At 55.7% G+C, this 230,686-nt stretch carries 213 protein-coding genes, 2 tRNA genes, 1 other RNA gene, 4 pseudogenes and 1 riboswitch (1 of these 221 cut by a window edge); of the genes and pseudogenes, 131 read left to right on the forward strand and 89 right to left on the reverse strand.

The annotated features are described in order from the left end of the window. Positions 1 to 113: 113 nt before the first annotated feature. Positions 114 to 1,751, reverse strand: coding sequence for an L-aspartate oxidase (gene nadB / locus GN111_RS30485; RefSeq protein ID WP_155307365.1), 1,638 nt, complete (start codon positions 1,749 to 1,751; stop codon positions 114 to 116). Between the two features lie 156 nt (positions 1,752 to 1,907). Next, positions 1,908 to 2,573, reverse strand: a complete 666-nt coding sequence (locus GN111_RS30490) for a TIGR04211 family SH3 domain-containing protein (protein ID WP_170302535.1) — start codon at positions 2,571 to 2,573, stop codon at positions 1,908 to 1,910. 183 nt (positions 2,574 to 2,756) lie between these two features. Here GN111_RS30490 and GN111_RS30495 point away from each other — a divergent pair, with 183 nt between their 5' ends. Next, positions 2,757 to 3,188 carry a DUF1178 family protein gene (locus tag GN111_RS30495; protein WP_155307367.1) on the forward strand — a complete coding sequence of 144 codons (432 nt, stop codon included), beginning with the start codon at positions 2,757 to 2,759 and terminating at the stop codon, positions 3,186 to 3,188. Between the two features lie 241 nt (positions 3,189 to 3,429). Here the strand turns inward: GN111_RS30495 and recD2 are convergent, their stop codons facing one another. The 5 genes from recD2 to GN111_RS30520 form a co-directional block, all read right to left on the reverse strand. Then, entirely contained in the window at positions 3,430 to 5,646 is a 2,217-nt protein-coding gene (gene recD2 / locus GN111_RS30500) for an SF1B family DNA helicase RecD2 (protein WP_170302536.1), read from the reverse strand. Beyond that, positions 5,639 to 6,214, reverse strand: coding sequence for a D-glycero-beta-D-manno-heptose 1,7-bisphosphate 7-phosphatase (gene gmhB / locus GN111_RS30505; RefSeq protein WP_155307369.1), 576 nt, complete (start codon positions 6,212 to 6,214; stop codon positions 5,639 to 5,641). The genes recD2 and gmhB overlap by 8 nt, the downstream gene beginning before the upstream one ends. A gap of 143 nt (positions 6,215 to 6,357) precedes the next feature. Further along, positions 6,358 to 7,122 carry a septal ring lytic transglycosylase RlpA family protein gene (locus GN111_RS34255; RefSeq protein WP_155307370.1) on the reverse strand — a complete coding sequence of 255 codons (765 nt, stop codon included), beginning with the start codon at positions 7,120 to 7,122 and terminating at the stop codon, positions 6,358 to 6,360. Between the two features lie 36 nt (positions 7,123 to 7,158). Further along, positions 7,159 to 9,507: an endopeptidase La gene (lon, locus tag GN111_RS30515; protein ID WP_155307371.1), complete on the reverse strand. Its 2,349-nt coding sequence runs from the start codon at positions 9,505 to 9,507 to the stop codon at positions 7,159 to 7,161. Positions 9,508 to 9,580: 73 nt separating this feature from the next. After that, on the reverse strand, positions 9,581 to 10,033 hold the full coding sequence (locus GN111_RS30520; RefSeq protein ID WP_155307372.1) for an Hsp20/alpha crystallin family protein: 453 nt from the start codon (positions 10,031 to 10,033) through the stop codon (positions 9,581 to 9,583). A 71-nt stretch (positions 10,034 to 10,104) separates the two neighbouring features. Here GN111_RS30520 and GN111_RS30525 point away from each other — a divergent pair, with 71 nt between their 5' ends. Both GN111_RS30525 and htpX read left to right on the forward strand, forming a co-directional pair. Then, positions 10,105 to 10,374 (forward strand): hypothetical protein, encoded by a 270-nt coding sequence (locus GN111_RS30525; protein ID WP_155307373.1) that lies wholly within the window; start codon positions 10,105 to 10,107, stop codon positions 10,372 to 10,374. Further along, entirely contained in the window at positions 10,307 to 11,242 is a 936-nt protein-coding gene (gene htpX, locus GN111_RS30530) for a zinc metalloprotease HtpX (RefSeq protein WP_155307374.1), read from the forward strand. Before GN111_RS30525 ends, htpX begins: the two co-directional genes overlap by 68 nt. Positions 11,243 to 11,507: 265 nt before the next feature. Here the strand turns inward: htpX and GN111_RS30535 are convergent, their stop codons facing one another. Continuing rightward, positions 11,508 to 11,771: a hypothetical protein gene (locus GN111_RS30535; protein ID WP_155307375.1), complete on the reverse strand. Its 264-nt coding sequence runs from the start codon at positions 11,769 to 11,771 to the stop codon at positions 11,508 to 11,510. A gap of 105 nt (positions 11,772 to 11,876) precedes the next feature. Between GN111_RS30535 and GN111_RS30540 the strand changes: the two genes are divergently transcribed. Together GN111_RS30540 and GN111_RS30545 are read left to right on the forward strand one after the other, a co-directional pair. Further along, entirely contained in the window at positions 11,877 to 13,838 is a 1,962-nt protein-coding gene (locus GN111_RS30540) for a dynamin family protein (protein ID WP_170302537.1), read from the forward strand. Then, positions 13,835 to 15,595 (forward strand): GTPase, encoded by a 1,761-nt coding sequence (locus tag GN111_RS30545; protein ID WP_155307377.1) that lies wholly within the window; start codon positions 13,835 to 13,837, stop codon positions 15,593 to 15,595. The genes GN111_RS30540 and GN111_RS30545 overlap by 4 nt, the downstream gene beginning before the upstream one ends. Positions 15,596 to 15,640: 45 nt before the next feature. On the opposite strand, the gene GN111_RS30550 is transcribed toward GN111_RS30545, so the two are convergent. Further along, entirely contained in the window at positions 15,641 to 16,471 is an 831-nt protein-coding gene (locus GN111_RS30550) for an aminotransferase class IV (protein WP_155307378.1), read from the reverse strand. A 529-nt stretch (positions 16,472 to 17,000) separates the two neighbouring features. Here GN111_RS30550 and GN111_RS30555 point away from each other — a divergent pair. The 8 genes from GN111_RS30555 (at position 17,001) to GN111_RS30590 (ending at position 25,503) form a co-directional block, all read left to right on the forward strand. Next, the gene (locus tag GN111_RS30555; RefSeq protein ID WP_155307379.1) at positions 17,001 to 17,486 is read left to right on the forward strand and encodes a GNAT family N-acetyltransferase; all 486 of its coding nucleotides are present in this window, start codon (positions 17,001 to 17,003) and stop codon (positions 17,484 to 17,486) included. A gap of 59 nt (positions 17,487 to 17,545) precedes the next feature. Then, positions 17,546 to 19,441: a YgiQ family radical SAM protein gene (locus tag GN111_RS30560; RefSeq protein ID WP_155307380.1), complete on the forward strand. Its 1,896-nt coding sequence runs from the start codon at positions 17,546 to 17,548 to the stop codon at positions 19,439 to 19,441. A gap of 298 nt (positions 19,442 to 19,739) precedes the next feature. Continuing rightward, positions 19,740 to 19,913 (forward strand): hypothetical protein, encoded by a 174-nt coding sequence (locus tag GN111_RS30565; protein ID WP_155307381.1) that lies wholly within the window; start codon positions 19,740 to 19,742, stop codon positions 19,911 to 19,913. 149 nt (positions 19,914 to 20,062) lie between these two features. Next, complete coding sequence (locus tag GN111_RS30570) at positions 20,063 to 20,671, forward strand: helix-turn-helix domain-containing protein (RefSeq protein WP_155307382.1); 609 nt, start codon at positions 20,063 to 20,065, stop codon at positions 20,669 to 20,671. 436 nt (positions 20,672 to 21,107) lie between these two features. After that, a complete protein-coding gene (locus tag GN111_RS30575; RefSeq protein WP_155307383.1) occupies positions 21,108 to 21,668 on the forward strand; it encodes a 2-oxoacid:acceptor oxidoreductase family protein in 561 nt (186 codons plus the stop codon). Positions 21,669 to 21,734: 66 nt separating this feature from the next. After that, on the forward strand, positions 21,735 to 23,459 hold the full coding sequence (locus tag GN111_RS30580; RefSeq protein ID WP_155307384.1) for an FAD-dependent oxidoreductase: 1,725 nt from the start codon (positions 21,735 to 21,737) through the stop codon (positions 23,457 to 23,459). Beyond that, positions 23,456 to 24,634, forward strand: a complete 1,179-nt coding sequence (porA, locus tag GN111_RS30585) for a pyruvate ferredoxin oxidoreductase (RefSeq protein ID WP_155307385.1) — start codon at positions 23,456 to 23,458, stop codon at positions 24,632 to 24,634. Before GN111_RS30580 ends, porA begins: the two co-directional genes overlap by 4 nt. Next, positions 24,622 to 25,503 (forward strand): thiamine pyrophosphate-dependent enzyme, encoded by an 882-nt coding sequence (locus GN111_RS30590; protein ID WP_155307386.1) that lies wholly within the window; start codon positions 24,622 to 24,624, stop codon positions 25,501 to 25,503. The genes porA and GN111_RS30590 overlap by 13 nt, the downstream gene beginning before the upstream one ends. A 271-nt stretch (positions 25,504 to 25,774) precedes the next feature. Here the strand turns inward: GN111_RS30590 and GN111_RS30595 are convergent, their stop codons facing one another. Next, entirely contained in the window at positions 25,775 to 26,287 is a 513-nt protein-coding gene (locus GN111_RS30595) for a PilZ domain-containing protein (RefSeq protein WP_155307387.1), read from the reverse strand. Positions 26,288 to 26,512: 225 nt separating this feature from the next. Here GN111_RS30595 and GN111_RS30600 point away from each other — a divergent pair, with 225 nt between their 5' ends. The 8 genes from GN111_RS30600 to GN111_RS30635 all read left to right on the forward strand — a co-directional run bounded on the left by GN111_RS30600 (position 26,513) and on the right by GN111_RS30635 (position 34,000). Continuing rightward, positions 26,513 to 26,953 (forward strand): iron-sulfur cluster assembly scaffold protein, encoded by a 441-nt coding sequence (locus GN111_RS30600; protein WP_155307388.1) that lies wholly within the window; start codon positions 26,513 to 26,515, stop codon positions 26,951 to 26,953. Positions 26,954 to 27,150: 197 nt separating this feature from the next. Beyond that, positions 27,151 to 27,660, forward strand: a complete 510-nt coding sequence (locus GN111_RS30605; protein WP_155307389.1) for an RsbRD N-terminal domain-containing protein — start codon at positions 27,151 to 27,153, stop codon at positions 27,658 to 27,660. A 171-nt stretch (positions 27,661 to 27,831) separates the two neighbouring features. Continuing rightward, complete coding sequence (gene dsrM, locus GN111_RS30610) at positions 27,832 to 28,875, forward strand: sulfate reduction electron transfer complex DsrMKJOP subunit DsrM (RefSeq protein WP_155307390.1); 1,044 nt, start codon at positions 27,832 to 27,834, stop codon at positions 28,873 to 28,875. 17 nt (positions 28,876 to 28,892) lie between these two features. After that, positions 28,893 to 30,515, forward strand: coding sequence for a sulfate reduction electron transfer complex DsrMKJOP subunit DsrK (gene dsrK / locus GN111_RS30615; protein ID WP_155307391.1), 1,623 nt, complete (start codon positions 28,893 to 28,895; stop codon positions 30,513 to 30,515). A gap of 3 nt (positions 30,516 to 30,518) precedes the next feature. Next, a complete protein-coding gene (gene dsrJ / locus GN111_RS30620; protein WP_155307392.1) occupies positions 30,519 to 30,905 on the forward strand; it encodes a sulfate reduction electron transfer complex DsrMKJOP subunit DsrJ in 387 nt (128 codons plus the stop codon). Between the two features lie 3 nt (positions 30,906 to 30,908). After that, a complete protein-coding gene (gene dsrO, locus GN111_RS30625; protein ID WP_155307393.1) occupies positions 30,909 to 31,694 on the forward strand; it encodes a sulfate reduction electron transfer complex DsrMKJOP subunit DsrO in 786 nt (261 codons plus the stop codon). A 7-nt stretch (positions 31,695 to 31,701) separates the two neighbouring features. Then, the gene (gene dsrP, locus GN111_RS30630; protein WP_155307394.1) at positions 31,702 to 32,859 is read left to right on the forward strand and encodes a sulfate reduction electron transfer complex DsrMKJOP subunit DsrP; all 1,158 of its coding nucleotides are present in this window, start codon (positions 31,702 to 31,704) and stop codon (positions 32,857 to 32,859) included. A 109-nt stretch (positions 32,860 to 32,968) separates the two neighbouring features. Beyond that, a complete protein-coding gene (locus tag GN111_RS30635; RefSeq protein ID WP_155307395.1) occupies positions 32,969 to 34,000 on the forward strand; it encodes a glyceraldehyde 3-phosphate dehydrogenase NAD-binding domain-containing protein in 1,032 nt (343 codons plus the stop codon). Between the two features lie 9 nt (positions 34,001 to 34,009). Here GN111_RS30635 and GN111_RS30640 read toward each other — a convergent pair whose 3' ends face one another. Then, entirely contained in the window at positions 34,010 to 35,389 is a 1,380-nt protein-coding gene (locus GN111_RS30640; RefSeq protein WP_155307396.1) for a sigma-54 interaction domain-containing protein, read from the reverse strand. 489 nt (positions 35,390 to 35,878) lie between these two features. On the opposite strand from GN111_RS30640, the gene GN111_RS30645 reads away from it, so the two are divergent. The 8 genes and pseudogenes from GN111_RS30645 (at position 35,879) to GN111_RS30680 (ending at position 44,367) form a co-directional block, all read left to right on the forward strand. Next, positions 35,879 to 36,622 (forward strand): class I SAM-dependent methyltransferase, encoded by a 744-nt coding sequence (locus GN111_RS30645; protein ID WP_155307397.1) that lies wholly within the window; start codon positions 35,879 to 35,881, stop codon positions 36,620 to 36,622. A gap of 31 nt (positions 36,623 to 36,653) precedes the next feature. Next, positions 36,654 to 37,346, forward strand: coding sequence for an S-adenosylmethionine synthetase N-terminal domain-containing protein (locus GN111_RS30650; protein ID WP_155307398.1), 693 nt, complete (start codon positions 36,654 to 36,656; stop codon positions 37,344 to 37,346). A 130-nt stretch (positions 37,347 to 37,476) separates the two neighbouring features. Further along, positions 37,477 to 39,225 (forward strand): transposase, encoded by a 1,749-nt coding sequence (locus GN111_RS30655; protein WP_155302773.1) that lies wholly within the window; start codon positions 37,477 to 37,479, stop codon positions 39,223 to 39,225. 10 nt (positions 39,226 to 39,235) lie between these two features. Continuing rightward, positions 39,236 to 39,757 (forward strand): annotated as a pseudogene (locus GN111_RS30660) (methionine adenosyltransferase domain-containing protein); the annotation flags it as partial. Between the two features lie 194 nt (positions 39,758 to 39,951). Further along, complete coding sequence (gene ahcY / locus GN111_RS30665; RefSeq protein WP_155307400.1) at positions 39,952 to 41,388, forward strand: adenosylhomocysteinase; 1,437 nt, start codon at positions 39,952 to 39,954, stop codon at positions 41,386 to 41,388. 51 nt (positions 41,389 to 41,439) lie between these two features. Beyond that, complete coding sequence (locus GN111_RS30670) at positions 41,440 to 42,939, forward strand: trimethylamine methyltransferase family protein (protein WP_155307401.1); 1,500 nt, start codon at positions 41,440 to 41,442, stop codon at positions 42,937 to 42,939. A gap of 381 nt (positions 42,940 to 43,320) precedes the next feature. Next, a complete protein-coding gene (locus GN111_RS30675; protein WP_155307402.1) occupies positions 43,321 to 43,779 on the forward strand; it encodes a universal stress protein in 459 nt (152 codons plus the stop codon). 12 nt (positions 43,780 to 43,791) lie between these two features. Then, entirely contained in the window at positions 43,792 to 44,367 is a 576-nt protein-coding gene (locus GN111_RS30680; RefSeq protein ID WP_155307403.1) for a GAF domain-containing protein, read from the forward strand. 101 nt (positions 44,368 to 44,468) lie between these two features. Here the strand turns inward: GN111_RS30680 and GN111_RS30685 are convergent, their stop codons facing one another. Genes GN111_RS30685 through GN111_RS30695 form a run of 3 tightly spaced genes read right to left on the reverse strand, consistent with a single transcriptional unit; the run spans position 44,469 to position 48,160 of the window. Beyond that, positions 44,469 to 46,736 (reverse strand): xanthine dehydrogenase family protein molybdopterin-binding subunit, encoded by a 2,268-nt coding sequence (locus GN111_RS30685; protein ID WP_155307404.1) that lies wholly within the window; start codon positions 46,734 to 46,736, stop codon positions 44,469 to 44,471. 39 nt (positions 46,737 to 46,775) lie between these two features. Next, complete coding sequence (locus GN111_RS30690) at positions 46,776 to 47,654, reverse strand: FAD binding domain-containing protein (RefSeq protein WP_155307405.1); 879 nt, start codon at positions 47,652 to 47,654, stop codon at positions 46,776 to 46,778. Between the two features lie 11 nt (positions 47,655 to 47,665). Continuing rightward, positions 47,666 to 48,160, reverse strand: a complete 495-nt coding sequence (locus GN111_RS30695; protein WP_155307406.1) for a (2Fe-2S)-binding protein — start codon at positions 48,158 to 48,160, stop codon at positions 47,666 to 47,668. Between the two features lie 280 nt (positions 48,161 to 48,440). On the opposite strand from GN111_RS30695, the gene GN111_RS30700 reads away from it, so the two are divergent. The 12 genes from GN111_RS30700 to GN111_RS30755 all read left to right on the forward strand — a co-directional run bounded on the left by GN111_RS30700 (position 48,441) and on the right by GN111_RS30755 (position 61,870). Further along, complete coding sequence (locus GN111_RS30700; RefSeq protein ID WP_155307407.1) at positions 48,441 to 49,433, forward strand: DUF814 domain-containing protein; 993 nt, start codon at positions 48,441 to 48,443, stop codon at positions 49,431 to 49,433. Positions 49,434 to 49,700: 267 nt separating this feature from the next. Continuing rightward, a complete protein-coding gene (locus GN111_RS30705) occupies positions 49,701 to 50,471 on the forward strand; it encodes a maleate cis-trans isomerase family protein (protein WP_197740460.1) in 771 nt (256 codons plus the stop codon). 51 nt (positions 50,472 to 50,522) lie between these two features. Further along, positions 50,523 to 51,680, forward strand: coding sequence for a M24 family metallopeptidase (locus GN111_RS30710; protein ID WP_155307408.1), 1,158 nt, complete (start codon positions 50,523 to 50,525; stop codon positions 51,678 to 51,680). 13 nt (positions 51,681 to 51,693) lie between these two features. Further along, positions 51,694 to 52,332: a GntR family transcriptional regulator gene (locus GN111_RS30715; RefSeq protein WP_155307409.1), complete on the forward strand. Its 639-nt coding sequence runs from the start codon at positions 51,694 to 51,696 to the stop codon at positions 52,330 to 52,332. A gap of 538 nt (positions 52,333 to 52,870) precedes the next feature. After that, positions 52,871 to 54,007 (forward strand): ABC transporter substrate-binding protein, encoded by a 1,137-nt coding sequence (locus GN111_RS30720; RefSeq protein WP_155308211.1) that lies wholly within the window; start codon positions 52,871 to 52,873, stop codon positions 54,005 to 54,007. Between the two features lie 235 nt (positions 54,008 to 54,242). After that, positions 54,243 to 55,355 (forward strand): ABC transporter ATP-binding protein, encoded by a 1,113-nt coding sequence (locus GN111_RS30725; RefSeq protein ID WP_155307410.1) that lies wholly within the window; start codon positions 54,243 to 54,245, stop codon positions 55,353 to 55,355. Then, positions 55,352 to 56,260, forward strand: a complete 909-nt coding sequence (locus tag GN111_RS30730) for an ABC transporter permease (RefSeq protein WP_170302538.1) — start codon at positions 55,352 to 55,354, stop codon at positions 56,258 to 56,260. Before GN111_RS30725 ends, GN111_RS30730 begins: the two co-directional genes overlap by 4 nt. 18 nt (positions 56,261 to 56,278) lie before the next feature. Beyond that, complete coding sequence (locus GN111_RS30735) at positions 56,279 to 57,061, forward strand: ABC transporter permease (protein ID WP_155307412.1); 783 nt, start codon at positions 56,279 to 56,281, stop codon at positions 57,059 to 57,061. Positions 57,062 to 57,298: 237 nt separating this feature from the next. Then, a complete protein-coding gene (argF, locus tag GN111_RS30740) occupies positions 57,299 to 58,300 on the forward strand; it encodes an ornithine carbamoyltransferase (protein WP_155307413.1) in 1,002 nt (333 codons plus the stop codon). Between the two features lie 33 nt (positions 58,301 to 58,333). Continuing rightward, positions 58,334 to 59,263, forward strand: a complete 930-nt coding sequence (arcC, locus tag GN111_RS30745) for a carbamate kinase (RefSeq protein WP_155307414.1) — start codon at positions 58,334 to 58,336, stop codon at positions 59,261 to 59,263. A 30-nt stretch (positions 59,264 to 59,293) separates the two neighbouring features. Beyond that, complete coding sequence (locus GN111_RS30750) at positions 59,294 to 60,421, forward strand: serine/threonine protein kinase (RefSeq protein ID WP_155307415.1); 1,128 nt, start codon at positions 59,294 to 59,296, stop codon at positions 60,419 to 60,421. Positions 60,422 to 60,529: 108 nt separating this feature from the next. After that, positions 60,530 to 61,870 carry a cyclic 2,3-diphosphoglycerate synthase gene (locus tag GN111_RS30755; RefSeq protein WP_155307416.1) on the forward strand — a complete coding sequence of 447 codons (1,341 nt, stop codon included), beginning with the start codon at positions 60,530 to 60,532 and terminating at the stop codon, positions 61,868 to 61,870. Between the two features lie 114 nt (positions 61,871 to 61,984). On the opposite strand, the gene pyrB is transcribed toward GN111_RS30755, so the two are convergent. Beyond that, positions 61,985 to 63,067 (reverse strand): aspartate carbamoyltransferase, encoded by a 1,083-nt coding sequence (gene pyrB / locus GN111_RS30760; RefSeq protein WP_155307417.1) that lies wholly within the window; start codon positions 63,065 to 63,067, stop codon positions 61,985 to 61,987. Between the two features lie 545 nt (positions 63,068 to 63,612). Here pyrB and GN111_RS30765 point away from each other — a divergent pair. From GN111_RS30765 to argB, 3 genes are all read left to right on the forward strand, one after another. Beyond that, positions 63,613 to 65,337 (forward strand): PAS domain S-box protein, encoded by a 1,725-nt coding sequence (locus GN111_RS30765; protein ID WP_155307418.1) that lies wholly within the window; start codon positions 63,613 to 63,615, stop codon positions 65,335 to 65,337. Between the two features lie 256 nt (positions 65,338 to 65,593). After that, positions 65,594 to 66,115 (forward strand): N-acetyltransferase, encoded by a 522-nt coding sequence (locus GN111_RS30770; RefSeq protein WP_170302539.1) that lies wholly within the window; start codon positions 65,594 to 65,596, stop codon positions 66,113 to 66,115. A 41-nt stretch (positions 66,116 to 66,156) separates the two neighbouring features. Further along, positions 66,157 to 66,936, forward strand: coding sequence for an acetylglutamate kinase (gene argB / locus GN111_RS30775; protein ID WP_155307420.1), 780 nt, complete (start codon positions 66,157 to 66,159; stop codon positions 66,934 to 66,936). 45 nt (positions 66,937 to 66,981) lie between these two features. Here the strand turns inward: argB and rlmN are convergent, their stop codons facing one another. Then, positions 66,982 to 68,043, reverse strand: coding sequence for a dual-specificity RNA methyltransferase RlmN (rlmN, locus tag GN111_RS30780; protein WP_155307421.1), 1,062 nt, complete (start codon positions 68,041 to 68,043; stop codon positions 66,982 to 66,984). A gap of 197 nt (positions 68,044 to 68,240) precedes the next feature. Here rlmN and ffh point away from each other — a divergent pair, with 197 nt between their 5' ends. The 18 genes from ffh (at position 68,241) to GN111_RS30870 (ending at position 82,126) form a co-directional block, all read left to right on the forward strand. Beyond that, on the forward strand, positions 68,241 to 69,572 hold the full coding sequence (gene ffh, locus GN111_RS30785) for a signal recognition particle protein (RefSeq protein WP_155307422.1): 1,332 nt from the start codon (positions 68,241 to 68,243) through the stop codon (positions 69,570 to 69,572). A gap of 12 nt (positions 69,573 to 69,584) precedes the next feature. Beyond that, positions 69,585 to 69,839: a 30S ribosomal protein S16 gene (gene rpsP, locus GN111_RS30790; protein ID WP_155307423.1), complete on the forward strand. Its 255-nt coding sequence runs from the start codon at positions 69,585 to 69,587 to the stop codon at positions 69,837 to 69,839. Between the two features lie 209 nt (positions 69,840 to 70,048). Continuing rightward, entirely contained in the window at positions 70,049 to 70,279 is a 231-nt protein-coding gene (locus GN111_RS30795) for a KH domain-containing protein (protein WP_155307424.1), read from the forward strand. After that, the gene (gene rimM, locus GN111_RS30800; RefSeq protein ID WP_170302540.1) at positions 70,263 to 70,805 is read left to right on the forward strand and encodes a ribosome maturation factor RimM; all 543 of its coding nucleotides are present in this window, start codon (positions 70,263 to 70,265) and stop codon (positions 70,803 to 70,805) included. The genes GN111_RS30795 and rimM overlap by 17 nt, the downstream gene beginning before the upstream one ends. A 15-nt stretch (positions 70,806 to 70,820) precedes the next feature. Next, a complete protein-coding gene (gene trmD, locus GN111_RS30805; RefSeq protein WP_155307426.1) occupies positions 70,821 to 71,567 on the forward strand; it encodes a tRNA (guanosine(37)-N1)-methyltransferase TrmD in 747 nt (248 codons plus the stop codon). Then, positions 71,548 to 72,117, forward strand: a complete 570-nt coding sequence (locus GN111_RS30810; RefSeq protein WP_155307427.1) for an RNA methyltransferase — start codon at positions 71,548 to 71,550, stop codon at positions 72,115 to 72,117. Before trmD ends, GN111_RS30810 begins: the two co-directional genes overlap by 20 nt. Positions 72,118 to 72,149: 32 nt before the next feature. Further along, entirely contained in the window at positions 72,150 to 72,497 is a 348-nt protein-coding gene (gene rplS, locus GN111_RS30815) for a 50S ribosomal protein L19 (RefSeq protein ID WP_269433799.1), read from the forward strand. A 25-nt stretch (positions 72,498 to 72,522) separates the two neighbouring features. After that, positions 72,523 to 73,143 (forward strand): ribonuclease HII, encoded by a 621-nt coding sequence (gene rnhB, locus GN111_RS30820; RefSeq protein ID WP_155307428.1) that lies wholly within the window; start codon positions 72,523 to 72,525, stop codon positions 73,141 to 73,143. A gap of 201 nt (positions 73,144 to 73,344) precedes the next feature. Continuing rightward, on the forward strand, positions 73,345 to 73,716 hold the full coding sequence (locus tag GN111_RS30825) for a YraN family protein (RefSeq protein WP_155307429.1): 372 nt from the start codon (positions 73,345 to 73,347) through the stop codon (positions 73,714 to 73,716). Next, entirely contained in the window at positions 73,691 to 74,572 is an 882-nt protein-coding gene (rsmI, locus tag GN111_RS30830; protein WP_176603306.1) for a 16S rRNA (cytidine(1402)-2'-O)-methyltransferase, read from the forward strand. The genes GN111_RS30825 and rsmI overlap by 26 nt, the downstream gene beginning before the upstream one ends. Before the next feature lie 3 nt (positions 74,573 to 74,575). Further along, the gene (locus GN111_RS30835) at positions 74,576 to 75,157 is read left to right on the forward strand and encodes a 4'-phosphopantetheinyl transferase family protein (protein ID WP_155307430.1); all 582 of its coding nucleotides are present in this window, start codon (positions 74,576 to 74,578) and stop codon (positions 75,155 to 75,157) included. Between the two features lie 312 nt (positions 75,158 to 75,469). Beyond that, positions 75,470 to 77,044, forward strand: coding sequence for an MBL fold metallo-hydrolase RNA specificity domain-containing protein (locus GN111_RS30840; protein WP_155307431.1), 1,575 nt, complete (start codon positions 75,470 to 75,472; stop codon positions 77,042 to 77,044). A 41-nt stretch (positions 77,045 to 77,085) separates the two neighbouring features. Next, positions 77,086 to 77,514: a hypothetical protein gene (locus GN111_RS30845; RefSeq protein WP_155307432.1), complete on the forward strand. Its 429-nt coding sequence runs from the start codon at positions 77,086 to 77,088 to the stop codon at positions 77,512 to 77,514. 51 nt (positions 77,515 to 77,565) lie between these two features. Further along, positions 77,566 to 78,042, forward strand: coding sequence for an Lrp/AsnC family transcriptional regulator (locus tag GN111_RS30850; protein WP_170302541.1), 477 nt, complete (start codon positions 77,566 to 77,568; stop codon positions 78,040 to 78,042). 24 nt (positions 78,043 to 78,066) lie between these two features. Continuing rightward, positions 78,067 to 79,149: an NAD/NADP-dependent octopine/nopaline dehydrogenase family protein gene (locus GN111_RS30855; protein WP_155307434.1), complete on the forward strand. Its 1,083-nt coding sequence runs from the start codon at positions 78,067 to 78,069 to the stop codon at positions 79,147 to 79,149. 99 nt (positions 79,150 to 79,248) lie between these two features. Further along, positions 79,249 to 79,707, forward strand: a complete 459-nt coding sequence (locus tag GN111_RS30860) for a universal stress protein (RefSeq protein ID WP_170302542.1) — start codon at positions 79,249 to 79,251, stop codon at positions 79,705 to 79,707. A gap of 45 nt (positions 79,708 to 79,752) precedes the next feature. Beyond that, entirely contained in the window at positions 79,753 to 81,183 is a 1,431-nt protein-coding gene (gene nhaC / locus GN111_RS30865) for a Na+/H+ antiporter NhaC (protein ID WP_155307436.1), read from the forward strand. A gap of 46 nt (positions 81,184 to 81,229) precedes the next feature. Then, positions 81,230 to 82,126 carry a transporter substrate-binding domain-containing protein gene (locus GN111_RS30870; protein WP_231715604.1) on the forward strand — a complete coding sequence of 299 codons (897 nt, stop codon included), beginning with the start codon at positions 81,230 to 81,232 and terminating at the stop codon, positions 82,124 to 82,126. Between the two features lie 60 nt (positions 82,127 to 82,186). On the opposite strand, the gene GN111_RS30875 is transcribed toward GN111_RS30870, so the two are convergent. From GN111_RS30875 to GN111_RS30905, 7 genes are all read right to left on the reverse strand, one after another. Beyond that, positions 82,187 to 83,413 carry a proline dehydrogenase family protein gene (locus GN111_RS30875; RefSeq protein ID WP_197740461.1) on the reverse strand — a complete coding sequence of 409 codons (1,227 nt, stop codon included), beginning with the start codon at positions 83,411 to 83,413 and terminating at the stop codon, positions 82,187 to 82,189. Positions 83,414 to 83,608: 195 nt separating this feature from the next. Continuing rightward, complete coding sequence (locus tag GN111_RS30880; protein ID WP_155307437.1) at positions 83,609 to 85,066, reverse strand: sigma-54 interaction domain-containing protein; 1,458 nt, start codon at positions 85,064 to 85,066, stop codon at positions 83,609 to 83,611. A 59-nt stretch (positions 85,067 to 85,125) separates the two neighbouring features. Beyond that, positions 85,126 to 86,040 carry a DUF3786 domain-containing protein gene (locus GN111_RS30885; protein WP_155307438.1) on the reverse strand — a complete coding sequence of 305 codons (915 nt, stop codon included), beginning with the start codon at positions 86,038 to 86,040 and terminating at the stop codon, positions 85,126 to 85,128. 108 nt (positions 86,041 to 86,148) lie between these two features. Then, the gene (locus tag GN111_RS30890; RefSeq protein WP_155307439.1) at positions 86,149 to 86,907 is read right to left on the reverse strand and encodes an SDR family NAD(P)-dependent oxidoreductase; all 759 of its coding nucleotides are present in this window, start codon (positions 86,905 to 86,907) and stop codon (positions 86,149 to 86,151) included. Positions 86,908 to 86,931: 24 nt separating this feature from the next. Continuing rightward, positions 86,932 to 87,384, reverse strand: coding sequence for a PaaI family thioesterase (locus GN111_RS30895; protein ID WP_155307440.1), 453 nt, complete (start codon positions 87,382 to 87,384; stop codon positions 86,932 to 86,934). A 30-nt stretch (positions 87,385 to 87,414) separates the two neighbouring features. After that, positions 87,415 to 87,705 carry a transcriptional regulator gene (locus tag GN111_RS30900; RefSeq protein ID WP_155307441.1) on the reverse strand — a complete coding sequence of 97 codons (291 nt, stop codon included), beginning with the start codon at positions 87,703 to 87,705 and terminating at the stop codon, positions 87,415 to 87,417. A gap of 8 nt (positions 87,706 to 87,713) precedes the next feature. Further along, positions 87,714 to 88,193, reverse strand: a complete 480-nt coding sequence (locus GN111_RS30905) for a low molecular weight protein-tyrosine-phosphatase (protein WP_155307442.1) — start codon at positions 88,191 to 88,193, stop codon at positions 87,714 to 87,716. A gap of 171 nt (positions 88,194 to 88,364) precedes the next feature. On the opposite strand from GN111_RS30905, the gene GN111_RS30910 reads away from it, so the two are divergent. Further along, on the forward strand, positions 88,365 to 89,513 hold the full coding sequence (locus tag GN111_RS30910; RefSeq protein ID WP_155307443.1) for a sigma-54-dependent transcriptional regulator: 1,149 nt from the start codon (positions 88,365 to 88,367) through the stop codon (positions 89,511 to 89,513). 12 nt (positions 89,514 to 89,525) lie between these two features. Then, positions 89,526 to 91,133: a B12-binding domain-containing radical SAM protein gene (locus GN111_RS30915; protein WP_155307444.1), complete on the forward strand. Its 1,608-nt coding sequence runs from the start codon at positions 89,526 to 89,528 to the stop codon at positions 91,131 to 91,133. Between the two features lie 33 nt (positions 91,134 to 91,166). Here the strand turns inward: GN111_RS30915 and GN111_RS30920 are convergent, their stop codons facing one another. Continuing rightward, positions 91,167 to 91,784, reverse strand: coding sequence for a LysE family translocator (locus GN111_RS30920; protein ID WP_155307445.1), 618 nt, complete (start codon positions 91,782 to 91,784; stop codon positions 91,167 to 91,169). Between the two features lie 92 nt (positions 91,785 to 91,876). Here GN111_RS30920 and GN111_RS30925 point away from each other — a divergent pair, with 92 nt between their 5' ends. Further along, positions 91,877 to 92,335, forward strand: coding sequence for an Lrp/AsnC family transcriptional regulator (locus GN111_RS30925; RefSeq protein ID WP_197740462.1), 459 nt, complete (start codon positions 91,877 to 91,879; stop codon positions 92,333 to 92,335). Positions 92,336 to 92,352: 17 nt separating this feature from the next. Here the strand turns inward: GN111_RS30925 and GN111_RS30930 are convergent, their stop codons facing one another. Next, the gene (locus GN111_RS30930) at positions 92,353 to 92,691 is read right to left on the reverse strand and encodes a hypothetical protein (RefSeq protein ID WP_155307446.1); all 339 of its coding nucleotides are present in this window, start codon (positions 92,689 to 92,691) and stop codon (positions 92,353 to 92,355) included. 174 nt (positions 92,692 to 92,865) lie between these two features. On the opposite strand from GN111_RS30930, the gene epsC reads away from it, so the two are divergent. Together epsC and cysK are read left to right on the forward strand one after the other, a co-directional pair. Next, positions 92,866 to 93,840 carry a serine O-acetyltransferase EpsC gene (gene epsC, locus GN111_RS30935; RefSeq protein WP_231715606.1) on the forward strand — a complete coding sequence of 325 codons (975 nt, stop codon included), beginning with the start codon at positions 92,866 to 92,868 and terminating at the stop codon, positions 93,838 to 93,840. After that, positions 93,841 to 94,779 carry a cysteine synthase A gene (gene cysK / locus GN111_RS30940; protein WP_269433800.1) on the forward strand — a complete coding sequence of 313 codons (939 nt, stop codon included), beginning with the start codon at positions 93,841 to 93,843 and terminating at the stop codon, positions 94,777 to 94,779. On the opposite strand, the gene thiF is transcribed toward cysK, so the two are convergent. The 12 genes from thiF to GN111_RS34260 form a co-directional block, all read right to left on the reverse strand. Continuing rightward, positions 94,732 to 95,382, reverse strand: a complete 651-nt coding sequence (gene thiF / locus GN111_RS30945; RefSeq protein ID WP_155307447.1) for a sulfur carrier protein ThiS adenylyltransferase ThiF — start codon at positions 95,380 to 95,382, stop codon at positions 94,732 to 94,734. The genes cysK and thiF overlap by 48 nt on opposite strands. 13 nt (positions 95,383 to 95,395) lie before the next feature. Then, complete coding sequence (gene thiH / locus GN111_RS30950; RefSeq protein WP_155307448.1) at positions 95,396 to 96,508, reverse strand: 2-iminoacetate synthase ThiH; 1,113 nt, start codon at positions 96,506 to 96,508, stop codon at positions 95,396 to 95,398. Beyond that, positions 96,505 to 97,308, reverse strand: coding sequence for a thiazole synthase (locus GN111_RS30955; protein ID WP_155307449.1), 804 nt, complete (start codon positions 97,306 to 97,308; stop codon positions 96,505 to 96,507). Before GN111_RS30955 ends, thiH begins: the two co-directional genes overlap by 4 nt. Positions 97,309 to 97,312: 4 nt before the next feature. After that, on the reverse strand, positions 97,313 to 97,513 hold the full coding sequence (gene thiS / locus GN111_RS30960) for a sulfur carrier protein ThiS (protein ID WP_155307450.1): 201 nt from the start codon (positions 97,511 to 97,513) through the stop codon (positions 97,313 to 97,315). 65 nt (positions 97,514 to 97,578) lie between these two features. Beyond that, positions 97,579 to 97,685, reverse strand: a riboswitch (TPP riboswitch). Between the two features lie 57 nt (positions 97,686 to 97,742). Beyond that, the gene (murA, locus tag GN111_RS30965; protein ID WP_155307451.1) at positions 97,743 to 99,020 is read right to left on the reverse strand and encodes a UDP-N-acetylglucosamine 1-carboxyvinyltransferase; all 1,278 of its coding nucleotides are present in this window, start codon (positions 99,018 to 99,020) and stop codon (positions 97,743 to 97,745) included. Positions 99,021 to 99,199: 179 nt separating this feature from the next. Continuing rightward, complete coding sequence (locus tag GN111_RS30970) at positions 99,200 to 99,691, reverse strand: hypothetical protein (protein WP_155307452.1); 492 nt, start codon at positions 99,689 to 99,691, stop codon at positions 99,200 to 99,202. A gap of 106 nt (positions 99,692 to 99,797) precedes the next feature. After that, complete coding sequence (locus GN111_RS33490) at positions 99,798 to 99,959, reverse strand: hypothetical protein (RefSeq protein ID WP_170302543.1); 162 nt, start codon at positions 99,957 to 99,959, stop codon at positions 99,798 to 99,800. 16 nt (positions 99,960 to 99,975) lie between these two features. Beyond that, entirely contained in the window at positions 99,976 to 101,280 is a 1,305-nt protein-coding gene (gene qrcD, locus GN111_RS30975; protein WP_155307453.1) for a menaquinone reductase integral membrane subunit QrcD, read from the reverse strand. A gap of 97 nt (positions 101,281 to 101,377) precedes the next feature. Then, positions 101,378 to 102,205, reverse strand: coding sequence for a menaquinone reductase iron-sulfur cluster-binding subunit QrcC (gene qrcC / locus GN111_RS30980; protein ID WP_155307454.1), 828 nt, complete (start codon positions 102,203 to 102,205; stop codon positions 101,378 to 101,380). 21 nt (positions 102,206 to 102,226) lie between these two features. Then, a complete protein-coding gene (gene qrcB / locus GN111_RS30985; protein WP_155307455.1) occupies positions 102,227 to 104,395 on the reverse strand; it encodes a menaquinone reductase molybdopterin-binding-like subunit QrcB in 2,169 nt (722 codons plus the stop codon). Between the two features lie 74 nt (positions 104,396 to 104,469). Further along, entirely contained in the window at positions 104,470 to 105,156 is a 687-nt protein-coding gene (gene qrcA / locus GN111_RS30990) for a menaquinone reductase multiheme cytochrome c subunit QrcA (RefSeq protein ID WP_155307456.1), read from the reverse strand. A 425-nt stretch (positions 105,157 to 105,581) separates the two neighbouring features. Next, entirely contained in the window at positions 105,582 to 105,707 is a 126-nt protein-coding gene (locus GN111_RS34260) for a hypothetical protein (protein ID WP_269433801.1), read from the reverse strand. 33 nt (positions 105,708 to 105,740) lie between these two features. Here GN111_RS34260 and GN111_RS30995 point away from each other — a divergent pair, with 33 nt between their 5' ends. The 4 genes from GN111_RS30995 (at position 105,741) to GN111_RS31010 (ending at position 110,646) form a co-directional block, all read left to right on the forward strand. Next, positions 105,741 to 106,682: an ABC transporter ATP-binding protein gene (locus GN111_RS30995; RefSeq protein ID WP_155307457.1), complete on the forward strand. Its 942-nt coding sequence runs from the start codon at positions 105,741 to 105,743 to the stop codon at positions 106,680 to 106,682. A gap of 190 nt (positions 106,683 to 106,872) precedes the next feature. Beyond that, positions 106,873 to 107,625 (forward strand): ABC transporter permease, encoded by a 753-nt coding sequence (locus tag GN111_RS31000; protein ID WP_155307458.1) that lies wholly within the window; start codon positions 106,873 to 106,875, stop codon positions 107,623 to 107,625. Positions 107,626 to 107,640: 15 nt separating this feature from the next. Beyond that, positions 107,641 to 109,518, forward strand: coding sequence for a Gldg family protein (locus tag GN111_RS31005; RefSeq protein WP_155307459.1), 1,878 nt, complete (start codon positions 107,641 to 107,643; stop codon positions 109,516 to 109,518). A 3-nt stretch (positions 109,519 to 109,521) separates the two neighbouring features. Further along, a complete protein-coding gene (locus GN111_RS31010) occupies positions 109,522 to 110,646 on the forward strand; it encodes a DUF4340 domain-containing protein (RefSeq protein WP_155307460.1) in 1,125 nt (374 codons plus the stop codon). Between the two features lie 495 nt (positions 110,647 to 111,141). Here GN111_RS31010 and GN111_RS31015 read toward each other — a convergent pair whose 3' ends face one another. From GN111_RS31015 to GN111_RS31030, 4 genes are all read right to left on the reverse strand, one after another. Next, on the reverse strand, positions 111,142 to 114,084 hold the full coding sequence (locus tag GN111_RS31015) for a M16 family metallopeptidase (RefSeq protein WP_155307461.1): 2,943 nt from the start codon (positions 114,082 to 114,084) through the stop codon (positions 111,142 to 111,144). A 205-nt stretch (positions 114,085 to 114,289) separates the two neighbouring features. Beyond that, positions 114,290 to 114,715, reverse strand: a complete 426-nt coding sequence (locus GN111_RS31020; RefSeq protein ID WP_155307462.1) for a hypothetical protein — start codon at positions 114,713 to 114,715, stop codon at positions 114,290 to 114,292. A gap of 289 nt (positions 114,716 to 115,004) precedes the next feature. After that, complete coding sequence (locus tag GN111_RS31025; protein ID WP_155307463.1) at positions 115,005 to 115,253, reverse strand: hypothetical protein; 249 nt, start codon at positions 115,251 to 115,253, stop codon at positions 115,005 to 115,007. Positions 115,254 to 115,259: 6 nt separating this feature from the next. Then, complete coding sequence (locus GN111_RS31030) at positions 115,260 to 117,152, reverse strand: SurA N-terminal domain-containing protein (protein ID WP_155307464.1); 1,893 nt, start codon at positions 117,150 to 117,152, stop codon at positions 115,260 to 115,262. 470 nt (positions 117,153 to 117,622) lie between these two features. On the opposite strand from GN111_RS31030, the gene GN111_RS31035 reads away from it, so the two are divergent. Beyond that, positions 117,623 to 117,698: transfer RNA gene (locus GN111_RS31035), tRNA-Ala, on the forward strand. A 70-nt stretch (positions 117,699 to 117,768) separates the two neighbouring features. Here GN111_RS31035 and GN111_RS31040 read toward each other — a convergent pair. Then, positions 117,769 to 118,128 (reverse strand): annotated as a pseudogene (locus GN111_RS31040) (hypothetical protein); the annotation flags it as partial. A 41-nt stretch (positions 118,129 to 118,169) separates the two neighbouring features. Between GN111_RS31040 and GN111_RS31045 the strand changes: the two are divergent. The 3 genes from GN111_RS31045 (at position 118,170) to GN111_RS31055 (ending at position 120,037) form a co-directional block, all read left to right on the forward strand. Then, the gene (locus GN111_RS31045) at positions 118,170 to 118,499 is read left to right on the forward strand and encodes a hypothetical protein (protein ID WP_155307466.1); all 330 of its coding nucleotides are present in this window, start codon (positions 118,170 to 118,172) and stop codon (positions 118,497 to 118,499) included. Between the two features lie 510 nt (positions 118,500 to 119,009). Then, positions 119,010 to 119,399 carry a nuclear transport factor 2 family protein gene (locus GN111_RS31050; protein WP_155307467.1) on the forward strand — a complete coding sequence of 130 codons (390 nt, stop codon included), beginning with the start codon at positions 119,010 to 119,012 and terminating at the stop codon, positions 119,397 to 119,399. Positions 119,400 to 119,539: 140 nt separating this feature from the next. Next, positions 119,540 to 120,037, forward strand: coding sequence for a nuclear transport factor 2 family protein (locus GN111_RS31055; protein WP_170302544.1), 498 nt, complete (start codon positions 119,540 to 119,542; stop codon positions 120,035 to 120,037). 267 nt (positions 120,038 to 120,304) lie between these two features. Here the strand turns inward: GN111_RS31055 and GN111_RS31060 are convergent, their stop codons facing one another. The 8 genes and pseudogenes from GN111_RS31060 to GN111_RS31095 form a co-directional block, all read right to left on the reverse strand. Then, positions 120,305 to 120,667 (reverse strand): hypothetical protein, encoded by a 363-nt coding sequence (locus tag GN111_RS31060; RefSeq protein WP_155307469.1) that lies wholly within the window; start codon positions 120,665 to 120,667, stop codon positions 120,305 to 120,307. 46 nt (positions 120,668 to 120,713) lie between these two features. Then, positions 120,714 to 120,995, reverse strand: a complete 282-nt coding sequence (locus GN111_RS31065) for a hypothetical protein (RefSeq protein ID WP_155307470.1) — start codon at positions 120,993 to 120,995, stop codon at positions 120,714 to 120,716. Positions 120,996 to 121,073: 78 nt separating this feature from the next. Further along, positions 121,074 to 121,478 (reverse strand): tyrosine-type recombinase/integrase, encoded by a 405-nt coding sequence (locus GN111_RS31070; protein ID WP_155307471.1) that lies wholly within the window; start codon positions 121,476 to 121,478, stop codon positions 121,074 to 121,076. Between the two features lie 109 nt (positions 121,479 to 121,587). Then, positions 121,588 to 122,007 (reverse strand): AbrB/MazE/SpoVT family DNA-binding domain-containing protein, encoded by a 420-nt coding sequence (locus tag GN111_RS31075; protein WP_155307472.1) that lies wholly within the window; start codon positions 122,005 to 122,007, stop codon positions 121,588 to 121,590. 211 nt (positions 122,008 to 122,218) lie between these two features. Beyond that, complete coding sequence (locus tag GN111_RS31080; protein ID WP_155307473.1) at positions 122,219 to 122,551, reverse strand: PilZ domain-containing protein; 333 nt, start codon at positions 122,549 to 122,551, stop codon at positions 122,219 to 122,221. Next, positions 122,541 to 122,825: an integration host factor subunit alpha gene (locus GN111_RS31085; protein ID WP_155307474.1), complete on the reverse strand. Its 285-nt coding sequence runs from the start codon at positions 122,823 to 122,825 to the stop codon at positions 122,541 to 122,543. Before GN111_RS31085 ends, GN111_RS31080 begins: the two co-directional genes overlap by 11 nt. Before the next feature lie 600 nt (positions 122,826 to 123,425). Continuing rightward, a complete protein-coding gene (locus tag GN111_RS31090; protein WP_155307475.1) occupies positions 123,426 to 123,779 on the reverse strand; it encodes a hypothetical protein in 354 nt (117 codons plus the stop codon). 545 nt (positions 123,780 to 124,324) lie between these two features. After that, a pseudogene (locus tag GN111_RS31095) lies at positions 124,325 to 125,404 on the reverse strand (IS4 family transposase); the annotation flags it as partial. A gap of 604 nt (positions 125,405 to 126,008) precedes the next feature. Here GN111_RS31095 and GN111_RS31100 point away from each other — a divergent pair. Beyond that, on the forward strand, positions 126,009 to 127,298 hold the full coding sequence (locus GN111_RS31100; protein WP_155307477.1) for a DUF401 family protein: 1,290 nt from the start codon (positions 126,009 to 126,011) through the stop codon (positions 127,296 to 127,298). A gap of 173 nt (positions 127,299 to 127,471) precedes the next feature. On the opposite strand, the gene GN111_RS31105 is transcribed toward GN111_RS31100, so the two are convergent. Continuing rightward, entirely contained in the window at positions 127,472 to 129,991 is a 2,520-nt protein-coding gene (locus GN111_RS31105) for a cache domain-containing protein (RefSeq protein ID WP_231715822.1), read from the reverse strand. Here GN111_RS31105 and GN111_RS34070 point away from each other — a divergent pair. Further along, positions 129,933 to 130,127, forward strand: a complete 195-nt coding sequence (locus GN111_RS34070; protein WP_231715833.1) for a hypothetical protein — start codon at positions 129,933 to 129,935, stop codon at positions 130,125 to 130,127. The genes GN111_RS31105 and GN111_RS34070 overlap by 59 nt on opposite strands. Positions 130,128 to 130,587: 460 nt before the next feature. Here the strand turns inward: GN111_RS34070 and GN111_RS31110 are convergent, their stop codons facing one another. After that, positions 130,588 to 130,863 (reverse strand): hypothetical protein, encoded by a 276-nt coding sequence (locus tag GN111_RS31110; RefSeq protein ID WP_155307479.1) that lies wholly within the window; start codon positions 130,861 to 130,863, stop codon positions 130,588 to 130,590. Positions 130,864 to 130,976: 113 nt separating this feature from the next. On the opposite strand from GN111_RS31110, the gene GN111_RS31115 reads away from it, so the two are divergent. The 10 genes from GN111_RS31115 (at position 130,977) to GN111_RS31160 (ending at position 141,313) form a co-directional block, all read left to right on the forward strand. Beyond that, positions 130,977 to 131,162, forward strand: coding sequence for a hypothetical protein (locus tag GN111_RS31115; RefSeq protein ID WP_155307480.1), 186 nt, complete (start codon positions 130,977 to 130,979; stop codon positions 131,160 to 131,162). 120 nt (positions 131,163 to 131,282) lie between these two features. Further along, a complete protein-coding gene (locus GN111_RS31120; protein WP_155307481.1) occupies positions 131,283 to 133,079 on the forward strand; it encodes a sensor histidine kinase in 1,797 nt (598 codons plus the stop codon). Beyond that, complete coding sequence (locus GN111_RS31125) at positions 133,079 to 133,711, forward strand: response regulator (RefSeq protein ID WP_155307482.1); 633 nt, start codon at positions 133,079 to 133,081, stop codon at positions 133,709 to 133,711. The genes GN111_RS31120 and GN111_RS31125 overlap by 1 nt, the downstream gene beginning before the upstream one ends. 383 nt (positions 133,712 to 134,094) lie before the next feature. Beyond that, on the forward strand, positions 134,095 to 134,460 hold the full coding sequence (locus tag GN111_RS31130) for a response regulator (RefSeq protein ID WP_155307483.1): 366 nt from the start codon (positions 134,095 to 134,097) through the stop codon (positions 134,458 to 134,460). 34 nt (positions 134,461 to 134,494) lie between these two features. Beyond that, a complete protein-coding gene (locus tag GN111_RS31135; protein ID WP_155307484.1) occupies positions 134,495 to 134,932 on the forward strand; it encodes a universal stress protein in 438 nt (145 codons plus the stop codon). A gap of 11 nt (positions 134,933 to 134,943) precedes the next feature. After that, positions 134,944 to 135,324 (forward strand): hypothetical protein, encoded by a 381-nt coding sequence (locus GN111_RS31140; RefSeq protein ID WP_231715609.1) that lies wholly within the window; start codon positions 134,944 to 134,946, stop codon positions 135,322 to 135,324. 88 nt (positions 135,325 to 135,412) lie between these two features. Beyond that, positions 135,413 to 137,926: a plasma-membrane proton-efflux P-type ATPase gene (locus GN111_RS31145; RefSeq protein ID WP_155307485.1), complete on the forward strand. Its 2,514-nt coding sequence runs from the start codon at positions 135,413 to 135,415 to the stop codon at positions 137,924 to 137,926. Between the two features lie 145 nt (positions 137,927 to 138,071). Further along, on the forward strand, positions 138,072 to 138,854 hold the full coding sequence (locus tag GN111_RS31150; RefSeq protein ID WP_155307486.1) for a hypothetical protein: 783 nt from the start codon (positions 138,072 to 138,074) through the stop codon (positions 138,852 to 138,854). Further along, entirely contained in the window at positions 138,838 to 139,302 is a 465-nt protein-coding gene (locus GN111_RS31155) for a DUF2231 domain-containing protein (RefSeq protein WP_155307487.1), read from the forward strand. Before GN111_RS31150 ends, GN111_RS31155 begins: the two co-directional genes overlap by 17 nt. A gap of 73 nt (positions 139,303 to 139,375) precedes the next feature. After that, positions 139,376 to 141,313: an Nramp family divalent metal transporter gene (locus GN111_RS31160; protein ID WP_155307488.1), complete on the forward strand. Its 1,938-nt coding sequence runs from the start codon at positions 139,376 to 139,378 to the stop codon at positions 141,311 to 141,313. Positions 141,314 to 141,419: 106 nt separating this feature from the next. Here the strand turns inward: GN111_RS31160 and GN111_RS31165 are convergent, their stop codons facing one another. The 8 genes from GN111_RS31165 to GN111_RS31200 all read right to left on the reverse strand — a co-directional run bounded on the left by GN111_RS31165 (position 141,420) and on the right by GN111_RS31200 (position 150,375). Continuing rightward, the gene (locus tag GN111_RS31165; RefSeq protein ID WP_197740463.1) at positions 141,420 to 143,861 is read right to left on the reverse strand and encodes an SLC13 family permease; all 2,442 of its coding nucleotides are present in this window, start codon (positions 143,859 to 143,861) and stop codon (positions 141,420 to 141,422) included. A gap of 55 nt (positions 143,862 to 143,916) precedes the next feature. Continuing rightward, the gene (locus tag GN111_RS31170) at positions 143,917 to 145,215 is read right to left on the reverse strand and encodes an APC family permease (RefSeq protein ID WP_155307489.1); all 1,299 of its coding nucleotides are present in this window, start codon (positions 145,213 to 145,215) and stop codon (positions 143,917 to 143,919) included. A gap of 81 nt (positions 145,216 to 145,296) precedes the next feature. Beyond that, positions 145,297 to 147,255 carry an ATP-dependent zinc metalloprotease FtsH gene (ftsH, locus tag GN111_RS31175; RefSeq protein WP_155307490.1) on the reverse strand — a complete coding sequence of 653 codons (1,959 nt, stop codon included), beginning with the start codon at positions 147,253 to 147,255 and terminating at the stop codon, positions 145,297 to 145,299. A 12-nt stretch (positions 147,256 to 147,267) separates the two neighbouring features. Then, the gene (locus GN111_RS31180) at positions 147,268 to 148,749 is read right to left on the reverse strand and encodes a Do family serine endopeptidase (RefSeq protein ID WP_155307491.1); all 1,482 of its coding nucleotides are present in this window, start codon (positions 148,747 to 148,749) and stop codon (positions 147,268 to 147,270) included. Between the two features lie 229 nt (positions 148,750 to 148,978). Continuing rightward, a complete protein-coding gene (locus GN111_RS31185) occupies positions 148,979 to 149,161 on the reverse strand; it encodes a hypothetical protein (protein WP_155307492.1) in 183 nt (60 codons plus the stop codon). After that, entirely contained in the window at positions 149,158 to 149,619 is a 462-nt protein-coding gene (locus GN111_RS31190) for a putative molybdenum carrier protein (RefSeq protein ID WP_155307493.1), read from the reverse strand. The genes GN111_RS31185 and GN111_RS31190 overlap by 4 nt, the downstream gene beginning before the upstream one ends. Before the next feature lie 64 nt (positions 149,620 to 149,683). Further along, positions 149,684 to 150,061 (reverse strand): response regulator, encoded by a 378-nt coding sequence (locus tag GN111_RS31195; RefSeq protein ID WP_170302545.1) that lies wholly within the window; start codon positions 150,059 to 150,061, stop codon positions 149,684 to 149,686. Between the two features lie 44 nt (positions 150,062 to 150,105). Beyond that, positions 150,106 to 150,375 carry a Smr/MutS family protein gene (locus GN111_RS31200; protein WP_155307495.1) on the reverse strand — a complete coding sequence of 90 codons (270 nt, stop codon included), beginning with the start codon at positions 150,373 to 150,375 and terminating at the stop codon, positions 150,106 to 150,108. 240 nt (positions 150,376 to 150,615) lie between these two features. On the opposite strand from GN111_RS31200, the gene aroB reads away from it, so the two are divergent. The 4 genes from aroB (at position 150,616) to GN111_RS31220 (ending at position 155,032) form a co-directional block, all read left to right on the forward strand. Continuing rightward, complete coding sequence (gene aroB, locus GN111_RS31205; RefSeq protein WP_155307496.1) at positions 150,616 to 151,650, forward strand: 3-dehydroquinate synthase; 1,035 nt, start codon at positions 150,616 to 150,618, stop codon at positions 151,648 to 151,650. Between the two features lie 20 nt (positions 151,651 to 151,670). After that, the gene (locus GN111_RS31210) at positions 151,671 to 152,825 is read left to right on the forward strand and encodes a tRNA-queuosine alpha-mannosyltransferase domain-containing protein (protein WP_155307497.1); all 1,155 of its coding nucleotides are present in this window, start codon (positions 151,671 to 151,673) and stop codon (positions 152,823 to 152,825) included. Between the two features lie 176 nt (positions 152,826 to 153,001). Then, positions 153,002 to 153,526: a peptidylprolyl isomerase gene (locus GN111_RS31215; protein WP_155307498.1), complete on the forward strand. Its 525-nt coding sequence runs from the start codon at positions 153,002 to 153,004 to the stop codon at positions 153,524 to 153,526. 36 nt (positions 153,527 to 153,562) lie between these two features. Next, the gene (locus GN111_RS31220; RefSeq protein WP_155307499.1) at positions 153,563 to 155,032 is read left to right on the forward strand and encodes a leucyl aminopeptidase; all 1,470 of its coding nucleotides are present in this window, start codon (positions 153,563 to 153,565) and stop codon (positions 155,030 to 155,032) included. 247 nt (positions 155,033 to 155,279) lie between these two features. On the opposite strand, the gene GN111_RS31225 is transcribed toward GN111_RS31220, so the two are convergent. The 10 genes from GN111_RS31225 to GN111_RS31270 form a co-directional block, all read right to left on the reverse strand. Continuing rightward, complete coding sequence (locus GN111_RS31225; protein ID WP_231715610.1) at positions 155,280 to 159,047, reverse strand: SIS domain-containing protein; 3,768 nt, start codon at positions 159,045 to 159,047, stop codon at positions 155,280 to 155,282. Between the two features lie 182 nt (positions 159,048 to 159,229). Then, entirely contained in the window at positions 159,230 to 160,309 is a 1,080-nt protein-coding gene (locus GN111_RS31230; protein WP_155307500.1) for an iron-containing alcohol dehydrogenase family protein, read from the reverse strand. A gap of 106 nt (positions 160,310 to 160,415) precedes the next feature. Continuing rightward, complete coding sequence (locus tag GN111_RS31235; protein WP_155307501.1) at positions 160,416 to 161,609, reverse strand: DegT/DnrJ/EryC1/StrS family aminotransferase; 1,194 nt, start codon at positions 161,607 to 161,609, stop codon at positions 160,416 to 160,418. 12 nt (positions 161,610 to 161,621) lie between these two features. Further along, positions 161,622 to 163,016, reverse strand: a complete 1,395-nt coding sequence (locus GN111_RS31240; protein ID WP_155307502.1) for a penicillin-binding transpeptidase domain-containing protein — start codon at positions 163,014 to 163,016, stop codon at positions 161,622 to 161,624. A gap of 72 nt (positions 163,017 to 163,088) precedes the next feature. After that, the gene (gene metG / locus GN111_RS31245) at positions 163,089 to 165,011 is read right to left on the reverse strand and encodes a methionine--tRNA ligase (protein WP_155307503.1); all 1,923 of its coding nucleotides are present in this window, start codon (positions 165,009 to 165,011) and stop codon (positions 163,089 to 163,091) included. A 3-nt stretch (positions 165,012 to 165,014) separates the two neighbouring features. After that, positions 165,015 to 165,821 (reverse strand): PSP1 domain-containing protein, encoded by an 807-nt coding sequence (locus tag GN111_RS31250; protein ID WP_155307504.1) that lies wholly within the window; start codon positions 165,819 to 165,821, stop codon positions 165,015 to 165,017. Positions 165,822 to 165,833: 12 nt separating this feature from the next. Continuing rightward, entirely contained in the window at positions 165,834 to 166,871 is a 1,038-nt protein-coding gene (holB, locus tag GN111_RS31255; protein WP_155307505.1) for a DNA polymerase III subunit delta', read from the reverse strand. A gap of 99 nt (positions 166,872 to 166,970) precedes the next feature. Beyond that, on the reverse strand, positions 166,971 to 167,246 hold the full coding sequence (locus tag GN111_RS31260) for an HU family DNA-binding protein (RefSeq protein ID WP_155307506.1): 276 nt from the start codon (positions 167,244 to 167,246) through the stop codon (positions 166,971 to 166,973). Between the two features lie 80 nt (positions 167,247 to 167,326). Continuing rightward, positions 167,327 to 167,896 carry a UpxY family transcription antiterminator gene (locus GN111_RS31265; protein WP_231715611.1) on the reverse strand — a complete coding sequence of 190 codons (570 nt, stop codon included), beginning with the start codon at positions 167,894 to 167,896 and terminating at the stop codon, positions 167,327 to 167,329. 78 nt (positions 167,897 to 167,974) lie between these two features. Next, positions 167,975 to 170,308, reverse strand: a complete 2,334-nt coding sequence (locus tag GN111_RS31270) for an LPS-assembly protein LptD (RefSeq protein WP_170302546.1) — start codon at positions 170,306 to 170,308, stop codon at positions 167,975 to 167,977. A gap of 406 nt (positions 170,309 to 170,714) precedes the next feature. On the opposite strand from GN111_RS31270, the gene surE reads away from it, so the two are divergent. The 7 genes from surE (at position 170,715) to GN111_RS31305 (ending at position 177,666) form a co-directional block, all read left to right on the forward strand. Further along, the gene (gene surE, locus GN111_RS31275; protein ID WP_155307508.1) at positions 170,715 to 171,479 is read left to right on the forward strand and encodes a 5'/3'-nucleotidase SurE; all 765 of its coding nucleotides are present in this window, start codon (positions 170,715 to 170,717) and stop codon (positions 171,477 to 171,479) included. Positions 171,480 to 171,517: 38 nt separating this feature from the next. Beyond that, the gene (locus GN111_RS31280; protein ID WP_170302547.1) at positions 171,518 to 172,462 is read left to right on the forward strand and encodes a 3'-5' exoribonuclease YhaM family protein; all 945 of its coding nucleotides are present in this window, start codon (positions 171,518 to 171,520) and stop codon (positions 172,460 to 172,462) included. Positions 172,463 to 172,526: 64 nt separating this feature from the next. After that, on the forward strand, positions 172,527 to 173,168 hold the full coding sequence (tmk, locus tag GN111_RS31285) for a dTMP kinase (protein WP_155307510.1): 642 nt from the start codon (positions 172,527 to 172,529) through the stop codon (positions 173,166 to 173,168). Between the two features lie 18 nt (positions 173,169 to 173,186). Continuing rightward, positions 173,187 to 175,463 carry a cysteine--tRNA ligase gene (cysS, locus tag GN111_RS31290; protein WP_155307511.1) on the forward strand — a complete coding sequence of 759 codons (2,277 nt, stop codon included), beginning with the start codon at positions 173,187 to 173,189 and terminating at the stop codon, positions 175,461 to 175,463. A 52-nt stretch (positions 175,464 to 175,515) separates the two neighbouring features. Then, positions 175,516 to 176,496: a hypothetical protein gene (locus tag GN111_RS31295; protein ID WP_155307512.1), complete on the forward strand. Its 981-nt coding sequence runs from the start codon at positions 175,516 to 175,518 to the stop codon at positions 176,494 to 176,496. 368 nt (positions 176,497 to 176,864) lie between these two features. After that, positions 176,865 to 177,053: a ferredoxin gene (locus tag GN111_RS31300; protein WP_155307513.1), complete on the forward strand. Its 189-nt coding sequence runs from the start codon at positions 176,865 to 176,867 to the stop codon at positions 177,051 to 177,053. Positions 177,054 to 177,159: 106 nt separating this feature from the next. Next, on the forward strand, positions 177,160 to 177,666 hold the full coding sequence (locus tag GN111_RS31305; protein WP_155307514.1) for a methylated-DNA--[protein]-cysteine S-methyltransferase: 507 nt from the start codon (positions 177,160 to 177,162) through the stop codon (positions 177,664 to 177,666). A gap of 80 nt (positions 177,667 to 177,746) precedes the next feature. Here the strand turns inward: GN111_RS31305 and GN111_RS31310 are convergent, their stop codons facing one another. Continuing rightward, a complete protein-coding gene (locus tag GN111_RS31310; RefSeq protein WP_155307515.1) occupies positions 177,747 to 178,052 on the reverse strand; it encodes a peptidoglycan-binding domain-containing protein in 306 nt (101 codons plus the stop codon). A 141-nt stretch (positions 178,053 to 178,193) separates the two neighbouring features. Between GN111_RS31310 and GN111_RS31315 the strand changes: the two genes are divergently transcribed. Further along, positions 178,194 to 178,643, forward strand: a complete 450-nt coding sequence (locus GN111_RS31315; RefSeq protein WP_155307516.1) for a MaoC/PaaZ C-terminal domain-containing protein — start codon at positions 178,194 to 178,196, stop codon at positions 178,641 to 178,643. On the opposite strand, the gene GN111_RS31320 is transcribed toward GN111_RS31315, so the two are convergent. The 11 genes from GN111_RS31320 to GN111_RS31370 all read right to left on the reverse strand — a co-directional run bounded on the left by GN111_RS31320 (position 178,640) and on the right by GN111_RS31370 (position 194,116). After that, complete coding sequence (locus GN111_RS31320) at positions 178,640 to 180,160, reverse strand: DUF1302 family protein (RefSeq protein ID WP_155307517.1); 1,521 nt, start codon at positions 180,158 to 180,160, stop codon at positions 178,640 to 178,642. The two genes, GN111_RS31315 and GN111_RS31320, sit on opposite strands and share 4 nt — an antisense overlap. Next, positions 180,142 to 180,954: an outer membrane lipoprotein-sorting protein gene (locus GN111_RS31325; protein WP_155307518.1), complete on the reverse strand. Its 813-nt coding sequence runs from the start codon at positions 180,952 to 180,954 to the stop codon at positions 180,142 to 180,144. The genes GN111_RS31320 and GN111_RS31325 overlap by 19 nt, the downstream gene beginning before the upstream one ends. 3 nt (positions 180,955 to 180,957) lie before the next feature. Beyond that, entirely contained in the window at positions 180,958 to 183,969 is a 3,012-nt protein-coding gene (locus tag GN111_RS31330; protein WP_155307519.1) for an efflux RND transporter permease subunit, read from the reverse strand. 106 nt (positions 183,970 to 184,075) lie between these two features. Next, entirely contained in the window at positions 184,076 to 184,681 is a 606-nt protein-coding gene (locus GN111_RS31335; protein ID WP_155307520.1) for a TetR/AcrR family transcriptional regulator, read from the reverse strand. 79 nt (positions 184,682 to 184,760) lie between these two features. Further along, positions 184,761 to 186,164 (reverse strand): S8 family peptidase, encoded by a 1,404-nt coding sequence (locus GN111_RS31340; RefSeq protein WP_155307521.1) that lies wholly within the window; start codon positions 186,162 to 186,164, stop codon positions 184,761 to 184,763. Positions 186,165 to 186,182: 18 nt separating this feature from the next. Continuing rightward, a complete protein-coding gene (locus tag GN111_RS31345) occupies positions 186,183 to 189,548 on the reverse strand; it encodes an AsmA-like C-terminal domain-containing protein (RefSeq protein WP_155307522.1) in 3,366 nt (1,121 codons plus the stop codon). Then, entirely contained in the window at positions 189,549 to 190,214 is a 666-nt protein-coding gene (locus GN111_RS31350; protein ID WP_155307523.1) for a potassium channel family protein, read from the reverse strand. A gap of 85 nt (positions 190,215 to 190,299) precedes the next feature. Then, positions 190,300 to 191,112, reverse strand: coding sequence for a transporter substrate-binding domain-containing protein (locus GN111_RS31355; protein WP_170302548.1), 813 nt, complete (start codon positions 191,110 to 191,112; stop codon positions 190,300 to 190,302). 77 nt (positions 191,113 to 191,189) lie between these two features. Further along, positions 191,190 to 191,624 carry a hypothetical protein gene (locus tag GN111_RS31360; RefSeq protein WP_155307525.1) on the reverse strand — a complete coding sequence of 145 codons (435 nt, stop codon included), beginning with the start codon at positions 191,622 to 191,624 and terminating at the stop codon, positions 191,190 to 191,192. Positions 191,625 to 191,909: 285 nt separating this feature from the next. Then, positions 191,910 to 192,560, reverse strand: a complete 651-nt coding sequence (locus GN111_RS31365) for a PAS domain-containing protein (protein ID WP_155307526.1) — start codon at positions 192,558 to 192,560, stop codon at positions 191,910 to 191,912. Positions 192,561 to 192,673: 113 nt separating this feature from the next. Then, positions 192,674 to 194,116, reverse strand: a complete 1,443-nt coding sequence (locus GN111_RS31370; protein ID WP_231715612.1) for a DNA integrity scanning protein DisA nucleotide-binding domain protein — start codon at positions 194,114 to 194,116, stop codon at positions 192,674 to 192,676. Positions 194,117 to 194,556: 440 nt separating this feature from the next. On the opposite strand from GN111_RS31370, the gene GN111_RS31375 reads away from it, so the two are divergent. From GN111_RS31375 to GN111_RS31390, 4 genes are all read left to right on the forward strand, one after another. Continuing rightward, positions 194,557 to 194,757 (forward strand): cold-shock protein, encoded by a 201-nt coding sequence (locus GN111_RS31375; protein ID WP_155307528.1) that lies wholly within the window; start codon positions 194,557 to 194,559, stop codon positions 194,755 to 194,757. Positions 194,758 to 195,027: 270 nt separating this feature from the next. Then, positions 195,028 to 195,426: an SET domain-containing protein-lysine N-methyltransferase gene (locus GN111_RS31380; RefSeq protein WP_155307529.1), complete on the forward strand. Its 399-nt coding sequence runs from the start codon at positions 195,028 to 195,030 to the stop codon at positions 195,424 to 195,426. 13 nt (positions 195,427 to 195,439) lie between these two features. Continuing rightward, the gene (locus tag GN111_RS31385) at positions 195,440 to 196,246 is read left to right on the forward strand and encodes a crotonase/enoyl-CoA hydratase family protein (protein ID WP_155307530.1); all 807 of its coding nucleotides are present in this window, start codon (positions 195,440 to 195,442) and stop codon (positions 196,244 to 196,246) included. Between the two features lie 306 nt (positions 196,247 to 196,552). After that, positions 196,553 to 198,352, forward strand: a complete 1,800-nt coding sequence (locus GN111_RS31390; RefSeq protein WP_170302549.1) for an AMP-dependent synthetase/ligase — start codon at positions 196,553 to 196,555, stop codon at positions 198,350 to 198,352. A 91-nt stretch (positions 198,353 to 198,443) separates the two neighbouring features. Here GN111_RS31390 and GN111_RS31395 read toward each other — a convergent pair whose 3' ends face one another. From GN111_RS31395 to GN111_RS31410, 4 genes are all read right to left on the reverse strand, one after another. After that, positions 198,444 to 199,910: a DUF5666 domain-containing protein gene (locus GN111_RS31395; RefSeq protein WP_155307532.1), complete on the reverse strand. Its 1,467-nt coding sequence runs from the start codon at positions 199,908 to 199,910 to the stop codon at positions 198,444 to 198,446. A 22-nt stretch (positions 199,911 to 199,932) separates the two neighbouring features. After that, positions 199,933 to 200,757: a DUF6502 family protein gene (locus GN111_RS31400; protein WP_155307533.1), complete on the reverse strand. Its 825-nt coding sequence runs from the start codon at positions 200,755 to 200,757 to the stop codon at positions 199,933 to 199,935. Between the two features lie 389 nt (positions 200,758 to 201,146). Continuing rightward, complete coding sequence (locus tag GN111_RS31405; RefSeq protein ID WP_155307534.1) at positions 201,147 to 201,932, reverse strand: carbon-nitrogen hydrolase family protein; 786 nt, start codon at positions 201,930 to 201,932, stop codon at positions 201,147 to 201,149. 479 nt (positions 201,933 to 202,411) lie between these two features. Further along, entirely contained in the window at positions 202,412 to 203,506 is a 1,095-nt protein-coding gene (locus tag GN111_RS31410) for a DUF5005 domain-containing protein (protein ID WP_155307535.1), read from the reverse strand. A 316-nt stretch (positions 203,507 to 203,822) separates the two neighbouring features. Between GN111_RS31410 and GN111_RS31415 the strand changes: the two genes are divergently transcribed. The 7 genes from GN111_RS31415 (at position 203,823) to GN111_RS31445 (ending at position 210,395) form a co-directional block, all read left to right on the forward strand. Further along, entirely contained in the window at positions 203,823 to 204,488 is a 666-nt protein-coding gene (locus GN111_RS31415) for a hypothetical protein (protein ID WP_155307536.1), read from the forward strand. A 238-nt stretch (positions 204,489 to 204,726) separates the two neighbouring features. Continuing rightward, complete coding sequence (gene hoxE / locus GN111_RS31420) at positions 204,727 to 205,302, forward strand: bidirectional hydrogenase complex protein HoxE (RefSeq protein ID WP_155307537.1); 576 nt, start codon at positions 204,727 to 204,729, stop codon at positions 205,300 to 205,302. Next, positions 205,244 to 206,899 carry an NADH-quinone oxidoreductase subunit NuoF gene (gene nuoF / locus GN111_RS31425; RefSeq protein WP_155307538.1) on the forward strand — a complete coding sequence of 552 codons (1,656 nt, stop codon included), beginning with the start codon at positions 205,244 to 205,246 and terminating at the stop codon, positions 206,897 to 206,899. The genes hoxE and nuoF overlap by 59 nt, the downstream gene beginning before the upstream one ends. After that, entirely contained in the window at positions 206,896 to 207,657 is a 762-nt protein-coding gene (hoxU, locus tag GN111_RS31430; RefSeq protein WP_155307539.1) for a bidirectional hydrogenase complex protein HoxU, read from the forward strand. The genes nuoF and hoxU overlap by 4 nt, the downstream gene beginning before the upstream one ends. Next, on the forward strand, positions 207,654 to 208,208 hold the full coding sequence (locus GN111_RS31435) for an NADH-quinone oxidoreductase subunit B family protein (protein ID WP_155307540.1): 555 nt from the start codon (positions 207,654 to 207,656) through the stop codon (positions 208,206 to 208,208). Before hoxU ends, GN111_RS31435 begins: the two co-directional genes overlap by 4 nt. Positions 208,209 to 208,259: 51 nt before the next feature. After that, positions 208,260 to 209,681, forward strand: coding sequence for a Ni/Fe hydrogenase subunit alpha (locus tag GN111_RS31440; RefSeq protein ID WP_155307541.1), 1,422 nt, complete (start codon positions 208,260 to 208,262; stop codon positions 209,679 to 209,681). Positions 209,682 to 210,164: 483 nt separating this feature from the next. Further along, positions 210,165 to 210,395: a BrnT family toxin gene (locus GN111_RS31445; protein WP_155307542.1), complete on the forward strand. Its 231-nt coding sequence runs from the start codon at positions 210,165 to 210,167 to the stop codon at positions 210,393 to 210,395. Here GN111_RS31445 and GN111_RS31450 read toward each other — a convergent pair. Further along, a complete protein-coding gene (locus GN111_RS31450) occupies positions 210,359 to 210,988 on the reverse strand; it encodes a hypothetical protein (protein ID WP_155307543.1) in 630 nt (209 codons plus the stop codon). The two genes, GN111_RS31445 and GN111_RS31450, sit on opposite strands and share 37 nt — an antisense overlap. Positions 210,989 to 211,112: 124 nt before the next feature. Next, positions 211,113 to 212,192 (reverse strand): annotated as a pseudogene (locus tag GN111_RS31455) (IS4 family transposase); the annotation flags it as partial. 413 nt (positions 212,193 to 212,605) lie between these two features. Between GN111_RS31455 and GN111_RS34550 the strand changes: the two are divergent. Both GN111_RS34550 and GN111_RS31465 read left to right on the forward strand, forming a co-directional pair. Next, positions 212,606 to 212,761, forward strand: a complete 156-nt coding sequence (locus tag GN111_RS34550; protein ID WP_353740209.1) for a helix-turn-helix domain-containing protein — start codon at positions 212,606 to 212,608, stop codon at positions 212,759 to 212,761. 27 nt (positions 212,762 to 212,788) lie between these two features. Continuing rightward, positions 212,789 to 213,949, forward strand: a complete 1,161-nt coding sequence (locus GN111_RS31465; protein WP_155307545.1) for a tyrosine-type recombinase/integrase — start codon at positions 212,789 to 212,791, stop codon at positions 213,947 to 213,949. A gap of 144 nt (positions 213,950 to 214,093) precedes the next feature. Here GN111_RS31465 and GN111_RS31470 read toward each other — a convergent pair. Then, positions 214,094 to 214,170 (reverse strand) — tRNA-Pro (locus GN111_RS31470). A gap of 60 nt (positions 214,171 to 214,230) precedes the next feature. On the opposite strand from GN111_RS31470, the gene GN111_RS31475 reads away from it, so the two are divergent. From GN111_RS31475 to rny, 19 genes are all read left to right on the forward strand, one after another. Beyond that, a complete protein-coding gene (locus GN111_RS31475) occupies positions 214,231 to 215,151 on the forward strand; it encodes a S66 peptidase family protein (protein ID WP_170302550.1) in 921 nt (306 codons plus the stop codon). A gap of 11 nt (positions 215,152 to 215,162) precedes the next feature. After that, entirely contained in the window at positions 215,163 to 216,248 is a 1,086-nt protein-coding gene (locus GN111_RS31480; RefSeq protein WP_155307547.1) for a serine hydrolase domain-containing protein, read from the forward strand. Between the two features lie 170 nt (positions 216,249 to 216,418). Then, positions 216,419 to 217,459, forward strand: a complete 1,041-nt coding sequence (locus GN111_RS31485; protein ID WP_155307548.1) for a rod shape-determining protein — start codon at positions 216,419 to 216,421, stop codon at positions 217,457 to 217,459. An 8-nt stretch (positions 217,460 to 217,467) separates the two neighbouring features. Then, positions 217,468 to 218,304, forward strand: a complete 837-nt coding sequence (gene mreC / locus GN111_RS31490; RefSeq protein WP_155307549.1) for a rod shape-determining protein MreC — start codon at positions 217,468 to 217,470, stop codon at positions 218,302 to 218,304. Then, the gene (locus GN111_RS34075) at positions 218,301 to 218,828 is read left to right on the forward strand and encodes a hypothetical protein (protein ID WP_231715613.1); all 528 of its coding nucleotides are present in this window, start codon (positions 218,301 to 218,303) and stop codon (positions 218,826 to 218,828) included. Before mreC ends, GN111_RS34075 begins: the two co-directional genes overlap by 4 nt. After that, on the forward strand, positions 218,825 to 220,678 hold the full coding sequence (gene mrdA / locus GN111_RS31495; RefSeq protein WP_231715614.1) for a penicillin-binding protein 2: 1,854 nt from the start codon (positions 218,825 to 218,827) through the stop codon (positions 220,676 to 220,678). Before GN111_RS34075 ends, mrdA begins: the two co-directional genes overlap by 4 nt. A gap of 11 nt (positions 220,679 to 220,689) precedes the next feature. Then, positions 220,690 to 221,793: a rod shape-determining protein RodA gene (gene rodA, locus GN111_RS31500; RefSeq protein WP_155307551.1), complete on the forward strand. Its 1,104-nt coding sequence runs from the start codon at positions 220,690 to 220,692 to the stop codon at positions 221,791 to 221,793. A gap of 82 nt (positions 221,794 to 221,875) precedes the next feature. After that, positions 221,876 to 222,280, forward strand: coding sequence for a bactofilin family protein (locus tag GN111_RS31505; RefSeq protein WP_170302551.1), 405 nt, complete (start codon positions 221,876 to 221,878; stop codon positions 222,278 to 222,280). Between the two features lie 297 nt (positions 222,281 to 222,577). Continuing rightward, positions 222,578 to 223,003: a F0F1 ATP synthase subunit B gene (locus tag GN111_RS31510; protein ID WP_155307553.1), complete on the forward strand. Its 426-nt coding sequence runs from the start codon at positions 222,578 to 222,580 to the stop codon at positions 223,001 to 223,003. After that, a complete protein-coding gene (locus GN111_RS31515; RefSeq protein WP_155307554.1) occupies positions 223,003 to 223,617 on the forward strand; it encodes a F0F1 ATP synthase subunit B in 615 nt (204 codons plus the stop codon). Before GN111_RS31510 ends, GN111_RS31515 begins: the two co-directional genes overlap by 1 nt. Then, the gene (gene atpH / locus GN111_RS31520; RefSeq protein ID WP_155307555.1) at positions 223,617 to 224,168 is read left to right on the forward strand and encodes an ATP synthase F1 subunit delta; all 552 of its coding nucleotides are present in this window, start codon (positions 223,617 to 223,619) and stop codon (positions 224,166 to 224,168) included. The genes GN111_RS31515 and atpH overlap by 1 nt, the downstream gene beginning before the upstream one ends. Beyond that, positions 224,168 to 225,685 carry a F0F1 ATP synthase subunit alpha gene (gene atpA, locus GN111_RS31525; protein ID WP_155307556.1) on the forward strand — a complete coding sequence of 506 codons (1,518 nt, stop codon included), beginning with the start codon at positions 224,168 to 224,170 and terminating at the stop codon, positions 225,683 to 225,685. The genes atpH and atpA overlap by 1 nt, the downstream gene beginning before the upstream one ends. A gap of 55 nt (positions 225,686 to 225,740) precedes the next feature. Continuing rightward, positions 225,741 to 226,631, forward strand: a complete 891-nt coding sequence (gene atpG / locus GN111_RS31530; RefSeq protein WP_155307557.1) for an ATP synthase F1 subunit gamma — start codon at positions 225,741 to 225,743, stop codon at positions 226,629 to 226,631. Between the two features lie 22 nt (positions 226,632 to 226,653). Continuing rightward, positions 226,654 to 228,069: a F0F1 ATP synthase subunit beta gene (gene atpD / locus GN111_RS31535; RefSeq protein ID WP_155307558.1), complete on the forward strand. Its 1,416-nt coding sequence runs from the start codon at positions 226,654 to 226,656 to the stop codon at positions 228,067 to 228,069. 20 nt (positions 228,070 to 228,089) lie between these two features. Then, on the forward strand, positions 228,090 to 228,503 hold the full coding sequence (locus GN111_RS31540) for a F0F1 ATP synthase subunit epsilon (RefSeq protein ID WP_155307559.1): 414 nt from the start codon (positions 228,090 to 228,092) through the stop codon (positions 228,501 to 228,503). 259 nt (positions 228,504 to 228,762) lie between these two features. Continuing rightward, positions 228,763 to 229,005 carry a hypothetical protein gene (locus GN111_RS31545; protein WP_155307560.1) on the forward strand — a complete coding sequence of 81 codons (243 nt, stop codon included), beginning with the start codon at positions 228,763 to 228,765 and terminating at the stop codon, positions 229,003 to 229,005. 36 nt (positions 229,006 to 229,041) lie between these two features. Then, the gene (locus tag GN111_RS31550) at positions 229,042 to 229,338 is read left to right on the forward strand and encodes a cell division protein ZapA (protein ID WP_155307561.1); all 297 of its coding nucleotides are present in this window, start codon (positions 229,042 to 229,044) and stop codon (positions 229,336 to 229,338) included. Between the two features lie 93 nt (positions 229,339 to 229,431). Further along, positions 229,432 to 229,611, forward strand: a non-coding RNA gene (ssrS, locus tag GN111_RS31555) — 6S RNA. Between the two features lie 310 nt (positions 229,612 to 229,921). Next, positions 229,922 to 230,686: the 5' end (the start) of a ribonuclease Y gene (gene rny, locus GN111_RS31560; protein ID WP_155307562.1), read on the forward strand. The gene runs 798 nt beyond the window's last position; the window shows 765 of its 1,563 coding nt (coding positions 1-765); the start codon lies at positions 229,922 to 229,924; its stop codon lies off the right edge, out of view.

Raw genomic sequence — 230,686 nt, forward strand, 5'->3', positions numbered from 1 at the left:
TCATAATGGTAAAGTCCAAAAGCCACCCCATGCCCAAACTGAAATTGATGGATCGGATTCGTTAAATTTTACAACACCATCATTATGCAATTAACACATATGATGGCTTTATCCTATCCCACAATCTGTCGCCGAATCACGGTGTCCTTCTTCCAGCGGCGGTCGTCCTTATTCGGGTAGCCGATGTTGTAATGCAGGCCGCGGCTCTCCTTGCGGTGGTCGGCGCACTTGATGATCAGTTCGGCCACGGTGGCGATGTTGCGAAGTTCGATGAGGTCCGGCGAGACTTTGAAGTTCCAGTAGTACTCGCGGATTTCGTTCTGGATGGTGTCGATGCGGCGCTGGGCGCGGGCCAGGCGCTTGTCCGAGCGGACGATGCCCACGTAGTTCCACATCAGGCGGCGGATTTCATCCCAGTTGTGGGTCACCATGATCTGTTCGTCGCTGTCAATGGTGCCCACGTCGTCCCAGTCCGGAATGTCCGGGATAGTGTCCGCATGGTTGCCGGCGTGTTCGGCGATGGCCTGGCGGGCAGCGGCGTCGGCATAAATCAAGGCTTCCAGCAGGGAGTTGCTGGCCAGGCGGTTGGCTCCGTGCAGGCCGGTGCACGCCGTTTCGCCGACGGCATAAAGACGCCGGATGTCCGTACGCCCGAACATGTCCGTCACCACGCCCCCGCACATGTAATGGGCTGCCGGCACCACGGGAATCGGGTCTTTGGTCATGTCGATGCCAAAGGAGAGGCATTTTTCATAAAGGTTGGGAAAGCGGCTGGTGACCGTGTCCGCGGGCCGATGGGAGATGTCCAGAAAGACGCTGTCCTGACCGCTGCGCTTGAGTTCCGTGTCGATGGCGCGGGCCACCACGTCCCTGCAGGCAAGGTCCTTTTTCGGATCGTAGCGATGCATAAACGGATTGCCCTCTGCGTCGATCAGGCGGCCGCCTTCACCGCGCACGGCCTCGGAGATGAGAAAATTCTTTGCCGCCGGGTGGAACAGGCATGTGGGGTGGAACTGGACAAATTCCAGGTTGGCTACGGTGGCTCCGGCCCTGTAACCCATGGCGATGCCGTCGCCGGTGGCGATGTCCGGATTGCTGGTGTACAGGTAGACCTTGCCTGCCCCGCCGGTGGCCAGTAGGGTGATGGCGGCGCCGAAGGTTTGGACCCGTTTGGTCTGCCGGTCCAGCACATAGGCGCCGCAGCAGTAATCTTCATGGGTGGTGGTGACCAGTCCGCGTTTGATCCGCGTGGAAAAGGTGATCAGGTCGATGGCGATGTGATTTTCGTAAAACCGGATGTTGCCATGCTGCCGGGCCCGCTCCAGCAGCACCCGCTCCACTTCCCGGCCGGTCATATCGTGGGCGTGGACAATGCGGTTGTGGGAGTGCCCGCCTTCCCGGCCCAGATCGAAGGCGGTGCCGTCCGCCGCATCCGTTGCGTCGTCGGTGTTGAAGCTGACGCCAATGTTCATCAGTTCCCGGATGCGCTCCGGGCCGCCAACGACCACCTGGCGCACCACCTCTTCATTGCACAGCCCGTCTCCGGACTCCAGGGTGTCCTGGATATGCAGGTCGAAGGAGTCCTGCTGGCCGAAAACCGAGGCGATGCCTCCCTGGGCCAGGTTGGTGTTGCTGTCCACGGCCTGCTTTTTGGTGACGATGGCCACGGTCCCGCTGTCGGCCACTTTGAGGGCGTACATCAGTCCGGCGATGCCGCTGCCGATTATAAGAAAATCGGTTTGTATATCCATGGAAGGTTCCGTAAAATGTTCGATATCAGCGTTACGCTTCACCCCTCGTCACTGCGGAGTATCGACAATACGCCTCATTCCTCGGGGTTCGCAGGCCTTGATCTCGAACATTTTACGAAACCTTCCGAATGCGACTGGTTGTAATGGGTTCATCTGCTAGTACAGCGAGGATCTCGGCTTTCTCCTGCTGGAACTGAACAGGCCGAGGAAGAAACCCAACAGCATGATCCCGCCGCCGGTCCAGACCCACTGAATGATCCGGTTGCGTTTCATCTGCATATTTTCCGTATCCAGTTCTGCGCTGCGGTTTTTCTCCGATTCCAGATCGGCCGCCGTTTTCTCATATTGCCTCTTGAGCTTCAAAAAGTCGGCGGACTCCTTTTTCAGGTCCTCATAGGCCTTGCTGAGTTCGCTGAGGTCCTGGCTGTTCTGGGAGAGATCGGCGTCGGCCACTTTTTTCTGGTCTTGCAGCGCCTGGTATTTCTCCTTCAGATCATCGTACTTGGCGGACAGCACATCGTAGTCCTGGCGGACCCTTTCCAGCACCATTGCGCTGGGCTGACTGGTGGTCAGGTAGCGGTTGAGCACCCATCCTTCCTTGTCGTTGGGCGCCCTTACCAGGGACCACTCCTCGCCTTTCTCGATCATTTCCAACGCTTTGCCGCTTTGTACCAGAGAGATGATCTTGCGCTCGGTTCCGGGGCCGGTGCGCATGGTAATTTCAAAGTTTTCGGACACGTAAACGGTCTCCGCCGCAGCGATTGCCGGCAGGACCAGCAGGCCAGTCAGAATCATCCAGAATCGTGTTTTCAGGTTTTTCATAACCGATACACACTCCATCTTGGTTTAGGATTCTTAAAAGTTGCAGCATGGGTAGATCGATGCTGCAAAAAAAACGATGCCATTTTGAGTTGAAAAAGGAGCTTCTGTCAATAATTTCTTTTCAAACCGCACCCCCCTGTGATAATTCGAAAAGTGTAACAGAAACAGGCAGGTGAAAGCTAAATGATCGCGTACGACCTACAGTGCAGCCAGGGACACCAGTTCGAAGGCTGGTTTGAAGACAGCCGGGCTTTCGATCGGCAAAAAAAGCAGGGACTGATCGCATGTCCGGTCTGCGAAGACACGGCCATTGAAAAAATGCCCTCCACATTCGCCATCAAGGGTGCGTCCAGCACGATCCCGATGAAGCCCGACGGACAGGTGGATGCCGCCGCTCTGGGCAAACAGATTGTCGAATACGTGGAAAACAATTTCGACAATGTGGGCGCCGATTTTGCCGAAGAGGCGCTCAAGATACACTACGGCGTGACCGAGCCCCGAAATATCCGCGGAGTCAGCACCCCCAAAGAGGAAGAGACCCTCAAATCCGAGGGAATTCATTTCTTCAAGTTTCCCGTTCCGGTGAAATCGGAAGAGGGAAATAGTGATCAGTAAGGGTGGGTTCAGGGTTGACGTTAACGGGTCATGACTGCCTGAATAGAGGCCAAATCTCAAATAAATCCCAATATCCAACGTTCAAACAAGGTCGGCGACAGATGAATTGGAATTTGGGATTTTTGCTATTGTGATTTAATTGGAATTTGGTGCTTGAGTATTGTGATTTTTCGCCACCGGGCAACCCCGAGTTTCAATTCAGTCCATCATCCATCGTCCCTCATAATCCCCCCGACCTCAGTCATCCGACCGCCGTCTTCTGTCCTCCGACCTCCGACCTCATCCGTTCCGCCAGCATGGAGCGCCGCTGCTGCGGCCGGTCGTTTTTCAGGGCAATATCCAAGGCCTTGGTGGTACCCACCAGGACCACCAATTGTCTGCCGCGGGTGATGGCCGTGTAGAGCAGGTTGCGCTGAAGCATGATGTAGTGCTGGGTGAGCAGGGGAATCACCACCGCGGGATATTCCGAGCCCTGGGATTTGTGCACGCTGATGGCGTAGGCCAGGGAAAGTTCGTCCATTTCCATGAAATCGTAGGGCACCTGCCGTCCGTCGAAATCCACTTCGATCCGTTCGTTTTCCGGATCGATGCCCGCCACGATGCCGATGTCTCCGTTGAATACCTCCTTGCGGTAGTTGTTGCGCAGGTGCATTACCTTGTCGCCCTCTTTGAAGCGGCTGCCCGTCACCGCCACCTGGGCAGCATCAGGATTCAGGGCCTCCTGGAGCATCCGGTTTAAGTTGAGCGTGCCCAACGGACCGCGGTGCATGGGGGTGAGCACCTGGATTTCACGGATCGGTTCCAGCCTGAAGTGGCGGGGGATTTCCTCCCGGCAAAGGTTGACCACCGTTTGCACCACCTTTTCGGGGTTGGATTGTTCCAGAAAATAGAATTCGGAAGGCAAATCCGGATCGTCGGGCGGGTCCATCACCGGGGGCTGGCCCCGGCGCACCCGGTGGGCATTGACCACGATGGGGCTCTGCCGGTTCTGGCGGAAAATTTCGTTCAATTCGAAAGTGGGAATGGTTTCCGAGCGGATCAGGTCGGCCAGCGCGTTGCCGGGGCCCACCGGCGGCAGTTGGAACACATCCCCAACCAGGATGAGGGTGGCGGTCACCGGTACGGCCCGGATCAGACTGGCCATGAGCAGAACGTCCACCATGGAGGCCTCGTCGACCACCACCACATCGGCCTTCAGCGGATCGTCCGCGGTGCGTTCGAAACAGCCGTCGGCCAGGTTGTATCCCAGGGCCTTGTGCAGGGTGACGGCCTGCCTGCCGGTGACATCGGAAAGTCTTCGGGCAGCGCGCCCCGTGGGCGCGGTCAGCAGCACCCGGCGCTTCAACCCTTTCATGACGGCGGTCACCGCACGGATCAGGGTGGTCTTGCCCGTGCCCGGTCCGCCGGTGATCACAGATACCTTGTGGGCCAGGATTCCCTTGAGGACGGCTTCCTGCTGTTCGGAAAGCGTGATGGCCAGTCGGTCCACCACCGCCCGGGCGATTTGGTCGCTGTCCGGCGGCGGAGCGGCCGGGGGAATGGACTGCATGGCGGCGATGCGGCCGGCGACGGCGATTTCGGCCTGGTAAAGCTGCCTGGGGAATACCGGCGGGGCGTCCATATCGGCCGCCGGCGTTCCGATCACCACTTCGTCTTCCCCCACCAGATGATCCAGGGCTTGAGCGGCGGTCTGCTCTCCGACGTCGAAGGCTTCCTTGCATTTGTCCAGCAGCCGGTCCCGGGGGATGTAAGCATGCCCGCGATCCACGGCCTGCTCGAAGAGGTGGATCAGGCAGGCCTTGGCGCGGTCGGTTTCGTCCACCGGGGTGTCGGCATGGCGCACGACGGCGTCGGCAATGCCAAAGCCGATGCGGGGGATATCCTCGGCCACCCGGTAGGGTTCGTTGCACAGCGTGTCGATGACGTCCGACCCGTATTCGCGCAGCAGGCGGGCGGCATGGATGGTGTCAACGCCGATTTTTTCCAGGAACCCTATTAGCTGCCGGGCGGCGTGATGGGCCTGCCAGGCCTCGGCAATATGTTTAGCGGTCTTTTCACCGATCCCGGCAACCTCGGTGAGGCGCGCCGGCTCGGATTCGATCACCGTCAAGGTGTCGGCCTTGAAATGGCCGATGATGCGCTCGACCAGCTTGGGGCCCACTCCTTTGATGAAGCCCGATGCCAGATAGCCGCGGATGCCGTCCACCGTGGCAGGTAAAAGTTCGCGGAAGGCGGAGAATTTGAGCTGCTGGCCATAGCGGGCGTGGTTCTCCCATCGCCCGTAGACCTCGATGGATTCTCCGACGCCGGGATCGGGCATGGTGCCCTTGATGGTGATGCTGCGGCGGTTTTCATCGGTTCGCAGGCGGGCGATGGTGAAGTGGTTTTCTCGGTTGTAATAGGTAATTCTCTCGATTCGGCCACTGAGAGTGATATCCGGGACAGGGCTCTTAGACATGGCGTTGATCGAGAATCCAGTTCGCGGCTGCGGCCAGGTCGTTTGCCACGTGATCGGGGAAGGCTCCCTTTCGGGCCAGGGACTGTATGGCCATTTCACCATTACCGGTTTTAACCAGCACGGTGGCGCCGCAGCCTGCGGCCTGTCCCGTCAGGATATCTTTTTCGCTGTCGCCCACCATGACCGCCGATGCCAGGTCGATCCCGTAGCGGTCCCGGGCGGCCAGGAGCATTCCTGGTTTGGGTTTACGGCAGTCGCAGTTTTCGTCGGGGCGGTGGGGGCAGAAGAAGATGTCCGTGATGCGCCCCCCGCTGTCGGCCACGGCCCGGCACATACGCCGGTGCATAGTTTCCAGCGCTTCCGGTGACATCATGCCGCGGTTGACGGCCGACTGGTTGGTGATGACGATCACGGCGATGCCCGCTCGGGTGAGAAGGGCGATGGCCTCAAGGCTGCCAGGAATTAAGCGAAACTCCTGCCAGCTTTTGATGTAGTCGGGGGAATCGACGTTGATGACGCCGTCGCGGTCGAGAAAAACGGTGGTGATGTCTGGCAGAAGTTTGGGCATTTAGAAATTATGATGGCCAGGAGTACATGGAAAAAGAGAGTGTTAAGTGTTAAGTGATTAAGTTGTGGATCGGATCGTTTCTAAAAGATCGATAGGATACCTTCGCTTAGCATTTAAAAATTACCACTTAACACTCGCCGAATTTACTCAGCGACAATGAACGCATCCGGATACCCGCTACGGGCCAGATGCCGTTCATATTGGTCGGCGGTTTCCAGGTCGTTGCAGCGTCCCACCCGGACCCGGTAGAAAACCATATCCCCGCGGTCATAGGGAACCACGTGGGCGTTGGTAAAGGTTTGCTCCAGTTTGGCCCGCAGACGTTCGGCGTTGTCGCGGTTGGAAAAGGCCCCCACCTGGAAGGTGAACTGGCCGCTATAGTAATCCACCGGCACGAACGTCTCACCCTCGGTTGTTTCGCGACGCTCGCCTAATGCCGTAATTTCCACCCTGGCCGTGCCGGGACCCACCATGCCCAGTTCTTTTGCGCCGGTATAGGACAGATCGATGATCCGGCCGTGGACGAAAGGACCCCGGTCGTTGACCCGCACCACAATCCGGCGGTTGTCGTCCAGGCGGCGTACCTGTACCCAGGTGCCCAGGGGCAGGGTTTTATGGGCTGCGGTCATGGCGTACATGTCGTACACTTCGCCGCTGGAGGTCCTGCGGCCATGAAATTTTTTGCCGTACCAGGAGGCAATGCCCTGCTGGGTAAAGCCTTTGGCATGGGGTATGGGTTTGTACCAGTTGCCGTTCACCCGATAGGGCTTGGGATGTCCTTTGGGGGTAGGCGGCGGCGAAGATGGTGTCGAAGCGCAGGCTTGAAGGAAAAATAGTCCTGCCGCTGCCAGCAGCAGCACCCAACACCGGCAACGAGTCATCCCACGCTGTCCCGTTTCCTTGATCATGATCCCTCGACAGATCCTCTTTTCACCGTTCACTGATCACTGGATAGCAATCTTGAGCACGTCCAGCATTTTCTCCATGAAGTGGAACTGGATGTCGTCTCGAACTTTCTGGGGGATGTCCACCAGATCCTTTTCGTTCCACTTGGGCAGCAAAATGGTCTTGATGCCGGCTCGGTGGGCGGCCAGCACCTTCTCCTTGATGCCGCCCACGGGAAGTACCTGGCCGCGCAGGGTGATTTCGCCGGTCATGGCCAGATCTTTCTTGATGGTCTTTTGTTTCAGCAGCGAAACCAGCGCGGTGAGCATGGTGACGCCGGCCGATGGGCCGTCCTTGGGGATGGCGCCGGCGGGCACGTGGATGTGGATGTCGTGCTCGTCGAAGAAATCCTCGTCAACCCCCAGGCGTTTGGCGTTGGCCCGGATAAAACTCAGGGCCGCGGTGGCCGACTCTTTCATCACGTCTCCCAACTGGCCGGTAAGGGTTAGGCCCTTCTTGCCTTTCATGGCCGTGGCTTCTATGAATAGCAGGTCGCCGCCGGTGGGCGTCCAGGCCAGTCCCATGGCAACGCCGGGGGTGGTCATGCGGGCCTTGGCTTCGGACTGCAGCTTGACCGGCCCCAGATATACGGCCACGTCGTCCACCTTGATGGTGGCTTTTTCGATCTCGCCTTCGGCAATAGCCGTGGCCACGCCCCGGCAGACGGTCGCGATCTCCCGTTCCAAATTTCTCAGTCCGGCTTCGCGCGTATAGCCTGAGATGATGCGACGGACGGCGCCGGTGGTAATCTTGATCTGGCGGGCCGCAAGGCCGTGGGCTTCCCGCTGGCGCGGAATCAGGTAGCGCGCGGCAATCTTGACCTTTTCGTCTTCCGTGTAGCCCAGAAGCTGGATCACCTCCATCCGGTCCCGCAGGGCCGAAGGAATGGTATCCAGTACGTTGGCCGTGGTGATGAACATCACCTTGGACAAATCGAAGGGCACGTCCAGGTAGTGGTCGGAAAAAGAGAAGTTCTGTTCCGGGTCCAGCACCTCCAGCAGGGCGGAAGAGGGGTCGCCGCGAAAATCCGAGCCCACCTTATCAATCTCGTCCAGCATGAAAATGGGGTTGTTGGAGCCGGCCCGCCGCAGGCCTTGGATGATTCGGCCGGGCAGGGCGCCCACATAGGTGCGCCGGTGCCCGCGGATTTCAGCCTCGTCGCGCACGCCGCCCAGGGAGATGCGGTGAAACTTGCGGCCCAGGGCCCGGGCGATGGAGGTGCCCAGGGAGGTCTTTCCGGTACCCGGAGGACCGGCAAAGCAGAGAATCGGTCCCTTGGAGTCGGGTTTGAGTTTTCTCACCGCCAGGTATTCAATGATCCGGCGTTTGGGCTTTTCCAGTCCGAAATGGTCCTCGTCCAGCACCTTGCGGGCCTTTTTGATGTCCAGGTTGTCTTCGGTGCTCGTGTTCCAGGGCAGTTCGGTCAGCCAGTCCAGATAGGTCATGGCCACCGTGTACTCCGCCGAAGAGGGGTGCATGCGCGAAAGCCGGTCAATCTCTCGTTCGGCCTCCTTGACGGCCTCTTCGGGAAGCTCCCGCTCCTTGATTTTGGTCCGGTATTCGTCCAGCTCCACCGAGGCTTCGTCGGTTTCTCCCAGCTCCTCCTTGATGGCCTTAAGCTGCTGGCGCAGGTAGTACTCCCGCTGACGCTTGTCCATGTCCCCTTTGACCTGGGATTGGATTTTGTTGCCCAACTCCAGGATTTCAAGCTGATGGTGGACCAGTTTGGTGACCAGCTTGAGACGTTTGGTGGAGTCCCGGGTCTCCAGGACCTGCTGCTTTTCCTCGGCCGAGGAGTTGATGGTCGAGGCTACCATGTCCGCCAGGGTGCCGGGCTCCTTGATGGAGGTGGCCATGGATCCCATTTCCTGGGGCAGGCCGGGAGAAAGCTGCACCACCCGGTCGAACTGCTTGATCAGATTGGCCATCAGGGCCTGGGTTTCGTCGTTGTCGTGGTCGGTGTCGCCAAAGGTCTCCACCTGGGCCACCAGGTAAGGCTTGCCCTTTTCGAAGGCTTTCACGTGAAAGCGGCTCAGCCCCTGTACCAGAAGCTGCACATGGTTGTCTTCGGTTTTGGCCATCTTCAGGATCAGCGCAGCCGTGCCCACCTTGGCCAGATCGCCGCTTTCCGGATCGGGTTTGAGGTTCTCCTTTTTTTTGGCTACGAGAAGGCCGATCATGCGATCCTTGGCCATGGCTTCGTCGATCAGGGTGACCGATTCACCTTTCATCACCACCAGGGGCAGGACCATCTTGGGAAACAGGGTCGCATCGAACAACGGCAGGATGGGCAGCAACTTGGGAATATTTTCCGTATTATAATCCAGGGACGGTTGTCTATCTTTCATGACGCTCTCCTTAAAGGGCGTATTTCTAAATCTCACAGTTCGCACAGCAAATTGGTCCGCGGGCAGCAGGGCATCACTCTTCGTTGATGTGAATCTTGTGCACCTTGTCGAGCTTGAGCTTGGCGATTCGGATCGTCAGCAGACCGTTGGTGTAGGTGGTCGACACCACCTCGGTGTCCACCGGAGACGGCAGGTAGAGGATGCGTTCGAAGCGGCCGTACTGGATCTCGGCCAGGCGGTAGGTTCCGTTTGGCACCCGCGTCATTTCCCGCCGGACACCCGAAATCTTGACGGCCCGTGAATTGATTTCCAAGTCGAGGTCGTCTTTTTCCACACCGGAAATTTCGGCCCAGATCATGATTTCTTCCGGGGTTTCGAAAATGTCCATCTGCGGAGTCCAGAGGTGCTCGCGAGACGAAAACATGGGGTTGACGGGCCGCGGCCTGAAGATTTCCTGAATGGTTTTCCCCAAGCCCTGGCCGGTGGGATCGAAATTGCCCCCGAACTTGATTTTGATATAGTCCATGATGATACCCCGAACCGGTTTGATTGCCCTTCCTGAATCGCGTTTATTTGGGAGGAGCAATGCCTGTTTGAATGGTTTTTCTTGCGCACACGTTGCTGAACTTCAGGGTGTCTAACAATTTTTTTAAGTTAGCACCGAAACCAGGGGTTGTAAAGGTGGCCGCGCCGGATGGTCCCGCCCCTGTTGCCTTTGCGCAAATCGATCTTATATTGAAAAACCCGGTCGAAAGAGTGATTCCGGGTGTTTCAAACGATAAAAAAGGAGAAAACAGTTATGGGCAATCAGATCAAAACGACGGTTTTGCTGGCCGGAATGACGGCCCTGATCCTGATTGTGGGTAATCTGCTGGGAGGACGCCAGGGGATGATCATCGCCCTGGTGCTGGCCGCCGGAATGAATTTTTTCAGCTATTGGTACTCAGACAAACTGGTTCTCAAGATGTACCGGGCTCAGGAGGCCACACCAGCCCAGGCGCCGGAACTGTTTGAAATGGTACAGACCCTTGCCCGCCAGGCGGATCTGCCCATGCCAAAGGTCTACATCATTCCCAAGGATGCACCCAACGCGTTTGCCACCGGGCGGAACCCGGAAAACGCCGTGGTGGCCGTTACCCAGGGACTGCTCAAACTCATGGACCGGCGCGAGATCATGGGGGTGCTGGCCCACGAACTGGGCCACGTAAAAAACCGGGACATCCTTATCGGTACCATCGCCGCCACCATGGCCGGGGCCATCATGATGCTGGCCTCCATGGCCCGCTGGTCGGCCCTTTTCGGCGGCATGCACCGGGATGACAACAACGGTGGCGGCATGGGCGCCATTGGCATGATCGCCATGTCCATCATCGCGCCCATGGCGGCCATGATCATTCAGATGGCCGTATCCCGTTCGCGGGAATATCTGGCCGACGCCACCGGCGCCCGCATTGCCGGCGGCCCCGAAGGTCTGGCCAGCGCCCTGGAGAAACTGGGGGCCTACTCCCGGCGCATTCCCATGGATGCCAACCCCTCTACGGCCCACATGTTCATCGTCAACCCGCTGTCCGGAAAGAGCCTGCAAAGCCTGTTTTCAACCCACCCGCCGGTGGAGGAGCGTATCAGCCGGCTTCGGGGCCAGCGGCCGGCCAGCGGCCCGTCCGCACCGCCGCCCCCTCCGGGAAGCAACCGCCAGGAAGCGGCTGGTAAAGCGTTTTGGGACAGCTTGCAATAGGTGAGTAGCTGAAGGTGTTTAGACTGAAGGCTGAAGGGGACCGATAAATTCCAATCGAAAAAGTCAATGAACTCGAAGAAAGTGCCAGGGTCGTCATGCCGGACTTGATCCGGCATCCATAACCCATTGAAACAACTGGGTAACGCTAAAGTTTCACTCTGTGCGCCAGCCTTTGCCGGAATGACGCAAAGATGAAATCTTCAATTTTTTTAAATCCCAAACAACCGACGGCACTGTTTGGGATTTGATTTTTGATATTTGGAATTTATTTGAAATTTGGTGCTTGGAATTTGCGATTTGCCGGGGACGCCTGGTTGCAACCGCAGCCTTTCCCTGAAGGTGCCTTCGACCCCGCCTCTCCGCCGTCCCGACACACCCGGCAGCGGTTTTCGTCACACCACTGGCAGCGATGGCAGGTGGGGCAGGGGTGCTTTTTGGGCAGTTGTCCGGCATCTTCCGGTGAGTAAATTTTGCCGGTCACGCCAGGGATTCGAATCCAGGCCATGGGCGCCTCGCATTTGAGATGCATCGTTACATTCCAATGATGGGAACCAGCCGCCGTTTGTCAACCGTTTCCAGCCTGCCCTAATTATGATATCAAAGGTTTGAGCCAAGCAAAGGAGGTTGCATTCAGGTGGATCAATTATACGATGCGGGCACCATCGAGGCGGTCGCACGCCTGAAAGATGCGGCGGTGCGCCTGTCCGATTTGCTGGTGCTGGACTGCCGACCGGCTGTAGATGCCTGGCAGCAGGCGGTCGAGGCCCGTCTATTGCCCCGGCTCAAGCCAGATTTCCCGCTGGTGGCAGCTATTTGCGGGGGCGGCTCCTCGGGGAAATCCACCCTGTTCAACGCCCTTGTCGGCCGGCCGCTCTCGCCCACCGGGGGCCGGGCGGGGATCAACCGCCGTCCCCTCATTGCGATCAGCACCCAATACAAAGAACAGCCTGGGGTTGCCGAAGCCCTGGTCGACCCCTTTGGCTGCGCGCCGAAGCTGCTGGAGGCCGCGGAAGAGCTGGCCTCGCCCGGCGATCCGCTGCTGTGTTACGAAAAGAGTCTTCCTCCGGGACTGGCCCTGTTGGATACGCCCGATTTCGACACCGGCGCCGGCGGCAGTTACCAGAACCGGGAGATGGCCGAGCGATCCCTGAGCGCGGCCGACGTGCTGATCTACATCTTCACCAACGCCAACTACAACAACCGGGATAACACCGATTTCATTGCCCGCATGCTGACGACTGTGGGCACCCGCAACAGTTTTTTGGTCTACCGGGTCTACCCATCCTTCAGCGACGAAGAGGTCCTCGACCATGCCGGCACCGTGGCGCGCAACCTCTATGGCGAAGGTGCCGAACGGCATGTGTTGGGGGTTTATCGTGCCGGTGAGGACAATCGGGTGGCCGCCGGCGAGCGATCGGTGGGCGTCGTGCCGACGGGCGACAGCCGGGTCGGACTCATGGAAGCGCTGTCCCAGATGGATCCCCGGCAGGTTAAAGGGGAACTGCATCGGTCGATTTTCACGGATGTGGTCCACCAGGGGCGGGGCTTTGCCGAAGAGGTCCGGCAGGCAAACGAACACCTGGCCGCATACCTGGAAGGGTTGCGCGCGATTCAGCGCAGTTTTGTTCAGGAGGCGCTGAGCCATCTTCCCATGGACGCGGTCGTTCGCCGTTTTTCCCAGATCTGGCGGGACACCGATCCCGCCCACGTCAAATTCATGCGCAAAACCGGGCAGGTGGTGGAAGGCCCCCTGCAACTGGCCCTGCGGGCGGCCAAATGGATTCGCGGCCGCAAGTCCGGAAAGAAGGCGACCCTTCCCGAGGGTGTCGCAGCTGCGGCCATGGAGGCCGATCTGGTCCAGGCGGCCAACGGGCTGCGCAAGGCGTCGGTGGATCCGGAATTGACGATCCGGCTTTCCCGGTCCGATCCGGCGGTCGATCAAATGCGCGAACGAATCCGGCGGCTGCCGAAACACGCTGAGGCGGCCGAAACATCGACCCAGGGCGACACGGCAACCTTCCGGATTCCATTGCCACCCGCCCTTGCCGCAACCCAAGAAGCCCTGCGCAGCGCGAACTGGTCGGTGTCCCTCGAGGACATGCTGGCCCGGCAGGATGCCCCGGGCGGCCTCACTGGAGAGCTGGAAGAGGAGCTGCAGCGGCTGGTCCGCGAGCAGCGCGCCCGCATGACCACCTTCGACCAGATCCGCCAAACCTTCGCGGCCATGCTCAACATCATCCCGGCCACCGCCGCAGTGACTTACGTCCTGCACACGGGGGACCCGGTGGGCGCCGTCGGCATCAAGGTCAAACTGGCCGGCCTGTTCGGTCTCAACGACCTGTATGCCCTGGTCGCCATTCCGGCTACGGCGGGGATGAAAAAGGCGGATTTAAAGCAATTGGAAGCCCTGCTGGCCCCGGTGGCTCGGGCCTGGCTGACCCACAAATTGATGGCCATCGAGGCCCTGTTCGAAGAGAAGATCACCGGCGCGCTATTGCAAAAGGGACAGGTTGTGTCAGCGGCGGCCGCAGATGACATCCAACAAATGGATCAAAGCCTGGCCCATTGCGGCCGGGCACTGGAGAAGATGGCATGATGGACAACCAGAAGGCTGCCCTGCGGGCCATGGGAGAATTGGAAACCGCTCGGGCCGACATCCAGGATCTGGTCGAGACCATGGAGCGGCTTTCCTTGTGGCGGCCGGCCGCCGGACTGAAAAAATCCTGTCAGGCGGCCCTGGGCATCCTGGACCGCCTGGCCGAGCGGCTGGACCGCAAGTTGGTGATCACCCTGGTCGGCCCCTGCGGGTCGGGAAAATCCACCCTGCTCAATGCCCTGGCCGGTGTGGACGACCTCTCGTCGTCCGGGCATCGACGGCCCACCACCCAGAATGTGGTGGCTTTTTGCCGGCAGCCGGAAGACGCCCGACAGTTGGCCGAGCAACTGGACGCCGAGGACCTGCGAATCCGCACCCGCGAAGGGGCGAACGGGTTGGAAAACGTGATTCTCATCGACACCCCGGATACGGACAGCACCCACCAGGAGCGCCACATCCCCCTGGTCCGCCAGGCCATCGGCCTGTCCGACGTGCTGATCTGCGTGTTCGACGGTGAGAATCCCAAGCGCCGGGATCACACGGATTTTTTGGCCCCCTATGTGCGGCTTTTCAGCGGTTCCAGCCTGGTGGTGGCGGTCAACAAGTGCGACCGGTTGGACGAAAAAGAGCTGACCGACACCATCATGCCCGAGTTTGCCGATTATATCCGCAAAGCCTGGTCGGTGGAGCCGGCAGCCATTTTCTGCCTTTCCGCCCGGAGCCATCTGCAGCATCCCGGATGGGACCCGGATGCCGGGCCCAAACATGGCCGGGACCAGTTCGGCCAGTTGCAGCGCCTGATCCGGGAGACCTTCAACGCCTCCCGTTTTTCCGTGGACCGCCGGCTGGAAAACGCCCGCAGCATTCGGGACGATCTTCACAACAGCGTGCGCGAAGAAGCGGGAAAGGAGAGCAAGGCTTTAAAAGCGGCCATGGGCCGGATTTCCGCCTGCGAAACCGAAGCCATGGGGCGGGCCATGGAGGCTTTCCGCAGCGGCGGCGGCCAGCTCTCTTTGGGAATCAACGTACGGCTCTATCAGCAGTTGGCCCAGCGATGGCTGGGGCCGGTGGGCTGGCTGGTGGCGGTCTGGACCCGGATCCTGGTTTTCGGAACGGGCCTTGCCGCCCTACTGCGTTTCGGCAATCCCGTCCGCCAGCTTTTCGGGGCCGTTTCCGTGGTCCGGCGCCATGCGGAATCCAAAAAGGCCCTGAATGCAGCCGATCAGGGCGCCGGCGCTTCCCTGGCCCTGCTGCGCTATGACGACACCATTGCCCGCGCCTGGCCCGAAATTGCGGAAAAACTGATCGACGCCCGTTTTGCGCCGGCCGTGCGGGAGGCGCAGCGCGCGCCGGGCCATGGCGATCAGGTGGGGCAGCGCCTCGAACAGATCTGGAACGATGTGCTGGAAAGGGAGCTTTCTAATGCAGGCCGACGTCTGAGCGGCGGACTGCTGCAACTGCTGTTCAACCTACCGGTTCTGGGTGTGCTGGGGTATGTGGGCTGGCTGACGGCGTTGAACTTCTTTACGGGAAATATTCTTTCCAGCAATTTTTTCCTGCACGCGTTCTGGACCATTGTTCTGGTCCTGTTCCTCAGCTTCTTCCTGCTGCAGGGCGTCATCCGCCTGGCGGCGGGCAAGGAGAAACTTGTCGCGCGGGTGTTCGATGGGGTTCAGCGGGATCTGGATGGAGAGAATCGCATCGAGGAAAGTCCGGTTTGGCGGCAGGTGAGAATGATTCAGGAATTAGGGAATTGAGGGATTGCAGGAGCGGCTTGCAGCCGCGATCAATTCCATAATTCCTCAATCCCTCAATTCAGTATGCTTTTTCATCTCCTCCATGAGCTGTCGGGTGCGCGGTCCCGGCCGGCCGTTGGCAATGGTCCGATCATCCACTTTGACCACCGGAACGATGCCCTTGCTGGTGCCGGTGATGAAAACCTCGTCGGCTGCCAGCAGTTCGGTGCGGGAAAGATCCCGGATGTCGATGGGAAACAGCTCACCGGCCAGTTCCAGTACCACCTTGCGCGTTACGCCGGACAGGATGCCCCGACCGGGCGTGACCAGCTTGTCTCCCGCGAAGGCGAAAATATTGGCCGTGGTGCACTCTAAAGCCAGGCCGTTGCGATCGATGTACAGTGCCTCGATGGCATCTTCGGCGGCCGCTTTTTTCAGGGCCAGGCTGGCCGAGATATAGTCGATGCTCTTGGCGCCGGGGATGGGCCGCTCCACTTCCCAGGAGATGATCTTGACGCCGTCGGTGTACCACTTTTCGGGAAGCTTGGGGATCGGCGAAACCAGCACCAGCAGCCGCGGCGTTCCCGACGGGGTCATGAAGTCGCGGCTCGGCCCGCCGGTGACCACGATGCGGATATTGGCTTCGGGGATATCGTTTCTGGCCAGGGTCTGTTTGACGATCCCGGCGATTTCGTCGTGGGTCCAGGGCAGCGCCAGGTCGATCTTGCGGGCCGAATTTTCCAGCCGGTCGATATGGGCATCCAGAAAATAGGGCTTGCCGTCGTAGGTCCGCAGCAGATCGAACACGCCGATGCCGCGTAAGAGGGCCAGGTCATCCACGGGGATGACCGCCTCTTCCGCTGGCACGAATTTGCCATCGATATAATAGATCGCCACACCATCCTCCCCGAAATACGATTTATGAACCTTTTCCAATCGTAGTTATCATAGTGCCATCCAGAAATAGGAGAATTTGGCCGAGATCGAGGCGCACGAAAAATTTTACCGCAGTCATATGGTTGATATTTCGAGGATAAAATTTTTCGCGCAACAAAGATATCGGGCGAATTGGCCATTTCTAGGTGAGCGCTATCCTAACACCATCGACGGTTGCGTCTCAACCCATAACCGTATTCCGTGTTTCGGATTGGGTGGTCTCCGATGGCGATGCCCTGACGTAGGGGCGAAAAATCTTTCGCCCCTACACCCCCTATAAATTTTGATGGGAAGGGCAACGCTGATTGACTGAGGCGGGGATAAACATCGCCACTAAGCTCTGAGGCGTGGCCTATAATTCGCTTTATCAAAAATGCTTCTCCGTGCATCGCGGCGCAAGGGGTTTTGACAGATCTTCGAAATCGGGTTATGTCAGCCGGATTCGATTTTCAGATCGCAACCGGCGCTGCCCCGAAGATAGGAGAACCATATGGAACCGATTGAAATTGTCGAAGCCGATCTTAATCGCGACGATCACCAGCGCAGCGTCCTGGAACTGATCGATGCCTATGCCCGTGATCCCATGGGCAATGGCGCGCCGTTGCCGAGCCGTGTCAAAAACGAGTTGATTCCCGGGCTGCGCAACCATCCCACTACACTGATCTTTCTGGCCTGTTGCGACGGCTGGGCCGTGGGAATAGCCGTCTGTTTCATCGGCTTTTCCACCTTTGCCGCCCGGCCGCTGATCAACATCCACGACCTGGCCGTGCTGCCTGAAGGTCGGGGAAACGGTGTCGGTCGCAAGCTGCTGGCCGCGGTGGAAAGCAAGGCAAAGGAGATGAACTGCTGCAAGGTCACTTTGGAGGTGCTGGAACACAACCGCCGGGCGTTGAAAGTCTATGCTGCGGCTGGCTTTGTCCGGGCCACCTATACCGAGGAGGCCGGCGGGGCGTTGTTTTTTGCCAAGAAGCTGTGAGACAGTGATCGGTGAATAGTGAACTGAAAACCCTAAACTCCAGACCCGAAACCCCGTACATGGAAAACGACTTCCTGCCGGTATCCCAATCGGACCTGCGACAACGCGGCTGGGACCGGCTCGATATCATCCTGATCACCGGGGACGCCTACGTGGACCACCCGGCCTACGGGGTGGCCCTGATCGGCAGGGCCCTGGAGGCCCATGGCTTCCGGGTGGGGGTGATCGCACAGCCGGACTGGCGCACCGATGCCGACTTCAAACGCCTGGGAAAACCGAGGCTTTTTTTCGGCATCACCTCGGGCAACGTGGATTCCATGGTGGCCAACTACACGGCCAACAAGCGCCCCCGCAAAAAGGACGACTACACGCCGGGCGGCAAGGCCGGCATGCGGCCGGACCGGGCCCTGATTGTCTACGCCAACCGGGTGCGCCAGGCCTTCAAGGACGCCTTGGTGGTCATCGGCGGCATCGAGGCCAGCATGCGCCGCCTGGCCCACTACGATTACTGGGACAACCGGGTGCGGCGGTCGATTCTTTTCGATGCCCGGGCCGACATGCTGGTTTACGGCATGGGGGAGAGCCAGACCGTGGAGATCGCCAGGAGGCTGGATGCCGGGCAGGGGATCGAAACCCTGGACGGGATTCCTGGCACGGCGGTCATCCGCAAGGATCCGTCCTTTTTAAAAGAGACGGTCGTCCTGCCCGCCTTCGAGGCGGTTGCCGATGATCCCGTCGCGTTCAACAAAGCTTTTGCATTGTTTTACAGGCAGCAGAATCCCCATACCGCCCGGCCCGTGGTCCAGGCCCACGGCGACCGGTTCGCGGTGGTCTATCCGCCGCCCATGCCGCTGGCCGCAGCGGATCTGGATGCCATCTACGAGCGCGGCTATTGCCGGAATTGGCATCCGGACTACGATGCTGCCGGCGGGGTGCCGGGGCTGGAGACAGTGCGCCACAGCCTGGTCACCCACCGCGGCTGCTGCGGGGAGTGCAATTTCTGCTCGCTCTATTTCCACCAGGGGCGCGTGGTCCAGAGTCGCAGCGCCGATTCGGTGCTGCGCGAAGCCCGGGAACTGGCCGGCGACCCTTCTTTTCGTGGAACGATCACCGACATGGGCGGGCCCACGGCCAATCTGTACGGCGCCGACTGCCCGCGCTGGACCAAGAAGGGGTTTTGCGGAGATAAACGCTGCCTGACCCCGCAGACCTGTTCCGCGCTCGATCCCGGCTACGAGCGCAGCCTGCCGCTGTACCGGCGCGTCCGCCAGATTCCGGGGGTCAAACATGCCTTCATCGGCAGCGGGTTTCGTCATGACCTGTTCGGCGGTAAGGGCAGCGACACCATTCTGGAAGAGCTGTGCCGCCACCACGTCAGCGGCCGCATGAAGGTGGCGCCGGAGCACGTTTGCAACCCGGTGCTCGAAGCCATGGGCAAGCCGGACATCGCCGTGTACGATGCCTTTGTTCAGCAGTTCAATCGGGTTGGAAAGCGGCTTCCCGCACGGCGCTACCTGGTCAACTACTTCATCAGCGCCCATCCCGGCTCCACGCTGAAAGACGCCCTGGAGATGGCCCTCTATCTGATCCGGCGCAACATGCACCCCGAGCAGATCCAGGATTTTATCCCCTTGCCCCTGACCCTATCCGGCGCCATGTACCACACCGGCAGGCATCCTTTCACCGGCAAGTCCGTTTATGTGGCCAAAACCTTCCGGGAGCGCAAGATGCAGCGGGCCCTGATCCAGTACCGCAACCCGGCCAATCGACCCTTGATCCGCGACGCCCTGGATATTTTAAAAGCTCGGGACCTGGCGCCTCTTTTCTTCAAGGCGGCAGGCGGTCACCAGGGGAAACAGAAAACCGGTGCCGTTCCGTCAGCAGCTTCCAAACCGGCCCGTCGCCGGCCGCGAAAAACCGGTAAATCCACCGGGCGGAAACAACGTCGTCGATAAATCGGACCATGCCGGATGGTTCGGCGGCCAAACCCTGTGCTGGTGAGGGAAAAAAAGTAACCCTATGAAAAAAATGTTTTAAAAATTGTGGTTTGTTTTTCCGATTATATGTTCGCCGTCAGTCAAGCTTATTGGTAACATTATGAATCTGTTGGAATAGTTTAGCTCACAGAAAGCCGGTACATATGTTGCAGACAAATATTTGTCCAGGTCAGTATGTTGGACATGCAATGAGACAGAGGTTGAAACGGAAGCGCTATTTCGATTCCCCCGCCAGCAGAAGAAGACAGGAAAACAAATGCACCTAGCCAATGCAACGTCGCCTGAGAAGACGATGCTAAATGACAATGGTGGTCGGCGCCTGGGTGGCGACCGGCGCATCTATACGTATAACGGTCACATCCCGGAACGCCGATCCGGTAAAGATCGCCGATGCGGCCTGGACCGTAGAAAAAAGCTCCGCGTTTCCTGATCCATCCCAACTACAATCAGGCGGATTCCCGGAAAAAGATTTCATTTCCTTTAGTTCTGCAGGGTCGCTTGATCGCCCACCCGTCTCATGCTATCTCTCTTCGTTATGGATAAGACACGTCGGATAACGACAACTTCGAACCATTGCAAATGAACAAACTTCAAGATGCAGACATCCGAAAGGAAGTTGCGGCCCTGAATATCGGGCGCCAGATCAGACAGTTGCGCTTTCAGCGGGGAATGACCCTCAAGGAAGTCTCCGAGATCACCGGGCTGTCCAAGCCGTCCTTGTCCCAGATCGAGAACAACGACGGTGCGCCGCCGATCGCCACCCTGATAAAAATCGCAACCGCTCTGGGCGTCAAAATCGGCCATTTTTTCAAGGAGCCGGAGGCCAGCCGCCGTCTGGTCGTGGTGCGCCGGGACGAGCGGCACAGGCTCAACCGGTTGTCCCACGAGGACCAGTACGCGGCCATCGGCTACTGGTACGAATCTCTGGCCTACCCCATGGTCGACAAGAACATGGAGCCCTTCATTGCCGAGATCGCACCGCGGGAAGAAGGGGACATTCTTTTCAACCAGCACCGCGGCGAAGAGTTTATTTTCGTTATGGACGGAACGCTCGAATTCCGCAGCACCGACCAGACCATCCTTTTGCATCGGGGGGACAGCCTTTATTTCGATGCCGAAGTTTCCCATGGACTGCGGGGGATTGGCGGGATTGCGAGGGTGTTGGTCGTAGTGTACGTTCCCCAATAAGCGGCGGCTGCGTAAAACTCCCGATATCTCTTTAAGATCGGTGCCGGTAAATAGCTTTTTGAACGTCGAACAGCGAACATCGAACGTCCAACGCCAAATGAGGAGATCGCTTCGCTCCATCGCTTAACAAAGAGGAAGCACTATCCTTTCTTCCCTTTTATGAAGAAGGGTTTCAGAACCTTAAAAACGACAGCATGCCTTGTTCGAAGTTCGAAGTTGGACGTTCGATGTTCGACGTTCATTGGCCTGAATTTTAGCCCCCTTTGATAGCCGCTACGACAGACGCATGGCGGGTGTATCGTTATCCACGTGCGGTTCCTCCCTGCCCGCGAAAACCCTTGACATCTACAATCGTCCCCACTATGGGTTTACTTAGATCAAACCTTTTTCAATTTTGCCAAACAACCGAGCCGACCTTTATCGGCAGGGGGAGCGCATGCAGGAGATCCGTTTTCACGGGCGAGGAGGGCAGGGTACGGTACTGGCATCGATTTCACTGGCCAAAGCCTATTTTGACGCCGGTTACGAAGTTCAGACCTTCCCCCTTTTCGGCGTCGAACGCCGAGGCGCCCCGGTGGAAGCCTACCTGAGGATCGACGACCGCAAGATCCTGCTGCGATGCAACGTCTACGAACCGGACCACATCGTGGTGATGGACAACAAGCTGCTGGCGAGCATCGACGTGACCCGCGGACTCAAGCCGGGGGGCTGGATCCTGATCAACACGCCGCAGCAACCCGACGATATGACGCCTTTTGACGGGTTCAACGTGGCCTGGGTGGACGCCACGGGCATCGCCCTTCAGCACCGGCTGGGTACCCGTACCAGCCCGATTATCAACACGGCCATGCTGGGCGCCTTTGCCCGCACCCACGGCGAGCCGGCCATGGAACATATCGAGCAGGCCATCTTAAAAGAAGTCCCCATCAAACAGCAGGAAAATGTAATGGCTGCCAGGGACGCCTTCGACCAGTTGCAGCGGGTCGATCAGGGATAAACCGAATCCGGCGACCTTGTTGCCGATTTTCGGTGAAACCTGCCTGTGGTAGCGGAAAGCAGTCTGATGAACAAACCGATTTCCCTTTTCATTTCCCGGTCGAGCACGACCTCCCGGATCAACAAGACCGGGTCCTGGCGTTTTGCCCGGCCACGATATCAGGACCAAACCGCACCGTGCAGCGCAGCCTGCCCGGCCGGCGTGGACATCCCCAAAATCGAGCGGGGCGTTGCCGAAGGACGAATCGATCAGGCATGGCAAACCTACGTGGAAGAAAACCCGTTCCCGTCGGTGTGCGGCCGGGTCTGCTTTCACACCTGCGAGTCGGCCTGCAACCGTGGCCGCCTGGACCAGCCGGTGAACATCAACCGCCTGGACCGGTTCATCGGCGATGCGGCCCTGGAACGAGGCTGCCTGGAGGATCGAACGGTTTTGCCGTCCAACGGTCGCCGGGTGGCCATCTGCGGAAGCGGCCCGGCCGGGCTGTCCGCGGCCTACTTTTTGACCCGCCTGGGTTTTGCCTGCGAGATCTTCGAATCCAAGAGCCAACCCGGTGGCGTCCTTTACTGGGGAATTCCGGCCTACCGGCTGCCAAAAAACGTCCTGCAGCGCGAGATCGACAGGATCGTTGACCTGGGGGTCAAGATTCACTGCAGCCAGCCGGTGGATGCCGACGTTCTGGCCCGACTGCAATCGGAAAACGACGCGGTATTCATGGGATTCGGCCTGGGCCGGTCCCTGGACCTGGATATCCCCGGCAGCGGCCGGATGGCCGACGGCCTATCCCTGCTGGAAGCCCTTCAAAACGGCGAGCGTCCCGATATCGGCGGCGAGGTGGCCGTAGTCGGCGGCGGCAATACGGCCGTAGACGTCGCCCGCTCGCTGGTTCGCCTGGGCGCCCGTCCGACGATCCTCTACCGCCGTCAGCGCCAGGACATGCCGGCCTTCGAACACGAAATCGCCGCAGCCGCAGCCGAGGGCGTCCGCATCGTGGAACTGGTTTCGCCCCTGGCCATCGAAGACAACCTGGACGGCGTCACTGTTCAATTGGGGCGGATGAAAACCGCCGATACCGGTGAAGACGGCCGCACCCGCGTGGTGCCGGACGGCGACAAGAATACATCCATGACATTTACGGCCATTTATGCGGGAATCGGCGCCGATGTGGCCGAGACCTGGCACCGGCCCGGGTCCGACGGCGCATCCGATCGGCTCATCCTGAGCCATTGCACCCTGGACGTCGGGTCCACGCCGCTGGTCTACGGCGGCGATCCGGTTATGCCGACAAAGAGCGTCACCGATGCCATCGCATCGGGAAAACAGGCCGCCATCGCCCTGCAGGCCTGGTTCGAAGGCGGTCGGGACGCCGTTCCGGCAGCCATGGATCGCAGCAGGGTGGGGGACGGTCCGGCCCTGTCCATGGAGATGTTTCTGGGCGGCGAAAGGCGGCTTCGTGATCGCCATGTGGTGGCGGCCGAGGAGATCAACACCGACTACTTCCAAACCTCCTCACGGGGGACGCCTATTCAACTCTCCGTTGACGACGCCCGGGAGACCTTTGCCGAAATCGAATCCACGCTATCGTCAGATCAGGCCGCCGAAGAAGCTGATCGATGCTACCAGTGCGGCCTGTGCAACGACTGCGACAACTGCCGGATTTTCTGTTCCGAAGTGTCCATCGAAGTCAAGGACGGCAAGCGCCGCATCGATCTGGATTACTGCAAGGGGTGCGGCGTTTGTGTGGCGGAATGCCCGCGCTGCGCCATGGTTATAGAGGAGGAACGGGCATGAGACAGGTTCTGGAAGGCAGCCATGCTATATCCGAAGCGGTGCGGCTGGCCCGGGTGCAGGTGACGGCGGGCTACCCCATCACCCCGCAGACCCACATCATCGAGGCCATTTCCGAGCATTTCGCCGATGGCACCATGACCGGCCGCTTTATTCCCGTGGAAAGCGAGCACTCCTCCATGGCGGCGGTGGTCGGCGCCGCCACCACCGGTGTGCGTACCTTTACGGCCACGTCCTCCCATGGACTGGCCCTGATGCACGAAATGCTGCACTGGGCCTCGGCGGCCCGCCTGCCCATCGTCATGGGCGAAGTCAACCGCGCTTTGGGGCCGGGATGGAACATCTGGATGGACCAGACCGACAGCCTGGCCCAGCGGGACACAGGCTGGATTCAGCTTTACTGCGAAGACGGCCAGGAAGCCCTGGACACCACCCTGATGGCCTACCGGCTGGCCGAGCAGGTCAACCTGCCGGTGATGGTGGTCATCGACGCCTTTTTCGTCTCCCATACCTTCGAGCCCATCGAGGTGCCCGACCAGGATGATGTGGACCGCTTTTTGCCCCCCATCAAACCCCGGTTCGCCCTTGATCCCAAGGAACCGGCAGCCCTTTATCAGATGGCCCCGCCGGCCTGCTACATGGAAATGCGTCGCAGCATCGATCTGGCCATGGACCAGGCCGCGGACGTTTTTGGCGAGGTGGAAGAGGAGTTCGAGGCGGTCTTCGGTCGGCGCTACGGCAGCATCGAAACGGTCGGCTGCGATGATGCCGAGATCATTCTGGTCACCACCGGTTCGGCCACCAGCACCAGCCGGATGGTGGTCGAAAAACTACGCGGCCAGGGAGAGAAGGTGGGATTGTTGAAACTCAAGCGCTTCCGCCCCTTCCCGGTGGAGGCCATTCGCAGGGCCCTGGCCGGTGCTCGCAAGGTGGCCGTGCTGGACCGCAACTTCTGCTTCGGGGTGGGCGGGATATTTGCCCAGGAGATCCGGGCGGCCCTGTGCGGCCTGGAACCCGCGCCGGTAATGTTCAACTTCATCGCCGGGCTGGGCGGGCGGGACATCCCGCCGAACCTGATCGAAGAGTTGTACTCGACCACCAAAACCCATGCCGCCCCGGCCGAGAAGAGCATCTGGATGGGCCTTAACGAGGAGCTTTTGGAATCATGCGGAATCTGAATATTCCCGACGAAGTATACATGCATCCGGGCAACATGAGCTGCCCGGGCTGCGGTGGCGGAATCGCCATGAACCTGGTGCTCAAGGCCCTGGGAGAGAAGACGGTCCTGGTGATTCCGGCCTGCTGCTGGGCCATCATCGCCGGTCCGCATCCCCAGAATTCCCTGAAAGTGCCGGTGCTGCACACAGCCTTCGAAACGGCCGCGGTAACCGCCGCCGGCGTGCGCGCCGGCCTGGACGTGAAGGGTGACAGCGAGACCACCGTGGTGGCCTGGGCCGGCGACGGCGGTACCTTCGACATCGGCCTGCAGTCTCTTTCCGGCACCGCCGAGCGTGGGGACGACATCATTTTCATCTGCTACGACAACGAAGCTTACATGAACACCGGGGTCCAGCGCAGCTCGTCCACGCCCTTCGGCACCCGCACCACCACCACCCCGGGGGCCGGCTGGAAAAAGACCCGCAAGAAGGACATCATGGAAATCATGGCGGCTCACCGCATCCCATACGCGGCCACCGCCAATATCGCCTACCCCCGGGACCTGCTGCGCAAAGTCGAAAAAGCCAAAGCTGCCAAAGGGGGAACTCGCTTTCTTCACATTTACGCCACCTGCCCCACCGGTTGGGGCATCGCTTCCGACCAGAGCGTGAAGGTCGCCCGCCTGGCCACCCGCACCAATGTCTTTCCGCTGTACGAAGTGGAAGGGGGCATATCAACCACCCTGAACGAGACCGGCGACCTGCCGGTGGAGGAATACCTGAAGGTCCAGCGCCGCTTCAAGCATCTTAGCGCGGAGGATTTTCGGGAGATCCAGCGGGATGTGGATGCGGATTTTGAGCTGATCCGGAAACGGGCGGAGGTTGGATGACAGAAGTCGGAGGGCTGACATCAGAAGACGGATTGAAGAATTCGTGGATTGAGGAATTTAGGGATTAAGGAATTGAAGGAGCGGCGTGCCGCCGCAATCGTTTGATCAAGAAACAAAACGGCCGGGTGATGGTCTCCCGGCCGTTTTTTATTGTGGATTTATGCAATTTCGCAGTTTTTCACGATTTATAGATTCCGTCCGCTGACTTCCAACCTCCGACTTCATGCCACCGACAGCGTTTGCTCGATGGCGATCGGTTCCGTAGAAGCGGTCAGGCGTCGGCGGCGGCCAGGGCTTTCTTTTCTTCCATGAGAATGGCCGTGCCGACGGGTTCGGTAAATTTAAACACCACTTCGCCCTCCTCTCGCCGGGCAACCGTGGCCTTGAAGCGGATGTGATCGCCGCTGAGCAGCCGAATGTCTCCATTGAATTTTTTCTTGAAAGGCATTTCCGCGCCGGCACGGATGCGCACGCCGCCTTCGGATAGATCGCGCACAGTATAGGCCGTGTCCCCGACGGTCAGGACGGGACAGCGGTCTTCTTCATAAAGGACCCGCACGGCTTCCCGTTTGACCAGACCGTTGCTGCCGTCGACATCCTCGGCACGCGACGCCAGTATCGGCCGTTTGGAGAAGAAAAGGGCCAGAAAATTGATGAAGGGGATGGGCATGAGCAGAAAGAGCAGGAAGATGACCAAAGGACCCAGATCCAGGCCCCGGATAAAAAAGACAGCTAGGATGATGAGCAGTTGGATCACATTGGCGACAAGGGCGGCGATGTTCATAACCGGTCATCCTCCGTTTTCGAAAAATCGTCTTTGTGTAAAACACTCGTAATGGTTAGGATTCTGTCAGGCTACCATAGAAACGGCTGCCATCGCAATCAGGCTTCCACAAACAGCCCCTTTGACCTGCCTTTTCCCTGTATTGACAAAGAAGGCGGCTGTTTTTATGATCCGTTCCGGATTTGCCGAGTTGTTTTAATTACCGCAATATGGGAGCGACCCAACATGGATGCGCCTAAAAAATCGACCGATAAGGAAACGACCGATTTCTGGCAGGACCATTCGTTGACCTTTCTGGAAATGGCCTTTCGCAACGACCGCCGCGAAAGGCTGGAAAAGGCGGACGGATATGCGAAAAAGACAGGCGACTGCGGGGATACGGTGGAACTTTTCCTGATGGTGGAAAACGATACCATCGGTCGCCTGGCTTATGAAATGGACGGTTGCCTCCACACCAATGCCTGCTGCAACGCCGTGGCTTCCCTCGTGGAAGGCAAACCGGTTGAATCGGCCTGGGAGATTACGCCGGAGACCATCAAAGACCTGCTCGAAACCCTGCCCGAAGATCATTTTCACTGCGCAGAGCTGGTAGTGGGCACCTTGTACCTGGCCTTGAGCGACGCCCGGGAAAACCAGCGTTCGCCGTGGAAGAAAATCTACCGTTGATCCAGATCGATGCCGGTTTGCGGCGCCTTATTTGCCCTTGACAGAAAAGGGGTTTTTGACTATAGGTTCGACTTTGAATTCGGCCTGTTTTTGGGCCGTTGAACTGTGTTTCCACCAAAGCAATCCGAACCGAAAAATTGTGGGTAATATAGCGGCCCCCGGGTGCGTTTCCGGGGACCTTTGGGGTGGTACTTTAGATGAGTTCAGCACAAGCACTGGCGGGCAAGAAGAAGGAAATCCTCAAACACTGGTTTCAGACAACCGTCGATTCCTATCCTGCCGATACGGCAAGGTTTTTAAAGAATCAGCAGGATCCCTTCGCCAATCCGGTGGGGCAGACCACCTACCGGAGCCTCGAGGCGCTGGTGGATGCCTTGATCGCCGGTTCCGGGCGCGAGGCAATGATGGAAGCATTGGACCCCGTCATCCGAATTCGGGCGGTCCAGGCCTTCACCCCTTCCAAAGCCACGGCATTCGTATTTTCCCTGAAACAGATTATTCGAGACTGTCTGTCCGGCGAGTCCGGCGACATGGTCCCGCTCGACCGTCAGATCGATGAAATGGCCATGGCGGCCTTCGATCTTTTCATGGGGTGCCGTGAAAAAATATACGAACTCAAAGCAACGGAATCCAGGAATCAGTTCTTCGGTTCGTTGAAGCGTGCAGGCTTGATTGCCGAAACCGAGGCAGACGGGCCCGGTTTCTGATTTTTCCCTTATAATCTTTTGATTCAGGCATCCGGCAGCAGCGTGAATTGGCCGTAAGCCTTGCTTTTTTGCGACGTCTTGCGATGCGATTCCGGGCATCGGAAAGCGTGCGGCAAAGCGGTTGGGGCGCATTCGCCACCTGTCTGACGCCAAGGAGTGAGGTGCTGTTCGATGAACAAAAATTATATGGTTAGCCTCATAGCGGTTATCGTGCTGTTCCTGATCGCCTATGTGGGCACGCAGCAGGGGGCCGGATTGCAGATCATTTTCGGCATCGTTGTGCCCTATCTGGCGGTGGCCCTCTTCATTGTCGGCTTTGCGCGCCGCGTGATCGGCTGGTCCCGATCGGCGGTGCCGTTCAGGATCACCACCACCTGCGGTCAACAACCCTCTCTGCCCTGGTTCAAGCAGGCCAAGATCGACAACCCCTCGACCACCTTCGGCGTCATCGTGCGGATGTTCCTGGAGATCGTCTGCTTCCGGTCCCTGTTTCGCAACACGCGCATGAAACTGATGGGCGGCACCAAGATGACGCACCAGCTGGAGCTTTTTCTCTGGATCGGGGCCTTGGCGTTTCACTACGCCTTCTTTGCCGTGGTCGTTCGGCACCTGCGCTTTTTCACCGAACCGGTTCCCTTTTTCGTCACCCTGACCGAACAGGTGGACGCGTTCATGCGCATCGAAGTGCTCTACGACGTTGTCCAGGCGGGGCTTCCCGGTGTTTTTCTGTCCGGACTGGTCCTGCTGGCCGCCACGTTCTACCTTTTCCTGCGCCGGATATTCATTCCCCAGGTGCGCTACATCTCCCTGGCCAATGACTTTTTCCCCCTGTTTCTGATCATGGGCATTGCTCTTTCCGGAATTTTCATGCGCTATTTCACCAAAGTGGATATCGTTGCCATCAAAGAACTGACCATGGGGCTGGCAACCTTTAGGCCCACCATCCCCGATGGGGTCAGCGGCCTGTTCTTTGCCCACATGTTTCTGGTCAGCATACTTCTGGCCTATTTCCCGTTCAGCAAGCTGATGCACCTTGGCGGCGTCTTTTTGAGCCCGACCCGAAACATGACGGCCAACTCCCGACAGGTCCGGCACGTGAACCCGTGGAACTATCCGGTCAAGGTTCACACCTACGAAGAGTACGAAGACGATTTCAGAGAGAAAATGGTCGAAGCCGGCCTGCCGGTCGATAAAATGCCAGAAGAACAGGCGTAAGACAAAAGGAGCAGATAATGGCAGATGAGTTGATCAAACCCGATGAGCTATTGTCGAAGATAGATCATCGTCCGTCCGGCGCCGGTTGGATGGACACGCCCCTGGATATCCGCAAGGGAATGTACTGCTACGCTTCCAATCCGAAAAGCGTGGAAACCCTGAGCCTTCCCAATGCACGGGCCTGGAACCCTTTGGACGAAGACTGGAAACTGCCGGACAACTGGCAGCAGATCATCCACGAAGGCTTCAAAGAGCGGCTGGAGAAGTTCCGGTCCTTCAAGATCTTCATGGACATCTGTGTGCGCTGCGGCGCCTGTGCCGATAAGTGCCACTTTTTCATCGGCACCGGCGACCCCAAGAACATGCCGGTGCTGCGGGCCGAGCTGCTGCGCAGCGTTTACCGCAACGATTTCACCACCGCCGGCAAGATTCTGGGCAAACTGGCCGGCGCCCGCCCCATGAGCCTGGATGTGCTCAAAGAGTGGTGGTACTACATGTTTCAATGCACCGAATGCCGCCGCTGCTCGGTTTTCTGCCCCTACGGCATCGACACGGCTGAAATCACCATCATGGGCCGCGAATTGCTCAATCTGCTGGGCCTTAATATTGACTGGATTGCCACGCCGGTATCGAATTGTTTTATGACCGGCAACCACTTGGGCATCCAGCCGCACGCCTTCAAGGACATGCTGGATTTCTTCGTCGAAGACATCGAAGAGGTCACCGGTGTCCTGGTCGAACCCGCCTACATGGCCAAGGATGCCGACATCCTGTTCATCACGCCGTCGGGTGACGTGTTCGCCGATCCGGGTACTTACACCTGCATGGGCTACATGATCCTGTTCCACTACCTCAAAGTGAAATACGGGCTGAAGATTACATGGAGCACTTACGCTTCCGAGGGCGGCAACTTCGGCTTCTTTACCTCCCACGAAACCATGAAGCGGCTCAATGCCAAAATGTACGCCGAGGCCAAGCGCTTGGGCGTCAAGTGGATTCTGGGCGGGGAATGCGGCCACATGTGGCGGGTCATCCACCAGTACATGGATACCATGAACGGCCCGGCGGACTTTCTGGAAGAGCCGGTCAACCCCATCACGGGCACCAAATTCGAAAACGCCGCCTCGACCAAGATGGTCCACATCGCCGAGTTCACCGCCGATCTGATCAAGCACGGCAAGCTGGAACTGGATCCATCCCGCAACGACAACAAAATCATCACCTTTCACGATTCCTGCAACCCCGCCCGGGGCATGGGATTGCTGGACGAACCCCGGTACGTGATCCAGAACGTGGCCAACAATTTCTACGAAATGCCGCCCAATACCATCCGGGAACAGACCTTCTGCTGCGGCAGCGGCGCCGGACTCAACGCCGGCGAGAACATGGAACTGAGAATGGCCGGTGGCTTCCCACGGGCCAACGCGGTCAAGCACGTTCACGAGGCTTACGGGGTGAACATGTTGGCCTGTGTCTGCGCCATCGACCGCGCAGCCCTGCCCGCGTCCATGGAATACTGGGTGCCCGAAGTGGATGTCACCGGGCTGCATGAACTGGTGGCCAACGCCCTGATTCTGCCCGGTGAGAAGGAAAGAGAAACCGACCTGCGCGGCGAACCGTTGCCGGGAATGGAGGAGTAGCCCATGAAGGATAAAAACAAGATATTCGCGGGACTGGCCATTTTCATCGTGGTCGTCACTTTGCCCTTCTGGTTCAACCTGGGAAAAGCGGCGCCCGCTCCGGAACTGGAGTTGACGGCCAAGGCAAAAGCCGCCAAAACCTGTGTCATGCCCACCGAATTCATGACCGCCAACCACATGCAGCTTTTGGATGTCTGGCGGCATAACGTGGTGCGGGGCGGAGAGCGCGCATTCGTCAACGCCGACGGCAAACTCTATGACATGAGCCTCTCCAACACCTGTCTGGACTGCCACTCCAACAAGGAGAAGTTTTGTGACCGGTGCCATAACTACGCGTCCGTAAGGCCCTATTGCTGGGATTGCCACATCGATAATCCAAAAGGAGAATAAGGTATGAAAAACAGCAGAAGACGCTTCCTTCAGATTGCTGGCGTTTCCGCGCTGGGCCTTGGGGCAAAACCCGTTCTCGATGCCTTCGCTTCCGAAAGCGCCCATGGGCCCGGCTACCATATAGCCAAGGGTGAGGACGCCATGACCGCCAAGCAGTGGGCGATGGTCATCGACACCCGCAAGCTGCAGACCGTCGAAGATCTGGAGCCCATTATCGAAGCCTGCAACAAGATCCACAACGTCCCCACGGGGATCGAGAACAAGAACCACGAGATCAAGTGGATTTGGGAAGCCCATTACCACAACGCGTTTACCGACAAACTAAACAGTTTTCTCAACGAGGAAGTCGAGCAGCGTCCGTTTTTGCTCTTGTGCAATCACTGCGAAAATCCTCCCTGCGTAAGGGCCTGTCCCACCAAGGCCACGTTCAAGAACGAAAACGGCATCGTCATGATGGATTTTCACCGCTGCATCGGTTGCCGGTTCTGCATGGCCGCCTGCCCCTTCGGTGCCCGCAGCTTCAATTTCAGGGATCCGCGTCCCTTCATCGAAGAGGAAAACAAGGAATTCCCCACCCGTATGAAGGGCGTGGTGGAAAAATGCAATTTCTGCGCGGAGCGTCTGGCTGTCGGCAAGATGCCCGCCTGCGTGGAGGCCTCCAACGGCGCCATCGCTTTCGGCGATCTGTACGACGAGCATTCGGAGGTTCGGGAACTGTTGAAGGAAAACTACACCATCAGGCGGAAACAGACCCTGGGAACAGAGCCGTCCGTCTACTACATCGTGTGAGGTGAGCATGCTTGAATTAGCCGTAAAAGGAAATAAATGGTACTGGGGATGGTTGGTCGTCCTTTTGGGTATCATCGGGGCCGGCTTCGGGCTCTACCTGATGCAGCTCAAGTTCGGTCTCGGGATCACCGGCATGAGCCGCGACGTCTCCTGGGGATTCTACATCGCCAATTTTACCTACCTCGTCGGCGTGGCCGCCGGTGGCGTGATGGTGGTGCTGCCCTATTATCTGCATGACTACAAGGCCTACGGCAAGATCACCATTTTGGGCGAATTTCTTGCCATTGCCGCCATCGTCATGTGCCTGCTGTTCATCCTGGTCGACCTCGGGCAACCCATGCGGGCGTTCAACGTTCTGCTTTACCCGACGCCCAACAGTGTATTGTTCTATGATGCCATCGTGCTCAACGGCTATTTGTTCCTCAATCTGGTGATCGGATGGAACGTGCTGGAGGCCGAGCGCAACGGCGTTCACTACCAAGGCTGGCTCAAACCCCTGATCTACATTTCGATTCCCTGGGCCGTAAGTATTCATACGGTCACCGCCTATCTGTACTGCGGTCTTCCCGGACGTCACTTCTGGCTGACCGCCATCCTGGCACCGCGATTTCTCGCTTCGGCCTTTGCCGCCGGACCCGCGCTGCTGATTCTGCTGTGTCTGTTTATCCGGCGTTTCACCAATTTCGATCCGGGCAAGGAGCAGATCCAGGCGCTGGCGAAAACCGTGGCATATGCCATCTGTCTGAATGTTTTCTTTTTCCTGTGTGAGGTGTTTGTCGCCTTCTACAGCAACATTCCCGGCCATACCACGCATCTCAAGTACCTGTTCGCCGGCCTGCACGGCCATGGCGCCCTTGTGCCCTGGATGTGGGCCTCCATGATCCTCATGGTGGTGGGCATTGTGATGACCGTAACACCGTCCACCCGCAAGAACGAGACTTCTCTGGCCATCGCCTGTGCCGTGATCATCATGGGTACCTGGATCGACAAAGGCCTGGGCATGATCTCCGGCGGCTTTGTCCCCAATCCCATGCATGAGGTCAACGAATACGCCCCGACCATGCCCGAAATCGGCATCACTCTCGGGGTTTATGCCATCGGCGCCCTGGTGCTCACCGTGCTTTACAAGATGGCCGTCGGTGTCAAGGAGGAAGTCCATAGCTGATCCCGGCGAATCGATGATCGACAACCAAAATGGCGGGGGGGAAGCCCCCGCCATTTTTTATTGATTGACCCTTTTTTTTTGCATCTCAAACGCAAAAAGCGAGAATCCAATGGCCGCCGTTCCCAAATCCCCTGTTATCCGCTGTGCAATCAACGGTTTCGGCCGCATCGGCCGGGGCATTCTGCGAGCCCTGTACGAATACCGCCGCTGGCCCGTTGCGGTCGTTGCCATCAACGACCTGGCCGCGCCGGAAACCATCGAGCACCTGACCCGCTTTGACTCCACCCACGGTCGTTTTCTGATGCCGGTGCGAGAAGAAGACGATAGTCTGTGGATCGGCGAAGAATGCATTCGGCTGCTGCAACAGGAAAGGTTGTCGCCGCGGGTCTGGGCGGAATTGGAGGTTGATGTGGTGCTGGAGTGCACCGGCCGGATCAAAAGCAGAAATGATGCCCAAGGCCACCTGGATTCCGGTGCCGGCAAGGTCCTGATTTCCAATCCGGCCGACGATAAAGTGGACGCAACCGTTGTATACGGCCTCAACCACCATGAACTGACCGGCCGGGAAACCATCGTATCCAATGCCTCCTGCACCTCCAACTGCGTCATTCCGGTGATCGAGGTGCTGGACCAGGCCTTTGGCATCGCATGCGGCAACATCACTTCGATTCATGCGGCCATGAACGACCAGCCGGTAATCGATTGCAGTTGTTCGGACCTGCGCCTGTGCCGGGCGGCCGGCGTCTCCATTGTCCCGGTGGATACCCGTCTGAACAGGGGCATCGAACGGATTTTGCCCCGGTTTGCCAACCGTTTCCAGACCACGGCGTTGCGGGTGCCGACATTGAATGTGACGGCCATGGATCTAAATTTGTGCCTGGAGAAACCGGCTCCGGCGGACAATATCAATGCCGCGCTCAAAAAGGCAGCCGCCAGCCGGTTCCCCGGCATCATGGACTACTGCGATATTCCCGTGGCGTCCATCGACTTCAACCACGATCCCCATTCGTGTATTGTCGACGGCACCCAGACCCGTGTTTGCAGCAATGGACTGACAAAACTGCTGGTCTGGTGCGACAATGAGTGGGGCTTTGCCAACCGCATGTTGGATACGGCAACGGCCATGATGAACGCTTGTTGATAAATCGGGCTACAAGAGGTTGTAGCGCTCAAGCTTATTGTAAAGGGTTCGCCGGCTGATTCCCAGTATGGAGGCGGTGCGCCGCCGATTGTTTTGCGTCCAGTTCAGCGTGCGCTTGATGACAACCTGCTCCGCTTCTTGGATGGTGCATCCCAGGGGCAGCTTGATTTCCGGCGGCTGTTTGCGGGCTTTTTGAAGACGTTCGGGCAGATGGCCGGGAAGCAGGACGCCACCCGTCGAGTTCAGTACGGCGCGGTGGATAACATTCTTTATCTCTCTTACGTTTCCCGGCCAGTCGTAGGACTCCAAGGCGGAAATGCACTCGGGCGAGATGCCCACGATGTCACGCTGGTAATCGTCGCTAAACTGCTTGAGGAAATAATTGACGAGCAGAAGGATATCTCCGCCACGTTCGCGTACCGGCGGCAGTATGATCCGGAAAATATCCAACCGGAAGAAAAGATCCTCTCTGAACCTTCCCTGCTCCACGGCCTCCGATAGATTCTCGTTGGTGGCCGCCACAATCCGCGCGTTGGCGGTAATGGTCCGCGTCCCCCCGATACGTTCCAGCTTGCGCGTCTCCAGCAGCCGCAGCAGGCTGATTTGAATTTTCTCGTCGATGGTGCCGATCTCGTCCAGAAAAATGGTCCCGCCCTCCGCCTTTTCGAACAGTCCCCGATGGCTGCGGGTCGCTCCGGTAAAGGCCCCTTTCTCATAACCGAACAACTCTCCTGCCACCAGCTCCGGCGGCAGCGCGCCCAGATGGATGGGGGAAAACAGCTTTTTGTTTCTGGCGCTTTGCTGGTGGATGGCCCTGGCCACCAGATCTTTTCCGGTTCCCGTTTCTCCGGTGAGCAATACGGGCATGTTCGTGCTGGCCGCCTGGCGGATCTGGCGGTAGATTTCGCGCATCTTGGGCGAACCGCCCACCATTTTTTCGAAGGTGGTTTTACGCGTTTCGGACTTTAAAAGCAGATTCGGCATGTACTGGGGCTGATGCAGCAATGCGGCCTCGATGAGCATGCCTAGCTCGCTGTCTCCTATGGGCAGCTTGGCATACTGATAGGATCCGCGTTTGAGCGCCGAGAAAACCAGGGACATGTCTTTGGAGGATGCCAGGAACAGAATTTGGGTCGCGGCGCTTTTCTCCGAGATGATATCCAGCAGGGCCATGCCGCGAATATGTCCGAAACGCGCCACCGAGCCGGTCAGGATCAGGATATCGATTTCATGGTCTTCGAACTTCTCGAAGCCATGTCCGATGGTCTGGGCAGCCATGATGGCGAATTTTTTCTCGCTGCAGATCCGTTTAAGCTGACGGATCAGTTCGACCCCGTGCTCGATGACCAGAACATTGATGCGCTTTTTTTGGGGTGTGACGGCGTTCATGTTTTTTTGCGCTTTTCTTATGCAAGCCTTGCGCCCGTTTCAATGCCCGGATCAAGGCTTGCCCCAATGGCCCCGGGTTCCACTTTGGGTGGATAATGTATAAAAATTACACTGTCAAGCGGAAAGTGGTGGGCCAGCCTGAAATCGAGCATAGATTCAAATAAATCCCTTATCATTCAAAAACTTAAACAAATAAAACAATTCGCTGACGGACATTTAATTGTTGGTGTTGCCTTACTATCGGGCAATTTATTTACGAACCTGTAATTAAGGGGCGGTTGTTGTGTAGAATTTTTACACTGTTTGACCATAAACCCATCGCAAAGCGCGGGACTGTGGCCCGAGAAAAACGGAATATAATATTATAATAAGTAGTTATTTTGTGTTTAAAGGCCGTGGCACACTTATTGATTATGTATCTATGTTTCGATCCTGCCCATCGAAAAACAACCAAACAATTATCAACACGAACAACTTCAGGAGGTAACGATGAACAACTGCGACCTGCAGGTAGCTTATCCGGGCGAGGAGTGTACGCTGGAGCAAAATGAGGAGTATTTCCACCTGGTCACCGCAAAGGGGCGTGAGCGTTTTCGGCTGCATGAGTATGGACGCGTATACGATGTGCCTGGTTTATACGAAGAGGTGGTCTACAACAAGCTTCAGTGCGATTCTCCCAATGTGATTACCGGGTTATTGAAAGAATCCATGCAAAGGAACGATGAGAACGACGTTCCCCTCAGGGTGCTCGATTTTGGCGCCGGCAACGGCATCGTCGGAGAATGCCTTCAGGATGCGGTCGAGACCGAAACGATTGTCGGCGTCGACATCATCGACGAAGCCAAAAAAGCGCTCGAACGCGACCGGCCCGATGTTTACGACGATTATTACGTGATGGATCTCAGCGATATCGACGAACCGACAAAAAAGGAGCTGGATCGCTATAATTTTAATGCCCTGGTGACCGTAGCCGCCCTGGGATTCGGTGATATTCCCACCAAGGCATTTGTCAACGCGTTCAACCTCATCGAAGACAGCAGTTGGGTGGTCTTCAACATCAAGGACCGGTTTTTCAGCGAGGAAGACGAAACCGGCTACAACGAGACCCTGCAGAAAATGATCGGCAACAGTCTCAAGGTGATCAAAAAGCACCGCTATTGTCATCGCCTCTCCATGGCCGGAGAGCCGCTTCACTACTACGCCGTCGTAGGCCGCAAAGAAACTGACTTCTGATATTCCGTTAGCTGAAAGGAGATGACAATTTATGAGTAAAATCAAGATATCGCATGTATTCACGTCGGAATCCGTTGGCAAGGGACATCCGGATAAACTGTGCGACCAGGTATCGGACGCCATCCTGGACGCCTGCCTCGAAAAAGATCCCCACAGCCGGGTGGCCTGCGAAACCATGGCCGGATTTAACTTGGTGGCCAATGTCGGTGAGGTCACCTGCCGGGACTTCGAGACGATCGACACGGAGAAAATCGCACGCAACACGGTCAAAAATATCGGATACGATTGCGCAGAGCTGCGCTTTTGCCACGATTCCTTCGACTATATGTCCCGAATTCACGGCCAGTCGCCGGACATTTCCCAAGGGGTCACGGCCGGCGAGGGCTTGTACGATGAGCAGGGGGCCGGCGACCAGGGCATGATGTTCGGATACGCGACCAACGAGACCCCAGAGATGATGCCGGTGCCAATCGCATACAGTCATCGGCTACTGAAGCGATTCGAGCGACTGCGAAGAAAGAACGTCATCGATTACCTGCAGCCGGATGCCAAGGCCCAGGTATCTGTTCTGTACGACAAGGGCCAACCCCGCCGCATCACATCGGTGGTGGTTTCCCATCAGACCGGTCATGTTTCTTTGGAACGGATTCGCCGGGATGCCACCGATGTCATCCGCAAGGAACTGGACCCTTCCGGGCTTCTGGACGACGAAACCGAATTTTGATGAACGCGTAAAAACTCACACAGGTCTATCCGTTTGAAAATATTGTTAAAATAGAAAATTAGGCGTTGTCTTCTCCGATCCTGCATGGTATGAATAACATATATTTACAGCACGTTAACCGGGAGAAGGCATGATCCGCATCAAAAACCACAAACAGCAACAACTGTTCGATCCGTGGAGCCATTTAAGCCCCAAAAGGCGAAGAATGCTCGACGAAGACTGGCCGGGGCTTTTCCGGGAACACCTGCTGGAAGTACTTCCCGTCGATCGGATGCTGCCACATTTTACCGATGGAGTCGGGAGGCCCAGCAAGGAAATTCATACGGTGCTGGGGCTGCTGCTGCTCCAGCAAACCATGGATCTGACCGACAGGGCCGCCATCGAACAGTTGGCCTTCAACATCCAGTGGCATTATGCCCTCAACATCCCGGAAGAGAGCGACGATGCCAAATATATCAGTGAGAAGACCCTGTACACCATGCGCCAGGTGATGATCGACAATCAGCTTGACGAAATCATGTTCGATGCCGTCGCCGATAAATTGGCCGTGGTATTCGGGGTCGATATCAAGGACCAGCGTATCGACTCGGTCCATATCCAATCCAACATGCGCAAACTCGGGCGCATCGGTATTTTCAGCCGGACCATCTTCAAGTTTCTGGTCAACCTCAAACGCCAGCATCGGAAGCTTTTTGATACCATCGACGAGAAAATCGTGTCGTGTTATTGGGGCAAGAGAGCCCTGGCCGCCTTTGCCATGGTAAAACCGTCACAATCCGAGAAAACCCTGAAAACCGTCAGCGCCGACCTGTTCGATCTCATTGAGCAGTTCAAGGATCGGCCCAGGGTTTGCTCCATGCACAGTTACAAGCTGATGCAACGGGTGCTGGCCGAGCAGTGCAATCTGAGCAGCGATACCGGCGATAGGCAGGTAACGGTCAAAAAGCCTGCCGAGATTCCATCTGATTCGCTGCAAAATCCCTCGGACCCGGATGCAACTTACAGTGGCCATAAAGGCCAGGGCTACCAGGTTCAGGTGATGGAGACCTTCAGCCGCTGTGAAGATGAAAAGGAGAAACAACAGCAGCTGAACCTGATTACCCACGTCGATGTGCAAACGGCCTGCGAGCACGATTCTCATGCACTGGCCCCGGCCATCGCCGACACCAAGGTTCGGGGTATTGCTCCCGACAAATTGTTGGCTGACACGCTCTACGGTAGCGATGCTAACGACCGGATCGCCCAGGTAGCGAACATTGAACTGGTTGCACCGACGCAAAAGGGTCGCTCCAAACAAGATTTCATGAGCCAGTTCAGCTTCGATGAGAACGGTCTGGTCACGCGGTGCCCAGCCGGCCGTAGTCCGGATCAAACATCACCGAGAACGAAACGATCCAACTACAGTGCCGGTTTTGACCTTCAGCGCTGCCTGGCCTGCCCCCTGCTATCCCAATGCCCGGTGAGGCCCGGCAAGAAAAAGGCATATCTGCGTTACAGTGAAAAGCGCTACCGATTGGCAAAACGGCGGGCTTTGGAAGCAAGCGAGGCATTCATCGACGACTATCGCTGGCGGGCCGGTGTAGAGGCAGCCATGAGCGAGTTTGATCGACGAACCGGAGTGAAAAAACTTAGGGTTCGGGGCATGCCGGCTGTACGGTTTTATGCCCGAATGAAGGCCACCGGATTGAATATTCTTCGCGCGGGAGCTGTCCGCAAGGCCAGAAGAAAAACCCGGGAGGCCGATGGTGTCTCTATTGGCCTTGCCGATCTCTTCTTCCATGCTGTCAAAGAGCGAATGTTACGATTGATTGCCGATTTTGAACCGATTTTTTTCAATCTATCTCAGACTGCCGATAGATATCACAATTTGGCTGCGTGAGTTTTTACAGGACCATCAATTTTATGTGAATCCAACGGGAAGTTTTATTCTCGGGGGGCCGTATGCCGATGCCGGTCTGACCGGACGCAAAATCATCGTGGATACTTACGGGGGCGTCGGCAGTCATGGCGGCGGCGCCTTTTCCGGCAAAGACCCCTCCAAGGTGGATCGCTCGGCGGCCTATTTCGCCCGCTATGCCGCCAAGAACATCGTGGCTGCCGGCCTGGCGGACAAGTGCGAAATCCAGGTGGCCTATGCCATCGGCGTGGCCAAACCCCTGTCGATCAATGTCGACACCTACGGCACCGGCCAGGTGGATGAGCAGGCCATTCAGGGATTGCTGGAAGACGGAGACCTGTTCGATTTCCGGCCCGCGGCCATCATCGACCAGCTTCAGCTGCTTGAGCCGCAGGGATGGAGCTATGAGGAAACCGCATCCTACGGGCATTTCGGACGAGAACGCTTCCCCTGGGAGCAAACCGACAAGGCCGAAGTGCTCGGACGGGCTTTCAAGAAGATAAAGGCGGCGTAATAATGGCAGCGTCGTGAAAAGCCCGATATCTGCGTTACGCTTCGTCCCTCGTCACTACGGAGTACTTCTATGTACGCCTCCGTTCCTCGGGACTCGCAAGCCTTAATCTCGAACTTTTCACGGTGCTGCCCAAAAAAACGACTTTTTACGAGACTGTCCAACATAGAATTGAAGACCAAGAAGGATACCTGTTCATGTCATTAGCGAAAGCTCAACCAAAAGAGACACCCGAGGAATTGGATTTCCGGGTGAAAGACATCGACCTGGCCGATTTCGGACGCCGGGAGATCGAAATTGCCGAAAATGAGATGCCGGGGCTGATGGCCATCCGCGAAAAATACGGTGCCGAAAAACCCCTTGAAGGATCCCGTATCAGCGGCAGCCTGCATATGACCATTCAAACCGCCGTGCTCATGGAGACGCTCCGCGCCTTGGGCGCCGAGGTCCGCTGGGCTTCGTGCAACATTTTCTCGACCCAGGATCATGCCGCCGCGGCCATGGCGGCAGCGGGCATCCCGGTATTCGCCTGGAAGGGAGAAACACTGGAAGAATACTGGGACTGCACCCTCCGGGCCCTGACCTGGCCCGGCGACCGGGGTCCCCATTTGATCGTGGACGATGGCGGCGATGCCACGTTGATGGCTCATTGCGGCTATCAGGCGGAAAACGATCCGTCGATCCTGGACGCCCCCACCGAGAACAAAGAGCTTCGGATCATCAACGCCACCTTGAAAAAATGTCTGGCGGAAGACGATCATTTCTGGCATCGGCTGGTGTTCGACTGCAAGGGAGTTTCCGAAGAAACCACGACCGGCGTACACCGGCTGCACCAGATGGACGAAAAGGGAGAATTGCTCTTCCCGGCCGTCAATGTCAACGATTCGGTGACCAAAAGCAAATTTGACAACATCTACGGCTGCCGCGAGTCTTTGGTGGACGGCATCAAGCGGGCCACCGACGTCATGGTGGCTGGTAAAACCGCCGTGGTGTGCGGTTACGGGGATGTCGGCAAGGGGTGCGCCGAGGCCTTCGCCGCCCATCGGGCCCGGGTGCTGGTTACCGAGGTCGATCCCATTTGCGCCCTGCAGGCCTACATGGCCGGTTTTCCCGTGGTAACGCTGGAACAGGCCCTGGCCGAAGGCGATATCTTCGTAACGGCCACCGGCAATTGCGATGTAATCACCGCCGAACACATGGCCGGTATGAAGGATCAGGCCATCGTTTGCAACATAGGCCATTTTGACAACGAGATCCAGGTGGACCGCCTTAATGCCATACCCGGCGTACAGCGATATGCCATCAAACCCCAGGTAGACAAATACCAGTTCCCGGACGGCCATGCCATTTACATGCTGGCCGAAGGAAGGCTGGTCAACCTGGGCTGCGCCACGGGCCATCCCAGCTTTGTCATGTCCACGTCTTTCACCAACCAGGTACTGGCCCAGATGGACCTGTGGCAGCATCCCCGGGCCGTGGGCGTCCGGCGATTGTCTAAGGAACTGGACGAAGAGGTGGCCCGCCTGCACGTGGAAAAGCTCGGCGGAATCCTCACCCGTCTCAACGAAAAGCAGGCGGCCTATATCAACGTCCCACCAACGGGACCGTTCAAACCGGAGCATTATCGCTATTAGCCCGATGACGGGCGCTTCAACCTTCATCCAGATAAAATCCAGGAGGCTGGTATGAAACAACCGGAGATTGATACCTTTCGACCGCGTATGCGAGTACTCAACGAAAAGCAGGCATGGGCCATCCACCATGCCGCGCTGGAAATTCTCGAACGCACCGGATTTTCCATGGAACACCCCGAGGTGCGCCGGATGCTGCTGGATGCCGGCTGTCAGGATGACAGCGAGGACCGGCTGCTGATGCCGGCACGCCTGGTCGAAAAAGCGCTCAAGACGGCCCCGCGCCAGATTACGCTTTACGACCAGTTGGGGCAGCGGACCATGCCCCTGGTCGATGGTAATTTTTATTACGGCACCGGGTCGGATACGATCTTCACCATCGATCTGGAGTCCGGGGAGCGGCGCCGCACCGTGCTGCAGGATACGGCCAATTTCGCCCACCTGGTGGACGGACTCGACAACATGGATTTTTCCATGTCCATGGGCAATCCCACCGACGCGCCCATCGAGGAGATCTATGTGCATGTCTTTGCCGAAATGGTGAAAAACAGCAACAAGCCGATCTGCTTTATCGCCGATAGCGGCAAGGACATCGCCAAGATTCACGAAATTGCCTGCCTGGTGGCCGGCGGCGAGGATGCGCTGGCCCGGCGGCCGTTCATTCTCAACTACTCGGAGGCCATCAGCCCCCTGCGGTTTCCCACCAACGTCATGGAAAAACTGGTTTTCTGCGCCCGCAAACAAATTCCCATCTGCCTGCCTTCCGGCTGCAATGCCGGGGGCGGCGGGCCGACGACCCTGGCAGGCGCCATGGCGCTGGGGATCGCCGAAAACATGGTGGGCCTGGTCATTCACCAACTGACCAACGAAGGGGCGCCGTTCCTATTTGCGCCCAATGTCAGTGTGCTGGACATGCGCCATACAGTGATTTCCTACGGCTGCACCGAGTGGAGCCTCACCCAGGCGGCCCTGGCCGACATGCGCGACATGATTTACCATCTGCCCATCTGGGCCTTTGCCGGGGCGACGGACGCCAAAACGGTGGATGCCCAGGCCGGTGCCGAGGGAATGCTTTCCATCGTGACGGCCATGCTCTCCCGCTGCAACTTCATTCACGATGTGGGCTACATCGAATCCGGCAATACCTCTTCGTTGGAGATGCTTACCCTGGCCGACGAACTGGTGGGCATGAGCCGCTACTTTGTCGACGGACTGCGCATCGACGACGACACCCTGGCCCTGGACGTGATCGACCGTGTGGCCCGCAATGGAGAAAGCGGCGCCATCTTCATCAGCGACAGCCACACCTTCAAGCATTTCAAAACGGCCCTGTTCCACCCCGAGCTGGGCGACCGCAGCCGTTTCGAGCATTGGGAGGCCAACGGGTCAAAGGATATGCAGCAGCGCTGTAACCAGAAAACCCGCAATATTCTGGCCGATCATCCTGTGACGCCCAAACCGGAGGCGGTGCTGGAGGGCATCTCCACGATTCTGGGACGCAACGAGATTTCCGAAGACATGTCAGGAAGTAACGAAACCCGGCTTGCGGGATAAGCGTAAGCCATAGTGGTTGCGCAAAGATCCGTGCGGTTTTTGCGCAACCCTCGGTGCCTTCCAGGGCGATGGACAGCTCCTTTGCCAGCCTTCCCTCCTCCGGCGACACATCCGTGTCTCTGCAATCCCCACTCCACGATTATTTTGTTTGACAGCATCCCGGAAACCATTTTAGCCTTAACAAAAGCCATCACTACAAGGCTTGTTCCGGCCGCCGCCATCGGTGCGGACGCTTGTTTCCCCTTTTGATACTGCTCCTGCACATCTTGCCTGTATTTTTTTGACTGTTTTTTTTCCTGCTGCCTGTCCCGGCACTGCCCGCGGCAATCCTGCATCCGGCGGCACCGTTACCAATTCTTTTCAGCAGGAAAGGAGGGCGCCATGGCAACGTTTCGTATTCTTTTGCCCTACAATTACTCCCCCAACGACCAGAAGGCCATCCGGTTTGTCACTGATGCCTTTGCCCATCAGCCGGATGCAAGCGTCACTCTGTTTCATGCATACACCCCGCTGCCGGACATCGATGTGAAGGCCAGTCCCGAAAACCTGAAATTAAGAAGTGGCATGACCTATCTGGCCGCCGAACTCAAGGAAAAGGAAGAAGCCCTCAAGCGCGTGAAAGACAGACTGGTGGAGAGCGGGTTTGCCCCCGAATCAATCGAGTGCGTGTTTCAGAAGCGTGTTAAAAGCGCCGCCGAAGAGATCGTGGACCGTGCGTCGGCTGCAAATGTCCTGGTGCTGAGTCGCGGAGCCGGCAAAGTGACCCATTTTTTCACCCGCAGCATCTATGCCCGGGTGGTAGCCGCGCTGCGCGGCATCACCATCTGTGTGGCCACCTGAAAGGAGGAGACCATGGCATCTGAGCGAAAGATCACCATCGACATCTTCAAGGCTGTGACCCGGGCGGTCGCCCACAGCGAGGATCTGGACGTGATGACCAATCATCTGGCCCAACTGCTCACCGCCGGTCTGGACATCAAAGGCTGCGCTGTTTTCGTGCTGAATGCGGTGACTGAAGAACTGGAAATTTTAGCCAGTTTCGGACTGTCGGCCAAGTACCTGACCAAGGGGCCACTGAATACGCCCAAAAGCATCAACGAAACTTTTCAGGGCGTTCCGGTCGTTATCTCTGACATCGGCAAGAAGCACAAAAGCCTGCAATATCCGGAGGAGGCCCGCAAGGAGGGGATCGCCGCCATCGTTTCCCTGCCCATCGTTCACATGGACGAAGTGGTCGGTGTACTGCGCCTGTACCATTACGAAGTCTGGCAGATATCGGAACAGGATCTGGAGTCGTTGCAGATTCTGGCAGGCATCATCGGCCTGGCCATGACCTATGCCCGCTTCCACAACACGGTTCACGCCATCGCCGAAGTGCTGGGGCAGACCTTCCAGGTGGAGTTGACTCCGAAGCTGGGGAAGAGATAGGTAGGTTAAGCCGAAGCTGTTTCGGCTGAAGCCGGATTACAGAGGACGGAAGACGGAAGTCAGATTCCCGACTTCTGACCTCAGACATCCGGCCTCTGCCATTACAGCTTTCCCAACCCTTTGAGAATTTTCTCCGGTGTGATGGGCAGGTCCTTACAGCGGTAGCCGGTGGCATGGAAGACCGCTTCGGCAATGGCCGGAGCCGTGGGGGAAACCAGCCCTTCGCCGGCCTCCTTGGCCCCCATGGGGCCTTCGGGTTCGTAAGTCTCAATGCACACGGACTCGCCCGGAGGCATGTCCGCAGCATGGGGGATCTTGTAGTCCAGAAAGGTCGTGTTGAGCGTTTTGCCGCCCTCCATGACGAACTGCTCCGACAGGGCATATCCCAGCCCCATGTGAATGGAACCTTCCAGTTGCCCCTCCACGGCCATGGGATTGAGCACCGTTCCGCAATCGTGGGCGGTCCACATCTTTTCCACCACAACCCGGCCGGTTTCAGTATCGACGTTTACCGCGGCCACCTGAGCGCCGAAACTGAAGGCCGGAGTCACTAGCCCCTTGCCCCGGGGCGTGTAAGAGCCCCGTGCCACCAGGGGTTCACCCCGCTGGGTTTTCTGTACGAAGGCCACAGCCTCCCCGAAGGTCATGCCCCGTTCCGGCTTGCCGGCCGCGAACACCCGGCCGTCGGCAAACTCGATGTCGAAAATTACGTTGAGATCGAAGCGGGCCGAGACGGCGCCGGCCAGCTTGGCCTTGATTTTTTTGGCGGCATCCAGCACGGCGTTGCCGGCCATGAGGGTCACCCGGCTGCCCCAGGATCCCAGGTCCGCCTGGGGCGTCATGGCCGTATCGGCCGCGGTCAGGCGGACATCCTCCATCTTCAGTCCCAGGGCTTCGGCCAGAATCTGCTTGAGCACCGTATCCGATCCCTGGCCGATGTCCGATGCCATGGTGAGCAGGTGGACGGTGCCGTCGTCGAAGGCGCGCACCTCGGCTGCCGAAAAGGGGTACTGGGTGTTGAACCAGTTGAAGACGCCGCCGGAGATGAAGCTGTAGCAGCCGATGCCCACCCCCCGGCCTTTATTTCGGTTCTTGCGTTTGCGTGACCAGCCGCTGATGCGCCTTACCTCTTTGAGGGACTCGATGAATCCGCAGGAACTGATGGTGGCCACGCCGGGCAGTTCGTCGCCGGAAACCATGGCGTTTTTCAGGCGGATGGCAATGGGGTCGATGCCCAGCTCCTCGGCGGCCATGTTCATCTGGGTTTCGGCGGCGAAAAGGGTCTGGGGGGCGCCGAAGCCGCGCATGGCACTGGCCGGAGGCTTGTTGGTGTAGACGTGTTCGCCCAGGTAGCGGTAGTTGGGGTAGCGATAGAGCATGGCTCCGAAGTTGCCGGACAGAAAGGTTGCCGTGGGGCCCATGGCGTTGTAGGCACCGCCGTCCAGATAAATGTGCAGGTCCTTGGCCACCAGGGTGCCGTCGCTCTTGAAACCCACCTTGGATTTGAGGGTCATGGGATGGCGCCGTCGTCCGGCGGTGAATTCCTCCTCGCGGGTGAGGGTGAACTTGACCGGCCGACCGGTCCGGCGGGCCATGAAGGCCGCGCAGAACTCCCAGGGCCGCAGCTCCATTTTTCCGCCGAATCCGCCGCCCACGGCGGGTTTGATCACCCGGATGTCGTTTTCGCGCATATTCAGCGTCGATGCCAGCAGGCACTGGACGATGTAAGGGGTCTGGGTGGAGGTCCACAAGGTGATGCGTCCGTCCGAATCGCATTGGGCCACACAGGCGCAGGGCTCCAGATAGGCATGGCTAACGGCGTGGACGGTGAAAGTGTCCTCACGCACGTAGTCCGATGCTTTAAATCCGGCCTGGATATCGCCGTATGCAATCTTGCGGTCGATGCTGACGTTGGTAGGCGAAGCCTCGTGGATCACCGGAGCCCCTTTGGCCAGGGCCGATTGTACATCGAAGACGCCGGGCAGTTCTTCGTATTCGACCCGGATCTGCTCGACGGCCTCCTCGGCGGTGTCGCGATCGACGGCCGCCACGGCCGCCACTTCGTCACCGATGAAGCGGACCCTGTCCACGGCCAGCGCGTATTCGTCCTGGGTGCCGGGAAAAAGGCGCCAGTTGCCGTAGGTGACCCGAGGGATGTCCTGTCCGGTGATGACGCTGTGAACCCCAGGGATTTTCCTGGCCTTGCGGGTGTCGATATGGACGATGCGGGCATGGGGCAGGGGGCTGCGGAGCAGTTTGCCGAAAAGCATGCCGGGCAGTTTGATGTCGTCGGCATAGACGGCCTGTCCGGTGGCCTTGGCACGGCCGTCCGTGCGGGGAAGGTCCTGGCCGATGAGCGTTGGTTTCATGGGCTTTCCTTTATACGTATCGGGCTTTTTACGAGGTCCTCATTTTTTGCCAAGCGCCATCTTGCGGGCGTCGATCAGTGCGCGGATGGTCAGCACCGTTACCATTTTCCAGCGATAGGCCGCACTGGCCCGCAGATCGTCGATGGGTGCGGTCTCCCGGGATGCCGTTTTAGCGGCGCTGCGAATCAGGGTGTCGGTCATCTTTTTGCCGATCAACTGCTTTTCGGCCCTCGGAGTCCGCATGGGGACCGGGGCGCAGGCACCGACCACCAGTCGGGCGTCGACGCAGCGATCTTTTTTGACAACGACCATGGTGCCTACCCCAACGGCCGAACAGTCCAGCTTGCCCCGCTGGGAGAGGCTGAGATAGGCCGTGCCGCTTCCGGCCGGGGGCAGGGGAACGAAAACCGAGGTGACGATCTCGCCTTTTTCCAGGGCCGTGATCCCCGGACCCTGGAAAAACTGGTCCAGGGGCAGGCTGCGGCCGCCCTCGGGTCCGGCGATATTGACGCTGGCCCCCATGGCCAGCAGGGTCGGGGCATTGTCCGCCGAGGGAGAGGCGTTGCACAGGTTGCCCACCACGGTCCCCATGTTGCGCACCTGCACATTGGCGGTCCCACCGGCGGCCTGGGCGATGGTAGGATAATGGCGGCGGATCTGCGGATGGGCCGCCACCTCGGCCAGCAGGGCCGTGGCGCCGATGGTGAGGCCTTTTTTCCGGTCAAATGCGATGGTTTCCAGACCAATAATCCGTTTCAGGCTGACGATGCGTTGCGGAAACGCCATGCGGTGGCGGATTCTGACCAGAAGATCGGTGCCGCCGGCCATGATCCGGGTGCCGGGTCCGCCGTCGACCAGTGCAAGGATGGCTTCTTCCAGGGTCGCGGGGGCGACATAATCGAATCGGGGGGCTGCCATGACTTCGCCTCCTATCGTGTGGGTTGCTTCTTTTTCGGTTGCATCCGGCGGCCGGCCTCGGCGATGGCGTCCACGATCTTGTTGTAGCCGGTGCAGCGGCAGAGATTGCCGGAAATGGCAGCGCGGATCTCGGTGTCATCGGGTCGGGGGTTGGCGCTGAGAAGGTTCAGGGCCGAGATTTCCATGCCGGGCGTGCAGAAACCGCACTGGATGGCCCCTTTTTCGATAAAGGACTCCTGGATGGGATGCAGGTCTTCGCCGGACGGCGCCAACCCCTCAACGGTGAGAATTTCTCTGCCGTCCATCTCCACGGCCAGTGTCAGGCAGGAGCTGACACTTCTGCCGTCCACCAGGACCGTGCAGGCGCCGCAGTCCCCCGAGCCGCATCCCAGCTTGGTTCCCGTGAGGTTGAGGTCTTCGCGCAGCACCTCGTTGAGGGTGCGCCAGGGTTCCACGGCCAGGCAATAGGTGTCGCCGTTGACCGTCAGGCGGATGTCATGTTTCATGGGAGGCTCCAGGAAAAATAATGGGAATTCGGGAATTGTGGAATCCAGGAATTACCGGTCATGAAGGCGTCAGTCGGAATGTCCTTTCCAATCCTTCGCTTCCAATATGCGGATTTCTGAATTCGTCCTTTGGAAGCTATATCATAGCTGTAAAGTAGTTAGTCAAGGTTTAATCGGCAAATCGTTTGTCCAGGCTTGATTTTTCCGGGTGGGATCTTTACCTTACCAAGAATTTGCTGTCGGGATGGGTTGCGATTTTAACAATAGATAAAAGGTGAACATGGCTGTAAGCAGGACATTTCGGGCATTGGGCCTCTGCTCCGGAGGTTTGGACAGTATTCTCAGTGCGCTGGTACTGAGGGACCAGGGGATCGACGTACACTGGGTCACTTTCGAAACCCCATTTTTCTCGGCGGACAAAGCCCGCAAGGCGTCTGCGAATACCGGCGTACCATTGACCGTTCGAATCATTACCCCGGTTTACATGGAAATGATGCGCTGTCCGACGACGATATTCGGCAAGAATATGAACCCCTGCATGGATTGCCATGCCCTGATGTTCCGTCTGGCCGGCGAACTCATGACCGAAAAGGGATTCGATTTTCTCTTTTCCGGCGAGGTGCTCGGCCAGCGCCCCATGAGTCAGAATCGCACCTCCCTGCGCTACGTGGAGAAGCATTCCGGGTACGATGGGTATATCCTGCGCCCGCTTTCGGCAAAGAGCCTGCCGGAGACCATTGCCGAGAAAGAAGGATGGGTGGATCGGGAGCGACTGCTGGGAATTTCCGGCCGGTCCCGCAAAATTCAGTTGCAGTTGGCCAAACAATACGGGGTCACCGAGTTTCCCGCGCCTGCCGGCGGTTGCCTGTTGACCGACAAAATTTTCAGCCGCAGGCTGAAGGACCTGTTCGACCATCAGGAAACCGTTGACGAAAGCGATTTGGAACTGCTCAAATTTGGCCGCCACATGCGACTGGATGCAGGGACCAAAATCGTGGTGGGCCGCACCCGCCAGGACAACGAGCGGATCGGCAAATGGTGCGATTCGAAGGCGGACATGGTGTTAAAAGTCGAGAATTTTCCCGGTCCATTGGTGGTCATGCCATCGGGCGGCAGCGACCCCATGGTGATGCTGGCGGCTGCCATTTGTGCCGGGTACAGCAAAGCGCCCGACGAGCAACCCACGACGGTGATCGTACAGCAGGGAAAAAAGCGCAGGAAAGTGACGGTGCTGGGGATACCGCCGGCAGAGAATAAAAAATTTTTGATATAGGTGTACGCAGTCCCACCTGTTTGTCCATCTTGTCCAACCGATGCCGCCCGTATACGGAAGCGGCATTTTTCATTTCCGGCCTTTCGCCAACGATTATACCGACTTGATCCAGGCCACATGCCGAGCGTTCATCCAGGATTGGAATCCCGTTGCGATGGGTACGAGGCAGCCTTGACAAAATATTTCTTAAAATGTATCACGTAATATATCTCAAAAATATCACCACTGTTCGTTTGTGGTCCATTTCAACGCCGGGCAATCGCAATCATGATGACAGAGCGGGAAAACGGGACGGTCCCACGAGCTGAGACCCGTCTGGACCAGGGCCGTCACTGGCGGGCCAAAATCGGTTTTGTGCTGCTGGCAACTGAACAGACTATTGAAGCGGATGTTTTCCGGCTATGCCCGCAAGGTGTCGGGGTCCATTTTTCTCGGGTATGGATAGAAGACGCCATCACCGTCGACACACTGGACAACGCAGGCCAGGAACTCGCCGGTGCCGCAGCCAGAATTCTGCCTAATGAGAATCTTAACGTCGTCTGCTACGCATGCACCTCGGGAAGCATGGTTCTGGGAGAGGAGCGGGTGGCGCTGGAATTAAACAAAGGTGCACCCAAGGCCCAAGCAACATCGTTGATTGCCTGTGTGATCGATGCGCTGAACATGTTCAACGTTCACCGTATCGTTGTCGGCACGCCCTACATTGACGAAATCAACGAGATGGAAAAAAGATATCTGGAAAATCGGGGCTTTGAGGTTTTAGACATCCAAGGATTGGATATCACGAACGATTCCGAAATGGTAAGGGTGGCCCCGGACTTTATCGCCGAATTTGCCCTGAGTATCGACCGACCGGAAGCCGAGGCGATATTCATCAGTTGCGGTGCGTTGCGGTCTCTGGATGTGGTCGATCAAATTGAACGAGCTGTCAAAAAACCGGTGGTCGTCAGCAACCAGGCGATGATTTGGCAAACGCTCCGTCTTGCAGGTGTGCAGGATCGTATTGATGGGTATGGCAGGCTTTTACGGGAACACTAGCTATTCGCTTTCTGGTTTGAAATACTGATTCTATCGCGGGAGACTCGATTCATGGACAACGCGTATCGAAAACGAACTGTCGAATTTCAGAAACGACTCGGTGAGGCGGGTGTCGATATTGCGATCATCCAGGATCCCGACTCCGTATTTTATCTTTCCGCATTCTGGGGCTACCTTGGAATGCAGTTCGGGCGGCCGACCGTGCTGGCAGTGCCCGATGCCGGCAACTGCACCATCGTCACACCGAGCCTGGAAGCCGAAATGGCGGAGAAGATGTCCTGGATCGATACCATTTGCCAATGGTCTGACGGTATCGATGGAGAGTGGCGAAAATGTCTGCAGGAGATTACCGGAGTAAAAAAAGTAAAGACAATCGGTATCGAGGCCAACAAAACCCACCCGACAGTAGCCAGTTATTTGCGGGATCATTCGCATGATGCGGATATTGTAGACATTTCGGATATCCTTGCCGATATGCGAATGGTCAAGACGGCGGATGAGATCGCGGTGATGCGACAGGCCGGCGAAATATCGGTGGCCATGTGCCAGGGTGCCAAAGAGGTCATCGCCGAAGGGGTTCCCGAATACGAAGTCGCACTGGCGGTGATCGCCGCAGGTACGCGCAAGGCGGCGGAATTTTTGACCGATAAGGGACCTGAACGCCTTTTTTCACCCATGATACATAACCTGCAGGTGCTGCAGTCCGGCGGGCCGGACCTTTCCATGGTGCATCGCAGGCCGACGACCCGCCGCGTCAAACAGGGTGAATCCGTTTACATGTGTTTTTGCGAGATGAATGACTTCAAAGGCGTAAAGCTTGGGTTCGACCGGCAATACTGGGTCGGCGACGTATCGGATGAAGAGGCGCGGCTGTACGAAATCGCGATCAAGGCTCAGGCCGCAGCGTTGAACACGATTCGACCCGGAGTCGTCGCACAGGACGTGCATTTCGCCGCAGAAAAGGTTTACCGGGAAGAGGGCTTCGGCCTTTGCTACCGCACGGGCCGTGCCGTCGGGTTCTCGCTGATCGAGAAACCGGAACTGAAAAAAGATGACAGAACCATTCTGCAGGCGGGCATGACCTTTGCCGTTGACGGTGCGGTATCCGTTCCTGAAAAGGGCGCCGCCCGCGTCGGAGACTCCATCGTCGTGACGGACAGCGGCTTCGACTATCTGACGCCGTTTGCAAAAGATCTCCAGGTGCTATAAAACCCAGACGATCATGAAAGCATCAATCTATTCAACCATCAAACAGCGCATACTGAGCCTTCAGTACGGACCGGGTCAGAGCCTCAACCCCAAAGATCTGGCCGTGGAGCTGGGCGTCAGCCAGACTCCGATTCGTGAAGTGCTGTTAAGACTGGCGTGGGAGAAGCTGGTTACGATCATCCCCAGAAGTGGGGTGCAGGTCACCAAAATCGGTCTCAAAGAGTTGAAGGAAATCTATCGTAGCCGGATTCTCATTGAAGGAGAACTCGGCCGGCTTGCTGCCCAACATATAACCGGCGGGCATATCCAGCAAATGAAAAAGCTTCTTGCGGCCTGCAGGAAAATTAATAGTGAAAATGTTAAAGAGGAATTGGTTGAACTGGATGCTGAATTTCGCAGCGTCCTTTTTCTCGCGGCAGATTGCCCGACGCTGCAGGAAATTTCAGACTTGCTTTACAACCAGACCCTGCGTGTCTGGCATTTGACCTTCGATGATATGGATGTTTTGTCAGAGGTGAGCATGGAAGCCCTCGAGATCGAGGAAACGCTTAATGTGCTTTCGCAAAAAGACCCGCAGCGAGCTGGCGAACTCAGACGCAAGATCATCCTGAGTTGGATCGATCGGCTGCACAAGTATTACACCCGCTACTAACCCGGGGCGGCGGCAGGGCCGCAAAGAGAATCGGATGCGCCGCACGGTTCGCGTCGGTCGGCCGTGCTAATCGGTTCTTGCATTAGGCGGCCCGATCGGATCACGATTTCGGTCCCGTACAACTAACTGTTGGTTTTTGCCTGGCAATATGCCAAAGGTATTTTAACAACCTTTTTTTCACATCGGTGTTAAACTACCGCCGCAGGTCGGTGAACGCGCAAAAAAATATGGATTCGGCATGCCGGATCCGATAAGCCTGCGATGCCACCTTCCAGTTTAACTGAAATGCATGCAGTTAAATACGTCACGAATGATTAAATTGTCAACATATTCATTCTTACGCACATTGTGCGCCACGTTTAAGTTGCTCTAAAGCCGGACGCCACGTCCCGAGTTAACGAGAAAAAACCGTCCACCGGTCTGGCTGAATAACCAGGCCTTGCCATATGCTTATGCTTTGGTTGGCTGATCCGATTGAAGGCTGCCTGGTTCAATTGGAGTTAACCCAACAGTAAACCCTTATCCAAAGGAGAATTAAATGAAGAGAAAACGTGCACACAAAATGACTCGCCGGACTTTCATCAAGGGAGTTGGGGCCATGGGCGCAGCCTCCGCCATCAGTATGGGATTCCCGGCAGTAATCCTTGGAAAAAATACCGTTGACCGCTCCAAATTGGCCGATACGCTGAGCCTGAGCGGATATGGCGGAAGTTGGCAAGAGAATTTGACCAAAGCGGTTTTGGAGCCGTTCGAGAAAGAATACGGCGTTAAAATTATCCAGAGCAGCCATGGTGGAGAAGAGGAAATCCTTGCCAAGATCCGGGTAGGCGGCGAAGGCGCCTACGATGTCATCACCATCAATGAAAGTGGTTTTTACCCGGGCGTTATGCAAGGGCTCTTCGAACCGTTGAACCTTGACAACATCCCCAACTACAATAATATCATGAAGCCGTTGCAAAAGCCCATCTACGATCCCGGTATTCTGCAGGACGGAAAATTTCGTTCGGTGCCCAGTGTTTTCGGTACCACGGCGCTGACTTACAATACCGAAATGGTAAAACCCGCACCGGACTCCTGGGCGGCCTGCTGGGATAAGAAGTATGCCAAAAAGATAGCCATGAACGAGCTGGCCTGGTATCGTGTGTTTACGACCGCCCTTTATCTGGGTGAGGATCCCAACAACGTCAAGAACTGGGATGCCCTTTGGGATGCCGTGCGGGAACAGCAAAAGCTGGTCCTGAAGTACTGGAGCGCCGGGATGGAAATGCAGCAGCTCTTCACCAACCGCGAAATTTATCTGGGTGAGTTCTGGAGCGGCAGAACGCTGAACCTGAAGGACAAGGGCGTGCCGGTCGAGTATGTCATCCCCAAGGAAGGCGCCTCGACGTGGGTGGAAGCCTGGGGCGTTCCCAAGGGCTCCAAGAAGAAATATACGGCGGAAGTCCTTTTCAACTATTTGCTGCAGCCCGAAGTCGGTGCACGCCTGTCCGAACTGACCAAGTATCCCTGTGGTCTCAAACCCTCCGTATACAAAGTCAGCGACACCATTAAAAACCTGCCCGACTTCGATCCTACGGGTACCCTCGCAAAATACAAGTTTGTCGACTATGGATACAAAGAAAAACACAATGTAGAGTGGAGCGAAATGTTTAACCAGATCAAAATGGGCGCCTGATTCAACGACGGAAACGCGTATCGTCAACGCATATCCGCGGCTTACAGATGAGCTGCGGATATGCGTTGACGCTGATCGGGCCAATGACGTTCACAACGCTAATTTCAGAATCAACGGCCGGCGTCGAAGGGCCGATTTTCCGGTTCGACTCGACGAAGACGGCCGTTTCTGGCGATGCCCATTGAACGATCCAGTCCGTTGCCCGGTTGCACCTTGATGAAGAGAGGATCGGTTCGTGATTGATTTAGAACTTAAGAACATCACAAAAAAATTCGGTGATTTTACCGCGGTCAGCGATTTTTCCCTGCAGGTGGAAAAAGGGGAATTCATCTCTTTTCTGGGTCCCAGCGGCTGCGGTAAAACGACGACCCTGCGGATGATTGCCGGTTTCATCGAACCCACCCATGGGGAGATCCTCATTCAGGGAAACAGAGTCAACGGCGTTCCGCCCAATCATCGGGACACCGGAATGGTTTTTCAAAATTATGCCCTTTTCCCCCACATGACGGTTTTCGAGAATGTCGCCTTCGGACTCAAATACCGCGACGTTCCCAAAAAAGAGATCAAAGTCCGCGTCAGAGAAATACTGGAGATGGTGCAATTGCCCGATGTCGAAAATCGCAAACCGTCTCAGCTCAGCGGCGGTCAGCAGCAGCGGATCGCTCTTGCGCGCGCATTGGTTATCCGTCCGAAGGTGCTGTTATTTGACGAACCGTTGTCCAACCTGGATGCCAAGCTGCGGGAAAGCCTGCGTGTCGAACTCCGAGAGATTCAGCAGGAGGTCGGTATTACATCCATATTTGTCACCCATGACCAGGAGGAGGCACTGGCGCTCTCCGACCGCATCGTCGTGATCAACGAGGGCAAGGTCACTCAGATCGATTCTCCGCGCAACGTTTACGAAAACCCGGGAACGATCTTTATCGGAGATTTCATCGGCCAATCGAATTTTTTAAACGGGCGAATCTTTTCGATAGACGACGATCGGGTGCGTGTCAGCCTGCAAAACGGCTTGCAAATCGGTGCTGCCCTGGCAACGGAAAAACTGGCTGAGAACGATTCGGTAAAAGTGTTGATCCGGGCCGAACGGATCAGGGTGAGCAGCGCCCCACGCAAAAACCACCTTGAAGATGAAACCAATGTGCTCAAAGGAACGATCCGGGAGACGAGCTATCTGGGCAGCAATATCCACTATTATATCCGTTTGGAAAATGGGGATCGGCTAATGGCCATCGAACAGACGGCTGAGAAAAAACCGTTCACACGCGGTGACGAGGTGTTCATCGAGTTCGGAACAAAAAGCAGCCGATGTTTTCAAATCGAAATGAAAGGCCCGGATACACCATGACGACGGCGGGTAAGCCAATTGCAGGCAAACAGAGTTTCATCGACAACCTGACCGGCCGCCCAAAGTTAATGCTGGGGTTGCAGATCGGGCCGATCCTGTTTTGGATTGTCTTCTTTCTGGTGATTCCCCTGATGATCATCCTGTTTTACAGTTTTTGCCAGAGGGGATTCGGCGGAACCATTGAACATACGTTTTCCTTAAAAAACTACATCCACTTCCTTGCGACACCGATTTACCGAAAAATTCTCATCAAATCCATTGTCATCGCGCTCGAGGTCACCATAGGCGCGTTAATCGTGGCTTATATCCCGGCCTACTACATCGCCACCGTTAAAATGAAAAACCGGCTGTTCCTGCTCCTGCTGCTCATCGTACCATTCTGGACAAGCCTTTTGATTCGCAACTACTCATGGATTCTCATCCTGGGCAGGGAGGGAATCATCAATGTCTACCTGATGCGCTGGGGTATTATTTCGGAGCCCATCGGACTGCTCTACACGGAGTTTTCGGTGGTATTGGGACTGGTCCATTGGGTGCTTCCGTTCATGGTCTTTCCCATCTTCACCACAGTCGACAACATTGACTTCGACCTGGTGGATGCTGCAAAAAACCTCGGAGCCAACAGCCTGCAGGCGTTTTGGCGCGTCACCCTGCCGCTCAGCATGCCCGGTATTGCAGCCGGATGCCTGTTGACCTTTATCCTGACGGTGGGATCATTCGTCACGCCGGCTTTGTTGGGCGGCCCGACGGATTTGATGATTACCATGATTATTTCCCAACGGTTCCTTACCCTTTTTGACTGGCCTTTCGGTTCGGCGGCATCCATCGTCTATCTAATTCTCATGATTGTCTTTGTTCTTATTTACGACCGCTATGTAGGCCTTAAACGGATTATGAGCATGTAGGGCTAAGGATTGGACACCATGAAATCTTTTTTCTCCGGTACATTTTTGCTGAAATGGTTTACCATCGCCGTCTATATTTTTATTTTCGCCCCGATTCTGGTGGTCATTTTAATGTCCTTCCACCCGAACGAAATCGTCTCCTTTCCCATGCCGGGCTTCAGCCTGAAGTGGTATGAAAAATTTATTTCAAACTACAGCCTGTTACGTGCACTGCGGGTCAGCCTGACGCTGGGATTGGCCTCAGCCCTTGTTTCCGGGGTTATCGGAACCCTTGCCGCCTTTGCCATCGTGCGGTCCAATTTCCGCATCAAAGCCTTGTTGAATGCCATGACTTTCGCACCCATGGTTATTTCCGGAGTGGTTTTGGGCGTTGCCCTGCTTTCCTTTTACGACGCCTTGAATTTCCCGCGCGGCTTCGTCGGCCTCGTTATTGCGCATACCCTTTTTTCTCTGCCTTATGTGGTGGTTGTGGTGTCCTCGCGGCTGGCCGGTTTCGACCGATCGATCGAAGAGGCCGCCATGAATCTGGGTGCCAACCGGTGGCAGACCTTTAAATCGATCACCTTGCCGCTGATTTCACCGGGCATCATCGGTGGAATGCTTCTGGCTTTCACGATTTCATTCGACGAATTCCCGGCTACCCAATTTTTGTCCACGCCGAGTACCGCCACGGTACCCATCCGCATCTTCTCCATGATCAAGACCGAACTCAACCCGCAAATCAATGTGCTGGCCGCCATCATGATTGCCGTTACCATCGGGGTCCCCATGATTGCCCAGTATTTTCTCAAGAATAAATGAAAGCCTTATTCAATTCGGAATTTTTTTGAATAATGGGTGATACACCCATTCCACCTCCTTTTGCCGCCTTCGCGTCAACAATGTCGTCGACGGATACTATCAGGATTTACCTGACACTTGGCTGTTGATCAATTAACAACCATACACCTTGATTTTACAGGTGCCGGATAATAATTTGTTGTTGTCATTCGTTTTTAACTTAAAGAGAAGGCTTACGGATTGTCGAAAGGAGCCGGTATGGCTTTTAACCTGCGCAACCGAAGTTTTTTAAAACTGCTGGATTTTACCCCTCAAGAAATCAACTTCCTGCTGGAACGCTCCGTCGATCTGAAAAAGGCCAAGTACGCCGGCATCGAGCAAGCGCGACTGAAGGGAAAGAACATCGCCCTGATTTTTGAAAAATCGTCTACGCGCACCCGCTGTGCCTTCGAGACGGCCGCTTACGATCAGGGCGCCCACGTGACGTACCTGGGACCCAGCGGCTCCCAGATGGGTACCAAGGAGACCATGAAAGACACCGCCCGGGTGCTGGGACGCATGTACGACGGCATCGAATACCGTGGTTTCGAACAGGAAAAAGTTGAGATCCTGGCCCGATACGCCGGCGTGCCGGTCTGGAACGGCCTGACCGACGAATACCACCCGACCCAGGTCCTGGCCGATTTCCTGACGATGATGGAGCATAGCGACAAGCCGTTACGTCAGGTGTCGTTCGCCTATTTGGGTGACGCCCGCAACAATATGGGCAACTCTCTTCTCGTTGGGGCGGCAAAATTGGGGATGGATTTCAGATCCGTGGCCCCGGCCAGCGTTCAGCCCGATAAACAGTTGGTTGACAGGGTCCGTGAGATTGCAAAGGAGACCGGTGCCAGGCTGACCATCACAGACGATCTCGAAAGCGGCGTCAACGGATGCGATTTTCTCTATACCGACGTCTGGGTTTCCATGGGTGAAGATGAATCGGTTTGGAAAGAACGAATCGACCTGCTGCAGCCATACCAGGTCAATGCCGCCGCCATGGAAAAGACCGGCAATCCCCGGGTGAAATTTTTGCATTGTCTGCCGGCGTTTCATAATCGTGGCACCGTTATCGGAGAAGATATCTTTCAAAAGTTCGGCGTCGAGGCCATGGAAGTCACCGAAGACGTCTTCGAATCGCCAGCCTCCCTCGTTTGGGATGAAGCCGAAAACCGCGTCCATACCATCAAGGCTGTCATGGTTGCCACCCTGGGCAGTTAAACCGCCGGTTGTGTCCATTCAGGAGATCCACAGATGCCCAACAAACCGATTTTACTGATCGCTTTCGGAGGCAACGCCCTGATCAAAAAAGGGCAGAGCGGCACGGCAAGCCAGCAGTTGTCCAACCTGACCGCTCCGCTTGAGCAGTTGGCGAAACTGTCAAGAGACTACCGCATCGTGATCACCCATGGAAACGGTCCCCAGGTCGGCAATCTTTTGCTCCAGCAGGAGGCCTGCAGCGAAGTGCCCACGATGCCCCTGGAAATCATAGGGGCCATGACCCAGGGGCAAATCGGCTACATGATCGAATCGACGCTGGACACTTCATTGATGTTCCTGGGTATCGAAGACAAGCGTTTTGTAACCTTAATCACCTATGTCGTGGTGGATGACAACGATCCTGGATTCGCCAATCCCACAAAGCCGATCGGTCCCTTTTACTCACCCGAGGATGCGGACAAAGTGCCCTATACGCTGAAGATGACGGACAAGGGCCTTCGGCGTGTGGTGGCGTCGCCGCGCCCGAAGACCATCGTCGAGCGCCATGAGATCAAGCAACTCGTGGATATGGATTTCATCGTTATTTGTTGCGGAGGTGGAGGAATACCGGTGATTCGCCATGGCCGCAAGTTTACCGGCGTTGAGGCGGTTATCGACAAGGATTTGGCCAGCTCCGTTTTGGCAAGTGAGATACGCGCCGACCTGTTCGTCATCGCCACGGATGTTTCCGGCGCCTATATCGACTGGGGCAAAGATGGCCAGGCTCTGCTGAAAAGCTTATCTGTGGAAGAACTGCGCGAGTACAGCCGCCAGGGGCAGTTTCCGTCCGGGTCCATGGATCCCAAGGTCCGGGCGATCGCCGAATTTGTCGAAAAGACGGGCAACCGCGGCGTCATCTGCAACCTCGACGATATCACCGAAGCCATCGCCGGGCGTTCCGGCACCCAAGTGACACGCGCATGATCATAGACGACACATCTAAGGAGAATTTCAATGGCAAAAATCGTTAACTCGTGGAACGACTTCGATCCGCTCAAGCATGTCATCGTAGGCTTGGCCGACCATTCATGCATCCCGCCGGAAGAACCCGCCACTTCCGAAAAGGTTCCGATCGATTCCGAGATGCGCGGCATGTGGGGCCCGCGCCCACTGGAAACCGTCGAGAAGGCCAACGCACAGTTGGACAACCTGGCTAAAGTTCTCGGAGAAAATGGCGTTACCGTTGATCGGCCCTCCCCGCTGCAGTGGAATGCCCCGGTTATCACGCCCGATTTTCGTACCGATTCGATGATGACCTGCATGCCCCCGCGCGACACGCTGCTGACCATCGGCCCGGAGATCATCGAAGCGGCCATGTCGTTTCGTTGCCGTTTCTGGGAGTACCTGGCCTTCCGCCCGTTGCTGAACAGATATTTCAACGAAGACCCCGAATTCATCTGGACCCAGGCACCGCGTCCGCGATTGACCGATATCTCCTATAAACACAACTACTATGACGAAAGAATTTCCCTCGAAGAGCGTCTCGAACGCACCGCCAATAAGGATTTCGTCACTACCGAGGAGGAAATTCTCTTCGATGCGGCCGACGTTTTGCGAATTGGCAAGGATCTGTTCATTCAGCACGGTCTGACCACCAACCGCAAGGCCATGGAGTGGTTCAAGCGGCGCTACCCTGATCTGCGCATCCATGCGGTCAACTTTCCGGGCGATCCTTACCCGATCCACATCGACGCGACTTTCGTAACCCTGAGACCGGGCCTGATCATCAACAACCCGCAGCGCCGTCTTCCCGAAGATCAGCGCAAGATCTTCGAGGCCAATGACTGGCAGATCGTCGATGCGGCCCAGCCCGCGCACAAAAACCCGCCGCCGCTTTGCTATTCCTCGGTCTGGCTGTCCATGAACTGCCTGGTGCTCGACCATAAGACCGTTATCTGCGAAGCCTCGGAAGTCAACCAGATGGAGCAGATGGACAAACTCGGAATGAACGTCATTCCGGTTCCGTTCCGCGACGCTTATCCCTTCGGTGGCGCCTTGCACTGCGCAACCGCCGACGTTTACCGAGAGGGGGGATGCGAAGACTACTTTCCGAACCAGGTAGAAGACGTCACGCGCGTTTAGGACTCATCCGGTCCTGGGCAAGATCTGCCGACAGGAGTGTCTTCTTTGACCAACCCTGGACCACTTTTTTTATCCAAAATCGATATTCTACCTTGCGAGGAGTTATTCATGTCCGCACGAAAAGTCGTTATTATCGGCGCAGCAGGAAGAGATTTTCACAATTTCAACACTGTCTACCGCGACAACCCCGCCTATGAAATCGTGGCCTTTACCGCGGCTCAGATTCCCGACATCGATGGTCGCAAGTACCCGGCAGAACTGGCCGGCACCCTTTACCCCGACGGGATCCCCATTTACGAAGAAGCGCGGCTGGTCCCACTGATTGAAGAACTGGGCGTGCAGGACGCCGTCTTTGCATACAGCGACCTTCCCTACCAGCGCGTGATGTCCATAGGGGCGAAGGTCAACGCCGCCGGAGCCAATTTCATTCTCCTCGGACCTGGCGAAACCCAGATCAAAAGCACCAAGCCGCTCATCAGCGTGGGGGCGGTGCGCACCGGTTGCGGAAAAAGCCAGACCTCGCGGCGTATCATCGAAATCCTGATGAACAAAGGTCTTAAGGTCGTGGCCATCCGCCATCCCATGCCTTATGGCGATATCGCCGTACAGAAGGTTCAGCGGTTCGCTTCCCTGGAAGACATCGACAAACACAACTGCACCGTCGAGGAAATGGAAGAGTACGAGCCGCATGTTGTGCGCGGCAATGTCATTTACGCCGGTGTCGACTACGAAGCGATTCTGAGGGCTGCCGAGGACGATCCGGATGGGTGCGACGTGGTCTTGTGGGACGGGGGCAACAACGATTTTCCTTTCTACCGGCCGGACCTGCACGTCACCGTGGTGGATCCCCATCGCCCGGGACATGAACTGTGCTACTATCCCGGCGAGGTTACCTTGCGGATGGCCGATGTGGTCGTGATCAACAAAATGGACAGCGCCGATGCCGCCGGAATCGAAACGGTGCGCCGGAATATTACCGCCCTGAATCCCAACGCCATCGTGATCGACGGAGCATCCACGCTGGATATGGACGATCCCTCGATGGTCAAGGGCAAGCGTGTGCTTGTGGTCGAGGACGGACCGACCCTGACGCATGGCGAGATGACCATCGGTGCCGGAACCGTGGCTGCCCAGAAATTCGGTGCTGCCGATTTTGTGGATCCACGCCCCTATACGGTGGGCCGCCTTCGCGAAACCTTCGAGACCTACCCGGACATCGGCTGCGTCCTGCCGGCCATGGGCTACGGTGAGCAGCAGCTCAAGGATCTGGAGGCGACCATCAACAATACCGAGTGCGATGCCGTGGTCATCGGCACCCCCATCGATTTGAACCGGATTATCACCATCAACAAGCCCACTACCCGCGTTTATTACAATCTGCAGGAAATTGGACGTCCAAGTCTGGATGAACTCATGGACGACTTCATCCGGACCCACAACCTCGCATAGCCGGTTTACCGGTAATGCCGATCAACTGACGGAGATGGTCCCGGGCAAGTCCCGGGACCCACTTTCCACCTGTTGGCAGCCGTCAGCAGGACGTGCCGGCCTTTTTTTCCAAGACTATTTGAATTCAGAGAAAACTTCCTGCTCCTGGCCGAAAATGTAGGCAATCAGGGCCGCCCGGATCCACATTCCGTTGCGCTCCTGGCGCCAGTAGGCCGCCCGGGGATCCTGATCCACCAGGACATCGATCTCGTAGCGTCGGGGTAAGGGGTGCATGATGGAGCAATGGGGTTGGATCAGGGAAAGGTGCTCGGCCTTGAAATGGAAATCGGGGTAATCGGTGGGCTCGTCTTCCGGTCCGCCTCCGTATTCGTTCTGAACCCGTGTCATGTAGATGGCATCCACTTCCGGCATCACGCTCTCGAAATCGTCGCTCTCGTGATAAGGGATGCCCTGCTTTTCTAAAAACGAGGTGATGTCGGATTTCATTCGAAATTCGTTCGGTGCGACATAGTAAATGGTTACGTCTCTGTAGTTTTTCATTAAATAGCTTAGCGACCGTACGGTACGCCCCCGTTTCAAATCGCCTACCATGGCGATCTTTTTGCCGTCCAGGCCGCCGATGCTGCGAAATTCCCGCTGCAATGTATAAATGTCCAGCAAAGCTTGGGTCGGATGCTGGTCCGGACCCGAGCCGCCGTTGATGACAGGAACCGGTCGTTCGGTGTTGTTGAGAACCCAGGCCGCTTTTTGGGCGAAGCCTGCTTCGGGGTGGCGGCTGATGATCAAATCGACATAGCTGGCGAAGGTGCACAATGTGTCCTCGGCGGATTCGCCTTTTACTTCCGAGCTTGTTGAAGTTTCACGGCTTTCGGACACCTTCATGCCCAACAGGTGGCACGCATTCAGAAACGATAGAAACGTCCTTGTCGACGGTTGAACGAAATAGAGCATGGCGCGTTTGTGCTCGAGAAGGCTTCTGAGTTGCCGCGAGCCGGTTTTGGTCCTGGCCAGTTGCCGAATCAGATCGGCTAAATGACAAAGCTGGTCCAGAAATTCGCGGTCGAATTGCTGCCCGTATATAATATCGAACAACCGGCCGTCCCGACTGAAAAAAGGGATTTGTTCGTCAGTTTTTTGGCTACAGAACTCCTCGAGCCCCGGAATGGTTTGGCGTGTCTGTTCGACGACGGTTTTCATTTTGATCCTCTGTCTGTTGGAGGGAAAGCAGGGGTGAGCATAAAAAAGCACGTTGATCGTGACTTGGCCAAAAATGTCATAAGAGCTCTTGCGTGTCAATCGTGCACCATGCTGATCGGGGGAGCCATGGGAGGCGTTAACTCCATGAAAACAAATGGATTAACTTGTTTTTTGACGACCTGCTGCACCTGCTGTCAGGTTTCTCCTGACATTTACCCATTGTTCTTTTGACGGTATCCTTTCGGTAAAATGGGGCCTTGGCGCTGCTTGTCATTTTTCATCATCCACGCGCCGGCAATCAATTCTCAGCGGTTTACCGATAGAAAAAACCCGACGGTTTGGTCCGGAAAGATTGACAAATTCTGAAGCCAATTGAAATAATAGCTCCTGATCGTTTCAGGTTCAGGGCAACCGGCCATGGCACGATCAGGATCAAAAGGCTGATGGCATGGCCGACGGCATCAGTTTCGTGTCGTCGGACGGGTTTTCCCCTTAGCAAAGGCAGTCGTACAAAAGATTCCCGACGACAAAAAAGGGTTTAAAAGATGGCCGATCGAACCAAGGAGAAGTTTGGGGCAGCATATACGATTCTCTGGGATTTTTTTTCCGACAGCACAATTCCGACCCTGATCAGAGATACGGCCAACCGGCAGGTCGTTCAATATAACGCTGCCATGCAACAGCTCACCGGCTATTCTCCTGCCGAAATACCGGACATGGCGTCCTGGCTGAAAAAGCTATATCCGGATGAAAACGTCAGGCAAAAAATGATGGAGACCGTCTCCCGGACGAAGGGACGTGAAATATTCATCAGTGACGACGAATACGAGATCATCCGGAGGAACGGGCAAAAACGGTACGTCCAGCTTTCGATTTACAACATCCATCCGCCGGATGGATCCACCCCTTTTCAAGTCGTCCAGGCCAAGGATGTTACCGGCCGCATCAATGCCGAGGAGCACCTTAAAAATGCAAATACGTCCCTGGCTGCTTTCGCCAACGAACTGGAACATCGGGTAAAACGGCGTACCAGAGAGCTGAAAGAGAGCGAAAGTCGCCTTAAACTCGCTCTGGAGGGGGCCAAAGAGGGCCTGTGGACAATCGATTTCGTCAAGGGGAAGATGTTTTTTACCAATCATTCGGCTGAAATGTTGGGGTATTCGCTCAATGACCTGGGCGAAACCTCCGGTAAATGGGACGAGATAACCCACCCCGAGGACTGGCCGAAAGTCAAAAAAGCCCTGATGGACCATTTCGAGGGGAGAACGAGCCATTACGAGGCTGAATATCGGGCCAGAACGAAAGACGGCAAATGGAAATGGATTCTCGGGCACGGGAAGGTGACCAAACGGGACGCACAGGGAAATCCAAAGCAGGCCATCGGCACCCACGTCGACATCAGCAAACTGAAAAAAACGGAACTCAATCTGAGAAGAAGTGAGGAACGTTTCAAATCCCTGGTGGAGAATGCCCCTTATGGCATGCTCATTATCAACCCGGATAGAAGTATTGCGTACTCCAATCCGAAATTCGAGGAAATCACCGGATATCTGCCCGAGGATTTGCCGGATATAGACGCATGGTTCCGCAACGCTTATCCGGATACCGATCTTCGTAAAACCGTGCGAGATGTCTGGCAGGCGGCCTTGAAAAGAATGGACCGGACGCATGAAACCGAACCCCGGGAGTTCGGGGTTCGCTGCAAAAATGGCGATGTGAAGATTCTGCGGATCACGCATGTGATCATCAAAGGGAGAAAGCACTTCGTGTGCTATGAAGACGTTACTGCCAAAGCCAATGCCGAAAAAGCCCTCAAAGCGAGAGAGCAGGAACTGCGCATGAAAACCGACAATCTTGAAGAAGCGAACATCGCTTTGAGCGTACTGCTGAAAAAAAGGGAAAAGGACAAAGAGGACATAGAGAACAATATTCTTTACAATGTAAAGAGTCAGCTTATGCCTTATATCGAGAAGCTGGAAAACAGCAAGCTGACACCGCGGGCGACAACCTTCCTGGGAATTCTCAAATCCAACCTGAATGATGTGGTTTCCCCCTTTTCGCGTAAACTCTCGGCGACGTATATGCAACTGACACCCAGGGAGATTTTGATTGCCAAATTAATCAGGGACGATAAATCGACCAAAGAGATTTCCGGAATACTGACGATATCGGAAAGCTCCGTTCAGTTCCATCGGCACAACATCCGCCGAAAGCTCGGCCTGGTAGCAAAAAAAATGAATTTAAAATCCTACCTGCAGTCGCTCGCCTGAGGCCGCAACGAACCACCTGCGGCAACAAAGAAAAACCGACAACGATTTTTCCCGCTATTATCTCAGCTCATAAAAGCGACCCACGATTGGGGCCAATGGGAACAGCCGATATTTTTGTCGGTTTTTACCTGGCATTGTCCCCTTGTATAATTGATAACCGCACCAGAGAGAGTTGTGCTACCTTGAGCGAAAATGAGTGTAATCGTACGGCCCGGTTGACGGACCTCTTTGCTAATTTAAAGACATGCCAAATCATGTGCCCGCAAAAAATGCCAATGCCCGGCTAACCATTCGGAAAGCCATCATCAGCGACGTTGAAGACATTCTGGAACTGGTCAACCGGTTTGCCGCATCCAACCTGATGCTGCCCAGAGGTCCGCAGTACATTTATGAAAACATCCGCGATTTCGTGGTTGCCGTTGATTCAAACGGCTTCGATTCCCATGCAACCCGAAGCGAAAACGGCCGCGAACGCTTCCTCGGCTGCGGCAGCTTACATATATTGTGGCGGGATTTCGCAGAGTTGCGCGCTTTGGCCATCTCCGAGGCATATCAACACATGGGGATCGGAAAAGCGATTGTTGAGTTTATCATACGGGAATCGCGGGAATTGAATCTAAAGTTTCTCTATACGTTCACCCTGTCGACGGCGTTTTTTAAGGAGATGGGGTTCACGGCCAAGAAAAAAGAAGAGTTGCCGCCCAACCTGTGGGTTGAGTGCAGCCGATGTCCAAAATTTTTCAATTGCGACGAAGTCGGCATGGTCTTTGAGTTTTAATCAAGTCTGCGGTTGATTCGGTATCCGGGGAGATTCAAGCCATGAAGCAAAGATTTCTGATCAAAATTGGCGGCCTTGCTTTTGAGAAACAAGAGGGCATGCTGGCCTTGGGGGCCGCCATGGCTGCCAGTGAAGACGCGGAATTTATCGTCCTTCACGGAGGAGGTGCAGAGATTTCCCAGGCATTGTCAGCCGCCGGCCGCCCAAATCGTTTCATCGACGGCGTTCGGGTAACCCCCAGAGAAGATGTCGAGATTGTTGAACAGGTGCTGTCCCGAAAAGTGAATCAACGTATTGCCAATGCCTTTGAAAAAAGCGATGTCGCCTGCCAGCGCATGTCCGGAAAAACCGGCAACCTGTTCACGGTCGAGCCGCTCAGCCGCAATGGGCAGGACCTGGGATATGTGGGGCGAATTTCCGGTGTCAACGAAAAGGTGGTGGAAGATGCCCTTGCCAAGGGGCGCCTGCCGGTAATCTCGCCGGTTTCCGGCGATTCAAACGCCGTTACCTACAATGTAAATGCCGACAGCGCCGCCTCGGCGCTGGCGGCCGCCGCAAACTGTACCGATCTTGTTTTTTTTACCGACGTGCCCGGTGTGCTGGTGGATGGGAAGCGATGCGTCACGCTGTCCCGGGATGAAGCAAAAGCGCTTATCGAAGCGGGAACGATCAAGGGCGGCATGGTTGCGAAAATGGAAGCTGCATTCAAGGCGCTGGATCAGGGCGTCGCTCGTGTTCATATCATGCAATGGCAAGGTCCCCGAGACTTTGCGAGGCTAAACTGTCAGCAATGCGACAGCGGGACAACCGTTTGCCTGTAGTCACATGTGATCAATCGTGCCGATTCGTCCCTCGTCCTTCATTCTTCATCCCTCGTCCATCTTCAACTTCGCTCTGAGCTGCCCGCAGGCCGCACCGATATCCTGTCCCTTGCTGTGGCGCACGATGGCCGTGTAGTGATGGTCGGCCAGGGTTTCCTGGAACTGGACGATCCGTTCCGGATCGGGGCGCAAATATTCGCTGCCCGGGTGCTCGTTGAAGGGGATCAGGTTGATCTTGGCCCTGACGGGGCGCAGCAGCTTTGCCAGGCGGCGGGCATCGCCCAGGCTGTCGTTGACGCCTTTCATCAGAATGTATTCGAAGGTAATCTTGCGGCGGGGCGGCAGCGGGTAGCGGCGGCAGGCGTCCACCAGGTCGGCGATGGGATACCTGCGGTTGACGGGCATCAGTCGGCTGCGGGTATCGTCCTCGGTGGCGTTGAGGGATACGGCCAGGTTGACCTGGGTCTCGCGCCCCAGATCCGCCATTGCGGGCACGATCCCGGCCGTTGAAACCGTCACCCTCCGGCTGGAAAACTTGAGCCCCCAGTCTCCGTCGGTAATCGCTTCCAGGGCTTGGATCACATTGGTGTAGTTGTCCAGCGGCTCTCCCATTCCCATGAACACGATGTTGCTCAGAGGCATGTCACCCTTGGCATCCACCTGCCGCTTGACATCGCGCACCTGGGAGACGATTTCCCCGGCCGAAAGGTTGCGGACCCATCCCCCCTTGGCCGTCATGCAAAATCGGCAGCCCTGGCGGCACCCCACCTGGCTTGAGATGCAGAGGGTGAAGTGTTCCTTTTCGGGAATCAGGACCGTTTCGATGTGCCGCCCGTCGTGGAGCCGGAAAAGAAGCTTGCGGGAGCCGTCTTTAGAGAAGGCCTCTTTTTCCACCTGCAGGCGCGGGTTGACGTAGGCTGCCGCAAGTGCGGCCCGCAACGGTTTGCCGAGGTTGGTCATCTCTTCGAAGTGGTCGGTCTGGCGCAGGTAGACCCACCGTAGAACCTGGTCGGTGCGAAAGGGGCGCTGGCCCTGCTCTTGAAGCCACTCGGCCAATTGCTGCCGCGAGAGGTCTTTGATGTCGATTTTGCTTGATTCTACAGTCATGATGTGGGATCCACGACCCGGTTCGAATTGCCGGTTCGTTCGTTGTCAGACGATGGCAAAAGGGGATGCGGGAAAACTTGGGTTGGCGGCTCAAGTTCTCTACCGGATTCCGGTATCTTGCGGCCTTTTTTATACCTTGACATAGCATTAAAAAAAATCTATTTTCAAGGTTTTAGTTGGCATAGCGGGTAAATTGCATGTTCGATGCGCTCAGCGACAAATTAAATTCGGTTTTCAAGCAGCTCAAAGGCCAGGGCAAACTTTCTGAAAAGAATATTGCCGATGGGCTGCGAGCAGTGCGTATGGCGCTGCTGGAAGCCGATGTGCATTACCAGGTGGTCAAGCGGCTGGTGGCGGACATCAAGGAGCGCGCCCTGGGCCAGGAGGTCATGGGGAGCCTGACGCCCGGCCAGCAGGTGGTCAAGATCGTCAACGAATCCTTGACCCGGCTCATGGGAGATACCCATGAGGGCCTGAATCTGGCCGGCGAGAAACCGGTGGCGGTGATGCTGGTGGGCCTGCAGGGTTCGGGTAAGACCACCACGGCTGGCAAGCTGGCGGTGCTGCTGCGCAAAGAAGGAAAACAGCCCTATCTTGTACCGGCGGACATCTACCGGCCTGCGGCCATCGATCAGCTCAAAAAGGTGGGCGGCCAGCTGGGGGTGCCGGTTTTCGATTCCACGCCGGAGATGAATCCGGTGGATATCTGCCAGCAGGCGCGGGTGGCGGCGCACAAAGCGGGCTGCGACACGCTTGTTCTGGATACGGCCGGGCGGCTGCACATCGACGAAGAGCTGATGGGAGAGCTGGCGCGCATTCGTACGGCCCTGAAGCCGACGGACATCCTGCTGGTTGCCGACGCCATGACCGGCCAGGATGCGGTCAATATCGCCAAGTCCTTCGACGAACGGCTGGACATCGGCGGCGTGGTGCTCTCCAAGATGGACGGCGACGCCAGGGGCGGTGCTGCCCTTTCGATCCGGTCCATCACCGGAAAGCCCATCAAGTTCATCGGCGTGGGCGAAAAGCTCAGCGACCTGGAAGCCTTCCATCCGGATCGCATGGCTTCGCGTATCCTGGGCATGGGTGACGTTCTCACCATGATCGAAAAGGCCCAGGAGGTGGTGGACGAAAAACAGGCCGCCGAACTGGAAAAGAAGCTGCGCAAAAACCAGTTTACCCTGGAAGATTTTCGCGACCAGATGCGTCAGATCCGCAAGATGGGTTCCCTGACGGACATTTTAGGGATGATCCCCGGTATGGGGAAGGTCAAGCAGATGAAGAATCTGCAAGTGGACGAAAAAGAGTTGGTGCACATCGAGGCTATCATCAATTCCATGACGCCCATGGAGCGGCGTCAGCATTCGATCATCAATGGCAGCCGCCGCAAACGGATCGCCGCGGGCAGCGGCACGCGGGTGCAGGATGTCAACCGTCTGCTCAAGAATTATACGCAGGTGATGAAGATGATGAAAAAAATCAATAAAGGCGGTATGCGCGGATTGGGCCGCGGCATGCTGCCCTTCTAAAGGAGAACAAGCATGGCAGTTAAAATCAGACTGGCCCGCCACGGGGCAAAAAAAAGACCGTTTTACCGGATTGTCGCAGCAGACAGCGAAAGCCCCAGGGACGGTCGTTTTCTTGAAAAACTCGGGACCTACAATCCACTCCAGGACCCGGCAGCGGTGGCTTTGAACACGGATCGGATCAAATACTGGATCGGTCAGGGGGCCACCCCCAGCGACACGGTCAAATCGATCCTGAAACGCGAAGGTGTTTTTGCCGCTGCGGAATAAGACCGCACGCCAACCGTGATTCCCAGGTACAACCGGCTGCCGCTGTCCATCCGTGCAGCGGCATTCGATTACCGATGCATAACGGCTCGTCGTGTTGCCCGGTGCCAGTGGCACTGTCGATGGCACTTTTCGCGCCTTGCAATCCGGGCGCCTCGTCAATCCCAGCACGTTTTCGATTTGACGACTAGAGGCACGAAGGAGATGGAGCTATGAAAGAGCTGATCAAGTTCATTGCGCAGGAGCTGGTAGATTTTCCGGATCAGGTTTCCGTTGATGAAATCGAGGGCAACCAGACATCCGTGATCGAACTGAAAGTGGCCAAAGAGGATCTGGGCAAGGTGATCGGTAAACAGGGACGCACGGCCAGGGCCATGCGTACCCTTTTGAGTGCGGCATCCGCCAAAATCAAAAAACGAACGGTTCTTGAAATCATCGAATAGTCCCGGGAACAGGGACGACCTCATCCTGGTGGGCAAGGTGGTCGGCGCCCACGGCATTCGGGGAAACCTGAAGGTTCGTTCGTATACGGAGTCTCTGTCGGTTTATGAAGCGAAAGAAGGAATTCACGCAATCCTGCCCGACGGCTCCATCCGGACGATGACCGTCGACAGGGTCTGGCCCCACGGTAAAAGCCTGTTGATGAATTTCGAATCGGTAACCCGGCGCGATCAGGCCGAAGGCCTTATCGGAACGGAATTGTTTGTCGAAAAAGACCGCCTGCCGGCCCTGGAGGAAGATACCTATTATTGGTTCGATCTGGTGGGACTACGGGTGATCGATGCCTCCGGCACCCGGTTGGGACGGCTGGTCCGCATCATTCCCACCTCCGGAAACGACATATACGTGGTCAGGGGAGCGTGTGGCGGGCAGCCTCAGGAGACGCTGATTCCTGCCATCGGCGATGTGGTCCTCAGCATCGATCTGGAGGGCGGGATCATGACCGTGGATCTGCCGGAAGGGCTATAGACCGCGCGGTAAACCATGAAAGTTTGTGTGCTGACCCTTTTTCCCGAGCTGTTCCAGCCGTTCTGGGACCATGGGATCATTCGGCGGGCGGTTCAGGGCGGCAAGATCCATCCGGCTACCGTCAACATCCGCGACCATGCCGAAGGACGGCATCGGGTGACCGATGACCGGCCTTACGGAGGCGGTTGCGGAATGGTCATGAAGCCGGAACCGCTGGCCGGTGCGATGGCCGAAGCCAAAGGCCGCATGCCAACGGCAACCACCTTGCTGCTCTCCCCTCAGGGCAGACGGTTCGACCAGCAGTTGGCCGAGTCGCTGGCACAGGCCGGCGAACTCATTTTGGTGTGCGGTCGTTACGAAGGGGTGGACGAGCGCTTCGTCGACCGCTTTGTGGACGGGGAAATTTCCATCGGCGACTTCGTTCTTACCGGCGGCGAACTGGCAGCCATGGCGATCATCGATGCCGTGGCGCGACTGATTCCCGGTGTGCTGGGCAACGAGGACTCGGCAGGCAGCGATACCTTTAGTGACGGGCTCGTGGAATATGCCCACTACACGCGACCGCCGAATTATGACGACGAAGCGGTCCCCGATGTGCTGCTTTCCGGCAACCACGCCGAGATCGAGCGTTGGCGGAGGGAAACGGCTCTGATGCGAACCGTGCTTAAGCGGCCGGACCTCCTGGAAAGGCGGGGCGTTTCCCCGGAGGAGCGGGCCTTGTTGATAAAATGGCGCAGGGAACTTGACCGGCTCATCGGATAGCCGGCTCTACGTCGCGCTGGTTCATTATCCGGTGATCGACAAGAACGGCGAAACCATCGCCTCGGCGGTAACCAATCTGGACCTGCACGACATCGCCAGGGTGTGCAGGAGTTACGGCGTCAGGGGCTATTTTGTCATTACGCCGCTGGCGGACCAGAAGATACTGGTCAACCGCATTGTGGACCACTGGATCAGCGGCACCGGCGGGCGGTACAACCCCAAGCGGAAAAAAGCCCTGGAACTGGTCCATGTCAGGGACACCTTCGAGCAAAGCGTCGATGAGATCTCCGCGACCGAAGGTTGCCGGCCCGTGACGGTGGTCACCACGGCCCGGCGGGACACCGGCGGCATGACTTGCCAGCGCTTAAGGGAGATGGTAGAAAGCGCCACCCCTGTCCTTCTGGTTTTCGGAACGGCCTGGGGGTTGACGGATGATTTCATGGCCCGGGCGGACCATATTCTGGAGCCGCTGGCCGGAACAGAAACTTACAATCATCTGTCGGTACGGTCCGCGGCAGCTATCGTTGTGGACCGACTGCTGGGCAGGTGAATGAATACTTAACATCAATATCGGGAGTGATCATGGAAATTATCAAAAACATTGAAAGAGAACAGGTCCGCATGGATCTGCCGGACTTTTCACCGGGTGACACCGTTACGGTGCACGTGAAAATCCGCGAAGGCAACAAGGAGCGTCTGCAGGCGTTTACTGGCGTCGTGATCAGCAAGAAAAAGGGCCTGGCCAACGCCAGCTTTACCGTGCGTAAAGTCTCCTATGGTGTCGGCGTGGAGCGTGTTTTTCCTATGAATTCGCCCATCCTCGACCGGGTGGAAGTGGTCACCCGCGGCCGGGTGCGCCGGGCAAAGATTTACTACCTGCGCAAGCTGCGCGGCAAGGCGGCCCGGATCAAGGAAAAACGGTTCACCTAATATGAACAACGTCCCATAGGGTACCATGGAAGCAGACCTTTGGGCCTTTGAAAGAAACGCCCATGAAATGGGCTGTCGGATTGTTGCAGGCATTGACGAGGCCGGCCGGGGTCCCCTGGCCGGTCCCGTCGTTTCTGCAGCCGTCATTCTTCCAGATGGGGTGGCCATTCCGGGAATAGACGATTCCAAGAAACTGACCCCCAAGCGGCGGCACGACCTCTATGATCGCCTGTACGAGGTATCCCATGCCATTGGAATCGGTGTGGTGGATGCTGGCGAGATCGACCGGATAAACATCCTGCAGGCGACACTGGGCGCCATGGCCATGGCCGTGGCCAATCTGGACCCGCGGCCGGATCATCTGCTGATCGACGGCATTTTCACCATCGCTTCGGACCTTTCCCAGCAGGCCATCAAAAAGGGAGATTCCCGGAGCATCTCCATTGCCGCGGCGTCCATTGTCGCTAAGGTCACCCGGGACCGCATGATGGACCAGGTGGACGAGTTGTTCCCGGAATTCGGATTCGGCCGCCACAAGGGCTATCCCACAAAGACGCACCGCCAGGCCATCCAGCAGCATGGCTGCTGCCCCATCCACCGCCGGTCGTTTAAGGGCGTAAAAGAATACGTGGAAAGTGATCGGTGATCAGTGCAGCTGTAAACCCTTCTTAGCTGCATTGAACCAAAAAATTTTGATGGACAATACCATGGACGATTATGACGACCGGTTTCGTAAAAAGCCAGAGATCAAGGCTTGCGAATCCCGAGGAATGAGGTGTAAATAAAAGTACTCCGCAGTGACGAGGGATACGCGTAACGAAGATATCGGGCTTTTTACGGAACCGGCATGCTTAATCGGCAACAACAATTCGGTAAACGCAGCGAACGCCTGGCGCTGAACTATCTCAAGCTCAAAGGGTATCGCATTGTCGAGACCAACTACCGTTCCAGCGTCGGTGAAATCGATATCATCGCCAGGGAAAAAGACACCCTCGTTTTTGTGGAGGTGAAGGCGCGTTCTTCGAGCCGATTCGGCAATGCCAAGGGAGCCGTCACGCCCACGAAACAGCGTAAAATCTCCATGGCCGCCCTGGACTACCTCAAACGCAGTGGACAGCCCGAAGCCCGGGCCCGATTCGATGTCGTGGCCATCGACACCGCGGCAGGGAAAACCGCCATCGAGATCGTGAAAAATGCCTTCACCCTTGCCTACGGATAAACCTGTTCCCAGCGGCCTTTATGTGGTGGCCACCCCCATTGGCAACCTGGAGGATATCACCCTGCGCGCCATCCGGATTCTGACCGGGGTCGATATGATCGCTGCCGAGGACACCCGCCACACCGCACGTCTGCTCGCGCACTACCGGATCAAGACCCCACTGATCTCCTGCCACGAACACAACGAGCGTCAGCGCAGCGCAGAACTGATAGACAAAATCCGCTCCGGCAGATCGGTGGCACTGGTTTCCGACGCCGGCACTCCCTCGGTTTCGGATCCCGGCTACCGGCTCGTGCGGGCCGCCGTAGAGGATGGTTTGGATGTCATTCCGGTTCCGGGGGTTTCGGCTGCGGTCACGGCCCTGTGTGTTTCGGGTTTGCCCACCGATGCCTTCGTGTTCATCGGTTTTGCCCCTAAAAAGAGCGGCAGTCGCAGGGAACTGCTCGAATCGCTGGCCGCGGAATCGCGCACCCTGGTATTTTACGAGTCACCCCGGCGGGTGGCGGCGCTTTTAGAGGTCGCTGAATCGGTCATGGGGGACCGCCAGGCGGTGCTGGCACGGGAACTGACCAAGCTGCACGAAGAATTCATCCGCGGCAGCCTGTCCGAGATTCGGGCCGCCCTCGAAAAGCGCCAGCAGGTCAAGGGCGAGTGCACGCTTCTGGTGGCCGGTGCGACGGCGGAGGAATCCGTCTCCGATGCACAACTGGAAGAGGCTCTCAGAAAGGCGCTGGCCCGGTCGGATGCACGCCTGTCGGGTGTTTCCAAAGCCTTTTCCCGTCAGTACAATCTGCCCCGCAAAAAAGTGTATGAAATGGCGCTTGCCATCCAGAAAGAAAGCGGGGGTTCCTCCTGACCCATGAGCAAATCAGCCGATACGATTTATCCGGTGATCCTGCCGGTTCCCGCGACGGATCAGCAACGCAAGGGCCGGGAAATGGTCAGGTTTTTGAGCCGCTATGCCCGCCTGGCCCTTGCTCAATCCTTTGAGAAAAGCGGACTTCTTTTGGGAGACTTGCCCAAGGACGATCAGGGCGCGCCCCTGCCGGTCGACGGGGTCTACTGGTCCCTGAGCCACAAGTCGGCCATCGTCGGCGCGGTGGCCGCGACGCTGCCGGTGGGGCTGGATCTGGAAACAGTGCGTCCGGTCAATCAGGCCCTGTTGGCCAGGGTTGCCGACGACGCCGAATGGCGGCTGGCCGGCGATCAGGAACCCACTTCTTTTTTCCGCTTCTGGACCGCCAAAGAAGCTGTGCTCAAGGCCGTGGGCAAGGGCATGGCGGGGCTGTCCCGGTGCCGGATCGTTGAAATCGAAACTCCCACCCAAATGATTCTGACTTACGACAGCCTTCCCTGGCCGGTGGAACACCGCTGGTTCGGCGACCATGTGGCCGCCATTTCCGTGCAACAGGGCACCGTCGTCTGGCCTGACGCTCCCTGAACGGATTTCGCGTATTGCCCCCGGATTTCTCAACCGCAGCCGGTCAAAGTGCTGCAGGGTGACCCTATTTGGATTTACTTTCTGCTCTTCGCTGTCATGCCTGCGACGATATGGGTGTGTTGGTGGGTAACCACCGCCTTTGTCAGCCATTCGCGGATGAACTAGGCTCCTAAACTACGTCAGCGACGATAAGAAATCCGAATGCGGCCGCCCTGCATCGCGCTCTTTTGCGCCTTGTTTTTTGCTCCGGGATGGGCAATAGTGGCGTCATCGTTGTGAATCCAAGCGATTGTTTGAAAAAAGGAGAGAAAAATGCACATCACATTTTACGGCGCGGTGAGGGAAGTGACCGGTTCCATGCACCTGTTGAGTACCGACGAGGACCGTATTCTGCTGGACTGCGGTCTGGTCCAGGGGCGGAGGAAAGAATCCGCGGAGAAGAACCGGGTGCTTCCCTTCGATCCCCAAATCCTCACCAACATGATTCTCTCCCATGCGCACATCGACCATTCCGGGCGGATTCCACTGCTGGTCAAGAAAGGATTCGGCGGGCGCATTTACTGTACCCGGGCCACGGCCGACGCTTGCGGCTTCCTGCTCCCGGATTCGGCCCATATCCAGGAGAGCGATGCCGAATACCTCAATTACAAGACCGTCCGGGGTGCCCTGTCCCGCATGCGTCCAGGCGAATACGGCAATACCAGCAAGCGCGAACTGCAGGATGTCAGGAAGTTGCTGAAAAAAAATGGACACAAACTCGATGTCGATGTGATCAACGAGTATATCCAGCGTTTTCACCTCAAGGGAGTTGAGCCGCTGTACACCACCTTCGATGCGGAACAGGCACTCAAGGCTTTCGAGGGCATTCCCTATCGCAATCCGGTAACCATTGGAAGCGGTGTCACCTGCAAGCTCTTCGAAGCCGGCCACATCCTGGGTTCAGCTGTTGCCATGATTCGATACGAGGCCAACGGCAAATCACGCACTGTGTGTTTTTCCGGGGACATCGGCCGTTACGACAAACCGATTCTCAGGGACCCGTCCAACCACCTCGATGGTTTTGCAAAAGATGTGGACCTGATGATTATGGAAAGTACTTACGGCAACCGGGATCACGAACCGGTGATCGACCTGCGCCCCCGGCTCAAGAAAGTGCTCAACGAGACGTTCGAACAGGGCGGCAGCGTGCTGATTCCCTCCTTTGCTTACGGACGGACCCAGGAATTGCTCTATGTTATCCATGAATTGTATGCGGACGGGGAGGTGCCGGCCATGCCGGTATACGTGGACAGCCCGCTGGCCATCAACATTACCAAGGTGTTTGGCGAACACCCCGAAGTGTACGACAAGGAGACCCACGAAACCTTTCTCCAGCAGGGCAAAAATCCGTTTGCGTTCAAACAGGTGAAGTTCACCTCAAGCGTCGAGGCATCCATGGCGCTTATGCGCGAGGAAAGCCCGCATATCGTTATCTCGGCGTCCGGTATGTGCGAGGCCGGACGCATCCTGCACCATCTGCGCTATAAGATTCACGATCCCAAAAATACGATCCTGATCGTGGGCTACATGGCCAACCACACCCTTGGCCGCCGCATTTTGGAACAGGGTACCGCCTACGAGGCGTCGGGGCGGTCGGGAGAGCCTCCCATCGTCAAAATTCTCAACAAGGAGTACCCGTTGAAGGCGCGGGTGGTTAAGATCGGTGGGTTTTCGGCCCACGGGGACAGGAACGAGATGTTGCGGTTTTTGAAGCAATCCGACCTGAATATCAAGCGGATTGCCGTGGTCCACGGCGAAGAGGACCAGAGCCTGGCGTTTTGCCAGCGGCTGAAAGACGAGGGCTACGATGCGATGGTGCCCCGCGTCGGCGAAACGCTGGCGATTTAAGGGCGAAGGCCGGTCAACATAAAGCAACGACCATCGGGTTGATGGCCGTAGAGAAATTCAGGGTCACACCTATCGATTGGCGGCCGGGCGTCAACGGCCTAAAATTCACTGCATCACTATTTCTTTTTATCCAACAGACACCCGTCGAAAATAGGATTAAGGTCCATCCATTGATCGGCGGGCCAGATTTGGTCCGCCAACTGTTTGGCCTGGTGTTTAACTGCGGCCGGCAGATCTTCCTATCGGATGTTCAAGGTGAAATCGATGATATACGAAGTCAGATAGCCCATTGCGATCCTTTCGTTTTCTACTGGATTCAATATAAATTCGGTTTGTTATTTAACGCGGCGGCCCCCATTTTTCGTATTCCTGCCTTCGGATCAAAGCTTTCGCCTCAGACGAAAAATAAAATATTCCGCTTGATATTATTGCAAACGAAAATTTTTACTATTGAAAATTTTTTAATTTGATAATAGACATGAACAATATTTTTCAAATAGAAATTTTACATGAGGTGCTTCTTGGACAAAGCCATACTCGACGCATTGGATAACGAGATCATTCACTCGCTAACGGAAGATGGGCGCATGTCGTTCGGTGAAATGGCAAAAAAGCTCAATGTTACAGCGCCGACGATTCGAAGCAGGGTCAAACATCTCGAGGATAAAGGGTTGTTCAAAGTATCCGGCCTCGTAGATCCCAGTCGGCACCCAGACATGATCACCGCCTTGGTCGCGATGAGTATCCAATCCAAAGGAACGTTGGATGGCATCGTGGAAAAGATATCCCGTCTTCCCAATGTCGCCTGGGCAGGGGTGGTTGCCGGACGTTACGATATCATTGCGGAGGTCGTCTGTGTGGGCGGAAAGGAAGAACTGTATCGATTTACCACGGAAACGATCCTTACCTTTGGCCATGTTGTTCGAAGCGAAACATTCATCATTATGAAATCCAAACAAAATTGGTTGCGCCTGCCCGAAGGGGTCGAGCGCATCTAGACTCGGAACGATTGGGATCACCCGATGAACATTGCTGTATTGGGTTCGGGAAACGGAGGCTGTGCGGTTGCCTTCGACTGCGCGGCCTGCGGTCATCCGGTCCGTCTGTTCGATTTTGAACGATTCCCGCAAAACATTCAAGCGGTGAATGAAGATGGAGGCATTCATTGCGAGGGCATCCTTGATGGATTTCAACCGGTGGGTTATGCCGGACACGATATTGAAATAGTGCTGGAAGGGGCCGACATCATTTACGCGGTCGGTCCGGCATACAGCACCAAACCCTTTGCCGAAGCCTGCAGGTCGCACCTCAAAAAGGGACAGGTCGTAATCGTCTGTCCCAGCTCCTGCGGGGGTGCCGTCGAATTCAAAAATGGTGCCGGTCTCGATCTTCGTGACGAGGAGGTTGTCGTTGCCGAAACATCGACGCTGCCGTATGCCGTTCGGCTGTTCGAACCCGGCAAAATCAAGATTTTCAACAAACTCAAGGGTGGCGTGTTCCTGGCCTCAATTCCTGCGAAAAATACCAATACCGTATTGGAACGGGTATGGGATGTCTATCCAGCGATGAGCGCCGCGAAGAATATCCTCCAGACCAGTTTGCAGAACGGCAACCCGGTCATCCATCCTGCGATTACGCTCATGAATGTCGGCTTGATTGAACGCACCCAGGGCGATTTCGAGTTCTACCATCAGGGGGTCACGCCGGCGGTCGGCAGGCTGGTCGAGGCGGTGGACCGGGAACGGATCGCCATTGGAAATGAATTGGGGGTAGAGGTCATCCCCGATCCGGAATTGGGTGTCATCCAAGGATATATGACCGAGGCAACCTATGACAACGGTTTCGTGACCGCCCCGGGATTCGCAGGGGTCAAAGCCCAACCCCGTCTGGATTACCGCTACTTCAATGAAGATGTAGGGTACGGTCTGGTGTTTCTTCAAGACCTCGGGAAACAGGCCGGTGTGGCAACCCCGGTAATATCCGCCGTGATCACAATGGCTTCCGTCGTGATGAAAAGGGATTATGTGGCGGAAGCCAAGCGAACGATGAGAACGCTGGGGCTCTCGGCTTACACGGCGAAAGAATTGGATTCCGTGCTGTCTTAAAACCAGTACCGTTCGAACCGCACAATGGCCATTGCTGTGCATCATCGGTTGATGTCAGGCAACGAATCCATCCAACCCATCCACCGTAAGGAGGCGCCTATGGAAGATTTTAAGCGTATTCTCTACCCCGTCGCACTCACCGACATTTCACCCAAGGTGGCCCCCTATGTGGTGACCCTGGCCAGACAACTCGATGCGCAGGTCCATCTGCTGCATGTGCTGCGACGTTTTGACTGGTTTGTGGACACGTACGTATCCGATCCGCCGGAGCCTGACTTCAAGCGCATTGCAAGCGACTTCGAAAGTCAGGTCCTGTCCCAGGCGCAACGGAAGCTGGATGCATTTGAAAAACGACATTTAAGCGGCATCCAGATTGCCGGCAAAGCGGTGGTTTCCGGAACCCATTACAAGCAAATCCTGAATTATGTGGAATCCGAGGGGATCGATCTCATCGTCATGGGAACGGGAACCCCCATCCAAAAAGTGATGTTCGGATCGGTTGCCGAAAAAGTGTCCCGACTGGCCACGGTCCCTGTCATGTTAATCAAGGTTGCCTGAAGGCAATGCCATCCAAGGCCCAATCGGTATAAAGGGAGGAACACCATGGAAACCAAACGGCAAAAGCGCGATCCTTATCTCTGGGAGGCATTGCTTTCGATCCTGGGCTTGATTGTTTTTATCAGCCTGGCGATTCTGCGTTATGAAACCGACGCCCATGTTCCCATTCTGCTCGGTGTATTCGTGGCGGCCATTGTGGGCCTGCGGGCCGGCTTCAGCTGGAAAGAGGTCGAAACCGGCATGCTCGACGGCATCACCAATTCGCTCCAGGCCATCGTGATTCTGGCCATTATCGGCATTCTCATCGGTGTCTGGATTTTGACCGGAGTGGTGCCCACCTTGCTTTACTACGGCCTGAAAATCCTGCATCCGAAAATATTCCTGCCGGCGACGCTGATCATCTGTTCGATCACCTCCCTGGCCACCGGCTCCTCCTGGGGCACCTCGGGAACCATCGGCATCGCCTTGATCGGTATCGGCGACGGGCTGGGGTTTCCCTTGCCGGTCGTGGCCGGAGCCGTGCTTTCCGGGGCCTATTTCGGAGACAAGATGTCCCCGCTGTCCGACACCACCAACATGGCGCCGGCCATGGTGGGCACCGATTTGTACACGCACATCAAGCACATGGTCTATACCACCGGTGTCAGCTACGGGTTGACCCTGGTCATCGAAATCGTGCTGGGCTTTTTCTACGGCGGCGGGCAGGCCAACCTGGAAAGCGTGAACCAGATCCTGGCCGGCATCGACGCCCAGTTCACCGTCAATCCGCTGTTGCTGATTCCCCCGATCCTTGTCATGGCCCTGGCCTTTCGAAAGATACCGGCGGTTCCGGGCATCGTGATCGGCATCCTGGCGGCCGGCGTTCTGGGGGTGATCTTCCAGGGCAACACCTTCGGCGGCCTGCTGTCGGCAGCCTATGGTGGCTACACCAGCAACAGCGGTGTCGAGGCGGTGGACAACCTGCTGACCAAAGGCGGGTTCGAATCCATGATGTATACCGTGTCGCTGGTGATCTGCGCCATGATGTTCGGAGGCATCATGGAAAAGACCAACCAGCTGCGGGTGGTCGTAACCGTCATCCTGAAAAAGGCGCAAACCAGCGGATCCCTGATAACGGCGACCATTCTGACCGCCATCGGCTCCAACCTGATTCTTTGCGACCAGTACATGTCCATCGTGATGACCGGCAAGATGTACGCCCAGTCGTATACCGACAAGGGCCTGCATCCCAAGAACCTGTCGCGGGCGGTCGAGGACAGTGCCACGGTAACGGCCAATCTGGTGCCGTGGAACTCGGGCGGGGCCTATCAGGCGGCCACCTTGGGGGTGCCCACCATCGCCTATCTGCCGTTTAACTTTTTTTGTTGGATTACGCCGCTTGTGTCCATGCTTTACGGCTGGTTCAATATCACCATCGATCCCATTGAGGAAGAAGACGAACTGCCCGAAATGGGGGCCGAGCAAGGTGCCGTCTAAACGGAACGCCTGGGTCGCGAAGAAAAAGGACAAAGGAGATCAGGACATGGGTAAGCATATTCGCTTGACAATACTGGCTGTACTCATCCTGTCCGGGATGTGGATTGGGCCGGGGAAAGGGCCGGCGTCGGCAGCCGACCTGGAATTCTCGAAAGGTTCAGCGCTGGCGGGGATTCTCCAACGCGGTGAACTGCGCATCGGTCTGGAAGTCGGGTATATGCCGTTTGAAATGATCGACCAGCGCAGTGGATTGCGCCAAAAGGAGATCCCGCACGGCGGATTTCGGCGCAAAGGCCGCCAGCTCAGCCTGATGGGTTTCGATATCGACATGGGCATTGAAATGGCAAAGGCCCTGGGTGTCAAGCCGGAGTTTGTAGACACCATTTGGCCCAGCATTATTCCTGCACTGAAATTGGATCGTTTCGACATCATTTTCGGGGGAATGTCCGTTACCGAGGAAAGGAAACAGCAGGTCGATTTTGCCGAGCCATTCATGATCGTGGGGCAAACCGTATTGCTTAACGCCCGCAACAAAAAAGCGGTCAGGTCCTACCAAGACCTGGATGACCCCGCCTATACAGTAGTCTCCAAACCGGGCACCACCGGGGAAGCCGCAGTGTTTAAACGGATCCCCCGGGCGACCTATATGCCGGTGAACACGGAAATGGCGGGGGCCATGCGGGTCTTGGAGGGCACGGCAGATGCATTTGTCTACGATTTTCCTTTCAATGCTGTGTTCAAGGCCATGCATCCATCCGCCAGCATCGTCTTTCTTGATGAACCCTTTACCAAGGAGCCCATTGCCTGGGCGATTCGAAAAAATGATCCGGATTTTCTCACCTGGTTGAACAGTTTTTTAAACGAAATCAAGCAAGACGGACGGTTTAACAAGATGTATAACAAGTGGTTCAACAACACGGACTGGTTTAAATACGCCCGCTGAAATTTAGGATACTCGCTCGCATCGCGAAATTTTCCTATTTTCCATTGTTTCCTGAGCCCGTCATCGGTTGCTTCCCAGAGACGCGTTGGCGGTCTTTCTCCGATTGCGTTCCTGGATGATAATCTCAAGCTCTTTGCTCATTTGACCGGCAATGGCGGTGTTTTCTTCCGCGCGTCGGGCCAGATAGGGCAGGGTCGATTCGACCGGTCCGTAAGGAAGGTATTTGCTGACATTATAGCCGGCATTGGCAAGATTGAAGCTGATATTGTCGCTCATGCCATATAGCTGTGAGAAATAGATGTGCGGGTGGTCGTTGGGAAGATCCTTTTCGGCCATGAGTTCGATCAGCAGTCGGCAGCTGGCTTCATTGTGAGTGCCCACACAAATTTCAACCACGTCGATATTGTCGACGAAGATTTGCACGGCTTTGTCGTACTCTCTGTCCGTTTCCTCTTTGGTGTTGTTGATAGGGGATCGATACCCATATTTCGCGGCGCGTTCGCGTTCTTTTTCGATATAGGCCCCGCGAACGATTTTGATGCCCAGCTTATAGCCTTCGGCCCGGGCGCGCTGGATCAATTTGAGAAAATAGTCATTGCGGTCCCACCGATACAGCTGAAGGGTGGTAAAGACGATGGCTTTGCTCCGGTTGTATCTGGACATCATCTCTTCGGCGAGATCGTCGATAGCCCGCTGGATCCAGGTCTCTTCCGCATCGATATAGATCGGTTTGTCCGCATCGAAAGAGGCTTTGCAGATCGTTTCAAGTCTTTCTTTTACGCTGTTCCATGTGCTTTGCTCTTCACTGGTGAGCGTCTCTTTGGCGGTGACTTTTTGATATAATTCGAACGGACCGATGGCCGTCATTTTCATACAGGTGCATGGAATGTCGGGGTTCGATTTCGATTTTTCGATGATTTTCAACAGCTCTTTCTTGGTGGCTTCAAAACCGGTCTCGTCCTCGGTCCCCTCGACGGAGTAGTCCAGAATCGCGCCGATGCCGGATTGCCCCAGTTTCCCGATCACATTCCCATATTCGCTTTCCTTTTCACCACCACAAAACTGCCTGAATACGGTGGATTTGATGATCGGTTTGACGGGCAGGCCCATTGCCAGGGTAATTTTCGCCGCCTGGGAAAGGAATTTTACCAGAAAGGGGCTCTTGGTCAGCCAAAATATAAGATAGGATAAGAACAATTCCCGGTCCGATTTATTCTGAAATGCGATGGAAGTGTTTCCGAAAGAGACCGGACCCTCTTTTTTGCCGTTCTTCTGGTTGGTTTTCACGATTGGCTCCTATTGGTTTTTTTGACAGGGAATGCCCTTAACAATACTGACCTGCTATCGTCGTACGCAGTATAAAAAAGCAAAATTAATACCAAAATCAGCAATGACATGTTGAGCGAAGAATGGCGGACGATGCCGCGATAGGAGAGGGTGATGGTCGCCGAATTTTAATTCAATATTGAATAAACGCTTCCGCTAACCGTTGCCGGCAAGAGCGGCTGAAAGACCGTATTTTTTCATGCGCCGCGCCACCGTGGGCTGGCTGATGCCCAGCGTTTTGGCGATTCGGGACTGCTTTTTGTGGGTTTTTAGGGCCTCGCGTAAAAAAGCGCGTTCGACGCTGTCAAGCACCTGATTCAGCGTCATCTGAGGGGGCCACGAACCCCAATCTTCACCGCTTTCTTGGGTCTGGGCGATCACATCCCTGGGCAGGTCCTGGCGGTCGATGATCTCCATTTCGGACATGACCACCACCTGCTCGCAGATATTCATCAGTTCACGGACGTTGCCGGGATACGTATAGGCCATGAGTGCGTCGATGGCCGCCTGACTCAGCCGTTTGGCGCTTCCGATCTTGCGGGCGAAGGTATCGACATAGTGGCGCAACAGCGGCAGGAGGCATTCCCTGCGATCGCGCAGCGGCGGTATGGTAATGGGAATCACCTTCAAGCGGTAGAACAGATCGTGGCGGAAGGTGCCTTGCTCAACCATCTTTTTCAGGTCTCGATGCGTCGCCGCGATGATGCGGGAATCCACGAATCGGGACTGGGTGCCGCCCAACCGGGTGAGGCGTCCGTTTTCTAAAAATCGCAATAATTTCACCTGGGAGGGCAATGGCAATTCGGCAATTTCATCGAGAAACAGCGTTCCGCGGTCGGCCAACTCCAGGTGGCCGAGCTTTCCATTGGCCTGCGCGCCGGTAAAGGCTCCCTTTTCATACCCGAACAGTTCGGATTCGATCAGCGTTTGTGGAATGGCGCCGCAGTTGATGCGGATCAGCGGCTTTTCGGCCCGGCTGGAGCTTTTGTGAATGAGGTTGGCAATCACACCTTTACCGACCCCGGACTCGCCCGTGATCAGTATCGAGGAATCGACCTTGCTTGCCTTCAGCGCCCGTTCCAGCGTTTTGACCATGTTGCCGCTGCGGGCAATGATTTCATGGGTATGCAGGACATCCTGCTGCATTTCGACCAACTGATGCTGCAGTTGGTGCTTGATCTCCTGCTCCTGTTCAAGTTGCCGCTGCAAATTCTCGAATTGGGTGATGTCCTGCTCGCTGACAACGACCCGAATGATTTCGCCTGCATCGTTGAACACGGGCGTTGCGGTGGAAATCAACTTGCGATTTCCCTTTTTCTGCAGCAGGTTGACGACGGTTTTGGTTTCAACCGCTTCCAGGGCCGCGGACCGGTCGATGAATCCCTCTTCAATGAGATCGACCATATTTTTCCCGATCACCGCTTCCGCTTTGGTCTGGTGAATGCGTTCCGATGCCGGATTCATGCGGATGACCGTTGCTTGACCGTCGCATACGAAAAGGCCGTCCGAGGAAGAATCGATGATGGCGTCCCTTTCACGGGTCATTTCCTTCAACAAACGGATTTGATCCGCTACATCGGCGGTTTTGTCGGGTGATTTTTTGATTTCCGGCATAATCGGATACCCTGTTTTTATTCAAATATGAATACAATATTCAGAATTGTTTGTCTATTCTAAATATTGCAGAGCAGGTGGTAGTTGCACAAGCTCACCAGGCACCAGATGGCCGGCGGAGAGAGAACCTTGTCGATAGATTGGTCGAAGAGGATGGAGATGCTGGGAGCAAACTCCTCGCTGGCCAGCCAGAGTAAATAGTAGAGCGGAACCCGCGGAAACGGTGTGAGGCGAAAGGCCTCGTCGGCCATTTGCTGTGGAATGCCGCCCAGACGTGCGCCAGCGGCGGCAAAACCGTCGGGATCCGCACCGAAACGGGCCCTGAGCGATGCGGTCGGCAATCGGTTCCGGCCGGTGAAGTAGTGGGCATCGGAAAGGTCTTCCGAACCGACGATCTTCCGGCCCATGGGGTAAAGGCAGTCGATGCGGCTGAAATAGTCCAGGACTGTCAACTCCAGCATGGGCCGCTGGATCTTCTCCCACTCCCCATTTTCCTTTTCCATCAGACAGCGTGCATGGGTGTCAACAAGGATTTCCCGTTCGAGAAAATGAAACCGCAGGTGGCCCGTTTTGCCGTCGATATCGGTGAGGGTGAAGTTGGCCACGTGGTCTACCTGCCGATGGGCCAGTTTGTCCCACCAAAAAGCTTCGACTTCGATGGGCCTTCCCGATGGGTCCAGTGCCGGTGGTCCCAGGCCGCGCCGGCGTCGCTGCATATCCAGAAAGCCTCGACCATAGGGGTAGTTGGATTTGCTGAAGTTGTCGCAGGGAAAGGAGGGGCAGTCCCTGGGGCAGTAGTCGATGTGATTGAGCCGGGCACACGCGAGGATGGCGCAGGGGTGGCCCAGAATGCGCTGCTGGGCTGCGATTTTGCCGGCCGCCAAATCGCTTCTCCCCGGCCCGCAGGAGGAGCATTGGCCGACCAGGTTGAGCTGGCAGACGTCACAGTTGATACCGCAGGCGCCGGTGGCCATAACAACTCCTTTCCCAATTCAAGGAAATTAAACCGGGTATAGGCTTCACGCCCATCGATAAAGTGCGGCGTTCTTGCAGGTGGCTTTTGCCGGAGTTTCGGCCGGCGGTCACCCTTTCATTTCACGCAGGTCGTACCGGCCGCCGTTTTCCAGCCGTCCTTCCACGATCAGGCGGACCAGGTCCACGGCGGTCTGCCGAGGGGTGGAAAGCGCGCTGTTGGCTTTCAGATCCATAAATTTATCCACGCGCTCGAACTGTTCCGGCGTGCACTTTCGAATTTGGGCCTGCATGTCGGTATCCACGGTTCCCGGTGCAACGGCACAGACATGGAACGCCGGATCGATCCGGGAGAACTCCAGGGCCATGGAGCGGGTGGCCATATCCAACCCGGCCTTGGCGGCCCCGTAGGCCGACCATCCGAAGTAAGGCGACTTGCTGGCACCGGAGGTGATGTTGACGATGCATTTTTTCCCCGGAAAAGCTTTGCTGAAACGGTAAAAATGATGCGCCAGTAACATCGGGGCGGTCAGGTTCACCCGGATATTGCCGGCCAGCGCTTCCGTATCGCAATCGATGATGGGGGCGATGGGGTCAAGCACACCGGCGTTGTTGATCAGTACCGTTTTCTTCAGTCCGCCGGCTATTTCGGAATCCAAACCGATGGCGTCGAAAGCCGCACCGATGGTTTCAATTGCGTTCAGATCGACATGGATATTCTGGTAGTTGCCTTCAAGAAAGACGTCCACCCGTGAAAAACCGACCACGAAGCTGTCGCCCAGTGCCAGCGCCTGGTCCGCCAATGCTCGGCCGATACCCCGGGTGGTTCCGGTAATGATGAAAAGATGTTCGACGGACGGCGAATCCAAGTTTGCTCTCCTGGCCTGCCGTTTTCAGGTCGCCCGGATACCGACGACCGTGGCATTGGCACATGGCGTGTCGTCGGCTGAAAGCGTGCAGGCAACGACGGTCTTTTTACCTTTCTGCTCAATGATATGGGATTTCAGCATCAGCTCGCTGCCCATGGGAGTGGGGCGCAGATAGTTGACGTTCAGGTTGGCGGTCACGTACATGATCAAGGGATCCGATCCCGGCGGGCGGCCTTCTTTTTCATATGCGGCGGCGACGGCCGTTCCGATGCAGTGGCAGTCGAACAGACTGGCAATCAAACCGCCGTATACCACGCCGGGAAAGGCGGTATGATAATCCTGGGGCGAGAAGTGAAAGGTTCCGTATTGCCCGTCCCAGTATGTGCGGACCTGCAATCCATGGGCGTTGTCGCTGCCGCAGCCATAGCATATGGCGTGGTCACCGGTAAAATAATCCTGTATAGCGGTTAGGGGCATGTCGCTTTCCTGGTTGGATTTAGTTGGTTTTCATTTGCCTTCGACAATCCTGAATACAGGCGAATCGATGCGGCTTTCCCGGCAGCGGGGGCAACGGCCCGGACGGGTGAGCCGACGCCTTTCCTTGAAGACGAATCCGCAAGCCCGGCAGGTGCAGGGAGTCAGCAGGAGTTCTTTGCCCTGGCCGGCAACGCTTCGCTGGATATGGGCCAGATGCCGATAGACTTCCTTTTCTGGAATTCGCACCGCCTGGGAGATATCCATTGCCGTCATGGGTTCCTCCTGCAGCAAGGCGGCAATTTGTTGGCGAAGGGTTCCCATGGCGGCGCTCAGGACGATTTTGCCCTCACTTTTTGCCGGATGTAGTCGATCAGACCAGGCATACAGGCCGTGATTTCATTGGCGCAGGTCTGGTAGGCATCGAAAGCCAATCCATACGGATCTTCGATCTCCGGAATTTCACGCCGTTCGTCAAATTTACCCAACAACAAGGCATATTTGCAGCGGAAAAACAGAAGATCATTGATTTTGTCCAGATGATATCGCTCCATGGCCAATACCAGATCGGCGGATCGGATCAGGGAGGCATCCAGAATCCTGGCCCGGTGATCGGATATATCCACGCCATGGGCAGACGCGGCTCTGACAGCAAGCGGTTCCGCACGATTGCCGTGAAGCCCGTGGGTGCCTGCCGAGCGGACCGTTACCTCGGATTGTAAAAAAGGCGGCAGACGATGCCGTAAAAATCCTTCCGCCATCGGGCTCCGGCAAATGTTGCCGGTGCAGACCATGAGGACCGAAAAAGTCAAGTTGTCTCCGTAACCAGCGCGTGCTTCATCGGCTCACTATAAAGACGGCTGGTTTCAAAGTCAATCCAGGGGACCGCCGTGAACCAGGTATTGATATTTTGAATAGGGTCGACTATAGAAATCAGATTGCTGAACCATCCGGCTTGCCCCGAATACCCTGCGGAGAGTGACATGTCTGACACCCGAATCCTTTTTGTAGACGACGATAAAGACATTCTGGCCATGGTCGAGCAGTACCTGACCGTAAAAGGCTACAACGTGACCACCGTGGACAACGGCATCGAAGCCGTGGGCATCGTCAAGGAAAAGCAGATCGATATCGTCTTTACCGATTACAAGATGCCCGATTTCAATGGTCTGGAGCTTCTTGTGGCCATCAAGAAATACCGTCCCCAGACCGAAGTGATCATCGTGACGGGCTACGGATCCATGGAATCGGCCATTCAGGCCATGAAATTCGGCAGCTACGACTACCTGCAAAAACCGTTCAAGCTGGACCACCTCCGGCTGATCATCGACCGTATCGTCGAAGAGAAAAAGATCAAGGACAAAGCTCATCTGATCCGCAAGATTTCGCGGGAGCGCCACCAGTATGGCAATTTGGTGGGCTTCTGTCCCAAAATGCGCGAAATCTACGAAGTGATCGATACCATCAGCATCGAAAATCCCATGGTTCTGATTCAGGGAGAAAGCGGAACGGGCAAGGAGTTAACGGCGCGGACCATTCACGAAAGCAGCGACCGCAAGGAGTTGCCCTTCGTGCCGATGAACTGCAACCGACTGGCCAAAAAGACAAAAGCCGAAGGTGATATCGCCGCTCAGCTTTCCGGCGTGATGACATCGGTCGGCGGCGGTACGCTTTACCTGGACGAAATTTCTGCCCTGCCTACCGACATTCGCAAGCGCATCCTGAAGCTGTTGGAGGAAACGGAATCCGATTCCGGCCAACGTCCCCGGATGATCGCGGGGACCAGCAAGGATCTGGACGAAGTCATCGCCAGCGGGGCCATGAAAGAGAGTCTGCTCGATCTTTTCAACGCCGTGTTCATCAAGCTGCCGGCGCTTCGGGAGCGCAAAGAAGACATTCCCCTACTGATCAACCATTTTCTGTACAATGACAGTCCGGCGACCACCACCCGCATATACGGCATTACCCCTTCGGCCATGAGCATTCTGCTGGATTACCACTGGCCGGGCAACCTGATTCAGTTGCAGAACGTGATCGAGCGGGCCTATGCCATGGGCGTCGAAAATACCATCGGTCCCGAGGACCTGCCGGAAGAGATCCGCACCTTCGGCACCATTTCCCGCATGGGCTGATCCGCCTGCTCCATGGTTGACATCCTTCTGATCCAACCGCCCATCGCCGATTTCTACCACACCGCCAAGCGAACCGTTCCCTACGGTCTGGCTTCCGTTGCCGCCGCAGTGGCTGAAAAGGGCTTCTCGGTTGCCATCCTGGATGCCATGGCCACCGGCAAGTCGCGAGTCGTAGCGCCGCCGCCCGAACTATATGGACTCGAGCCCTATTACGGACGTGCGGATCGCAGCCCGTTTTCCCTGTTCCACCATTTTCGCCGATATGGGTACAGCCCCGAACATATCGGCCGCGAGATCAAAAAGTCCGGCGCGTTTCTGGTGGGAATCGCCTCCCTATTCACGGCTTACAGCGACATGGCTCTTTCCGTAGCCCGGACGGCCAAAGCCAGCTTGCCCGATTGCACCGTGGTGCTGGGCGGGCACCACCCGACGGCCCTGCCGGAAGCGGTGATGGCCGAACCGTCCGTGGATCTGGTATTGCGGGGAGAAGGCGAGGCCAGCCTCCCGGCTTTGGCCGCGGCGTTGCAGGCCGGAGAAGAACCGGGTGACGTGCCGGGCATTGTGCTGCGCAGGCCCGACGGTGAATTGCAGATTTCCGAACCGGCCCTGTGCATCGATCCGGAACGGCTTCCCGTGCCCGCCTTCAGCCTGGTTCGGCGAAAGTTCTATCAACGCTGGGGGCGGGATTGCCTGGCGATCGCAGCGACCCGGGGATGCCCGCTGGCGTGCAGCTACTGCGCCACAGGACGGGATTCCTGGATGGGTTTCAGGAAGCGCTCGGTGGCTGCGGTGCTGCGTGAAATCCGGGCGGCGGCCCGGGGGCGTCAGGTGGGATTCATCGATTTCGAGGATGAGAATCTCACCATGGATCGCCGTTGGTTCCTCGAATTGATGGGTGGGATTCGCGAGATTTTCGGCGAGGACCCGCCGGAATTACGGGCCATGAACGGGCTTTTCCCACCCTCCCTGGATACCGAGGTAATCCGTGCCATGGCAAAGAGCGGCTTCAAGACCCTGAACCTTTCTCTGGGCAGTTCGGCCCCCGAACAATTAAAGCGCTTCAACCGACCCGACGTTCGCGCCAGCTTTGACCGGGCCTTAGCATCAAGCAGCGGGGAAGGGCTTTCGGCGGTGGGGTACATCATTGTGGGGGCGCCGGAACAGGATCCGTTGCAATCGGTGGATGACCTGCTGTTTCTTGCCCGGCGTCCGGTACTGGCCGGCGTCTCCGTTTTTTACCCGGCACCGGGCAGCGTAGACTATGCCCGTTGCCGAGACCTGGGTCTACTGCCCGAATCCTTTGCCGGTATGCGGGCCACGGCCCTGCCTATTGATCAGCGCACGTCGCGAACCGATTCGGCGACCCTGCTTCGTTTGGGACGCATCCTCAATTATATGAAAAGGCTGCGGGAGAAAGGCATCCCGATCCCGCGCCCGGCGGCCTCGGGTCCTCGGTTGGACCCCGATCTGGACCGGCAGCAGATCGGGCTACAATTGCTGGCAGCGTTTTTGTTCGACGGTGGCATCCGCGGCGTCGAAGCCGACGGAAGGGTGTACGATCATCGCGTGTCGGCCCATCTGTGCCGGCGCTTTTTGGATGGGCTGACGTCGGTACAATAGGCTGTCGGATATCGACCTTCCTACGAAGCTGTTCTAGTAGAAGCCGGCGACAATGGCAACCAACCCGAACCCAACCAGTACCGTACCTGAAATCCGATTAATCCAACCCATGGCGGTTGGACGCAGACGGGTATTGAAAATGTTGCTTGCCGATGAGAGAATAATCCACCAGGCCATGGAACCGGAAAATACGCCAGCCACCAGCCACCCGGCATCCCAACGGTCGGTGCCGACGCCGCCCAGACCCATCCCGGCGAAAACGGCGGTAAAAGAGAGAATGGTCATGGGATTGGTGAGGGTGAGAACCAGGGCGGAGAAGTACCCCCTGGCTCCCAAGACAGAGGATTCTCCGGCCGGTTTCGGGTCGGCCGTTGCCAGAAAGATGTGCAGACCCAGGTAGCAGAGAAACAAACCGCCGAGAAGCTGAATCCAGACCCGCTGCCCCACCAGCAAACCGGAGAGGCCGGCCAGACCGAAACCGGCGATGCAGCCGTAAAGGGCGTCGGCTGTGGCGGCCCCGGTGCCGGTGAGCAGTCCGGCCCGCCACCCATGAGCCAGGCTGCGGCGGATGCAAAGGACGCCGATAGGCCCCACGGGCATGGCAATGGAAAAACCGAAGATCAGTCCTTTGATGAAAAATGAAACCGTCATGGGAGGCACTCTATCGCATCGGGTTGGGAGAAACCATAGCCAAACAACGGTTTTCAGGGGCCTGGACTTAAAAAAACAAGGAAATGGAAGCCATGGACCTTCGGGTTGAGAAAATGCTGGATGGAATCGGGCTGAAAATTCTGGCCGTCCTGCAGGAGAACGCCAGGATGTCCCTGGCAAGCATCGGCCAGGCGGTGGGATTGTCTTCCCCGGCGGTGGCCGAGCGAGTCAAAAAGCTGGAAGAGGCGGGGATCATCAAAGGCTACCACGCCCGCATCGACCCCGAAGCCATGGGCCGGTCAGTGTCTGCCTTCATTCAACTGACCACCGATGCCCGGCATTATCCGGCCGTCAAATCCCTGGCCGCCGATCTGCCCGAGATTACCGCCTGCCACCACGTAAGCGGCGAGGCCTCCTTCATCATGCAGGTGCGCGTGGCTCAGGTCGCCGATCTGGAGCCGCTGGTGGCCCGCTTCAGCCCCCTGGGACAGACGCGCACCGCCATCGTCCTTTCCACGCCGGTGGACAAGGGTGCCCGGGTACCGTTGTAAGTATCCGTTTCAGAATGCTATTTTTCGGTATTGACCACCTGGCGGATGCGGATGGGGCGCTTTTTTGGTTTGGGAATGAGGTTGTTGTTGATCAAAAACCCTTTGAGCCACCCTTTGGCCTCCCGGGCGGCGTCCTGGTCGGTAAAGTAAGCCTTGATGCCCTTGATTTCAGGATAAACCTCGTCCACCCGCTGCCATTCGTTCGGCGCCATCTTGGCCTCCATGGCGTAGAGCACATCTTTGCTTTCGACGGCCACCAGGCGAATGTCGGGACCCAGCTTTTTTTCCAGGGCTTTTATGGTTTCCAGATCCTCGGGGCTCAGGGCGGCGAATTTAAAGTCGTTCAAACCGCTCATGGGGGATGCCTTTTCCCTTCTTCGTGAAAATTGCCTGCATATTTTTTTTCGAACGCATCAAACCAGAATTGGGTTCTCTTGTCAATTTTTGACAACCCTCTCTTTGTGGTTACAATCAAGACTGATCGCAACTACCGGTAATGGAAAACGATTGCCACGTAACGGAGACACCCCATGACCGCCAATCCTCCCATCGAAGGCGATGTCTGCCGGACAGAAATGGAATGCCATCAGGAAGCGCGCTCCCACCTGCCGGCCATTGCCGAACGGATTATTGACCACTGCGAGAGCAGTTCCTGCTACACCCATATCGACAGCGAGCCGATCCCCTCGGAAGGCTTTGTGGCCGATATCATCGACATGTTCCGGGAACTGCTCTTTCCCGGCTATTTTTCCCGCGAGAAGCTGGATCCGGTCAACCTGCGCTACAGTCTGGGGCAGACCATATCCAAATTGTACGATCTGCTGGCCGACCTGATTGCCCATAACATCCGCCATGACTGCCTGCGCTACAACCAGTCGTGCAGCCATTGCGAAACCCGCGGCCACAGCTTGGCGCTTGAGATGATGGACGCCATCCCCGAAATCCGTCAGATTCTGGCGTCGGATGTGCAGGCGGCCTTCGACGGAGACCCGGCGGCCAAAAGCCACGACGAGATCATCTTCAGCTATCCGGGGATTTACGCCACCAGTGTTTACCGGGTGGCCCACAAGCTCTTCGAATTGGGCGTGCCCCTGCTGCCGCGGATCATGGCCGAACATGCCCACAGTATCACCGGAATCGACATCCACCCCGGCGCCGTCATCGGGAAGCGGTTCGTCATCGATCACGGTACGGGCGTGGTCATCGGAGAGACGACCCGGATCGGAGACAATGTGCGCATCTACCAGGGCGTGACCCTGGGCGCCCTGTCCCTTCCCAAGGACGCGGGTGAAAAGCTGCGCGGGAAAAAGCGGCACCCCACCATCGAAGACGACGTGATCATCTATTCGGGTGCCACCATCCTTGGTGGGGATACCGTCATCGGTTCCCGCAGTGTGGTGGGCGGCAACGTCTGGCTGACCGAATCCATTCCCCCGGACACCACCGTAATGATGGAGACGCCGCGGCTGGTCATTCGGGAGGCTAAACACGCGGCGGGGAGCTGAATGACCGAAAAGGAGAACACCATGCCTGTGCACAGTGCAATTACAAATACCATCGGCAAAACACCCCTGGTCCGGCTGAACCGGTTCGGCGGCGGCCATGCCGAAATCCTGGCCAAACTTGAATTTTTCAATCCCCTGAGCAGCGTCAAGGACCGCATTGCTGCGGCCATGATCGACGATGCCGAGAAAAAGGGACGCATCGGTGCCGACACCCTGATCGTGGAACCGACCAGCGGGAATACCGGCATCGGACTGGCCTTTATCTGTGCCGCCCGGGGATACCGGCTTTGTCTCACCATGCCGGAAACCATGAGCGTCGAGCGCCAGAAGCTACTGCGGCACCTGGGTGCGCAACTGGTGCTCACCCCCGGTGCCCAGGGGATGGGGGGCGCCATCGAGAAAGCCAACGCCATCGTGTCCGAAAATCCGGGCGCCTTCATGCCCAACCAGTTCGAAAACCCTGCCAATCCCCAAGTTCACCGGGAGACAACGGCTGTGGAAATCTGGTCGGACACAGCCGGCGATGTGGACATCCTGGTGGCCGGGGTGGGCACCGGCGGCACCCTTACCGGGATCGGCGGGTTTTTCAAGGAGAAGAAACCCGACTTTCGTGTCGTGGCCGTGGAGCCGGCCGACTCGGCGGTGCTTTCCGGCGGCGAGAAAGGCCCCCACAAAATTCAGGGCATCGGCGCTGGATTTGTGCCCAAAGTGCTGGATCGATCCCTCATCGACGAGGTGGTGACCGTCGCCAACGACGATGCCTTCGAAATGGCCCGAAAGCTGGCCGCCGGCGAGGGCATCCTGTGCGGCATCTCCTCCGGGGCCGCGGTATGGGCCTGCCTGCAGGTGGCGGCCAGACCGGAGAATGCCGGTAAGCGCATCGTTACGATTTTACCCAGTACCGGGGAACGCTACCTGAGCACCGACCTGTTTGTTTAATATCGCCGCCACCACGATGTCCGCCTGTTTGGCGGCGGCGATGCCGACAATAGCGGCGGTCGGCGGCATGGCGGCGGATGTTTCCGAGCGGCCGTCGCCCACCACATAATTCGTGCCGCCGATCTTGCGGGTGTGAATGCGGTCGGCGTCGCCCCAGCCGCCGATACCCGATGCACACACAAAAAGCCGTGAATCGGTCAGGAAACAGTCGGCCATCATCTTTTTGTCCCGGGCGCGGTCAAGGGCTTCGAGGACAATCGTGCAGTTTCTGAATGTGTGGCGAATGTTGGCGGCATCCAGCCTGAGATCCACGCTTTCCATCTCCAGGGACGGATCGATGCGCAGCAGGTTGACCTTCAGGGCCGCTACCTTCTTCAGGCCCAGCTGATCGGCAAAGTAGAACTGCCGGTTGAGGTTGGACGCTTCCACACGGTCGAAATCGGCAACGACCAGCCGGCGGATACCGGAGCGAACCAGATGGGCCGCCGCATTCGAGCCCAGCCCGCCGGCGCCGGCGATGCCCACGCGTACAGATGCCAAAAGCTGAATCTGTTCCTCGCTGAAATGTGCCTTCAGGCCGGATCGGAAATGATTCTCGGTCATGGTTCCCTTCGACCTACCCCCCCAAAGCCTGCCAATCCTTATACACCGGCTGCCAGCCGGCCCGGCGAAGCATGGCCGCCATCTCCGGCACCGACCGTTCGTCGGAAATGTCGAACTGGCCGACGCTTTCTTCCGTATCGATCCGGCCGCCCACGGCCGTACAGGAACCGGCCGACATGCGGGTGACTCCCAGGGGCAGGAGCCGGTCCCGGAAACGGGCGCTCTCCCGGGTGGAAATGGTAATGCCCACCCGGGGCATGAACAGGCGCAGGGCCGTCATGATCTGGACGACGTGGCGGTCCTCCACGATGCTTGCGGGCGGGTAACCGCCCACGTGGGGTCGCATGCGGGGCAGGGAAACGCCGATTTCCGTCTCCGGGTAGCGGTCCTGCAAATAGCTGGCGTGCAGGCCGGTGAAAAAGGCGTCCCTGCGCCAATCGTCCAGACCCAGCAGTGCACCGATCCCCACGGCGCGCATGCCCGCCCGGCAGGCCCGCTCCGGGGCGTCCAGCCGAAAACGGTAATCCCGTTTGGGGCCTTGGGAGTGCAGGTGGCTGTAAAGGGATTCGTTGTAGGTTTCCTGGTAAAGCGTCAGGCTGTCCACGCCGGCACGGATCAGACGGCCATACGCTTCTTCGGACAAGGCAAAGATTTCGATGCCGATGGCCGGAAAGGTGCGCCGGAGCACATGGCAGCATTCCTCGACATAGTCGACGCCGGCGATGGAAGGCGCGTCGCCGGTGAGAATCAGGATGTGCCTGATCCCCATCTCCGCGATGGTTCGGGATTCGGCTTCGACCTGCTCCAGGGTCAGTCGGTGGCGGGCAATGTTGTTACTCTGGTTGAAACCGCAGTACAGGCAGCGGTTCGTACAGAAATTGGACAGGTACATCGGGGTAAACAGGACCATGCTGCGGCCAAACTGGGCGACGGTCAGGCGATGTGCCTTTTGGGCCATCTGCTCCAGATAGGGTTCCGCGGCCGGCGACAATAAGGCGAGGTAGTCCTTGCCGGAAAGCGTCTTTTTGCCTATAGCCCGCCGCACGCCCGCATCGGTCACCGTTTCCATACCCAGCGCCCGTTCACCATCGTCCCTTGCAGCGCAGTACAGGTCGTAGAAACTCATGAATCGCTTGTCCCTTCGTATAAAAAGCCGGTCAGCGGAGAGGATGCGGCCGCGATGGTCCTGACGGCGCCCGTTCCGGCCTGCCAAGCCTGCCGGCCGGCGGCGATGGCGGCGGCAAAGGCCCCGGCCATGGCCACGGGGTCCGAGGCACTGGCAATGGCCGTGTTAACCAGACAGGCATCGGCGCCCATCTCCATGGCCTCGCAGGCCTGGGAAGGCTTGCCGATGCCCGCATCCACCACCACGGGCACCTTGATTTCGTCGATGATGATCCGGAGCATTTCCCGGGTGGTGAGCCCCTGGTTGGTGCCGATGGGGGCCGCCAGGGGCATGACGGCGGCAGCCCCGGCGTCTTCCAGTTGACGGGCGACGACGGGGTCGGCGTTGATATAAGGCAGCACCACGAAGCCCTCTTTTACCAGGATTTCCGTTGCCCGCAGGGTGGCGTACCCGTCGGGCAGCAAATGCCTGTTGTCCGGGATGGCTTCGATCTTAACCCAGTTGCCGCAGCCGGTGGCGCGGGCCAGACGGGCAATGCGCACGGCCTCTTCGGCATTGCGCGCCCCGGACGTGTTGGGCAAAAGCTGCATGCGGTCGGGAATGTGCTGCATCACATTGTCGGTGGCCGCCTCGAAGTCCACCCGCCGCAGGGCCACGGTAATGATCCGGGAGCCCGAGGCGGCGACGATCCGCGGGATCATGTCGTCCGACGGGTACTTGCCGGTGCCGATGAGCAGACGCGAGTCGAACGCCTGCCCGCCGATCACCAGAGGGTCGTCGCGGTTTTCCGTTTCCTTCATGGCTTCATCCTCCACCCACGAATCCGAGAATTTCCAGATTGTCGTTTTCCTTGAGGTTGACCCGGCTCCACGCTTCTGCCGGGATGATCGTGCGGTTGTGTTCGACCACCACCGTGGCCGTGTCCAGATCCTTTGCGCGGATCAACTCGCCGATGGTGATGCTTTCCGCCACCGGGGTCCGTTTGCCGTTGAGTCGGATATCCATTCCATTCCTCTTAAAAATAAAAAGGCTCGCTTCCGTTGAGGAAAGCGAGCCTGACAAAAAAGGAAAATTCTTTTTTCCTGCTTCCCTACGGCAGCATGATCTGCTTCAGGTTCAAAGGGTCGGCGCTGTTACGCCCTCTCAGCCCCTATACGGGGCACCCCCAGCATCTGATTTTTCCACGCACTCTATTCGCGGTCGGCACCCCTGTCAAGAGAAGAATGTTTCAAGGTTAAACCTTGACCCGCCGCACATCGGCCCCGAGCTGCTGAAAGCGGTTTTCGATGTCGAAATGTCCCCGGTTGATCTGGTAGACGTTGCCGATGGTGGTCTTCTCCGGGCAGGCCAGTCCGGCCAGTAGAATGCAGGAGGCGGCCCGGATGTTGTCCGGCTCGGTGTCCGCTCCCTTGAACCTAGTAGGGCCGTTGACGATGGCCAGACCGTCCTCTTCATCCAGGTCGATGGAGGCCCCCAGTTTTCTCAACTCCTTGACATGGCTGAAACGTTTGTCGAAGATCCGCTCCCGGATATAGCTCTGCCCGTCGGCAATACAGGAAAGGGCCATGATCGCCGGTTGAAAATCGGTGGCGAACCCCGGATAGGGACAGGTGAGCACATTGACCGGACGCAACTTCTTTCCCGGCGAGGCGACTTCCATGACATGCCCGTTGATGCGGATTTCGACGCCCATCTGCATCATTTTTTCGGTCAAAATACGCAGGTCCGCGGGATTCACACCGATAATCGAGATTTGCCCTCCGGCAATGCCAGCCGCCATCATGAACAATCCCGCGTCCAGTCGGTCGTTCATGGCGTAGTACTCCACGGGATTCAAGGCCGGTACCCCTTCCACCGTAAGCGTGCGGGTGCCCAACCCGTGGATCTTTGCACCCATCTTGATGAGAAAATTGGCGAAATCGAATATCTCCGGGTCGGAGGCGGCGTTTTCGATGATGGAGACCCCTTTGGAAAAACAGGCCGCCATCATCAGGTTTTCAGTTCCGGTGTGGCTTGGAAAGTCCAGATACATGGTGGCGCCCGTAAAATCTTCTCCGCTGATGACGAATTCGTCGCCGCCGGTAACTTCCGCCCCTAAACGGGCGAATCCCCGATAGTGGTAGTTCAGGTTGCGGGCGCCCAAAGGACAGCCGCCGACGCTGGGCAGGCGGACTTCGCCCAGGCGGGCCAGCAGGGCCGGAATGAAAAGCACCGAGGCCCGCAGGCGGCAGGTGAGCGCCTCGGGAAGATCCGAGCGGCTTAAGTGAGTGGCGTCCACGCAGACCGTTTTCTCCTCGGGGAAATAGTCCACCGCGGCCCCCACATGGCGCATGATGTCGAAGGCCACCAGGATATCGTTCAACGGCGGCACATTGCGGATCACGCTGCAGCCTTTTTCCGGAAGCAGGGATGCGGCCAGCATTGGCAGAATCGCATTTTTGGACCCCTGCACGCAGACGCTGCCGGACAGGGGTTTACCGCCATTGATTTGAATGAATTCCCGCTCGCTCATGGAGTGTACCTCTCTATGTTTTCAATACCTTGGTGATTGTCTGAAAATCCAATGGTTACGAAACCATCGACGTAAATAGACATAAAAGCGGTTCAACGGCAACCGATTTTGTTCCGACCAGGGCCTGTTTTAACGCTACTGACCTCTCCTTCGGGTTTCGAATCGGAGAGAAGCGGATCTCAATTACCGTACATGGGGCCGGACGGTCCCAGGTGGCAGGAGTAGCAGCCGAATCCGCGGCGGGTGATCAGGCTGAATTTTTTCTTGCCTAAAGCCTTGCTCATCATGGGGACCAGACGGTCAAGTTTCAGCCGGGTCGTTTCCGGGTATTTTTCGAATTCGGGCCCCAGCAGCAGTTCCCCGCTGAGCCTGGGAAGATGGGCTGTAGGCATCTGGAACCGGCCGGACCTGGCGTCTTCGCCGTGGCAAAGCCGGCAGTCCACCGCGGCGAACCGCTCGGGACGCCAGGAGGCAAACAGTTCGGCTGCCTGGGGAAGAACGAAGCGCTTCATATGCGCTTTGCGCTGGTCGATGTTCATTTCGTTCCAGCTCAGCCGCCGGCCTTCGGAACCGATGGGGCCGACCCGTTTGGGGTAGCATGCCCACAAGGCTGCAACGGCCAGGCAAACAGCAAAGACGGACACAATGGTCTTGGTGTTGATGGACAGCATAGCTTCCTCCCTTGCGATGGGTGGCGTCGATCCAAAAAACAAAGCGCTTCCCCGGTTTTGGATACGGAAGGAAGCGCTCGGTTGGTTTTGTTGGATAAGGGGCGGCTTAATGGTGGCCGTGACCGCCTTTTCCCTTGGACGTGTCGATGATGGCCTTGACAATGCAGTAGGTCATACCGATACCGATGATGTTCAAGGCGTACCAGAGACCGCCGTGAAAAACCAGGTGTCCGGCGTCCCAGAGCCATTCAAAACTGAAAGGAAACATGTTTTTTCCTCCTTCTTTAGGCTTTCGCCGGTTCCAGTTCCGCTGCGGGTTCGGTGGTGGCTTCCACAGGTTCAGGGGCTTCTTCCTCGATGGGGTTCAGTTCCGCTTCCTGGGGAAAGATCGGCAGGTAGCGGTACGAGATCATGATCAGGATGATGCCGTAGGCCACCGGCAGAATGGTGGTGGCCACTTCCTGCCAGCTCGGATAGTACAGGGCCCATTTGTCAAAAGGCATGACCGGCGTGGCCATAACCTGCAGGACCATTACCCAGCGGTTGAGCGATACGCCCATGACGCCTAGAAACAGGGCGATGACCCGCCAGACGGGATTTTTTCTCAAGGGCGGGCTGATCAGGATGATGGCCGGCAAGATTCCGCCCAGGCCGATTTCTGCAAAAAGGATCCAGTAGCCGTAAAAGGCGGTACCGGTGTAAAAGTCGGCCAGCGTCTGGCCCAGCCCCGGTGCCGTAATATTGGCCCAGCGGGCCGTATCGCACAGTTTGGCGATGGTGTAGGTGAAGATCATCCAGCCGGCGATCTTGGCCAGAAGATCGACGACGTTGTCCTTGACCAGCTTTTTACGGGTTACCTTTTCCGTAATCCAGGTGATCAGCAGGGTGAAACAGGGGCCGTAAGCTGCGGCGGACCAGGTGAATAGAAAGAAGGTCCAGGGCCAGATGAGCAGGCCTTCCCGGAATGCGAAGGGCCGCCCGAACAGGACGCCGGCCACACCACCCAGGGATCCCTGATGGAAAAAGGAGAGAAATGCACCGGTGGCGGCGAAGACCGCCATGATTTCGTGCATGTTGTGACTCAGGTTGTGGAAAAACGGCACCTTGTCCAACTGGCGGTTTTCCAGGATCAGCGGAATATACTCGATGGTCAGTACGGAGAAGTAGCACGAGAGGCAGAAGGCCACTTCGGTGAGCATGGAGTGCACATTGGCGTGCCAGAAGATGAACCACCCGCGCAGGGGCTGGCCGATGTCGATGGCCAGGATCAGCAGGGCCGAACTGTAGCATATGAATCCGATCAGCACGGCATAGTTGATGATGTGTTTCAGTTCATCTTTGCCGAAGATGTATTTGAGCAGGCCGCTGAAAAAGGCGCCGCCACCCAGGGCGATAACGGCCAGGTCCGCCCAGATCCACAGGGCAAAGCCGTAATAGTCGTTCATGTTGGTCTGGTTCAGTCCCTTGAACCAGCACAGCAGCATGGCATAGACGCCCCAGGCCAGCACAGCGCCCACAATGCCCAGTCCCAGGAGGAACTGCCACATGGGGCAACGCTTGACTCCTTTGGGTATTAACGCAGAATCCATAGGGTTAGTACTCCTCGCTCTTTACGGTTTGCCGTTCTTATCGTTTCGCTGCCGGTTTCAATTAACGCTTGAAACCGTCTTTACCGTAAACCCGCCTTTAATGATGCGGTTTGGAAACCTGGCCGGTTTTCTCGTGGGCCAGGTAGTTGTCGCCGGCCCGACGGACCCATTCCCGGCTGGACAGGTAGTAGACCTTGGTGTTGGTGCCAGTCCGCTCCAGAAGCCGGAAGGCCCTGGGGTTCCGGGACTTGTTGCCATTTTTGGGGTCCGGCCGGACAATTTGATGCACCTGGTGCTCCGGGTTGTTGAGGTCGCCGAAAACGATGGCCCCGGCCGGGCAGGCCTGGGTGCAGGCGGTCTGGTACGCATCTTCGGAAACCCGGCTTTCGCCGTTCAGATAGGCTTCGTTCTTGGCCTGCTGGTAGCGGTGAAAACAGAAACTGCACTTTTCCACCACCCCGCGCATGCGCGGCGAGACGTTGGGGCTGAGGTATTTTTCCATTCCCTCGGGCCAGACCGGATCCCACCAGTTGAAGTAGCGGGCATGATACGGACAGGCGGCCATGCAGTAGCGGCAACCGAAACAGCGGGTGTAGATCTGGCTGACGATGCCGGTTTCCACGCTGTAGTCCGTGGCCGTGGCCGGACAGACCGACACGCAGGGGCTGTGTCCGCCATGGCCCTCACAGTGCTGACAGGGCCGCGGCAGATAGCAGATATCCGTGTCCGGATACGATTTGCCGTTGGTAAGTTTGAAAACGCGTATCCAGGTAATGCTGTCCAGCTTGTTGGATTCGTCTTTCTTGAACGGCACGTTGTTTTCGGACATGCAGGCCACCATGCAGGCTCCGCATCCGGTGCACTTGTCCAGATCAATGGCCATTCCGTACTTCATGGGCGGGTTGTGTTTCTGCTCGTGTTTCATCTGAACCTCGTGTCAGGTTGGTTAGGCTTTGGCCAGCTTGGCCCGGATTCCCCAGGCAACGTCGTGCCCGCAGGCCGGGTCCTCCACCGGGCCGACGAGTTCGTTGAAGTTGACCCCCTTTCCGGCCAGGTAATCGTCGTAGGCCGTGTGGCCCAGGCCCCTGGCCATGGCGATTACACCGGGTTTGATTCCCTCGAAAAGATGGACGCGAACACGGGTTTCACCGCGTGGGGTGGTCAGCGTGGCCAGAGCGCCTTCTTTCAACCCTGCGTCGCCGGCGGTCCGGGGATTGATCTCAACGAAACCGTCCGGGCCCTTGATGACGGTGTCGGCGACGGTTTTGATCATGAAGGGGGTATCCCCGACGGTCCGGCTGGAGATCCGCAGGGTGTCGTAGGGGATCAGCAGCAGCGGAAAACTGCCTTCGTCGCCTTCGGCCGCAACGGCTGGCGCATTCATGCCTGCAACCCGGATGGTGTCTGAAATGGGATCGATATCGGTTTCCACCCAGACACCTTCCTCCATCAGGGCGTCCCATTTTTCCGCCAGGCTTTCCTCCAGGCAGGTTTCGTAGTCGTCCCAGGGGAAGGCATCGGCCATGGGGGCGTCCATGGCTTTGGCCGTCGCGATCAGCGTTTCTCCCAGATGGCGGGTGTTGAACTGGGGGGAAACCACCGGCTTGCTCAACCCGATCACCTGCTGGTGGAGTCCGGCGGCCACGGGTACGTCCTCGTAGCGCTCCAGATAGACGTGTTCGGGAAGCAGCAGGTCGGCCATGGCCGCGGTTTCGTCCTGGAACGAGGAAAAGCTGACGATAAATGGAATGTGGGCCAGGGCTTCGGTGAAACCCGTGCTGTCGCTCAAGTCGTGGCAGGGGTTGGCGCCGGCCACCATCAGCATCTGCAGCGGATAGGGGCCCGATCCGTTGACCCCTTCGCTCAGGCGGTTGAGCAGGTATTTGGCATCGGCGTATTTGCCGGCGCCCGCACCGTCGATGCGCGGCTGGCGGAGCCCGGCGGATGCGATCGTGTCGGTTTCCACTTCGGGCCACTGGATGTAGTCTGCTTGCGGGATGGCCCACATGCCGCCGTCCTGGTTGATGTTGCCGGCCAAGGCGTTGAGCAGGTAAATGGCAGCGGTTTCGCGCAGGCTGGTGGCGGTCTGTCCCTTGCCGCGTCCGCACAGGGCCAGCGGCCGGTTGGCCCGGGCGAAGCCTTTGGCCAGTTCGACTAGGGCGCCTGCTTCGATACCAGTCGTTTGGGCTACCTTCTCAGTTTCGTAAGCGGCCAGCAGGTCTGCTTTCAGCGCGCCAAACCCGGAAACGGCGCTGCTGTCCGCCGCCCCGTTGGCTACCATAAGGGCAGCGATCCCCAGTGCCAGATCGGCTTCGGTACCCGGGTTGATCGGCACCCAGCGGGTGGCCTTGGCCGCGGAATTGGACAGGCGGGGGTCCACCTGGACCACGGTGACGTTTTTGTCCTTCCAGGTAGAGGCCGCGGCGATCATGCGAACCGGCGATCCCCAGCCGTCCACGAGGCCGCTGCCGAAGCTGAGGATATAGTCGGCGTTTTCTACATCGTAGCCCGTTCTGCCGTCGTTGCCGAAAAGGGTTTTCACGGCCAACTCGTCGGCGTCCCGGCCCGATGGCATGCGGATGAAGTTGGGTGATCCGTAGGCGGTCAGAAAGCGCTGCAGCAGTGCCGGGACCGTTCCGCTGTCCGACTCGGAGATGGCCGCCACGGTATGGGCTTCGCCCCGGCTGCGGATGTCGGTGAGTTTGTCGGCCAGGATTTGCGTGGCTTCATCCCACGAAATTTTCTGCCATTTGCCCTCACCGCGTTCGCCGACGCGCTTCATGGGTGCTTTGATACGTGTGGGGCCATAGAGCATCTGGAGCCCGGACAGTCCCAGGATGCAGATGCCGCCGTCATTGACGGGATGGCCCGGCTGGCCTTCGATTTTGACGGCCCGGTTGTCGATCTTGCGCACGGAAATGCCGCAACCACCCGGGCACAGGGAGCAGGTGGAGTTCTCGTAAGTGGCCTCGCCGTCCGGGGGTACCGGCGTCCAGGGCCACATCTGCGACCAAATGGATGAGTCATCCATCAGTTTCCAGGGCAGCGGCGACAGTGCCGTGCCCGCTGCACCGCCGATTACGAAGGATAAGAAACTTCTTCTGTCAACTTTCATCTAATTTCCCCTCACCTTATATGCAAAGCAGAAGCTTAAAACCGTTCACCTGAAGGTGATTTCCCGCCGCCCTACTACTTATGACAGACGAAACAGGCATCGCGTCCGGTCTGTACACTGGAGGTATGGGTCATGCCCGCCTCTTTGTGGCATTGGGCGCAGTCGTCCATTTTCATGCGATCCCAGGAATGTTTCTTGATTCCCGCGATATTTTTACCCCAGATGTCCCGGCTGTAATTTGTGATGCGGTTGTATTCGTAGGGGCGGGATTCGGTCGATTCGCCGATGTGGCCGTGACAGGTGACGCAGTCCATTTTTGCACCGATGATATGGGCGGCGTGGGAAAAGAAAACGCAGTCCGGCTGCCGGGAATAGACCAGCCAGGGGACCTCCCGTTCCATGGCCACATACTGCTCGACGAAGATGGCCTCGTCTTCCGATTCGCCCATGGGCTCTTCATGGCAGTCGATACACTGGGCCAGCTTGGGAACCCCCGAAAAACTGCCGTCGTCCCGGAAAAAGTGGCAGCTTTCGCAGCCTTCGTCCACCTCTCCCACGTGCATGGCGTGGTTGAAGTTGAACGGCTGCTGTTTTTCGGAGTAGAGGAGCTTGGGAAAGATCACCCACCCAAGAACCATACTGGCGGCAAAACCGATGATGAAAAACAGGATGATAAACCCACCGGCGCCGTCCTTGCTGTCGGTAGCCTGTGCCGCGTCATCATCCATCACCTCTTTGGCATTTTTGTCTAAGGTACCCATGGATTCTCCGTCAACCGCTGTGTGATGATTTCTGCCGTGAAACCATTCTCCAAATTAATCCAAAACCACTACGTCAGCCGTCCCACCGATCTCCGACCCCTGGTCCAATGGTTTCAAACCGGCCGGATTCGTTACCGATGTGCTCATAAGCTCAAAATTCCAAGCGGGATGCCATCCCGCCTATGGGTGAAAAAAATGGGAGGTAGAACATGCGACTACCTACCCGCAGTCAGTCTTTTTGTCAAGAAAAAATGCTTGAAAACAGGCCGTTGACCGGATTTGGGTTCCTTGTCGAAAAGCGCCGAAACGGACCGATTTTGCCGGGTCGGAGTGACCCGCCGGCCGGCGCCCTGATTCGCCGCATCATCGGTTCCAAGAGAACGGACTTGACATGCGGGGGTCCAATATTATTTTTCTCCAGGATTTCAAAGGCAGCCGATTTCCGGCCTGCCGCAGACGATCCCCGGCGACACCGTTGTCCATTTTTCTTTGCCGCAGGCCTGCTTGGGTGCAGCCGGCAGGGATGCGGCTGAGGTGCCGCCTTGATGCATCGCCCTTCCTAAAGAAATGGAGAGCGCCCGTCTATGATCGAAGTTAAGAATCTGACCAAGCAGTTCGGCAATCATCTGGCGGTGGACCATATTTCCTTTACCGCCGAGAAGGGGGAAATCGTGGGCTTTTTAGGCCCTAACGGCGCCGGCAAGTCTACCACCATGCGTATGATCACCGGTTTTTTCCCGCCCACCGAGGGCACGGTGGTCATCGGGGGCAGCGATATTTTGAAGCAGTCTCTCGCCGCGCGCCAGAAAATCGGTTACCTGCCTGAAAACGCTCCTGTCTATCCAGATATGACCGTCACCCGGTATCTGGAATTCTGCGCCGAAATCCGCGGTTTTTCGGGGTCGGCCCGAAACCGCCGGGTGGGCGAGACTATCGAACGCTGTTTTCTTGCCGGCGTGCGAAACCAGGACGTGAATACCCTTTCCAAAGGATACAAGCAGCGGGTCTGCTTCGCCCAGAGCATCCTTCACGATCCCGAATACCTGATTCTCGACGAACCCACCGACGGCCTGGACCCCAACCAGAAGCACGAAGTGCGGCTGATGATCCGGGAAATGAGCGCCAGCAAGGCGATCATCTTCTCTACCCATATTCTCGACGAGGTGGACAGCGTGTGCAGCCGGGCGATGATCATCGCGGGGGGCAAGGTCGTGGCCGACGACACCCCGGATGGGCTACGCCGACGATCGGCCCTTCACGGCTCTGTGGTACTGACCCTCAAGGGGGAGGGGGCTGGAGACGTGCAGCAGAGAATCGAGGAACTGGGCGGCGTCGCTTCGGTATCGGTGGTGGACAGCGACAATGACGGCACCACGCTGCGCATCATCCCCGACGATCCCGGGGCGCCGGTTGCCGACAGGGTGATCGCCGCAGCCGGGCAGGACGACAGGGCGCGCATCTCTTCGGTGTTTGTGGAGCAGGGGCGATTGGACGATGTTTTTCGGGAAATCACCACCGGCAATTGAATTACGAGGCAATTTCAAAACGCCCCATTTCGGCCAATATCTTCGTTGGGCGCCCATTTCAATCCTCGGAATACTAAGTGTATGCCTCCGGTTGAAATGATCGCTCCGCCTTGATCTTGACCGAACTGCAGCATTTTGAAACCGCCTCTTACGGAAGTACCTTTTTCAGCATTTTAAAATGGAGTGATCCATGAATAACGGCAACATCTTGCGAAACGTACGCATAATCATGAAGCGCGAGTTGGCCAGCTACTTCGGCAGCCCCGTTGCGTATGTGTTCATCGTGATTTTTCTGCTGCTGACCGGATTTTTCACCTTTTACATCAGCAACTTTTTCGAAGCGGGGCAGGCCGATCTCAAAGGATTTTTTCAGTGGCACCCGTGGCTGTTCATGTTCCTGGTGCCGGCCGTGGCCATGCGGTTGTGGGCCGAGGAGCGGCGTCTGGGAACAATCGAACTGCTGCTGACCCTGCCGGTGACCGTCACCGATGTGGTTCTGGGCAAGTTTCTGGCCGCCTGGTGTTTTATCGGTATCGCCCTAGCCTTGACTTTTCCCATGGTGCTGACCGTGATCTACCTGGGCAACCCGGATCTCGGGGTGATCCTGTGCGCCTACCTGGGCTCTTTTCTCATGGCCGGAGCCTTTTTAAGTGTGGGTTCCATGACGTCGGCCCTCACCCGCAGCCAGGTGGTCAGTTTCATCCTTGCCGTCGTGGCCTGCCTGTTTCTAATCCTGGCCGGATTCGCACCGGTCACGGCAGTGCTTTCCGGCTGGGCGCCGGCCTGGCTGGTGGACCTGGTATCTTCGACCAGCGTTCTTTCTCATTTCGCATCCATCGCCAGAGGGGTGGTCGATCTAAGAGATCTGTTTTACTACCTCTCGGTGATGGCTTTCATGATTGTTCTCAACGGCGTTATTCTGCAAAACCGGGAATCGGCCTAAAGGAGTTGATTATCCATGAGCGACGGTAAGAGACGCATCGGAAAAACCGCATTTTCGGCCGGCGGAGCGCTGCTGGTACTGGCGATCCTGGTACTGGCGAACCTGCTGCTGGCCGGCACCAATCTTCGCTGGGACGCCACCGAGGACAATCTGTACTCTTTGTCCGAGGGCACCCGTAAAATTTTGTCCGACCTGGATCAGGACGTGGTGATCAAGGTGTTTTACAGCAAACACATGACCAACGCCCCTTCGAGCATAAAAACATTCGCCCAGCGGGTTATCGATTTTCTCTCCGAGTACGAACATTACGGCAAGGGAAACGTGAAGGTGGAAATTTACGATCCCAAGCCCGATTCCGAAGAGGAGGAGTGGGCGGTCACTTATGGGATGAAAAGCATCCAACTGCCCACCGGCGAAAATCTGTATCTGGGGCTGGTGGCCATGGCCGCCGACCGCGAAGCGGCCATTCCTTTTATCGACCCCACAAAGGAGACGCAGCTGGAGTACGACCTGACGCGCATTATCTCCCGGGTGCAGACCGCAAAACGCCTGAAAATCGCCGTCTACAGCGGCCTGCCGGTGTTCGGCCAGCCAGCCATGAACATGGGTATGACGCCTCAGTCCGGTACCGAGCCCTGGTTCTTCATCGAGGAGATGAAAAAGAGCTACGATCTGATCCAGGTCCAGTCAAACGCCGACAGCATCGATGCCGAAGCGGACCTGCTGCTGCTATTTCACCCCAAGAACATGTCCGAGGACCTGATGTTTGCCGTGGATCAGTACCTTTTGGGCGGAGGCAACCTGATGGTTTTCGCCGATCCCCTCTCTTTGATGGACGATCCGCGCATGGGCGGCGGCGGTTCTATCCCCGAAAAGCTGTTTACGGCCTGGGGCATATCCATGGAAAAGGGCAAGGCCGTTGCCGACTACACCTACGCCACCCGCCTGAGAAACCGGGAAAACCAGGTGGAGGAAAATCCCCTATGGCTTTCCGCTCCGGCTTCCGCGTTCAACGCGGACAACCTGATTACCGCCAACCTCGAATCCATGCTGCTGCCGGTTGCCGGTGCCATCGAAGTGCTGCCCGACAGCCCGACCACCGTCGATCCTCTGGTGCAAACCAGCACCAACAACGCCACCGTAGATGCCTTCATGCACAATATGGATGTCGCAACCCTGAGACGAGATTTCAAACCGTCGGGAACGGTGCGTAATCTGGCGGTGCGGATCAGCGGCCATTTTAAAACGGCCTTTCCCGATGGCAAGCCGGCTGCTTCTTCCAAGGAAGGCGATGCGACAGCCGAATCCGACCTCGGCGAGCCTCCGCCAGTGGTTAAGGAAAGTAAAAAGGAGGCAGTAATCGTCGTGGTTGCCGACAGCGACTTGCTTTACGACGGCTACTATCTGAGCCGGCAGAATCTGCTGGGGTTCACGATTTCCAATATTTTCAACGACAACCTCAATTTTTTGCTTAACAGCTGCGAGATGTTGACCGGCAATCCGGCCCTGATCGGCATCCGCTCCCGGGGCACCTTCGAACGGCCCTTTACCCGGGTCCAGGAACTGGAGCGCAAGGCCCAGGACCGCTGGCTGGACCAGGAGCAGGCCCTGGTACGGCAGGTGGAAGCCACCAACGAGAAGCTGCGCATGCTGGAACAGCAGAAGGACGCCGGCCAGCAGGCGATTCTCAGCGAAGATCAGGAGCGGGAAATCCAGCGTTTTCAGGAAGAAAAACTCAAGATCAACAAGGAACTCAAGACGGTGCGGCGAAACCTGCGCGCGGATATCGAGCAGCTCGGCAGGACGGTCAAGTTCGTCAATATTTTTCTGGTGCCCCTGCTCATCGGCATCGGCGGAATCGTATACGCAATCACTCGCAGAAGAAAGGTATAACCGATGAAGGCCAAGACGTTCGCGATACTGCTGGTGGCAGCGGGGCTCCTGGCGGCTCTGGCGCTGGTCCGTACGGGAAAGGACACCGGCACGACCGGGCCTAAAATGGGAGAAAAACTCTTGGCCGACCTGCCGGTGAACCAGGTCGCCGAGGTAGCCATCGCCGATGCCGAGAACCACACCACCCTGGTCAAGGGCGAGTCCACGTGGCAGGTGCAGGAACGCAGCGGCTTTCCGGCCGATTTCGACCAACTTCGGGATACGGTGGTCAAACTGTCCCGGCTCAAAATCGGCCGCAGCTTCCCCGGCGATCCCGACAGCCTGGCGCGGCTTTCTCTGCTGCCTCCTTCCGATCCCAACGCCTCGGCCGGGGGCACCCGGATCACCCTGAAGGACGCTTCCGGAAAGACGCTCGCCGATCTGGTTTTGGGACAGGTTCGCTCCAAAGAGGATGGTAGCAGCGGGGGGCAGTACCTGAAAAAAATTGATGCCGACGCGGTTTATCTGGTCGATGCCAGTTTCCGTTTTTTGAAGACGGCCCCGACCGAATGGCTGCAAAAGGAGATCCTGAATATAAAAGCCGATGCCGTCGAATCGGTAACCTGTTATGCCGATGAAGGCCAGAAACCAGTGTACACGCTGGCCCGATCCGAAAAGGGTAAAGACGCCCAATTGACGCCCATTCCCAAGGGAAGATCCGCCGATGCCAATCGGATCGATCAGGTCATAGAGGCCCTGGCACCGCTGACGGTGGACGATGTCCAACCGGCCGACGGCCCGGCGGCGATTGCTTCCGATCTCCCCAAGTTGGTGTACCATCTGTTTGACGGGCGGGAGATCGACATCTGTCCGGCCACCGCCGGCGAAGAGAGCTATACGCTGCGGATAGCGGCGCGGGAAACGGCGATGGAGGAAACGCCATCGGCCGTGGAGAGCACGCCGGAGGCGGATGAGAGTAAAGAACAGAAAGAGGAAAAAGCCGAGAAAGTGCAGGAACCGACCCCAAGAAGCGCCAAAGAGATCAACGACGCCCTGGGACCCTGGGTATTTTCCATCAAAAAATGGCAGTATGACAGTTTTGTTACCAAGCCGGAGTCGCTGCTGGAAGAGGTGAAGAAGGAAGAATGAGGGACGAGGGAAGATGGATGATGGATGATGGATGATGGATGATGGAAGTCGGAGATCTGAATTTAGGGATTCCGGGATTGAGGAATTGAGGAATTGGTTGAGCGGCTTTTCGCCGGTGTAAATTTACAATAAAAGAAACGGCCGGGAAAACAACTTCCCGGCCGTTTCTTTTATTGTAAATTAAACCTCGGCTATGCCCGAGTGATCCGAAGAGGTTCGGACCGGCCCGGCGAGGCATTCAACCGGCAAATGGCTTTTAGAACATCGAACGTTCAAGGTTGAATGAGGAGATCGCTTCGCTCCGTCGTTTACTAAAAGGAAATCCCGATCATTTGCTGCCGTTTGTGAAGCAGGAATTCAAAAATCAAAAATGACAGTATGCTTATTCGAAGTTCGAAGTTGGACGTTCGATGTTCGACGTTCATGGGCCTGGGTACTTTTCTTGTCGCCAGTTCAGAGGCACCGATACCTGCGTTCTGATTCGTCCCTCGTCCCTCATCCATTGTCCGTCGGGTCCTCCTCCTTCGGCCGGATAATAATCGCCACGGCCCGCTTTTCAGTAAGGTAGGTCCCAGCGAGTCGGTTCAAATCCTGGACGGACACTGCCGCGTAGTCGTCCAGAAAGCTTCTAGCCCATTCGATTTGTTGGGGGTGGCGGGTGGACTCGGTCATTACGCTGTTGAGCCAGTATCCGTTGGTCTGGCGCAGCTCCCGGATGGAAGTGAGAATTGGGTCGATGGCACGGTTCAGTTCATCTTCGGAGATTCCCCCGGTGGATAGACGGGCGGCGATGGCATTAACTTCCTTGAGGACGGCATCGGTCTGATGGGGAGACACGCTGACATAGGCCTGAAAAACCCCGTAGCCGTCATAGGCCCTGCTGGCCCGGTTGAAGGCGTACGGAGAGTAGGAGGCCCCCAGTTTTTCCCGGATACGCTGCCGGAGGCGTTCGGAGAAGACGTCGGCCAAAACGGAAAGCCGCCGGGTCCGGCCGATATCCCAGAAATCTTCGGTCTGCCAGGCGGCGACGACCATGGCCTTGGGAATCTGGGTGTCCACCGCGATGCGTTTGATGGTGCCGTTGGGCATGGCTGGCAAATCGTTGCGAACCGCATCCAAATCCCGATCCTGTCGGGCCAGCGTTCCCAAGTAGCGCCGGGCCAGATCGATCACCTGCTCGACGTCCACGTCACCGACGACGGACAACTCCAGCGGGGCTTTGGTCAACTGGGGCTGAATCCACTCCCGGATATCGTCCAGGGTGATAATGTCGAGCTGTTCGGGGGACGGCAGCCCGAAGCGGCTGTCGCCTCCGGCCAGGAACCGCAACCCCTCGATTCGCATCATTCCGTCGATGGAGCGGGAAAAGGACCGGTATTCCTGGTGCATCCGTTCCCGAACCAGTTTCAGGGCGTCTTCACGGAAGCCGGGATCCATCAGGTGCGCATAGAATAGCTGAAACATCAATTCCAGCTCATCGGGCACACTTTCGGCGAAAAAACCGCAGTGGGTTTCACGGATGCGGAAATCCACACCGGTGCGTTTGCCGGCCAGCGCCCGCTCTAACTGGCTGGTATCCAGAGCCCCCAGGCCACTTTCGTCCATTGTGGCTTCTCCCAGCAGAGAGATGCCCGGCAGGGATTCGGGCTCCGCGGATTTTCCCCGGCCGAAAATCAGGCCGGCCATCACTTCATTTTTGCTGTAGTCGGTTTGCTTCACATTGATCCAAACGCCGTTGTCCAACCGGACGCGGGTCACGCCCAGGTCTTCGATGGTTTCCCGAAAGGCGATGCTGCCGGTATTTTTCGGTGTCGGAAGATAGGGGAAGACGGCCGCCGACTGCACCTCGGGGCGTTGGACGACACGGGCAGCCGATGAGAGGTAGGCATCGCGGATCCGTTTTTGCGGCCCTTCCTGGGCGGCCTTGCCCAAATCGGCGTTGCCGGTGACCAAAACCAGGCGATGCTCTCCGGGCCAGTTGTTTTTAAAGGCCCGGTGGACGTCATCCAGGGAGACGGATGCGACCACGGGCGCCAGGTTGGCCTTCTCCTGCTGCGGTGACTGGAATACCCGATTGCGGGCAAGGTGCCGCATGATCATGCGGGCCAGGGAGGTGCTGTTGCGGGTCGGCGATTCACGAACGGCGTTGTCCAGCATACTGAGCGTGTCTTTTTTTACCCGCTCCAATTCCGCTTCCGTGAACCCGTAAAGAAGGGCCCGTCGCAATTCCTGCTCTAAAACCGTTAGGGTGGCGGACCACTTGTCCGGGCTGCTGTCGGCGGAGATCTCCGCGTACCGGATATGGTCCAGGTAGGTACCGCTGCCGATGGTGGCCGAGGTGAACGGGGCGTCCGGTTCTTTCAGGCGGCGATCCAGCCGGTTCTGCACCATATCGTCGGCCATCTGCTCGACCAGTTGCTTCTGTTGCAGAGCCAGCGAGTCCGGGGTCGGTTCTTCGACACCGACGACTTCGATGCTCACCGCTGTCCCGCCGGCTTCGGGTTCATGGTGGTAGAACACTTCCAGTCCTTTGTGGCGGATCGTTCCCATGGGCGGCGAAACAGGCTCCGGTGCCCGTGGAGCGAATTCGGTGAACTGCTCTTTGATGAGCCGCTTGGCCAAAGGAGGTGAGAAGTCTCCCACCATGACCAGCACCGCATTGTCCGGCCGGTACCAGGCATCGTAAAAGTCTTTCAGTCGTTTGTGGTTCGCGCCTTCTATGACTGCCTTTTTCCCGATGGGCATTCGTCGGGAGATCAGCATGCCCGGCAGTTCGAATTTTAAAGTGGCCTTGAAGGTCCGATAGTCGACGGAATCCCGGGTACGCATTTCCGCAAGAATGACGCCTCGCTCCCGGTCGACCTCTTCTTCCAGGAGCAGGGCGCCCATGGCATAGTCACGCATGACCAGTAGGCCGTCCTTAAGGTTACTTTCATCGCCTGCGGGCAGAATGATGTCGTAGACGGTTTCGTCGAACCCGGTGTGGGCATTGGCGTCGTTGCCGAACTGCATGCCGATGCTTTGAAAATAGCGCACCAGTTCGCCGGGTGGAAAATGCGTGGAGCCATTGAACAGCATGTGTTCGAGAAAATGAGCCAGGCCGCGCTGATCTTCGGTTTCGTTCAAACTGCCGGCACCGATATAAAGGTGCAGGCTGACCCGGTTTTCCGGTCGCTGGTTGGGCATCAATAGATAACGAAATCCATTGTCCAACCGCCCGAAGGTGACCGCCGGGTCCGGGGAAAGGTCGCTGGTTTCATGGGGCCATGGCAACCGGTCGGACGGTCTGTTTTTCACATCTCCCGCAGTGACTGGAAAAGGAGAAGAGAATGTCGATCCCGGAGACAGAAGCAGTCCCCCCAAAAGCATCAGCAAAAGGGCGATTGCTGCCTTTATCCGGGTGTGTTTACCTGTTTCTACCCTGCTGTTACCCATCATCGGAACACCTTGCCGTTATCGATTCGGTTTCTATCCGCCGTTCTTTCTGCATACCGGTCAAATAGTAATGCATGGCCGGATAAAGGCAATCCCTTTTTCCGAGGCCCTGACATCAAAAAAGCCTTCCGGGCCCGTTGGTCAACGGGTCTGCGGAAGGCTTTTTTTACCACAAAAGCGGTGTGGATTGGCGGTTGAAACGCCTCCTTTATTTTTTCTTTTTAACGTAAACCCCTCTTGAGAGCGTTTCGATCTGTCCCTTTTTGGTCAGTTTGTAAAGCGCGTTGCTCACCTGACGGGGCTGCAGGCCGGTTTTTTTCTTGATCCGTTCCACGGCGATTCCTTTGCGGCTCCTGCTGATCATGCCATAGATGTCATCAAGCATGGTGTTTCCCGCGGTAGCCGGTTTGGCCTTTACTGCAGTGGGTGCCGCTTTCTTGGCAGCCTTCTTTTTTGGGGCAGCCTTGGCCTTCTTCGCTTTCGCCTTGGCTTTCTTTACTGCTGCTTTTGCTTTTTTGGCCGGCGCTGCCTTGGCATTTTCTTTTTCAAGGGCTGCCGCCATTTTCTCCAACTGTTTGACCAGGGAAGTAAGGGTCCGCGAAATCGCTAACAGTTTCTTTTGCGCATCGTTCATCAGCTTGAGCCTCCTTATTAGAGCGGTTTTAGCTAGAAATTTAGCTAGTTATTATGAGCCCTATTATATTTCTCTTCTGTTGTCAAGCCTTGTTTGGAGAACTGATGCATGCAGAAGTGACGACATCGTTTAACAGCAATGCGAGATGAAGAACCGGCAGCAATCGGAATCGAAAGGGAAGAAGAGTGCATACAGGGCCGCGCCGTGTTGGTCACGGGCGGCAGGGAGCTGAGGAGCCTTGTGGTTGCAAAAGCCTTTCGGAATTTGAAATGCTCACTTCACAACGTTGTCAGGTTTCCCTGATAAAAGCCCACCAGATATACCAGAAGAAGAGCGCCCACGCGCCGATGGCGGCCCCATATCCCTTCCAATCCGTTTTACGGGTTGCCATGCCATGCTTGTTCATCTTGCCGACGGGAAGTTTGCACGACGGGCAGACTTCTGCGTTCAAGGGCATGTACTCCATGCATTCCGGGCATTTTTTAGAGATAAAGCCACTTGGATTGTCGGGATCAATGGGCCCGTGGCGTGTATTCATGGCATTTTATTCCAGGTATGATTTTTCAATTTTGATTTCACTGTCGGCTTTGCGTGCATCGATCCAGTCCTGCATTACGGTTCTTTGCTTCTGTTGAAGAAGCATCGCCTTGATGCTTTCCTTTTCGCTCTCGAAGCCGTCGGCTGCCGGGGATTTTTTCTCCACCAGCCGAAGCAGATAATAGCCAGCAGCCCCCTTTACCGGATTTTTGCTGGTGTCACCGGATGAAGCCAACTGGAACGCCGCCTGGGTTACCTGCGGATCCGAACCGATGTCTGGGATGGGGGTGTTGCGCTTGAACAGGCCGGTGTGCTTTATCGCAACACCGTGTGCGCCGGCGCTTTCCTCGAACGTTTTTCCCGCGGCAAGATCGGCTGACATGGCCTCGGCCTCTTCACGCGCCTTGTCGGTCTGCATTTTTCGGATCAGATCTTTACGGACTCTGGTTTTGACCGCATCCAATTCGGGAACGGCCGCTTTGATAATTTCCGTGGTTTGGATAACGTAGTAGCGCCCGCCAATATCCTGAATGTCGCTGATTTCGTCTTTTTCTAGTGCGAACGCGGCCTTGGCGAACGGGCCTTTTGCGTTGCCCAGTGCTTCCGGTCCATTCCGGGTGAACGAACCGGCTTCCATTACGGGCAGATTGAATGTCTTGGCGTTATCGACCAAGCTTTCTTTTTCGTAGCAGGTCTCGTAGAACTGTTCGGCCCTGTCGTAGGCCAGATTGCGCGCTTTTCTTTGCTTCAGGGTGGCGACAATGCGATCTTTGCTCTCTTCCAGTGTCTTTGTGGTCGCGTCTTCGACGGACTCCACCTTGATCACATGCCACCCAAACTGGGTTTTCACCGGATCACTGATTTCTCCGGGGGCCATAGAGAAGGCCTTGTCGGCAAAAGGTTTCACCATCTGCGATTTCTGGAACTTGCCCAGATAGCCGCCTTTCTCCCTGGTGGGGCCTTCCGAGTAGGTTTTGGCCAGTTCGGCAAAATCTTTTCCTTCTTTTGCCATCTTGGCAATATCTTCCGCCTTGGCCCGGGCAGCATTATCCGCTTCTTCGTCTGCACCCGGATCCAGTTTGATCAGAATATGGCGGGCTTCGACGGTTTTTTCGGTTTTGAATTCGTCGGTGTTGGAATCATAATAGTCCACAATTTCGTCTTCGGCAACGGCCACCTCTCCCTTGAAGGCTTCTGGGTCGAACATTACATACCTGGCCTTGACCATGGGATCGGTCTTGTAGTTTTCTTTCTGCTCATCGTAATAGGCGGCGATTTCTTGCGCCGATGGGTCGATATCCTTGTAGCGGTCCGGTTCGAACAGAACAGTGTCGATGCTCACGGAAGCATTCTGCCAGTCGTACCAGAGGCGCGCCTCGCCGTCGGACACCTTGGCGGCACCTGCGACAACCCGGGTCAGCTTTTGGGCCAGCAACGTGTTCTTTTGATCCTCTTCGAATTCTTCCGGGGTGAGGTGGATCTGGGCGAGAAGTCTGCGGTAGCGGCGGTTGTCGAATGTTCCATTGGTCTGGAAGACGGGAGCACTCATGATTGATTCCGCCATCTCGTCATCGGTAACCCGCAGATCCAGTTTCCTGGCTTCCTGGAGCACGATGGCGCGGTCGATCAACTGGTTCAATGCCTGATCCTTGACCTTGAGCATTTCAAGCATGCCGTCATTCAGGTTCTCGCCGAAGCGCTGGCGATATTGATCGATCAGGTTGTTGTAGGCGCGTCGAAATTCACTGACAGCGATAATCTCATCGTTGACCGTGGCCACTTTGGACGCTTGCCTGGAACGGAAGCTACCCACGCCCCAGAAAACGAACACGATGACGATGGCGAAAAGAATTACTTTGATCATCCAACTGCCGGCATGTTTGCGCATCACGTTGAGCATTAACGACCTCTTCTCTGCATTTTAAAACAGGGGCGTTGTCGGGCCCCGTCCGTTGAAATCCATGTTAAAGAAAAACCTGCCCGAAAAGGAAACCCTGTAAAGGCCATCATTTCGGGCAACACAGTCGGCAACCGTTTGCCCCTTCGGGTATCCAATTCCAGGCAATTGATCCATCCAAACAAAATCTTCTATTTTTTCAACCGATTGACATTACGTATTATGGCCGTTTTTGTCAATAGTCGAGCGACCTTCGAGTTGACGTTTCCCACCGGTGGTGCGCTTCGTCGCAGAAGTTGAACGTTACGCGCATTGCATGCCGTTTGCCGAACTCTATATACAGGCGATGGCAGATTGGGTCTCAAAATAAGCGGTGCACCGGCACAGCGGCGCCTGCCTGGATTTTTACAAAAGCCCCATAAAAATTGCATTGACAGGAAAATTCGATTTTGTTAGTTTGCGTTTTCGTTTCCGGGGCTGTAGCTCAGCTGGGAGAGCGCATGACTGGCAGTCATGAGGTCAGGGGTTCGATCCCCCTCAGCTCCACCAAGAAAATCAAAGGTTTACACTAAAATGTGTAAGCCTTTTTTCTTTTGTGTGAGAGTCTGTGTGTGAATTTCTAATTTTTGAATTGACTATCATAGTGTTTTTTCCATTTCCGTATTGCATTATCACTGACACCATATTTCCTACCTGTTCCAACAAAACCCAATTTTTGGATATCTTGGCATAAGCTCTTATAATCAGGTCGCTCAACCTTTCGTTGCCAAAATTCAGAATGCCTATTGGTGGGATGAATTTCATTCTGTTTTAGTGGGGCGGTAAAAATATCAATTTTACCAAGCATTTCTATCGCATTACGCTCATCTTCGTTTGCAGAATGAATGTATCCTTCGGTTGTTTTGCGGTTACTATGACCGAGAATACGCTGGATAACCCCTATTGGCACTCTCAGAGAGTCCAATATCGTGGCAGTGAAATGCCTAAGACGAAGCTGAAAATGCTGTTACAGGCATTTCCTTGAACGATTATCTAATTTACGAAGACCTATATGAGGTCGATGAGTCCTATATCCCAACCGATATGGAGAAACGTATTGAACAGCGGGGAACTGAACTGCATCCTTTAGATGATCCAGATGAATACGAACAATACAAAATGAGAAAATGCCGATATAGCCTTATCTTCAGCGAATTCCTAAATGGGAAGATTGACAAACAGGAAATGATTAAAAAAATGGAACAGGCTGAAAACAAAGATATTTTTGACTTTCAGCCATTCGAAGAAATACACATTGTCGATCTGGAAACCAAAAAGGGAAAAAGGGTTCGATTGGTTGCTGTAGATTAGTTGAGCGGTGTGGATTTGATGATTTGGCTATTGAGAGTGTGCTTTCGAAAGTAAGAAATAATCGGTGCTTCAGAAACTGTGTTCTGAAAGTAAGGATATTTCTTCGCTTTATTATCTGACTTGAATAGGATTAAAATACTACAATGTGGTATGCATCTTTATTCCTGAACTGAATCGTCTTGACATATACTCATTATCGATCTAAATTTTTATCAGTTCCTGCCATGTGTAGCGTTGATGCCATTATTTTGATTCATTTCTATACTGTAATTAGGTTCTTCTTTAAATTTCAAGCTGCTGGCTGACTCGTCCATCTCATATTGATCTGGAGTACGTCTTCATTTTGGATTTACCCTTACCTGCGGGACATCATATGGGGACGATTCTCAAATTGTGCATATATCACTCCTGAAGGGATTTTCCTTTCGGGAGTAATGATGATTCTCACGATATAATCCATATATAAAAGTAATTATAGAGAAAATACCTAAAATATTGGAAGGGAATCCTATGGATAACGTTGAAATGGTAAAGCAAGGATATCAGCTATTTGCAAAAGGGGATTTAGAAGGTGTATCAGCCCTCTTTGATCCAGAAATAGAATGGAATGCTTCTCAAGGATTACCATACATTGAAGGAGATGGTGTTTTCATTGGATTTAGTTCCATTGTCCAAAATGTCTTTGCAAAAATCCCCGAAAAAGTTGAAGGTTTCCACATTGACATCAGGGAACTTTTTGGAAGTGGTGATAAAGTGGTGATGGTTGGGCAATATCAGGGAGTCTACAAGCCTACTGGTAAAGAATTCAATGCCAATGCCACACATGTGTGGACTATCAAGGATGGGAAAGCTACGAAATATTTTCAGGCAGCGGACTCAGCCGAAATGATAAAGCCATAGGCAACGTAAAAGGCAGGGTCGATTTTGATCCTGCCTTCACAAATTCTGATAAACCCTAAAATAGTCTATATAGTCAGGAATTTGCAATCTAAAATATCCAACCATTATTGACTAAATTTGAAATCAGAAAGGAGGAAATCGTGAAATTACAAAAAAGCTCCATTCTGAAAATTGTCATTTCTTTACTCATAGGGATCATTTTTTATTTTACGGACATCCAAGCATTTGGAGACGAATGGACACCTGAACAAAAGGAAGTATGGGCATCAATAGAAGGATTTTGGGATTCTGTAAAAAATGGTGACATAGATGGTGCATTATCAAGGCATCACGATCAAATGATTGTATGGCTTTGCGAGAACCCTGATCCATCCAGAAAAGATCAAACACGATCAGAATACTATACATTAATTAACCGATCAGTACCTACCACTATTAAGCTGAAACCTTTGGCTATAAATATAGTTGGTGATGTCGCTAATGCATTTTATTTATCAAAATGGATTAGCCTAAATGAAGAATTGTCAAGTAGCTGTAGGGTATTGGTAACCATGATAAAACAGGATAATAGATGGGTTTGGATTGGAAGTCATGATTCTTCGTGTGATAGGCTTCCACCGTGTCCATATGAATGGTAATGGTAAGATAACTTAGATTGCTTTGAGTACATTGATGTAATTTTATTACGCTAACACAAGAAATTTCAAGGTTTGTCAGAATTGATATAGCCTATTTGCTTGTGAATGCATACTTCGACTCTGCCTTTTTCCATTTATGCCAAACAATGTATTAGTTTGAATTTTAAAGGTATATACTATTTATATACTCTTATCTCTCCTGAAATTGAGCGGAATATATTCCGTTCCCACCAACTTACATCAAATTTTACGAATCCGCTGTCAGAATCACTCTGCTGTCGAAATCATCATCTTAGCTTCTTCAATACAGAAATCCATTGTATCGCTTGATGTTGGCAATCCCGATTGCGATAGCTGACTGACACCTAAAGCTGTTCGTTTTGCCTTGATTCTTTCAACATATTCCCTGTTCATGGGATTTTTACCCATTGATTTTACATTAGAATCGGAAATGCTGTCCAACATGAAATCATATTCTTCTGGAAACCTTTCGATATGGATTTTACGGGCTAATTCACAAATTTTATTGAGTTCCGAGTCCTGCTTATCAAAAATCTCAATGTCTTCAGGCGAGAGTCCTTTCCGAGCTTCATACCGCTTTCTAATTTGTTCCGTCTTGAATCTGTTCATTTGTTATTCCATGATATTGAACGGCAAACTCATGACAATCAAATCGTTATCTTTCATCCTTGTAAACAATTGATGCGTTAGGATTATTTATATCGCTGGCTTTCAGAAGAATCAAATTTGGATTTTTTAAAAACTCTTTCAAATTAAATGAAAATTTCATAGCATCATCCAACGATTTAAAACCCCAATGAATATCTAAAACACCATCATATTCACTTCGCTCATACGGTTCAATATCAATTGAAGATAGGATGTCTTCCTCAAGTTTTTTACCAAATGGATTGTAATTTATCCAAATAATGACATCGTAATTAGGTAAGTTGGACATTTCGGTTCCTTTTCAATGAGAGAACTACAGAGCTATGATATTGGTTAGGCATCGATATCATTTTTCCGCAACCATTTGCTATAATTCATTCATGTAGATATTTCTGATTTCTTCATCTTGTATACAAAGATAGTTTAAGGTCTGCTTTTGGCTACTGTGGTTGAACGTACACATCAACTCCGCAATCCCCACTCCATAAGTTGTCCGCTGGTGAAATCCAAACGTCTTCCGCAATGAATGAGAGCCATAGTTCCCCTTCAAATTTATCTCAGCGCACCATGTCTTAACAAGCCTATTCACTGAAGACACAGTAAGGCATCCACGCTGTCCAAGGAATAGGTGATCACCATCATCATAGTCACGACTTTTAAGAAGTGCCTGTATTGAAGCTATGACTGCCTTATTCAGGGTGATCCTTCGATGTTTGCCAGTCTTTTTCTCTTTTAGGACAAGTTCATCACCAGCTTCAAGGTGCCGAACCATCCCTGCTGTGATCCGCAACAGGTCTGATGTCTACGAATAGACCCACAATAGCGTGAGCATTTTCACATTCAGTTGGGAGAATTACTTGTAAAGTTAGACAGATACTGCATCAATTAGGCAGCATAGAAGCTTGCGAACAATTTCTCTCCAAGGAATGACCATTTCTTTTTCGCAAGATCGTCTTTGGCGGTTTTTTCACCGTCTCAAGAATCAAGCCAGTATCACCCTTAACAACTCTAAAGGTATCCATGTCCCCTAAATCCAGTTCATCAATCAACTTCTTGGGGATTACAATACTGCCTTTGCTATTGATACTGACCTTGTTATCAACCTTTTTTGGTTTGCGACCTTTCTTCACATCCTTGATTTTATCCAATGCAACCAAAGCATCGTAATATGCCACTTTGAGTTCTTGCAGACTCTTGAAATTGAATTTTTCCTTTATTGCTTCTTTTCTCATGCCCATTTCAACAGCTTGGAGCAGGGCATTATGCTCCACCAGTTTCTTTTGTGCCACTTTTTGTGCCACTTTTTGTTCCTCTTTAATTGATTTTATTCATGTGGTAAATAGTGAGGGGATAAACATATTAGATTAAAACATTAGTCATTTTGATTTAAACGTCAAGGCGTGTTGCAGATATCGGGAGGAATTCATTTATCGTATGCTTGCACCTTTTCCGTAGTAGACTTATCCAAACCAGCAGGTGCATCCATGCTGATATGCAACTATGCCAACAAAATTATTTTAATGAAATTCGATTACTCTCATGGACAATTTCTGGTAGATGCCCTTCTTTACAGACTAATCCGTTGATGCGCTTATCGAATGATACCGCAAATCCATTATGTTCATTACGAATGACTTTTCCTGATGCCTGAATAATTTGGTCAAAACTAAACAGCGGAAATTTAAGGACGATTGGAGTTCCGTATTCGAATTTTCTCCAAGTCCTAACAAATAAGCCATCGGCACCAATATTTTTCAGTACGTCTTTGAATGTTCCCTTATTGGTGGTGTATTCCGCTATGATAAAAGCTGCTTTTCGTGGGTGTTGGCGTTTATTACCTTCCATTTATTTTATCTCGTAACTTTCCTGAACTCTTGAAAGTCACCACCCGTCTGGCTGGAAGGATTGCATCCTCACCTGTAGCGGGATTACGACCTCTACGCTCTTTTTTATCCTTGACACAAAACTTGCCAAATCCACTTATCAACACATCCTCACCAGATTCCAAAGTTGATTTGATGAGTTCAAGCAGGGATTCAACGGTTTCAATGGCTTTTTGTCTGTTGAATCTTAGTCCAGATTCAATCTTTTTTGCAGCAGCGTGTTTCGTTAGTGTCATGGTATTAGCTTCAGCTATGATGTAAATGGCAGTTTAAATTTTTACTGAACTCACCAATCAAGTGTGTTGTCAATTAGTTAACTTTGGCAATCAAATGTAGATCAATCCGCAAACCCCAGTAAGACAGTTTCCAAACCCTACTATCTGAAAATTTAATCAGCCCCTAACAATAAAGTGCCACTCTGCAATAATGGACATAGAGTAATCTATCCTAAAAAGGGAAGTAATTCCCAAATATCAAAAGTGTAATATTTAGTCAATATTGGTTGTTTATCGTAATATTCCAAGTGCAAAACCAAAATTTGCTTGATGCTCAAGCCGATTTCTGATGGATTGTATTTATGCCTAACAAATAATAGTTACTATCTAGATTTGACCATGAGCAGAGTTCAAGAGCTAATCAGTGTATTGTCAGAAAGCGATGTAATAGCGAGAACCGCAACCGCAAAATCTCAGCAACGCTGCAAAATCTGTGGTAACCCTGCCAAATCATTTAGAACACCCCGATCAGAGCTTGAATACAGCATTTCAGGGATATGTCAGGACTGCCAAGATTACTATTTTGGGGATGGTGTTCATAACAGCGGAACAAATCAGAAATCAGCTTGAAGGTTCTTTGATGGTGGTGTGATTGCCCACACTAAATTTTATACGATGGGGTAGGCCACGCTCTATCCTACCCAATTCGACATTAAGAATGTTACGAAAGTTATCCACATCAATGTCTAAGTGGTTACAGATATTGACAAAGCTAGTGATGCTCTCTAAATCGTCTACCGCTATCCAATATAGGGCTTGGTTTCTGTAAATTTCATGGTCACTATAGGTAGGCTTAAAAATATCTTTAATAGCACGATTTAGAATTGCAACATATAGTGACCGGATAGATTCAGCCAAGTTCCCAATGTCTGGATCGGGAATGAAAAGATCGGAGGTGGGACAGGCATTGCTCATCGGCATCTTCTTATGGATAGGTTAAAACAACTTACTGGTATTCTATAGTAATAATAAAAAATATACACTAATTGCCATTTGTAAACGAGCTGATAAAGTGGTAGCCCATCACCAATAATTATCTTTGCCCTGATCGATAGGTGGACTATATGGTAAGGGTTGTCATACTGAGGATTGCAAGTGCGACTGTTGTATGAGCCGTTACCATGATGCAATAATGCATATTAGCATTGGATACAGGGGTGTGGGGATTCGATTGATGGGATGGGTTTTGTGTGGTAGGAGATTGTCTGCCTTATCCCTAAAAATAGGCTCTGTGGGCGTTTAAAGGGCTATTTACAACGGAGAAAGGGCTAAATTGTCGTGGTGGTGGGGTAGGGTGTAAAGGTGGCAATTCCCCATGCTATGTATTCAGGTAAAAATGAAGTCTCACAAAAATTATAATAAATATCAGTAAATTCCGGTTAAGTTATTGCACTAACATTCTGTAAATTTGGTTCTTTTTCAAATTGTTGATTGTCGTCAGCCATAGGCCAGCAGCGTAATTCATTTTCAATCTGAGTGCGCAACTGCCTCACCCGACGGATGGACACCTTTTCCTTAAAATGGTTGTGACAGTATATGGCCAACAACAGATACGTGATCAGACCTGAAAGGATTTGAACCAGCAGGCCATAAGAGCTACGGGCAATCAGGTGGTAAACCTTCAGGTGTCTTTTCCACCAGGCAAAAAAGTTCTCAATGTTCCAGCGCAATTTGTACGCCTGAGCGATTTGCTCCGCCGATAAATCGTAACGGTTGGTGGCAATCCAATATTTGACACAATCGACTTCATAGCCCACCAACCGTAATGGGTGTTGGCTCTGGTTGATACCGGCAGTACCCAAAAGAACCATGGCATCGAAGAATACGATGGTGTCTGCAGGTATCGCGTGTTGGGAAACGATCTTTTTTTTCGTACTGGCTTTGATTCGGCAAATAAACAACTGATCGTTTTCTTGCAGTTGGTCGAACAGTTCGTGGCACTGATAACCACGATCCAGAACGCCGGTCTGGCCTTTCGAAAGAATCTGGGAGACAAAAGGTCTTTCCGCACCGTTGCCTTCGGTAAGATGAACTTTTCTGGGAATGGATCGATTCAGGTCAAAGCCGACATGAACTTTTGCCTTTTTGGATGCCTTTCGGTAATCGGCCCAAAGCATGGACAAGGTACCGTCAATTAGGGATCCGTCAATACCGACTAACTGGCCAAGATCCTTATGGGCTTCAGGCAATAAATGGGAAGCCTGCTGCTGAAGGTTTTCAAAGACGTGCAGAAACTGTTCGAGCCCACGTGTATTTATTGCCTCGGAGAAACTGCTTTTTTCAATGCCATCTTCAGGAGCGATATGTTCTCTGGCAAAGTCGTCTTCTTTGAGAGTTTGCAAAAGGTGTTGTGCCGATGTGTGTTCTTCCAGATGAAAAAAAACCAATGCCCGCAACTGTTCCTCGAAAGACATTTTCAAGGGTCGATTTCCTCTGGATTGAAGTTCGGGCATCGTATTCATGGCATTACAAGCAGGGTTGATAAAATCGCAAAAAGATATGGAACTGGGCTTTTTATATGGGAAAAACGAGCGCGGCATGTATAACCTCCTGTAATAATGAGTTATACAAAATCGCGCCGCATATTGCCCTTGTGTTGTCAAGAAAAAATTACATCATTACAAAATATTTTCGGATGGTTACATGCAATTTCCTATCCGGAAATTACTGAATAAATATACTTCTTTTTCTAAACATAAAATTCTTATTTTCTGTGTGAGAATCTGTGTGTGAAAAACGGTATAAAATGTGTGAAATCTAATAAAATCAACAAAAATGTGAAAAATGTATTATATGTTATTTCTACAAGTTATAATGAATATAGGAGTTTTGGAAGCTCAAAGGCATAGTCTGGCAGTCATGAGGTCAGGGGTTCGATCCCCCTCAGCTCCACCAAATTACAATCCAACTTGGTTATACTAAGTTTAAAGGGCCCTGAAAAATCAGGGCCTTTTGTATTTCTGTCGTCCAAATGATTCATTTAAGGTCGGGTGGAACGCTTCAAAAGGGTTATCATTGGAACCCGCGTTCGGTTTTACCAGTATCCACTATGGGACGAAAATAGCACGATGAAGAAAATATAATTTCAGAGCGAAGCGGCGCCGGCCTCGACGAATTGTTAGCAGCAGTTTAACATCTATTCCCATGAATTTTCTAACCACCATCCCCGCCTTTATCCGCATTCTTATCGTATTCGCCGTTATTCTTGTGAGTATCCATCGCAAAATGGCGCTGGGGCATTGTTTCAGCCTGGGGGCCTTTGTTCTTGGGATTCTTTTCGGAATGACGCCTTTGTCGATTTTTCGATCAGTTGCTGTAGCGCTCTCCCATCCAAAAACGCTCAGCCTGGCCGTGGTGGTCAGCCTAATCCTCGTCCTCAGCCATAGCCTGGAGGCCGCCGGGCAAATGCAGCGCTTATTGGACCGTTTTCAGGGATTGATTCGTATCCAGGCGATCAGCATTATCGTTTTCCCAGCTTTGATAGGGCTGCTGCCTATGCCTGGGGGCGCCATTTTTTCAGCGCCCATGGTGAAAAATTTAGGAAACCGTGGGCAATTGAACGCTGCTGACCTCAGCTATGTCAACTATTGGTTTCGTCATATCTGGGAGTATTGGTGGCCACTTTATCCTGGAATCCTTTTGATCACCGCAATTAGCGGTCTCAACCTCTGGTCTCTGGTACTGAAGTCCCTTCCCATGACCATTGTGGCTGTCATCGTTGGTTATTGGCCCTTAAGAGGCAAACTTTCCTTTTCCAGCCGAAAGCCTTTGAATGCCAAATCCATCGTCAATCGTTCATCATGGCCCTTTTTTGTCGAATTGACGCCCATCTGGATGGTTATTGTGCTTGGCGTTGCAATTGGAGCCGGTCTTTCTCATCTAAACATGTTTGGAAACATTGCCAAGGAAGCCGGACTCATCATCGCTTTGGTGCTGGCAATACTGCTGGTTTGGCACACGAACGGCGTTTCGGCAACCACACGCCGGAAGATCCTTCTAAACCGTAAATTGGGGAGCCTGGTTTATATGGTCGCCTCAATTCTGATTTTCAAGGGAATTCTGGAAGACAGCCAGGCAGTGGTCGCTGTGAGCACTGACCTTTTAAGATGGGGTATCCCATTGGTGGTCGTGGCAGTAGCGCTTCCCATGCTGGTTGGCATCGTTTCGGGGATAACCATCGCATTTGTTGGAACGACGTTTCCTATCCTGATCTCCCTGATCCAGGCCTCGTCAGCCAATACAGCAGTATTGCCTTATTTAGTTCTGGGCCTGGTAAGCGGTTTCGTGGGAGTCCTCTTCTCGCCTCTGCACGTATGCCTGCTTCTGTCCAATGAATATTTTGAAACCTCCCTGGAGCAAGTCTATCCTCGTCTGGTTGTACCTTGCCTGGTTATGGTAGTTGCCGCACTGATATATTTCAGGATGTTGACCTGACGGTGCCCTCAACATGACAATCCGGTAATGTTGAGATCATCCCCCGGCAAGGTTCAGCATGTATATTGGATTGCAACACGGCGTCACTGAACCGGACCACCTTGTGTCTCCTATCCTTTTTGCCGCCGGGCCGCCGATTGGCGGCCCGGCTTCCTCTGGACGGTTCGGCCTGATTATGTTAGGTCGTCAAGGATTTCTCTGATTTTTAATGCCATTCCCCTTAGCGAGAACGGTTTCTGGATAAAGTTGACATTGTCGTCGAGGATGCCCTGGCTGGCAATAATGTTGGCCGTGTAGCCGGACATGTAGAGATGCTTTATCCCAGGAACGATGGCGATCAGTTGGTTTGCCAGTTCCGGCCCGTTCATTTCTGGCATGATCACATCGGTAATGAAGAGTTGGATGCGATCACGGTTTTCCTCGGCAAGTTCGATCGCTTCACTGGGTGCCGATGCGGATAGAATGGTGTACCCCAAGTCGCGGAGCATGATTTCACATATTTCCTGAAGAACGGGATCATCTTCCACCATGAGAATGGTTTCCCCGCGGCTTTTAGGTATATCTGCATCGGTCCGGGCAATTTCTTCCACGGCGCCGCCGGCATGATACGGGACAAAGATTTTGAAGGCCGATCCGGTATCCGGTTCGCTGTAGAGTTTGATAAACCCATTGTTTTGCTTAACGATGCCGTAAATGGTGGAAAGACCCAGACCTGTTCCCCGGCCCAGACCTTTGGTGGTAAAGAATGGCTCAAAAATTCGTGTTGCCGTTTCCCTATCCATGCCGCAGCCATTATCGCTAACCGTTAACTGGACATAGTCACCGGGGGCACAGTCGAGATAAGACTTGCAGGATGCCTCATCGAAAGAGGTGAAGCCTGTTGTGATCGTGATTTCGCCCATCCCGGAGATCGCGTCCTTGGCATTGACGCATAAATTGGCCAGGATTTGGTCAAGTTGACCAGGATCCATTTTTACCGTGCACGGTTTTTCTGCCGGTTGCCAGACCAGTTCGATATTCTCACCGATCAGCCGATGCAGCATCTTAAGCATGCCGGCTACCGAGGTATTCATATCCAAAACTATCGGCGACACGGTCTGCTTGCGGGCGAATGCCAGTAACTGACGGGTGAGACGGGCGGAACGCTGACCAGCGTCGAGGATGCGGCTGAAATATTTATGCATCGTATCGGACAAATCATCTTTTTCCAATCCCATTTCTGCATATCCGATGATGGCGCCAAGCATATTGTTAAAATCGTGGGCCACTCCGCCGGCTAGAATCCCAACGGCCTCAAGTTTTTGTGATTGGAGAAATTGCTCCTGAAGCTCCTGCCGCTCGGCTTCGATCTTTTTACGCTCGGTAATGTCCCTGAAATACCATACGCTGCCTAGTTCCTCATCGTTGAGAACGATTGGAGAGAAATAGCGCTCGAAGATCCTGCCATCCTCAAACAGAATTTCCGAAAAATCTCCTTTAGTGTTGTTTTCATAGAGGGCATCAAATTTATCCTGTAGAAGTTCCGGCTTTTTTAATTGATTTTTTGCGAAGTCAATATAATGCATAATATTGGTATGTTGATGAAGTGATTCGGGAATTTTCCACATCTTGTAAAATTTCTTGTTGGCATGGATGATCTGGCCTTTTTCGGTTAGCGCCACCATGCCATCGGGGGTGGCATTAAAAGTGGTTTTGAGAAGCTCCAGGTTTTTGTGTCTGGCAGATTCCTCCTGTTTACGGTCGGTAATATCGAGAAAACTGATAAGGATACTCTTCTCAATTGCCCTTGCCCCGGCCAGCATGGTTCTCGTTTTCCCATCTTTACAGGCTACGTTGTTTTCAAAAGGTTCCATGATCGTGGTATTTTTCAGTGTGTTATGAACTGTGGTCTGCCAAGCGCTTATTATGGATTGTCTATAGGTTGGATCCGGGTAGGCCAGTTCCCACCATTTTCCCCTGGTCGACAATTCATCGCGGGTATAACCGACAATCTGCACAAATTGTTCGTTCACTTCGATAATTCCGAATTCCTGATCGACGAGAATCATGGGGACCGGCGCCATCATGAACAGATTGCGAAAACGCATTTCACTTTTCTGCAACGCTCTTTCGGTTTTTTTTTGTTCCTTCCTGACGAGTATTCCGCGCCAGGTCAGATAGCCGCTGAGAAGCACCGAGAACAATAGGACGCCGATGCCTACAAATGTGAGATCACGCGTCAATGCGGCAATTTCATTTCTAACATCGCCGTAAACAAGGCCGGAGCCGATGACCCATCCCCATGGTTCGAATAAAGAGATATAGGCAAGTTTTGAATGCATTTGGGTTTCATTCGGCTGGTTTTTCCACATGTATTCGATGAAACCGCTTTTCTGGCGAGTGGCGATTTCGATGCTTTCCTGAAGAAATTGCCGGGCCTGAGTGTCTTTGATCGTATCGAGATCGCGGCCGACCAGATCCAGCCGGATGGGATGCATGTGAAAGCGACCCTTCAAATCGCTGACCCAAAAATAGTTTTCCATGTCGATCCCGTACCTGAATGATCGGATTCTCCGCAGCGCACGATTTTGTGCCTCGGCCAGATCGAGCAGACCATTGTCGACATCCTTTTGATAGGTGTTCAGCAGATATTCGATGGAGCGAACCAGTTCACGAACGGAAGATTGCCTGCTGGTCAGGATGGCCGTTTCCATCCTTGGAAGAATGAAAAAGAAAACGGTAATACCGAAAAGTGCGACAACCAGGAATGCCGGCAAGGCAAATTCAGCGAATTTTCTCAACGGCTCACTCCTTGTAAACTATATGCTCAACCGCACATCATTTGCGTAATGTTCTGACAGCGAATTTGTGCCGTTAATCAGCTAATAAAAAGAAAAACTCCCGCTTCAATTCATGATGCCGAGTCGGTCAATTGAAACGGCTCTGAGCAATTGGGGGGGGCAAAGCCCCCTCAATACCGATTGTATCGGCTGATCCGCGGTGAGCTTTAGAATGGCCTTTTGGCCGGTTTTTGGTGATGTTAGGAGGATAAAAAATTAAGGGATAACTTTGGGGTCTTGAAAATAATTAAGTCAATAAGAGATTAGATTTCAAGAGGTGGGACTTGTGTTGGATCGACCTCGGCTCCACCGAAGAAGAATCAAGGGGTTCGTGTTTTTTCGCAACCCCTCTATATGTGGGCTTTTCATGGAAGGGTTTGGTTTGCGCGCTTTTCCGTCGTGTTTATCCACCCCGGCAATTTTGTTTCTTCATTTCCACCGCACGGGAAGGAACTTTTCTGGGCGGTCATTTACGGCGAGGGGTCCTCTTTTGGATGGTCAAATCCCATGTTCAGGGCGATTCCGTATTCCAGATCGGAAAAACCCGGGCACCGGTTTCGCAAAATTTTGTTCAGATCCTTCCACATCAGGGGCCACCCCTGATGCGTGTTGACATCCGGCAGCGATCCTGCCTGATATAGTTTGACAATTGCATAAGCAGAACGGTTGAGGTTGTCCCTGTTTTTCGCAAGAGACCGCCTCGATTGCCTTGCTTGTCCAGTCAAAAAGAAAATTCGTTTTTCCATCGTGTTGTCCCGCAACAGTGCCTCGCAGCATTGAATTGCCTGCGGTACCCGTGTATGGGCTTACCGCGCTATTGAATTAGGATACTATTTCCGAAATATTAGATTTTTGTTAGGTGTACGATTTTTTCCGTGAAGGTTCCATCATTATCGGTTTTCAAAAGGAAATCTTTGATCGAAAGGGTGTTTTATTTATAGGTAATCCAATAGGATTGCCGGATGCAGATAAATCGGAATTCATAAATGCTACTTTCAGCAATGCCATCGGCCTGCAAAGAATCGCCAGTGCTTTTCCAAAGTGACTTATAAGTCCATGAAATCCAACGCATTGGTTGCAACGGGGATGGATTTGGCTGTATAGAAGGTGACGAAACCGAAACAGGATCGCCTGCCCGTCGCCATAGTCACAAAACAGGGATGTCATGAAACAATTTACCGGTGTCAGTCTGAAAACACGATTGTACCCGTTGGTTTTACTATCCTTCATCCCGGTGACGATGATCATTTTCTATGTTACCGAAGAGCAAAAAGCGATTGAAAAAGACGCCATCCTGCATAAAACCAAGCTGATGGCCCAGATGGCGGCCGAGACGGAAAACCTGCAAATGCAGGCCATCCGTGATTTGACGGCTGCCGTGGCCGCGACCTTTACTGCCGTGAATGGGGAAACCGAACGACTCTCGCCATTCCTGTCCCACCTGATGAATTCTGCCGACGGGTACAAGGCTCTTGGCATCGTCAACCCTGCCGGCAGCCTGATTGCCGGAAGCCACCCTGACCGGATGGAGAGCGATTATGCAGGCCGAAAATGGCTTTCTTCGAGTCTCAAGCGACAGGGTCTGGTGATGGGGTCCTATCACGGCGAACGCATCAATGGCGAGCCGGTGATTTATTTTGCGCGGTCTATTCCTGACAGCAGCGGGGATGCCGTGGCCGTGGTTTTTGCCGCCCTGGACCTCAACTGGATGAATCGAGGTTTTCTCGACCAACTGGAGGAACTGCCGGCAGGTTCCCGGCTGATCCTTGCCAACGAAAATCAGGTCATGTTGCGTTATGAGGTGGACACGGCCAACTGGGCCGCTGCCCAGCCGCTTGATCCGGCATTGCAAAAGCGGATCGAGAGTCAACCATCGGGAGTGCTCACCGCCGACGATGAGAACAATAAGACGTGGATTTATTCCTTCGCCCGGTTGGAGAGCGCTTTTCAACAGGGCCGGGTCTATGTCGTCCTAAAGGTTGGCCAGTCGGTGGCCCTGGCGACATCCAACCGAATTTTTGTGCGCAATCTGATTCTGCTGACTGTTTCGGCGCTCATGGCCGTTCTGGCCATCTGGTGGGCCGCGGAAAAATTCATCCTTCGCCGGATCGGTGCCATCATCCATGCCAGCCGCCAACTGACGGCAGGTGACTTTCGGGCACGCATTGGCCGGATCGGCATGCGCGACGAAATCAATCATCTGGCCGGTGTATTCGACGAAATGGCCCAAACCCTGCAGATGCGGATCGAACGCGAGGAACAGGCCAAAGCTTCCTTGAAGCAATCCCGAGAACAACTTCGCCGGTTGAGCGCATACCAGAACGATGTGCGTGAACAGGATCGCATCCGCATCGCCCGCGAGATCCACGATCAGTTGGGGCAGTCGTTGACCATCCTGAAAATGGATCTCGCCTGGATGAGAAAACATCTTCCGACGGTCGACAGTGTAGTGGATGAGAAACTGGCTGCCATGTTTCAGTCACTCGGTGAAGCCATGAAAAGCCTGCACGCTGTCATAGCCGAATTGCGACCGGGGATTCTGGACGATTTTGGATTGGCCGCAGCCATCGAATGGCAGGCCGATACGTTTCGTAATCGCACTGGAATCGACTGCCGATTGGTTCACGACGGCTACGAACCGGAACTGACCAAGAACCAGGCCACGGCCCTGTTTCGAATTTTCCAGGAACTGTTGACCAATATCATTCGCCATGCCGAGGCCAAGGAAGTGATCGTTCGCCTGGAGAAGCAGGAGGGTGAACTTCGATTACAGGTTGAGGACAACGGCCGCGGCATCACCGAGGAGGAGATCAATTCACCGCACGCTTTCGGGTTGCTCGGCATCCGAGAGCGCCTCTACCCCCTGGGCGGACAGGTTGTTTTCAAGGGACGCACCGGACAGGGGACTCGTGTCACCATCCTTCTTCCCCTGGAGAATATCGATCAAAAAGGAGTCAATTGATGATCAACGTCGTTATCGCAGATGACCACCCGATCGTACGCGCTGGATTGAAACAAATCATCACCGAAGAGGCCGACATTGCCGTTGTCGGCGAGGCGTCCAACGGTGTCGAACTGCTGAATCTGGTTCGTCATCATGATTATAACGTCGTCCTGCTGGACCTTTCGATGCCCGGGATGGACGGGCTGGACGTTCTCAAACAGCTGAAGATTGAAAAACCCCACCTGCCGGTGGTTATCCTCACCATCCATCCGGAATCCCAGTACGCCCTGAGAATCATCAAGGCCGGTGCGTCCGGCTATCTGACCAAGGCAAGCGCCGACGAGGAGTTGATCCGAGCCATCCGCAAAGTGCACCGCGGCGGCAAGTACATCAGCCCATCCCTTGCGGAAAAGATCGCCTTCGCCCTGGATGAAGACGCCAGCAGGCTGCCCCATGAAACCCTTTCCGACCGCGAATACCAGGTGCTGTGCCTGATCGGCTCCGGAAAAACCGTCTCCCAGGTTGCCGAGTCTCTGGCGTTAAGCGTCAAGACCGTTTCCACCTACCGTGCCCGCATCCTCGAGAAAATGCATCTGGAGAACAATGCCGAGCTGATTCACTACGCCGTTCAGAACGGCCTGGTGGAGTAATGAACGATACCGATAAAAAGCAGCAAACTAACCCTCGGGCGATGCCCGAGCGACCCGAAACGGTTCTGACCGGTCCGGAGAGACTTTCGATCGGTAATTGTTATTCAGAACGTCGAACATCGAACGCCCAACATTGAATGAGGAGATCGCTTCGCACCGTCAATTGATTAAAGGAATCACCGGTCGTTGGAGCGGTCTGTGAAATAGGGCTTGATCCAACCACCCGCTAAGCGGGTCGGTGGTTTTTCCATACGCATCCCCCTTGTCGGACAAACACCGACACCTTCTCCCGCCCCACGCCTACATCAAGATCAGATGATCGCCGATTTCCGTGCAGACCTCCTGTTTTTATTATTGGTGTAACGAGAACAAGGAGCAAGCCAATGAAACAGGTACTGATTGTCGACGACTCTTACACGATGCGAAAACGGATTGCCGCACTTTTGCATGAATCCCCGCTGATTCGCGTCGTCGGAGAGGCCGGAAGCGGTCGCGAGGCCATCGAGACGGTCGAGCAAACCCGACCCGATACGGTCATTCTCGATATCCATTTGCCCGATCAAAACGGGATCGCGCTGCTCAAACGGTTCAAGGCGGCGTATCCGGAAATGAAGATCATCATGATGACCACCCTCGATGATTTGCGTTACCGGAAGGCATGTCTGGACCTGGGTGCGGATCATTTTTTGAGCAAGGCCATGGAATTCGAACGTATCGTCGACACGGTTACCGAAAACACGGCGCACTGAACGAAACGGTGTGCCTAAACAAAAGGAGGTTCCCATGGAAACATTCAATAACATTCTCGTCGTCAGCCGTTCTACCAAAAAATGTGTCAAGGTGCTGCGAACCGGAGTCGCCCTGGCCAGAAAATTCGGGGCGCAACTGCATGTCCTGCACATCATCCACGATCCCTTCAACGTCAACGGATGGAATCTTCCGGTGCCCTCCCTGGACGAGGAGTACAAGGCCATGGTTGCCAAGGCCCGCGAGGAACTGGATCGGATCATCCGGCTCGAAAAAGCCGAAGGCATGGTGATCAACGAATGGGTCAAGGATGGTGATCCGGTGGAAGCCATTTCCCAGGCGGTAGAGAAGGAAGGGGTCGATCTTATCCTGATGTTGGCCCACCGGGAGGGCCGTCTGGAACATTTTCTCTTCGGAAAGACCAACGATGCCATCATTCGCCGACTGCCGGCAAGCTTGATGCTGGTTCGTTAAGGAGACCCGTCATGACCGTAATTAAAAAACTTCTTGGGGAAACGGCTGAGAACGCTACCTGCACCGAGCACAAAGGGGATTCGGATGCCATCATCATCAACGAGGCACAGTTGATCCTGGCGGAAAAACGAACCTCTCTGGCGGCCATGCGCACCGGCATCGCCGTGTTTGCCCTGCCGCTGTCGGTGCTTGGCCTGCTGATTGCCACATCCCGCTACTACGACGTGCTGCACGTCCTGCCGCTGATCGTCCCTTTGGGCATCATGCTGGCCGCCCTGATTGTTCTGGGCAGCTACCTGATCATCCGGGCGCTGCGCAACATTCACCATTATGATCGGCTGATTGTTCAATTGAAAAATTGCCACAGCAAATTGTCGCAATTTATCGATTAAGGGATGGACGGCAGGCGTCAGGCGGAGTCTTTGTTCGCTCGGCAGCGCTGCGATCAACCCGAGAAGTGAAATGGAAAGGAACATGATCATGGACGTGAACCCAATATCGATCAAAGACGCCCAAAAGACGCCTATCGAGAAACTGATGCAGCAATTGGATACCTCCGACCAGGGCCTGTCCGCCGATGAGGCCCGCCGACGCATGGAGCAGTTCGGTGCCAATGAAATCAGCGAGAAGACGACCAGTGCACTGGTCAAATTCCTCGGTTTTTTCTGGGGGCCGATTCCATGGATGATCGAAGCGGCGGGGATCCTTTCGCTGGTTGTACACCATTGGGTCGACTTCGGCATCATCGTCACCCTGCTGGTTTTCAATGCCGCGGTCGGTTTCTGGCAGGAGCACCAGGCTGGTAATGCCGTCGCCGCTCTCAAAAACAAACTGGCGCTGAAAAGCCGCGTGCGGCGAGGTGGCGCCTGGAAGCCAACCGATGCGCGCGAGTTGGTTCCCGGTGATATCATCCGCTTGCGGGCGGGCGACATCATACCCGCCGATGCCAAGCTCATCGACGGCGACTACCTGAGCGTGGATCAGTCCGCGCTCACCGGCGAATCCCTGCCCGCCGGTAAGGAGAAGGGAGACAGCGTCTACTCGGGTTCCATCGCCAGGCAGGGAGAGATGGTGGCCCTGGTGGTCACGACCGGTGCCCAGACCTATTTCGGGCGCACGGCCAAATTGGTGGCCGGGGCCGGCAAGCCGTCCCATTTCCAGAAAGCCGTTCTGCAGATCGGCGACTATTTGATTTATCTCAGTCTCGGGCTGGTTGCGGTTCTGGTGCTCGTGCAATTGTTTCGCGGTTCCAGCTTTACCGAACTGCTTCAGTTTGCGCTGATTCTCACCGTCGCATCGATCCCGGTGGCCATGCCGGCGGTGCTTTCCGTAACCATGGCGGTCGGGGCCATGGCGTTGTCCAAAATGAAGGCCATCGTCTCCCGCCTCGAATCCGTTGAGGAGATGGCGGGTATGGACGTGCTGTGTTCGGACAAAACCGGAACGCTTACGCAGAACCGGCTCACCGTCGGGGATGTGATGACCTTCGATACTGCAGACGCGGAAACCGTCATGCTGACGGCGGCCCTGGCCTCCAAGGCCGAAAACAACGACAGTATCGATTCCGCCGTAATCGGCACCCTGGACAACCCCGGTGCGCTGGAAAGTTACGACATTCTTTCGTTTACACCCTTCGACCCGGTGGGCAAACGCACCGAAGCGACGGTCCATGCCAGCGACGGCCACACATTCAAGGCAGCCAAGGGCGCCCCCCAGGTGATCATGGACATGGCCGGGCTCGATTCGCAGCGCCGTCGGAAAGTACAGGCGGTTATCGATGACCTGGCCGCAAAGGGGCAGCGCACGATAGGGGTGGCCCGCACCCGTGCGTCCGATGGCCCGTGGGAGTTTCTGGGCATCCTGCCGCTGTTCGATCCACCGCGTGAGGATTCGGCGGAAACCATTGCCCAGGCGAAAGCGCACGGTATCGCGGTCAAGATGGTGACAGGAGACAACCTGGCCATTGCCCGTGAAATGGCAGGCAAATTGGGCTTGGGGCAGGCCATCCAGGATGCCGATCGTCTGTTGGGTGAAGACCGTTCGGTGGACGGGGAACTGACCGCCCGCATCGAAGCGGCCGACGGCTTCGCCCAGGTGTTCCCCGAGCACAAGCACGGCATCGTCAAGGCGCTCCAGGACAAGGGCCATATCGTCGGAATGACCGGTGACGGTGTCAACGATGCGCCGGCACTCAAACAGGCCGATGTGGGCGTCGCCGTCAGCGGAGCCACCGATGCCGCCAGAGCGGCGGCCGATCTGGTCCTGACCGCGCCGGGCCTCTCGGTGCTGGTGCGAGCCGTTGAGGAGGCGCGCCGGATCTTCGAACGCATGAACAGCTATGCCGTCTACCGCATTACCGAGACCATCCGCATCATGATTTTTGTCGTCCTGGCGATGATTGTCTTCAACTTCTATCCGATCACGGCCATCATGATCATCCTGCTGGCGTTTCTCAACGATGTCCCGATCATGACCATTGCCTATGATCGTACCGGACTGGAACCCGGGCCCGTTCGCTGGAACATGCACCGCATCATTGCCGTATCGGCGGTCATGGGGTTGACCGGTGTGGCCGGCAGCTTCCTGATGCTCTACATCGCCCTCGACCTGCTGCATCTGAGCATTCCGCAGGTGCAGACCTACATTTTCCTGAAGATGGCCGTTTCCGGCCACCTGACCCTTTTCGTGGCCCGCAGTAAAGGCTTCTTTTTGAAAAAACCATATCCGGCGCCGGTAATGGTCTGGTCGGCACTGGCCACCAAACTGATCGGCACCTTGCTGGCGGCTTATGGCTTTGGTCTGATCACACCCATTCACTGGCGTGAGATTGCATTGATCTGGGGCTATTCGGTCGTCTGGGCGTTTTTAACCGATTGGACAAAAACCCTGGTGTATCAGCACTTCAACCTGCACGGTCGGCACCACGAACAGTTTCTGGAAATGGTCCACCATCACCTGACGCCGCATTCGACGCATGGCGGCGCGCATCTTTAGCACCTAAAGCAGGCGTTTCGCCTTTTCGAAAAATAGAGGAAGGTTCTGATTTCAAAATCTTATAAGCGGTCTGTCCTCTCAAAAGGCTAAACGCCTACTTCAGGTAACAGCAAAACCGTCAATTATAAAAAAGGCAGGCAGCGATATGGAAAGCGTCTGGAAACCCAACTATCTTATCGGTTTTTACTTCTCGATCCTGCTGGTTCTGCTGTTGTGTGTGAGCACCACGCCGTTGTTGATCCGGCATGGAATTGCGATCACCGACAGATTCATCATTGAAGAAGAAGTTCTCGAAACGATCATGATTCTTGTCCTGTTCGGCGTTTCCTTCCTGGTCATGATTCGTATGATCAATCGCCTCAATTCTTTCAGGCAGACGGCAGAACGGGCGGTATACGAAAAATCGAGGCTGATATCGCGGCTGGCGGAGGCCTTCCGGTACATCGGAAGGGTTAACGTGGAGATCCAGGAAATCGAGTCGGCGCTTTGTGGCGTCGCCTTCTATCCGCAGAGCAAAAAAGAATTCCGGGCGCTGGTCGACAAGCTGGCCTTAAAGGCGATGACCATTGCCGCGGCTCCCTGGCTGGTTGTCCGTATGATCGACCGCAACAGTGGCCAGACCGTTAACGAACACGCCGTTCAACATCCCGGGACTACGCCTACCTCGGCCACCATGGGCAACCGGGCAATTCTGAATGGCGTCCGGATCGAGGGGTTGCAGACCATCGGACCCCGCCAGCAGAACCTCGACCTGCTGACCGTGATGATTTTTCCGGCTGCTGCCCTTTCAAAAGAGAAAAACATTCTGCTCTCCGCGATCCTGAACCAGATCGAAATGCTCTTCATTCTCTACCGTGCCGGCTGTATCAAACCGAGCCAAAGTAGCAGAAATAGCACTAAGGAGGTCGTCCATGATACCAATTACTGAAATTCATCCCATGCTGGTGCATTTTCCCATTGTTCTATGGATCAGTGCAGAACTCCTCTCCGTAGGAATCCTGCTGCGCGGCGGCGATCTGAGCGTCCGGCAGGCCTGGCCGATGGCTGCGTTTTACAGCCTTCTGGCAGGCACCGCGTTTGCCGTCGTGGCCGCAATTTTCGGCGATATCGCATTGGACCATGCCGTTGCAGCCGGTTTCGACGCAGGACCGTTGGAAATCCATGAAACCGCTGCCATCAGTACTTTATGCATTTTCGGTCTGCATGCAATGTTGCGATGGCTGGCATCCCGGTTCGGGTATTCCCTCAACGGTAAACGCGGCTGGTTGGCCGAAATTCCAGGCCTGCTCGGTATCATCGGCCTTTTCGTGACGGCCTATCTCGGCGGTGAACTGGTTTACCAACTGGGTGTCAATGTGGCGACTACGGTCCATTGACCGTCCGCTAACAACTCTCTCGAAATTGAATGCCCATGAGAAATAGATAAAACGGAAACAGGAGACTGTTCTCATGCGCGGAACATCGTATTCCGACCGACCGGCGGCCGACCGCTTCGATAAAAAGATCGATGTAAAAAAACGGGGCGGCCTGCACCGGTTGATCGCTTTCGTCGGGCCGGCCTATCTCGTCAGCGTGGGATACATGGATCCGGGAAACTGGGCAACGGACATCGAAGGAGGTGCCCGTTTTGGTTATATGTTGATCTGGGTTTTGCTGATGTCCAACATCATGGCCTTGGTTTTACAGACATTGAGCGCCCGGCTGGGCATCGTTACCGGCCTGGATCTGGCCCAGGGCTGTCGGAGAGAGTACTCAAAAGGGACCAACCTCTTTTTATGGGGGCTTGCCGAAATTGCCATTGCGGCTACCGATCTGGCGGAAATTCTTGGTACCATCGTCGGGTTGAACCTGCTTTTCGGTCTACCCCTGCTCTGGGGCTGCGCGGTGACCGCCATGGACACCTTTTTGCTGCTGGCACTGCAGCGCCTGGGAATGCGCAAGATGGAGGCCTTTATCGTCATGCTGGTGGCCACCATCGGGTCGTGCTTTTTCATCGAAGTCTACCTGGCCAAACCGGATTGGGGCGGTATCGCCGCCGGATTCATTCCACAAATGGATTCTTCGGCGATCTATGTGGCCATTGGCATGATTGGCGCCACGGTTATGCCGCACAATCTCTACCTGCATTCGTCTTTGGTCCAGTCACGGGCGGTATCCGACACCGTCACAGCCAAAAAGGAGGCCTGCCGGTTCAATCTGGTCGATTCCACGGTGGCGCTCAACGCGGCCTTTCTGGTGAACGCCGCGATCCTGATCATGGCGGCGGCGGACTTTCACAGCCGGGGGATCATGGTCACTGAGATTCAGCAGGCGCACGGATTGCTCAGTGGCGTCCTGGGCTCCCGGCTGGCTCCCATCGCCTTCGCGGTGGCCCTGTTGGCGGCGGGGCAGAGTTCAACCATCACCGGCACCCTCTCGGGCCAGATTGTCATGGAAGGTTTTTTCAACATGCGCATGCAGCCCTGGCTGCGACGTCTGGTGACCCGCGGCCTTGCCCTGGTGCCGGCCACAATCGTCGTCGCTCTGGCCGGCGACCACGGTTTATACCGGCTGCTGATTCTTTCCCAGGTCGTGCTAAGCCTGCAGCTGCCCTTCGCCATCATTCCACTGATCCATTTTACTTCCGACCCAGGCAAGATGGGAGGATTCGCCAATCGTCCCTGGCTTCAGACGGCGGCCTGGGCCATCGCAGCCATCATTGTCGCCCTGAACCTGAAACTGGTTTTCGATTCCATCGCCGATTGGGCCGGCAAACTTCCGCTATGGCAGAATATATTTTTAATGATTCCTCTCATCGGGGTTCTGGCGGTTCTCGTCATCATCACCGCAAAACCTTTTTTTCGACCCGGCCGCCGATGGGAGAGCGCGATCACGACCGACGCCGGTCGGGTGGCGGGAACCATTGCACCGCTTCGCGTGCGGCATATCGGTGTGGCCTTGCAGCATGCCCCTGGCGATGGGCAGATTCTTTCTTCGGCCGTAGCCGAAGCGCGCGGGCACCGTGCGGGAATCACCCTGCTGCATGTGGTCGACACTCCCGGCACGCTCATGCTGGGGAAAGAAAGCTGGAGCCTGCATAGCGCAGAAGACGAACTTTATCTCGCCCATTTGACCCGTGAGATCGAAGACGCGGATCTTCCGGTGGAATTTCTTCTGCTCCACGGGCAGCCGGCCGAGGCCATCGTCGATGCCGTCCACGCTGCCGGCATCGATATGCTGGTGATGGGCTCGCACGGCCATCGAGGAATGGACGATCTGGTCTTCGGCCAGACCGTCTCGGCCGTGCGCCACGCCGTAGAGATTCCGGTGCTGGTGGTGCGAAGCTACGGCCGGGAACGTGCTCAGCGGAGCAACCATGCCGATGAGCTGAAATTCAAATCGGAATGAACAGGACAAAAGAGTTTGCAATGGGCTCCATGGTAAAAATAACGGGGAGAGGTGGATGTGCAATTGCACGGCTATCCGTCGGCGAAAATCGATGTCCGGCGCTGCACTACAGGTAAAAGAAATACGTCATTGCCACCAGGATGATGATGTAAATAACCGCCAGCCCACCGCCGATCCTGATGTAGTCGCGGGTCCTGTATTCACCGGGCCCCATGTAAAGCGCATTTACCTGGTGGGTCGGCAGAATGAAGGAGTTGGACACCCCGAGCCCTACGACAATGGCGGCCACCCGCGGATCGACGCCGATCTGGTTGGCGATGGAGATCCCCAGCGGGATCAGCAGCGTGCAGGCGCCGACATTGGAAATGACCATGGTGAATCCGCAACTCAGGGCGGCCAGAAGAATTAGCAGCAGCAGAGGATTCATCAGGGGGCCGAGACCGGCGACAATGCCCCTGGCAATCCACTGGGCCGTACCGGTCTGATTCATGGCCATCCCCAACGGGATGAGTCCTCCCAGCAGGAATACCGTGCGCCAATCGACCGCCCGGTATGCTTCATTGATCGATATGACCCGCGTTAGAACCATACATACGGCGCCCAGCATGAGACAAACCGACAGTGGAATCGGATTGTAGGACTGGCTCTGAAAATAGAAGCTCGACAGAAGCATCAGGCCCAGCGTTACCATGAAACAGATCGATGCCCAGGCGGCTTTTTCAGGTTTGTGAAATTCTTTTTCAAAAGGCGTGATGATGATCAGGTTCCGGTGAAGGTCTTCCAGGGCGTGCAGTTGCTCCCAGGTGCCGTGCAGCAGCACCGCATCACCGGCTTGAAGGGGGCGGTCGGCCAGTTGTCGATAATAGGCTTTGTCGGATTGATGAATGGCCAGGGCATTCAGTCCGAAGGTCTCGCGAAATCGGATTTCCCTGATGGTTTTACCGATCAGTCCGGACCGGGGCGACACCACACCTTCCACGATTCCCGCCAACGAAGGATTGAACATATCGTTTTTGAAAAATTCCGGTTCCTCTTTCAGATCCAGTCCGTATGCGCTCACGAATCTTTCAACGGCTTTGACCGGACCGTAGACACACAGGAAATGACCCGGTTGCACCGTCATGTCTGGAAGCGGGGCAACCTTGCAGGTGCCGTCGATTTCGGCCGAAGCCACGATATTGACAAGATACCGCCTGCGTATCTGCATTACGGTAAGCGGAAGCCGGGCCGGTCGGAAATCCTCGGGAACATGAATCTCAAAGGGCCCCTTGATCAGGGGGTAGGCGTCGAGGATGCCTTCGCGGGCAGGATCGACGGGTTTATTCGAATCAGAAGAGGATTTCTCCTGTCGTCCGGCGAGCATACCCAATCCTACCGTCGAAAGATAGGCAATCCCGCCGACCACCAATGCAAGGCCGATGGGCGTCAGTTCCAGAAATGCGAATTTGGGCATCCCGGAGGGAAGAATGTCGTTAAGCAGGATCAGGGGGCTGGTCCCGATCATGGTCAGGGTGCCGCCAAGGATGGCCGCCATGCCGATGGGCATGAGCACCCGCGAAATGGGGATTTTCAGCCGGTAAGAGGCAACCAGGCGGATAGCGGGCAGGAAGAGCACCGCAGCGCCGGTATTTTGCATGACGCTGGAGATGACGGCGATCAGACCCGAGAAGATAACCGTCAGTCGTCGTGAACTTCTGCCGACGCGTTTGAGCAGCGGTTGAATCATGCGATTGACCAGTCCGGCCCGGTTCAACCCGTAGCTGATGATCATTACGCCGATGATCGCCACCACGGCGTTGCTGCTGAGTCCTTTGAACGTGTCCCGGGCGTTTAAGAGCCCCAACTCGGGAAGCAGCACCATCATCGCGATGGCGACCACGTCCACACGCACCCACTCAACGATAAAGAGAAAAACAGCGGCCGCGATGATCGTCAGCATCAGGACTTTGGTCTTCAGATGGGTGTCGATTTCGAAAGGCAGGCGGTGGACGCCCATATCCTGGACCTTGAGGTTCCTCGCATCGACCAGTTCGCCATAGATGTCCATCCAGAAAGAGTGGCTGCCGGCAATGGTCCGCGGATTGACGATGTAGTCCACTGTTGCGGTCAGGGGCTGTGTATCGGAACAGGAAGGGCGTTTGAATTTCACCAGAATATGACGATAGGGCCGGTCCGGGTGGATCCTGTCGATAAATGCGATGCCGCTGTCTTCCGGAACGGCGATATAGATGACCAGTGGAACCGCCTTCTCCCGGTCCCATCGCACCTGTTTGCCAACGGTGTTCTCGGGCGCTGTCAGCCGCGCTTCCAGTTCGAAGCTGCCGGATTCCCCGGCAATCAGGGTTTTAAGGGGCTGCTTGATCCTTACTTCAATATATTTGGGGGAACGGGAAGATCCGGTGCGCTGCGATGCGGCAACCGGCTGCGGTGGCTTGGGTGATGGGGGTGGCGCTCCTTCGGCGTTTTGAGGAAAAAAAGGGAAATTCATGACAACGGCCACCGAAACGGCCAGGCGTGCAATCCACAAAAGCCCTTTTAAGATCCCCATAAAAAAATTTTACCATAAAGCCGATGAAAGTCAAATTCAGGAATTGTGCCGGCCCTTACCGGAAATGCTCCAGAAGAAGATTGCCCCGCCGCCACAACCGGTAGGCACCCTCCACGGCAAAGGCCAAAAACAGCATGGCCGCCAGGACCCAGATGTGGGACGGTGAATGCTGCCAAGTATAGTGCAGCAGGCTGTAGAGCGCACCCAGGCAGAGCAGAACGCCTGCGATGGATATCCAGCGCCGGCTGCCGGTCTTCTCGGCCAGGTGGACGTTGGCGGCGTTGACAGCGGCAAAAATGAGCAGAAAGCCGGTGCTGCCCATGGTCGAAATGCTTGACAGGTCGAAACAATTGGCGACCAGCAAGGTGGCGCCGCTGGTAATCAAAAGGCCCTCCACCGGTCGGTTCCACAATTTGCGCTCCAGGATTTCCGGCAGCTCGCCGTCCTTGGCAATGGTGTAGCTGAGACGGGCGGCGCCATACAGGGTCGCGTTGATGGCCGACAGGGTGGAGAGAAGGGCCGCCACGGTGATCAGCAGGTACCCGAAAGATCCCAGAAAAGGTTTGGCCGCCTCCGCCAGGGCATAATCCTTGGCAGCGACGATCCGGTCAACCGGCAAATTGCCCACCGTCACCGCGGCTACCAAGACATAAAGCAGGATGACGAAACCGACGGCCGAGTAGTAGGCGCGTGGCAGGGTCCGGTTTGGGTCGCGGACATCCGCAGCGGTGTTGGCAATCAGCTCGAAGCCTTCGTAGGCCAGAAAAATGATCATCGCCCCGGCGAGAATGCTCGTGGCCGAAGGCCAACTGCCCGCGGCAATCCTCGAAACATCGATGGTCCAGGCGCCCACGCCGGTAAAAAAGAGCAAAATTCCGATCTTGGCGGCGACAATCCAGGTTTCGGCGCGGCCGATGGTTTCGACATTGAGAAAATTGAGACCGGTGACCCCCAGCACCGCGACGCTGATCAGTATGTGCTTGCCTAACGAACGGAAACCTTCCGGAAACATGGCGGCGCCATAACTGCCAAAGGCGTAGGCGTACAGAGAAAGCATGACGATGTAGCTGATCCAGAGAAGAACGTTGGCTGTCCCGGTGAAAAGGCCCGCGCCAAACGCCTGGTCCAGAAAGACCACGGTGCCGCCCTGTCCGGGAAAGGTCACCGACAGCCGGGTGTAGGCGTAAGCGGTCGCCATGGCCACCAGACCGGCAGCCAGGAACGCCAGCGGTGCGGCACCATGGGTCATCTGTACGGAAAGCCCCAGGACGGCGAAAATGCCGCCGCCGACCATGCCGCCGATGCCGATGGCCACCACCGGCCAGTATCCGATTTTCTTTTCAACCTGATCCATCGATAACTCGTCCTTTCATTCCGGCAAAGCATATGCAAGTTCGCAAGATGAGCAGCGAGCATTGGTCTGCAGATCGGCCGGCTAATGTGCAGCAGCAAGCTTTGGACCTTTTTCATCCGAATTTTCTCGGGGTGCCGGGCCTGGTCCCAGAATACGCTGGATGTCTTTTCCATCGATTTTTTCTTTTTCCAGAAGCAGTGCAGCCATGGCTTCCAGCTCGCTGCGATGGGCAGAGAGAATCTGCCGGGCGGAACGGTAGGCCTCATCGATGATTGCCTGGGACTCATGGTCGATCAACGCCTCCAGGCTTTCCGAACGCCGCTGCGTGGATGGCCCCTGGTTTAAAAACGGGTTGGAAGCCCGTTCCACCAATGATCGGTTGGGCATCTGCTCGCTCATCCCGTAAACCGTGAGCATGTTGCGCACGATATCGGCCACCTTCTCCAGATCGTTGGCCGCCCCCGTGGATATTTCACCGAATACCAGTTCTTCGGAGGCGCGACCGCCCAGAAGACCCTTGATCTTGCCCAGCAGTTCACTGCGGGACATGAGAAAACGATCCTCCAGGGGCGTTTGCAGCGTGTATCCCAGAGCGCCGATGCCACGGGGAATAATGGAGACTTTCTGGACCGGATCGGCCCCCGGTGTGAAGTGCCCGACGATGGCATGGCCCGATTCATGGTAGGCCACTACCTGGCGCTCGTGGGGATTGATCAGCTTGTTTTTCTTCTCCAGGCCGGCGATGACCCGCTCGATGGCATCCTGGAAATCTTTTTGCCGGACGGTTTGCCGATCCCTGCGCGAAGCCAGCAGTGCCGCTTCGTTGCAGATATTGGCAATCTCGGCCCCGGCAAGTCCGGGTGTCTCGGCGGCCAGTTTCCGGAAGTCGACCTGATCGTCCAGGATCAAAGCGCGGGTGTGAACGACAAAGGTCTCCATGCGACCTTTCAGATCGGGCCGGTCTACCAGGATCTGACGGTCGAAGCGCCCGGGACGCAGCAGCGCCGGGTCGAGTACTTCGGGACGGTTGGTGGCCCCCATGATGATGATGCCGGTCTGAGGATCGAAACCGTCCATCTCCGTGAGCAGTTGGTTGAGTGTGTTCTCCCGTTCGTCGTTGCCGCCCATGACCATTCCCTGTGCGCGGTTTTTGCCCACAGCGTCCAATTCGTCGATGAAGATGATGCAGGGTGCCTTGGCCTTAGCATCCTTGAACAGGTCGCGCACCCGAGCTGCTCCGACGCCCACGAACATCTCCACAAAATCGGAGCCGCTAAGATTGAAAAACGGTACCCCCGCCTCGCCGGCAACGGCCCTGGCCAGCAGGGTTTTCCCCGTCCCCGGAGGTCCAACCAGAAGGATTCCTTTGGGCAGCTTGGCGCCCAGACGGGTATACCGCTCCGGACTTTTAAGAAATGAAACCACCTCCCGGACCTCCTCGACAGCCTCATCCACACCGGCAACATCTTGAAAGGTGACTTTTTGGGACGGGTCCACGGCATAGATGCGGGCCTTGTTCCTGCCGACATCCAGAAAACCGACGCCTTTATTCATGCGGCGGGCCAGAAATCGACCGAGTAGAATGAAAAAGGCCAGCGGCAGGATCCAGTTTGAGAGAAAATTGGTCAACCAGTGGGATTCGATTTTGCCCCGGTAGTCTACGCCATGGGATTGGAGATCGGCGATCAGGCGGGGGTCCTCGAGGCGGTCAACCACGAACTGGTGTTCAACCTGCTTCTGGGCCTTGTCTCTGAACAGCCCGAAGTCAAGGTTCCAGGGTGCCTTCTTGCGGGGCGGCTGGAATACCGGTGTCTCGTTGCCGTTGCTTTTAGCGTTCGATGCGGCCGACTTCTCCAAGCCGAAGATGCGACGGTCTTCCAAGAGCACACTTTGAATCCGATCATTGGCCAGCAAATCGCGGAATTTGCTGTAGGAGATCTCCTTGACCGCAGCACCGCTGAAGAATATCGACTCGAGCAGGATGACGGTGAAAAATACCAACACGTAATAACTTAGTGAGAATTTATGCTGCTGTTTCATGATGCGCTTCCTCTATCCGATGGTCACCTGAACGAAACCGGTCTGTCCGGTTCGATGATCCAGCGCTTTGAACAGAACCTGTTGATGGGGCGGCAACGATTTGATCATGGCCACGAATCCTTCGACACTTTTAACGGGCAGGTTGTTGACATCCAGGATGACATCGTCCTTTTCAAACCCGGCCGTATCCAGCGCCCCTTCGTGATCCAGCGAGGCAATGGCGATCCCCTGACCCGCTTCAATACCGTATTGCCGCATTTCGCTTTCCTTGAGCGGCCTGATCACCGCTCCCAGGCGATCTTCCAGAGAAGCTGCGATACGGCGCACGGCGTCCTCCATACTGCCGATGGTTACAGTCAGATCAATGGACTTTCCGTCACGGGACACGGTCAAATCGGCAGTATCCCCCACCGGCGTATCCCCCACGCGGCGCTGCAGTGCAGCGGCATCCTGGATGGGATCTCCATGGAACCGGACCACCAGATCACCTTTTTTCAGACCGGCTTTGGCGGCCGGACTGTTCGGAACCACATCGGCGATCAGGGCGCCTTTGTTATCCTTGCGCTGCATGGATTTTACCTGTTGGGGTGTCAGGTCACGGATGCTGACCCCCAGCCAGCCGCGAATCACCTTCCCATGGTCGATCAGGGCCTTGGCCACATGGACGGCCATGTTGCTGGGAATGGCGAACCCGATGCCTTCGAACCCGCCCGACTCGGTCGCGATGGCTGCATTGACGCCGATCACCTGGCCCGAGAGGTTAATCAACGGGCCGCCGCTGTTGCCCGGGTTGATGGCCGCATCGGTCTGCAAATAATCCTGGTAGGAGGTCGGATCGAGAACGCCTCGCCGATGCTTGGCACTGACGATTCCCTGGGTGACGGTCTGGTCGAGTCCCCGGGGATGGCCGATGGCCACCACCCAGTCGCCAACTTCCATTTTGTCCGAATCACCAAAAGTTACCGCTGGAAGTTTCTTCCCGGCATCGATTTGAATTACTGCCAAATCCGTTTTGGGATCGGTTCCCACCAGTTTGGCCGGGTACGACGTGCCGTCGGCCAGCAGGGCATTGATCTCCGCTGCGCCTGCAACCACATGGTTGTTGGTCAGGATATGCCCATCTTCATCAATGAGCATGCCGGTTCCCAGTCCCCGCAACTCCTGCCGGAATTTTTGCGGTGGTTGGGGGCCGTTGAAAAAGAAATGGAAAAACGGTTCGTTGCCAAATGGCAGCGTGGGGTTGGCGATCTCCCGGCGCTGGGTGACGTCGATGTGTACCACGGCCGGGATGTTTTCGTGGGCAACCTGGGCGATAGCGCTTCGCCAAGTCGATGCCGATGGGGCGGCAGTCGTCGGTTCAAGCTGCACGTCCTTGGACACGGGAGCCACCGCGACCTTGTCGGAAGATGAATGACATTGGGTCAATCCCAGGGCCAGCAGCGCCATCAGGCCTGCCAGTACATATTTTTGCCGGATTTTTTCTCGGGTTTTCATATTGCCCTCCTTTGACGTGGATAGGATTGTCTGCCGAGGCGGCGTCTACCTTTTGACTGTAAAAGTAAACTCGGTGGTCAAAGAAGGGTATAAGCGAGCTTCTCATTTTAATGTAGGACCAGGTGGGGATCTCTTGTCGGAAAAATTCCTACGCCAAGACGATTTGGTGCACGGAAAAAGCCCCGGCAGAAAGACGGCGGTCCCGGTTTCACTCGTTCAGCGGCAGGTATCAGGTCTTGGTGTCCTCGTCCGGTCGATCCTTTGCTTCGGTAATGGTCACCCGCATGCCGGGGCTGAGTGAAAAATATTCTCCAGACCGGGTGACGATGCCTATCTCGTGATGGCCGCAGCACTCGCACTGCCTGGCGGTTATCGTGCCTTCCAGCGGCAGGTCGGGAGTAGACGGCTTCATTGCAGCAGGTGGGTGAGGATGTTGACCGTGTCCATGTAGATGGCCGGGTCGCCACTGGCCCGGGAACCGGCCACGTTGAGGGTTTCGATGCGGTTCATCTCGATCCAGGAAGCGATCAGGGAGGCCGCGTCGGAGGCCCGCTGGCCGAGGGTTAGGTCGATGTGCAGCAACTGTTTGCCGTGCTTTAAGGCCATCTTGCGGGTATAGTCGCTGCCGCCGCTGGGTGTTCCCCGGGTGATCAGCAGGGTGCCTTCCGAATCCAGGACGTTTTTCTCCGTACGGGCGGCATAGTCGTCGGTGGGCATCTCATCAAGCTGATAATAGGAGGGCAGGGGGCCGTCTTCGGCAAGCCGCCCTTTGGGAACCCAGCCGCCGTGGGGCAAGCCCAGGCGCATGGCCACGTCCAGGGCCGCCCGGTCCACACCAGTCTGTCCGCCGCTTATAATCTTTTTCAGCATGATCGTGAAGGCCTCGTTTGTTTTCGATTCAAGGTGCGCGTTGAATTGCCGCTTTATGGGCTTTTCAACCCGGTTGCAGGTCTATGGCCTGCCCGATTGCCGCCTGGATTTCACTCATGGTGGCCGGCTTGGTGATTGTTCCCTGAAATCCGACCCGCCTCAACTGTTCGGAGCTGTAAAGATGGGCATGCCCGGAGTAAGCGTAGATGGCGACGGCCGGGCGAACCCGTTTGATCTGCTCACAAAGTTCGGTTCCGTCGATTTCGGGCATGATCAGGTCGATAAAAATCACCCGAAAGTCGACTTTGCGCACCATTTCGACGGCCCTTTGGGGGCTGTCCGTCGTCTGGACCTCGTATCCCATTCGCTGGAGAATTTCCCTGATCATCTCCAACTGATCCGTCTCGTTGTCCACCACCAGGATTTTTTCTTTTGCGGCCATGTCACCTCCCGATGAACTCGTAAACATTTAGATTTACGGGTCCGTCACCTCCTTGTGAGGGTTGCCAGCGTCGCCCCCCACCCTCCGGCCTCCGGCGGTGCATCTTCATATCGCTCTACGCGGGGGTCTTTTTTCAGCAGGGTGTGAACGCGTTGGCGCAGCACGCCGCTGCCCTTGCCGTGAATGATCCGCAGATCATTGATATTGGCTTCAAGACAAGCGTCTATATAATCGTCCAAAAGGGCGTTGAGTTCGCCCGGGGCGAAGGTGTGCAGATCAAGGACGCCGTTAATGGGAATGACTACCGGGTCCATAGCGGTTGCATGCCTTTTTGATGAAGGTCTGGAAAAATTGCTTCAGCATACCCCAAAACCGGGGTGGGTGGCAAGCGGGCCGAAAAAGTCGAGGGAAGAGGGATGATAGATGATGGACGAGGATGTAGGGAATCAGGTTGGGGTTGGGCTTTTCCATCCGTCGGGACTGTGGTAAGAAAGACGCCCAGCAGCATAGAATGGTACTGAACCGATCGACAACTTAGCAGCCATGGTGATGTGATGAAGAAATTATTGGTTCGCGGCGGCTCCGGTTCCTCCCAGTTGCTGGTGGGCGAATCCATCGACAACCTGATCGCATACATCGATCCGCGTCGGACGGTGATCGTTACCGATACGACGATTGAGGGCCTTTACCGACAGCGCTTTCCCGATTGCCCGACAATTACTATCGGTCTGGGTGAGAAGATAAAAACACTGGACACCGTGGCAAAGATCTATGACCAGCTGGTGGAACTGGAAGCCGACCGCTCGAGTTTCATCCTGGGGACCGGCGGCGGCATTGTCTGCGACATCGCCGGATTCGTGGCCTCCACCTATATGCGGGGACTGCCCTTCGGGTTTGTCGCCACGACCCTGCTGGCCCAGGTGGACGCCAGTGTGGGCGGCAAAAACGGCGTGAATTTCGGTGGGTACAAAAATATGGTGGGGGTTTTCAATCAGCCCGATTTTGTCATCTGCGACATGACGGTTCTCCAAAGCCTGCCGGTGCGGGAGATTCTCTGCGGTTTTGCCGAGATCATCAAACACGGTGCCATCGCCGACGAACGTATGCTCGATTTTCTGGATGCCCACCAGGATGATGCACTGAGACTGGACAAGGCTATCGTGGAGTACCTGGTCTACCGGTCCGTGGAAATCAAGGCCAAGGTGGTGACACAGGACGAGCGCGAGAAAGGCGAGCGGCGCAAACTGAACTTCGGCCACACCTTTGGCCATGCCATCGAAAAACTCACCGGCATCCCCCACGGGGAGGCCGTGGGCATCGGAATGGTGCTGGCGGCGAAGCTGTCCGCGAAGATGGGACTCCTGCACGACAGGGAGGCCGCCCGCCTGGAGCGAATCATCGCCGGCTACGGACTGCCGGTGCGGCCGCCAGTAGACCTTGCCGCCATGCTGGCCGCAATTCGCAAGGATAAGAAGCGTGAAGGCGATCTCATCCATTTCGTTCTTCTGGAAACCCTGGGCCGCGCCCGGGTGGAAGAGCTGTCCTTCGACGAACTGCAGGCCTATATGAGCAGCGTGGCGACAAACTGACGCCCCACCATGCGAGAACAATGAAATTTCTCTTTCTGGAGCCGTTTTACGGCGGTTCCCACCGGGATTTCGCCAAGGGATGGGTGGCGCACTCGGGCCATGACATCCATCTGGCGACCCTGCCCGCCCGATTCTGGAAATGGCGCATGCGCGGGGCGGCCCTTCATTTTTCCCGAACCGTGGGCGATTTGGCCGCCTACGACGGAATCGTCACCACCGGCCTGATGAGCCTGGCCGATTTCAAGGCCCTTTGCGATGGCTGCTGCCCACCTGTATTGCTCTATCTGCACGAAAGCCAGACGACCTATCCCCTGGCGCCCGGTGAGCAGATGGACCTGCAGTTCGTTTTTACCGATCTTACCACGGCCCTTTGCGCGGACCGGATTCTGTTCAATTCACAATCCCATTTCGATCGCTTTTTCCGTGCACTCCCCGGATTCATTGGCCGGATGCCTGAATTCAAGCCCCATTGGGCCACCAAGGTTATCCGCAGCAAGGCCGCAGTCCTTCATCCGGGCTGCCGCTTCGATCCGGATCTTCTATATCCGGCGCCGCTGCCCGGCGGTCCGCCCCTGGTCGTCTGGAATCACCGCTGGGAATTCGACAAAAATCCCGACGCTTTCTTCAGCGCCCTGGACCGGGTGGATCGCATGGGAATCGATTTTCGACTGGCCCTTCTCGGCGAAACCAGTCAATTCCAGCCCACTGCCTTTCTGGAGGCACGATCCCGCTTCGGCGAAAAGATTGTTCACTACGGATATGAGCCCGACAAGGACGAATACACACGGTGGCTCAAGAGAGGCTGCGTTGCCGTCAGCACGGCGATTCAGGAGAACTTTGGCATCGCCGCGGTCGAATCCATGCGCCATGGATGCCTGCCGCTGCTTCCCCGTCGTCTTTCCTATCCGGAAATCCTGCCCAAGGAATTCCACCGCCTTTTCCTGTATGCCGACGATGAGGACCTGGCATCCAAGCTGGCCGCGATCCTGCGCCAGCCCGAGCATTTTTCCCACCATCGGCCGGTGCTCGCCGACATGATGGCCCGCCACGCCTGGTCGTCTGTCATTGATCGTTATGATCGGGAGTTGGATTTGTTGGTGGAATCCAGAAGACAGAGGACGAAAGATGGACGCGGGACGATGGACGATGGACGAGGGATGAGGGATGAGGGATGAGGGATGAGGGATGAAAGCTTGCAGGTGGTCTTTTATCGGATTTCCGACCTCCGACCTCCAACCATCGTCCTGCATTGACACCACCGGCGGATGCCCCTATATTATCCGGGATCCAGATAACTTCTTCCACGCCCGCGCACGGCGTGGTTTTTCATTCCATGCACAAGGAGAAAACGATGTCCAACCAGAAAGAAAGCTACAAGGAAGAAATCGATCGGGCCACGGCGGTATTCGAGACCAATATGGGAACCTTCGAAGCTGAACTTTATGCCAAGGAGTGTCCCGAAACCGTGTGGAATTTCATCAACCTGGCCGAGGGCCGGCAGGAGACTGTCCGGGGCGGCAACTACTACGACGGCCTGAGTTTTCATCGCATTATCGACGGCTTCGTGATTCAGGGCGGATGCCCCTTCGGCAATGGTACCGGAGGTCCGGGTTATCAGTTCAAGGACGAATTTCATCCCGATCTGCGCCATGACGGCCCCGGTGTACTCTCCATGGCCAATGCCGGACCCGGCACCAACGGCAGCCAGTTTTTCGTTACACTGGCGCCGACGCCTCACCTGGACGACCGCCACTCGGTATTCGGCAAGGTTACCGAAGGACTGGATGTGGTCATGAAGATCGGCTCCGTCGCCACCGGCCCCATGGACAAGCCGTCCGAACCGGTGATCATGGAGAAGGTGACCATCAAAAGATAGAAATCAGTCGGTCCATCCATAAAGGGAGAATCTGGCATGCTTGAACTGAAGTCGATCAACTTGAAGCGCGCCCGGGTGGAAACCCTGGTCGTACCGGTATGCGAAGAAGAAGATATTCACAGCGACCCCACCGTGAAAGCCCTAACGTCAACAGCCAAAGAGCTGGCGGAATTTAAGGGCAAAACAGGTGATCGCGTCACCCTTTTCCAGCCCGGAGGAACCAAGATCGAACGGGTTGTTCTTTTCGGCGTCGGAAAGAAGGAGAAGGTGACCCTCGAAACCCTGCGTGCCTTTACCGGAAAAGCCGTCAACTTCTGCATCAAGGCCGGGTTGGGCACCATGACGGTCGCAACGCCGACTGCGTCCGCCATCAACCTGGACCCCGCTGCGCTTTTAAAAGCGCTGATGGAGGGTGGCTTGCTGAGCAACCACATCTTCGACCGCTATAAAGAGAAAAAAGAACGCAAGCCGGTCCGCAAGATCATTCTCATGGCCACGGCGGCCCAGAAAAAAGCCCATGCCGATCTTGCCGGTTCCGTCAGTGCCGTGTGCCAGGGAAGCATCATGGCACGCGAATGGGTGACCACGCCTTCCAATGACAAGCGGCCGCCAGCCTTTGCCGGGATGATCCAGAAGACCGCCAAGTCAGCCGGGCTCAAGACCAAGGTGATGGACGAGCGCTGGCTGAAGGAGCAGAAGTTCGGTGCCATGCTGGCCGTGGGGCAGGGCAGCAATGCCAAGCCGCGTCTGGTTGCCCTGGAGTACGCGCCCCAGGATGCGAAAAAAACCATCGTTCTGGTAGGCAAGGGTGTGACCTTCGACTCCGGTGGAATCAACCTGAAGCCTTCGGGTAGCATCGAAACCATGAAAATGGACATGTCCGGAGCGGCTGCCGTTGCCGGTACCCTGCTGGCCGTGGCGCGTCTGAAGCCGTCGATCAGAGTGGTCGGCGTCATGCCCCTGGTGGAGAATATGCCTTCCGGAACGGCCATCCGCCCGGGAGATATCGTCCGATCCTATGCCGGCAAGACCATCGAAATCGGCAACACCGACGCCGAAGGCCGTCTGATTCTCATTGATGCCCTGGCCTGGGCCAAAGAGCAGTACAAACCGGATGCCATGATCGACTTGGCCACCCTCACCGGCGCCTGTGTCGTGGCGTTGGGCGAGAAGATTGCCGGTGTCTTTTCAAAGGACCGGCAACTGGCTGATGCCATCGTGGCCGCCGGCGAAACGACCCATGAACGCTGCTGGCCGCTGCCCCTGCCAGAGGATTACATGGAGCTTTTGAAAAACGATTTTGCCGACCTGAACAACATCAGCAGCGGGCGCTGGGGCGGCGCCATCACGGCGGCCCTTTTTCTTTCCGAATTTGTCGGAGATACTCGCTGGGCCCACATCGACATCGCCGGACCGGCCTGGATCAAGAAAGCTTCGGATTATTGCGGAGCCGGTGGGACCGGGTTCGGCGTGCGGCTGCTGTGCGAGTTGCTTGAGAAGATCTGAAGTCGGAAGTCAGAGGTCAGAAGACGGAGGACGGAAGATAGATCGCAGAAGCGGATGGTATCATTTTGTTTGAAAATACGAAACGGCCGGGAATTTTCCCGGCCGTTTTCATTTTGCGTTTCGAATAATAAATGCGGTGGATGAGGATTCTGATTCCCAACCCTCAGGCCCTTCCTATCGGACATCGGTCTTCAGATATCCGTCTTCCGTCTTCCGTCTTCTGACCTCTGACTTCCGACTTCCGTTCTTACCGATGCCTTTCCACCATCCCTTCGGCCAGTTTCTCGGCCGAACGCCCGAACAGGTCATCCACGGGAACTTCTTCCAGGTATCCATCGGACCAGGCAACACTGTTCTCCTGTACGATGTTCTTGATGTGTTCGTATTTGCCGCCCAGTGCCTTGACTTTGACCGCTAACGGACTTTCTTCTTTGAAGCCGATGTTGAGCAACAGAAGGTAGCGGATGCGGCTGCCGTCGGTGGGGTCTTCGGAGGTAGCCGGGATGACCACGATGCTGCGCCCGTCTTTTCTACCCTTTCCGATGTAGACGTTTCCCTCACGAACGATGATGCGTTTGGTGCCTTTGAGAACCGGGTCCTTTTCCACCCGGGAGGGGAGTTTGGCCAGGATGCCCGTTTTCTTCAGAATCTTGATGGTTGTCTGATCGGTGGGGTCGCCCAGCAGGCCGAGGCCGTCGATGCGGTAGAGGATGCTTCCCTTGACGTGGTCGATCACGCCCTGAATATTCTTCATGACGATCACGTTGCGGTTGACTACTTGGGCGATATCCAGTTCGTGGTCGGTAAGGCTGTCGAAGAGCACCCCTTCGACTCGCTCGCTGATGCGACTGGTCCCCACGGTGACCGTCTTGGCTTGATGCTTGATGGCGTCCACCGGGCGGGACATGAGGTTGATAGATTCTCCCAGCACCCGGAAAAGGGTGTCGATGACGTTTTTGGCCGTTCCCTTGAGCCCGAAATCCAACTCGAAATCGGTCAGCGGCAGACGACCGGAAAGGTATTTGAACAGCAGGGTCAGATCCGATGCGTGGGTAATGGCTGCCGGGAAGCGGACATTTCTGCGGCGTTCGCGAAAAGCCCGGTAAAATTCGGCAATCTTCTCGCGGAAGCTTTTCTCAAGGACGGCTTCATAGACATCCAGCCCCTTGTCGGCCATTTCGTCGAGGGTGGTGTATAAAGACTCCCGGACCTCGTGGAGAAAGCGCGAACCGTCGTGGATGGCCAACGCGGCATGATAGCCCCAGATATGCCCCACCAGCGTGTTGAGGATGGGGGCGAACTGGGGACTGACCTGGGGAACGTGAAACACGTCTTCGGCGTAAGGGTCGAAACGGTCCTCTCCTTCGTCGGCAATGACCACCGGGGCGGCCTTGTGGGCCTTGAAGATGGCTGTGTCCTTGATGATGTCTCCGATAACGGTCCCCCTGGAGCCGGCCGCACAGACGATGATCAGCGGTTCGGAGGAAAGGTCGATGTGCTTCTTGTCCTCCACGTAATCCGAGGAGATGGTTTTGTAACACAATTCGCTGAGCTTGATGCGGATCTCGTCGGCCGACGCCTTGTTGGGGCCGCTGCCCACGGCCGCCCAATAGGTTTTGGTAGCCGCCAGTCGGCGAGCCGATTTCTGGAGAGAAGGTCCCAGGGCCAGAACGCTGCGCATATGCTCCGGAATCCGCAGCAGTTCGGCAATCTGATCCGAAAGAAACTCACTGGATCGGCGGCCCTTGATGCCGGCTACCTTGAGGCCCAGCAGGGCGCCGGCAACGATCTGGGAGTAGAAGGCCTTGGTGGAGGCCACACTCATCTCGATATCCCTGCCGCTGGAGGTGTACAGGACGCCGTCCACTTTGAAGGTGATATCCGAATCCCTCCGGTTGACGATGGCCAGGGTGTGGGCGCCGCGGGCCTTGACCATGTCCACGGTGCGGTTGGTGTCGGTGGTGGTACCGGACTGGCTGATGGCGACCACCAGGGTGTCGGCCATGCTGGCGTCGTCGTCGCCTTCGTTCAGTTCGAATCCGGACAGTTCCGAGGCCTTGAGGGCTCGCAGCTGTATCGTGGGATCGGCCAGGTAGGACTTGAGAATATCGGCGCAGGCTTGGGCCGCCACACCGGCCGTTCCCTGGCCCACGAAAAAGATCCGCCGGATGCGGTCCTCACGAAAAGCCGCTTCCAACGAAGGCGGGAAAACCCGCTCATCCAGGTGAATCGCATAGTGCTGGCCGTCGTCCTCTTCCCGGACCTTCCAGCGATTGAGCAGGGTGCGTTCCACCGAAAGGGGCGCTTCGGAGATCTCTTTGAGAAAGTAGTGGGAGAAGTCCTGGCGGTCGATATCCCGTGAGGTGATCTCCGTGTGCTTGATATCGTCGTCGGTCAATTCGATGGGTGTGCCGTCGTAATACATGGCGGTGATCCCGGACAGACCGCCGGCAGAGCGCTGGTCCAGCACGAAAATCTGCCCTTGGGTCGGGCCGTTTTTGCCTTCGGCCACCTGTTCGCCGTTCATCTTCAGAAAGCGCTGCGTTTCTTCGATGAACCCATAAACCTCCGAGGCCGACATGTAATGGTCTTCGGCCAGCCCCACGAAGACCGCCTGGCCGCTGCCCTTCTGGGCTAGAAAGAATTTTCCCGGGGCCAGGTCGGTGTGCATGGCAATGGCATGGGACCCCTGGAAGTCGCTTACCGCCAGCCGGAAGGCCTCGGCCACGTCCACGCCGGTCTGCAGATGTTTTTCGATCTGCAGGGGGATGATTTTGGTGTCCGTGGTGATCGACTCGGGGATGCTGCCCCCGTCGGCCTCCACGGCGGCTTTCAGTTCCATGTAGTTGTCGATATCGCCGTTGAGGCAGGCATGGATAATGGGGTGCTCCTTCAGGCAGGCGCCGGCCAGGGTATTGTCCACCGGATGGCAGTTGGGTTCGGTGATGGCACCCACCGAGGCCCAGCGGGTATGGGAGGATACCGTGTGAAACGTGTGTGGTGCGGCGGTGATTTTCTGCAGGATACGATCCTTTCGAATCTGGCCTCGCAAAAAGCGGATGTTGTCTCCCAGGCTGCCGATTTCGGCGGCAACTTTGTATACCATCGTCAGGGCCACAATGGCATCGCCGTTTTCGGCAGTAGAGTGGTTGAAGCTGATACTGGCGTTGCCCAGCACTTCGCCCTGCATGCGATCTTCGAACTCGGCGGCCAGGTTTTCGTCGGTCAATTCGACCTGCAAAGTATCGAATGCCGCTGCCGGCAAAATGAACAGAATGGAAATGCCCGCCGAATCCCGGCCGCGCACCTCCAACCGGTCGATGCTGTTGAGGACGGCATTGATCTGGCGAAAAACGGTGACGCAGCCGTCGGCAACCGGTGCTTCGCTGCCGGACATCAGCTCCCGGACACGCTCGATATTTGCGGCCAGTTCAACATCCAGGCACCAGACCATGTCCTTGAGCATTTCGATGCGGGCGGCGACGACATCCACCGCCCGGGAGTCGAGGCTGCCGACTTCTTTGGACATAAGGTCCTGCTCCTGTTCCAGCAGGGCGGTCAGTCGGGCGGACAATTGGACCAGATGCTGCCGGGCGGACGGATCGGAAAAAAGAGCCAGAAAGCGAGCCTCTTCCTTGAGGGATCGGATGTCCTTTGTCAGGCTGTCCAGCACGGCCTGCCCGGCCAGGTAGCCATCAGCGACCGCATCGGTCTGACGGGCGCAGGATTGCAGACCGGACATCGCGACGGCGTCGATGCGGTTTTCCAGTCCGGCGAGATCGATATCGATTTTTCCCTTGGATTTGCCTTTGACGGCAATGATGCCTGCCAGGCCACAGCACACCAAACTGGCGGAGCAGGGAAAGAGAATGATTGCCGGTCCATGCACCCGCGACGGGTGGCGGCCCCAACAAATGGCCGGCCACTGGGTGTTGAGGTTACGGATTTTTCGTTGCAGATCGGACAGGAAAACTACCATCTTTTTGGCAGCAGTTACAATTCGGTTTGCGCTCATGGCATTCATTTACCCCACTTTTCAGGGAACTTTTTTTTAATCCTGATGGTTTTGTAAAAAGTTGAAAATACGAAGTTGGCGTCATTCCGGCGTATACCGGAATCCAGTGATTCCAATAATTTCTGGATGCCGGATCAAGTCCGGCATGACGAGCCTGAGACTTTTTACGTGGCCAACAACCGTCACATTTTCAGATACAGTTCCCGGATTTTGTCCCTGGTCATGATCGTCTTCCAATCCTTGCCCAAAGCATTTTCCCACAGGGGTTCGAGCACCAGGGCCACATTGATCATGGTGTCCATCTGGTCGTCGGTGAGGCCCGACACCAGATTGCGCGGCAGGTCGATTCCCTGGCGTTCCATCATCTTGCGGAATTCACGCACCCCTTCCGGGTAGTAGTCCTCCAGGTAGTCGAAGACCACCGAGTTGCCGATGCCGTGGTGCAGGCCCAGCACGAAGGCAAGTCCGTAGGACAGGGCATGGCAGATGCCCACCTGGGAATAGGCGATGCTCATTCCGCCGCAATAGGAGGCCATCATCAGCTTGTCGTCGGCATCGGGAGTGTCGGTGAGAAACACTTCGCGGCACAATTCTATGGATTTTTCGCCATAGGCCTGGGAAAAGCTGTTGAGATAGGTACCGGTTAGCGATTCCACGCAGTGGATGTAACAGTCCATGCCGGTGTAGAACCGCTGCGGGTTGGGGGCATCGGCGATCATCTCCGGATCCAGGACGATCTGGTCGAAGACGGTGTGATCGGAGTTCAGGCCCAGCTTCTTCTCCGGGCCGGTAAGCACCGTGGTGCGGGAGACTTCGGCACCAGTTCCCGATAGCGTGGGAACGGCGCAGTGGTAGACCGCCGGATTTTTAATCAGGTCCCATCCCTGGTAATCGGCAGAGGATCCTTCGTTGGTGAGCATGAGCGCGACGGCCTTGGCCAGGTCCATGGTGCTGCCGCCGCCGATGCCGATCACCCCCGAGGGTAGGTGGTCATGCTTTGCGACCATGTACTTTTTGACCTGGGTGGTGAGCTGGTCCACATATTTGGTCTTGGGCTCGTCGTCCACATTGACCCAGATCAACAGGTCTTCGGCTTTCATGGGCAGCCTGTCTTTGAGCGGGCCGGATTCGAAAACATCGTCCATTAGAAACACCATGACTGCGTTCTTACCGGACCGCTGCCCTTCGAGAATGTCTCCCAATTGGGAGAAACATCCCCGCCCGAACACCACTTTGGAAACCATTTTAAAGTTGCGAAACATATGTCTGTCCTTGTTTGAAGTTTATTTATAAATTGTTAGCCGAGGATTCAAGGGGTTGAAAGAAAAAGAGATGCATTCCGAATCACTTGTTGAATCCTCAATTTTTTTAAACAACACCTTTCAAGGCCGACACCGTTGCATCGATGCGCTGCTGCAGTTGCGCTCCGGTCCAGCCCAGCTTGATCTGCATGGAGATGGCCCGCTCCATGAGCGCATCGGATGCCGGCAGGGCAATGGAACCGAAGTCCGGACAGTTGGGCAGGGTCTGGACGGCCAGGCGGGCCGATGCCCGCAGCGTGTGGAAATGGTCCCACTTGCGGATGTAGTGCCAGTTGTTGTCGAACCAGTGGAAACAGCCGTCTACACCGACTTCGCCCAGGGCCTTGACCGCTGCCCGGGTGCGCTGCAAGTCCGGCATGAAAAAGGTCAGGAAGGTGGCCGAGTCTCCATCCGGGTCCGGCAATTGACGGAAAGCGATCCCGTCAATGGCCTGCATGGCGGTTTTGATGGCGGTCTTGTTGCGCCGCTGGGTATCCAGAATCCAGTCCAGTTTTCGGAGCTGGGCCAGGCCAACGGCGGCATTGAGTTCGCTGATGCGGTAGTTGCCGCCGATGATCAGGTGGTCCTCGGCGCCGCGGTCACTACCGATGTGGTCGTGCCCATGGTCGGCATAGGCGTCGGCGGCCACGTATACGTCGCTGTCGTCGGTGACGACGGCGCCCCCTTCGCCGCAGGTGATGGTTTTGACCGGGTCGAAGGAGAAACAGCCGGCCTTGCCGAAGCTGCCCAGGGCCTTGCCCCGGTAGCTGGCCCCCACGCTCTGGCAGGCATCTTCCAGAAGGATCAGTCCCTTGCGGTCGCAAAGCGCTTTGATTTCGTCGATGCGGGCCATGGATCCGCACATGTGCACTGGAATGACGGCCCGGGTGGCTGGTGTGACGGCTGCCTCTATCCCTTCCGGCGAAAGGCAGAGCGTGTCGTCGATTTCGGCAAAGACCGGCACGGCCCCGGCCATGAGCACCGACTCGATAGTGGCTACAAAGGTAAACGGGGGTACGATCACCTCGTCTCCGGCGCCGATCCCACAGGCTGCCATGGCGGTGGAAAGGGCCGCGGTGCCGCTGGCACAAAGATGAGCATGGGCAACGCCCAGGCGTCGGGCGAGTTCGGTCTCGAAGTCCCTGGCCTTCCAGTGGCCATTGCGGGCGCCGTCAAAGCCGTAACGGAACAAAACGCCCGTTTCTAATACATCGTTGACCTGGCTGCGCTCCTCGTCGCCGAAAATTTCAAACCCTGGCATAATTTACCTCCTTTATCCGCTGGAATCCTCGCCGTTTTCTTTCTGTCTGGCGAAATAGTCCTTGAAGTAATGTTCGATGGCCATGCGGGCGTATTGCCCGGCCCGGATGCCGATATACTCTTCATGGGCCACTACCACGGCCACCACCATTTTTTCGTGGCCTTTTTTCTCGTTCGCATAGCCCACGTACCAGTCGAAACGGGCATCGTGGGCGCGATTGAAAATCGATCCGGTTTTGCCGCCCAGCGTCAGGCGGGAAAGGACCTTGCTGCGACGGTGGCCGCGAAATATTTTCCTGGCCGTACCCGAGGTTACCGTGGCGGTCATCAGTTGGCGCAGTACCTCGGCCGTGTGTGCAGATACCGCCGCATTCATGAACCGTGGCCGGGTTTCGTAAACCGGCTTGCCCGCATCGTCTGTGATCCGATCGACCAGGGTCGGTTCCACCGGTGTGCCGCCGTTGACCACAGCCGAGACGATAACCGCCCCATGCAGTGGGCTGAGGGTGGTCTGGCGGTTGAACCCGCTGGCGATTTCGGCCCGTCGGTAGGAATCGTCGTCTACCTCCAGGTGGCTGGTGGGCCAGGGAAGTTCGAAATTCACGGTCCGGTTGAAGCCAAAAGCATCTCCAAAGACTTCCAGAGCTCGGGGTTCCAGGTACAGGGCTCCGATTTTGCCGAACACCGGGTTGACGGACTGGGCGAATGCGTCCTTGAAAGAGATGGAATTGGTGTAGCGGTTGGTCTTGTCCGTCAGCTGGCGCTTGTAAAGGGTATGCTTGTATCCGTTGAATTTCAATCGGGTTCCGGCCCGATAGCCCTTTTTTTCGACCGCCGCCGCCGCCGTTACGATTTTGAAAAGGCTGGCCGCAGGGTAATCGGCGGTCAGGCAGGGGTCCTGTTCGGGATCGATTTTGTTGAATCCGGCCAGGGTCAGAATCCGGCCCGTATCGGGTTCCATGGCCACAATGCCGATGTAGCGGGAGTTGACCCGGTCCATGTGCTTGAGCAGGTACTGCTGAAGATCGAGGTTCAGGCTGGTCGTCACCCGGTAGGGGTGGCCGTCGAATGTCACTTGCAGGACGTGCTCTTTCAGGTTGACCAGCGGCGTGCTGCCCAAAAGGATCCGAACGTCGCTTTTTTTGACCAATGCATTGGTGTCAGCCGCCGGCGCTGCCGCTTGCCGGGCAGGGGGCTGCTTTTCCTCTTCAGGGCCGTTGGCGAGGACCCAATACGCGACCCCCAGCAAAAGAACCGCCAGGGCCAGGACGAGCCCGCTGTACTTGCGGTGATGCACTCGGTCGTGCCTGGTCGGCATGTACTGCCGTCGGAGGCGCTCCTGATAAGCCCTCCAGTCGAGACGGTCGAGCTGACGCTGCTGTGTTTTTTTGCGTTTGAACAAGGGCACGGGTCAATCGTCCGAAAAGCTTGTTACAAAGTCGGCTGAAAAGCGTGTTCGATGGCTATTTGAAATTTGCCGTCAGGACAGCGCCGTACCCGGCTTGACCGGTTTGTCCAATGTGGCCACCGTTACGCCGGCATCGTCCGATGCCGCGATGAGCATGCCTCTGGAAAGCACCCCCATGAGTTTGGCCGGTTTCAGGTTGGCCACGACAATGACCTGCTTGCCCACCAACTCTTCCGGAGAATAGTCACCGGCAATGCCCGAAACGATGGTCCGCTGTTCGCCCATGTCCACGGTAATTTCCAACAGTTTTCTGGCCCGGGGAACCGCTTTGGCGGCCACCACGGTGGCCACGCGAAGATCGATTTTGGCAAAATCGTCGATGGTGATTTCCGGCTTGATCGGCGTCATCATGGTATCGGCATCCTGCTTTTCCATCTGTGTCGTTTTTTTCTTGTCCAGATCGATACGCGGAAACAGGGAGATGGATTTTCTCAGCTTGCCTCCAGCCTTGAGCCCCCGCCATGTGGTGAGCTGTTCCAGCTTGAAGAAATCGTCATCGCCGGAAAGTCCCAGGTGCGCCTGCATGGTGGCGGCGGTGTCGGGCATCACAGGATAGATGAGGCCCGAAACGATGCGCAGACCTTCCAGCAGGTTGTAGATTACCGTCTGAAGCTGTTTGCCCGCGGCTTTGTCTTTGGCCAGCACCCACGGGGCGGTGACGTCCACATACTTGTTCAGGTGGGTGATTAACTCCCATACCGCAGCCAGGCCCTTGTGAAAGGCGAACTGTTCCATGCTTTCGGTGTATGCCTCGATAGCCTTTTTGGCGTTGTTTTCCAATCCTAAATCCATCTCTTTTTCGGCGGCGGGGTCCGGTTCGGGAACCACGCCGTCGAAATACTTATGGGCCATTGAAAGCACCCGGGAGAAAAGATTTCCCAAATCGTTGGCCAGGTCCGAGTTGATCCGCTGAATCAGGGCCTCTTCGTTGAAGCTGGAGTCCAGGCCGAAGGCCATGTCCCGCATGAGAAAAAAACGGAAAGCGTCCAGTCCGTAGACGTTTTTCATTTCCAGTGGTTCGACTACATTGCCGATGCTTTTGGACATCTTGCTCTGGTCCACATTCCAGTAGCCGTGCACGTTGAGGTGCTGGTAAACCGGGATGCCGGCGGCCTTGAGCATAATGGGCCAGTAGATGCCGTGGGGTTTGAGGATGTCCTTGGCCACAATGTGCTGGGCCACGGGCCAGTAGGTTTTGTACAGCTCGCCGTCCGGATAGCCCAGAGCGGATATGTAATTGAGCAGGGCATCGAACCACACGTAGGTCACGTAGTCGTGGTCGAAGGGCAGGGTGATGCCCCATTTAATGCGGGATTTGGGTCTGGAGATGCACAGATCTTCCAGCGGCTCGCGCAAAAAGGCCAGGACTTCGTTTTTGTAGCGCTCGGGCCGGATAAAATCGGGGTACTGTTGGATGTGATCGATCAGCCACTGCTGGTAGCGGCTCATTTTGAAAAAGTAGTTGGACTCCTTGATGGTTTCCGGCGGCGTCTGGTGATCCGGGCAGCATCCGTCCACCAGCTCCCGTTCGGTGTAGAAGCGCTCGCAGCCGAAGCAGTAGAGTCCTTCGTATTCGCTGAAGTAGATGTCACCGGCGTCATAGATGCGCTGAAGAATTTGCTCCACCACGGCCATGTGGGCCTTGTCGGTGGTGCGGATAAAGGCGTCGTTGGAGATGTTCAGCTCCGGCCACAATTTCCTGAACAGGCCGCTGATCTGGTCCACATACTGCCGGGGCGTCTGGTTCTCTTTTCTGGCGGCCCGGACGATTTTATCCCCATGTTCGTCGGTACCGGTGAGAAAATAAGTCTGGTCGCTGCTCATGGCGTGGAAGCGACGGACGACGTCGGCTGCGATGGTGGTATAAGCATGGCCCAGATGCGGACGGGCGTTTACGTAGTAAATGGGGGTGGTAATGTAAAAAGGGGCGGCCATGGTTTATCTCCTGTTCGTGATAATGTCTTCGATACCGATTTCCACTTCTCCGCCTTCTTGAAGGCGCAAAGTCAGACGATTGCAGATGACGTTATGGCGGGTCACCTTTCCGCGACCGGCAGTGGAGTCCACCATTTTACCGATTTTGGGAAACCGCTGCTTGAGTTGACGGTACGTCTCGTTTTCGAAGGTCAGACAGCACATCAGCCGGCCGCACTGGCCGGATATTTTGGTCGGGTTCAACGAAAGCCCCTGCTGTTTGGCCATGCGGATGGATACTGGTTCGAATTTTTCCATGAAAGACGAGCAGCAGAAGACACGGCCGCAGCGTCCGATGCCGCCGGTCATCTTGGCCTGGTTGCGGATGCCGACCTGGCGCATCTCGATGCGCACCCTAAACTGCTTGACCAGAATTTTGACCAGTTGCCTGAAGTCCACGCGGCCGTCAGCAGTGAAAAAGAACGTCAGTCGACTGGCGTCGAAGGTGCTTTCCACGGAGAACAGGTTCATCTTCAGCCCAAGGTCCTTGATGCTCTTCAGGCAAAAGGCGTGGGCCTCGCGTTCCAGGGCCTTGTTGTTCTCGACCTGTTTCAGGTCTTTTTCATTGGCCTTGCGAAAAACTTTCTTGAGCGGTTTGCCTTTTTTACCGGTTTCGTCCAGCGGTTCCGGTGCAGTCTCCACCGTTCCGAAGCCCAAACCCTTTTCCGTTTCCACGATCACCTGATCGCCCAAATTGAGCACGAAGGCCCCGCAGCTGAAGTCGTAGATTTTACCGCCGGTTTTAAACCGGATTCCCACTTTTTTATTCATGGTTTCACTTTTTTATAAGGAACAGGTCCGTGCCATCCTTAGGACCATGGCGTCCAGTGTCAATCTTGTGTTCGTGTTGGCGCGCAGGGCAGTCCTGGCTTCTTCCACCGCGTCGATCTGTTCGATCAACGCAGCCGGTTTGGCCTTTTCGGCGGCCGCCGCGAGTGTTTCCATTCGATCACGGTTCAATACCCGTTGTGGATCACATCCGGTGACAAGGATATCACGCAGCCACATGGTAATGATTTCCAGCGAATCTTCAAGGCGATCCTTTTTTGCGGCCAGTCGTTCAGACAGCGCCAGCCATGTCCGAAAGTCCGGTGTGCCGGAATGGGAGATGAGGTCGGTCAGCACGCCGACGATCCAATCCCTGCGGCTGAGCCAACTGCCTTCGATTCTCGCCCGTGCCCGGGCGATGCTGCCGCCGCACAGGCCGGCCAACGCGGCCAGCACCTTGGCGTCCACCTCTTTTTCCCTCGAGAGCACCTGGCAGATCGCCTCTTCGCCCAAGGGAGCGAATCGAATGTGCCTGCAGCGGGAGACAACCGTGGGCAAGAGATCCATGGGCTGCGCTGCGGTCAGAATCAGTAAGGTGCGGTCCGGCGGTTCCTCCAGCACTTTGAGCAAGGCGTTGCCGGCTTCCGGATTCATCGCCTGCGCCTCGGAGATAATAACCACCCGTCGGCGTGCCTCATTGGGCTTCAATGCCAGTGTTTTAAGCAGTTCCCGGATACGGGCGATTCGGATGACCGCCGAGGTGGGCGCGACGTGAATGACGTCCGGATGGTGGTGGTCGGCGATTTTTTTACATGAAGCGCACGCTCCGCAGGCATCGATGGCGTCGAAGGGGGGGCGGTTGCGAAGGCTCGATTGCAGCGTCAGGCAGTTGCAGGCCATGGCGAAAGCCGTGGCGGTGGTTTTTTTCCCTACTCCCCCGTCTCCGGTAAAGAGCAACGCATGGGGATGCGTCCCATTGCGGATAAAGGTTTTAAGCAGCCTGATGGGGGCGTCCTGGCCAACGATGGCGTCAAATCCGGTTGCCGTCGTCATTTTTTGTCGATTCCGGGAGGTTCAATCTGTCTTGCTGCATTGTCGGCAGGGGTGGTTTGCCGGTAGAACCGACCTCCAGGTTCGGGTCTCGCATGCCGTTTATTGATCCACCCGCTCCTTGAGTTCTTTGCCGGCTTTGAAAAAAGGGAGCTTTTTGGGTTTGATGGTGACCTTCTCGCCGGTTTTGGGGTTTCTTCCCGTATAACTCTTGTACTCTTTCACGAAGAAGCTGCACAGGCCGCGAATTTCAACACGTTCGCCGTCGGCCATGGCATCGGCCATGCTGTCGAAAAAAATCTGGACCACTTTTGCCGCTTCGGACTTGGAGATGTCGGCTTGGGTCTTCAAAGCGGAGATGAGCTCCAGTTTATTCATATATCCTCCTTGAGCCGTCGATAGTGTATACGGGATCGAAAATGACTCTATAAAACAGAACTTAATACAAAGTCAAGCAGTTATGTTAATATCTCCGGAAGCTTCTCCACATCCTCCGCTGCCACGTTGACGGCGGCGAACTGCCCTAAGGCCTCGATATTGACGACGACACGACCGTCGCCGCGATAGGTTGAAAAGATGCCGGTTACCCCGGCGAAAGGGCCCCGGATCACCATCACGCGGTCGCCTTTTTTGAAGCGCGTGCCGGTGACCACCTCTTCATCGGTCGACACCATAATCCGAAGAGATTCGATGGTGGCATCGGCAATGGGCACCGGCCCCCGGGCGCTGCCGATAAGCCGCACCGCTCCGGTGGTTTTCAATATTTCGACGTGCTCGTAGGGATTCAGGTTGGTGCGGACGAACACGTAGCCGGGGAAAAGGGGTACCCGGATCATTTTATGGCGGTCCCGCCTGCGGCTTTTCACCGTGATTTTAGGCAGGAAAACGTCCAGGGTTTTTTTGGCCAGCCCTTCGTTGACCACATTTTCGAAGCGGCTTTTCGTGTGCAGCGCATACCATGCGCGAATGAGTTTATCGCCTGCCATGGGTCGGTCCATCCGTTGAATGGATAGGGTTTCGTCGGCCATCCGCCGGCCAGTCCGGCGAACCGCCAAAGGAGGAATCGTTTACCACTCCTTTTTCCAAAAGGCAATGGACGAGAAACGCTATTTGCCGAATCCGCCGATCCCCATCAGATTTAGACGAAACGCGAAGCTATGGTCCCCGTCTTCGTTGGTGTAGCGGAAATCGAAGGCCCAGCACTGGGCGGTATAGAGAAAACCGGCACCTTTCAGAACGTCCTTTTCCGCCAGCAGGTCGCGTTCGTATTCGCCGGTTACGGACAGGCGGCCGGTCAGCTTGACGGCCACGGTGCCGTAAACGGATTCATTTTCGTCTCTTTCGTAGCGATGTTCGATTCTCAGACGGTCTCCCCGGAGGTCGTTCACCACCGCGGCCACATTGTGAGACGAAAAATGGCTGGCGTAGGTGTCGAAGTCGGCATCGGAGTCCAATCCGAAATAGGAACCGAAAGAGAGATCCAGCTCTCCATAAAGGTCGGAAAACGGTTCCGGATCGTCATCTTTGGCCGCGTCGATGTCGTAGGTCTGTTCCAGATAGAACCGGCAAAACCGGCTGTAGTCGTAGGTCGGTAGGATTATTTCTTTTTCCGGATCTTTTCCGGGTGCCGCCTTTGCCACTGCGGAAGGTTGTTCTTCACCGCCGGTTTCCGGCCCTTTGCCTGCGGCTGTATGTCCGGGTGGGGATGGCTTTTTCGACTGCCTGGACGTGAGGGTATTGGTCAGCGAGTAAGTGACCGTGTTGGCCGCTGCGATGCGATCGATGTCCGTGTCGAAATCGGGCAGGTCGGATTGGTCCTGATCCGGTATGTATTTGTAAACCACACGGGGTTTGACGCTGTGGCGAATCCGGTCGACGGCGGCCACCGGCGACCCCATGATCTTCGAAAACTCGGTGGAGACATCCAGCTTGGCATCGTAAATCTGGCGATAGGTGGTCTTGTCCAGGGCCTCGTCCTCCCAGCGGTCCATGACCCAGGTGGTCTGGCGCCAGCCGGCGGAGGGTTCCACCGAGAGGTAATTTTTCCATTTGAGCGGCAGATAGGCGCGGGGGTAAAGATCGGCGCGGTGGCCCCTTTCGCCGTCCTCCTTGTAAAAATAGGTGTATTCGGAGGCCAGGTCCCAATAAAAAGGACTTTCGAAGGCCTGTTGTTTGGTGCCGTCGAATTCGATCCGCGGCAGTCGCTGCAGGGTATCGTCGGTTTCCTCCCAGCGACGGTTGGTCACGTTGTCGTTCCACAGTACGTCGGCATTGAGGGAAAAACGGGACCAACTGCGGCTTACGTTCAAACGATTGGTTCGCGTGTCTTCGTCATAGGTGTCCAGATCGCGCCCGAAGGTCTCCAGAAAGGACTCCCGGGTGGCGTAAAATCCGTCGGGGCCCTCCCTGAATTCGGTCAGGTAGTCCTGGTCGCTGACAATATCGAGATCCAGCCGGGCCATGAACCCTTGAGGCAGTTCCTGATCCACCTTGGCCCGCAGCCAGTAGCGGTCGGCATTGGGGCGGTCATAGTCATCGTCGCCATAGCCCCACTGGTCGGTGGCCTTCTCGGTGCCATCATCGACCTTGCGGTCGTGCAGGCCATCGACCATGATGGCCCCAAAGGAAGCGTCGGTCAGGGCATAACGGTATTCCAGGCCGATCTTGGCCCCACGTTCTTCCATGTAGTGGGTATACAAGGTGGCGTCGGAGCTGTCGTTGATGGCCCAGAAGAGGGGTTGGTTCCAGGCAAATCCCTGGCGGTCCGAATAACCGACCTCGGGAAACAGCAAGCCGGTCTGACGTTTGGTTTTGGCGGGGAAAACGATGTAAGGTACGTACAATACCGGCAGGTCGTGCGCCCGGAGCACGGCGTGGCTGGCAGTTCCGTAGCCTTCGACCGTCACCTTGAGCGTGCGGCTGGTGATGATCCAATCGGGACGGTCGCCGTCGCAGGTGGTGACGGAGCCCCGTTCCACCCGATAGGTCTCCTTGCCGGTTTTCTCGATTCGCTGGCCCCGGATATAGAAATGATTCTGTTCGAGAAACAGGCTGCCGCCGGTTACGACACCGGTTTCCTGCTCGATATCCAGTTCCAGGCGCTGGCCGGTCAGGATGTCTTCGTCCACGGTCAGCACCACATGGCCTTCGGCCACGGCGGTCATGGCTTTATGGTTGAAAGCGACCCGGTCAGCGATCAGTCGGGTGGCCTGCTTTTCGATGATGACCTGGCCCGTGGCGTGGTAAGTGGTCGTTGCAGCATCGTAGGCCACATTGTCCGCGCTGATCTGCCAGGGGACCTTGGGGCTGCCGGCGATGCGGTCCCCGATGGTATCGGCCACAGAATAATCCGGCGCCCAGAGGGCCCAGAGGAAAATGGCCAGAAGCACTGCCGGGATCGGCGTTCCGGGTCGCGAGGGTCGGGGGATGAGCGGTCGCATCAAATGGTTATTGGTGTTGTTGCGTTGTCTCTTAGAGGTGCCTTTTGTTCGAATCCTACGAGCGCGGATGCAGGATAACCGCTTGCACATAAATGAAAAAACAAATATAAAGCTAAGCTGTCGGAAATTGCAACAACAGTTTTGGCGGCGCCGTAAAAAGTCCGATATCTTCGTTACGCTTCATCCCTCGTCACGGTGGAGTACGCTTAAGTACACTGCCTCCGGCACCCGCGATAGCGGTATTCTTGGGATGGAACATAAATGTTCGCCGTTAGGAAGTAGGTCAATTTGCTGTTCGTTCGCTTGCGCTCGCTATCGCGGCCCGCAAGCCTTGATCTCGAACTTTTTACGACACCGCCTGAACATTGACTTTTAACGCGTTCAACAGTTTTGGCGTTTTATTTAAATGCAAGTCCTGCTGACCAATGACGACGGAATTTACGCTCCTGGATTGTGGGCCTTATATCAGGCCTTCGCCGAGCAGCATCGGGTGTGTGTGGTGGCCCCGGATCGCGAACGCAGTGCCGTAGGCCACGGAATTACCCTGCATCAGCCCATCCGCAGCCAGAAGACCCGGATCAACGGGGGGGCAACCGGCTTTGCCGTCAACGGAACCCCAGCCGACTGCGTCAAGCTGGGGCTGGCCGAATTGCTGGAAACCCCGCCCGAACTGGTCGTTTCCGGGATCAATCCGGGAGCCAATGTGGGGGTGAATGTCAACTATTCCGGCACCGTGGCTGCGGCCAAGGAGGCTGCCATGGCAGGCATTCCCGCCATGGCCGTCTCCATCACGGCACCCGGTGACCGTCACATGAAAGACGCCGCCGTTGTCGCCGCCTCCTTTTGCCGGCAAATGATGGACTGGAAACTGCCGCAGGGGACCTTTCTCAACGTCAATTTTCCCGATCTGCCCAAAGAGCGTATTCGCGGCGTCCGCTGGAGCCGGCAGGGAGCCAACGGCTGCGCCCAGCATTTCGAAAAACGACTGGACCCGCGCAACCGGACCTATTACTGGCAGGGCTGTGACGCTCAAGGCGGTTACGACCGACCGGACATCGACGGTGCGGCGTTGCAGGAAAACTATATATCCATTACCCCCATCAAATGCGACATGACCGATTATGACGCCCTGAACGAACTGGCCCGACGGAAGGTCTCCATTTCCTATTAATGGCTTCCTTCCGGTCTTTCCGGATGAGGATGGTATCCATGACCAAACGTTTTGTCTCCGATCTTGCCGCGGGAAGCGCCGTTGACGAAGTTTTTCTGCTGGCCCGGCGCAACATGGCCCACAAAAAAGACGGCAACCCTTTTTTAAATGTCACCCTGGCGGATCGCAGCGGACAGGTTAACGGGGTTGTGTGGGATCAGGTGGACCGCATTGCCGCGGCGGCGGCCGAAGGCGATTTCGTGCATGTACGGGCCCAGGTGGGCGAGTACCGGGGCAGTTTGCAACTGGTGGTCAAAGACATGGTCCGGGTGCCGGAGGAGCAGGTGGATGCCGCCGATTTTCTGGCCGCCACCACTCGTGACGCCAGTCAGATGCTCGACCGGCTCAAAGAGATGACCGCCCGCATGCAGACGCCCTGGCTGCGGGCGCTTTTCGACCTTTTCTGGGCCGATGCGGACTTCGTGGCCGCCTATGCCAGCGCCCCGGCGGCCAAGCGCATGCACCACGCCTATATCGGCGGCCTGCTGGAGCACACCCTCTCCATGGCGGTTCTTTCAGAGACCATCGCCGGGCATTACAGCGGCGTCGACCGCGATCTGCTGTTGGCCGGAGTGATCCTCCACGACGTGGGGAAGACGCGCGAGCTGGAATATTCCCGGCGCATCGATTACACCGACGAAGGGCGCCTGCTCAGCCACATCGTCATCGGACTTTCCATGCTGGACGAAAAGCTGAAGCAACTGCGCGATTTTCCGGAAGACCAGGCCCAATTGCTCAAACACATGATCGTCAGCCACCACGGCGCCCGGGAGTTCGGCTCCCCTGAACCGCCCAAGACCATCGAGGCGGTGTTGTTGAACTACATCGACGAGATGGATTCCCGGGTCAACAGCATTCGCGAGTATGTGGCCAAAGACGAATCGGATGGGGCATGGACGTCGTATCACCGGTTGCTGGAGAGACATTTTTATAAAAAACGGTGAACAGTGATCGGTCATCGGTGAGTCCGGAACTGTGAACCCGCAACCAGAGACCACAAACCAAAAAATGTTCATAACATTAGAAGGCATCGAGGGAAGCGGCAAGTCCACCCAGATAACGGCCATCGCCCGTTGGCTGAAGGAGGCCGGATACGACTGCCTGACGACCCGAGAACCGGGCGGTACCTCCATCGGCGGTCAGATCCGCAGTGTCCTGCTGCACCCGGCCAATGACGACATGGCGCCCGGCACGGAATTGCTGCTGTACGTGGCCGACCGGGTCCAGCATCTGGAGACAGTTGTCCGTCCGGCCCTGGCGGCCGGCAAGGTAGTGGTCTGCGACCGCTATTTCGATGCCACCATGGTCTACCAGGGCTATGCCCGGGGCCTGGACAAAAAGACGATCCTGCGATTGCACGACCTATCCTGCGGCGGCCAGACGCCCGATCTGACGCTGCTGCTGGACCTGGCCCCCGAAGAGGGGCTGGCCCGGGCCTGGCGGCGAATCGCGTCCGACGACGCCCACGCGGCGGAGTCCCGCTTCGAAAAGGAAAAACTGGCTTTCCATGAGAGGGTGCGCGAAGGCTATCTGGACCTGGCGCGAAACCAGCCGCAGCGGTTTTGCGTCATCGACGCGGACGCGGACACCCAAACCGTGCAAACCCGGATCGAAACAGTTCTGGCGCACCATTTTGAAATTTTTTCCTGAAAAAGAAAATCTGCTTCCATGACCCACAGCATCCTGAATCATATCGGCAATACTCCCCTGGTGGAGATCCGGCATCTGAACCCCAATCCCAAGGTGCGCGTACTGGCCAAGCTCGAGTACCTCAATCCCGGTGGCTCCATTAAAGATCGTCCGGCCCTGTCCATGATCGAGGCCGGCGAGCGCTCGGGAGAGTTGGTGCCCGGCAAGACGGTCATTGAGGCCACTTCCGGCAACACCGGCATCGGATTGGCCATGGTCTGCTCGGTAAAGGGGTACCGGCTGCTTTTGGCCATGAGCGAGGCTGCCAGCGTGGAGCGGCAGAAGATCCTCAAGGCCCGCGGCGCCGAAATTCTGCTTACCCCCGGCCATTTGGGCACCGACGGCGCCATCGAGGAAGTCTACCGTCTGGCCCGGGAAAATCCTGACACCTATTTCATGACGGACCAGTACAACAACCCGGCCAACTGGCAGGCCCATTATCACGGCACGGCCGTAGAAATCTGGGAACAGACCGACGGGGCGCTGACCCATCTGGTGGCCACCATGGGAACGTCGGGGACCCTAATGGGCCTGTCCCGACGCCTCAAGGAGTTCGATCCGGCCATCCGCATCGTCGGTGTGGAACCCTACCTGGGGCACCGGCTGCAAGGGCTCAAAAACATGCGCGAGGCCTACCAGCCGGAGATCTTCGAAAAGCGGCTGCTGGACGAGAAAATCAACGTGGAGGACGAACCGGCCTTCGAGATGACCCGGCGGCTGGCCAGGGAAGAGGGGCTGATGGTTGGCATGAGCAGCGGTGCCGCCATGGTGGTGGCCGCCGAGAAGGCCCGCAGCCTGGAGGCGGGCACCCTGGTGGTGATCTTCCCGGACGGCGGCGAACGCTACCTCTCCACGCCGCTGTTCGACGTTCAGGAAAAGGTCGAACTGAAGCTGTTCAACACCATGAGCCGTAAAAAGGAGCGTTTTTTACCCGTAAGTCCGGGCAAGGTCTCCCTGTACGCCTGCGGCCCCACGGCCTATGCCCCCATGCATGTGGGCGAAGGCCGCCGTTTCATCTTTTCCGACCTTTTGGCCCGCTACCTGTCCTTCCGCGGCCACACGGTCAAGATGGTGATGAACATCACCGATCTGGACGACAAGACCATTGAAGGCTCCGAGAAGGCCGGCATGTCCCTGGAGGCGTTCACCGAGATGCATATCGACGCCTTCCATCACGATCTGGGGGTGCTGGGCATCCGACCGGCCAACCATTACCCCAAGTCCAGCGAGCACACCGCCGACATGGTCGATCTGGCCGACCGGCTGGTCAAGAAGGGCTACGCCTACGAAAAGCTCCGCTCCATCTATTTTGACATCTCGCGATTCAAGGAGTACGGCCGGCTGTCGGGCATCGACCTGGACAAAATCCGGCTGGGCGCCACCGTCGACCTGGACGAGTATGAAAAAGACAACCCCCGGGATTTTACCCTGCTCAAGCGCACCCGGCTGTCGGAACTCAAGCGGGGGATCTACATCAAGACCGACTGGGGCAACATGCGTCCTTCCTGGCATTTGCAGTGCGCCGCCATGTCCATGCGCTACCTGGGCGATTATTACGACATCCATTGCGCCGGACGGGAGCTGGTTTTTCCCCATCATGAGAACGAGGTGGCCATTGCCGGCGCCCTGACCGGAAAAACCCTGGCCAAATACTGGATTCACTGTGACCGCGTCCTGGTGGACGGCAAGAAGGTGGACGAGGGCGATGCCCTGACCATTCAGGCACTGCTGGACCAGGGATTCACCGGCAGGGAGATCCGCTACTGGCTCCTATCGGTCAATTATCGCAAACCAGTGCTTTATTCCGTTGAGCGGTTAAAGCGGGTGCGCAAGACTTTGGACCGGCTGGACGCCTGCGTGCAAGCCCTCAAAACGGTGCGCAGCGGCAAACCGTACGGTGAACTGGACCAGTTGTGCTACGATATCAAGAACGGCTTTACCACCGCCATGGACGACGACCTGAACATTTCAGCGGCCCTGGCCGTCCTGTTCACTGTCATCAAGCGCATCAACACCCTGATCGTCCATGGAGAAATCGATCCCGACGGCGCCGGGCGCATCCTGGAAACCCTGGAGCGGATCGACACGGTGCTGAATATTTTCGATTTTACAGACGAAACCGAAGATCCGCAGGTGCAGCGTTTGATCGACGAGCGCAATCGTGCCCGCCAGGCCAGGGACTGGGAATTGGCCGACCGGCTGCGCGATCGGTTGATGGAGATGGGGGTTGTGCCCCGGGACGAACCGATTCGTTGATAAACGGCATCTTGAAAGCGCCATTATCGAACAACAATTTTGGAGATCTCCCATGAAAGCGGTTTATTTCCCTTTCACCTATCTGTCCGAATCCACCGCTCGCCGATTGGCTTGGCTCGTGGGACCGGTGGTGGTGTACCAACCCCTTGAGACGGCGATTCCAGCCGAAATAAAGGACCTGGAAGCCAAGGGCCTGATTGAAATCCGAACGCCCCTGGCTGGCGATGAAGACCGGTTGCGGTCCGCCCTATCCGAATTTACCGAGTGGGCAAGCCTGAACCCGGGAAAATTGACGGCGGGAGCCGATTTTCTGGGGGCCCGGCAGGGGGAGGTGCCTTTTTTCGACGAAACCGCGGTCAACCGGATTCGTTCCGACATCAAAAATTACGGCCAAGCCGGCCGGACTGAGGCGAAAATGGATGAGGGGTTCAGCGCACGGCTGTTTCTGGTCCTGGCTCAGGAAAACGACCGGGCCGTGGACAGTCTGGGTCAAGACCTGGATCGATTCAAGGCCATGGAGAAGGATTTTCTGGAAACCCTTAAGGACGCCGATGAAGCCGGTTTCAGTCGAAAGGCCTATGCCAGCACCTTGTGGCGTGAGGATCGGGGCGCTCGGTCGACCGGACAGCGCATTCGTGCCTGGGCCAATCTGGCCGCCGCCGACGAAAATCTTCCGGAAGTGATGATCACTACCAGTCCGGCGGTGGCAGATCTCCTGCTGGAAAAGTCCGAAAAGGGCAACGGTCTGGAAAAGCTGGGCGATACCCGCCTTACGATGCCTGAAGAAATCGGGGAACCCCTGTTGGATCGGCTGCTGTCCGGGCTTGGCGAGGGGACGATCGATCTGTCCGGGGACATTTGTGCAAAAGGCTGGCCAGCTGCCCCCTCCGAAACAGGTGCGGATATCTGTCTTTACGCGGCCGTGAACCGCTCTCCGGCAGACTGGGTCGGACGCCTGAACGATCCGGATTCTGTTTCGTCTTCCGCGGCAAAGGGCACGATTCACACGCTCGTCGTTGCGGTGGAAGTGTGATAGACTCTTAAAAAGGCGGATATCTGCGTTACGCTTCATCCCCCATCAGTGCGGGGTGCGTTTACGTACCCCCCTTCCTTGGGACTCGCAAGCCTTGATCCCGGCCTTTTTACAAGCCTTTCCGGAATGCGGCTTTTTACGAGTTTGTCAAGTTTGGCTGCGGCGGCTGCCCCTTTTTGCAGCAACGTTGAAACCGTGGCAAACCCACGACAGTCAAGGATTTACCCGCTATTTTTCAGTGCGCGGAAAAAAAGTTTTTCAACGCTTGACTGGCTGTTTTATTTGGTATAAGCCCTTTTCCATAAAACGGAAACCAATGTTGATAATTGGATCAACATGCATAGAAACGATTGAAAGGAGAAGAGAAAATGGCTTTTACCCCGACCGTTGACGAGTCCAAATGCGTTGGCTGTGAAGAGTGCGTGGATGTATGCCCCGTAGAAGTCTTCGAAATGCAGGATGAAAAATCCGTTCCCGTGAATGCCGAAGAGTGCCTCGGCTGCGAAAGCTGCGTGGAAGTTTGCGAAGAGGGTGCCATCACCGTCGAAGAAACCTAATCGACTCGCCCTCTTAGATTACCGAACCCCCACGGAGAATATCCGATGGGGGTTTTTTTATTGTCGACGGAACCGTAAAAAGGATGGGTTGTAGAGCTTTTTGACCATGAGCCATTATAGAATTGTAGAAACTGATTTCGGATACGCGGTAGCGGCCTTCGAACCCGATCCGTTCCGACTCTTGGAAATCCGGCTTCCCCAGGCGAACCTTCAGGCCGCCAGCCAGCATTTCGACGAGCGTTTGTGGCGGATCGACCGCGAGCACCCGCTGGCGTCGGAGGTGGCCCGGGACCTGGTCGGCTATTTCAATGGAAAAGCAATCGACACCCCCTGGCAATGGATGGATCTGTCCCGCTTTACGCCCTCCCAGCAGGCCGTGTACCGGGCGGTGGCCGGCATCCCATACGGCGGGACCGCTTCCTACGGCCAGGTGGCCCGCATGGCCGGCCTGCCCCGGGCCGCCCGTTTCGTGGGCACCACCATGGCCAACAATCCTTATCCGGTGCTGATTCCCTGCCACCGCGTAATCCGGAGCGATGGTTCTGCGGGCCTGTTCGGCGGAGGTGAAGCGTTGAAGGTGCGGATGCTGGCATTAGAGGCGGCAAACCGGTAGTCGTATCCACCCAAAAATGGCCAATTTGCCTATTTTGCGACGTACACTATGTCACTCCTGCCGCCGGTTGAGTCGAACGATTAGTATTTCTTTCTATTCCGGTCGGACTGTTGCGGTGTGTCGGACCGGTTTTTCTTCAATTCCTGAAACGTTTTGTCATCCAGAGATCCTGTTTCCGGGAGTCCTTGATCGCGCTGGAATTTTTTAACTGCATTCTTGGTTTTCTGGCCCATAACGCCATCCGCGGGACCGGGCTGGTAGCCGAGTTGCTGTAAGCGGTCCTGGGCCTTTCGGGTCCGTTGGTCGTGGCTGCCGCCAAAAGCCGGGGCGCCTCCCAAGAAACCGATAATGCAAGCAATCGTAATTACCATATACCGCCGTTTCATGATCGTTCTCCTTTATGGCGAATTTTTCAAAGACAAACCTTCATATCTATAGGTGCAGAAGAGTCGTTGGGCAAGCCCGGGAAGCACTCAAAATTGTAACAGATTGTAATGTTCAGCAACGGTTTCGAGGGGTGTTAAAGCGTGAAAAAGAGATATTTCGAAGATTTAAGGGAGGGTGAACAGCTTATCTGCGAGCCTGTCGCGATGACACGGGAGGCGATCATCGAATTTGGAAGACAATTCGATCCGCAACCGTTCCACATCGACGATGGCGCGGCAAAGGCATCTCTTTTCGGCGGACTGGTGGCCTCCTCCCTTCACACCCTTTCCGCATGCACCCGGGCGGTCGTTGAAGCCCAGGGCAACGTCGCGATCCTGAGCGGCGTCGGCATGCATGCGGTAAAGATGTTCAACCCGGTGCGCCCGGGCGACATTCTTACGGTGAACGCCAGATGGACGGAACTGCGAAAGTCAAGGAGCAAACCGGACCGCGGTTTCGCATCCATCCTGTGCAAGGTCGTCAACCAGCGAAACGAGCCGGTGATCGAATACGGATATCGTTATCTGGTTACCTGTCGGAATTTTTCTTAAAAAATCAGTTTAAGTTTGGTGTAGACAAAATCCCGGTCTGCATATTGTCCGAAATAATACGCATCCGCGTCGCCGTCGAAAGTGATCGCACCGAGGCTCACCTTGGCCCAGGGCAGCGGCTTGTAGCCGATTTCGCAATGGTGGCGCTGCTCCGTCTCCTCGAAAAGAATCATGTAGCGGTACCACACCTCGAATTTTGAATCCAGAAACGAGTAGCGCAGGTAGGCCGTCACACCGTTGTCGGATTCGGGAACGATGATCCGCGAGTCGTAATCGAAAATGCGGGTTCCCACGAACTGCAAATTCATGAACAGGTTATGGATGAACAGATCCTGTTTGTCCATCCCGATCACGTATTGCAGCTGATCCTTTTCCACCGTGCCGCTGGGGGTCTCCAGCAAAAGGGTGGGGTCCTGTGCCCAGTCCAGGGAAAACCAGGCGCCGTCGCTCTGGTACGCCGCCTCGGCCCGCAGCACCACCGACCCGAACGCCCGTTCGATGTCTGCGCCGTACAGGGTCATCCGCGGGTGGGTCTCGCGCACGGATTGGGGCACGATGGGAAGACCGTAAAGCGGATGGATGCCGATCCGGTGGACTTCGTAGGCCGGTTTGGGATCGTATCCCTGGAACCCATACAGGGCAAGGTCCGCCTTTAGTACGGAGAACATCAGACGGCCGCCGAAACCGGCATCCGACGACCATTCGTCCGGCTCGTCGGCGCCGTCGATGGCGATGCCGGCGTCTGCAAGCATCCGGAGCTTGGACGGTTCGTAGTAGTCGCCCAACTCGGGACTTTCGCCGGCTTCGAAATAAGGGGACCAGAAGCCTTCGAAGCGGATCCGACGGTTGGCCTGCCAATCGACGAAGGCGCCCACCCGTCCGGTCTTGCGATCGTTGAGATCGTTGAAGTACAGGGCGGTCAGGTCTTCGGGGCAGATGCGGTCCAGGGGTCGGACTTCATCGCCCTTGCCCCAGTAGAGGATCTTCTTGCCAATGGAGAAATCCGCGTACCCGCCGGCCCCGGGCCGCAGTTGATAGGTGGCGTAGAGTTCCCGCAGGTTGGCGCGCGCCTTATCTTCGTCCTCCAGGTCCTGGTAGTCCAGGCGCAAACGCCCGTCCACGCTCAAGTCACCGAATTCTCTCCACCCTTTCAGGTCCAGCCGGTTGGTGGTGTGCCACTCTTCATCGTGGTTATTGGGCGCCCACAGGCTGCCCATGACCTCCCCTTCGTAGGACAGCGGAAGGGTCGGTCCTGTATCGACGTCCGCGGCGGCAGGGACATCGCCGCCGGTGGATTCGTTGAGCAGATCCTGCATGAAGGCGTCTTCTTCAAGTGTTTCGTCGGCGTCCGCATCGGCCGCTGATATTTGGGCGGCAGCGGTTTGGTTGGCAGTTGCTGCCGGGCTTTCCGACGCCCCCAACGGCCCGGCGGCCGTCAGCACCCAGGCCAGAGCGAGCAAGGCCAGCAGCACCCGCCAAAATCGTTTTGTTTTGCCTTCTAAAACGACTCTTTCCATGCGGCCCCCATTTTCTCCTTGTCGAAATCCAGCGGGTCGATACCGCTGTCCACCTCGGCCCTTACGATCTCCAAGATGGTGGTGTGGTCTTCGATCAGATCCTTGGCCACGGTTTTGAAAGGAAGGTGAATGCCGCCAATGGTGCGCACATCGCCAGCGACAATTACCCGCTGCAACTTGTTGTCGCGGTTGTAGACCTTGATCTGCAAAGGGATGAAGTTCTCCTGATTGAACCAGGCGATGCGTTTGGGAAAGCGGGCATCGGTTGCCTTGGCCCTGGCGGTTACCTTATAGCAGGCGTGTCCGGCCAAAGCTGCGTCCCGGCCCCGTTTGTAGGTGTAGTCGTCCAGCTTGAGACCGCCTAAATCTTCGTTGGTCATGTCGGTGTCTTCGAAATTGTTCTGCCGGTCCTGGGAGGCGATCTGGCGCGGCCGTCCGATGGCCGGCACGTAGAGATACTGATCGTTGGTCGGGCCGTTGGTTTCGATGGTCAAGAAGGTCAGCCCTCGCTTGAGCGAATCGGTAAACCGAAACAGGATGCGGCTCAGATCGCCATCGGTGAACTCCTTGAGGATCACCTTGCGTGTGTCTCTGACCGTATCGCCGGACTTGAGAGTCATGCGGGTATAGGCCAGCAGATCTTTTTCCGGCTCGTTGAAGTGATCGGCGATGTCGAAAATGCGCCTTCCATCCTTTTCCGCGGTGGCCCGGTCGTAAGGTCCGATTTCGGCGGCGTGGGCTGTTGATCCCAGCATCAGGGTCAACAGGAACGAACATAGCCATTTGATTTTCATGGGTTACTCCTTTAATGGGGATACGTGTTGCATACAAGGTTCGGGTTCGTCTCGATCCGTCAACGTTAGTGCTGCCGGCAGCAGGGTCAAAGAGCCGACCGACGACGTCACCATGGTCAGGGCGATGAGAAAGCCCAGGTTCACCAGGGGCACGAAAGCGGATAGCATCAGCACCGAAAATCCGGTCGCCACGGCCAGGGCGTTGATACATATCGACCCTCCTGTAGTTTCCGCCGTGTTGACGATCGCCGTGTGCTGGTTTTGGCCCTCTTCGCGCAACAGGCGATAGCGGTTGAGATAGTGCAGTCCGTAGTCGATGCCGATGCCGATGGCCACACAGGCCGTGATGGCCGTGGCCGCGTCCAGGGGAATGTCCAAAAATCCCATGATGCCGAAATTGACGCAGATGGCCATGCACAGGGGCAGGATCGAAAGCAGCCCGTAAACCAGCGATCGCATGATCAGGCTGACCAGCACCAGGACGATCACCACCGAAACGGCAATGGAGCGCAACTGACCGCTCACGATGAGGCCTTCGGATTCCACGTAGAGCGCCGCGATGCCGGTGGTGTGGACGTTGATTCCTTTTTGCGCCAAACTCCGGCCGAGGGGGCCGTCCAGCAGTTCGTCGATGGATCGCAGGATGTCGCGGGTCACCTGGCTGGAGGCGGTTTTAACCTGAAGGATCAGGCCTGCCTGGCGCTTGGCCCCGTCGATAAAGGCCCGGGTGTCGTCCCGCTGGTATTTGTCGATGTAAGAAGCCAGGTGAGCCGTAAGGGCCGCATCGGTTTGCTCGCCGGCCAGGTCGGTCTTGTTCGGGATGCGGTAGTAGGCAGGATCGTTGAAATAGAAGGCCTGGTTCATCTTGCGGATCAGATCGAGGATGGAAAGGGTTTTGCCCACTTCCGGGTGCTGCCGGGAAATTGTGGTGGCCAGACGTTCGATGGCGTTTAAAACCTCGGTGTCCAGTACGCCATTGGCTTCGGTCGAAGAGAATATGACGCGGATATCCACCGTGCCGGCGAAGTGACGGTTAATAAAGGTGTCGGCCCGGCGGATGTCAGTGCCTTTTTTAAAAAAAGTGACATTGTTCATTTCCACGTGCAGGCTGGTCAGACCGATGGCCGATCCGATCACCACCAGGGCCGTGATGGCCAGCACCGTTTTCGGGTGTCTTGCCGACAGGCGGCTGAGTCCGCGGATGAGGCGATTGAATGCGTTGTCCCGTTTGCCGGCTTCCCGGCCAGGCCCCTGTGCCGGCGGCCGGACGCCGAAGCGCATCAGCAGGGCCGGAATCAGAAACAGCGAGACCAGCAGGGCAAAGAATACACCCAGGGCGGTAAACACGCCGAAATCGCGCAGCGGCACGATGTCGTTAAAAGCCAGGGAAGCGAAACCCGCCACGGTGGTCAGACCGGCCATGATCACGCCGCGGCCCGTGCCGTCCAGGGTATCGGCAATGGCCCGGCCGCGATGGTTCACGACGGCCTGGCGATGGATGAAATAGTAGATCAGATGGATGCCATAGGCCGATCCCACGGCAACCAGGAGGATGGGCATGGCCGTGCCCACCACGGACAAGGGCACATCCAGCAGCGCCATGGCGCCCATGCACCAGCACACGGCCAGCAGAATCGTGATCATGGGGTAGAGCAGGCCGGCCAGGTTCCGAAAGGAGAGAAAGAGAAACAGGGCGACCACGCCGAATACCAGGGGCAGCAGCCGGGTAATGTCCTGGTGCATGTTGCGGGCCACGGCCTGATCCACCACCGAATAGCCGGCCATATAAATCGGGTAGCGTCCGTCTCCGAACACGCGGTTCACCTCGGTCTTGATGGCGTCCAGAAGGCATTCGCGGTTGGGCTGGTCCAGGTTGGGCGTGGTGCGCACCACCATCAGCAGGCTCTTTTCGTCCCGGCTGTAGACGCCCTCCTGAAAAAAGGACCAGGCATGCAGGCGCTGCCGGATTCGGGGCATACCTTCGCCTGTGATTTCCCGGGGGACCAGGTCGCCCACGCGGATCTGTTTGGGGGCACCGGCCATGGATTTGGCTAGGGCGGGGGCCGCCTCCGGCGTCAGGTCCTGTTCCAGGGAAGCCCAGAATCGATCCGAGATGCCGGCCGGTTTTGGCTGGCTGCTTGTAAAGGCCAGGACCGCTTTTGAACCCATGGCGCCGGCTTCCAGCAGGGCGTCGGCGAAGTGTCTCAGATCTTCTTCGGAATCGAACCCATAGGGTGACATGGCCTCGACGATGCCGGCCTGGTCGACAAATTCCGGCCAGACCGTATCGGTTTCCGTCAAGGCGACGACATCGTCGACCCAGATGCTGCGAAAGTGCCCGCGGCGGTCGGTGGCCCGGGAGGCAAAGGCAAACAGCTCCGCGGCCAGGGAAGGCTCGGCCAGGGCCCTGGACGCCAGGATATCGGCCAGTTCCTCGGATAAGGCGTCCGGGTCGTCCACCGTCAACTGGGCCGGCAGGCTGTCGACGACAGCCTCGGCCAGCTCCTCCGGTGCCGCCAGCATGTCGGCCAGCATCGGAGGGGTGAAGTCCGGATCGGAAACGATGCTTTGCAGCCATCCGGCCAGGGCCAGGGCATGGTCCGGTGAAAGCTCCATCCGATCGGCCAGCTGCCGGGCCGGTATCTTCAGATTCAGCGCCCGGCAGTTGGTTGCCAGCCGGCGCACACGCTGGAGCAGTTCGGTCTGGTAGATGCCGTCCGGCGATTGAATCGCGATGGCGATGCCGCCGGCATTGCCCAGCAACTCTTCGGCATCCATGTAGTCGTTTTTGGCCTTGTTGTCCTCCGGCAGCATGAACATCAGATCGTTTTGGATGACCATTTTGGGAATGGCCCAGGCCGCGATGGCCGAGACCGCTGCAACGATCAGAAGAATGATCCAGAACCGCGATGCCAGCGGCATGATAACGGCCGAGATGCCCGATGGTTTCGGATTTCCTTTTTGATTTTGATGAACCTGGCGTTCATCGGCGCATGGCAATGATCGTTTTTTCACCGATAGATCCTGTTTGGCTATAAAATGAATGACACATCAGTCATTATTGCGTCAAAAAAGGCCGCCCAGGATCGAACCCTGGTCGGCCGGCACAATACCGGATTGCCTAATCTCTTTTAGACAGTCCCCCCAGCATGAAATCGGTCATTCTGGCGCTTAAGGCGTCGATATCGATCTGGTTTCTGATTCGCAGAAAATAAAACAGGCTGCTGTCGAAAAGTCCGATCAGGAAGGCCGCCTCGGTTTCTGCATCGTCAAAGGCGATGTGGCCCTTTTCCCGGCCGATCGCAAGATGCGCCACAATTTTTTCGATAAAGGCCGAGTAGATGCTTTCGAACAGCTGGGCGAACGTTCCTCCATAGCTCCTGCCCTCTACAAAAAGTAGCTGCGCCATTTTGTAATTGGCGGCGAAAAGGGCGATCAGTTCTCGATTGAACGCATTCAGGCTGCTTCTGACGGTTTCCAGACAATCTCCGGCGAACATGTCGGCGGCACTGCGATCCAGCAGGCTTAAAAACATCGTCTTGAACTCCGAGCAGATGTGATTGAAAATGTTCTCCTTGGATTTAAAATGGAGATAAAAGGTGCCCTGGGCCAGGCCGGCCCTGGCAACAATGTCCGAGACCCGAGTGTTCTGGAATCCGTTGTCGTGAAACACATCGATGGCGGCGGACACCAACTGCTGTCTGGTTCGTTCCCGTTTGTCATCCATTTCGATATCCGGGTTTTAAAATGACTGAGGAGTCATTCATAATTTGTTTGGCGCCGCCTGTCAAGCTGAAAATCAATCCCTATTTCTCGTTTTTCTGTGAAAGAATTTCCAATATGGTTTTTTGATCGGCCTGTGGATTGCGGCTCAAAATGGCCGCCACCTGGCGGGCGGTATAGGCCGTTGCGATGGAGGTGCCGGCATAGACGCCCGGATCGCCGTTGTAACCCACCGGCAGATCGGCCAGGCCGGGGGAATATACCGATACGAAGTCACCGTAGTTGGACTGATCCCACGCTTCGCCGTCCGGAGTCAGGGCGCCCACTCCGATAACATTCTCATAGGCTGCCGGGTAGACGGGTTTGCCTGTGGGCGAATTGCCGGCGGCCGCAACAAGAACCAGGCCCCGTGAGGCCGCGTAGTCGGTGGCCGATTCCAACAGGGAACTTGCAGTTTCCGAACCCCAACTCAGGCTCAGCACCCGGGCGCCGTTTTCGATGGCATAGTCGATGCCGCGCACCAGCGTGTAGGTGGAGGTGTAGCCGTTGTCGTCAAAGGCCCGGATGGCGACCACAGGACTGCCTGCGGCAGACTTCGTTTCGGCGCCCAGCGGATTGATCGCCCCGGCGGCGATGAGGACCATTTGGGTGCCATGACCCATCTCGTCGCCGACGGTGGCGCCCGGCGAAACGGCATCGTAGGCAGCCTGTACAAAGGGATTGTCCGCATAATCCGCGGACAGTCCGCTGTCCATGACGGCGACCGTTGTTGCGTCGGACGAGGGGATGGCCGTTTCCGTAGCGGCGGACGGCAAGTTCCCGGCCGTTACCGTGCGGCCGCCCTCCAGCGGGTAGGCGTAGTCCGGTTCCGCATTTTCGATGCCCTCGGCTTCGGCGATTTTTTCGGCGATGGCGGGAACATCGCTGCCATGGGGCAGGCGAATACGGACGATGCCCAGGGGCGGATAGACATCCACGAGTGTGGCGCCCAACCGGTCCAACAAGACCGCTATTTCTGCCTCGGTAATGCCCGGTTTCAACCGGAGCAGCAGGATGTCCTTGACGTAAGCGGCGCCGTCGCCTTTGACGATGTCCAGGTTGGCCCCTTTTTCCAACGGCCGGATGCGGGCCTCCTGGCCTCGGTAAAAAATGCGGATTTCCCAGAGCCGTGGTTCGTCTTTTGCCGAGGCCTTGTCTTTTCTCCAGATCAGGGCGTAGTCGACGGATTTCAGGATACTGGACAGGGCCGGACCAATGGCGCGACGGTTGAATTTGGCTGTAATCAGAGGATTGATTTCCGGGTCGATGCGGATCCGGATACCCTGGGAGGCCAGCTTTTCCAGAATGACTGCCAGTGGCTGGTTGTCGACGTCCAGGGTCAGGCGGTCCCCTTGAATCCGCACCACCGGGTCGGATGCCCACCCGAGCAACGGTGCTGTGGCCAGACAGATCGCCAATACGATGGCAGCCATTTGGGTTGGTTTCATAATCGGCGTCGGCTCCTTTCAGTGATCCTGGGAAGGGCTTTTAGCCGGTGCCGTTTCAGAATCCTTGTCGGCCTCGGAAGCCAGGGACTCAACCCCTTCCACCAGTTTAAAGGGTGCCTTCAGCACCCGCTCCATGATGTTGAGCAGCCCTTTGCCCACTTCGGATGGAGGCATGGTGACCACGGAAATGTCGTTCAGTTTCCCTTCAAGTCGCAAGGGGATGGAAATCAGGGAGCCGCCGGCGATATAGTTGATGATCGGCAGTTTGTTGACAATACGATCGACGGTTTTCAAAGGGGCTGCCAGCAGCAGGATATCGACTTCCTGTTTTTTCAGGTCGATGCCGCCCTGGCCGGTAAGTTTCAAGGAATTGCCGTCCATCAGAATTTCGGTGAAGTGCACCCGGCCGTCTTTGATCTCTGCTTTCGCATAGCACTGGGCATACCCGTACCCTTTTTCCGTCAGATCGGATTTTCCGGAAAATACCTCGGCGATATTGAGAACCGAGAAGATTTTCATCAGTACGTTGGAATACTCGATTCTGCCATTTTCCGATGAAAAAAGCAGATCCCCGTAAAGGGAAGGAATAATGTCGTTTTGGGTTTCCGGCAGCCAAAGCTGGCCAGAAAGGTCATACCGGGCGTCGGCGCGCACTGTTTTGCCAAGGAGGCATTCGGAGGTCTCTTCCAGAGACACTGCCTCGGCCTTCGGGACGATGTGCAGGCTCAGGCCCCGGGGAGACAATACCAGCCACCCGGTGGTAGCGATGCCGCAAAGGTTGGCCTGGTCGATTTGAATCCGAGTGCTGTCGCCGTTCAGACGAACGTCGGCTTGAACCTGTTGCCAGGTGTAATCTTTATACGAAAATTCGTTTGCATTGACGCGGACTATCCCATGCGGACGCAATGAGGACTTCTCGGCTGCCTTTTTCGGCGCGTTGTCATCCTTGTTGTCGGCGGTCTGCGCCATACGGATCAGTTCCTCGTCCAGCCGGTCGGCGTCCACGTCCAGATCAATCTTCAAGCCGTCTTCGCTGCGGACCAAGCTGCCGTGCACAACCATCTGGCTGTTACACAGGGATATCTCCGACGGCTCGATGGTCAACCGGCCACCGCTGCCGGCGACGGCAAATCGACTCACCTCGATGGGGGCGGGGGTGAGATTCAAGATGTGTACACCTCGTCCAGCAAGCGAGCCTGAAAATGAGGAGTTCAAAGGGGTCCGGGTGTCGATCATGGTGTGAAAATCGCCCTCGATCCGGCCCGACAAGGTGCGATTGTCCGCCAACAGACGATCGGCGGTTTCTTTCTCCAGGTTGCCGCGAAAACGGATTTCCATCCCGTTGAGACGTTTACTGCCAGAGACGGTGGCCTGGGAACGGCCATCGGCGAACCGAATCCGTCGAAGATTCCAGCTCTGTGGCAAGATTGAAAAGTCCGAATCGATTTCGACGCCACCGGCAGTCTTCATGTTTCCCATTACAGAGAGTCGCCGGTCGTCGGACCAACCGATGTGGACACCGGAAAGATCGACCGGTGGCTTCATCTGCAGATGCTTCGGGATGGGCAGGATGGTGGTCAGCCAGTTGACAGCTTCCGAGCCCAGGGAACCTTCCAGGCCGCAGACAATGGACTCGGGATCTAAAAGATCCCCTTGGGGCTCGTAAGACACCACCAGAGATCCATCCAAAAACTCGATGGAGACATCGGTCGCGCGCTTATTATCGGGGGCATAGACGATCTCGCCTCCGGACAGCTTGATGCCAAAAGGCAGTCGAGGCGTGGACAGTTGAATATCTTCCGGCGTGCCCTGGATGGTGAAATCCCATTGTGCCGGATGGACGAGAGGCCCCTGGATTTCCAGCCGCGACAGGTTTGCGTTGCCGTCGATGGACTGAATGGACTTCCGGGCCGATGCCAGATCCTCGAAAGAAAGGAGCCAGTCACAAAAAGGTGCCGCCTGGACGTTAACGGTGGTGGAGGCGATGGACAACGTCGACTCTGCGGCCCAATCGATTTCTGCATCCAACGCTTGGAAAGCGGCACCCTGAAAATACCCGCTGAAGCTTTTAAAAGCCACATGCTCGTCCTGGAGAAGGACGTTGCCGTCCATTCGTTCCAGGTCCGCTTCGATGCCGGGGATGGTGATGCGTCCTTCGGTCAGATGCCCTGCGGCTTTCATGGAAATCAGGCGGGGTCCGTCGCTGCCGGATTCAAAGCGTGCACTGTAGGTGGCATTGGTCAGGGTACCCTCACGGGCAACGTCAAAGGCCGTTCGAATTTCATCCAGGTCTCCGACAATGGAGCGGGTCACCTGGCTGGCCGTGGCCACATCCAGTTCCTGGGCCGCGGCATGAAGCTCGATTTCCGATCGGTTCGTTTCTTTGACGCTCGTGACCGTTGCGCCGGCGGAGAGGCGCAGCGCCGGTTGGGCCGACTGCAGGGTGTCGATGGATAGGGTCAGTCCATTTTCTCCATAATTCACTTTCCCCGAGATTTCAGCGGAAACCAGATCCAGTTTCAAGTTTTTTCGCATCACCGCCAGTTTGGGAAAACCCAGGCTGAAATGGCTGTTTACCATTTCTGGGGCGTCAACGCTAAAACTGACTTTGGATTCGGCGTGGGTGTTTTCGGTAACAATGCCACCAGGAAGGGATGCATAATGCAGCAGGGGCCGCAGGTTAAGTTCGGCCGCGCGAATGTCCCCGCCGGCTTTGCCGGCTTTGACATCGGCATGGAAATCCATGTCCAGATTGCCGGTAAGTGTCGACCGGCAGCCCAGATTCAGCCGGAGTGCCGTGCCGTCATTTTCTCCGAAAAGATGGATATCGGTGAACCGGAGGTCGGGTGCTTCGGCAAATGCCAGGGTCAGCATTCCCCTTTGGATCTGCACTTCGGTCCCTTTGTCAACCGCGGAAAGGGCCCCGAAAAGACCGCCGATGGCGGTTCGGATTGCGCTACCGGTGAACGTTTTGCCTGCCGGCGCTGCAGGGTCCGGCAGGTTTCCGGTGGGCGATTCCGGTTGCGGCGCCAACTGAATGTCGGGGGCCTCCAGAACCACCCGGCGGACGGTTACCCGACCTTGCAAAAGCGACAGAATTCCGGGGTAGACCGACAGTTTGCTGGCCGTGATTTTGAAGAGATCCGGCCGGTGCAGGTCGATGACTTCCGCTCGCAGGTGGGGCAGAGGAAAAAAAGAGACGGCCAGATGGTCATAGCTCAGCTTCCCACCCCCGGTCGCCTGGGCGGTTTTGGTAACGATCAGCGACCGCACCACCTCGCGGTTGGCCATAAGGCGGGTGGCCAAGACACTGGTGAGAAGCAGCCCGATGACGATGCCGGCGCAGACTGTACTGACGACAAGCAGTTTTTGCCGGATGCGCATTCAGTTTCCCTCGGATCGGGCCAAAAATTTACCCACCAGCATGGCGATGAGGATGGTCATGTAAAGCTGGCCGGTAATGGCGATCAGGATGGCTGTGGATCGGGACAGGTGGGACAGTGGGGTGACGTCCCCATAGCCAAGGGTCGTCAGCGTGACGAAACTGAAATAGAGGTAATCGAAAAAATCCGGGACGGCCTGTCCCGGAAAGATGATGCCGGATGCTATGCCCTTGACCGCTAACCGGTCAACCGAGTCGGCAATAGCCAGCAGCGCTCCGCCCAGGAAACCGAGCAGCAGGTAGCCGTTGATGGAACTCAAAATGATGGTGGGGGTCACTTCGCGGCTTCGGGCGATGTGCCGGATCATCAGCACGACAATGGCCACCAGAAAGAGGACTGTCGTGGTGGATTCGATCAGTTCGGTGGTCTGGTGGTGCAGAAAATGTTCGACCCATACGGCGGCAGCGGTAATCGTTCCCAAAGGCAGCAACACTTTGAGAGACCGGGGAGAGAAATCAAGCGAAAAAACACCGCTAAAGAAAATGGCAGTGCGCAACAGATCGCGTGCCAAAGGGTTATTTGTCCTGAAAAGTGGAAACAGGAGCAGTAACGCCAGCAGGCAGAGCAACAGGATCACGTTATTGCGGGCGAGTTGGTGAAGTTTCATGCCGGTCGGGTCATGTCCGTTAAAGCAGCGGGCGAACCTGCCACCAAAGACACGTTCACCCGCCCTTTGTCCCTTGTGGTTGTGTTTATTTCAAATTGGTCAACCACGAGGGGTCTTCGATCCATTTGACCTTCATTTTTACCAACTCATCGGACTCCCGCATGGTGTTGAGGAAATTGTCCATCCAGTTGATCATCTGGGCGTCTCCCGCCGGCAGGGCGATGCCCAGCGGTTCGTAGGTGAAGGGCGTAATCAGCGAAACCAGCCCTTCGTTGGGATGTTGCAGCAAGGAGAGAACACAAACATGGTAATCGGCGACCAGCGCGTCCACCTTGTTGGAAAGGACCATCTCCACGGCCTCATCGTAGTTGCTGGCCGTAACCAGGCGGGCTTTGGGCATCAGGGTTTTGACCAGATCCGCACTGGTGGACGACTCCAGAGCCGTGTAGGCAAAGGCCTCCGAATTGAGCTTGTCCGTGTTTTCCGAGGTGACGAGGGATTCGAACTTGGTCAGCAGGGCTTTGCCGGAGATGTGGTACGGGCCCGCAAAGGCGACTTTCATGTTTCGTTTGGGGGTAATGGTCAGCCCGGAGATAACCATGTCCACCTCACCGGCCTCCAGCGCGGGCAGCAATTCTGCAAAGGGTTTGATCACCAGGCTCAGTTCAACGCCCATGGCACCGGCGATATAGCTGGCCAGATCCACGTCCAGCCCCATGGGGAGATCGGATTTGTCGAGCATATTCAACGGCGGCATATTGGCCGCCGTTCCAACGCGCAGAACGCCGCTTTCAGCGATCCTGTCGAGATTCGATCCGGTGCCTCCGTTCATGGTGGCACACGCCGAGGTAAAAACAACAATCAGAACCAAAAGAGCAATGCGTTTCATATTTCTCATCCTTTTTCTCCTTTTTTCATACACGTTGGGTATCGGCTCCCGTTCCATCTTTTATTGGGAGCATTCTATGCCGGCGGCTACTCCCAACCGGCCACTTCGTAGCCCTTCTCGAAAAGGCAGCGTTCCACAATTCCCCTGAAGACCGGCGGAGGATCGCTTCGCGAAACACCTCCGGCGGCAAGCGATGCGGCCCCGCCTGCGGCAGCACCGGCTACGGCGGCACGGTGGGGGTCCCTGCCCAGCACGGCTGCGGCAGCCGCTCCGGCAGCCGCCACAGACGCGGCATCGCTGGCCGCCTCCTCGGACAACTGCCCTTCGCCAGTTTCGCTGGCACCGGTTTCCCTGGCCACCCTCCAGCAATCCTCTATATCCGTCAGCGCTGCGTCGCGCCCCATGGCGCTGTAATGGGCATTGGGATAGAGAATCGGTCGCTTCACGGTTTCGAAAGCCGATGCCGGCAACGCATGGATCTGCAGAAGTATTCCGGCAAGGATCAGAATGGCTGCTTTCATGGCTTACCTCTACTTGTTGGGGGTCTCCGGGAGCGGCTCCGGTTGTGGCCGGGATACCGAATGGCTGCAAGAGGTTGCTCGTTGTACCCGGGGTGGTAAAGAGACCGGATGAAAGTCTCCGGTTTCATTCTTGTCCATGCTTAGATGCCCGCTTTGCCCGGTAACTGCAATAATCTTAAAAAATATCACATCGTCACCCGGGGGTCAATGTGTCCGATCGGATGCTTTTCGCACGCAGGAACTGTCTGAGGCAGGCAGAAAAGTGCAGCGGCAAGAGGAAGATCTTCAGTTGGGTTTCGGGTAGATTTCCTTGCGGCAGGGGGGACAGATGGTGTGGGAAAAATCGGCCTCGGAATGCATGGCGACATACTCTTCCACATGCCACCATTCGCCGGATTCATCTCTGATTTTCTTGCAGTTGGAGCAGATGGGCAGCAGGCCGCGCAGCATTTCGTTTTCGGCCTCCAGTGCTTTTTGCCGGCTCAGGGATTCTTCGAGCCTGAGAAGCAGTTCGTCGCGTTTTTTCTCCAGGGCATGCTGCTTCGTAATATTGCGCATGGTTCCGAAGAGTTGGGTCCGATCATTGTCACCTTTGAAGAATTTAGCCGTGATTTCAACCCAGAAAGGCGAACCGGTTTTGTGCAGCAGTTCAAATTCCACCCTGCGTTTGACGCCTTTACCCAGCTTGTATTTGCGATGTCCTTCGGCCAGAGATTCCATGCCCTTTTCGTATGATTCAGGGGTACACAATTTATCTATGGGCAGTTCCCTGATCTCTTCCGGGGTGTAGCCGGTGACCTGTTCTACAGAAGGGCTGATGTAGGTAAAGCTCATCGCTTCGATGTCCACAACCCAGATCACGTCGACGATCGATTTCTCGATGACTTTATATTGCTGTTCGTAGTTGGAAATAATCGATTCTATACTTTGGCTCATAATAGCTCGCAACGATCATGGATAATAACGGTTCGGCACCGCGACCCGTACCCCTCTATCGGCGGATAAAAGGACATTCTTTAGCTTAATTTGCCTGTCTTTTATCCGGGCAGTCAGTCTCCGTTGCGATCCACCCAGCGATCCAGGCGGGTTGGTTGGACGATGCCGCAGGACATGGGCCTCCATTGGCAGGCGGCACTGATCTCGACGCCGGATTGAATGATGGACACCGGACGGTCTGAAGAAACCACGACGATGATGATGTTGGCATGTTCGGCGGAAAAACGCAGGGCCGAATTGAATCGTGCCCCGCGGGCACGGTCTTCGCCCTCGATTGCCCGCCCGTCCAGCAGGCAGGCGAATCCGTGAAGATGTAGATCGGCACCGATATGCAGGGCGCCGTCCAGCCGCAGCAGGGATTTGGCCAGATTGAGGATCTCAGGTTTTTGCAAATCCAGGGGACGGTCGAAGCATTGGCCGGAAATGGTCAGCGGTGAAACATTGAGGTCGATAACCAGCGTTGCGCCATGTTTCCGGTCTTCCGCCCGGTGGACCAGAGAAGCGACGATCTTGAATACGGTGTTGCCGACTTCGGAATCGAGAGCGGATTCCAGCAGCGCTTCCTCTATATGAACCAGATTGGCCCGACGGGTTCTGGACTGGTAGGTGCCGTCGGAAAAGCTGCACACCGGGTCATCGACAACCGTCAAAAAGCCGTGCCCGCCCCTGAAATCGGCTGTGATGGTAAAATCGGGAAGGGGTTCCTCCGCGATGCCGGCCACACAGCGACCGTCGGAGATCAGTTTGAGATCCGAATGTTCCACTGCCGCCAGGAGTTTGCGCACGTGTTTGACGTTTTCGATGGAGGGCCGTTCCGATTCTGGAAAGCGGGCCAAAAAGGAAAGCTGCGGCAATGCCTGGGGTTCCACAAACACCAGTTTTCCCCTTGGCCAGGCCCCTTCTTCCCGCGTTCTGGAAAGCTCCAGAACCGTATCCAGAATCGGGTAGATGCGCAGTCGGGTGTCCCACCCCAAAAGGAAATTCATGCGATCGACGACGTCATCCCGAACGGCATGGGTGGCGTATTCCCGCAAAAAACTGCCCGAGATGCCGGTATAAAAGGCGCGTTCGCCGGTCATATCGAGGCAAAAACGCCAGGCTGCATGCTCCAGCCATCGCTCAGTGGGGCCCGTACTGCAGGCGTCGGGATGGTGTTCGGTGAACCAGATCTGGTAGTAAACCGAACCTGACCGGCAGCCGAAGGAGATCAGGCCGGTCATATGAAGGTTCTTTTCCGGAACGATGTGGTTGTACTTCATGCTGTCGCGCTGAATGGCGGGGGCACTGCGCCACTGCTGATTTTCCACATACAACTCCTTCAGTCGGGGCTCGTGACCGCCCAGCAGGTTCTGGGGATCGAAGATGTACATGGGGGCATCCGGTTCCATGGCAAAGACGATTGCCGCCCGACTGGGGCCGGAAAAGTGAGACAGGCCGTCCCGGAGACCGTCCAGCGAATCTCCGATACAGTGGCAGATGAAGGAACTGAGGGCCAAGGGCATGTTCCGCAGGTTATGTGGTCCGCCAGGGCACCACGGCAAACGAAATGTCCCTCCAGAAATAGGCCAATCGGCCATTCATGGATGGGGCGCGAACTATCTGATTCATAGTGGATTGCCTGCAAATTGTCAATCCTGAAAATGATTTATTCTTAATAAAAACAAAGGCATTGGTTGTTTATTGGGAACGTCTGCCGCCTGAGAGCCAAAGATTGCCAGTGAAAAACGTAGATTATCCCGGCAACGGGAGCGCACTCAATTTCAGCCAATCGGCGGCAAAGCTGTTGATTTCGGCTTTTGCTGTGTTATTATCGATTTAATCGAAGGTCCGTTTCAGCTTGGCGGGCCGGTTTCGTTATGAAGGTGGTCGTCATGTTCGTCAGTGGCACCCTTTATGAATGAAGCAAGAGAATTTTTTTCGAAAGGAGGGTGCCAGCATGGTTAACGGCGTTGTCAAATGGTTCAACAGCAGCAAGGGCTACGGTTTCATTGAGCAGGAAGACGGTCCGGATGTATTCGTTCATCACTCCGGAATCAATTCCACCGGCTTTCGTTCGCTCAACGAAGGCGACCGGGTTACCTTTGAGATTGTTGACGGCCCCAAAGGTCCGTCCGCAGCCAATGTAACGGTTGTCTAAGAACGTTTCCGATTCTTAGGAAAGTAAAGGGGGGCCGTGAAAGGCCCTCCTTTTTTTGAGCCCTTCTCCCCGCAACCGCAAGGCGTCGGCGGTTTTTCCTATATTTTTCCGGACTGCTTCATCATCTCACCCATTGGAGTTTTTTTGTGCCTTGGCCCTAATGCGATAGGGCGCTCGCGCGGCCGGTCGGTGTCCATGCGGATTGACTTTGTCGGTGGAGGTTGCTAAACGCAGTATCCATTGGCATTTAACACGGACTGAACAGGGACCATGAAGAAAAAAAGAGAAAAACTTTTCAGGCATCCGGATATCGTCATTTCGACCTGCGATTTCGGCCACGGCATTTTCACCACCAAATCCCTCCCGGCCGATACAACGTTGGAGGAATGTCCCTATCTTCGGATCAACGCCGACGAGTGTGCCGGCACCCTGGACGACTATGTGTTCAACCTGGAATCCTCCGAAGACAATGGCTCGGAAGTTTACTCCCTGGTACTGGGATGGGGAAGCCTGTTCAACCACTCTTACAAACACAACACCGAATACTGGCACGATACCGACCGCGACCTGATCGTATTTCATACCATCAAGAAGGTGGCTGCTGGCAAGCAGTTGTTTGTCAATTACGGAAAAGAGTGGTGGACATCCAGAGATCTGACCCCTGAATAAAGGAAAACAACCGATGAACGACAGCGCCTCTCTTTCCGTGGAGATTAAGGACCACATCGCCTGGCTGAGCCTATGCCGCCCCGAACGGCGAAATGCCATGGGTATGGCCTTTTTCAGGGAATTGACCGATCATTTCCGGCGGTTCGACAAAGACGACGCCGTGCGCGCGGTGGTCATCCGGGCCGAGGGACCCACCTTCACCGCCGGCCTGGATCTGATGGAAGCCGGGGGGCTGCTTGCCGGCAAAGGCGCCGACGACCGCGAGAAGTTGAAAGAAACGATTCTCGAGCTTCAGGAGAGCAATAACGCCATCGAGCGCTGCCGAAAACCGGTCATCGCAGCGGTTCATGGACATTGCATCGGCGGCGGCGTCGATCTGCTTTCGGCCTGCGACATCCGTCTGGCCGCAAGCGACGCCATATTCGCTATCCGCGAGACGAAAATCGCCATCATTGCCGACCTGGGAACCCTGCAGCGGCTGCCCCACATCATCGGCCATGGCTGGTTTCGCGAACTGGCCCTTACCGGACGGGATTTTACCGCTGAAGAGGCCCTTGCGATGGGTTTCGTTACACGGATATGCGAGAACGCCGAGGCTCTTGTTAAAGCCGCCGGAGAACTGGCAGCAGAAATTGCCGGTATGGCACCCTTGACCGTTCAGGGAGTCAAAGAGGTGATCAACTACAGCCGGGACAACGGCGTCTATCCCGGTTTGGCCTATGTGGCCCAGAAAAATGCGGCCAGCCTGATTTCCGAAGATCTCATGGAAGCCGTTAGCGCGTTTATGGAAAAACGCACTCCCAGGTTCCAGGGAAAGTAGTCCTCCCCGCAGAGACGCTCCCCCGTTGCCAAACAAATTGAGATTCAGCCGCCGGGCATTTTCCGTTCTACGGCTGGTTTTCGATGGCAAGACCCGCTAAAAGTCTTGCATATCCGTTCTCGATATGGCAGTAAACATCGTTTAGTAAAAGTAACTCTGTAATTGAACGAAAACTGAATAAATGAATAAAATTCATTAGTCCGTTCGGTGGATGCGGGAAGGGGCAAACCTGCAAGCGGCCGATCCATGGGTGTTTCGCTTGTCGGTGCGGCACGGGGCTCAAAAACGACAAAAAGGGGAGGACGTATGTACACGTTGGACAAGCCGGACAATCTTGTGGCGATGTTCGAGGAAAGCGTGGCCAAATTCGGCGGCAATTTGTGGATGGGAACCAAAAATGCTGCCAAGGACGGCTACGACTGGGTGACCTACGATCAGGTGGCACAGCGAATCGCCAACCTGCGCGGCGGCTTGGCCCGGTTGGGAATCGAGAAGGGCGATGCCGTCGGCATTATCGCCAACAACCGGGTGGAATGGGCCGCAACCTGTTACGCGACCTACAGCCTGGCCGGCAGATACGTGCCCATGTATGAAGCGGAACTGGAAAAGACCTGGAAGTACATTGTCTCCGATGCCGCTGTAAAGGTGCTTTTTGTTTCCAAGCCGGACATTCTGGAGAAAGTCAAATCCTGGCCCGAGGAGATCGATACCCTGGAGCACGTCATCCTTATCGAGGGACAGGGCGAGGGCAGCATGCAGGATTTGGAGCGGTTGGGCGCGGAAAACCCCGTTTCGGCAGTTTATCCGGATGCAGACGATATCGCCGGTTTGATCTACACCTCGGGTACGACCGGCGCCCCCAAGGGCGTGCTCTTGTCCCACGGCAACCTCACGAGCAATGTGCATGCAGCCGCCAAGGCCTACCCCCAACTGGATGAAAACCTGCGGACCCTCTCTTTTCTTCCCTGGGCGCATTCCTACGGACAGACCGCAGAGCTTCATCTACTCATGCGGCTGGGCGGGTCCACCGGTTTCGCTGAAAGCCCCCAGACCATCGTGGACGATCTGGCCCTGGTCAAACCGACTTTTCTCATTGCCGTGCCCCGGGTGTTCAACCGCGTGTATGATGGCCTGAATGCCAAGATGAACGAACAGGGTGGACTGGCCAAGAAATTGTACGACATGGGCGTCAATGCAGGGATCGAACGGCGGCAATTAAAAAAGGAGGGGCGCACCAGCGTGGTCAACGCAATCAAACTGAAAATCGCCGACGCCCTGGTATTCAAAAAGATACGGGAAAAATTCGGCGGCCGACTGATGTACTCCTTGAGTTCCAGCGCGGCGCTCAGCCCCCACATCGCCGAGTTTTTCGAAGATGTGGGCATCCCTGTATACGAGGCCTGGGGGATGACCGAATTGTCGCCGGCCGGTGCCATCAACAGCCCTGAACACAACAAGCTCGGAAGTGCCGGTTTACCCATCGACAAAGTGCGGTTTGCGATCGACAAAACCTTCGACAGCGAAAACTCCGGGGAAGGCGAACTGATCGTTTACGGTCCCAACGTAATGAAGGGGTACCACAACAAGCCCGAGGAGACCCGTGCCACCATGACCGAGGACGGCGGTTTACGTACCGGTGACCGCGCCTATATCGACGAAGACGGGTACCTGTTCATCACCGGACGCATCAAGGAGCAGTTCAAGCTGGAAAATGGCAAGTTCGTTTCCCCGGCCACCCTGGAAGAAGAGATCAAACTGCTGCCCTGTGTGGAGCACACCATGATTTACGGTCTCAACCGTCCCTATACGGTCTGCCTGGTTTTTCCCGATTTTTTGGTTATGGAGAAGTTGGCTGCAAAAAACGGCTGGCCCTCAGAACCGGCCGCCATGGTTGCCGATTCTGCGGTTAAGGCGTACATCGAAGGCCAGATCCTTGATAGCCTGAAAGGTAAATTCGGTTCCTACGAAATCCCGAAAAAGTTTATCGTTTTAAGTGAGGGGTTCAGCGTGGAAAACGGCATGCTTACCCAGACCTTCAAGCTCAAGCGTCGCGAAGTGCTCAAGGCATACCAGCCGATGATCGAGGCAGCCTATGAGAAAGGATAGATATTCATCGGCGGCAGATTGAATGGTTTTTTACGGAGTAATCTCGGCTTATCGTTTCCCAACAGGAAATGCCGAGACCGAAAAACCATTCTTATTCAACCGATATGCCTTGCCAGGTAATGGCTTCGCCTGAACGCGTTCCTTTTGCGGAGACGATGTCTCCGGCTTCAGTGAAATTGTAAAAATTACTGTAACCGGTTCCATCAGGCGATTCGAAGCCATCATTCGGGATGCCGGATATATCGATATCATGGTCAAGGAGGGTTATGACGCTCTGGTCCGCAGGGGGGGCTGTTTTAAGAGCGCCCTGCAATATGACTTTGTTATTTAAGGCGTCTAAGGCGATAATGTGAATTGCCAACATCGACGCAGAATCTGAAGATGGCAGTTCTATCCCGATTGCTTTAAAATGCATTGTTTCGTCTATGTCATCAATCGTCGTGACCTCGCCGGTAACCATGGTGTTTTGGTCATAGCGGATGGTAATATCTGACAAACCATGCAACGTTATCAGTGATAAGTCCCTATCTATTAATGAAAAATCGGCTTCCACTTTAGCAAAACTCAGGAAAGCGATGCGTTCGGCATGTAACGTTCCGTTGATCAACTGCCCTTCGGCCTCAACCTGGACGTCTTCGTCGATATCATCGGCATCGCCCCCGGTGTAAAGGGTCTGATCATTCAAGACAACTGGTACCCCGTTCAACCGGAATTCTTCCTCCGAAGTTTTTTCGGTGATAATTCCTTCTAATTCGATGGAATCGATATCGGTAGTGCCTAACAGATCGACCCGCTCGATGGTGTCGGCCTGGATATCGATTGATGGAATTACCGATAAAGTGCCTGTCACCTCAACCAACTGGTCCTGGGCCAGTTGGTTGAGGCCGACCAGAGTAGCGCCGGTTGTATCGACGACAGTGATTCCGTTAATCGTGATATGATCAGGACCTGCAAACGTTATTGTTCCTTTCAGATTCGCATGGTCATCGATATCGCTGCCGGTAACGAAAGTTGCCTGAATGCGGCCCTCTGCGTCTTCAAAGCCGCTGACCTGAATCCATTTCCCTTCCAATGAAACTTCTATATCGAGATTTAGAACGTTGGTCAGTTCATTGATGATAACCGTTTTTCCAAGAACTACTATTTGCGCGGTTTCTGGGTCGATCTGCTGAAATGAACCCACTTTCACCGGTCCTCTGAGATCGTCGTTAAAATAGACCTTTTCCGCTATACCGTTTTCAGAATCCTCGAGTTCACCTTCTACCCGTACGACCATTCCAACCTTGAGGTTGTTCAGAACCTCCTCGTCGCCAAATCCCTTGCTTTGACCTTCAACAAAGATTTCCGCATCGCTGGTATCGTAGCGGACACCATTGACGTGGACACTGCCAATGGCGGTAACGGAACCCGAACTGATACCGGTCCCGCCAGTGCCGCCTCCGTTGACACCCGAGCCGCCGATGCCTCCCCCGCTGGATGCCAGGTCGTCAATCCCCCCGCCCCCGCAGCCGATAATCAGGCTGCCGGCGAGGATCAACAGGATCTTCACCCATTTCATTTGTTTCCGGGAAAAGTTCAACTCAATCCTCTTCGTCAAAGGATTTTTCAAAATAGTAAATCCCGACACCGGCGACATTGCGGCCCGTACCCTTTATTCCGGGGTTGACATCCCGGTCGTTGATCGCCAGATAGCTGTCCAGATCGTTCAAAAGTTGCTGGGCCTGACGGCGGGACATTTTTCTGAAGTCTGCCAGCACTTCATCCGGCAAATTGTCGTAATACACTTTGCGCTGAAAATAGGGCTCATGCCCATTTTTATCGATATTGTTTTCGATGGTCGATATCAGAAGGTTTACATCGGTTCCCAGGATGTGAAATTTAATCGCCTCGTCGGCCGTTGGGGTAAACGCTTCATGAACGAGCCGGACACGGTTGTCCGGTTCCAACTGCAGGGCGCCAACCCGGATCAATTCATCCAGAACCGCACGGGGAGGCATATCGCCGCTGAATTTTTTGACCAGGGTCTCGAACGTGGCGCCCTCTCCGGATATGGGGATGGCAACGGGGCGACCCTGTTCATCGAGGCACCCGGCTTCCCTTCGCCATCCGGATACCACCCTTGCCGCCCGGTTGTATTTTTCGCGCTGCTCTCGACTCATGGGCGGATCCAATTCCGACAGCCTTTTCACCTCTTTGCGCGTAAGCCCGGTGATCACGGAAATACGTGAATGGGTCTGCTTGCGTCCTTCGATGGTGAAGTTTTCCCTGGCGACATCGTAATAGACCCATTTCAGCAACGAAGCGAAAGTTTTGAAACTAACCCCTCTTTTCAATGCCATTCGAACAAGCGGCCGCAGCAGTTTTAAAATGGCCGCGTATAGTACTCGTGTAGTGTCCTGATTCATATCCATGGCCGTAATTGAACTTTCAACGATTGATCGAACCAACAGCAGCAATTCGCGCAGTGAGGATACAGGAGCTGAATCCAACCATAAAACAACGGTCCCAATCAACAATTTAATAACACAGCAATTATTCGGCCAACTTTTCAGGAAACGTGGGTTTCAGGTTTGATCCAGGTTTCCATTGAAGCGAATTTATATATATATTTCTTTTATAAACAATTTGTTATACGAATATAGCTTTGAATAATCCGAAGGCAGGCCGTCGGATCTGCAAGACTTTTTTCTGGACAAAACGGTTTCTTTTATTTCCAATCCCATGAAAAGATAGGAAAATTATTTCATATTCAATCGTGAGTTTAAACTTTACAGGCATTGCCAGGCTTTTATTCTCATTCCTCCACATAGCGAGGATAACGGCTCTTCGCCCGGTCAGCGTCCGAGAGGTTGATTTCAAGGGTCAAAAACGGACGCTTAACCGAGGTCGTTCCTAAAACCGTGCCTTGATCCGGTTCAATAATCCAACCGTGACCTCCCCATGGGTGACCTCTATGGTCCGCCCCGTTGCGATTCGAAGAGAGGCAAAACGAACCGCTTGTCACGGCCGCCGCCCTGCCGCCCATGATCCATTTTTCCGTGGTTGAGGCTTCCGTGGAACGGGGACAAATAAGCATCTGGACTCCCTGCCGGCCATATGCACGGGCATGTTCGTTGAACCAGAGTTCGGTGCAGACCACAAACCCCATCGTGCCGTGTTCGGTTTTTACTGCATCGAATCGTTTTCCATCCCGCTGATACCACGTTGCCTCCCAGAAATCCGGTTCATCCGGCAGATAGTACTTGTAATGTGCCTTCTGATATCCTCCCCTTGCGTGCCATGCGAACGCTTCATTGAGCCTCTTGACGTCTGTCGTTACCGGCCGTGAGCTTACCACCGTTGCTTCTCCAAATTCAGACAAACGGCGTAGCCATTGGTCGTGCAAAGCAACGGCATTGTCCCATGCGGCCGGGTCAAAATCTTTGCTGGCGGCAAGCCATGGTGCAAACGGCATTTCCGGCAACACCACAATATCGCTCCGATGTTCGACCACGTGGGACACCAGGTCCCGCCAGGCCGCCTCGAACGGCTTGGGATCACTCGGTAATTCGCAGACGGTAGCTGTAATCCGTTTTTTCATATCTTTCCTTTAAGAAGAGGCTAATGTGTGGAGAATGTTGAATGTCTTTTGCCGTTCCATTATGGGCAGGCCGGACAACCGAATGGATGCCGCTGCCCTTCAGGCGTCGGTGTTTATTCGATCCGACGACGGCGAAGCACCGAAGGTTATCTCGCAGACGGTCTCCTTCCAGTCTTCAATCTGCTGCCGGTATTCATCCGGACCGGTTTCCATCCCGCAGTCCCTGCAGGCCACCTTGGCGTTGGCTCACCGGCCGCGAAGTTTGGCGCGCCCTCCGCAGAAAATGCATTTCAGGTTCGGCATTGGTACCTCTTGAGAAAATTCGGATCGATTCGATAAACGAAAATTTGTTCCCATCCATAAATGGCCAATTTGCCATTTTTTCTGGAGGGCTGCTGATTTTTCCTTCAGTATCATCCGATGCTGTCTTTGGCGACCCCTATGTTCTTCTATTCGCCTGGGAACTGCTGAGAAAACTGTCATTCGATTTGTGCGAAATCCACCCAGATGAACCGCGGGCGATAGATGGCAGCATCTTCGAACACGGCGGAAGGATCGTTCACGTGATTCAGGTTGTACGAAATCAGATATCGATTTCCTTCCCTGAACTGGCTATGGACAAAAGGGTTATAGGCGACAACATCACGACCGACGCCGGGCACCTTGTAAATGATCCGTGGACCCTGCCACGGTCCCTCGGGAGAACCGGCTTTGTATACGGCGATCGTATCCGGAAAGGGTCCGCGCCCATCCATGGTGACGAGGTAAAAGAGCCGACCGCTTTGAAAAACGGAGTACTGGGTTGAAACGCCGCTTAAGATGGGCGCTGAATCCCTTGGATCAGCGGACCATCCCCTGCCGGTATAAAACTCCCATGGACCGCTGAGGCTTTTGGTCGTTGCACGGGCTATGTGGGCCAATTTGGGGAAGGCATCGTCACGGGTCCCGTAGATATAGACATATTCCTTCGTTTTAAGGACCGATACCCCGAACAGGGCGCCCTTCGCCGTTGCGACTTCATCCAACCGTTCCAGTTCGAGGTCGGGCAGGGAAAGTGTGGACAGAACCGTTCCCGTAAACTGCCATCCCCATAATTGCGGCGAGATCTGCCCGAATCGATGCAGGAAGAGCCGCATTTTGTTTCCCACCTCCAAGCCGTCTCCCGGCCAAAACCATGTATCTGGAAAAGGGCTGGGGAAAAAAGCGGCGGGTCCTTCTTCCGTCTGCCGATACCGGGTATCAAGCCGCCGATCCGTTTGGACCACCAGGCTGTTTCGAATCATCGGCGTCTTTGTTGGGCGGGTTCCGTCAGACCTTACTCTCCCAAGGAATGTATCGCCGAAAAGCCAGACCGTGCGGCCGTCTTTCAAAGGGATGGACAAGGTCCCGTCCCCGCCGGTCCACCCGTCGCCTTTCCGGTTGAACATCTGGTTGTAATCGGCGGCCGGCCATGCGATTCGGGGGTCGGTATTCGGCCGAGACGGAACACCGTGGAAGCAGGCTAAAATAACAAAAAGGACGATGCAGAGAAAACTGCAGGCGCTGAGCCTTCGATATATGGCAGCTTTAATCAAAGTTCATTTTCCTGATAAACATTTTTATGTGTTATTATCCTTTATGAGTATGTAAGTCACCAAATTATCGAAGGCCAAATCGTTCGAACCCCATGCCCTCCAAATTTTACGCCAATAAACCAATGGACGTCCATAAAGTCCCTATCCAAAATTTGTAGGATTGACAGTTTATGAAGGAATCTATCACGCCTTTGACAGGCCAATAGAAAAAAGAATATATTTGGGACATACATTGGAATATAATCCTGCTGTTACCAAACAGGCTTTAAAGAAAACCAGAAATTCCTTTAGAGAACAACTGATGGAAAAATGATTTATGGAAAAATTTGAAGATATTCTCAGAAAAGTTCGTAGTGCAATTACCCAAGAAAAATCCGAAACGCGGGAAAATTTTATAAATCACTTTTCCTTCGACATTGGCAAGTTCTCCTTTGATATGGCAAAGGCCTTTGAAAAATGGAAAGTCTTTGATGATAAAATTGCAAATGACAGAGAAAAGGCCGCAATATCGGGAATATTATATTTAGCGATTACTTTGAATATCACATCAATGAAATTGTTTGTCTCAGGTAATTCGATAGCGTCTGGAAATATTCATAGACAGGTTTTAGAATCAATTGCTCTTGTCTTTTTATTTTCTGAAAAATCGCTGGATACATTGGAACTATTCATGAAACAGAAATATCCGGCCAATAAAGCGATAAAAGATGTAATTATGCATCAATCCAAACTGAACCTTAACACTAAATCATTAGAAATTTTGTCTAAGTCCTACAGTTTTTACCAACATTATAATAACATTACATCAAATACAATAGCATCATTCGTTTCCATCGCTGACAAAGCCATTCATTTAGTCCCGGAATTTGATGAAAACAAAATCTCAGAATACAAAATAGAAATTGACATGAGGGTCCATTTAGCATCCATATTCGATAATATTCTTGATAGCGTAATCAATAATGTGTCAAAGTGGAAATGATCATTAAGGTGTAAAGAACTGTTTGGTAGCACTTCGCGACAATGCATGAGGCATTCGTCCATTATCCTGTGTCTGATTTCTTTTCACGCCGTCGGATTCTTTTCCTATAATTTACCGGTATTCTCCGAAGCCATTTTGTTACCCACTGTTTTCCTTATTGTTTTCAAACCAGTGGTTGGCTTGTTTCTTGCGGATATGAAAAAAGAAACAACCCCTTCAACGAAACGGAGGCCGACCCATGATCCCAGAGACGGCTCCACCCGGTTTGTCATCGCCTTCCCTGTCTCCCGCTGCCCCTGACAAGCGCCTTCGAATCATCGACCGAACCATGCGCCTGCACGGATATGCGTCCCATGCGCTGATCGAAACGCTGCATGCCGTTCAGGAAGCATTCGGCTATCTCGATTCCGACTTGATGCGATATGTCGCCGGCCGGCTGAAAGTCCCCTTAAGCCGGGTATATGCCGTGGCAACCTTCTATCATTTTTTCACCCTCAAGCCCCCTGGCGAGCATACCTGCGTGCTGTGCAAGGGCACGGCCTGCCACATCGGCGGGGCCGCCGAGATCCTTCGCAAGGTCGAAGAGATGCTGGAAATCCATACGGGGGAAACCACTGCCGACGGAAAGATATCCCTCATGATCGCCCGGTGCCTCGGCTCCTGCGGACTTGCCCCGGCAGGCGTGTTTGACGGCACCATTGTCGGCAACCTTACGTTGGACACCGTTGTGAACAAATTTCAGGCGTGGAGGCCACATGACGCTGACCATCGAGAATCTGCAGGAGATCGCGAAAACGGAGACCGATTCCGTTGAATCCTACCGGTACCGCATCAACGTCTGCGTGGCAGCAGGCTGCCTGTCCTGCCGAAGTGATGCCGTAAAGGCATCCCTTGAAGAAGAGCTCCGTCGGCAGGGAAAAGAAAAGAAGTGCCTGGTCCGTGGCGTCGGATGTCTGGGACTCTGTGCCGTCGGACCGCTCATCGACATCTCCCCTTTGAATGTCGCCTATCAGGCGGTCCAGCCATCCGATGCCCCGGAGATCATCGGCAGCCTCGCCGGCGCACCGGTTTCCCGGCTGCTGCTGCCTGCCGACCAGCCGTTTTTCTCCCGGCAGAAGAAAATCGTCTTGGAAAACTGCGGCATCGTCGAACCCGAACGCATTGAAAGCTATATCGCCGCGGGGGGCTACGAAGCCCTCTACAAAGCCCTGAGACAGATGAGTCCGAGGCAGGTCATCGACGAGGTCACCGCCAGCGGTCTTCGGGGCAGGGGCGGGGCCGGATTTCCCACCGGCCTGAAGTGGACGACGGTCTACAAGGCGCAGCAGGCCAACAAGTTCGTGGTCTGCAATGCCGACGAGGGAGACCCCGGCGCGTTCATGGACAGAAGCGTTCTGGAGAGCGACCCCCACCGGGTGATCGAAGGCATGGCCATCGCCGGATACGTCGTGGGCGCCTCCCGGGGCTACATCTATGTCAGGGCCGAGTATCCACTGGCCATCGAGCGGCTTCGCCGCGCCATCAAGCAGGCGAAGCAACTGGGAATTCTCGGGGAGAATATCTTCAACACCCCCTTTGCCTTCGACATTCAACTGCGGTTGGGGGCCGGCGCCTTTGTCTGCGGCGAGGAGACCGCCCTTATCGCCTCCATCGAGGGAAGGCTCGGAAGACCGCGCCCCCGGCCCCCGTTCCCCGCCGAATTCGGTCTCTGGGGATGCCCGACCCTGATCAACAACGTGGAAACCTTCGCCAACATCGCCCCCATCGTCCGTCGCGGCGGCGGATGGTTCGCCGGCATCGGTACGGAAAAAAGCAAGGGGACCAAGGTGTTCGCCCTGGCCGGAAAAATCAATAAGACCGGGCTCATCGAGGTGCCCATGGGGACCACCCTGCGGGAGATCGTTTTCGACATCGGCGGCGGAATTCCCGCCGGCCGAAGGTTCAAGGCCGTCCAGACCGGCGGCCCCTCCGGCGGCTGTGTGCCGGAGCAGTTCCTGGACATGCCGGTGGATTACGAATCCCTTAAGGAGGTGGGCTCCATCATGGGCTCCGGCGGCATGATCGTCATGGACGACGGGGCCTGCATGGTGGATGTGGCCAAATTCTTCATGGAGTTCTGCATGTCCGAATCCTGCGGAAAATGTGTGCCCTGCCGGGTCGGCACCGCCCAGCTTTTCAATATTCTGGAGCGGATCACCGCCGGGGACGGAAGAGTCGGAGATATCGACACCCTGAAGGAGCTGTGCGACCTTGTGGGCGCGACCAGCCTGTGCGGCCTCGGCCAGACGGCGCCGAACCCGGTGAAAAGTACGCTTCGGTATTTCGAAAACGAGTACACGGCCCATATTCGCCGGCATCGCTGCGACGCCGGCGTATGCGCCATGGGAAAAGCCCGGGAGGCCATCACATGACATCCACCGCGTCGACACCCTCAAAGCCCAGAACGGACGTAAATCCAGTGCGCATCTACACCTTGCGCATCGACGGCAGGGACGTCAGCGGCCGGGAAGACGAGACCATCCTGACGGTAGCCCGCCAGAACGGCATCGACATTCCCACCCTGTGCCATCTCGACGGCCTTGCCGAACGGGGCGCCTGCCGCCTGTGCATCGTGGAACTCCAGGGGAGCCCGAAGCTGTACGCCGCCTGCGTCACCCTGGTGAAACAGGATATGGACGTGATCACCGACTCGCCGCGCATCCGCGACTACCGCCGCAAAATACTTGAACTGATCTTCGCGGAAAGAAACCATGTCTGTTCGGTCTGCGTGGTCAACGGCAACTGCGAGCTTCAGAATCTGGCCGTCAAGCTCGGCATGACCCATGTCCGGTATGATTATCTCAATTTGCCCCACCCGGTGGATGCCTCCCACCCCCGGTTTTCATTGGACCACAACCGGTGCGTCCTGTGCATGCGGTGTATCCGTGTCTGCAAGGACATCGAGGGCGCCCATACCTGGGATATTGCGGGCCGGGGCATTCATGCCCGGATCATCTCGGACCTCAACCAGCCCTGGGGAGAATCCGAAACCTGCACCGGATGCGGGAAATGCGTCCAGGTATGTCCCACCGGCGCCCTGTCCGAGAAGGGAAAGTCGGTGGCGGAAATGACCAAGCGCCCCGAGTTTCTCCCCTATCTCCAGATGATGAGAAAGGAAGCTGAACCATGAGTGTGCCCTCGAAATCTCCCACTGAGAAAATTCGCATCGCCACGATCTGGCTCGACGGCTGCTCTGGGTGCCACATGTCACTGCTGGATATCGACGAGCGCCTGGTGGCCGCAGCCGACCGCATCGACCTGGTGTTCAGCCCAATCGTCGACACCCGGACCTATCCACAGAACGTGGACGTCTGCTTCGTCGAGGGCGCCGTTGCCAGCGGGGAGGATGTCGAGAAGCTTCATGTGATCCGCAAAAACACCCGGTGGGTGGTGGCATTTGGAGACTGCGCCGTCACCGGAAACATCCCCGGCATGCGAAACCGGTTCCCCCTTCGGGAAGTTATGAATCGAAGCTACCTGGAGAACGCGACCCACCGGCCTCGGATACCGAACCGGGACATTCCGCACCTTTTCGACAAGGTACAGCCGGTGCACGCCTTTATCGAAGTGGATCTGTTTCTGCCGGGGTGTCCGCCGCCGGCGGATGCCATTTTCGAAGTGCTGTCGGCACTTCTGGAAAATCGCCTGCCGGATCTGGCCGGCAGGGTCCGATTCGGATAACGCCTGCATCCTCGAAAGTTGGGGATACTATGATATACCCGGAGATACACCATGGACAGACAAATCGTGATCGATCCGGTTCACCGCATCGAAGGGCATGGGAAAATCACCATTCAACTGGATGCGTCCGGGCAAGTCGAAGATGCCGCCTTCCATGTCACCCAGTTCAGGGGCTTTGAAAAGTTCTGCGAGGGCAGGCCTTATTACGAGATGCCGTCCCTGGTGGAGCGGATCTGCGGAATCTGCCCGGTTTCCCACTCCCTGGCATCCGCCAAGGCCTGCGACGCCATTCTCGGGGTTGCCGTCCCGGAGGCGGGACAAATGCTTCGGGCACTTCTGAACCTTGCCTCCGTTATGCAGTCCCATGCCCTGAGCTTCTTCTACCTCTCATCTCCGGACCTGCTGCTCGGTTTCGATGGCCCGCCGGAAAAGCGAAACATACTCGGACTGCTGGAGACCCATCCCCAACTGGCCGCCGACGGGATCCGCCTTCGGCAGATCGGCCAGTCGATCATTGAATGGCTGGCCGGCAAAAAAATCCATCCCACCTGGGTGGTTCCGGGTGGCGTGGGGGTTCCGCTTTCAAAGGAAAACCTCGAAAATATCAGGGCGGTCCTCCCGGAGGCCCGGGACATCGTTCTGCGAACCATCGGGTGGTTCAAACCGTCCATCGAAAACTACCGCGAAGAGATCCGTACCTTTGCCAACTTTCCGTCCATGTTCTTGGGGCTGGTGGATCCCTGCGGCAACCTGGAACTTTTCGACGGGAACCTGCGGTTTATCGACTACCAGGGAAACGTCGTCGCCGAACAGGTGCCGCCGGCGCGGTATGCCGAATATATCGGCGAGGCCGTGGAAGACCATTCCTACCTGAAGTCGCCTTACTACCTGCCCCTGGGGTATCCCGAGGGCATCTACCGGGTGGGACCCGCCGCCCGCCTGAATGTCTGCAGCGGGTGCCGGACGCCCCTGGCCGATGAGGAGTGGGCCGAGTTCAAAAGCCTCGAGAAAGGCCCGGTCCTGAGTTCCTTCTACAATCATTATGCCCGGCTTATCGAAATTCTCTACACGATTGAAAAGGCCGAGCAGCTTACAGCTGATCCCGACATCCTGAACCCCAGGGTACGGGCCCACGCCCAGCCGAACTTCTTCGAGGGCATCGGTGTTGTGGAGGCCCCACGGGGGACGCTGTTTCACCACTACCAGGTGGACGAAAACGGACTCATCACCGGGGTCAACCTCATCGTCGCCACGGGCAACAACAACCTGGCCATGAACCGCGGGGTGCTTCAGGTCGCCCGGCATTTCATCAAAAACGGGGAGGTCCCGGAATCCGTCCTCACTCGGCTCGAAGCGGTTATCCGTGTTTTCGACCCCTGCCTCAGCTGCTCCACCCATGCCCTTGGCATGAATTCACTGCATGTCCATCTTCTGGGGCCTGACGGCCATGTGGTGGACGAAAAGTGGCGATAAAAAAGATAGGGTCTTTCCATTTTTCGTGGGGAAACGCATGAAACAGAAGACACTCGTGATCACCTTCGGTAAGGCAGAGGCAACGTGAAGAAAAGATCAGGATTCAGGTAGAAAAAAAGCGCCGTATCAAGGCTGAGCAAAGCAGGGTGGATAACCTCATTTCGGACGCAGAGAACTGGAAAAAGAGCCAGATTATTTGCGAATATGTTGGAGTTGTTAAAGAATCCGTAATGAATGGAAACAGCACCATCTATTTGGAGAACGAATTACAGAATTGGGCAAAGTGGGCACTTGATCAAGCAGACCGCCTGGATCCCCTGAAGGAAAAGGCGCTAAATTTTCTATAATGCCAATATCTATAGCCATTCAGAGGCTTTTATTTTGGATGCACTCCACACAAGATAGGTGAGAAATACGTTCGAAGCCGCCAATAATAATCATTCATATTGACAAAATATACCAAATTGGTATATTGAATATACCATGAATTTTGAATTCGACCCGGATAAATCGGACAGTAACAAAAATAAGCATGGGATTGATTTTTTTGAAGCCCAAGAGCTTTGGGAAGATACTGATTTGTTAGAAATTCCAGCCAAAACGACCGATGAAACAAGATTTTTGGTGGTTGGCAAAATAGACAACAAACACTGGACTGGGATTATTACATATCGCAATCATAACATACGTACCGTACCATCTTTTCCCTTGTAATATCTCAAACGAATCATACGTGGGTATTTGTGTGTCAATTTGGCTGTTCCGCGACTGCCGCGTGGAATCGAATTGGTCACGCTAGCAGATTGATAAAAATCATTGAATTGGTCTTCCCATTCTAAATCCGCCTGCCGTTTCCGTAATTCATCGGCAAATTCCAGATCCGGTACACCGTATTGCCTGGCGATATTTTCGAGTTGTGTCAGCTCATCTTTATCCAGGCTTTCGATATGGAAGGCACGAATGCGTGAACAGAGCCTACTGAAAAGATCTTCCTTTTTTTCATCTTCAAGCCTTTGGCGAATAGTGCGCTCGATCATTGCCTGTTCCTTCTGAATCAGGTCCTCGCGGCTATGATAGTCTATTTCCAGCGGATTTTCAGCATAGCGATCTTTTCTGGTTTTCAGTTTTTTTAACCACAGGTCCTCTATAAATTTTTCCCGAGCTCGATCCAGCTCTGTCGTTTTAATATCAACAGGTAGTTGGTGGATCTGTTTTTCAATGGCCTGTTCGATATCCGAACGGTTTCTGCTGAGAAAGGGCGATATAGGCCAGCCGTCAGGGAATTTCATAAAATAGTAAGAGTTCATCTGGTTTTATCCTGAAAATATATAAAAATTCAGTAACTTCCGGTTAAGTTATTGCACTAACGTTTTCTAATTTTGGCTCTTTTTCATATCGCTGATCACCGGCATCCACAGGCCAGCATCGCAGTTCATTTTCGATCTGAGTACGCAACTGCCTCACCCGCCGGATGGATACCTTTTCCTTAAAATGGTTGTGACAGTATATGGCCAACAACAGATAAGTGATCAGGCCTGAAAGGATCTGGACCATGAGGCCATAGGAACTGCGGGCAATCAGATGGTAGACCTTCAGGTGTCTTTTCCACCAGGCAAAAAAGTTCTCAATGTTCCAGCGCAATTTATACGCCTGTGCGATCTGCTCCGACGATAAATCGTAGCGATTGGTGGCAATCCAGTATTTGACACGGTCGACTTCGTAACCCACCAACCGTAAGGGGCGTTGGCTCTGGTTTATACCCGCGGTACCCAAAAGTACCATGCCATCGAAGAAAACAATGCTGTCAGCAGGTATCGCGTGCTGAGAGACGATCTTTTTCTTGGTGCTGGCCTTGATTCGGCAAATAAACAACTGATCGTTTTCTTGCCATTGATCGAACAGTTCGTGGCATTGATATCCACGGTCCAGAACCCCGGTTTGCCCTTTCGAAAGTATCTTAGAGACAAAAGGCCTTTCCGCACCGTTGCCGTCGGTGAGATAAACTTTCCTGGGAATGGATCGATTCAGGTCAAAGCCGACATGAACTTTTGCCTTTTTGGATGCTTTTCGATAATCGGCCCAAAGCATGGATAAGGTGCCATCAATCAAGGAACCGTCAATCCCAACCAATTGGCCAAGCTCCTTATTGGCCTCCGGTAACAAATGGGATGCTTGCTGTTGGAGATTTTCGAATACATGTAAGAACTGATCAAGCCCACGCGTGTTTGTGGCCTCGGAGAAACTGCTCTTTTCAATGCCATCTTCAGGAGCAATATGTTCTCTGGCAAAGTTGTCTTCTTTGAGAGTTTGCAAAAGGTGTTGTGCCGATGTGTGTTCTTCAAGATGGAAAAAGACCAATGCCCGCAGCTGCTCCTCGAAAGACATTTTCAAGGGGCGATTCCCTCTGGATTGAAGTTCAGGCATCGTATTCATGGCATTAAGAGCAGGTTTCAATAAGTCGAAAAAAGAAATGGAGCTTGGCTTTTTGCATGGGTGAAATGTGCGCGGCATGTATAACCTCCTGTAATAATGAGTTATACAAAATCGCGCCGCTTATTGACCGCTTGTTGTCAAGCATAAAATTGCGTCATTACAAAATAATCTCAAATGCTTATATGCAAAAGCCTATCCGGAAATTACTGATAAAAATTACCATATAAAGTAAAATATACTATTTAAGCTAACATCACAATTTAAAATCAAATTATATGCGGAAATCATGGAAAACACATAATTTTCAGACATATATGTAACATGATCAGGCCGTGGGACACTGCTTACAAGCCGCCCTACTGACATTGTAGCAGGGCAATACCGCGCTGCTACAAGACCGGATGCACGTTGAGCGCAACTGCCAAGTGCATTTTGAGACTTTAGGAGGGTTTGTATTTATGTTAGAGAGTACATCAGAAAACAGGCGTTTGATGACCAGGGGGGAGGTTGCTGACCTTCTCAGAGTCCATCCCACAACTGTATCAAGGTGGGTCAAACACGGCGAAATCGGATACTACCGCATTGGCGGCAGGGTCTTGTTTCGTTCGGATGACGTCTGGGCGTTCTTTGAAAAGCATCGGGGTTGAGAATACGTTTCTGGAAAGGAGATTACCATGGCTAACGTAAAAATCCAGAAACGGGTTCGACAAAATGGAAACAGCTATGTTGTGACCTACAGCGATCCGGTGACGGGTAAATCACGGTACTACAAAACTTTCCGGCGAATGCGGGAAGCGCAGGATGCGCGTAATGAATTGCGCCAGTTGATTGACGCCGGCAAAGCGCAATCGATTCGAAGAACAAAGATCGAGATGCGTACCTTTGGTGAAGTTTCCGGCTCCTTGCGGGAGATTTGGAAAACCCGCTTGAAGCGTGACCGCCTGCGGGAAGAAACTGTCGATGGATACAACGACAATGCCAACCTTCTGGACCGTGAATTCGGGGGCCGTCTGCTATGTGAAATATCCAGAAAGGATATCGTCGAGTATCGTGACCGGGTGGCTGATATGAATTCCAATGTGTCTGCCAATAGGCGGTTGTTTATCCTCAAGCAGGTCTTCAAGCACGGCCTCAAGCTGGGGGCGATTGTGGAAGATCCTTCAACCGGTATTTCCAAGCTCAGCGAAAAGGCGCATGAACGCAACCGGTACCTTCGCAAGCATGAAATCCAGCTGTTGATCGCTGCCTGCCGGCAGACCCGGAGCAAACACTACCTTCCGGCTCTGATCTGGCTGGGTGTGGAGCATGGAACCAGCCGTCAAGAGGCCCTTGATTTGAAATGGAGCGATGTCGGGCTTGATTATACCGATGAAGCCTTCGTTCGGCTCTATCGGACTAAAAATCAGCAGGAGCGCACTTTCAATATCGGCTACAATAGTCTCCAGGCTTTGTTGCATTGGCGCGAACACCTCAAATGGATGCGGCATCGCAAAAACATCGTACCTGTGGAGACCCGCTTCATCTTTTGCCGGCTGAACGGCCAGCGCATCAAACGATTCGATAGCGCATGGTACTCGGCTTGCCGTTTCGCGGGAATAGAGGACTTGCATTACCACGATCTGCGGCATACATTTTGCTCACATATCATTTTGCAGGGTGGCGATCTGAAAGATGCCAAGGAGATGATCGGTCACAGCGATCTATCGATGACTGACCGCTATACACATTTGACCTTGAACCGCAAAAAAACACTGATCGACCGGCTGTCGGATTACTATAAAGATGATGGTCAAGGCGGTAGGATGGAACCACGGTCAAGTGGAACGTTTGGGTAGGACGGATTAGGTGTTGAGCATGAATCGGTTACACGGCATGGTAAGTGAGGTACATATTTGGTACACAAAACCGAAAATCGGCACAAAAACGAAAAAAAGCGGCTTTGCCCATTTGGCTAAACCGCTTATTTCATTAAGATTTTCTGGTCGGGGCGAGAGGATTTGAACCTCCGACCCCTTGAACCCCATTCAAGTGCGCTACCAGACTGCGCTACGCCCCGACGAGAAAGCACCCCTTTAGCACCAACGCCATGGGGTGTCAAGGATCGGAGAAGAAAAACATGCCTTCATCGATTGTCCCCCAAACGAACCTGCCCCGGGCACTGAAACCCGGCGACAGGATCGGTATTGCCGCGCCGGCCAGTCCCTTCGATGGCAAGTCCTTCGAAGCGGGCCTTGGCGTATTGGAATCCATGGGCTTCAACCCGGTGGTTCCCGAAGGGCTTTTCGAGAAAAACGGATTTCTGGCCGGAACGGACCGGCACCGGGCCGACCAGCTGACCCGCCTGTTTACCGATCCCGAGATCGATGGCATTATCTGTGCGCGGGGCGGATATGGCTCCATGAGAATCCTGCCGCTGCTGGATGCCGATGTCCTGGCCAAGCACCCCAAGGTTTTCGTCGGGTTCAGCGACATCACCGCCCTGATCGGATTTCTCGTACAGCGCTGCGGCATGACGGTTTTCCACGGCCCCTCGGTGACCACGCTGGGCGACGGAAATCTGCAAACCCGCGAGCATCTTATGGCGGCTTTAACTCGGGCGGAGCCATTGACGCTGACCGCCGAGGCCGGCCGGACGATCCATTCGGGCCGTGCCCAAGGGCCGTTTCTCTGCGGCAACCTGACCCTGTTCTGCCATCTCACCGGCACCCCCTTTCAGCCGGACCTGAAAGATCGTATCCTGCTCATCGAAGACCGGGGAGAGGCGCCGTACCGCATCGACCGCATGCTGACCCAGATGCGCATGGCCGGCTGTTTCCAGGGGTTGGCCGGTTTGGCAGTGGGGGCCTTTACCGACTGCGGATCGTCCCGACAAATCAACGAGATCGTCGCCGACCGGCTGAGTGGACTGGACATTCCCATCCTGGCCGGTTTCGACGCTGGACACGAAGGGGTCAACATGACCCTGCCCGTGGGAGTGCCGGCACGCCTGGACACCGCCTCTAAAACCTTGTCCTTTCTAAATCCCGCGGTCCGTTGAACGGTGCGCCGATGAAGGTCGATCCCGTTGACGATCTGATGGAAGAAGGCCTGCGGGAGCGTGTTTTTCCCGGAGCGGTGCTGTTGGTGGGAAAAGGGGACGCCGAGCTTTTCCTGCGGGCTTACGGCAAAGCTGATCTGTTCTCGAACCGCCTAATGACGCCGGAGACCGTGTTCGACCTGGCCTCTTTGACCAAGCCTCTGGCCATGGCCCCGGCGGTGGCCAAGCTGGTCGACCGGGGACGAATTTTGCTGGATCGACCGGCGGCAGACTGGCTGCCTGAACTGGCCGGCGATAAAACCGCAATCACGATCCGACAGCTTCTCTGCCATCGTAGCGGTCTGCCCGCCCACCGCCTTTTCTATATGACCCTCAAGAACCTGGATCCGCGGGAACGGAAAGACGCCGTATTGGGGCTGATTGCACGCACACCACTGGTAACGCCTCCCGGAACGGCAACCCTGTACAGCGATTTAGGGTTCATGCTGCTGTGCCGCCTGGTCGAGCGTGTGGCTGGCTGCACCCTGGAAAATTTCCTGGCCGAGCAGATTTATGGCCCCATGGAAATCGACGATCTTTTTTTCTTTCGGCTGCCGACGAAATCTTCTTCCCACCATGCTTTTGCCGCTACCGAATTTTGCCCTCTAAGATGCCGCCTACTGGTGGGCGAGGTGCATGATGACAACGCCTGGTATGCCGGCGGCGTGGACGGCCATGCCGGCCTGTTCGGCACCGCCCGGGCGGTTTTTTATCTGTTACGGCGATTGACGGCTGAGCATCGCTGCCTTGTAAAAACGCCGGTTTTCTCGAAAGAAGTCCTTGACCCTATCTTTAAAAATGGACCTGACGATAATTTTTCCCTTGGGTTTGACCGGCCGGCTGCCGAAAACTCCAGTGCAGGCCGCTATTTTTCGAAAAATAGCGTGGGACACCTTGGGTTTACCGGTGTCTCTTTCTGGATGGATCCGACCACGGATGTGACGGTCGTTTTGCTGACCAACCGGGTTCATCCGTTTCGCTGGCACAATCGGCTGGTCGATTTCCGCCCCAAAATCCATGACCGGATCATGGAACAATTTGGAATTCAAGCGGATTAAAGCTGATTTCAACAAATTAAGTCTTGAAATGAAGCAGCGTTTCTGGTACCCGTTCGAAGAGTCCGTCCGCAGCGCGAAGCGACCTATCCTGCGGATGTCGGCCCGCGGATGCCGGGCCTTTCCGCAGACCTACTGGAAAACGTTGCGCATCAACTACTAAAAGAGGCAGCATGAACTTTTTCGATTCCATTCTGGGCGTCTTTTCCAGTGACCTGGCCATCGACCTGGGTACGGCCAACACGCTGGTTTACGTCAAAGGCAAGGGTATTGTTCTCAGCGAACCCTCCGTGGTCGCCGTGCGGACCGATAACCGTACCAAAAACCGGGTGCTGGCCGTGGGGCTGGAAGCCAAGAACATGCTGGGCCGCACGCCGGGCAACATTGTCGCCATCCGGCCCATGCGGGACGGCGTGATCGCCGATTTCGAAGTGACCGAGGCCATGCTGCGGCATTTCATCCACAAGGTTCATAACCGCCGAACCTTCGTGCGGCCCCGCATCATCATCGCCGTTCCCTCTGGCATTACCCAGGTGGAAAAGCGGGCCGTGCGGGAATCAGCGGAGTCCGCCGGTGCAAGGGAAGTCTTTCTGATCGAAGAGCCCATGGCCGCGGCCATCGGCGCCGATCTGCCCATTACCGAGCCCACCTGCAACATGGTGGTGGACATCGGCGGCGGCACCACCGAAGTGGCCGTTATCTCCCTGGCCGGCATCGTTTACAGCCGCAGCCTGCGGGTGGCTGGCGACAAAATGGACGAAGCCATTATCCAGTACGTCAAGCGCAAGTACAACCTGCTAATCGGCGAACGCACCGCCGAAATCATCAAAACCACCATCGGCAACGCCTATCCGGATCCCAACAAGGTGGAAACCATCGAGGTCAAGGGGCGCGACCTGGTTACCGGCATCCCCAAGATCCTGGCCATCGACTCCGAAGAGATCCGCGAGGCCATTTCCGAACAGATCGAAGCCATCGTGGAAACGGTGAAAATCGCTCTCGAACAGACGCCACCCGAACTGGCCGCCGACATCGTCGACCGCGGCATCGTGCTGACCGGCGGGGGCGCCCTTTTGAAGAACCTGGACAAGCTGCTCCGGGAAGAGAGCGGGCTGCCTATCACGGTTACCGAAGATCCGCTGTCCACTGTGGCCTTGGGGTCCGGCAAAACGCTGGACAGCCTGGAAATCCTTAAACAGGTCATCATCGTCTAACGGGTCCCATGTTTTCCAAACGGATGATTCTGATTGCCGTGGTAATCCTCCTGGTCGCGGTGAATGTCATCCTGCTAACCATTACCGGCAAGCATGCCCAGGCGCCTTCTGGGCTCGGCCGGGGCGCGTTGGTTGTCGTATCTCCTTTTCAAAAGGAACTCACCGGTTTTTTCCAATCCGTAAAAAACATCTGGAACCAGTATTTCTACCTCGTCTCCATGGCCGAAGAGAACCGGCGGCTGAAAAAAGAGTTGGGCCTGCGCTCGCAACAGCTCAACGACTGCGTCGAGACCGGCCTGGCCAACCAGCGGTTGCGCCATATGCTGGGGTTTGAACCGGACATCCAGCGGCCGATGATTGCCGCCCGGGTTGTGGGCCGCGATCCTTCGCCGTGGGCCAAGACGGTCATTATAGACAAGGGAACCGCCGATGGCGTCAACCAGAGTGCACCGGTGGTGATTCCCGAAGGCATCGTCGGCGTGGTCGTCGAGGCCTCCGGCCATTACGCGAAAGTACTGCTTTTGATCGACCCCAACAGTGCCGTAGACACCCTGGTGCAGTCCACCCGGGCGCGGGGCATCGTCAAGGGCGGCGGCGAAGGTGTTTGTATCTTCGACTATGTGCTGCGCAAGCATTCCGTCAGCGTGGGCGACACCGTGGTTTCTTCCGGATTGGACGGGGTTTTCCCCAAGGGGCTGCGGGTGGGGCGCGTTTCCGAAATCGTCCGGCAGAACGCCGGCATTTTTCAGAAGGTATCGGTAACGCCATCCGTGGATTTCGAAATTCTCGAAGAGGTGTTCGTCATTTCCGGTCCGGTTCCCGATAATCCTTCCGGAGCGTCATGATTTACGCCTATCATCTGGTTGTCTGCCTGTTTCTGATTCTTTTCCAGACCACCCTTTCAACGGTCTGCGGTCCGACCTGCCTTTACGATTTGCTGGTTCCGCTGGTGGTTTATCTGGGCGTCTATCGGCTGCCCCGGGAGGCGCTGCCTGTCCTGATCCTGGGAGGACTGGCCATGGACGGCATCTCCGGGGGCGTATTCGGCGTCCATTTGAGCGCCTACCTGTGGATGTACGTCGGGGTTCGCTGGGCGATCCAGTTTCTGCATGCCGGCAATGCGATTTTGCTGCCGGTGTTGGTCACCGTCGCCATCGCTTTCAAATGCATTGTGGTGGCCTTCTCCGCCGTAGTCGTGGCATCGGCGCCCTGGCCGGTGGAAGCCGTGTTCCCGGTGGTCAGCGGCCAGATCCTCTGGGGGGCTTTGACCGGACCGCTGCTGATGATGGTACTGATTCGCGGTCGAAAAGCGGTAGATCAGGCCGTAAAAACCTTCGGAGCGGAAAAAGATTCCCTGGGGACGCCTTGACCGATTACCTGGACAATGTAGACAGTGAGTGGTTCGATCAGCGGCTCAGCGTGGTCCTGACCATCGTGGTGGCGGCATTCGTCGTGTTGATCGCCCGACTGCTGTTTCTTCAGGTGATCGAGGGGCACGAACTCCGCCGGCTGTCGGAAATCAACAGCATCCGGCTCAAAAGCGTGGATGCGCCCCGCGGGTTGATCTACGACACCCATCATCGCCTGATGGCGGACAACCGCCCTTCCTACGACCTGAGCGTTATCGTCAAAGACGCTAAACCCCTGGAAGAAACCATCGCAAAGCTGGCCCGCTACACCGGCATCGATGAGGCCGAATTATGGGAAAGCATGCAGCAGCAAAAGGGAAAACGGGCCTACAAGCCCGTGCTGCTCAAATCCGATATCGGCCGAGACGCTTTGGCCGCCATCGAGGTGAACCGCTGGGATCTGCCCGGAATCGTGGTCAACGTCTCTCCCCGCCGGGACTATATCTTCAGCCCCAGTGCGGCCCATATCCTGGGCTACATGGGCGAGATCAGCGAAAAGGAGCTGAAAAGCGGGCGCTACGAAGATTGCAGGACCGGCGATTTTATCGGCAAGTACGGCATCGAACGCGAAAACGAACACTGGCTTCGCGGCAAGCGGGGCGGCCAGCAGGTGGAGGTCAACGCTACCGGTCAGGTGGTCCGGGTCATCAGTACCGTGGATGCGACGCCCGGGCACAATATCTTTTTGTCCATCGATCAGATGCTTCAGCAAAAAGCGGAGCAACTGCTGGCGGATTGGGCCGGCGCGGCCGTGGCGGTGGAACCGTCGACCGGACAGGTGCTGGCCATGGCATCGAGCCCGTCCTACGACCAGAATGCATTCATCACCGGTTTGTCCCACGACGCCTGGAATGCGTTGATTACCGATCCGCAGCGGCCACTTTCCAATAAAGCGATCCAGGCCGAATATCCGCCGGCCTCGACCTATAAGATCATCGCTGCCGCCGCCGGACTGGAAGAGGGGGTGATCGATGCGAACACCACTCATTTTTGTCCGGGTTTCCTCAAATTCGGCAACCGGACCTACCGTTGCTGGAAAAAGTGGGGACACGGAGAAGTGGATGTCTACAAGGCGTTGAAGGAATCCTGCGACGTCTACTTTTATAAGGTGGGCCAGGAACTCGGCGTGGACCGGCTGGCCTGGTATGCGCGGGCCTTCGGTTTGGGGGAACCGACCGGTATCGATCTGCCCCACGAGGAAGGCGGCCTGATTCCAACGGCCCGGTGGAAGAAAAAAAGAACGGGGATCTCCTGGCAAAAGGGGGAAACCCTTTCCGTCGTCATCGGTCAGGGCTTCAATTTGACAACCCCGCTGCAGATGGCCATGGTCGCGGCTGCCGTCGGCAACGGGGGCACGCGGTATCGGCCGCGGATCGTCAAGACCATCCGCACGGCCGACGGCCAGGTGGTCTACCAGAGTTCTCCCGAGGTGGTCGGGCGACTGCCCATCAGCGCATCCACATTGCAGATGGTGCAGGAGGGACTGTTCAAAGCCGTCAACGAGCCGCACGGAACGGCCTATGCCAGCCGGTTGGACGCAGTGGCCATGTGCGGTAAGACCGGAACCGCCCAGGTAGTGGGACGCAAAGAGGAGGATGCCGACGGCGAAGGGGAGGGCGAGCCGATCAAGGATCACGCCTGGTTTGTGGCCTACGCCCCTAGACAGAATCCCGTGATTGCCGTGGCGGTGCTTATCGAGCACGGCGAGCATGGATCTTCCGCCGCCGCCCCGGTAGCCGCCGAAATGATTCGTACATACATTGCCGGGCAGAATGGGACGGATTCGCCCGAAAAGACAAACCCGCAATAGGACCGTTTGTCATGTTCGATCGACGATTGCTGCAATGTTTTGACTGGGGCTTGCTGCTCCTGACCCTGGCCCTGGGCGGGGCGGGGCTGGTGGCGCTGTACAGCGCCGTTTCGGCCGGCGTTGTGGAACCGGACATCCTGCTTTTCAAAAAGCAATTGATCTGGTACGGGGTCGGGCTAGTGGCCATGGTGGTCTGTTTTCTCTTCGACTACAAACAGATCGAACGATTTGCCACCTTTATTTATCTGATGTCGGTCGGTTCCCTGGTTACCGTGCTCTTCTTCGGCAAGATCGTGGGCGGGTCCAAACGCTGGCTGCCCATGGGACCGTTTTCGCTGCAGCCGTCGGAGATGGCCAAGATTGCCGTCATCATCATTCTGGCCCGCTATTTTGCCAAGATCATCAATACCGAGGGCCTCAATCTGAGGGATCTGGTGGGGCCGGTCCTGCTGACGGTGCTGCCATTCGGCCTGATTGTCCGCCAACCGGACCTGGGCACCGCCATGGTGATCGCCCTGATTGCCGGCGCCATGACCCTTTTCGTCAAAATCGAGCGCCGGACCCTGACCTGGCTGATCACCACGTTTACCCTGATGGTTCCGCTGGTGTGGTTTTTTCTGCGCGGCTACCAGAAACAGCGCATCCTGACATTTCTGAATCCGGATCGCGATCCGTTGGGGGCCGGCTACCATATTATTCAATCCAAGATCGCCATCGGCTCGGGGATGCTGACCGGCAAGGGATTTTTAAAAGGAACGCAAAACGCGCTGTCCTTTTTGCCCGAACAGCATACGGATTTCATTTTCTCGGTGCTGGCCGAAGAGTGGGGGCTGGTGGGCTCGTTGACGGTGATCGTTCTGTTCTTGATCATCATCACCTGGGGGTTGAACATTGCCGGCCGGTGCAGGGATCCTTTCGGCACCATTTTGTCCGTCGGCGTGACGTCGATGATCGCATGGCAGGTGCTGATCAACATCGGAATGGTCATGGGGCTCATGCCGGTGGTGGGCGTGACCCTGCCTTTCATCAGTTATGGCGGCTCGTCGATCATCACCATGATGATGGGCATCGGGCTGCTGATGAATGTTAGCATGCGCAGGTTCAAATTCGAATAGGGCGGACGGTTGTGTAATAAGCCCGATATCGGATAGAAAGTTGGAGCAAATAATGTTTGCCAACAGAAAACAGGTGAAAACAATGAAGAAAAACGAAAGCTCGGATCATATCTCCACCCTGCTGGGGGTGGGAACCGCCATCGAGGGGACTTTGACCTTCAACGACACCATTCGCCTGGACGGCAGTGTCAACGGCAAGATCCTTTCGGAAAAAGGTACGGTAATCATTGGCGAACGGGCCACGGTGGATGCCGAAATTAGGGTTGGCACCGCCATTGTCAAGGGAACGGTAAACGGCCATATCCAGGCCGCCGAGCGAATCGAAGTCTACCCGCCGGCCAAAATTTCTGGTGACATTCAGTCCCCCGTCGTCGCCATCGAAACCGGCGTGGTGTTCAATGGCAACTGCAGTATGAGCAAGCCGGAGCCATTGCCGGCCGAATCCAAACCGGCAACAGAAAAATCCATCGAAAAAAAAGCCGAATGAGGGATCGGTTTTCAAACGCCGTGGGAAGGCATTTCGTACGGTCATTTGAAGGTCCGTGCTGAAGACAATCGAATCCCTTGGAATGCGGAGTACTTACGATCCGTCAAAACGAGCGGGGATGAATCGAAACGCAGATTTAGGTCCTTCCGAGGCGCTGCCCATTTAAAAAACCTTTGACATTTCAGCGGTCCTGGTGATATAGACCGCCGGAGTTCGTACCTTTCGTAAGTTATATCTTTCACAGAAAATATATTGTTTTTTTAGCGATTGAAATCTTATTTCAACGGAGGCCTATAGATGGTTAGCGTCGATGGATCCCTACTTGTACAGATGGTGAATTTTTTGCTGTTGATCTGGATTTTGAACATGGTGCTGTACCGGCCCATTCGAAAAATCCTGCTGGAACGTAAAGCAAAGGTGGATGGCATGCAGTCGGCCATTGACGGGTCGGCCGAGCAGGTCAAATCAAAGGAAGACGCATACGCCGAAGGTATTCGCCAGGCCCGGGCCGCAGGCCAGAAGGAAAAGGAAGCGATGATGCAGGCCGCTGCGGAGGAAGAAAAAGCGATCATCGGGAAGATCAACGAATCCGCCCAGGCCGAACTCAAGCAGGTCAAAGCGAAAATTGCCGAAGAAGTGGGTACTGTCAAAGCAGCACTCGAAGAAGAAATAGACGCATTCGCGGATGCGATTGGAAAAAAAATATTGGGGAGGGTTGCTTAATGAAAGTACCATTTTTTTCACGGAAGCGCAGCTATGCCCGGTGGACGTTGCCACTGGTTCTGGCCGCGCTTCTTATGTGTGGGGGCACCTTGGCGCTGGCGTCTTCCGACGCGGGTGGCCACGGTGAGGCTGCCCCCAAGGGATGGGTGGCCACGGACACGTATCGGGTGATGAATTTTGCAGTCTTGTTCATCGGTCTTTTTCTGGTTCTCAAAAAACCGGTTTCCCAGGCTTTGGGGGGGCGGATCCAGGGCATCAAAGAACAACTGGAAGAACTCGAGGAGAAGAAAAAGGTCGCGGAGGCCAAGCTTGCCGAATACGATGCCAAAATGGCCGAATTGGACAAGGAGGCCGAAGCGCTCCTGGCTGAATATGTGAAGCAGGGCGAGGATGCCAAAGCCAAAATCCTGAAGGAAGCCGAGGCGGCCGCCGAGAAGCTGAAAGAGCAGGCCAGCAAGAATATCGAATACGAATTCCAGCAGGCCAAGGCGGACCTGAAAGCCGAAATTGCGGAGAAGGCACTGGCAAAGGCCGAAGCGATCATCAAGGAACAGATCAATTCGGATGACCAGGAAAAACTGGTGGACGAATACTTAGAGAAGGTGGTGGCATAGTGAAGAATCTGGCGATTGCAAGGCGGTATGCCAAAGCGCTCCTGCTGATCGGTAAAGAAGATGGACAGATCGATACCTACCGGGAAGAGTTGGGCGCTTTCGCAAATCTGATCGAGCAGGAGAAGAGCCTTCAACAGGTGCTGGTCAATCCGCTCTACGATGCGGAAGGTCGTAAAAATGTGTTGAAGGGCGTGATGGACAAACTGGATTTGTCCAAGCCCATGACCACGTTCATCTATTTCCTGTTCGACAAGGGACGGATCGGGTTTTTGAGCAACATCAACGACTTTTTCCAGAAGTTTGCCGATGAACTCAAAGGCGTTGCCCGGGCCAGCCTGGTTTCGGCCACGGAGTTGTCTTCCGAAACCATCGAGAAAATTCAGTCAGCCCTGTCCAAGCGGACAGGTAAGGATATTATTCTGGAGGTTGAGCAGGATCCGGAACTGATCGGCGGTATTGTAACCCGGATCGGCGATCTTGTTCTGGACGGCAGTGTTCGGACCCAACTGCTCAATATGAGAGAATCTTTAAAAAGGGGTGAGAGTGTCTAATGGAACTAAGAGCTGAAGAAATAAGTCAGATCATTAAAGAACAGATCACGGATTACGACAAGAAAATTGAACTGAGCGAAACCGGTGTCGTTTTGTCAGTCGGCGATGGTATTTCCCGCGTCTACGGTCTGGAAAAAGCCATGGCACTCGAACTGGTGGAGTTCCCCGGCGGCGTCCTCGGGCTGGTGCTCAACCTGGAAGAGGACAACGTGGGTATCGCCATCATGGGTGACGACTCCGGCATTAAAGAGGGCGACATGGTCAAACGGACCGGGAAGATCGCTCAGGTGCCCGTGGGAGAGCCTGTGCTCGGCCGCGTGGTTTCCGGCGTAGGGGAGCCCATCGACGGCAAGGGTGCGATCGACACCCCGGAAACCCGTCGTGTGGAGATGGTGGCCCCCGGCGTCATCGCCAGAAAATCGGTTCACGAACCCTGCTACACCGGTCTGAAAGCGGTCGATGCCATGACTCCCGTTGGCAAAGGACAGCGCGAGTTGATCATCGGTGACCGCCAGATCGGAAAGACCGCCGTGGCCGTGGATGCCATCCTGGCCCAGAAAAATACGGATGTATTCTGTATCTATGTGGCCTGCGGGCAGAAAAAATCGACCGTCGCCCAGGTGGCAGCCATTCTCGAACGGGAAGGCGCCATGGAGTACACCACCATCGTTGCAGCCTGTGCCTCCGACCCGGCGACCCTCCAGTACCTGGCGCCGTATGCCGGGTGCGCCATGGGCGAATATTTCCGGGACAAAGGCCAGCACGCCCTGATCATTTACGATGACCTTTCCAAGCAGGCTGCCGCCTATCGCCAGGTTTCCCTGCTGCTCAGACGGCCTCCGGGACGTGAGGCCTTCCCGGGCGACATTTTTTACAACCACTCCCGGTTGCTGGAACGCTCCGCCAAGTTGAGCGATGAGCTGGGTGCCGGCTCCCTGACGGCCCTGCCGATCATCGAAACCCAGGCCGGTGACGTTTCGGCCTATATTCCGACCAACGTGATCTCGATTACCGACGGCCAGATTTACCTGGAACCGAGCCTGTTCTTTGCCGGCGTCCGTCCGGCCATCAACGTCGGTCTCTCGGTATCCCGCGTCGGTGGTGCCGCCCAGACCAAGGCCATGAAGAAAGTGGCCGGTACCCTGCGCCTGGATATGGCCCAGTTCCGCGAACTGGAGGCCTTTGCCGCCTTCGGCAGCGACCTGGATGCGGCCACGCAAAAGCAGCTGACCCGTGGCGAACGTCTGGTGCAGGTACTCAAGCAGCCCCAGTATCAGCCGCTGTCCCACGAAAAGCAGGTGACCATCCTTTATGCGGCCACCCGAGGCTATCTGGATCAATTCCCGTCTGACGTCGTCGCCAAATACGAAGCCGGGCTCTATCCTTTCGTCGAAGAGCGTTATCCGCAGATCTATTCCAAGCTGGAGGAGGCTCAGGATATTACTGACGAAATCGATGGCCTGCTCAAGACAGCCCTGGAGGCTTACGGCGAGGAATTCAAGGATACCATCAAATAGAAGCTTTGGGGTAAACTGCTGAAATCAGAACACATGCGATAAGGACGACAACTTTATGCCATCATTAAAGGATGTCCAGTTAAAAATCCAGGGTGTCAAGAAGACCAAGCAGATCACCAAAGCCATGAACATGGTGGCAACCTCACGGTTGCGCGGTGCGCAGGGGGCGATGGACGGATTTCGCCCCTATGCCGAAAAATTCTCGGAGGTCCTTGGCAGTCTGGCGGAAAAAGCCGGAGAGGAAGCCAGCCCGTTGTTGATTCCCAAAGAAGAGGTCCGCAAGATCCATATTGTGCTGTGCACCTCGGATCGGGGGTTGTGTGGCGGCTTCAACATCAACCTGACCGATGCAGTTAAAAACTACATCAAGTCCAACAGCATCGAGGATGCCGAATACTCGTTCACCTGTTTCGGCAAAAAAGGCCGCGATTGGTCCCGCAAAAAAGGTCATGAGATTGTCGAAGCACATTTGGGGATCGTGGGGAGCAAGTTCGGATTCAGCGTCGCTTCGACTGCCGGAAGAAAACTGGTGGACGGTTTTCTTGACGGCAAGTACGATGAAGTTCATATCGTCTTCGCCGAATTCGTAAGCATGGCCAAGCAGCTGCCGGTGGTTCAGCAGCTGCTGCCCATTCCGCCAATCGTTAAAGATGAGGCGGAAGAAGATGCCAGCAAGGAATACCAGGCCGAACACATATGCGAGCCATCCCCCGAAGAACTTCTGGGCGACTTGCTGCCACGCAACGTATATGTCCAGATCTACCGGGCGCTGCTGGAAACATCCACCAGCGAACATGCCGCCCGGATGAGCGCCATGGATAACGCCACCAAGGCGTGCAACGATATGATCGACAGTTTGACCCTCGCATATAACAAAGCCCGACAGGCAGCCATTACCGCGGATCTGATGGATATCGTCGGTGGCGCCGAGGCCCTTAAGGGTTAATACACAATTTAGGAGGCTGTAAATGGCAGAGAACATAGGTAAAATCACACAGGTTATGGGGCCTGTCGTCGACGTTGAGTTTGAACAGGGACAGTTGCCGAATATCCTTACCGGGCTTTTGATCTCCAACCCGGCCATCAGCGACGAAGAAGACAATCTCGTGGTCGAGGTGGCCCAGCACCTCGGTGACAACGTGGTGCGTACCATCGCCATGGACGTGACCGACGGTCTGGTTCGCGGGATGCCGGTGAAAGATACCGGTGCACCGATCCAGATGCCCGTGGGCGAAGCCAGCCTTGGCCGCGTACTCAACGTCGTGGGGCGGCCCGTGGACGGTTTGGGTCCCGTCAGCCAGGAAAAGATGATGCCCATTCACCGCCCGGCTCCTCTTTTTACAGAGCAGGACACGGAAGTTCGCGTACTGGAAACCGGCGTCAAGGTAATCGACCTGCTGGTGCCCTTTCCCCGCGGCGGTAAAATGGGAATGTTCGGCGGCGCCGGTGTCGGCAAGACCGTTATCATGATGGAAATGGTCAACAACATCGCCATGCAGCACGGTGGTATTTCCGTGTTTGCCGGTGTGGGCGAACGTACCCGCGAGGGCAACGACCTGTACCACGAGATGAAGGAATCGGGCGTACTTCCTAAAGCCGCTCTGGTTTACGGCCAGATGACCGAACCGCCGGGAGCCCGCGCCCGTGTGGCCCTGTCCGCTTTGACCTGTGCGGAATACTTCCGTGACAAGGAAGGCCAGGACGTGCTGATCTTCATCGACAACATCTTCCGGTTCACCCAGGCGGGTTCCGAAGTATCGGCCCTTCTCGGCCGCATGCCTTCTGCCGTAGGTTACCAGCCGACCCTGGCCGTTGACCTTGGTGGATTGCAGGAACGCATCACCTCCACAGACAAAGGCTCCATTACCGCCGTTCAGTGCGTCTACGTACCGGCCGACGACTTGACCGACCCTGCTCCGGCGACCACCTTTGCGCACCTTGACGGCACCGTGGTCCTCTCCCGTCAGATCGCCGAACTCGGCATTTATCCTGCGGTGGATCCCCTGGATTCCACCTCCCGCATTCTGGATCCCATGGTCATCGGAGAGGAGCACTATCTGGTTGCCCGTCAGGTGCAGAACATGCTGCAGAAATACAAGGAACTGCAGGACATCATCGCCATCCTGGGTATGGAAGAGCTGTCCGACGAGGACAAACTCACCGTTCAGCGGGCCCGCAAGATCCAGCGCTTTCTTTCCCAGCCGTTCCATGTGGCGGAAACCTTTACCGGCAAGGCAGGTAAATACGTCAAGGTCGAAGATACGGTTCGTGCCTTCAAGGAGATCTGCGAGGGTGTGCACGACAGTATCCCGGAACAGGCTTTCTACATGAAAGGCGGCATTGAAGAGGTGCTCGAAGCGGCCAAGGAGATGTCCGAGGCGTAATTCGAAGAAAGAGGCGATAAATGGCTGAAAACATAAGACTCGAAGTGGTTACCCCCGAAAAGTCCGTCGTCAGCGAGGAGGCCCAGATCGTCATGGCCCCGGGTACGCTGGGCGAGTTCGGCGTGCTTTCCGGTCACACCCCATTTCTGACAACCCTGAAGACCGGTGCTCTGAAATACAAAGACGAAGGCGGCCGGGAACGATTCGTTTTTGTCAGCAGCGGATTTGCCGAGGCCTTGCCGGACCGGGTCACGGTTTTGGCCGAATCTGCCGAGCGACGCAAGGACATCGATGTCCAGCGTGCCAAGGCAGCGGCGGAGCGCGCCGAAAAACGCCTCCGTGAGCAGGCCAAAGAGGCTGACATCGATTTTATCCGCGCCAAGGCAGCGTTGCTTCGTGCGATCAACCGGATCCAACTTGCCGAGACGCGTTGATCCATGACCGCTATGCTCCATAGGAAGGTCATTTGACCACTTTGGAGTACGAAACAAACGGTTGATGATTTACAACAGAAAAGGGGTGAGCCGGCTTCGGTTCGCCCCTTTTTTCCGTTGAATGCCTCTATTTTGCAAAGCGATTCCTCCTCGGCGATCCCTGGTTGACCGCCTGTATTCCAGCCGAAAGGATCCAATGGAATTGTCTTGACTTGAAAACTGTTGGCCGTTACTATTATTAATAAAGGAATAGCATAATATGCTGGATATAGAAGCAATACTGCAACAATTTGAACTGATTGAACAAAAAGTGGAACAAGTTGTTCAGGCCCGTCAAAAATTGCAACAGGAAAACCAAGACCTGAACAACCGGATTGGACAACTGGAAAACCTGATACAGGAAAAAAACGACGCAGAAAAGAAGCACGAGGAATTGACCGCCCTCGTCAGGAAAAAAATTGACAACCTGATCGGCCGATTGGAAGGGATAACGGAAGAGTAGGACGCCGACTGGTGGACTTTCAGAAACGGACGCTAATTGGAACAAACGATTACACTGCAAATATTAGGTCGAAATTTCACCTTTCAGACAGAATCCGCTGTGCCGGATGCAAAAGAGGTTGCGGCCCGTTTTGAGGATGCCGTTAAAAAGGTGCAATCGCAGTTTGACGAAAAATTGGTCAATATCGACAAAGAGACGATTTTGATTCTGACCGGACTGAATATTGCGAGCGAGCATTACAAGCTCGAGCAACATTATCGGCGTTTCTTCAGCCGCATGACCGAAAAGTCTGCAGTGGTTCTTAACGAACTGGAAAAGGCGATGGCCTCATGAATGGAAAGGATTTACCGCCATCCGGTCCATTTGAAAGCCAGATCCGGTGCAAGCCGGTCTTTCTGTAATCGTAAACAAAAAAGCGTATCGAATCAGCCCCTGCCGTGTTCGTGATTGGAAGGGAAACTTTGACCCAACACTCACAAATCGGGAACCTTCTCTAGTTTTGGTGAGCAAGTTCTGCATGTACAGAAAAGCCTAAAGAAACTACAAGGTGCCCACCTGATCCTAAGGATCAAAGACCTGCCAACACGGCACAATGGTGGGGGTTCCAAATTTACTGCCCGCCACCCTGTCGTCCCCTCCTTCCATGAACGGCTTTTCTTCTAGGCCGTTAGTCTCTTATCAAGGTCATGGAACCAGAAATACACACTTCCGCCATTATTGTTGCATGCGCGGGGAATCACTCGCGACGCTTCGCGTAAGTGTGATATGGGCTGCCTTCTTATCAAAAAAAGGCTGACTCGGTTCGTCGAAATGGCTCGAACAGTGCCGTAAACCGCAGAAGGGTAATATGGGCATGATCTGGCAGTCAGATTATGAGCCTTTACACATATATAATGATTAGCACCCGGAGAATTAAATGGAAACATATACGATTGTGATCGCGGTCGTTGCGGCCGTCATCGGTTTTGCCGTTGCATTGGGCCTAAAGGGCATTCTGGGCTCAAAAAAATTAAAGGATGCTGCAGCAGAAGCAGAAAAGATGGTCAAGGCGGCCCAAAATGAAGCCGACGGTTTGATCAAGGAAGCGGGGATCGAGGCCAAAGACATTTTATTCAGGATGAAGAGCGAGTTCGAATCCGAGGCCAAGGAGACCCGGTCGGAATTAAAGAAACTGGAACGGCGGCTGATTCAAAAAGAAGAGAATATCGATCGCAAAACGGATCTGTTCGAACAGCGTGAAAAAGAGATCGCCCGAAAGGAGCAGTCCCTCTCGGACCGGGATAAATCGGTTTCCAGCAAGGAAGAAAAATACAATGCATTGCTGGAGGAGCAAAAAGCGCAACTGGAAAGGATTTCCACCCTGACTGCCGAACAGGCCAAGGAACTGCTGATCCGCGCCATGGAGAATGAAGCCCGTTATGAAGGGGCCAAGCTGATCAAGCGGATCGAGAACGAAGCCAAAGAAGATGCCGACAAGAAGGCCAAGAAGATTATTGCAACGGCGATTCAGCGCTATTCCGGGGACTTCATTGCTGAACGGACGGTATCGGTGGTCCAACTTCCCGGCGATGAAATGAAGGGCCGTATTATTGGGCGCGAAGGCAGGAATATCAGGGCCATCGAAGCGGCCACGGGAATCGATCTGATCATTGACGACACACCGGAGGCCGTCATTCTTTCC

It is taken from the genome of Desulfosarcina widdelii (assembly GCF_009688965.1).
GTDB lineage: Bacteria > Desulfobacterota > Desulfobacteria > Desulfobacterales > Desulfosarcinaceae > Desulfosarcina > Desulfosarcina widdelii.

Coding starts and splice junctions, on each gene's coding strand:
- nadB (WP_155307365.1), bottom strand. CDS start 1,751: ATGGATATACAAACCGATTTTCTTATAATCGGCAGCGGCATCGCCGGA.
- GN111_RS30490 (WP_170302535.1), bottom strand. CDS start 2,573: ATGAAAAACCTGAAAACACGATTCTGGATGATTCTGACTGGCCTGCTG.
- GN111_RS30495 (WP_155307367.1), top strand. CDS start 2,757: ATGATCGCGTACGACCTACAGTGCAGCCAGGGACACCAGTTCGAAGGC.
- recD2 (WP_170302536.1), bottom strand. CDS start 5,646: ATGTCTAAGAGCCCTGTCCCGGATATCACTCTCAGTGGCCGAATCGAG.
- gmhB (WP_155307369.1), bottom strand. CDS start 6,214: ATGCCCAAACTTCTGCCAGACATCACCACCGTTTTTCTCGACCGCGAC.
- GN111_RS34255 (WP_155307370.1), bottom strand. CDS start 7,122: ATGATCAAGGAAACGGGACAGCGTGGGATGACTCGTTGCCGGTGTTGG.
- lon (WP_155307371.1), bottom strand. CDS start 9,507: ATGAAAGATAGACAACCGTCCCTGGATTATAATACGGAAAATATTCCC.
- GN111_RS30520 (WP_155307372.1), bottom strand. CDS start 10,033: ATGGACTATATCAAAATCAAGTTCGGGGGCAATTTCGATCCCACCGGC.
- GN111_RS30525 (WP_155307373.1), top strand. CDS start 10,105: ATGGTTTTTCTTGCGCACACGTTGCTGAACTTCAGGGTGTCTAACAAT.
- htpX (WP_155307374.1), top strand. CDS start 10,307: ATGGGCAATCAGATCAAAACGACGGTTTTGCTGGCCGGAATGACGGCC.
- GN111_RS30535 (WP_155307375.1), bottom strand. CDS start 11,771: ATGCATCTCAAATGCGAGGCGCCCATGGCCTGGATTCGAATCCCTGGC.
- GN111_RS30545 (WP_155307377.1), top strand. CDS start 13,835: ATGATGGACAACCAGAAGGCTGCCCTGCGGGCCATGGGAGAATTGGAA.
- GN111_RS30555 (WP_155307379.1), top strand. CDS start 17,001: ATGGAACCGATTGAAATTGTCGAAGCCGATCTTAATCGCGACGATCAC.
- GN111_RS30560 (WP_155307380.1), top strand. CDS start 17,546: ATGGAAAACGACTTCCTGCCGGTATCCCAATCGGACCTGCGACAACGC.
- GN111_RS30565 (WP_155307381.1), top strand. CDS start 19,740: ATGCACCTAGCCAATGCAACGTCGCCTGAGAAGACGATGCTAAATGAC.
- GN111_RS30570 (WP_155307382.1), top strand. CDS start 20,063: ATGAACAAACTTCAAGATGCAGACATCCGAAAGGAAGTTGCGGCCCTG.
- GN111_RS30575 (WP_155307383.1), top strand. CDS start 21,108: ATGCAGGAGATCCGTTTTCACGGGCGAGGAGGGCAGGGTACGGTACTG.
- GN111_RS30580 (WP_155307384.1), top strand. CDS start 21,735: ATGAACAAACCGATTTCCCTTTTCATTTCCCGGTCGAGCACGACCTCC.
- porA (WP_155307385.1), top strand. CDS start 23,456: ATGAGACAGGTTCTGGAAGGCAGCCATGCTATATCCGAAGCGGTGCGG.
- GN111_RS30590 (WP_155307386.1), top strand. CDS start 24,622: ATGCGGAATCTGAATATTCCCGACGAAGTATACATGCATCCGGGCAAC.
- GN111_RS30595 (WP_155307387.1), bottom strand. CDS start 26,287: ATGAACATCGCCGCCCTTGTCGCCAATGTGATCCAACTGCTCATCATC.
- GN111_RS30600 (WP_155307388.1), top strand. CDS start 26,513: ATGGATGCGCCTAAAAAATCGACCGATAAGGAAACGACCGATTTCTGG.
- GN111_RS30605 (WP_155307389.1), top strand. CDS start 27,151: ATGAGTTCAGCACAAGCACTGGCGGGCAAGAAGAAGGAAATCCTCAAA.
- dsrM (WP_155307390.1), top strand. CDS start 27,832: ATGAACAAAAATTATATGGTTAGCCTCATAGCGGTTATCGTGCTGTTC.
- dsrK (WP_155307391.1), top strand. CDS start 28,893: ATGGCAGATGAGTTGATCAAACCCGATGAGCTATTGTCGAAGATAGAT.
- dsrJ (WP_155307392.1), top strand. CDS start 30,519: ATGAAGGATAAAAACAAGATATTCGCGGGACTGGCCATTTTCATCGTG.
- dsrO (WP_155307393.1), top strand. CDS start 30,909: ATGAAAAACAGCAGAAGACGCTTCCTTCAGATTGCTGGCGTTTCCGCG.
- dsrP (WP_155307394.1), top strand. CDS start 31,702: ATGCTTGAATTAGCCGTAAAAGGAAATAAATGGTACTGGGGATGGTTG.
- GN111_RS30635 (WP_155307395.1), top strand. CDS start 32,969: ATGGCCGCCGTTCCCAAATCCCCTGTTATCCGCTGTGCAATCAACGGT.
- GN111_RS30640 (WP_155307396.1), bottom strand. CDS start 35,389: ATGAACGCCGTCACACCCCAAAAAAAGCGCATCAATGTTCTGGTCATC.
- GN111_RS30645 (WP_155307397.1), top strand. CDS start 35,879: ATGAACAACTGCGACCTGCAGGTAGCTTATCCGGGCGAGGAGTGTACG.
- GN111_RS30650 (WP_155307398.1), top strand. CDS start 36,654: ATGAGTAAAATCAAGATATCGCATGTATTCACGTCGGAATCCGTTGGC.
- GN111_RS30655 (WP_155302773.1), top strand. CDS start 37,477: ATGATCCGCATCAAAAACCACAAACAGCAACAACTGTTCGATCCGTGG.
- ahcY (WP_155307400.1), top strand. CDS start 39,952: ATGTCATTAGCGAAAGCTCAACCAAAAGAGACACCCGAGGAATTGGAT.
- GN111_RS30670 (WP_155307401.1), top strand. CDS start 41,440: ATGAAACAACCGGAGATTGATACCTTTCGACCGCGTATGCGAGTACTC.
- GN111_RS30675 (WP_155307402.1), top strand. CDS start 43,321: ATGGCAACGTTTCGTATTCTTTTGCCCTACAATTACTCCCCCAACGAC.
- GN111_RS30680 (WP_155307403.1), top strand. CDS start 43,792: ATGGCATCTGAGCGAAAGATCACCATCGACATCTTCAAGGCTGTGACC.
- GN111_RS30685 (WP_155307404.1), bottom strand. CDS start 46,736: ATGAAACCAACGCTCATCGGCCAGGACCTTCCCCGCACGGACGGCCGT.
- GN111_RS30690 (WP_155307405.1), bottom strand. CDS start 47,654: ATGGCAGCCCCCCGATTCGATTATGTCGCCCCCGCGACCCTGGAAGAA.
- GN111_RS30695 (WP_155307406.1), bottom strand. CDS start 48,160: ATGAAACATGACATCCGCCTGACGGTCAACGGCGACACCTATTGCCTG.
- GN111_RS30700 (WP_155307407.1), top strand. CDS start 48,441: ATGGCTGTAAGCAGGACATTTCGGGCATTGGGCCTCTGCTCCGGAGGT.
- GN111_RS30705 (WP_197740460.1), top strand. CDS start 49,701: ATGATGACAGAGCGGGAAAACGGGACGGTCCCACGAGCTGAGACCCGT.
- GN111_RS30710 (WP_155307408.1), top strand. CDS start 50,523: ATGGACAACGCGTATCGAAAACGAACTGTCGAATTTCAGAAACGACTC.
- GN111_RS30715 (WP_155307409.1), top strand. CDS start 51,694: ATGAAAGCATCAATCTATTCAACCATCAAACAGCGCATACTGAGCCTT.
- GN111_RS30720 (WP_155308211.1), top strand. CDS start 52,871: ATGAAGAGAAAACGTGCACACAAAATGACTCGCCGGACTTTCATCAAG.
- GN111_RS30730 (WP_170302538.1), top strand. CDS start 55,352: ATGACGACGGCGGGTAAGCCAATTGCAGGCAAACAGAGTTTCATCGAC.
- GN111_RS30735 (WP_155307412.1), top strand. CDS start 56,279: ATGAAATCTTTTTTCTCCGGTACATTTTTGCTGAAATGGTTTACCATC.
- argF (WP_155307413.1), top strand. CDS start 57,299: ATGGCTTTTAACCTGCGCAACCGAAGTTTTTTAAAACTGCTGGATTTT.
- arcC (WP_155307414.1), top strand. CDS start 58,334: ATGCCCAACAAACCGATTTTACTGATCGCTTTCGGAGGCAACGCCCTG.
- GN111_RS30750 (WP_155307415.1), top strand. CDS start 59,294: ATGGCAAAAATCGTTAACTCGTGGAACGACTTCGATCCGCTCAAGCAT.
- GN111_RS30755 (WP_155307416.1), top strand. CDS start 60,530: ATGTCCGCACGAAAAGTCGTTATTATCGGCGCAGCAGGAAGAGATTTT.
- pyrB (WP_155307417.1), bottom strand. CDS start 63,067: ATGAAAACCGTCGTCGAACAGACACGCCAAACCATTCCGGGGCTCGAG.
- GN111_RS30765 (WP_155307418.1), top strand. CDS start 63,613: ATGGCCGATCGAACCAAGGAGAAGTTTGGGGCAGCATATACGATTCTC.
- argB (WP_155307420.1), top strand. CDS start 66,157: ATGAAGCAAAGATTTCTGATCAAAATTGGCGGCCTTGCTTTTGAGAAA.
- rlmN (WP_155307421.1), bottom strand. CDS start 68,043: ATGACTGTAGAATCAAGCAAAATCGACATCAAAGACCTCTCGCGGCAG.
- ffh (WP_155307422.1), top strand. CDS start 68,241: ATGTTCGATGCGCTCAGCGACAAATTAAATTCGGTTTTCAAGCAGCTC.
- rpsP (WP_155307423.1), top strand. CDS start 69,585: ATGGCAGTTAAAATCAGACTGGCCCGCCACGGGGCAAAAAAAAGACCG.
- GN111_RS30795 (WP_155307424.1), top strand. CDS start 70,049: ATGAAAGAGCTGATCAAGTTCATTGCGCAGGAGCTGGTAGATTTTCCG.
- trmD (WP_155307426.1), top strand. CDS start 70,821: ATGAAAGTTTGTGTGCTGACCCTTTTTCCCGAGCTGTTCCAGCCGTTC.
- rplS (WP_269433799.1), top strand. CDS start 72,150: ATGGAAATTATCAAAAACATTGAAAGAGAACAGGTCCGCATGGATCTG.
- rnhB (WP_155307428.1), top strand. CDS start 72,523: ATGGAAGCAGACCTTTGGGCCTTTGAAAGAAACGCCCATGAAATGGGC.
- GN111_RS30825 (WP_155307429.1), top strand. CDS start 73,345: ATGCTTAATCGGCAACAACAATTCGGTAAACGCAGCGAACGCCTGGCG.
- rsmI (WP_176603306.1), top strand. CDS start 73,691: ATGCCTTCACCCTTGCCTACGGATAAACCTGTTCCCAGCGGCCTTTAT.
- GN111_RS30835 (WP_155307430.1), top strand. CDS start 74,576: ATGAGCAAATCAGCCGATACGATTTATCCGGTGATCCTGCCGGTTCCC.
- GN111_RS30840 (WP_155307431.1), top strand. CDS start 75,470: ATGCACATCACATTTTACGGCGCGGTGAGGGAAGTGACCGGTTCCATG.
- GN111_RS30845 (WP_155307432.1), top strand. CDS start 77,086: ATGGCCGTAGAGAAATTCAGGGTCACACCTATCGATTGGCGGCCGGGC.
- GN111_RS30855 (WP_155307434.1), top strand. CDS start 78,067: ATGAACATTGCTGTATTGGGTTCGGGAAACGGAGGCTGTGCGGTTGCC.
- GN111_RS30860 (WP_170302542.1), top strand. CDS start 79,249: ATGGAAGATTTTAAGCGTATTCTCTACCCCGTCGCACTCACCGACATT.
- nhaC (WP_155307436.1), top strand. CDS start 79,753: ATGGAAACCAAACGGCAAAAGCGCGATCCTTATCTCTGGGAGGCATTG.
- GN111_RS30870 (WP_231715604.1), top strand. CDS start 81,230: ATGGGTAAGCATATTCGCTTGACAATACTGGCTGTACTCATCCTGTCC.
- GN111_RS30880 (WP_155307437.1), bottom strand. CDS start 85,066: ATGCCGGAAATCAAAAAATCACCCGACAAAACCGCCGATGTAGCGGAT.
- GN111_RS30885 (WP_155307438.1), bottom strand. CDS start 86,040: ATGGCCACCGGCGCCTGCGGTATCAACTGTGACGTCTGCCAGCTCAAC.
- GN111_RS30895 (WP_155307440.1), bottom strand. CDS start 87,384: ATGCCCCTAACCGCTATACAGGATTATTTTACCGGTGACCACGCCATA.
- GN111_RS30900 (WP_155307441.1), bottom strand. CDS start 87,705: ATGGGAACCCTTCGCCAACAAATTGCCGCCTTGCTGCAGGAGGAACCC.
- GN111_RS30910 (WP_155307443.1), top strand. CDS start 88,365: ATGTCTGACACCCGAATCCTTTTTGTAGACGACGATAAAGACATTCTG.
- GN111_RS30915 (WP_155307444.1), top strand. CDS start 89,526: ATGGTTGACATCCTTCTGATCCAACCGCCCATCGCCGATTTCTACCAC.
- GN111_RS30920 (WP_155307445.1), bottom strand. CDS start 91,784: ATGACGGTTTCATTTTTCATCAAAGGACTGATCTTCGGTTTTTCCATT.
- GN111_RS30925 (WP_197740462.1), top strand. CDS start 91,877: ATGGACCTTCGGGTTGAGAAAATGCTGGATGGAATCGGGCTGAAAATT.
- GN111_RS30930 (WP_155307446.1), bottom strand. CDS start 92,691: ATGAGCGGTTTGAACGACTTTAAATTCGCCGCCCTGAGCCCCGAGGAT.
- epsC (WP_231715606.1), top strand. CDS start 92,866: ATGACCGCCAATCCTCCCATCGAAGGCGATGTCTGCCGGACAGAAATG.
- cysK (WP_269433800.1), top strand. CDS start 93,841: ATGACCGAAAAGGAGAACACCATGCCTGTGCACAGTGCAATTACAAAT.
- thiF (WP_155307447.1), bottom strand. CDS start 95,382: ATGACCGAGAATCATTTCCGATCCGGCCTGAAGGCACATTTCAGCGAG.
- thiH (WP_155307448.1), bottom strand. CDS start 96,508: ATGAGTTTCTACGACCTGTACTGCGCTGCAAGGGACGATGGTGAACGG.
- GN111_RS30955 (WP_155307449.1), bottom strand. CDS start 97,308: ATGAAGGAAACGGAAAACCGCGACGACCCTCTGGTGATCGGCGGGCAG.
- thiS (WP_155307450.1), bottom strand. CDS start 97,513: ATGGATATCCGACTCAACGGCAAACGGACCCCGGTGGCGGAAAGCATC.
- murA (WP_155307451.1), bottom strand. CDS start 99,020: ATGAGCGAGCGGGAATTCATTCAAATCAATGGCGGTAAACCCCTGTCC.
- GN111_RS30970 (WP_155307452.1), bottom strand. CDS start 99,691: ATGCTGTCCATCAACACCAAGACCATTGTGTCCGTCTTTGCTGTTTGC.
- GN111_RS33490 (WP_170302543.1), bottom strand. CDS start 99,959: ATGTTTCCTTTCAGTTTTGAATGGCTCTGGGACGCCGGACACCTGGTT.
- qrcD (WP_155307453.1), bottom strand. CDS start 101,280: ATGGATTCTGCGTTAATACCCAAAGGAGTCAAGCGTTGCCCCATGTGG.
- qrcC (WP_155307454.1), bottom strand. CDS start 102,205: ATGAAACACGAGCAGAAACACAACCCGCCCATGAAGTACGGAATGGCC.
- qrcB (WP_155307455.1), bottom strand. CDS start 104,395: ATGAAAGTTGACAGAAGAAGTTTCTTATCCTTCGTAATCGGCGGTGCA.
- qrcA (WP_155307456.1), bottom strand. CDS start 105,156: ATGGGTACCTTAGACAAAAATGCCAAAGAGGTGATGGATGATGACGCG.
- GN111_RS34260 (WP_269433801.1), bottom strand. CDS start 105,707: ATGCATCAAGGCGGCACCTCAGCCGCATCCCTGCCGGCTGCACCCAAG.
- GN111_RS30995 (WP_155307457.1), top strand. CDS start 105,741: ATGATCGAAGTTAAGAATCTGACCAAGCAGTTCGGCAATCATCTGGCG.
- GN111_RS31000 (WP_155307458.1), top strand. CDS start 106,873: ATGAATAACGGCAACATCTTGCGAAACGTACGCATAATCATGAAGCGC.
- GN111_RS31005 (WP_155307459.1), top strand. CDS start 107,641: ATGAGCGACGGTAAGAGACGCATCGGAAAAACCGCATTTTCGGCCGGC.
- GN111_RS31010 (WP_155307460.1), top strand. CDS start 109,522: ATGAAGGCCAAGACGTTCGCGATACTGCTGGTGGCAGCGGGGCTCCTG.
- GN111_RS31015 (WP_155307461.1), bottom strand. CDS start 114,084: ATGATGGGTAACAGCAGGGTAGAAACAGGTAAACACACCCGGATAAAG.
- GN111_RS31020 (WP_155307462.1), bottom strand. CDS start 114,715: ATGAACGATGCGCAAAAGAAACTGTTAGCGATTTCGCGGACCCTTACT.
- GN111_RS31025 (WP_155307463.1), bottom strand. CDS start 115,253: ATGAATACACGCCACGGGCCCATTGATCCCGACAATCCAAGTGGCTTT.
- GN111_RS31030 (WP_155307464.1), bottom strand. CDS start 117,152: ATGCTCAACGTGATGCGCAAACATGCCGGCAGTTGGATGATCAAAGTA.
- GN111_RS31050 (WP_155307467.1), top strand. CDS start 119,010: ATGGATAACGTTGAAATGGTAAAGCAAGGATATCAGCTATTTGCAAAA.
- GN111_RS31060 (WP_155307469.1), bottom strand. CDS start 120,667: ATGAACAGATTCAAGACGGAACAAATTAGAAAGCGGTATGAAGCTCGG.
- GN111_RS31065 (WP_155307470.1), bottom strand. CDS start 120,995: ATGTCCAACTTACCTAATTACGATGTCATTATTTGGATAAATTACAAT.
- GN111_RS31070 (WP_155307471.1), bottom strand. CDS start 121,478: ATGGTTCGGCACCTTGAAGCTGGTGATGAACTTGTCCTAAAAGAGAAA.
- GN111_RS31080 (WP_155307473.1), bottom strand. CDS start 122,551: ATGGAAGGTAATAAACGCCAACACCCACGAAAAGCAGCTTTTATCATA.
- GN111_RS31085 (WP_155307474.1), bottom strand. CDS start 122,825: ATGACACTAACGAAACACGCTGCTGCAAAAAAGATTGAATCTGGACTA.
- GN111_RS31090 (WP_155307475.1), bottom strand. CDS start 123,779: ATGAGCAATGCCTGTCCCACCTCCGATCTTTTCATTCCCGATCCAGAC.
- GN111_RS31100 (WP_155307477.1), top strand. CDS start 126,009: ATGAATTTTCTAACCACCATCCCCGCCTTTATCCGCATTCTTATCGTA.
- GN111_RS34070 (WP_231715833.1), top strand. CDS start 129,933: ATGGAGCGAACCAGTTCACGAACGGAAGATTGCCTGCTGGTCAGGATG.
- GN111_RS31105 (WP_231715822.1), bottom strand. CDS start 129,991: ATGGAAACGGCCATCCTGACCAGCAGGCAATCTTCCGTTCGTGAACTG.
- GN111_RS31110 (WP_155307479.1), bottom strand. CDS start 130,863: ATGGAAAAACGAATTTTCTTTTTGACTGGACAAGCAAGGCAATCGAGG.
- GN111_RS31120 (WP_155307481.1), top strand. CDS start 131,283: ATGAAACAATTTACCGGTGTCAGTCTGAAAACACGATTGTACCCGTTG.
- GN111_RS31125 (WP_155307482.1), top strand. CDS start 133,079: ATGATCAACGTCGTTATCGCAGATGACCACCCGATCGTACGCGCTGGA.
- GN111_RS31130 (WP_155307483.1), top strand. CDS start 134,095: ATGAAACAGGTACTGATTGTCGACGACTCTTACACGATGCGAAAACGG.
- GN111_RS31135 (WP_155307484.1), top strand. CDS start 134,495: ATGGAAACATTCAATAACATTCTCGTCGTCAGCCGTTCTACCAAAAAA.
- GN111_RS31140 (WP_231715609.1), top strand. CDS start 134,944: ATGACCGTAATTAAAAAACTTCTTGGGGAAACGGCTGAGAACGCTACC.
- GN111_RS31145 (WP_155307485.1), top strand. CDS start 135,413: ATGGACGTGAACCCAATATCGATCAAAGACGCCCAAAAGACGCCTATC.
- GN111_RS31150 (WP_155307486.1), top strand. CDS start 138,072: ATGGAAAGCGTCTGGAAACCCAACTATCTTATCGGTTTTTACTTCTCG.
- GN111_RS31155 (WP_155307487.1), top strand. CDS start 138,838: ATGATACCAATTACTGAAATTCATCCCATGCTGGTGCATTTTCCCATT.
- GN111_RS31160 (WP_155307488.1), top strand. CDS start 139,376: ATGCGCGGAACATCGTATTCCGACCGACCGGCGGCCGACCGCTTCGAT.
- GN111_RS31165 (WP_197740463.1), bottom strand. CDS start 143,861: ATGGGGATCTTAAAAGGGCTTTTGTGGATTGCACGCCTGGCCGTTTCG.
- GN111_RS31170 (WP_155307489.1), bottom strand. CDS start 145,215: ATGGATCAGGTTGAAAAGAAAATCGGATACTGGCCGGTGGTGGCCATC.
- ftsH (WP_155307490.1), bottom strand. CDS start 147,255: ATGAAACAGCAGCATAAATTCTCACTAAGTTATTACGTGTTGGTATTT.
- GN111_RS31180 (WP_155307491.1), bottom strand. CDS start 148,749: ATGAAAACCCGAGAAAAAATCCGGCAAAAATATGTACTGGCAGGCCTG.
- GN111_RS31185 (WP_155307492.1), bottom strand. CDS start 149,161: ATGAAGCCGTCTACTCCCGACCTGCCGCTGGAAGGCACGATAACCGCC.
- GN111_RS31190 (WP_155307493.1), bottom strand. CDS start 149,619: ATGCTGAAAAAGATTATAAGCGGCGGACAGACTGGTGTGGACCGGGCG.
- GN111_RS31195 (WP_170302545.1), bottom strand. CDS start 150,061: ATGGCCGCAAAAGAAAAAATCCTGGTGGTGGACAACGAGACGGATCAG.
- GN111_RS31200 (WP_155307495.1), bottom strand. CDS start 150,375: ATGGACCCGGTAGTCATTCCCATTAACGGCGTCCTTGATCTGCACACC.
- aroB (WP_155307496.1), top strand. CDS start 150,616: ATGAAGAAATTATTGGTTCGCGGCGGCTCCGGTTCCTCCCAGTTGCTG.
- GN111_RS31210 (WP_155307497.1), top strand. CDS start 151,671: ATGAAATTTCTCTTTCTGGAGCCGTTTTACGGCGGTTCCCACCGGGAT.
- GN111_RS31215 (WP_155307498.1), top strand. CDS start 153,002: ATGTCCAACCAGAAAGAAAGCTACAAGGAAGAAATCGATCGGGCCACG.
- GN111_RS31220 (WP_155307499.1), top strand. CDS start 153,563: ATGCTTGAACTGAAGTCGATCAACTTGAAGCGCGCCCGGGTGGAAACC.
- GN111_RS31225 (WP_231715610.1), bottom strand. CDS start 159,047: ATGAGCGCAAACCGAATTGTAACTGCTGCCAAAAAGATGGTAGTTTTC.
- GN111_RS31230 (WP_155307500.1), bottom strand. CDS start 160,309: ATGTTTCGCAACTTTAAAATGGTTTCCAAAGTGGTGTTCGGGCGGGGA.
- GN111_RS31235 (WP_155307501.1), bottom strand. CDS start 161,609: ATGCCAGGGTTTGAAATTTTCGGCGACGAGGAGCGCAGCCAGGTCAAC.
- metG (WP_155307503.1), bottom strand. CDS start 165,011: ATGGCCGCCCCTTTTTACATTACCACCCCCATTTACTACGTAAACGCC.
- GN111_RS31250 (WP_155307504.1), bottom strand. CDS start 165,821: ATGAATAAAAAAGTGGGAATCCGGTTTAAAACCGGCGGTAAAATCTAC.
- holB (WP_155307505.1), bottom strand. CDS start 166,871: ATGACGACGGCAACCGGATTTGACGCCATCGTTGGCCAGGACGCCCCC.
- GN111_RS31260 (WP_155307506.1), bottom strand. CDS start 167,246: ATGAATAAACTGGAGCTCATCTCCGCTTTGAAGACCCAAGCCGACATC.
- GN111_RS31265 (WP_231715611.1), bottom strand. CDS start 167,896: ATGGCCGACGAAACCCTATCCATTCAACGGATGGACCGACCCATGGCA.
- GN111_RS31270 (WP_170302546.1), bottom strand. CDS start 170,308: ATGCGACCGCTCATCCCCCGACCCTCGCGACCCGGAACGCCGATCCCG.
- surE (WP_155307508.1), top strand. CDS start 170,715: ATGCAAGTCCTGCTGACCAATGACGACGGAATTTACGCTCCTGGATTG.
- GN111_RS31280 (WP_170302547.1), top strand. CDS start 171,518: ATGACCAAACGTTTTGTCTCCGATCTTGCCGCGGGAAGCGCCGTTGAC.
- tmk (WP_155307510.1), top strand. CDS start 172,527: ATGTTCATAACATTAGAAGGCATCGAGGGAAGCGGCAAGTCCACCCAG.
- cysS (WP_155307511.1), top strand. CDS start 173,187: ATGACCCACAGCATCCTGAATCATATCGGCAATACTCCCCTGGTGGAG.
- GN111_RS31295 (WP_155307512.1), top strand. CDS start 175,516: ATGAAAGCGGTTTATTTCCCTTTCACCTATCTGTCCGAATCCACCGCT.
- GN111_RS31300 (WP_155307513.1), top strand. CDS start 176,865: ATGGCTTTTACCCCGACCGTTGACGAGTCCAAATGCGTTGGCTGTGAA.
- GN111_RS31305 (WP_155307514.1), top strand. CDS start 177,160: ATGAGCCATTATAGAATTGTAGAAACTGATTTCGGATACGCGGTAGCG.
- GN111_RS31310 (WP_155307515.1), bottom strand. CDS start 178,052: ATGAAACGGCGGTATATGGTAATTACGATTGCTTGCATTATCGGTTTC.
- GN111_RS31320 (WP_155307517.1), bottom strand. CDS start 180,160: ATGGAAAGAGTCGTTTTAGAAGGCAAAACAAAACGATTTTGGCGGGTG.
- GN111_RS31325 (WP_155307518.1), bottom strand. CDS start 180,954: ATGAAAATCAAATGGCTATGTTCGTTCCTGTTGACCCTGATGCTGGGA.
- GN111_RS31335 (WP_155307520.1), bottom strand. CDS start 184,681: ATGGATGACAAACGGGAACGAACCAGACAGCAGTTGGTGTCCGCCGCC.
- GN111_RS31340 (WP_155307521.1), bottom strand. CDS start 186,164: ATGAAACCAACCCAAATGGCTGCCATCGTATTGGCGATCTGTCTGGCC.
- GN111_RS31345 (WP_155307522.1), bottom strand. CDS start 189,548: ATGCGCATCCGGCAAAAACTGCTTGTCGTCAGTACAGTCTGCGCCGGC.
- GN111_RS31350 (WP_155307523.1), bottom strand. CDS start 190,214: ATGAAACTTCACCAACTCGCCCGCAATAACGTGATCCTGTTGCTCTGC.
- GN111_RS31355 (WP_170302548.1), bottom strand. CDS start 191,112: ATGAGAAATATGAAACGCATTGCTCTTTTGGTTCTGATTGTTGTTTTT.
- GN111_RS31360 (WP_155307525.1), bottom strand. CDS start 191,624: ATGAAAGCAGCCATTCTGATCCTTGCCGGAATACTTCTGCAGATCCAT.
- GN111_RS31365 (WP_155307526.1), bottom strand. CDS start 192,560: ATGAGCCAAAGTATAGAATCGATTATTTCCAACTACGAACAGCAATAT.
- GN111_RS31375 (WP_155307528.1), top strand. CDS start 194,557: ATGGTTAACGGCGTTGTCAAATGGTTCAACAGCAGCAAGGGCTACGGT.
- GN111_RS31380 (WP_155307529.1), top strand. CDS start 195,028: ATGAAGAAAAAAAGAGAAAAACTTTTCAGGCATCCGGATATCGTCATT.
- GN111_RS31385 (WP_155307530.1), top strand. CDS start 195,440: ATGAACGACAGCGCCTCTCTTTCCGTGGAGATTAAGGACCACATCGCC.
- GN111_RS31390 (WP_170302549.1), top strand. CDS start 196,553: ATGTACACGTTGGACAAGCCGGACAATCTTGTGGCGATGTTCGAGGAA.
- GN111_RS31395 (WP_155307532.1), bottom strand. CDS start 199,910: ATGAAATGGGTGAAGATCCTGTTGATCCTCGCCGGCAGCCTGATTATC.
- GN111_RS31400 (WP_155307533.1), bottom strand. CDS start 200,757: ATGAATCAGGACACTACACGAGTACTATACGCGGCCATTTTAAAACTG.
- GN111_RS31405 (WP_155307534.1), bottom strand. CDS start 201,932: ATGAAAAAACGGATTACAGCTACCGTCTGCGAATTACCGAGTGATCCC.
- GN111_RS31415 (WP_155307536.1), top strand. CDS start 203,823: ATGGAAAAATTTGAAGATATTCTCAGAAAAGTTCGTAGTGCAATTACC.
- hoxE (WP_155307537.1), top strand. CDS start 204,727: ATGATCCCAGAGACGGCTCCACCCGGTTTGTCATCGCCTTCCCTGTCT.
- nuoF (WP_155307538.1), top strand. CDS start 205,244: ATGACGCTGACCATCGAGAATCTGCAGGAGATCGCGAAAACGGAGACC.
- hoxU (WP_155307539.1), top strand. CDS start 206,896: ATGACATCCACCGCGTCGACACCCTCAAAGCCCAGAACGGACGTAAAT.
- GN111_RS31435 (WP_155307540.1), top strand. CDS start 207,654: ATGAGTGTGCCCTCGAAATCTCCCACTGAGAAAATTCGCATCGCCACG.
- GN111_RS31440 (WP_155307541.1), top strand. CDS start 208,260: ATGGACAGACAAATCGTGATCGATCCGGTTCACCGCATCGAAGGGCAT.
- GN111_RS31445 (WP_155307542.1), top strand. CDS start 210,165: ATGAATTTTGAATTCGACCCGGATAAATCGGACAGTAACAAAAATAAG.
- GN111_RS31450 (WP_155307543.1), bottom strand. CDS start 210,988: ATGAACTCTTACTATTTTATGAAATTCCCTGACGGCTGGCCTATATCG.
- GN111_RS34550 (WP_353740209.1), top strand. CDS start 212,606: ATGACCAGGGGGGAGGTTGCTGACCTTCTCAGAGTCCATCCCACAACT.
- GN111_RS31465 (WP_155307545.1), top strand. CDS start 212,789: ATGGCTAACGTAAAAATCCAGAAACGGGTTCGACAAAATGGAAACAGC.
- GN111_RS31475 (WP_170302550.1), top strand. CDS start 214,231: ATGCCTTCATCGATTGTCCCCCAAACGAACCTGCCCCGGGCACTGAAA.
- GN111_RS31480 (WP_155307547.1), top strand. CDS start 215,163: ATGAAGGTCGATCCCGTTGACGATCTGATGGAAGAAGGCCTGCGGGAG.
- GN111_RS31485 (WP_155307548.1), top strand. CDS start 216,419: ATGAACTTTTTCGATTCCATTCTGGGCGTCTTTTCCAGTGACCTGGCC.
- mreC (WP_155307549.1), top strand. CDS start 217,468: ATGTTTTCCAAACGGATGATTCTGATTGCCGTGGTAATCCTCCTGGTC.
- GN111_RS34075 (WP_231715613.1), top strand. CDS start 218,301: ATGATTTACGCCTATCATCTGGTTGTCTGCCTGTTTCTGATTCTTTTC.
- rodA (WP_155307551.1), top strand. CDS start 220,690: ATGTTCGATCGACGATTGCTGCAATGTTTTGACTGGGGCTTGCTGCTC.
- GN111_RS31505 (WP_170302551.1), top strand. CDS start 221,876: ATGAAGAAAAACGAAAGCTCGGATCATATCTCCACCCTGCTGGGGGTG.
- GN111_RS31510 (WP_155307553.1), top strand. CDS start 222,578: ATGGTTAGCGTCGATGGATCCCTACTTGTACAGATGGTGAATTTTTTG.
- GN111_RS31515 (WP_155307554.1), top strand. CDS start 223,003: ATGAAAGTACCATTTTTTTCACGGAAGCGCAGCTATGCCCGGTGGACG.
- atpA (WP_155307556.1), top strand. CDS start 224,168: ATGGAACTAAGAGCTGAAGAAATAAGTCAGATCATTAAAGAACAGATC.
- atpG (WP_155307557.1), top strand. CDS start 225,741: ATGCCATCATTAAAGGATGTCCAGTTAAAAATCCAGGGTGTCAAGAAG.
- atpD (WP_155307558.1), top strand. CDS start 226,654: ATGGCAGAGAACATAGGTAAAATCACACAGGTTATGGGGCCTGTCGTC.
- GN111_RS31540 (WP_155307559.1), top strand. CDS start 228,090: ATGGCTGAAAACATAAGACTCGAAGTGGTTACCCCCGAAAAGTCCGTC.
- GN111_RS31545 (WP_155307560.1), top strand. CDS start 228,763: ATGCTGGATATAGAAGCAATACTGCAACAATTTGAACTGATTGAACAA.